This window comes from Streptomyces sp. NPDC102467 (assembly GCF_044765445.1).
In the GTDB taxonomy this organism is placed as follows: domain Bacteria; phylum Actinomycetota; class Actinomycetes; order Streptomycetales; family Streptomycetaceae; genus Streptomyces.
Genome location: NZ_JBIWKA010000016.1, coordinates 1 through 225709, shown reverse-complemented (window position 1 = coordinate 225709; position 225709 = coordinate 1). Strand labels below are relative to the sequence as shown.

The 225709-nt window shown below is 70.4% G+C and carries 210 protein-coding genes, 3 tRNA genes and 6 pseudogenes (1 of these 219 cut by a window edge); 90 read left to right on the top strand and 129 right to left on the bottom strand.

Features of this window, described 5'->3' with window-relative positions; genetic code table 11:
• Positions 1-69, top strand: partial view of a threonine aldolase family protein gene (locus ACIREE_RS31485; protein ID WP_404159654.1) — the 3' end only. It extends 1080 nt beyond the left edge of the window; only the last 69 of its 1149 coding nucleotides appear in the window; its start codon lies off the left edge, out of view; it ends in the stop codon at positions 67-69.
• Positions 70-78: 9 nt separating this feature from the next.
• Here the strand turns inward: ACIREE_RS31485 and ACIREE_RS31480 are convergent, their stop codons facing one another.
• Complete coding sequence (locus ACIREE_RS31480) at positions 79-300, bottom strand: hypothetical protein (RefSeq protein WP_404159651.1); 222 nt, start codon at positions 298-300, stop codon at positions 79-81.
• 206 nt (positions 301-506) lie between these two features.
• Here ACIREE_RS31480 and ACIREE_RS31475 point away from each other — a divergent pair, with 206 nt between their 5' ends.
• On the top strand, positions 507-1613 hold the full coding sequence (locus tag ACIREE_RS31475; protein WP_404159648.1) for a DUF5937 family protein: 1107 nt from the start codon (positions 507-509) through the stop codon (positions 1611-1613).
• 28 nt (positions 1614-1641) lie between these two features.
• Here ACIREE_RS31475 and ACIREE_RS31470 read toward each other — a convergent pair whose 3' ends face one another.
• Together ACIREE_RS31470 and ACIREE_RS31465 are read right to left on the bottom strand one after the other, a co-directional pair.
• Positions 1642-2313, bottom strand: coding sequence for a response regulator (locus ACIREE_RS31470; RefSeq protein WP_404159645.1), 672 nt, complete (start codon positions 2311-2313; stop codon positions 1642-1644).
• Between the two features lie 55 nt (positions 2314-2368).
• Positions 2369-3574 carry a sensor histidine kinase gene (locus tag ACIREE_RS31465; protein ID WP_404159642.1) on the bottom strand — a complete coding sequence of 402 codons (1206 nt, stop codon included), beginning with the start codon at positions 3572-3574 and terminating at the stop codon, positions 2369-2371.
• Positions 3575-3692: 118 nt separating this feature from the next.
• On the opposite strand from ACIREE_RS31465, the gene ACIREE_RS31460 reads away from it, so the two are divergent.
• Entirely contained in the window at positions 3693-4745 is a 1053-nt protein-coding gene (locus tag ACIREE_RS31460) for an SAM-dependent methyltransferase (protein ID WP_404159639.1), read from the top strand.
• On the opposite strand, the gene ACIREE_RS31455 is transcribed toward ACIREE_RS31460, so the two are convergent.
• Positions 4710-5861 carry an NADH-quinone oxidoreductase subunit D gene (locus ACIREE_RS31455; protein WP_404159637.1) on the bottom strand — a complete coding sequence of 384 codons (1152 nt, stop codon included), beginning with the start codon at positions 5859-5861 and terminating at the stop codon, positions 4710-4712. The two genes, ACIREE_RS31460 and ACIREE_RS31455, sit on opposite strands and share 36 nt — an antisense overlap.
• Positions 5862-5892: 31 nt before the next feature.
• Between ACIREE_RS31455 and ACIREE_RS31450 the strand changes: the two genes are divergently transcribed.
• A complete protein-coding gene (locus ACIREE_RS31450) occupies positions 5893-6447 on the top strand; it encodes a PH domain-containing protein (RefSeq protein WP_404159634.1) in 555 nt (184 codons plus the stop codon).
• Positions 6444-7805, top strand: a complete 1362-nt coding sequence (locus tag ACIREE_RS31445) for a PH domain-containing protein (protein ID WP_404159630.1) — start codon at positions 6444-6446, stop codon at positions 7803-7805. Before ACIREE_RS31450 ends, ACIREE_RS31445 begins: the two co-directional genes overlap by 4 nt.
• Before the next feature lie 25 nt (positions 7806-7830).
• Here ACIREE_RS31445 and ACIREE_RS31440 read toward each other — a convergent pair whose 3' ends face one another.
• The 4 genes from ACIREE_RS31440 to ACIREE_RS31425 form a co-directional block, all read right to left on the bottom strand.
• Positions 7831-8751, bottom strand: a complete 921-nt coding sequence (locus ACIREE_RS31440) for a hypothetical protein (protein WP_404159627.1) — start codon at positions 8749-8751, stop codon at positions 7831-7833.
• A gap of 150 nt (positions 8752-8901) precedes the next feature.
• A complete protein-coding gene (locus ACIREE_RS31435; protein WP_404159624.1) occupies positions 8902-9870 on the bottom strand; it encodes an ABC transporter substrate-binding protein in 969 nt (322 codons plus the stop codon).
• A gap of 63 nt (positions 9871-9933) precedes the next feature.
• Positions 9934-10602 (bottom strand): ABC transporter permease, encoded by a 669-nt coding sequence (locus ACIREE_RS31430; protein ID WP_404159621.1) that lies wholly within the window; start codon positions 10600-10602, stop codon positions 9934-9936.
• A complete protein-coding gene (locus tag ACIREE_RS31425; RefSeq protein WP_404159618.1) occupies positions 10599-11336 on the bottom strand; it encodes an ABC transporter permease in 738 nt (245 codons plus the stop codon). The genes ACIREE_RS31430 and ACIREE_RS31425 overlap by 4 nt, the downstream gene beginning before the upstream one ends.
• A gap of 196 nt (positions 11337-11532) precedes the next feature.
• Here ACIREE_RS31425 and ACIREE_RS31420 point away from each other — a divergent pair, with 196 nt between their 5' ends.
• Positions 11533-12708: an ABC transporter ATP-binding protein gene (locus tag ACIREE_RS31420; RefSeq protein WP_404159616.1), complete on the top strand. Its 1176-nt coding sequence runs from the start codon at positions 11533-11535 to the stop codon at positions 12706-12708.
• A gap of 11 nt (positions 12709-12719) precedes the next feature.
• Here ACIREE_RS31420 and ACIREE_RS31415 read toward each other — a convergent pair whose 3' ends face one another.
• Complete coding sequence (locus ACIREE_RS31415; RefSeq protein WP_404159613.1) at positions 12720-13838, bottom strand: alpha/beta hydrolase; 1119 nt, start codon at positions 13836-13838, stop codon at positions 12720-12722.
• Positions 13839-14092: 254 nt separating this feature from the next.
• Here ACIREE_RS31415 and ACIREE_RS31410 point away from each other — a divergent pair, with 254 nt between their 5' ends.
• From ACIREE_RS31410 to ACIREE_RS31385, 6 genes are all read left to right on the top strand, one after another.
• Positions 14093-15883 carry a phosphatidylglycerol lysyltransferase domain-containing protein gene (locus tag ACIREE_RS31410; protein ID WP_404159610.1) on the top strand — a complete coding sequence of 597 codons (1791 nt, stop codon included), beginning with the start codon at positions 14093-14095 and terminating at the stop codon, positions 15881-15883.
• Between the two features lie 59 nt (positions 15884-15942).
• Entirely contained in the window at positions 15943-16806 is an 864-nt protein-coding gene (folP, locus tag ACIREE_RS31405; RefSeq protein WP_404159607.1) for a dihydropteroate synthase, read from the top strand.
• On the top strand, positions 16803-17384 hold the full coding sequence (locus ACIREE_RS31400; RefSeq protein WP_404159604.1) for a nuclear transport factor 2 family protein: 582 nt from the start codon (positions 16803-16805) through the stop codon (positions 17382-17384). The genes folP and ACIREE_RS31400 overlap by 4 nt, the downstream gene beginning before the upstream one ends.
• A 211-nt stretch (positions 17385-17595) precedes the next feature.
• Complete coding sequence (folB, locus tag ACIREE_RS31395) at positions 17596-17955, top strand: dihydroneopterin aldolase (protein ID WP_324770727.1); 360 nt, start codon at positions 17596-17598, stop codon at positions 17953-17955.
• Positions 17952-18551, top strand: a complete 600-nt coding sequence (gene folK / locus ACIREE_RS31390; RefSeq protein ID WP_404159601.1) for a 2-amino-4-hydroxy-6-hydroxymethyldihydropteridine diphosphokinase — start codon at positions 17952-17954, stop codon at positions 18549-18551. Before folB ends, folK begins: the two co-directional genes overlap by 4 nt.
• A 52-nt stretch (positions 18552-18603) precedes the next feature.
• Positions 18604-19086: a DUF3180 domain-containing protein gene (locus ACIREE_RS31385; protein ID WP_404159598.1), complete on the top strand. Its 483-nt coding sequence runs from the start codon at positions 18604-18606 to the stop codon at positions 19084-19086.
• Between the two features lie 76 nt (positions 19087-19162).
• On the opposite strand, the gene folE is transcribed toward ACIREE_RS31385, so the two are convergent.
• The 6 genes from folE to dacB all read right to left on the bottom strand — a co-directional run bounded on the left by folE (position 19163) and on the right by dacB (position 26644).
• Entirely contained in the window at positions 19163-19768 is a 606-nt protein-coding gene (gene folE, locus ACIREE_RS31380; protein WP_404159595.1) for a GTP cyclohydrolase I FolE, read from the bottom strand.
• Positions 19769-19868: 100 nt separating this feature from the next.
• Entirely contained in the window at positions 19869-21884 is a 2016-nt protein-coding gene (gene ftsH / locus ACIREE_RS31375) for an ATP-dependent zinc metalloprotease FtsH (RefSeq protein WP_404159593.1), read from the bottom strand.
• Between the two features lie 195 nt (positions 21885-22079).
• Entirely contained in the window at positions 22080-22640 is a 561-nt protein-coding gene (hpt, locus tag ACIREE_RS31370) for a hypoxanthine phosphoribosyltransferase (RefSeq protein WP_404159783.1), read from the bottom strand.
• Positions 22641-22694: 54 nt separating this feature from the next.
• A complete protein-coding gene (gene tilS, locus ACIREE_RS31365) occupies positions 22695-23711 on the bottom strand; it encodes a tRNA lysidine(34) synthetase TilS (protein ID WP_404159591.1) in 1017 nt (338 codons plus the stop codon).
• 200 nt (positions 23712-23911) lie between these two features.
• A complete protein-coding gene (locus ACIREE_RS31360) occupies positions 23912-25057 on the bottom strand; it encodes a zinc-dependent metalloprotease (RefSeq protein ID WP_404159588.1) in 1146 nt (381 codons plus the stop codon).
• A gap of 96 nt (positions 25058-25153) precedes the next feature.
• Positions 25154-26644 carry a D-alanyl-D-alanine carboxypeptidase/D-alanyl-D-alanine-endopeptidase gene (gene dacB / locus ACIREE_RS31355; RefSeq protein ID WP_404159585.1) on the bottom strand — a complete coding sequence of 497 codons (1491 nt, stop codon included), beginning with the start codon at positions 26642-26644 and terminating at the stop codon, positions 25154-25156.
• A gap of 86 nt (positions 26645-26730) precedes the next feature.
• Here dacB and ACIREE_RS31350 point away from each other — a divergent pair, with 86 nt between their 5' ends.
• Together ACIREE_RS31350 and ACIREE_RS31345 are read left to right on the top strand one after the other, a co-directional pair.
• Positions 26731-27222, top strand: a complete 492-nt coding sequence (locus ACIREE_RS31350; protein WP_363192606.1) for an inorganic diphosphatase — start codon at positions 26731-26733, stop codon at positions 27220-27222.
• Positions 27223-27366: 144 nt separating this feature from the next.
• Positions 27367-29031, top strand: a complete 1665-nt coding sequence (locus ACIREE_RS31345) for a threonine/serine exporter ThrE family protein (protein WP_404159583.1) — start codon at positions 27367-27369, stop codon at positions 29029-29031.
• A 68-nt stretch (positions 29032-29099) separates the two neighbouring features.
• On the opposite strand, the pseudogene ACIREE_RS31340 reads toward ACIREE_RS31345, so the two are convergent.
• Both ACIREE_RS31340 and ACIREE_RS31335 read right to left on the bottom strand, forming a co-directional pair.
• A pseudogene (locus tag ACIREE_RS31340) lies at positions 29100-29765 on the bottom strand (DedA family protein); the annotation flags it as partial.
• A 183-nt stretch (positions 29766-29948) separates the two neighbouring features.
• Positions 29949-30710: a MerR family transcriptional regulator gene (locus ACIREE_RS31335; RefSeq protein WP_404159580.1), complete on the bottom strand. Its 762-nt coding sequence runs from the start codon at positions 30708-30710 to the stop codon at positions 29949-29951.
• 214 nt (positions 30711-30924) lie between these two features.
• On the opposite strand from ACIREE_RS31335, the gene ACIREE_RS31330 reads away from it, so the two are divergent.
• Together ACIREE_RS31330 and ACIREE_RS31325 are read left to right on the top strand one after the other, a co-directional pair.
• Positions 30925-32226: an ion channel protein gene (locus tag ACIREE_RS31330; RefSeq protein WP_404159577.1), complete on the top strand. Its 1302-nt coding sequence runs from the start codon at positions 30925-30927 to the stop codon at positions 32224-32226.
• Positions 32227-32267: 41 nt separating this feature from the next.
• A complete protein-coding gene (locus ACIREE_RS31325) occupies positions 32268-33686 on the top strand; it encodes a glutamate decarboxylase (RefSeq protein WP_404159574.1) in 1419 nt (472 codons plus the stop codon).
• Here the strand turns inward: ACIREE_RS31325 and ACIREE_RS31320 are convergent.
• Both ACIREE_RS31320 and ACIREE_RS31315 read right to left on the bottom strand, forming a co-directional pair.
• On the bottom strand, positions 33683-34303 hold the full coding sequence (locus ACIREE_RS31320; protein WP_404159572.1) for a PadR family transcriptional regulator: 621 nt from the start codon (positions 34301-34303) through the stop codon (positions 33683-33685). The two genes, ACIREE_RS31325 and ACIREE_RS31320, sit on opposite strands and share 4 nt — an antisense overlap.
• 59 nt (positions 34304-34362) lie before the next feature.
• The gene (locus ACIREE_RS31315) at positions 34363-34899 is read right to left on the bottom strand and encodes a DinB family protein (RefSeq protein ID WP_404159569.1); all 537 of its coding nucleotides are present in this window, start codon (positions 34897-34899) and stop codon (positions 34363-34365) included.
• A 369-nt stretch (positions 34900-35268) separates the two neighbouring features.
• On the opposite strand from ACIREE_RS31315, the gene ACIREE_RS31310 reads away from it, so the two are divergent.
• Entirely contained in the window at positions 35269-35511 is a 243-nt protein-coding gene (locus ACIREE_RS31310; RefSeq protein WP_404159566.1) for a DUF397 domain-containing protein, read from the top strand.
• A 97-nt stretch (positions 35512-35608) separates the two neighbouring features.
• Here the strand turns inward: ACIREE_RS31310 and ACIREE_RS31305 are convergent, their stop codons facing one another.
• Positions 35609-36100 (bottom strand): ATP-binding protein, encoded by a 492-nt coding sequence (locus tag ACIREE_RS31305; protein WP_404159564.1) that lies wholly within the window; start codon positions 36098-36100, stop codon positions 35609-35611.
• A 254-nt stretch (positions 36101-36354) separates the two neighbouring features.
• Between ACIREE_RS31305 and ACIREE_RS31300 the strand changes: the two genes are divergently transcribed.
• Positions 36355-37221 (top strand): helix-turn-helix domain-containing protein, encoded by an 867-nt coding sequence (locus ACIREE_RS31300; RefSeq protein ID WP_404159561.1) that lies wholly within the window; start codon positions 36355-36357, stop codon positions 37219-37221.
• 100 nt (positions 37222-37321) lie between these two features.
• Positions 37322-38827 (top strand): aldehyde dehydrogenase family protein, encoded by a 1506-nt coding sequence (locus ACIREE_RS31295; protein WP_404159558.1) that lies wholly within the window; start codon positions 37322-37324, stop codon positions 38825-38827.
• 32 nt (positions 38828-38859) lie between these two features.
• Here ACIREE_RS31295 and ACIREE_RS31290 read toward each other — a convergent pair whose 3' ends face one another.
• Both ACIREE_RS31290 and rpmG read right to left on the bottom strand, forming a co-directional pair.
• A complete protein-coding gene (locus tag ACIREE_RS31290; protein WP_404159555.1) occupies positions 38860-39114 on the bottom strand; it encodes a type B 50S ribosomal protein L31 in 255 nt (84 codons plus the stop codon).
• Positions 39115-39116: 2 nt separating this feature from the next.
• Positions 39117-39281, bottom strand: a complete 165-nt coding sequence (gene rpmG, locus ACIREE_RS31285; RefSeq protein WP_404159553.1) for a 50S ribosomal protein L33 — start codon at positions 39279-39281, stop codon at positions 39117-39119.
• A gap of 160 nt (positions 39282-39441) precedes the next feature.
• On the opposite strand from rpmG, the gene ACIREE_RS31280 reads away from it, so the two are divergent.
• Complete coding sequence (locus tag ACIREE_RS31280; protein WP_404159550.1) at positions 39442-39942, top strand: hypothetical protein; 501 nt, start codon at positions 39442-39444, stop codon at positions 39940-39942.
• A gap of 16 nt (positions 39943-39958) precedes the next feature.
• On the opposite strand, the gene ACIREE_RS31275 is transcribed toward ACIREE_RS31280, so the two are convergent.
• The 3 genes from ACIREE_RS31275 to ACIREE_RS31265 all read right to left on the bottom strand — a co-directional run bounded on the left by ACIREE_RS31275 (position 39959) and on the right by ACIREE_RS31265 (position 44248).
• Positions 39959-42328: an FUSC family protein gene (locus tag ACIREE_RS31275; protein WP_404159547.1), complete on the bottom strand. Its 2370-nt coding sequence runs from the start codon at positions 42326-42328 to the stop codon at positions 39959-39961.
• Between the two features lie 34 nt (positions 42329-42362).
• Positions 42363-42776 (bottom strand): ArsR/SmtB family transcription factor, encoded by a 414-nt coding sequence (locus tag ACIREE_RS31270; protein ID WP_404159544.1) that lies wholly within the window; start codon positions 42774-42776, stop codon positions 42363-42365.
• Positions 42777-43147: 371 nt separating this feature from the next.
• Positions 43148-44248: a DUF2786 domain-containing protein gene (locus tag ACIREE_RS31265; RefSeq protein WP_404159542.1), complete on the bottom strand. Its 1101-nt coding sequence runs from the start codon at positions 44246-44248 to the stop codon at positions 43148-43150.
• A 209-nt stretch (positions 44249-44457) separates the two neighbouring features.
• Between ACIREE_RS31265 and ACIREE_RS31260 the strand changes: the two genes are divergently transcribed.
• Complete coding sequence (locus ACIREE_RS31260; protein ID WP_404159540.1) at positions 44458-45228, top strand: oxidoreductase; 771 nt, start codon at positions 44458-44460, stop codon at positions 45226-45228.
• Positions 45229-45312: 84 nt separating this feature from the next.
• On the opposite strand, the gene ACIREE_RS31255 is transcribed toward ACIREE_RS31260, so the two are convergent.
• Positions 45313-46185, bottom strand: coding sequence for a LysR family transcriptional regulator (locus ACIREE_RS31255; RefSeq protein WP_404159537.1), 873 nt, complete (start codon positions 46183-46185; stop codon positions 45313-45315).
• A gap of 133 nt (positions 46186-46318) precedes the next feature.
• Positions 46319-47257, bottom strand: a complete 939-nt coding sequence (gene bla / locus ACIREE_RS31250) for a class A beta-lactamase (protein ID WP_404159534.1) — start codon at positions 47255-47257, stop codon at positions 46319-46321.
• Between the two features lie 270 nt (positions 47258-47527).
• Here bla and ACIREE_RS31245 point away from each other — a divergent pair, with 270 nt between their 5' ends.
• The 3 genes from ACIREE_RS31245 to ACIREE_RS31235 all read left to right on the top strand — a co-directional run bounded on the left by ACIREE_RS31245 (position 47528) and on the right by ACIREE_RS31235 (position 50689).
• Positions 47528-49234, top strand: a complete 1707-nt coding sequence (locus tag ACIREE_RS31245; RefSeq protein ID WP_404159780.1) for a bifunctional 3'-5' exonuclease/DNA polymerase — start codon at positions 47528-47530, stop codon at positions 49232-49234.
• Between the two features lie 142 nt (positions 49235-49376).
• On the top strand, positions 49377-49922 hold the full coding sequence (locus ACIREE_RS31240; protein ID WP_404159532.1) for a hypothetical protein: 546 nt from the start codon (positions 49377-49379) through the stop codon (positions 49920-49922).
• A 38-nt stretch (positions 49923-49960) separates the two neighbouring features.
• Entirely contained in the window at positions 49961-50689 is a 729-nt protein-coding gene (locus tag ACIREE_RS31235; RefSeq protein ID WP_404159529.1) for an SDR family oxidoreductase, read from the top strand.
• Between the two features lie 91 nt (positions 50690-50780).
• Here the strand turns inward: ACIREE_RS31235 and ACIREE_RS31230 are convergent, their stop codons facing one another.
• The 4 genes from ACIREE_RS31230 to ACIREE_RS31215 form a co-directional block, all read right to left on the bottom strand.
• Positions 50781-52073 (bottom strand): YrhB domain-containing protein, encoded by a 1293-nt coding sequence (locus ACIREE_RS31230; protein ID WP_404159526.1) that lies wholly within the window; start codon positions 52071-52073, stop codon positions 50781-50783.
• 140 nt (positions 52074-52213) lie between these two features.
• Positions 52214-52287, bottom strand: a tRNA-Thr gene (locus ACIREE_RS31225).
• A 105-nt stretch (positions 52288-52392) separates the two neighbouring features.
• Complete coding sequence (locus ACIREE_RS31220; RefSeq protein WP_404159524.1) at positions 52393-53979, bottom strand: alpha/beta hydrolase; 1587 nt, start codon at positions 53977-53979, stop codon at positions 52393-52395.
• A gap of 100 nt (positions 53980-54079) precedes the next feature.
• Entirely contained in the window at positions 54080-55285 is a 1206-nt protein-coding gene (locus tag ACIREE_RS31215; protein WP_404159521.1) for a DNA polymerase III subunit delta', read from the bottom strand.
• Between the two features lie 121 nt (positions 55286-55406).
• Between ACIREE_RS31215 and ACIREE_RS31210 the strand changes: the two genes are divergently transcribed.
• Positions 55407-55907, top strand: coding sequence for a GNAT family N-acetyltransferase (locus ACIREE_RS31210; protein ID WP_404159517.1), 501 nt, complete (start codon positions 55407-55409; stop codon positions 55905-55907).
• A gap of 25 nt (positions 55908-55932) precedes the next feature.
• Here the strand turns inward: ACIREE_RS31210 and tmk are convergent, their stop codons facing one another.
• Both tmk and topA read right to left on the bottom strand, forming a co-directional pair.
• Positions 55933-59124: a dTMP kinase gene (tmk, locus tag ACIREE_RS31205; protein ID WP_404159514.1), complete on the bottom strand. Its 3192-nt coding sequence runs from the start codon at positions 59122-59124 to the stop codon at positions 55933-55935.
• A gap of 194 nt (positions 59125-59318) precedes the next feature.
• Positions 59319-62144 carry a type I DNA topoisomerase gene (gene topA, locus ACIREE_RS31200; protein WP_404159511.1) on the bottom strand — a complete coding sequence of 942 codons (2826 nt, stop codon included), beginning with the start codon at positions 62142-62144 and terminating at the stop codon, positions 59319-59321.
• A gap of 394 nt (positions 62145-62538) precedes the next feature.
• Between topA and ACIREE_RS31195 the strand changes: the two genes are divergently transcribed.
• From ACIREE_RS31195 to ACIREE_RS31185, 3 genes are all read left to right on the top strand, one after another.
• Positions 62539-63027: an NINE protein gene (locus ACIREE_RS31195; RefSeq protein ID WP_404159508.1), complete on the top strand. Its 489-nt coding sequence runs from the start codon at positions 62539-62541 to the stop codon at positions 63025-63027.
• 2 nt (positions 63028-63029) lie between these two features.
• Positions 63030-63428, top strand: a complete 399-nt coding sequence (locus ACIREE_RS31190; protein WP_404159504.1) for a DUF2752 domain-containing protein — start codon at positions 63030-63032, stop codon at positions 63426-63428.
• Between the two features lie 199 nt (positions 63429-63627).
• Positions 63628-63912, top strand: coding sequence for a TM2 domain-containing protein (locus ACIREE_RS31185; RefSeq protein WP_404159501.1), 285 nt, complete (start codon positions 63628-63630; stop codon positions 63910-63912).
• 139 nt (positions 63913-64051) lie between these two features.
• Here the strand turns inward: ACIREE_RS31185 and ACIREE_RS31180 are convergent, their stop codons facing one another.
• From ACIREE_RS31180 to bldG, 6 genes are all read right to left on the bottom strand, one after another.
• Positions 64052-64249, bottom strand: coding sequence for a hypothetical protein (locus ACIREE_RS31180; protein ID WP_404159498.1), 198 nt, complete (start codon positions 64247-64249; stop codon positions 64052-64054).
• Between the two features lie 109 nt (positions 64250-64358).
• A complete protein-coding gene (locus tag ACIREE_RS31175; RefSeq protein ID WP_404159495.1) occupies positions 64359-65912 on the bottom strand; it encodes a methyltransferase in 1554 nt (517 codons plus the stop codon).
• A 160-nt stretch (positions 65913-66072) separates the two neighbouring features.
• Positions 66073-66654, bottom strand: a complete 582-nt coding sequence (locus tag ACIREE_RS31170) for a small secreted protein (RefSeq protein WP_404159493.1) — start codon at positions 66652-66654, stop codon at positions 66073-66075.
• 258 nt (positions 66655-66912) lie between these two features.
• Positions 66913-69312 (bottom strand): sodium-translocating pyrophosphatase, encoded by a 2400-nt coding sequence (locus ACIREE_RS31165; protein WP_404159490.1) that lies wholly within the window; start codon positions 69310-69312, stop codon positions 66913-66915.
• A 357-nt stretch (positions 69313-69669) separates the two neighbouring features.
• Positions 69670-70104, bottom strand: a complete 435-nt coding sequence (locus tag ACIREE_RS31160) for an ATP-binding protein (protein ID WP_404159487.1) — start codon at positions 70102-70104, stop codon at positions 69670-69672.
• A gap of 144 nt (positions 70105-70248) precedes the next feature.
• Positions 70249-70590 carry an anti-sigma factor antagonist BldG gene (gene bldG / locus ACIREE_RS31155; protein WP_003975386.1) on the bottom strand — a complete coding sequence of 114 codons (342 nt, stop codon included), beginning with the start codon at positions 70588-70590 and terminating at the stop codon, positions 70249-70251.
• Between the two features lie 164 nt (positions 70591-70754).
• Here bldG and ACIREE_RS31150 point away from each other — a divergent pair, with 164 nt between their 5' ends.
• Positions 70755-73238: a DEAD/DEAH box helicase gene (locus ACIREE_RS31150; protein WP_404159485.1), complete on the top strand. Its 2484-nt coding sequence runs from the start codon at positions 70755-70757 to the stop codon at positions 73236-73238.
• 290 nt (positions 73239-73528) lie between these two features.
• On the opposite strand, the pseudogene ACIREE_RS31145 reads toward ACIREE_RS31150, so the two are convergent.
• The 8 genes and pseudogenes from ACIREE_RS31145 to ssd form a co-directional block, all read right to left on the bottom strand.
• A pseudogene (locus ACIREE_RS31145) lies at positions 73529-73879 on the bottom strand (Rv3654c family TadE-like protein); the annotation flags it as partial.
• Between the two features lie 35 nt (positions 73880-73914).
• Positions 73915-74334: a TadE family type IV pilus minor pilin gene (locus ACIREE_RS31140; RefSeq protein ID WP_404159482.1), complete on the bottom strand. Its 420-nt coding sequence runs from the start codon at positions 74332-74334 to the stop codon at positions 73915-73917.
• A complete protein-coding gene (locus ACIREE_RS31135) occupies positions 74321-74458 on the bottom strand; it encodes a DUF4244 domain-containing protein (protein WP_404159480.1) in 138 nt (45 codons plus the stop codon). Before ACIREE_RS31135 ends, ACIREE_RS31140 begins: the two co-directional genes overlap by 14 nt.
• A 170-nt stretch (positions 74459-74628) precedes the next feature.
• The gene (locus ACIREE_RS31130; protein ID WP_404159477.1) at positions 74629-75417 is read right to left on the bottom strand and encodes a type II secretion system F family protein; all 789 of its coding nucleotides are present in this window, start codon (positions 75415-75417) and stop codon (positions 74629-74631) included.
• Between the two features lie 292 nt (positions 75418-75709).
• Entirely contained in the window at positions 75710-76573 is an 864-nt protein-coding gene (locus ACIREE_RS31125) for a type II secretion system F family protein (RefSeq protein WP_404159474.1), read from the bottom strand.
• The gene (locus tag ACIREE_RS31120; RefSeq protein ID WP_404159777.1) at positions 76570-77709 is read right to left on the bottom strand and encodes a TadA family conjugal transfer-associated ATPase; all 1140 of its coding nucleotides are present in this window, start codon (positions 77707-77709) and stop codon (positions 76570-76572) included. The genes ACIREE_RS31125 and ACIREE_RS31120 overlap by 4 nt, the downstream gene beginning before the upstream one ends.
• A 20-nt stretch (positions 77710-77729) precedes the next feature.
• Positions 77730-77882, bottom strand: coding sequence for a hypothetical protein (locus tag ACIREE_RS31115; protein ID WP_404159471.1), 153 nt, complete (start codon positions 77880-77882; stop codon positions 77730-77732).
• Positions 77879-79072, bottom strand: a complete 1194-nt coding sequence (ssd, locus tag ACIREE_RS31110; protein WP_404159469.1) for a septum site-determining protein Ssd — start codon at positions 79070-79072, stop codon at positions 77879-77881. The genes ACIREE_RS31115 and ssd overlap by 4 nt, the downstream gene beginning before the upstream one ends.
• Positions 79073-79540: 468 nt before the next feature.
• Here ssd and ACIREE_RS31105 point away from each other — a divergent pair, with 468 nt between their 5' ends.
• The gene (locus ACIREE_RS31105; protein WP_404159466.1) at positions 79541-80392 is read left to right on the top strand and encodes an HAD family hydrolase; all 852 of its coding nucleotides are present in this window, start codon (positions 79541-79543) and stop codon (positions 80390-80392) included.
• Between the two features lie 376 nt (positions 80393-80768).
• On the opposite strand, the gene ACIREE_RS31100 is transcribed toward ACIREE_RS31105, so the two are convergent.
• Positions 80769-81593, bottom strand: coding sequence for an oxidoreductase (locus tag ACIREE_RS31100; protein ID WP_404159463.1), 825 nt, complete (start codon positions 81591-81593; stop codon positions 80769-80771).
• Between the two features lie 101 nt (positions 81594-81694).
• Here ACIREE_RS31100 and ACIREE_RS31095 point away from each other — a divergent pair, with 101 nt between their 5' ends.
• A complete protein-coding gene (locus ACIREE_RS31095; RefSeq protein ID WP_404159460.1) occupies positions 81695-82681 on the top strand; it encodes an ATP-binding protein in 987 nt (328 codons plus the stop codon).
• Between the two features lie 6 nt (positions 82682-82687).
• On the opposite strand, the gene ACIREE_RS31090 is transcribed toward ACIREE_RS31095, so the two are convergent.
• Complete coding sequence (locus ACIREE_RS31090; protein WP_404159457.1) at positions 82688-83977, bottom strand: hypothetical protein; 1290 nt, start codon at positions 83975-83977, stop codon at positions 82688-82690.
• Between the two features lie 335 nt (positions 83978-84312).
• Here ACIREE_RS31090 and ACIREE_RS31085 point away from each other — a divergent pair, with 335 nt between their 5' ends.
• The 6 genes and pseudogenes from ACIREE_RS31085 to ACIREE_RS31060 all read left to right on the top strand — a co-directional run bounded on the left by ACIREE_RS31085 (position 84313) and on the right by ACIREE_RS31060 (position 92298).
• Positions 84313-86691 (top strand): bifunctional SulP family inorganic anion transporter/carbonic anhydrase, encoded by a 2379-nt coding sequence (locus tag ACIREE_RS31085; RefSeq protein ID WP_404159454.1) that lies wholly within the window; start codon positions 84313-84315, stop codon positions 86689-86691.
• A gap of 182 nt (positions 86692-86873) precedes the next feature.
• The gene (gene acs / locus ACIREE_RS31080) at positions 86874-88832 is read left to right on the top strand and encodes an acetate--CoA ligase (RefSeq protein ID WP_404159451.1); all 1959 of its coding nucleotides are present in this window, start codon (positions 86874-86876) and stop codon (positions 88830-88832) included.
• Between the two features lie 203 nt (positions 88833-89035).
• Positions 89036-90464 (top strand): annotated as a pseudogene (gene nhaA / locus ACIREE_RS31075) (Na+/H+ antiporter NhaA).
• A 64-nt stretch (positions 90465-90528) separates the two neighbouring features.
• A complete protein-coding gene (locus ACIREE_RS31070) occupies positions 90529-91047 on the top strand; it encodes a phage holin family protein (protein ID WP_404159448.1) in 519 nt (172 codons plus the stop codon).
• Positions 91044-91994 carry an alpha/beta fold hydrolase gene (locus ACIREE_RS31065; protein ID WP_404159445.1) on the top strand — a complete coding sequence of 317 codons (951 nt, stop codon included), beginning with the start codon at positions 91044-91046 and terminating at the stop codon, positions 91992-91994. Before ACIREE_RS31070 ends, ACIREE_RS31065 begins: the two co-directional genes overlap by 4 nt.
• A 118-nt stretch (positions 91995-92112) precedes the next feature.
• Complete coding sequence (locus ACIREE_RS31060; protein ID WP_404159443.1) at positions 92113-92298, top strand: hypothetical protein; 186 nt, start codon at positions 92113-92115, stop codon at positions 92296-92298.
• 46 nt (positions 92299-92344) lie between these two features.
• Here ACIREE_RS31060 and ACIREE_RS31055 read toward each other — a convergent pair whose 3' ends face one another.
• The 3 genes from ACIREE_RS31055 to nth all read right to left on the bottom strand — a co-directional run bounded on the left by ACIREE_RS31055 (position 92345) and on the right by nth (position 95505).
• Positions 92345-93544, bottom strand: a complete 1200-nt coding sequence (locus tag ACIREE_RS31055) for a MarP family serine protease (protein WP_404159440.1) — start codon at positions 93542-93544, stop codon at positions 92345-92347.
• 94 nt (positions 93545-93638) lie between these two features.
• Entirely contained in the window at positions 93639-94391 is a 753-nt protein-coding gene (locus ACIREE_RS31050) for an NUDIX hydrolase (RefSeq protein WP_404159437.1), read from the bottom strand.
• Between the two features lie 73 nt (positions 94392-94464).
• On the bottom strand, positions 94465-95505 hold the full coding sequence (gene nth, locus ACIREE_RS31045; protein WP_404159774.1) for an endonuclease III: 1041 nt from the start codon (positions 95503-95505) through the stop codon (positions 94465-94467).
• 357 nt (positions 95506-95862) lie between these two features.
• Between nth and ACIREE_RS31040 the strand changes: the two genes are divergently transcribed.
• Entirely contained in the window at positions 95863-96537 is a 675-nt protein-coding gene (locus tag ACIREE_RS31040) for a Crp/Fnr family transcriptional regulator (protein WP_016642758.1), read from the top strand.
• A gap of 211 nt (positions 96538-96748) precedes the next feature.
• Complete coding sequence (locus tag ACIREE_RS31035) at positions 96749-97696, top strand: sigma-70 family RNA polymerase sigma factor (protein ID WP_404159435.1); 948 nt, start codon at positions 96749-96751, stop codon at positions 97694-97696.
• Between the two features lie 18 nt (positions 97697-97714).
• Here the strand turns inward: ACIREE_RS31035 and ACIREE_RS31030 are convergent, their stop codons facing one another.
• From ACIREE_RS31030 to ACIREE_RS31015, 4 genes are all read right to left on the bottom strand, one after another.
• Positions 97715-98545 carry an MBL fold metallo-hydrolase gene (locus ACIREE_RS31030; protein WP_404159432.1) on the bottom strand — a complete coding sequence of 277 codons (831 nt, stop codon included), beginning with the start codon at positions 98543-98545 and terminating at the stop codon, positions 97715-97717.
• Positions 98545-99552, bottom strand: coding sequence for an NUDIX hydrolase (locus ACIREE_RS31025; protein ID WP_404159430.1), 1008 nt, complete (start codon positions 99550-99552; stop codon positions 98545-98547). The genes ACIREE_RS31030 and ACIREE_RS31025 overlap by 1 nt, the downstream gene beginning before the upstream one ends.
• Positions 99553-99693: 141 nt before the next feature.
• Positions 99694-100161 (bottom strand): RidA family protein, encoded by a 468-nt coding sequence (locus ACIREE_RS31020; RefSeq protein WP_404159428.1) that lies wholly within the window; start codon positions 100159-100161, stop codon positions 99694-99696.
• On the bottom strand, positions 100158-100322 hold the full coding sequence (locus ACIREE_RS31015) for a DUF4177 domain-containing protein (RefSeq protein WP_107498797.1): 165 nt from the start codon (positions 100320-100322) through the stop codon (positions 100158-100160). The genes ACIREE_RS31020 and ACIREE_RS31015 overlap by 4 nt, the downstream gene beginning before the upstream one ends.
• A gap of 242 nt (positions 100323-100564) precedes the next feature.
• On the opposite strand from ACIREE_RS31015, the gene ACIREE_RS31010 reads away from it, so the two are divergent.
• Both ACIREE_RS31010 and ACIREE_RS31005 read left to right on the top strand, forming a co-directional pair.
• Entirely contained in the window at positions 100565-101524 is a 960-nt protein-coding gene (locus ACIREE_RS31010; RefSeq protein WP_404159425.1) for an ArsA-related P-loop ATPase, read from the top strand.
• Positions 101525-101536: 12 nt separating this feature from the next.
• Positions 101537-102907, top strand: coding sequence for an ArsA-related P-loop ATPase (locus tag ACIREE_RS31005; RefSeq protein WP_404159422.1), 1371 nt, complete (start codon positions 101537-101539; stop codon positions 102905-102907).
• A 39-nt stretch (positions 102908-102946) separates the two neighbouring features.
• Here ACIREE_RS31005 and ACIREE_RS31000 read toward each other — a convergent pair whose 3' ends face one another.
• Positions 102947-103291, bottom strand: a complete 345-nt coding sequence (locus ACIREE_RS31000) for a WhiB family transcriptional regulator (protein WP_404159419.1) — start codon at positions 103289-103291, stop codon at positions 102947-102949.
• Between the two features lie 451 nt (positions 103292-103742).
• On the opposite strand from ACIREE_RS31000, the gene ACIREE_RS30995 reads away from it, so the two are divergent.
• On the top strand, positions 103743-106022 hold the full coding sequence (locus tag ACIREE_RS30995; protein WP_404159416.1) for a transglycosylase domain-containing protein: 2280 nt from the start codon (positions 103743-103745) through the stop codon (positions 106020-106022).
• Between the two features lie 150 nt (positions 106023-106172).
• On the opposite strand, the gene ACIREE_RS30990 is transcribed toward ACIREE_RS30995, so the two are convergent.
• Positions 106173-106637 (bottom strand): GatB/YqeY domain-containing protein, encoded by a 465-nt coding sequence (locus ACIREE_RS30990; RefSeq protein ID WP_404159413.1) that lies wholly within the window; start codon positions 106635-106637, stop codon positions 106173-106175.
• 77 nt (positions 106638-106714) lie between these two features.
• Here ACIREE_RS30990 and ACIREE_RS30985 point away from each other — a divergent pair, with 77 nt between their 5' ends.
• The 3 genes from ACIREE_RS30985 to ACIREE_RS30975 all read left to right on the top strand — a co-directional run bounded on the left by ACIREE_RS30985 (position 106715) and on the right by ACIREE_RS30975 (position 108607).
• On the top strand, positions 106715-107698 hold the full coding sequence (locus ACIREE_RS30985; protein WP_404159410.1) for a metallophosphoesterase: 984 nt from the start codon (positions 106715-106717) through the stop codon (positions 107696-107698).
• Positions 107699-107723: 25 nt separating this feature from the next.
• On the top strand, positions 107724-108485 hold the full coding sequence (locus tag ACIREE_RS30980; protein WP_404159407.1) for a Pr6Pr family membrane protein: 762 nt from the start codon (positions 107724-107726) through the stop codon (positions 108483-108485).
• Positions 108486-108533: 48 nt separating this feature from the next.
• A tRNA-Pro gene (locus ACIREE_RS30975) sits at positions 108534-108607 on the top strand.
• Positions 108608-108686: 79 nt separating this feature from the next.
• Here the strand turns inward: ACIREE_RS30975 and ACIREE_RS30970 are convergent.
• Positions 108687-109197 (bottom strand): annotated as a pseudogene (locus ACIREE_RS30970) (tyrosine-type recombinase/integrase); the annotation flags it as partial.
• Positions 109198-109555: 358 nt separating this feature from the next.
• Here ACIREE_RS30970 and ACIREE_RS30965 point away from each other — a divergent pair.
• Entirely contained in the window at positions 109556-109789 is a 234-nt protein-coding gene (locus ACIREE_RS30965; RefSeq protein WP_404159405.1) for a hypothetical protein, read from the top strand.
• A 308-nt stretch (positions 109790-110097) separates the two neighbouring features.
• Here the strand turns inward: ACIREE_RS30965 and ACIREE_RS30960 are convergent, their stop codons facing one another.
• Positions 110098-110547 carry a hypothetical protein gene (locus ACIREE_RS30960; protein WP_404159402.1) on the bottom strand — a complete coding sequence of 150 codons (450 nt, stop codon included), beginning with the start codon at positions 110545-110547 and terminating at the stop codon, positions 110098-110100.
• Between ACIREE_RS30960 and ACIREE_RS30955 the strand changes: the two genes are divergently transcribed.
• The gene (locus tag ACIREE_RS30955) at positions 110488-110784 is read left to right on the top strand and encodes a restriction endonuclease fold toxin-2 domain-containing protein (RefSeq protein WP_404159399.1); all 297 of its coding nucleotides are present in this window, start codon (positions 110488-110490) and stop codon (positions 110782-110784) included. The genes ACIREE_RS30960 and ACIREE_RS30955 overlap by 60 nt on opposite strands.
• Here ACIREE_RS30955 and ACIREE_RS30950 read toward each other — a convergent pair.
• On the bottom strand, positions 110724-111860 hold the full coding sequence (locus ACIREE_RS30950; protein ID WP_404159396.1) for a barstar family protein: 1137 nt from the start codon (positions 111858-111860) through the stop codon (positions 110724-110726). The two genes, ACIREE_RS30955 and ACIREE_RS30950, sit on opposite strands and share 61 nt — an antisense overlap.
• Positions 111861-112011: 151 nt before the next feature.
• Here ACIREE_RS30950 and ACIREE_RS30945 point away from each other — a divergent pair, with 151 nt between their 5' ends.
• Both ACIREE_RS30945 and ACIREE_RS30940 read left to right on the top strand, forming a co-directional pair.
• On the top strand, positions 112012-112488 hold the full coding sequence (locus ACIREE_RS30945) for a DUF4265 domain-containing protein (protein ID WP_404159394.1): 477 nt from the start codon (positions 112012-112014) through the stop codon (positions 112486-112488).
• A 266-nt stretch (positions 112489-112754) separates the two neighbouring features.
• Positions 112755-113207: a hypothetical protein gene (locus tag ACIREE_RS30940; RefSeq protein ID WP_404159392.1), complete on the top strand. Its 453-nt coding sequence runs from the start codon at positions 112755-112757 to the stop codon at positions 113205-113207.
• A 66-nt stretch (positions 113208-113273) separates the two neighbouring features.
• Here ACIREE_RS30940 and ACIREE_RS30935 read toward each other — a convergent pair whose 3' ends face one another.
• Positions 113274-113594 carry a hypothetical protein gene (locus tag ACIREE_RS30935; RefSeq protein WP_404159389.1) on the bottom strand — a complete coding sequence of 107 codons (321 nt, stop codon included), beginning with the start codon at positions 113592-113594 and terminating at the stop codon, positions 113274-113276.
• Positions 113595-113696: 102 nt separating this feature from the next.
• Here ACIREE_RS30935 and ACIREE_RS30930 point away from each other — a divergent pair, with 102 nt between their 5' ends.
• On the top strand, positions 113697-114461 hold the full coding sequence (locus ACIREE_RS30930) for a glycosyltransferase family 2 protein (RefSeq protein ID WP_404159386.1): 765 nt from the start codon (positions 113697-113699) through the stop codon (positions 114459-114461).
• A gap of 157 nt (positions 114462-114618) precedes the next feature.
• On the opposite strand, the gene ACIREE_RS30925 is transcribed toward ACIREE_RS30930, so the two are convergent.
• Positions 114619-115527, bottom strand: coding sequence for an FkbM family methyltransferase (locus ACIREE_RS30925; RefSeq protein ID WP_404159772.1), 909 nt, complete (start codon positions 115525-115527; stop codon positions 114619-114621).
• Between the two features lie 162 nt (positions 115528-115689).
• Positions 115690-116949, bottom strand: a complete 1260-nt coding sequence (locus tag ACIREE_RS30920) for an amidohydrolase family protein (RefSeq protein ID WP_404159383.1) — start codon at positions 116947-116949, stop codon at positions 115690-115692.
• Positions 116950-117120: 171 nt separating this feature from the next.
• Here ACIREE_RS30920 and ACIREE_RS30915 point away from each other — a divergent pair, with 171 nt between their 5' ends.
• The 7 genes from ACIREE_RS30915 to ACIREE_RS30885 all read left to right on the top strand — a co-directional run bounded on the left by ACIREE_RS30915 (position 117121) and on the right by ACIREE_RS30885 (position 126759).
• Positions 117121-117573 carry a DoxX family protein gene (locus ACIREE_RS30915; protein WP_404159381.1) on the top strand — a complete coding sequence of 151 codons (453 nt, stop codon included), beginning with the start codon at positions 117121-117123 and terminating at the stop codon, positions 117571-117573.
• Positions 117574-117659: 86 nt separating this feature from the next.
• Entirely contained in the window at positions 117660-118283 is a 624-nt protein-coding gene (locus tag ACIREE_RS30910) for a hypothetical protein (RefSeq protein WP_404159378.1), read from the top strand.
• A gap of 335 nt (positions 118284-118618) precedes the next feature.
• Positions 118619-122590, top strand: a complete 3972-nt coding sequence (locus ACIREE_RS30905; protein ID WP_404159375.1) for a hypothetical protein — start codon at positions 118619-118621, stop codon at positions 122588-122590.
• 424 nt (positions 122591-123014) lie between these two features.
• The gene (locus tag ACIREE_RS30900; RefSeq protein ID WP_404159372.1) at positions 123015-123602 is read left to right on the top strand and encodes a TMEM165/GDT1 family protein; all 588 of its coding nucleotides are present in this window, start codon (positions 123015-123017) and stop codon (positions 123600-123602) included.
• Between the two features lie 72 nt (positions 123603-123674).
• Positions 123675-124283 carry a TetR/AcrR family transcriptional regulator gene (locus ACIREE_RS30895; RefSeq protein WP_404159369.1) on the top strand — a complete coding sequence of 203 codons (609 nt, stop codon included), beginning with the start codon at positions 123675-123677 and terminating at the stop codon, positions 124281-124283.
• A complete protein-coding gene (locus tag ACIREE_RS30890; protein WP_404159366.1) occupies positions 124280-125953 on the top strand; it encodes an FAD-binding dehydrogenase in 1674 nt (557 codons plus the stop codon). The genes ACIREE_RS30895 and ACIREE_RS30890 overlap by 4 nt, the downstream gene beginning before the upstream one ends.
• Positions 125950-126759, top strand: coding sequence for an SDR family oxidoreductase (locus ACIREE_RS30885; RefSeq protein WP_404159363.1), 810 nt, complete (start codon positions 125950-125952; stop codon positions 126757-126759). The genes ACIREE_RS30890 and ACIREE_RS30885 overlap by 4 nt, the downstream gene beginning before the upstream one ends.
• Here ACIREE_RS30885 and ACIREE_RS30880 read toward each other — a convergent pair.
• Together ACIREE_RS30880 and ACIREE_RS30875 are read right to left on the bottom strand one after the other, a co-directional pair.
• Positions 126756-127082 carry a hypothetical protein gene (locus ACIREE_RS30880; protein WP_404159360.1) on the bottom strand — a complete coding sequence of 109 codons (327 nt, stop codon included), beginning with the start codon at positions 127080-127082 and terminating at the stop codon, positions 126756-126758. The genes ACIREE_RS30885 and ACIREE_RS30880 overlap by 4 nt on opposite strands.
• Complete coding sequence (locus tag ACIREE_RS30875; RefSeq protein WP_404159358.1) at positions 127075-127614, bottom strand: RNA polymerase sigma factor; 540 nt, start codon at positions 127612-127614, stop codon at positions 127075-127077. Before ACIREE_RS30875 ends, ACIREE_RS30880 begins: the two co-directional genes overlap by 8 nt.
• Positions 127615-127719: 105 nt before the next feature.
• On the opposite strand from ACIREE_RS30875, the gene ctaD reads away from it, so the two are divergent.
• Both ctaD and ACIREE_RS30865 read left to right on the top strand, forming a co-directional pair.
• A complete protein-coding gene (ctaD, locus tag ACIREE_RS30870; RefSeq protein ID WP_404159356.1) occupies positions 127720-129345 on the top strand; it encodes a cytochrome c oxidase subunit I in 1626 nt (541 codons plus the stop codon).
• The gene (locus ACIREE_RS30865; protein WP_404159353.1) at positions 129342-129650 is read left to right on the top strand and encodes a hypothetical protein; all 309 of its coding nucleotides are present in this window, start codon (positions 129342-129344) and stop codon (positions 129648-129650) included. Before ctaD ends, ACIREE_RS30865 begins: the two co-directional genes overlap by 4 nt.
• 116 nt (positions 129651-129766) lie before the next feature.
• Here the strand turns inward: ACIREE_RS30865 and ACIREE_RS30860 are convergent, their stop codons facing one another.
• Complete coding sequence (locus ACIREE_RS30860) at positions 129767-131083, bottom strand: M64 family metallopeptidase (protein ID WP_404159351.1); 1317 nt, start codon at positions 131081-131083, stop codon at positions 129767-129769.
• A 153-nt stretch (positions 131084-131236) separates the two neighbouring features.
• Between ACIREE_RS30860 and ACIREE_RS30855 the strand changes: the two genes are divergently transcribed.
• The 3 genes from ACIREE_RS30855 to ACIREE_RS30845 all read left to right on the top strand — a co-directional run bounded on the left by ACIREE_RS30855 (position 131237) and on the right by ACIREE_RS30845 (position 135583).
• Positions 131237-132619 (top strand): helix-turn-helix domain-containing protein, encoded by a 1383-nt coding sequence (locus ACIREE_RS30855; RefSeq protein WP_404159348.1) that lies wholly within the window; start codon positions 131237-131239, stop codon positions 132617-132619.
• A gap of 285 nt (positions 132620-132904) precedes the next feature.
• Positions 132905-134746: a prolyl oligopeptidase family serine peptidase gene (locus ACIREE_RS30850; RefSeq protein WP_404159769.1), complete on the top strand. Its 1842-nt coding sequence runs from the start codon at positions 132905-132907 to the stop codon at positions 134744-134746.
• A gap of 66 nt (positions 134747-134812) precedes the next feature.
• Positions 134813-135583: an SURF1 family protein gene (locus ACIREE_RS30845; RefSeq protein ID WP_404159345.1), complete on the top strand. Its 771-nt coding sequence runs from the start codon at positions 134813-134815 to the stop codon at positions 135581-135583.
• 14 nt (positions 135584-135597) lie between these two features.
• Here the strand turns inward: ACIREE_RS30845 and ACIREE_RS30840 are convergent, their stop codons facing one another.
• The 7 genes from ACIREE_RS30840 to ACIREE_RS30810 form a co-directional block, all read right to left on the bottom strand.
• The gene (locus tag ACIREE_RS30840) at positions 135598-136725 is read right to left on the bottom strand and encodes a hypothetical protein (protein WP_404159342.1); all 1128 of its coding nucleotides are present in this window, start codon (positions 136723-136725) and stop codon (positions 135598-135600) included.
• Positions 136722-137402, bottom strand: a complete 681-nt coding sequence (locus tag ACIREE_RS30835; protein WP_404159339.1) for a SigE family RNA polymerase sigma factor — start codon at positions 137400-137402, stop codon at positions 136722-136724. Before ACIREE_RS30835 ends, ACIREE_RS30840 begins: the two co-directional genes overlap by 4 nt.
• 437 nt (positions 137403-137839) lie before the next feature.
• Positions 137840-138910 carry an aspartate-semialdehyde dehydrogenase gene (locus ACIREE_RS30830; protein WP_404159336.1) on the bottom strand — a complete coding sequence of 357 codons (1071 nt, stop codon included), beginning with the start codon at positions 138908-138910 and terminating at the stop codon, positions 137840-137842.
• Positions 138910-140196, bottom strand: coding sequence for an aspartate kinase (locus tag ACIREE_RS30825; protein ID WP_404159334.1), 1287 nt, complete (start codon positions 140194-140196; stop codon positions 138910-138912). The genes ACIREE_RS30830 and ACIREE_RS30825 overlap by 1 nt, the downstream gene beginning before the upstream one ends.
• Before the next feature lie 260 nt (positions 140197-140456).
• Positions 140457-141122 (bottom strand): DUF5063 domain-containing protein, encoded by a 666-nt coding sequence (locus ACIREE_RS30820; protein ID WP_404159331.1) that lies wholly within the window; start codon positions 141120-141122, stop codon positions 140457-140459.
• Entirely contained in the window at positions 141115-141714 is a 600-nt protein-coding gene (gene recR / locus ACIREE_RS30815) for a recombination mediator RecR (RefSeq protein ID WP_404159328.1), read from the bottom strand. The genes ACIREE_RS30820 and recR overlap by 8 nt, the downstream gene beginning before the upstream one ends.
• 63 nt (positions 141715-141777) lie before the next feature.
• A complete protein-coding gene (locus ACIREE_RS30810; RefSeq protein WP_404159326.1) occupies positions 141778-142122 on the bottom strand; it encodes a YbaB/EbfC family nucleoid-associated protein in 345 nt (114 codons plus the stop codon).
• 306 nt (positions 142123-142428) lie between these two features.
• Here ACIREE_RS30810 and ACIREE_RS30805 point away from each other — a divergent pair, with 306 nt between their 5' ends.
• From ACIREE_RS30805 to ACIREE_RS30795, 3 genes are all read left to right on the top strand, one after another.
• Positions 142429-143166, top strand: coding sequence for an SLATT domain-containing protein (locus tag ACIREE_RS30805; protein ID WP_404159323.1), 738 nt, complete (start codon positions 142429-142431; stop codon positions 143164-143166).
• A gap of 114 nt (positions 143167-143280) precedes the next feature.
• A complete protein-coding gene (locus ACIREE_RS30800) occupies positions 143281-143973 on the top strand; it encodes a GntR family transcriptional regulator (protein WP_404159321.1) in 693 nt (230 codons plus the stop codon).
• 99 nt (positions 143974-144072) lie between these two features.
• On the top strand, positions 144073-144723 hold the full coding sequence (locus tag ACIREE_RS30795; RefSeq protein ID WP_404159318.1) for a hypothetical protein: 651 nt from the start codon (positions 144073-144075) through the stop codon (positions 144721-144723).
• A gap of 95 nt (positions 144724-144818) precedes the next feature.
• On the opposite strand, the gene ACIREE_RS30790 is transcribed toward ACIREE_RS30795, so the two are convergent.
• Positions 144819-146174, bottom strand: a complete 1356-nt coding sequence (locus tag ACIREE_RS30790) for an aspartate aminotransferase family protein (protein ID WP_404159315.1) — start codon at positions 146172-146174, stop codon at positions 144819-144821.
• Positions 146175-146276: 102 nt separating this feature from the next.
• Positions 146277-147077 (bottom strand): polyphosphate polymerase domain-containing protein, encoded by an 801-nt coding sequence (locus ACIREE_RS30785; RefSeq protein WP_404159313.1) that lies wholly within the window; start codon positions 147075-147077, stop codon positions 146277-146279.
• 270 nt (positions 147078-147347) lie between these two features.
• Between ACIREE_RS30785 and ACIREE_RS30780 the strand changes: the two genes are divergently transcribed.
• A complete protein-coding gene (locus ACIREE_RS30780) occupies positions 147348-149147 on the top strand; it encodes a protein kinase (protein WP_404159310.1) in 1800 nt (599 codons plus the stop codon).
• Between the two features lie 71 nt (positions 149148-149218).
• On the opposite strand, the gene ACIREE_RS30775 is transcribed toward ACIREE_RS30780, so the two are convergent.
• Positions 149219-150502 (bottom strand): adenylosuccinate synthase, encoded by a 1284-nt coding sequence (locus tag ACIREE_RS30775; RefSeq protein ID WP_404159307.1) that lies wholly within the window; start codon positions 150500-150502, stop codon positions 149219-149221.
• Positions 150503-150674: 172 nt separating this feature from the next.
• Here ACIREE_RS30775 and ACIREE_RS30770 point away from each other — a divergent pair, with 172 nt between their 5' ends.
• Entirely contained in the window at positions 150675-151523 is an 849-nt protein-coding gene (locus ACIREE_RS30770) for a diacylglycerol kinase (RefSeq protein ID WP_404159304.1), read from the top strand.
• A gap of 52 nt (positions 151524-151575) precedes the next feature.
• Here the strand turns inward: ACIREE_RS30770 and ACIREE_RS30765 are convergent, their stop codons facing one another.
• Positions 151576-152097, bottom strand: coding sequence for a GbsR/MarR family transcriptional regulator (locus ACIREE_RS30765; protein WP_404159302.1), 522 nt, complete (start codon positions 152095-152097; stop codon positions 151576-151578).
• Positions 152098-152215: 118 nt separating this feature from the next.
• On the opposite strand from ACIREE_RS30765, the gene ACIREE_RS30760 reads away from it, so the two are divergent.
• A complete protein-coding gene (locus tag ACIREE_RS30760; RefSeq protein ID WP_404159301.1) occupies positions 152216-153139 on the top strand; it encodes an ATP-binding cassette domain-containing protein in 924 nt (307 codons plus the stop codon).
• Positions 153136-154761, top strand: a complete 1626-nt coding sequence (locus ACIREE_RS30755) for an ABC transporter permease (RefSeq protein WP_404159298.1) — start codon at positions 153136-153138, stop codon at positions 154759-154761. The genes ACIREE_RS30760 and ACIREE_RS30755 overlap by 4 nt, the downstream gene beginning before the upstream one ends.
• 6 nt (positions 154762-154767) lie before the next feature.
• On the opposite strand, the gene ACIREE_RS30750 is transcribed toward ACIREE_RS30755, so the two are convergent.
• Positions 154768-155373: a Uma2 family endonuclease gene (locus ACIREE_RS30750; RefSeq protein WP_404159295.1), complete on the bottom strand. Its 606-nt coding sequence runs from the start codon at positions 155371-155373 to the stop codon at positions 154768-154770.
• A gap of 63 nt (positions 155374-155436) precedes the next feature.
• On the opposite strand from ACIREE_RS30750, the gene ACIREE_RS30745 reads away from it, so the two are divergent.
• Positions 155437-155682 carry a hypothetical protein gene (locus tag ACIREE_RS30745; RefSeq protein WP_404159292.1) on the top strand — a complete coding sequence of 82 codons (246 nt, stop codon included), beginning with the start codon at positions 155437-155439 and terminating at the stop codon, positions 155680-155682.
• Here the strand turns inward: ACIREE_RS30745 and ACIREE_RS30740 are convergent.
• The 4 genes from ACIREE_RS30740 to ACIREE_RS30725 form a co-directional block, all read right to left on the bottom strand.
• Positions 155648-156874, bottom strand: coding sequence for a cytochrome P450 (locus ACIREE_RS30740; RefSeq protein ID WP_404159290.1), 1227 nt, complete (start codon positions 156872-156874; stop codon positions 155648-155650). The genes ACIREE_RS30745 and ACIREE_RS30740 overlap by 35 nt on opposite strands.
• A 19-nt stretch (positions 156875-156893) precedes the next feature.
• Complete coding sequence (locus ACIREE_RS30735) at positions 156894-157583, bottom strand: response regulator (protein WP_404159287.1); 690 nt, start codon at positions 157581-157583, stop codon at positions 156894-156896.
• On the bottom strand, positions 157580-158950 hold the full coding sequence (locus tag ACIREE_RS30730) for a sensor histidine kinase (RefSeq protein WP_404159284.1): 1371 nt from the start codon (positions 158948-158950) through the stop codon (positions 157580-157582). Before ACIREE_RS30730 ends, ACIREE_RS30735 begins: the two co-directional genes overlap by 4 nt.
• Before the next feature lie 96 nt (positions 158951-159046).
• Complete coding sequence (locus ACIREE_RS30725; RefSeq protein ID WP_404159281.1) at positions 159047-159922, bottom strand: alpha/beta hydrolase; 876 nt, start codon at positions 159920-159922, stop codon at positions 159047-159049.
• A 172-nt stretch (positions 159923-160094) separates the two neighbouring features.
• On the opposite strand from ACIREE_RS30725, the gene ACIREE_RS30720 reads away from it, so the two are divergent.
• Positions 160095-160715, top strand: a complete 621-nt coding sequence (locus ACIREE_RS30720; RefSeq protein WP_404159278.1) for a TetR/AcrR family transcriptional regulator — start codon at positions 160095-160097, stop codon at positions 160713-160715.
• Here the strand turns inward: ACIREE_RS30720 and kynU are convergent.
• From kynU to ACIREE_RS30615, 21 genes are all read right to left on the bottom strand, one after another.
• Positions 160708-161898, bottom strand: coding sequence for a kynureninase (gene kynU, locus ACIREE_RS30715; protein WP_404159275.1), 1191 nt, complete (start codon positions 161896-161898; stop codon positions 160708-160710). The two genes, ACIREE_RS30720 and kynU, sit on opposite strands and share 8 nt — an antisense overlap.
• The gene (locus tag ACIREE_RS30710) at positions 161891-162733 is read right to left on the bottom strand and encodes a tryptophan 2,3-dioxygenase family protein (RefSeq protein ID WP_404159272.1); all 843 of its coding nucleotides are present in this window, start codon (positions 162731-162733) and stop codon (positions 161891-161893) included. Before ACIREE_RS30710 ends, kynU begins: the two co-directional genes overlap by 8 nt.
• Before the next feature lie 147 nt (positions 162734-162880).
• Positions 162881-163294, bottom strand: a complete 414-nt coding sequence (locus ACIREE_RS30705; RefSeq protein ID WP_404159269.1) for a DUF3151 domain-containing protein — start codon at positions 163292-163294, stop codon at positions 162881-162883.
• A 46-nt stretch (positions 163295-163340) separates the two neighbouring features.
• Positions 163341-164531, bottom strand: a complete 1191-nt coding sequence (locus tag ACIREE_RS30700) for a MalY/PatB family protein (protein WP_404159266.1) — start codon at positions 164529-164531, stop codon at positions 163341-163343.
• Positions 164532-164586: 55 nt separating this feature from the next.
• Positions 164587-165618, bottom strand: coding sequence for a class II fructose-bisphosphate aldolase (gene fbaA / locus ACIREE_RS30695; RefSeq protein WP_404159263.1), 1032 nt, complete (start codon positions 165616-165618; stop codon positions 164587-164589).
• A gap of 167 nt (positions 165619-165785) precedes the next feature.
• Entirely contained in the window at positions 165786-166340 is a 555-nt protein-coding gene (gene pyrE, locus ACIREE_RS30690) for an orotate phosphoribosyltransferase (RefSeq protein WP_404159261.1), read from the bottom strand.
• A gap of 10 nt (positions 166341-166350) precedes the next feature.
• The gene (locus ACIREE_RS30685; RefSeq protein WP_404159258.1) at positions 166351-167148 is read right to left on the bottom strand and encodes an aldose 1-epimerase; all 798 of its coding nucleotides are present in this window, start codon (positions 167146-167148) and stop codon (positions 166351-166353) included.
• Between the two features lie 254 nt (positions 167149-167402).
• Entirely contained in the window at positions 167403-168257 is an 855-nt protein-coding gene (locus tag ACIREE_RS30680; protein ID WP_404159255.1) for an SRPBCC family protein, read from the bottom strand.
• 280 nt (positions 168258-168537) lie between these two features.
• Entirely contained in the window at positions 168538-170076 is a 1539-nt protein-coding gene (locus ACIREE_RS30675; RefSeq protein ID WP_404159252.1) for a polyamine aminopropyltransferase, read from the bottom strand.
• Positions 170077-170174: 98 nt separating this feature from the next.
• Positions 170175-170696, bottom strand: coding sequence for a DUF2617 family protein (locus ACIREE_RS30670; protein ID WP_404159249.1), 522 nt, complete (start codon positions 170694-170696; stop codon positions 170175-170177).
• 850 nt (positions 170697-171546) lie between these two features.
• The gene (locus ACIREE_RS30665; RefSeq protein ID WP_404159246.1) at positions 171547-172809 is read right to left on the bottom strand and encodes a tyrosine-type recombinase/integrase; all 1263 of its coding nucleotides are present in this window, start codon (positions 172807-172809) and stop codon (positions 171547-171549) included.
• Positions 172810-172900: 91 nt separating this feature from the next.
• Complete coding sequence (locus tag ACIREE_RS30660) at positions 172901-173143, bottom strand: helix-turn-helix domain-containing protein (RefSeq protein WP_404159243.1); 243 nt, start codon at positions 173141-173143, stop codon at positions 172901-172903.
• 459 nt (positions 173144-173602) lie between these two features.
• On the bottom strand, positions 173603-175078 hold the full coding sequence (locus ACIREE_RS30655; protein ID WP_404159241.1) for an ATP-binding protein: 1476 nt from the start codon (positions 175076-175078) through the stop codon (positions 173603-173605).
• Between the two features lie 2 nt (positions 175079-175080).
• Positions 175081-175941: a bifunctional DNA primase/polymerase gene (locus ACIREE_RS30650; protein WP_404159238.1), complete on the bottom strand. Its 861-nt coding sequence runs from the start codon at positions 175939-175941 to the stop codon at positions 175081-175083.
• Positions 175942-176032: 91 nt separating this feature from the next.
• Positions 176033-177874 carry an FtsK/SpoIIIE domain-containing protein gene (locus ACIREE_RS30645; RefSeq protein WP_404159235.1) on the bottom strand — a complete coding sequence of 614 codons (1842 nt, stop codon included), beginning with the start codon at positions 177872-177874 and terminating at the stop codon, positions 176033-176035.
• A gap of 319 nt (positions 177875-178193) precedes the next feature.
• Positions 178194-178556 carry a DUF6251 family protein gene (locus tag ACIREE_RS30640; protein ID WP_404159233.1) on the bottom strand — a complete coding sequence of 121 codons (363 nt, stop codon included), beginning with the start codon at positions 178554-178556 and terminating at the stop codon, positions 178194-178196.
• Positions 178523-178897, bottom strand: a complete 375-nt coding sequence (locus tag ACIREE_RS30635; protein ID WP_404159230.1) for an RRQRL motif-containing zinc-binding protein — start codon at positions 178895-178897, stop codon at positions 178523-178525. Before ACIREE_RS30635 ends, ACIREE_RS30640 begins: the two co-directional genes overlap by 34 nt.
• Entirely contained in the window at positions 178897-179907 is a 1011-nt protein-coding gene (locus tag ACIREE_RS30630; RefSeq protein ID WP_404159227.1) for a DUF2637 domain-containing protein, read from the bottom strand. The genes ACIREE_RS30635 and ACIREE_RS30630 overlap by 1 nt, the downstream gene beginning before the upstream one ends.
• Complete coding sequence (locus tag ACIREE_RS30625; RefSeq protein WP_404159225.1) at positions 179904-180422, bottom strand: hypothetical protein; 519 nt, start codon at positions 180420-180422, stop codon at positions 179904-179906. Before ACIREE_RS30625 ends, ACIREE_RS30630 begins: the two co-directional genes overlap by 4 nt.
• The gene (locus ACIREE_RS30620; RefSeq protein WP_404159222.1) at positions 180419-180703 is read right to left on the bottom strand and encodes a hypothetical protein; all 285 of its coding nucleotides are present in this window, start codon (positions 180701-180703) and stop codon (positions 180419-180421) included. Before ACIREE_RS30620 ends, ACIREE_RS30625 begins: the two co-directional genes overlap by 4 nt.
• Entirely contained in the window at positions 180700-180963 is a 264-nt protein-coding gene (locus tag ACIREE_RS30615) for a DUF6284 family protein (RefSeq protein ID WP_404159219.1), read from the bottom strand. The genes ACIREE_RS30620 and ACIREE_RS30615 overlap by 4 nt, the downstream gene beginning before the upstream one ends.
• A gap of 472 nt (positions 180964-181435) precedes the next feature.
• Between ACIREE_RS30615 and ACIREE_RS30610 the strand changes: the two genes are divergently transcribed.
• Together ACIREE_RS30610 and ACIREE_RS30605 are read left to right on the top strand one after the other, a co-directional pair.
• Complete coding sequence (locus ACIREE_RS30610) at positions 181436-181771, top strand: winged helix-turn-helix domain-containing protein (RefSeq protein WP_404159217.1); 336 nt, start codon at positions 181436-181438, stop codon at positions 181769-181771.
• A gap of 158 nt (positions 181772-181929) precedes the next feature.
• Positions 181930-183177 (top strand): XRE family transcriptional regulator, encoded by a 1248-nt coding sequence (locus ACIREE_RS30605; RefSeq protein ID WP_404159215.1) that lies wholly within the window; start codon positions 181930-181932, stop codon positions 183175-183177.
• A gap of 325 nt (positions 183178-183502) precedes the next feature.
• Here ACIREE_RS30605 and ACIREE_RS30600 read toward each other — a convergent pair whose 3' ends face one another.
• Entirely contained in the window at positions 183503-183946 is a 444-nt protein-coding gene (locus ACIREE_RS30600) for a hypothetical protein (RefSeq protein ID WP_404159213.1), read from the bottom strand.
• Positions 183947-184504: 558 nt separating this feature from the next.
• On the opposite strand from ACIREE_RS30600, the gene ACIREE_RS30595 reads away from it, so the two are divergent.
• Together ACIREE_RS30595 and ACIREE_RS30590 are read left to right on the top strand one after the other, a co-directional pair.
• Positions 184505-185689 carry a pyridoxal phosphate-dependent aminotransferase gene (locus tag ACIREE_RS30595; RefSeq protein ID WP_404159209.1) on the top strand — a complete coding sequence of 395 codons (1185 nt, stop codon included), beginning with the start codon at positions 184505-184507 and terminating at the stop codon, positions 185687-185689.
• 117 nt (positions 185690-185806) lie between these two features.
• A complete protein-coding gene (locus tag ACIREE_RS30590; RefSeq protein WP_404159206.1) occupies positions 185807-187018 on the top strand; it encodes a hypothetical protein in 1212 nt (403 codons plus the stop codon).
• Positions 187019-187058: 40 nt separating this feature from the next.
• Here the strand turns inward: ACIREE_RS30590 and ACIREE_RS30585 are convergent, their stop codons facing one another.
• Both ACIREE_RS30585 and clpB read right to left on the bottom strand, forming a co-directional pair.
• Positions 187059-187598 carry a YbjN domain-containing protein gene (locus tag ACIREE_RS30585; RefSeq protein ID WP_404159203.1) on the bottom strand — a complete coding sequence of 180 codons (540 nt, stop codon included), beginning with the start codon at positions 187596-187598 and terminating at the stop codon, positions 187059-187061.
• A 190-nt stretch (positions 187599-187788) separates the two neighbouring features.
• Positions 187789-190404 (bottom strand): ATP-dependent chaperone ClpB, encoded by a 2616-nt coding sequence (gene clpB / locus ACIREE_RS30580; RefSeq protein WP_404159200.1) that lies wholly within the window; start codon positions 190402-190404, stop codon positions 187789-187791.
• A 142-nt stretch (positions 190405-190546) separates the two neighbouring features.
• On the opposite strand from clpB, the gene ACIREE_RS30575 reads away from it, so the two are divergent.
• On the top strand, positions 190547-190972 hold the full coding sequence (locus ACIREE_RS30575; RefSeq protein WP_404159197.1) for a pyridoxamine 5'-phosphate oxidase family protein: 426 nt from the start codon (positions 190547-190549) through the stop codon (positions 190970-190972).
• Between the two features lie 134 nt (positions 190973-191106).
• Here ACIREE_RS30575 and ACIREE_RS30570 read toward each other — a convergent pair whose 3' ends face one another.
• Positions 191107-191454, bottom strand: a complete 348-nt coding sequence (locus ACIREE_RS30570; protein ID WP_404159194.1) for a hypothetical protein — start codon at positions 191452-191454, stop codon at positions 191107-191109.
• Positions 191455-191802: 348 nt separating this feature from the next.
• Here ACIREE_RS30570 and ACIREE_RS30565 point away from each other — a divergent pair, with 348 nt between their 5' ends.
• Together ACIREE_RS30565 and ACIREE_RS30560 are read left to right on the top strand one after the other, a co-directional pair.
• The gene (locus ACIREE_RS30565; RefSeq protein WP_404159191.1) at positions 191803-192786 is read left to right on the top strand and encodes a helix-turn-helix transcriptional regulator; all 984 of its coding nucleotides are present in this window, start codon (positions 191803-191805) and stop codon (positions 192784-192786) included.
• Positions 192786-193793: a LuxR C-terminal-related transcriptional regulator gene (locus ACIREE_RS30560; RefSeq protein WP_404159188.1), complete on the top strand. Its 1008-nt coding sequence runs from the start codon at positions 192786-192788 to the stop codon at positions 193791-193793. The genes ACIREE_RS30565 and ACIREE_RS30560 overlap by 1 nt, the downstream gene beginning before the upstream one ends.
• Positions 193794-193844: 51 nt before the next feature.
• Here ACIREE_RS30560 and ACIREE_RS30555 read toward each other — a convergent pair whose 3' ends face one another.
• From ACIREE_RS30555 to ACIREE_RS30545, 3 genes are all read right to left on the bottom strand, one after another.
• Positions 193845-194966, bottom strand: coding sequence for a sugar ABC transporter substrate-binding protein (locus ACIREE_RS30555; protein WP_404159186.1), 1122 nt, complete (start codon positions 194964-194966; stop codon positions 193845-193847).
• Between the two features lie 181 nt (positions 194967-195147).
• A complete protein-coding gene (locus ACIREE_RS30550; protein WP_404159183.1) occupies positions 195148-195546 on the bottom strand; it encodes a nuclear transport factor 2 family protein in 399 nt (132 codons plus the stop codon).
• Positions 195547-195702: 156 nt separating this feature from the next.
• The gene (locus ACIREE_RS30545; RefSeq protein ID WP_404159180.1) at positions 195703-196428 is read right to left on the bottom strand and encodes an alpha/beta fold hydrolase; all 726 of its coding nucleotides are present in this window, start codon (positions 196426-196428) and stop codon (positions 195703-195705) included.
• Between the two features lie 114 nt (positions 196429-196542).
• On the opposite strand from ACIREE_RS30545, the gene ACIREE_RS30540 reads away from it, so the two are divergent.
• Positions 196543-196896 carry a winged helix-turn-helix transcriptional regulator gene (locus ACIREE_RS30540; protein ID WP_404159177.1) on the top strand — a complete coding sequence of 118 codons (354 nt, stop codon included), beginning with the start codon at positions 196543-196545 and terminating at the stop codon, positions 196894-196896.
• Positions 196897-196914: 18 nt separating this feature from the next.
• Here the strand turns inward: ACIREE_RS30540 and ACIREE_RS30535 are convergent, their stop codons facing one another.
• The 3 genes from ACIREE_RS30535 to ACIREE_RS30525 form a co-directional block, all read right to left on the bottom strand.
• A complete protein-coding gene (locus ACIREE_RS30535; protein ID WP_404159174.1) occupies positions 196915-197541 on the bottom strand; it encodes a Uma2 family endonuclease in 627 nt (208 codons plus the stop codon).
• 96 nt (positions 197542-197637) lie between these two features.
• Entirely contained in the window at positions 197638-198474 is an 837-nt protein-coding gene (locus ACIREE_RS30530; RefSeq protein WP_404159171.1) for a helix-turn-helix domain-containing protein, read from the bottom strand.
• A 153-nt stretch (positions 198475-198627) separates the two neighbouring features.
• Complete coding sequence (locus ACIREE_RS30525) at positions 198628-199200, bottom strand: ATP-binding protein (RefSeq protein ID WP_404159168.1); 573 nt, start codon at positions 199198-199200, stop codon at positions 198628-198630.
• A gap of 150 nt (positions 199201-199350) precedes the next feature.
• Here ACIREE_RS30525 and ACIREE_RS30520 point away from each other — a divergent pair, with 150 nt between their 5' ends.
• The 3 genes from ACIREE_RS30520 to ACIREE_RS30510 are packed head-to-tail and all read left to right on the top strand — an operon-like array spanning position 199351 to position 200611.
• Positions 199351-200226 carry a helix-turn-helix domain-containing protein gene (locus ACIREE_RS30520; RefSeq protein WP_404159165.1) on the top strand — a complete coding sequence of 292 codons (876 nt, stop codon included), beginning with the start codon at positions 199351-199353 and terminating at the stop codon, positions 200224-200226.
• Complete coding sequence (locus ACIREE_RS30515; protein WP_404159164.1) at positions 200223-200423, top strand: DUF397 domain-containing protein; 201 nt, start codon at positions 200223-200225, stop codon at positions 200421-200423. Before ACIREE_RS30520 ends, ACIREE_RS30515 begins: the two co-directional genes overlap by 4 nt.
• Entirely contained in the window at positions 200420-200611 is a 192-nt protein-coding gene (locus tag ACIREE_RS30510) for a DUF397 domain-containing protein (RefSeq protein WP_404159161.1), read from the top strand. Before ACIREE_RS30515 ends, ACIREE_RS30510 begins: the two co-directional genes overlap by 4 nt.
• 8 nt (positions 200612-200619) lie before the next feature.
• Here the strand turns inward: ACIREE_RS30510 and ACIREE_RS30505 are convergent, their stop codons facing one another.
• From ACIREE_RS30505 to dnaK, 5 genes are all read right to left on the bottom strand, one after another.
• On the bottom strand, positions 200620-201144 hold the full coding sequence (locus ACIREE_RS30505; protein ID WP_404159158.1) for a GNAT family N-acetyltransferase: 525 nt from the start codon (positions 201142-201144) through the stop codon (positions 200620-200622).
• A gap of 98 nt (positions 201145-201242) precedes the next feature.
• Positions 201243-201692, bottom strand: coding sequence for a heat shock protein transcriptional repressor HspR (locus ACIREE_RS30500; protein ID WP_404159154.1), 450 nt, complete (start codon positions 201690-201692; stop codon positions 201243-201245).
• Between the two features lie 5 nt (positions 201693-201697).
• Positions 201698-202900: a molecular chaperone DnaJ gene (gene dnaJ / locus ACIREE_RS30495; protein ID WP_404159151.1), complete on the bottom strand. Its 1203-nt coding sequence runs from the start codon at positions 202898-202900 to the stop codon at positions 201698-201700.
• A 57-nt stretch (positions 202901-202957) separates the two neighbouring features.
• A complete protein-coding gene (gene grpE, locus ACIREE_RS30490; protein WP_404159148.1) occupies positions 202958-203641 on the bottom strand; it encodes a nucleotide exchange factor GrpE in 684 nt (227 codons plus the stop codon).
• A complete protein-coding gene (gene dnaK, locus ACIREE_RS30485) occupies positions 203641-205509 on the bottom strand; it encodes a molecular chaperone DnaK (protein WP_404159145.1) in 1869 nt (622 codons plus the stop codon). The genes grpE and dnaK overlap by 1 nt, the downstream gene beginning before the upstream one ends.
• Positions 205510-205699: 190 nt before the next feature.
• Between dnaK and ACIREE_RS30480 the strand changes: the two genes are divergently transcribed.
• Positions 205700-206551 (top strand): glycosyltransferase family 2 protein, encoded by an 852-nt coding sequence (locus tag ACIREE_RS30480; protein ID WP_404159143.1) that lies wholly within the window; start codon positions 205700-205702, stop codon positions 206549-206551.
• A gap of 22 nt (positions 206552-206573) precedes the next feature.
• Here ACIREE_RS30480 and ACIREE_RS30475 read toward each other — a convergent pair whose 3' ends face one another.
• The 5 genes from ACIREE_RS30475 to ACIREE_RS30455 all read right to left on the bottom strand — a co-directional run bounded on the left by ACIREE_RS30475 (position 206574) and on the right by ACIREE_RS30455 (position 211350).
• Positions 206574-207590 carry an LCP family protein gene (locus ACIREE_RS30475; protein ID WP_404159140.1) on the bottom strand — a complete coding sequence of 339 codons (1017 nt, stop codon included), beginning with the start codon at positions 207588-207590 and terminating at the stop codon, positions 206574-206576.
• A gap of 142 nt (positions 207591-207732) precedes the next feature.
• The gene (locus tag ACIREE_RS30470) at positions 207733-208908 is read right to left on the bottom strand and encodes a glycosyltransferase family 4 protein (RefSeq protein WP_404159137.1); all 1176 of its coding nucleotides are present in this window, start codon (positions 208906-208908) and stop codon (positions 207733-207735) included.
• The gene (locus ACIREE_RS30465) at positions 208905-209321 is read right to left on the bottom strand and encodes a hypothetical protein (protein WP_404159134.1); all 417 of its coding nucleotides are present in this window, start codon (positions 209319-209321) and stop codon (positions 208905-208907) included. Before ACIREE_RS30465 ends, ACIREE_RS30470 begins: the two co-directional genes overlap by 4 nt.
• A 65-nt stretch (positions 209322-209386) precedes the next feature.
• On the bottom strand, positions 209387-210508 hold the full coding sequence (locus ACIREE_RS30460) for an MraY family glycosyltransferase (RefSeq protein ID WP_404159131.1): 1122 nt from the start codon (positions 210506-210508) through the stop codon (positions 209387-209389).
• A gap of 2 nt (positions 210509-210510) precedes the next feature.
• Positions 210511-211350, bottom strand: a complete 840-nt coding sequence (locus ACIREE_RS30455; protein ID WP_404159129.1) for an NAD-dependent epimerase/dehydratase family protein — start codon at positions 211348-211350, stop codon at positions 210511-210513.
• Between the two features lie 318 nt (positions 211351-211668).
• On the opposite strand from ACIREE_RS30455, the gene ACIREE_RS30450 reads away from it, so the two are divergent.
• The 4 genes from ACIREE_RS30450 to ACIREE_RS30435 all read left to right on the top strand — a co-directional run bounded on the left by ACIREE_RS30450 (position 211669) and on the right by ACIREE_RS30435 (position 218185).
• A complete protein-coding gene (locus tag ACIREE_RS30450) occupies positions 211669-213951 on the top strand; it encodes a (Fe-S)-binding protein (RefSeq protein ID WP_404159126.1) in 2283 nt (760 codons plus the stop codon).
• 229 nt (positions 213952-214180) lie between these two features.
• Positions 214181-215482: an FG-GAP repeat domain-containing protein gene (locus tag ACIREE_RS30445; protein WP_404159124.1), complete on the top strand. Its 1302-nt coding sequence runs from the start codon at positions 214181-214183 to the stop codon at positions 215480-215482.
• Positions 215483-215712: 230 nt separating this feature from the next.
• Positions 215713-217188, top strand: coding sequence for an FG-GAP and VCBS repeat-containing protein (locus ACIREE_RS30440; RefSeq protein ID WP_404159121.1), 1476 nt, complete (start codon positions 215713-215715; stop codon positions 217186-217188).
• Between the two features lie 139 nt (positions 217189-217327).
• Positions 217328-218185 carry a Yip1 family protein gene (locus ACIREE_RS30435; protein WP_404159118.1) on the top strand — a complete coding sequence of 286 codons (858 nt, stop codon included), beginning with the start codon at positions 217328-217330 and terminating at the stop codon, positions 218183-218185.
• A 72-nt stretch (positions 218186-218257) separates the two neighbouring features.
• On the opposite strand, the gene ACIREE_RS30430 is transcribed toward ACIREE_RS30435, so the two are convergent.
• A complete protein-coding gene (locus tag ACIREE_RS30430; RefSeq protein ID WP_363192393.1) occupies positions 218258-218755 on the bottom strand; it encodes a phosphoribosyltransferase in 498 nt (165 codons plus the stop codon).
• Positions 218756-218777: 22 nt separating this feature from the next.
• Positions 218778-219353, bottom strand: a complete 576-nt coding sequence (dcd, locus tag ACIREE_RS30425; protein WP_363192394.1) for a dCTP deaminase — start codon at positions 219351-219353, stop codon at positions 218778-218780.
• Positions 219354-219889: 536 nt separating this feature from the next.
• Here dcd and ACIREE_RS30420 point away from each other — a divergent pair.
• Positions 219890-219963 (top strand) — tRNA-Gly (locus tag ACIREE_RS30420).
• A gap of 751 nt (positions 219964-220714) precedes the next feature.
• Here the strand turns inward: ACIREE_RS30420 and ACIREE_RS30415 are convergent.
• The 3 genes and pseudogenes from ACIREE_RS30415 to ACIREE_RS30405 all read right to left on the bottom strand — a co-directional run.
• Positions 220715-221024 (bottom strand): annotated as a pseudogene (locus ACIREE_RS30415) (replication initiator); the annotation flags it as partial.
• Between the two features lie 728 nt (positions 221025-221752).
• The gene (locus ACIREE_RS30410) at positions 221753-222085 is read right to left on the bottom strand and encodes a hypothetical protein (protein ID WP_404159114.1); all 333 of its coding nucleotides are present in this window, start codon (positions 222083-222085) and stop codon (positions 221753-221755) included.
• A gap of 206 nt (positions 222086-222291) precedes the next feature.
• A complete protein-coding gene (locus ACIREE_RS30405; RefSeq protein ID WP_404159111.1) occupies positions 222292-222567 on the bottom strand; it encodes a barstar family protein in 276 nt (91 codons plus the stop codon).
• A 1751-nt stretch (positions 222568-224318) separates the two neighbouring features.
• On the opposite strand from ACIREE_RS30405, the gene ACIREE_RS30400 reads away from it, so the two are divergent.
• Positions 224319-225092, top strand: a complete 774-nt coding sequence (locus ACIREE_RS30400) for a polysaccharide deacetylase family protein (protein ID WP_404159108.1) — start codon at positions 224319-224321, stop codon at positions 225090-225092.
• Positions 225093-225312: 220 nt separating this feature from the next.
• Positions 225313-225709, top strand: a pseudogene (locus tag ACIREE_RS30395) (flagellar motor protein MotB); the annotation flags it as partial.

The window sequence follows — 225709 nt, the reverse complement described above, 5'->3', positions numbered from 1 at the left end:
CCTGGCCTGGAGTGGAGCGCCGACGACGTCCGCGCGGCCGTCGCGGACTTCGTGGGGCGCCTGCCCTGAGGGCTGCGCTCAGCACCCCGCGGTGTGACCACGCAGGACGGAGAAGCGGCGGGCCAGGGCCGCGCGGATCCGGCCGCGGGCCGGGCGGCCGGCCAGGACCGCCTCGAAGCGGCGGTGGTCGCGCAGCTCGCGGAGGGCGGCCCAGTCGTGCAGGCTCGGGGCGGGTCCCACGGTCTCGCCGCGCTGGGCGGCTCGGTAGGCGTCGAGTGCGTACTGCTGGCTGACGGTCATGGCGAACACCTCGCTCAATATCGTGATTGTCGCGCTATGCCACAGAAGCAACAGCAATATGAGGGTTGAGCGGGTAAAGGCTGCTCTGCTGCGCTTCGGGGCCGATGACCATGAGGTTGCTCCCGCCGCCCGGACCCGGTCACGTCGATTGACGGGAGCCGTCAATCGACGACCCGGCTGTCAGTGGCGGCGTGCACCATGGGGTCATGAGCGTGAGCATCGACATCGCGGGCCTGGCGCCCGAGCGCATCGCAGTCGTGCCCTCGCCCCTGGCCGAGCTCGGCATGGCGCTGCACGCGCTGGCCGAGCCCGCACACCACCCGGGGCTGCAGGGGTGGGCGACGAGTGTGTCCGCGCGTCTCGACCCGTGCCTCGCGGACCGGTTGTGCGAGGCGGACTTCCTGTGGCGGACGGCGTTCCCGGACGTCTTCACGCCGTCGGCCGGGATCGCCGGGCGGCGCACCCGCCCCGGGGCGACGCTCACCGAGGAGCTCGACCTGCTCGACAAGCTGTCCGACGAGCAGTTCGTGGACGCGGCCCTGGAGTTCACCTGCCAGTCCACCTATGCGAGCCGGACCGTGAGCCGCCTCGACGACCCGCGCACCCATGAGCGCGCGCTCGATCTCGCGGCCGCGCGCGGGGTGCACCAAGTGCGGTTCACGCAGCGCCTGCTGGATGATCCGCCCGCCATCAGGTCCTGGTTCCGCGAGCTGCTGCGGGAGTGCGAGGAGGCGTTCTTCTCGGACGTCTGGGCGCGGGTGCAGCACCAGTTGGCGGCCGACGCGCGGCACAAGACGGACCTGCTGCGCCGCAAGGGCCTCGGGGACGCCCTCAAGGCGGCCTCCACCGCCCTCTCGCTCGACGAGGCGGGCCGCACCATCACCGTGGACAAGATCATCGACGGGGCCACGGCGACGGCGGACGGCGACCTCGTCCTGATACCGACCAGCATGGGCTGGCCACATATGTGGGTGCTGCACCGGGCGGGCTGGCAGCCGGTGATCACGTATCCGGTCTCCTCGCCGGGGCTCACCGCGCCGCCGTCCGTCGAACAGCTGACGCTGCGCATGTCCGCGCTGGCCCACCCGGTGCGGATGCGCCTCTGCCGCCACCTCGCGCGCGGCTCGTACACGACGGGCGAGCTGGCCGACGCGCACGGGATGTCGCCGCCGGAGATATCCCGGCACCTGTCGGTGCTGAAGAAGGCGGGTCTGATCACGACGCGGCGCCAAGGACGGTACGTACAGCACCAGTTGGATCTGAGCGTGGTCTCGCGCCTCGGCGGCGACTTCATCGAGGGCGTGCTGCGCTGAGAGCTGTCTTTGTACGTGCGCTCGGGGGTCAGCCGTGTCCGCCGGCGCGGACGAGCCCGGTCTCGTAGGCGAGGACGACGACCTGCACGCGGTCGCGCAGGCCCAGCTTGGTGAGGATGCGTCCGACGTGCGTCTTCACCGTGGCCTCGGAGAGCACCAGGTGGGCGGCGATCTCGCCGTTCGACAGGCCTTGCGCGACCAGGATCATGACCTCGCGCTCGCGCTCGGTGAGCCGCTCCAGATGCTTGTGCTGCGGCTCCTTGGAGCTGCTGGGCAGCATCGGTGCGAACCGGTCGAGCAGGCGCCGTGTCGTCGACGGCGCGACGACCGCGTCGCCGCTGTGCACGGAGCGGATCGCGGTGAGCAGTTCGCCGGGCGGCACGTCCTTGAGCATGAAACCGGACGCGCCGGCCTTCAGCCCGGAGAACGCGTACTCGTCGAGGTCGAACGTCGTCAGGATCAGCACCTTCGGCGGGTTCGGGTCCGCGCAGATCCGTCGCGTCGCCTCGACCCCGTCCAGCTTCGGCATGCGTACATCCATGAGGACGACGTCCACCGAGGTCGCGCGCAGCACCTCGATCGCCTCGACGCCGTCGCCCGCTTCGGCGACGACCTCCATGTCCGGCTGGGCGGCGAGCACCATCCGGAAGCCGGTGCGCAGCAGCATCTGGTCGTCGACGAGCATGACCTTGATCGACATCGGGCGGGGCCTCACATCTCGTGGCGACTTGTGCGAATTGCGTTGCTGGTACGTGTCAATGGGCGGGCTTGAGAGGCAGCAGGGCGCTGATACGGAAGCCACCGCCGGGGCGCGGGCCCGCGTCCAGCGTTCCGCCGACCATACCGATGCGCTCGCGCATGCCGATCAGGCCGTGGCCGCGGCCGTCCGCACCGCCGTCCTCGTAGAGCTCGTGCGGGGCGCCCTTGCCGTCGTCCTCGACGAGCAGGCCGAGGCCGTCGTCGAAGTAGACGAGGCGGACGCTCGCGCCCGCGTTCGGGCCGCCGTGCTTGCGGGTGTTGGTGAGGGCTTCCTGCACGATGCGGTACGCGGTCAGCTCGACACCGCTGGGCAGCGGGCGCGGGGTGCCCTCCACCTTGAAGTCGACCGGCAGGCCCGAGGTGCGCACCTGCTCGACGAGGTCCTCGATCTGTTCGACATCGGGCTGCGGCACGTACTCGCCGCCCTCCTCGTGCTCGCCGGTGCGCAGCACGCCGAGCAGCCGGCGCATCTCGGCGAGCGCCTGCCGGCCGGTGCCGGAGATGGTCTCCAGGGCCTTCCTGGCCTGGTCGGGTGCCTGGTCGAGGACGTAGGCGGCGCCGTCCGCCTGCACCACCATCACCGACACGTTGTGGGCGACGACGTCGTGCAGCTCGCGGGCGATCCGGGCCCGTTCGGCCGCCACCGCGACCTTCGACTGGGCCTCGCGCTCCTTCTCCAGGCGGTTCGCGCGCTCCTCCAGCTGTGCCAGGTAGGCGCGGCGGGTGCGCAGCGAGTCGCCCAGGACCCAGGCGAGGGCGAAGGGCACCATCTGGAAGATGGTGACGGCGAAGTGCGCGAAGCCGCCGCCCTCGGCGGACGGCCAGCGCAGCTCCGACAGCGGCGCCGCGCACAGACCTGCGGCAAGGGCGAGCCGGGACGCCCAGCGGGCGCCGGTCGCGGCGCACGTGTAGACGATCACCAACAGGGCGAAGTCCGACGGGTTGACCCGCGCGTCGAGGACCACCTGCCCCAGGCCCGCGACCATCGCGAGCACGAGCATCTTCTCGGGCATCCGGCGGCGCAGCGCGATGACCACGCTCAGCACGGCGGCGAACGCGACCGCCGCCCCCACGTTCCCGTGCGAGGTCGCCGCCCCGTCCATGGCGACCGCGCTCGCGACAGTGATCCCGAACAGGATCACGGCCCAGAAGCCGTCGACCCACGTCGGGTGCCTGCGGAGGAAGTCATAGAGGCGCTGCACGTAACCCAGCGTAGGTAAGGCCACAGCGTGCGGGGGTCAACCGGAGGACCGATCCGCGCCGGGCGCGCGTACTCCGCAAGGTGGAGGCGCGTGTGCCACCTGCGCATAGCCTTCGGACGTGAAGAACGTACGAGAGGGCTCGCAGAACGTACGGGAGGGCGCGAAAAGCGGGTGGCGCGCGGCCACAGAAGAGGCGCTTTACGGCCCTAACGGCTTCTATCGCAGGCCCGAAGGACCGGCCGGGCACTTCCGTACGTCGGTGCACGCGTCCGCGCTGTTCGCGGGAGCCGTGGCCGAGTTGCTGTGCCGGGTCGACGCGGCGCTCGGGGAGCCGCCCGAGCTGGCGTTCGTCGACATGGCGGCGGGGCGCGGCGAGCTGATTTCCCGCGTCCTGCAAGTGCTGCCGGAAAAAGTGGCCGCACGCGTGCGTGCCTACGCGGTGGAGAAGGCCGGCCGCCCCGCCGATCTCGATCAACGGATCGAGTGGCTCTCCGAACCGCCCGCCCGGATCCGCGGCCTCCTCTTCGCGAACGAGTGGCTCGACAACGTGCCCGTGGAGGTCGTCGAGGCGGACGCGAACGGCACGGCACGGCTGGTGCTCGTACGGGAGGACGGCCAGGAGAGCCTCGACGCGGCGCCCCTCGACGCGAAGCTGCGGCGGTGGCTCGACGCCTGGTGGCCGCTGCCGGCCGAGCCGGGGCTGCGAGCCGAGGTCGGTGTGGACCGCGACGCGGCATGGGCAGCGGCCGTACGCACCCTGGAACGCGGTCTCGCCGTCGCCGTGGACTACTCCCACGCGCGCGAGGCACGCCCGCCGTTCGGGACCCTGACGGGTTTCCGGGAGGGCCGCGAGATCGCCCCGGTGCCGGACGGCTCCTGCGACATCACGGCGCATGTGGCCCTGGACGCGTGCGCCGCGACTTCGGAGGCCCGCATCGTTTCGCAGCGCGCCGCCCTGCGGGCCCTGGGCGTCACCGCGGGGCGCCCACCGCTGGCGCTGGCGTCCCAGGACCCGGCAGCCTACGTCCGGGCGCTCACGCGGGCGGGAGAGGCCGCGGAGCTGACGGCGCGGGGAGGGCTCGGGGACTTCGGCTGGCTGATGGAACCCGTGGGCAGCCCGGCGGGTCTGGCGGACCTACTTGTCGATGTCGCCGACCACGAAGAACAGTGAGCCGAGAATTGCCACCATGTCGGCCACCAGCGTTCCCGGGAGCAGCTCGGCCAGTGCCTGGATGTTGTTGTACGAGGCGGAGCGCAGCTTGAGCCGGTACGGCGTCTTCTCGCCCTTGCTGACGAGGTAGTAGCCGTTGATGCCGAGCGGGTTCTCCGTCCACGCGTACGTGTGGCCCTCGGGCGCCTTGAGGACCTTCGGCAGGCGCTGGTTGACCGGTCCCGGCGGCAGCTCGGCGAGCCGGTCGAGGCAGGCGTCGGCGAGGTCGAGGGCGATGTGGGACTGCTCCAGAAGGCACTCGAAGCGCGCCAGGCAGTCGCCTTCCTGCCGTGTGACGACCTTCAGGGTGTCCTGCAGCTCCCCGTAGGCGAGGTACGGCTCGTCGCGCCGCAGGTCGAAGTCGACACCGGAGGCGCGGGCGATCGGACCGCTGACCCCGTAGGCGTGCGCGGCCTCGGCGGACAGGACACCGACGCCTCGGGTGCGGCCCCGGAAGATCTCATTACCGAGGACGAGCCGGTCGTAGACGTCCATGCGGGAGCGCACGTCCGCGACGGCATCGCGCGCCCGTCCCGTCCAGCCGAGCGGCAGGTCCTCCTTGAGGCCACCGACCCGGTTGAACATGTAGTGCATGCGCCCGCCGGAGACCTCCTCCATGACGTTCTGCAGTTCCTCGCGCTCACGGAAGGCGTGGAACACCGGAGTGATTCCGCCCAGTTCGAGCGGGTACGAACCCAGGAACATCAAATGGTTCAGCACCCGGTTCAGCTCGGCGAGCAGGGTCCGCAGCCAGACGGCGCGCTCGGGGACCTCCATGCCGAGCATCCGCTCGACGGCGAGCACGACCCCCAGCTCGTTCGAGAAGGCGGACAGCCAGTCGTGGCGGTTGGCGAGCATCACGATCTGCCGGTAGTCGCGCGCTTCAAAGAGCTTCTCCGCACCGCGATGCATGTAGCCGATGACCGGCTCCGCGTGCTGGATCCGCTCGCCGTCGAGCACGAGACGCAGACGCAGCACACCGTGGGTGGAAGGGTGCTGCGGACCGATGTTGAGCACCATGTCGGTGCTCTCCGCGGCACCACCGATGCCGACCGTGGCCTGAGTCGTGGGCGTCATGCGAACAGTCTCTCCTACGTAGGGTGGTCGTATGGAAACGGGGACTACGGGCACCACGGGGCCCACGGACGGCGCCGAAGCACGGACCGACGGCGTCGCGGCGCGGTCCGGGTCCGGGCCGGCCGGGCCGGTCTGGACGGGCCTGCCGCCCGGCCTGCTGAAACTGCGCCGTCTGCTGCTCACGCTGTGGCTGGTTCCGCTGGCGGCGGCGACCGGTGTGCTGCTCGCGCTCTTCGCGGGGCCGGCCTGGGCGGCCTTCGCCCTGCTGCCGCTGGCCGTGCTCGCCTGGGGCTGGCCGATGCTGGGCCGCAACTGGCGCTCGTGGCGGTACGCGGAACGGGCCGACGACCTGCTCATCAGCCGCGGTGTCCTGTGGCGTGAAGAAACGATCGTGCCGTACGGGCGGATGCAGCTGGTCGAGGTGACCTCGGGCCCGCTGGAGCGGAAGTTCGGGCTGGCCAGCCTGCAACTGCACACCGCGGCGGCCGCCACCGACGCGACGCTGCCCGGCCTGGTCCCGGCCGAGGCCGAGCGGCTGCGGGACCGGCTCACCGAGCTCGGCGAAGCCCGATCGGCGGGCCTGTGACGGCCTCCCACGCCCCCGGGGGCGTCCCGGCCGAGGCGCCCTCCGACACCGTACGAGAGCGGCGCCTGCACCCCGTCACGCCGCTGCGCCGGGCGTGGGCGCCGATAGCGGTCCTGCTCGGCTGGGCCGTCCACGACATGGACCAGGCGCAGCGCCAGCTGGCCCACCTCACCGCCACCACACTGGCCATCGGTCTCGCCGTCCTGGTCCCGGCGGCCGCCCTGTACGGCTTTCTCACCTGGTGGTTCACGCACTTCGCGGTAACGGACACCGAACTGCGCATCCGTACAGGCCTGTTGTTCCGCCGCACCGCCCACATCCGGCTCGACCGCCTACAGGCCGTAGATGTCACCCAGCCGCTGCTGGCCCGCTTCGTAGGCGTGGCCAAGCTGAAACTCGACGTAGTAGGCGCCGACAAGAAGGACGAGCTCTCCTACCTGGGAGAGAAGGAAGCACGCGATCTACGTGCCGAACTCCTGGCCCGCGCGGCCGGGTTCGCGCCCGAGTCGGCGCACGAGGTGGGCGAGGCCCCGGCGCGGCAGATCCTGCACACGCCGCCGCGCACGCTCGCGGTGGCGCTGCTGTTGACGGGCACGCCCTGGGCGATGCTGCTGGCCGCGGTCGCCGTACCGACCTTCTTGTGGTTCGCCACCCACAACCTGTGGACAGTGATCGCGGTCGGGGTGCCGCTGATCGGCGGGGCGTTCACCAACAGCGCGGGCCGGTTCATCAAGGAGTACGACTGGACGGTCGGCGAGTCCCAGGACGGGCTCCGCATCGACCACGGGCTGCTCGACCGGGTGCACGAGACGGTGCCGCCGGGCCGCGTGCAGACGGTGCGCGTCGTGGAGCCGCTGCTGTGGCGGCGGCGCGGCTGGGTCCGTGTCGAACTGCACGTCGCCGGTTCCGCGAACTCGGTCCTGGTCCCCGTCGCCCCGCGCGAGCAGGCCGAGGACGTCATCGCGCGGATCCTGCCGGGCGTCGCGGTGCCCAAGCCGGGCGACTTCACGCCGTCGCCCCGGCGCGGCCGCTGGTGCGTGCCGTTCTGGTGGCGGGCGTACGGAGTCGCCGTCACGGAGACGGCGTTCGCCGCGCGCCAGGGCCTCCTGCAACGGCAGCTCTCCCTGGTCCCGCACGCCAAGGTCCAGAGCGTGCGCCTCGCCCAGGGCCCCTGGGAGCGGTTCTGGCGGGTCGCCGACCTGCATCTCGACACGGGGGCCAACAAGACGGTGACGGCTCGCCTGAGGGACGCACACGAGGCGTCGGAGCTACTGCGGGCGCAGGCGGACCGATCACGGACCGGGCGGCTGGACGCGCGCCCGGACCGCTGGATGAGCAAGGCTCCACAGGTCCCGTGAGCCCCGCGGTTCCACGCGGCGGGCGTCAGGCCCCCAGCGCGGACCTCAATCCGCCCACGTCGATCTGCTCGGTCTCGTCATGAGCGGTCAGGTCGATGACCTCCTGCTCGGCGAGCGCCTCTTCCCCGATGACGTCGGCCAGGTCCTCGTCCTGCTGCACGGCGGAGCCGCTCGTTCCGAAGAAGTCGAAGCCGCCCTCGGGGACCTTCCGCGCGGGTGCCGCGGGCACCACCGCCGCGGCGACCGGCACGGTGAAGTGGCCGGACGCCGCGCGGGACTTCCCCCGCGAATCGGCCTCCTCCGCGGCACCGGGCCGCTCGGAGCGCGCGAGTCTGTCGAGCGCCGCGTTCGCCCGCAGGTACAGGGCCGGGGTGGCCCCGCCCCCGGAGCCGGACGGGTTCGGCGCGGGGCTCGTGCTCGGGCTTGTACTCGCGCTCGGACTTGTGCTCGGGCTTGTGCTCGGCGCCGCCGGCAATGCCCTGGCCGGGGCGGCGGCCTCTATCGCGAGCCGGCGCCGGCCCTCCAGCGCGCTGGCCCGCTCCGTCTCCGCGTTCGCGTACCGCCGCAGCAGCGCCGCGTGTTCGTTGCGCAGGGCCGCCAGCTCGGAGCGCTTTCCGCGCAGCTTGCCCTCCAGCTTGGAGCGCAGCTCCCGCGACTCCTCGAGGTCGCCCTCCAGCTCCGCCACGGACTCTTCGTGCCGCCAGCGCTCGCTCGCGGCGCCCCGCGTCAGGTCGGCGACCTGCTTGCCCGCGAGCCGGTCCCAGCGGCGCATCACGACGGCGCCGATCACGGCGGCGGCCGCGGCGGCGGCGGTGACGCCCCGTAGCACGAGCGGATCGTCCGACAGCCAGACGCCGCCCGCGCAGACGAGGGGTACACCGGCGATCACCGAGGGGGGCAACAGCCGGTGCAGGGGTGGGGAATGGCGGTGACGTCCACGTGGCATGGCCAGAAACTTACCGCGCGTAGGCGAATCGCGAAGCCCCGCCCGGCAAAATCCGGGCACAGGCGTCACAGAAACCACCGAACTCACGCCAGAAGACGTCCACTTGCTCTCCCGCCCCTCAAGAAGACTCCCGAAGACGACTCTCCAAGATCACTTACCGATGAGGCCCTTGGACTCCAGATAGGCCTTCGCGACATCCGTTTCCTTCTGCCGCTCGGCGTCGACCTTGCGGTTCAACTCGACGAGATCGTCCGTCGTGAGCGTCTTCGTCAGCTTCCCGAGAGCGTCGGATATGCCCTTGTCGCCGGCGTCCTTCGCGTTCACAACCGGAATGATGTTGTCCGCGTTCTGCAGCTTCTTGTCATCCTCAAGGAGAACGAGGCCGAAGTTCTTCAGCGTCGCGTCGGTCGTGGTCGTCAGGACCAGCTGATCCGTGCCGTTCTTCACGGCCTGCTTGGACTGCGTGGTGCCGACGCCCTTGGGGTCGATACCCGTGACGTCGATTCCGTACGTCTTCTTCAGGCCCGGCGCGCAGAACGGCCGTTCCTCGCATTCGTCGCCCGCCGCGATCTTGACCTTCTGCTTCGACGTGCCCAGATCGGAAAGCGTCTTGAGGCTGTGCTTCTTCGCGAAGCTCTCGCTCACCGCGAACGCGTTCTGGTCGACGGCCTCACCGGGGTCCAGAACCTTCAGGCCTTCCGGCTCGGCGAGCCCCCGCAGCGCGGTGACCGTGGCGTCGACATCGCTGGAGGCGACGGTCTTCGCATCGGCGCCGTTCTTCTTCAGGTTGAGGAATTCGGCGAGCGTCGCCGCGTATTCGGGCACCACGTCGATGGCGCCCTTGGCGAGCTGCGGTTCATAGATCTCACGGTTCTCGACCGTCTTGACCGACGCGTCGTACCCGGCGTCGTCCAATATCTGCCGGTACAGCTCACCGAGCACCTTGGCCTCGGTGAAACTCGCGGCACCGACGACGACCTTGCCCTTCTTGCCGCCACCGCCCGAACCACCCGAATCGTCCTTGCCCTCAAGGCTGTCGCCACCGCACGCGGCAAGCCCCACGGTCAGCGCTCCCACCGCCACGACCGCCAGGGCCGTTCGACGCGTCCTGCTGTTCATCGCTCTCCTAGTTGCACTGGTCGGTCGCACTGCCGAAACCCAAGAACACGAGCCGCACCCGCGTCACGCCCGCCCTCGCATGGGGTCGAGAACCCGGCCCGCCGCCACGAACACGCCTTCCACCAGGAGCGCGAGCGCGGCCACGAGCACGGCCCCGGCGACGACCTGAGGCGTGTCCTGCAGGTTGAACCCGGCCGTGATGATCCGCCCGAGCCCGCCCTCGCCCGCCATCGCGGCCAGCGTCGCCGTCGCGATCACCTGCACCGCCGCCGACCGGAGGCCGGTCATCACCAGCGGGTACGCCAGCGGCAGTTCGACCCGGGCGAACACCTGCCGGCCGCTCATCCCCATGCCGCGCGCCGCCTCCACCACCGAGCGGTCGACCTCGCGCATACCCACGTACGAGTTCGTCATCAGCGGCGGCACCGCGAACAGCACCAGCGCGATCAGCGTCGGCACATCACCGTGCCGGCCCAGCGGAGTGAGGGTCAGCAGCACGAGGACGGCCAGCGTCGGCACCGCGCGCCCCACGTTCGACACGTTGATCGCGAGAGCGCCGCCCTTGCCGATGTGCCCGAGCCACAGGGCGAGCGGCAGCGCGATCAGACAGGCCACGCCGAGCGCGACACCGCTGAAGTACAGGTGCTCGGACAGGCGGTGCCACACCCCCTTCTCGCCCTGCCAGTTGGCCCCCGTGCTCAGCCAGTCGTAAGCCCCCGATATCGCGTTCATGCCACCTTCTCCGGCTCCACAGCGGCCGCGCTCCTACGTATGCGCGGCCCGCGCGAGGGACGCCCGGCCGCCACCCGCGTCCACGGGGTCAACCACCGCTGCATGCCGAGCAGCAGCAGGTCCGCGAGGATCGCGAGCACCACGCACAGCACCGAGGCGGTGAGCACCTGGGCCTTGAAGTCGCTGTCGAGGCCGTCGAGGATCAGCGTGCCGAGGCCGCCGTAGTCGACGATCGCACCGACCGTCGTCAGCGCCACCGTGGAGACCGTGGCAATGCGCACACCGGCCAGCAGCGCCGGGAGCGCCAGCGGCAGTTCGACCTCCCACAGCAGCCGCAGCGGCCCGTATCCCATACCGCGCGCGGCTTCTCTGGCCTCCTCGGGCACGGACTGCAGTCCGGCCAATATGTTGCGCACGAGAATCGTCAGCGAATACAGGACGAGCCCCGTGACCACCAGCGCGATCGAGAGCCCGAAAAGGGGCAGCAGCAGCGAGAACATCGCCAGCGAGGGAATCGAGTAGAGAACGGTCGTCAGACCGAGCACCGGCCCCGCGAAAGCCCGCTTGTGCCGGGCGAGCAGCGCGAGCGGGAACGCGATCAGGACCCCGATCACCACCGAAGCCACCGTGATTCCGACATGCTGGACGGTCGCGTCGACCAGTTCCTGGCTGCGGGTGCGCAGATACTCCCCGCACACCCAGTCATTGGCCACCAGGCAGTTCTGCTCGCTCACCCCGCCCACCTCCCCCGCATCCCCGAACGTATGTCAGTCGTCCGTACCCACGCACGCACGATTCCCGACTGTCGACGACCCTAGCGGCCGTCACTGACAATGGCCGAGACCCGCCCCCTCCCCGCAACATTCCCTTCACATGACTGCCGCGCCCGGGCATCCCCAACGCGGCCGCCGTTCGGCAGAATGGGGTCTCATGATCCGGTTCGAGCACGTCAGCAAGCGGTACGAGGACGGCACCACTGCCGTCGACGACCTGTCCTTCGAGGTGAACGAAGGGGAACTCGTCACGCTCGTGGGCCCGTCGGGCTGCGGCAAGACCACGACGATGAAAATGGTGAACCGGCTCATCGAGCCCACCGCGGGCCGGATATTCCTCGACGGCGACGACATATCCGCCATCGACCCCGTCCAGCTGCGGCGGCGGATCGGATACGTCATTCAGCAGGTGGGCCTCTTCCCGCACAAGACGGTGCTGGACAACACGGCGACCGTGCCGCACCTGCTCGGCGTCAAGCGCGCCGCGGCCCGCGAGCGGGCGGCCGAGCTGCTCGACCTGGTGGGCCTCGACCCGAAGACGTTCGGCGACCGCTACCCCGACCAGCTCTCCGGCGGCCAGCGGCAACGGGTCGGGGTGGCCCGTGCGTTGGCGGCCGATCCGCCCGTACTGCTGATGGACGAGCCGTTCGGCGCCGTCGACCCGGTGGTGCGCGACCACCTCCAGACGGAGTTCCTGCGCCTTCAGCAGACACTCGGCAAGACGGTTCTGTTCGTCACGCACGACATCGAGGAAGCCGTCCGCCTCGGGGACCGCATCGCCGTGTACGGGCAGGGCCGCATCGAGCAGTTCGACACCCCCTCGGCCGTTCTGGGCGCCCCCGCCACCGGATACGTGGCCGATTTCGTCGGCGCCGACCGCGGCCTGAAGCGACTTTCCGTGACGCCCATCGAGGAGGGCGACCTGGAGCAGCCGCCGGTCGTGCACCTGGACGACCCGCTGCCCAGGGACCTCGACGCCCGCTGGGCCGTCGTCCTGGACCACGACAACAACCTGCACGGCTGGATCTCCGCCGAGCACGCGCGCGCGGCCGCGGATCAGGGCGGCGCGAAAGGCGACACCGTACGCGCCCACGCCCGCCGTATGGAGGCCTGGCTGCCGGTCGGCGCCTCCCTCAAGCAGGCGTTCGCGACGATGCTCCAGCACGACGCGGGCTGGATCGCGGTCATCGACGAGCACTCGGAGGGCCGCTTCCTCGGAGTCCTCACCCCGGCCAGGCTGCACGAGGCACTGCGCCGCTCCACGGCCGCGGACGCCCGGGCCATCCCGCGCGCCGAGGTCGACCTGGAGACGGTGGAGCCGCTCGGCAAGTAGAAGGTGCGCGCCTACTTGTCGCCGAGCCGCTGCCCCAGCCACTCCAGGGTCGCCGGGATCTCCCGGCGCCAGGTGTTGAAGTTGTGCCCACCGCTGTCGAGGACGATCGAGGACACGCGCGTGGGCGACTTCACCTTCCTGATGAACCGCTGCGTGTTCTTGTAGTTGCTCTCGCCCTGCTTGCTGCTGGTCACCAGGAGGGACGTCGGGGCCGACGGCATGTGGTCCAGGAACCACATCAGGTCCGCCCGGTGCCGCAGTGCCGTCTTCCCGTGGAAGAGGTCGCCCGTAGTGGGGTCCTCGGGCGCCTTGTAGTACGCGGACAGGCCGGCTCCCGCTCCGTACACACCGGGGTGGTGCAGGGCCGACTTCAGGGCGCAGTAACCGCCCGTGGAGTCGCCGACGATGCCCCAACCGCCGGGTTTCTTGCCGACCCTGTAGTGGCCCGCCACCGCATCGGGCAGGTCCTTGGCGAAGAACGTCTCCGTCCTCGGGCCGCCGGGCACGTCCACGCACTCGGTGTCCCGTGGCGGTGCCACAGTCGGCCGCAGCATCACCAGGATCATCGGCGGCATCCTGCCCGCCTTCGCCAGCTCGTGGGCGGTCTGCGGATAGTGCAGGCCCTTGATGAGAGCCTGGGCGGTCCCGGGATAGCCGGTCAGGACGACGGACGCCGGGAACGTGCGGTGGGCGTACCGCGGCCGGAAGTACTCCGGCGGCAGGTAGACGTACGCGGGGGTGGCGATATGCGTCGTACGCCCGACGAGGTCGACCTTCTGTATCTGTCCGCCGACGGTCGGCCGCGCGCCGCCGGACACGGCCACATCCTGGGTGGAGACGACCCGTAGCGGCCCATGGCCGCTCGCCGCCTTGTGGTCGGTGACCACCCCTTGGCCCTGCTCCTGTCCGAAGAGATCGGCCCAGCTCGCGTAGAAGCCGAACTCCTGGTTGGCGGCGAGCGCGACCGCCGCGAAGATCGTCAGCTGGGTACCGAGCAGCAGTCCTATGCGCCCGGTGACGGCCCGCCAGGAACGATTCGCCAGACGCGGCCAGAGCAGCACAGTGGCGAGGAACAGGGCCACGGCGAGCAGCACCGCGAGTGCCAGTAGTGCGTGGCTCGCAAGGCCCATGGGGTGTCTCCTGCCCGGGAGTTGACGACCGTCCGCGCGGACGGCACGGGCGGCTGCCCCACCTTGCCGCACCCTTTGCGGTGATTTTCCGGCGGGGAGTGAACCCGATTCCGCCTCGTGTCGTCCTAGAGGGCGCAAGTCGCGGGATGCCGGATTTGGCACCGCGTTCACGTTTCTCGCAGAACCACGGGAATGCGATGTTCGTCAGGATAGATGCGGAAAGCGCGCGAGGGGTTCCGAGCCGGGTGAGGCGCATGATGCGCGGCCCCCGCCCGGAGGCGGTGCCGACCCTGATCGCCAGAGCCTGCATCCTGGTCGGGTTCCTGGATGTCGCCGCCGGCGTCTTCCCCCACTTCCGGCACAGCCGGATGCACACCCTCGCCGAGGTGCTGCCGGGCACGCTCGGGCCGTTCGCCGCGGCCCTCGCGCTCAGCAGCGGTGTCCTGCTGCTCCTGCTCGCGCACGGCCTGCGGCGGCGCAAACGGCGGGCCTGGCGGGCGGCCGTGGTGCTGCTGCCGTTCGGCGCCTGCGCGCAGTTCGCGTACCGGCACTCGTTCGTGGGCGTCGTCATCCCGCTGCTGCTCCTGTGGCTGCTCACCAAGCACCGCGGCCAGTTCGACGCCCTGCCCGACCCGCGCAGCCGCTGGCGCGCGCTCGCCAACTTCGTGCTCATGGGCGCCGGTTCGATCCTGCTGGGCCTCGCCATCGTCAGCGTCCACCCACGCCGGCTCGTCGGCAGCCCGAGCCTGGCCGAGCGCCTCGAGCACGTTCTGTACGGCCTGTTCGGGGTCGACGGGCCTCTCGACTACGCGGGCCGCACCTCGAACACGGTCGCCTTCTCGCTCGGCGCCCTCGGCATGGTCACGGCCCTCACCACCTGCTATCTCGCGTTCCGGCCCGAGCAGCCTGCCGCGCGGCTCACCGAGGACGACGAAACGAAACTGCGCGCCCTTCTGGAGAAGCACGGCGCCCGCGACTCCCTGGGGCACTTCGCGCTGCGCCGCGACAAGGGCGTGGTGTTCTCGCCCAGCGGCAAGGCGGCCGTCTGCTACCGCGTCGTCTCCGGCGTGATGCTCGCCGGCGGCGACCCCCTGGGTGACGTGGAGGCCTGGCCCGGCGCGATCGAGCACTTCATGGACGAGGCGCACGCCCACTCCTGGACACCGGCCGTCATGGGCTGCTCCGAGACGGGTGGCGAGGTCTGGACCCGCGAGACCGGCCTGACCGCGCTCGAACTGGGCGACGAGGCGGTGGTGGACGTCGTGGATTTCTCCCTGACCGGGCGGGCAATGCGCAACGTGCGCCAGATGGTCAAAAGGATCGAGCGCAATGGCTACGAGACACGCGTGCGGCGCATCCGTGACGTCGGCCCCGCCGAGCTGGCCCGTATCCGCCGCGCCGCCGAGGACTGGCGCGGCACCGACACCGAGCGCGGCTTCTCCATGGCCCTCGGCCGGATCGGCGACGCGACGGACGGCGCGTGTCTGATCGCGACAGCCCACAAGAGCGACGAGACCGGACCGGGCCCCTACGGAGACCTCAAGGCCGTCCTCCACTTCGTCCCCTGGGGCGCCGACGGCGTCTCCCTCGACCTGATGCGCCGCGACCGTGGCGCCGACCCCGGCATGAACGAACTGCTCATCGTCGCCGCCCTCCAGACCGCTCCGAAGCTCGGCATCACCCGCGTCTCGCTCAACTTCGCGATGTTCCGCGCGGCACTCGCGCGCGGCGAGAAGATCGGCGCGGGCCCGGTCCTGCGGGTCTGGCGCGGGCTGCTCGTGTTCCTCTCGCGCTGGTTCCAGATCGAGTCGCTCTACAAGTTCAACGCCAAGTTCCGCCCCCGGTGGGAACCCCGCTTCGTGATCTACCGCTCCCCCAAGGATCTCCCGAGGATCGGCTGGGCGGCCATGCAGGCGGAGGGGTTCGTGACCGTGCGCCTGCCTCGACCCCTGCGCCGCCTGGGCCGCCGGGCCCCGGAACCGCGGCCGTGCGCACACAGGAATCAGGAACACGGGAGTCGGGAACAAGGGGCACGCGCCGCATAGAAGGCAGGCGCCGCCCGGACCGGCACGGGCACCCCCGAACCGGCTCTAGGCTGGAAGCCATGAGCACGTCGCAGGTCCACCGCGGCCACGTAGCCCACCTCCCTGTCTGGGACCGCTGCGCGGTCATGGGAGTCGTCAATGTGACGCCCGACTCCTTCTCCGACGGGGGCCGCTGGTTCGACACCAACGCCGCGGTCAAGCACGGCCTGGACCTGGTCTCCCAGGGTGCCGACCTCGTGGACGTCGGCGGCGAGTCCACCCGCCCCGGCGCCGCCCGGGTCGATGAGGACGAGGAGCTCAAGCGCGTCATCCCCGTCGTTCGCGGGCTCGCCGCCGAAGGCGTCACGGTCTCCGTCGACACCATGCGGGCCAGCGTCGCCGAGCGATCCCTCGCGGCGGGCGCGGCCCTGGTCAACGACGTCAGTGGCGGTCTGGCCGACCCCGCGATGGTCCCGGTCGTCGCCGCCGCGGGCGCCCCCTTTGTGGTGATGCACTGGCGCGGCTTCCTTCAGGGCGCCACCGTCCGAGGCTCCTATCAGGACGTCGTCTCCGAAGTGGTGAACGAGCTGCACGCGCGCGTGGAGGCGATCATCGAGGGCGGCATCGCCCCCGACCACCTCGTCATCGACCCGGGCCTCGGCTTCTCCAAGGAGCCCGGACACGACCTCGCCCTGCTCGCCCACCTCGACCGGCTCCGCGCGCTGGGCCATCCGATCCTCGTCGCGGCCTCCCGCAAGCGGTTCCTGGGCCACGTACTGGCCGACGAGGAGGGCGCCCCGCCGCCCGCGCGCGAGCGCGACGCCGCCACAGCCGCCGTCTCCGCGATCGCCGCGCACACCGGCGCCTGGGCGGTGCGCGTCCACGAGGTGCGGGCCACCGCCGACGCGGTCCGGGTGGCCCGCGCCGTCGAAGGAGCCCTGTGACCAGCACCGACACCCAGGCCGTCGAGGAGACCAACCGGGCCTTCTACGAGTGCATGGAGCGCGGCGACTTCGAGGAGCTGACGTCCCTGTGGCTGGCGCCCGAGGACGCCACGTACGCCGAGGACGCGGACCCCGACGACGCCGAGGACACGTCCGTCAGCTGCGTGCACCCCGGCTGGCCGGTGCTCTCCGGGCGGGGTGAAGTGCTGCGCTCGTACGCGCTGATCATGGCGAACACCGAGTACATCCAGTTCTTCCTGACCGACGTGCGGATCAGCGTCGTCGCCGACACCGCCCTGGTGACCTGCACGGAGAACATCCTCAGCGGCGGTCCCGCCCCGGCCGAGGGCGACGAGCTCGGCCCGCTCGTCGGACAGCGCGTCGTCGCCACGAATGTGTTCCGGCGCACCCGCGACGGCTGGAAGCTGTGGTCGCACCACGCCTCACCGGTCCTCGCGGAAGAGGACGAGAGCGCCGACGGCACAGCCGCCACAGCCACCGACGACATCTACAACACCGACGACACTGGCATCACCGACAACACAGACAACACAGAGGGCGGCGGGTCACTCTCCTGAGTGGGTAAGCGCCTCTGGAGGGAACCGGAGATTCCGGCGCGGGGTTGGGTCCGTCACTGCCTGGGTATGGGCGGCTACCAGCCGGGGCCCTTCTGTACAGAGCCCCGCGGGCGAGCGATGTCAGTGCTCGCAGGTAGATTCGATCGAGGCCATCACGTCGACCGCACATCGACGGGACCGGCCTCTACCGACGACTGCAGGAGTGATTCGCGTGGATCGTGTCGCGCTGCGCGGCCTCAAGGCCCGCGGGCACCATGGCGTCTTCCCCAAGGAGCGCGAGGAAGGCCAGACCTTCATCGTGGACCTGGTGCTCGGACTGGACACCCGAGCGGCGGCGGCCGACGACGACCTGGCGAAGACCGTGCACTACGGCATCGTGGCGGAGGAGGTCGTGGCCGTCGTCGAAGGCGAGCCGGTCGACCTCATCGAGACGCTCTCCGAGCGCATCGCCCAGACGTGCCTGAAGCACGAAGGGGTCCTGGAGGTCGAGGTCTGCGTCCACAAGCCGGACGCCCCGATCACCGTGCCCTTCGACGACGTGACCGTCACCATCACCCGGAGCCGAGTATGAATCAGACTCAGTTCGACCCGACCGTCCAGCCGGTGCCGACCTCTGTGGTGGAACAGGTCGATGCCGCCGACACCACGCTCTCGAACCCGCAGCGCGCCGTACTCTCCCTCGGCGCGAACCTGGGGAACCGCCTGGAGACCCTGCAGGGCGCCATCGACGCCCTGGAGGACACCCCCGGTGTCCGCGTCAAAGCCGTCTCGCCCGTGTACGAGACGGAGCCCTGGGGCGTCGAGCCCGGCAGCCAGCCGTCGTACTTCAACGCGGTGGTGGTCCTGAAGACGACGCTTCCGCCCGCCTCGCTCCTGGAGCGTGCCCACGCGGTCGAGGAAGCCTTCCACCGGGTCCGGGACGAGCGCTGGGGCCCGCGCACCATCGACGTCGACATCATCGCCTACGCCGATGTCGTCTCGGACGATCCGACGCTCACGCTGCCCCACCCGCGGGCCCACGAGCGGGCGTTCGTGCTGGCGCCGTGGCACGACGTGGAGCCGGAGGCCCAGCTGGCCGGCCGCGGCGCCGTCGCCCAGCTGCTCGACGCCGTGACCCGCGACGGTGTGGCGCCGCGCGCCGACCTGGAACTACGGCTGCCCGAGTAATCGTTAAGGTCTAGCGGGCAGACCGAAGACACACGAGGGGCGAGCAACGGGGATGAAGCAACTGCGCATCAGGACTCTGGCCGGCCTCTTCGTGGTCGCCGGGGTGCTGTCCTGGGCCGGCGCTCGGCTGTGGGACTCGGTCGGCACACTGCCGCGGGTCCCGCCGGCCGCGCCCATCGTGCTGGCGGTGATCGCCGCCGTGCTGCTCGCGACGGCGCTGTCCATCCGCTCCCGGCTGCGCGCCCAGCGCGAGCGCCGGCCCGAGGCGAAGGGCGTCGACCCGATGATGGCCGCCCGCTCGCTCGTCTTCGGGCAGGCCAGTGCGCTGGTGGCCGCGCTGGTGGCAGGGATGTACGGCGGCACCGGCGCGTTCCTGCTGGAGTCCCTGGACATCCCGGCCCGGCGTGATCAGGCGATCTACGCCGGGTTCTCGGTCGTCGCGGGCATCGCGGTGATAGCGGCGGCGCTCTTCCTGGAGCGCGTCTGCAAGCTCCCGGACGACGACGACACGGAAAGCACGGCGTCAGCCGCATAATCCGAGCCTCTCCGGCGATTGAGGAGCGGGGTCCGGGGCAGAGCCCCGTGACCTCAGCATCCGGCGCCGAGGGGCATCAGCGCCCGATGATCAAGCTCATGGCCTCGGCGCGCGTAGCCGGATCCCGCAACTGACCGCGCACGGCCGACGTGATCGTCTTCGCTCCGTGCTTGCGCACGCCCCGCATCGTCATGCACATGTGCTCGCACTCCACGACCACGATGACGCCGCGCGGCTCCAGGATCTGCATCAGGGAGTCCGCGATCTGCGTCGTCAGGCGCTCCTGCACCTGCGGGCGGCGGGCGAAGACGTCGACGAGGCGGGCCAGCTTCGACAGGCCCGTGATCTTGCCGTCGGACGACGGAATGTAGCCGACGTGCGCGACGCCCACGAACGGCACGAGGTGATGCTCACAGCTGGACTGGACTTCGATGTCCTTCACCAGGACCATCTCGTCGTGGCCGAGGTCGAACGTCGTCGTCAGGACATCCTCGGGCTTCTGCCACAGACCCGCGAATATCTCCTTGTACGCGCGGGCGACCCGCGCCGGGGTCTCCCGCAGTCCCTCCCGGTCCGGGTCCTCTCCGACCGCGATGAGCAGCTCTCGCACGGCGTTCTCGGCCCGCTTCTCGTCGAACTCGCCGATCGAGCCCTCGCCGTCCAGCGTCACCGGGTCGGTCATGTGGTGCCTCTTCCTCGTATGTACCGGCGCGGCAGCGCAAAAGGCCGCGTCCCCCACACCGTAAAGCGTGGGGGACGCGACCTGCATTCCGGGCCCTGAGTCAGCTCTCGGGGCGCTCTTCCTTCACCGTGTCCACCGGGGCGGTGGTTTCGATGGCGGGCGCCGATCCGTTCGCCCCGTTCGTCAGTGACAGCTCCTTGGGGGAGAGCACCGGCGGGCGGGTCGACGGGGTGCGGCGGGAGGAGCCGGTCCACGCGGGGCGGGCCGGACGCTTCACGATCGGAGTGAAGATCTCAGCGATCTGCTCCTTGTTCAGCGTCTCCTTCTCGAGCAGCGCGAGGACCAGGTTGTCGAGAACGTCGCGGTTCTCGACGAGGATTTCCCAGGCCTCGTTGTGCGCCGTCTCGATGAGCTTCTTGACCTCTTCGTCGACGAGCGCGGCGACCTCTTCCGAGTAGTCGCGCTGGTGCCCCATCTCGCGGCCCAGGAAGGGCTCCGAGTTGTCGCCGCCGAACTTGATCGCGCCGAGCCGCTCGGTCATGCCGTACTGCGTGACCATCGCGCGGGCCGTACTGGTGGCCTTCTCGATGTCGTTCGCGGCACCCGTCGTCGGGTCGTGGAAGACGAGCTCCTCGGCCGCGCGTCCGCCCAGCATGTAGGCGAGCTGGTCGAGCATCTCGTTGCGCGTGGTCGAGTACTTGTCCTCGTCCGGGAGCACCATCGTGTAGCCCAGAGCACGGCCTCGGGAGAGGATCGTGATCTTGTGGACCGGGTCGGAGTTCGGTGAAGCCGCCGCGACCAGGGCGTGTCCGCCCTCGTGGTACGCGGTGATCTTCTTCTCCTTGTCCGACATGATCCGGGTCCGCTTCTGCGGGCCCGCGACCACACGGTCGATCGCCTCGTCGAGCGACAGGTTGTCGACCAGCTTCTTGTCCGAGCGGGCCGTCAGCAGCGCGGCCTCGTTCAGGACGTTCGCCAGGTCGGCACCGGTGAAGCCCGGGGTACGGCGGGCGACGGCCGACAGGTCGACGTCGGGCGCGACCGGCTTGCCCTTCTGGTGAACCTTGAGGATCTCCAGACGGCCCTGCATGTCCGGGCGGTCGACCGCGATCTGCCGGTCGAAACGGCCGGGACGCAGCAGCGCCGGGTCGAGGATGTCGGGCCGGTTCGTGGCGGCGATCAGGATCACGCCGCCCTTCACGTCGAAGCCGTCCATCTCGACGAGCAGCTGGTTCAGCGTCTGCTCGCGCTCGTCGTGTCCGCCGCCGAGGCCGGCGCCGCGATGGCGGCCGACCGCGTCGATCTCGTCGACGAAGACGATCGCCGGAGCGTTCGCCTTGGCCTGCTCGAAGAGGTCGCGGACACGGGAGGCGCCGACACCGACGAACATCTCGACGAAGTCGGAACCGGAGATCGAGTAGAACGGCACCCCGGCCTCACCGGCGACGGCCCGCGCGAGCAGCGTCTTACCGGTACCGGGCGGGCCGTAGAGCAGCACACCCTTGGGGATCTTGGCGCCGACGGCCTGGAACTTGGCCGGCTCCTGCAGGAACTCCTTGATCTCGTGGAGTTCCTCGACGGCCTCGTCCGACCCCGCCACGTCGGCGAACGTCGTCTTCGGAGTGTCCTTGGTGATGAGCTTGGCCTTGGACTTCCCGAACTGCATGACTCGGGAGCCGCCGCCCTGCATCTGATTCATCAGGAACAGGAAGACGACCACGATGAGAACGAAGGGCAGCAGCGTCAGCAGGATGCCCACGAAGGGGTTCTGCTTCGACGGGGCAACGGTGTACCCGTCGGGGATCTGCTTGTCCTCGAACTTGGCCTGCAGATCCTTGGCCACCTCGACGCCCTGGTCGCCGATGTAGCTGGCCTGGATCTTGCTCGAGCCGTCGACCTTCTGGCCGTCCTTCAGCTCGGCCTTGATGGTGTTGTCGTCACCGGTGGTCAGCTTGGCCGACTGCACCTTGTTGTCGTTGATGGCCTGAATGACCTGGCCGGTGTCCACCGTCTTGTAGCCGCCGGACGAACCGACGACCTGCATCAACACGACCACGGCAAGGACGGCCAGCACGATCCACATGACCGGCCCACGGAAGTATCGCTTCACGTCCATCCATACGGAGCGATGACGCCCCGTCCCTCCTGCCATAGTGAGTTTGATAAGGCTTTTTGAAACTGTTTGAAGAACTGTTCTTCGGACGGTACCCCAGCATTGTCACCCGACGCCGCAGGGGAGGACCGACAAACGTGCCTTCGCATGCTCCAACGGCGGGGGCCCCTTGAGGGTTCCCGGCCGCCCGGCGCGTGCTCAGCCGCCGTACACGTGCGGCGCGAGCGTGCCGACGAACGGCAGGTTCCGGTACTTCTCCGCGTAGTCCAGGCCGTACCCGACCACGAACTCGTTCGGGATATCGAAGCCGACCCACTTCACGTCGATGTCGACCTTGGCCGCTTCCGGCTTGCGCAGCAGCGTGCACACCTCGAGGGAGGCGGGCTCGCGCGAACCGAGGTTCGTGAGCAGCCAGGAGAGCGTCAGGCCGGAGTCGATGATGTCCTCGACGATCAGGACGTGCTTGCCCTTGATGTCGGTGTCGAGGTCCTTGAGGATCCGCACGACGCCGGACGACTGGGTGCCCGCGCCGTACGAGGACACCGCCATCCAGTCCATCGTGACGGGGGTGGACAGGGCACGTGCCAGGTCCGCCATGACCATGACGGCGCCCTTGAGGACTCCGACGATCAGTACGTCCTTGCCCGCGTACTCCGCGTCGACCTTCGCGGCCAGCTCAGCCAGCTTCGCGTCGATCTCTTCCTTGGTGATGAGCACCGACTGAAGGTCGGTGCCCATGTCTTTCGCGTCCACCCGCATCACTTTCGGTCGTCCCACCGGCCACCCGGAGCCCACTGAGATCGTGGTCCCTCGTCAGCCTTGCCGGATCACCAGTCTGCCACCCTGCCGCTGGGCGACGACTTTGCCCGGGAGGTTGATCTCCCCCTGGCCGCGCCAACCGGTGATCAGGCGGTCCACCTCTTCGATGTGACGGGCGAAGAGCGCGCCGGCCGGTGCGCCTGCCTCGATCGCGGCCTTGCGCAGGATCCGGCGGCGCACGGCGGGCGGCAGCGCGTAGAGCTTGGCGCACTCCAGGAGTCCGGTCGCGTCCCGTACGGAGACGGCCGCCTGCTGGGCCCAGGTGTCCAGGGCGTCGGCGTCGTCCCGGGAGAGCTGGGCCGTGCGGGCGAGGGCCTCGACGACGCCCTTGCCGAGCGCCTTCTCCAAGGCGGGCAGCCCTTCGTGGCGGAGCCGCGATCTCGTATAGGCGGGATCGGTGTTGTGCGGGTCGTCCCACACGGGCAGATGCTGCACGAGGCAGGCTTTGCGGGCGGTCTGCCGGTCGAGCCGGAGGAAGGGGCGGCGGTAGCGGTCAGTGGCCCCCGGTCCCCCGGAGACAGGCGCCATGCCGGACAGCGAGCGGATACCGGAGCCGCGGGCGAGGCCCAGCAGGACGGTTTCGGCCTGGTCGTCGCGGGTGTGGCCGAGCAGGACGCCGGCGGCGCCGTGGCGCTCCGCGGCGGCGTCGAGGGCCCCGTACCGGGCGTCGCGGGCGGCGGCTTCGGGGCCGCCTTCGCGGCCGACCCGGACGGCGATGGATTCGACGGGGCTCAGGCCAAGGGCGGTCAGCCGCAGGACGACATCCTCGGCCCGGGTGTCGGAGCCGGGCTGCAGACCGTGGTCGACGGTGATGCCACCGGCGCGGATGCCGAGTTTGGGCGCTTCGAAGGCGAGGGCCGAGGCGAGCGCCATGGAATCGGCGCCGCCCGAGCAGGCGACCAGCACGAGCGGCTGTCCGCCGGAGGGGGGCTTGGATGGTGCGCTGAGGATGTCGTGGAGGACGCGGCGGACCGCCAGGCGTATCGCCGCGACCGCAGGATGGGGACCCATGTCCGGTTCCCTTCATTCCGTTGTCTAGGGGGGTGGGCGCCAGAAATTGAAATGGCTCAGTCGCTCAACGGTGATCCGGCGACTTCGGTCACGCAGAGTGTGTCGATGGTGACAGAGCCGAGCCATTCCCTGAGCATTGCACGCCTACCCACGGCCTACGGTCCCTCGGATGGGTGATCCTGAGTGATTGTGGGCGCGGTCTACGGGGCGTCGTGAGCGCCGTCCGTCTTGTTGTGCACCCGCGCGACCCAGTCCGCGGGTTTGGCGATCTCCGCCTTGGTCGGCAGCGTGTTGGGCGAGGTCCAGATCCGGTTGAAGCCGTCCATGCCGACCTCGTCGACGACCGCGCGCACGAATCGCTCGCCGTCGCGGTACTGGCGCAGCTTGGCGTCGAGGCCGAGGAGCTTGCGCAGCGCCATGTCGAGCCGGGAGGCGCCCTTCTGCCTGCGCTGCTGGAACTTCTCGCGGATCTCCCCCACCGTCGGCACGACCGCGGGGCCGACGCCGTCCATCACGAAGTCCGCGTGCCCTTCGAGCAGGGACATGACGGCGGTGAGGCGGGCCAGGATCTCGCGCTGGGCCGGGGACTGGACGAGCTCCACGAGGGAGCGTCCGCCGTCGTCCTCCTCGCCTTCGGGGCGCCCGCCCGCCAGCGACTGGGCGGCTTCCCTGATCCGCTCCAGGAACGTCGTCGGGTCGACCTCGGTCTCGGCGAGGAACGACTGGATCTCGCCCTCCAGGTGGTCGCGCAGCCAGGGCACGGCCGTGAACTGGGTGCGGTGCGTCTCCTCGTGGAGGCAGACCCAGAGCCTGAAGTCGTGCGGGTCCACGTCGAGTTCGCGCTCTACGTGCACGATGTTCGGCGCGACGAGGAGGAGGCGGCCGCCGCCGTTCGGCGCGGCCGGGAGGTCGCGGGTGGCGGGGGCGAAGGTCTCGTACTGGCCGAGGACGCGGGAGGACATGAACGACAGGAGCATGCCGAGCTCGACGCCCGTCACCTTGCCGCCGACCGCGCCGAGCACGGCGCCGCCCGGGCCCGTCCGGCGTTCCTGCATCTTGTCGAGCAGGGGCTTGAGGATCTCGCGGAAGCCCTCGACGTTGGCCTTCACCCAGCCGGGCCGGTCCACGACGAGGACGGGGGTGTCGTGTGCGTCGTCCGTGGCCATGCGCGTGTACGCGCGTACGTGCTCCTCGGAGGCCTTGGCGTGCCGGCGCAGCTCCGCGACGATGGCACGCGCCTCGTCACGGCTGACCTCTGGGCCGGGTCGTACGAGTCGGGTCGCGGTCGCCACCGCGAGATTCCAGTCGACCATCCCTGAAGAAGCAGCACCGCCGATGCTCGTCATGCGTCAACGGTACGTGACCCCTTCCGTGCGTGGAGAGACTTGGACCCGTACCGGGTCCCCACTTAGGCCTCGTTGTCCCCTAGGGGACGCGCCGGCTCAGCGGCAGCCGCAGTTGGCGACGGACGAGGCGAGGCGGTCGAGGCCTGCCTGGGCCGATTGGGGGCCGGGGGCGCCCTGCGTCATGAACGCGAAGACGAGGAGCCGTCCGTCGGCGTCGACGACCGTGCCGGCGAGGGTGTTCACGCCGGTGAGGGTGCCGGTCTTGGCGCGGACGAGGCCGGTGCCCGAGGCGTCGGCCGGGTCCTCGTAGCGGCTGCTGAGGGTGCCGGTGAAGCCGGCGACGGGCAGGCCGGTGAGGACGGACCGCAGTTCGGGGTGTCCGGGCTCGGCGGCCTTGGCGAGCAGCCCGGTGAGCAGCTGGGCGGAGACCTTGTCGGTGCGGTCGAGGCCGCTGCCGTCGGAGAAGTGGGCCCCGGTGAGCGGGAGTCCGAGGGTGTCCAGCTGCTTTTTGACGGCCCTGCCCGCGCCGTCGAAGTCGTGGCTCTCGTCGGCGGCGACGGCGGCCTGCCGGGCGAGGGCCTCGGCGATGTCGTTGTCGCTGTGCGTCAGCATGCGCTCGACCAGGGCGGAGAGCGGCGGCGACTCGACCTTCGCGACGTCCTCGGCCCGGCCGGACGCCTTGCTCGGGCCGGGGGCGCCGCCCTTGGTCCTGATGCCGCGGTCGTGCAGGAGGTCCGCGAACTTCTGTGCCGCCGACGCCGCCGGGTCCCCCGCGCGCGTGGCCGTGCCGCTGTTGGAGTCGTCGGTGCGGCCCTCGTCGGCCATCAGCGCGGTGACCTGGGCGAGGTTCTCGTTCGGGCCGATGGGGTGCGTGGCGGGCCCGGAGTACAGCGAGGTGTCGTACGTGAGGGTGACTTCGGTGGTGCCGCTCTTCTTGAGAGAAACGGCCGTCTTCTCCGCGAGAGTGCGCAGGCTGGCGGCGCCGTAAGGATTCTTCTCATGGGCCGTCAGGGTCGGGTCGCCGCCGCCCACCAGGACGAGTTCCCCGGAGTCCTTCTCCAGGACCGTACGGGTCGCGATGCGGTGCTCGGGGCCCGCCGCCGACAGGGCCGCGACGGCCGTGGCCAGCTTGGTGGTGGACGCCGGGGTGAGGGCGTCCCCCGCGGACTTCCCGTAGAGCGTCTTTCCGGTGACGGCGTCGACGACCGCGGCCGTGCGGTGCGTCCCCAGCGAGGGGTCCTTCAGGAGGGGGTCGAGTACGTCGGCCAGCGCGCGCCGCGTCGGTCCCGGCACCGACGCACCGGGTGCGGCCAGCACCGCGGCAGCGCTGGGCGCGGCGGCCGGTGCGCCCGGAGCGTCGCCGTGATCTGCGCCACCCCCGGCGTCCTGGTGGGCCGCCCGGTGCGCCTCGGCCTTACGCTGACCCGAAGCGTCCCAGGGACCGGTCGTGGCCACCACGACGGCCGCGAGGGCAAGGCCCACCGCCGTCGCGCCCGCCGTGACGTGCTTGGTCCTGCTTTTCGCAACCCACGTGGCAGCGGTCTTCGCCGCGCTCGTCAAGAGCTGCGAAGTCTTCGGCTCCGGCACCGCGGACCAGCCCCTTTCGCGATCACACACCTGCGTGAGGGACACTTAACCACCAGTCGTATGTGTTGATCATGGAGGAGCCACCGGTGGAGTTCGACGTCACGATCGAGATTCCGAAGGGATCGCGGAACAAGTACGAGGTCGACCACGAGTCCGGTCGGATCCGTCTGGACCGTCGTCTGTTCACCTCGACCGCCTACCCGACGGACTACGGCTTCGTCGAGAACACCCTCGGCGAGGACGGCGACCCGCTGGACGCCCTGGTCATCCTGGACGAGCCGACCTTCCCCGGCTGCCTCATCAAGTGCCGCGCCATCGGCATGTTCCGTATGACGGACGAGGCCGGCGGCGACGACAAGCTGCTGTGCGTCCCGGCGACGGACCCGCGGATGGAGCACCTGCGCGACATCCACCACGTCTCCGAGTTCGACCGCCTGGAGATCCAGCACTTCTTCGAGGTCTACAAGGACCTGGAGCCCGGCAAGTCCGTCGAGGGCGCCGACTGGGTGGGGCGTGTCGAGGCCGAGGCCGAGATCGAGCGTTCCTACAAGCGCGCTCAGGACCACGGCGGTCACTGACCGAATCGTTCACTGACGGGCCGCCCGATCCCTGCCGGGGTCGTGCGGCCCGTTTGCGTATTCGTGCGCATACTGAGGCGTGGGGGAGGCAGACGACATACGTAGGCGTGCAGAAGGGCGAGGAACCACAGAGGTGCCACACACGTGACGGAGCGGGAGTCCGAGGCCCCGGAGGACCGCAAACCGCAGTCCGACGAGGCCCGCAGCCAGTTCACGCAGCCCATCGGGGTGGTGTCGTCGGCTCCGGTGGTGGAGGAGGAGTCCTCGGTCACCTCGGAGTTCGCGCTTCCCGACGGGATGAGCGTGCAGGCGACCGACGTGGCCGACGCGGAAGGGTCCGCGTTCACGCCGCCGAGGACCTACCAGACCCGGCAGTCGCCGGTCGCTTTCACCCCGGCGCACGGCATCCCCATGGTCAAGCTGACCAAGGAGGCGCCCTGGCAGGACCGGATGCGCACGATGCTGCGGATGCCGGTCGCCGAGCGGCCCTCGCCCGAACCGGCGCAGAAGCAGGACGAGACCGGGCCCGCCGTGCCGCGCGTGCTCGACCTGACGCTGCGTATCGGGGAGCTGCTGCTCGCCGGTGGTGAGGGCGCCGAGGACGTGGAGGCGGCGATGTTCGCCGTGTGCCGGTCCTACGGGCTCGACCGGTGCGAGCCGACGGTGACGTTCACGCTGCTCTCGGTCACCTTCCAGCCGTCGCTGGTCGACGACCCGGTGACGGCGTCGCGCACCGTGCGCCGCCGCGGCACCGACTACAACCGGCTAGCAGCGGTGTTCCGGCTCGTCGACGACATCAGCGACGACGACGACGAGGTCGACGTCACGCTGGAGGAGGCGTACCGGCGGCTCGCGGAGATCCGACGCAACCGGCACCCCTACCCCGGCTGGGCGCTCACCGGGGCGAACGGTCTCCTGGCCGGCTCCGCCTCGATCCTCGTCGGCGGTGATCTCCTGGTGTTCGTCGCGGCGGCCCTCGGCGCGATGCTCGGCGACCGGCTCGCGTGGCTGTGCGCGGGGCGCGGATTCCCGGAGTTCTACCAGTTCACGGTGGCCGCGATGCCGCCCGCCGCGATCGGTCTGCTGCTCACGCTCGCCGATGTGGACGTGAAGGCGTCCGCGGTGATCACCGGTGGACTGTTCGCCCTGCTGCCGGGGCGGGCGCTCGTGGCGGGCGTGCAGGACGGGCTGACCGGCTTCTACATCACGGCCTCGGCGCGGCTCCTGGAAGTCATGTACTTCTTCGTGGGCATCGTCATCGGCGTGCTGATCATGCTGTACGTCGGTGTGCAGCTGCACGCGCAGCTCAACCCCGAGGCGGCGCTGACGCCCCACCCGCGGCCGTACTGGCAGATCGCCGCGTCGATGGCGCTGTCGCTGGCGTTCGCCGTGCTGTTGCAGCAGGAACGCTCGACGGTGCTCGCCGTGACGCTCAACGGGGGTGTGGCGTGGATCGTCTACGGGGCGATGCACGACGCGGGCGACATCTCGCCGGTCGCCTCCACCGCGGCGGCGGCCGGGCTCGTCGGTCTCTTCGGGCAGCTGTTCTCGCGGTACCGGTTCGCGTCGGCCCTGCCGTACGTCACGGCCGCGATCGGGCCGCTGCTACCCGGTTCGGCGACGTATTTCGGGCTGCTCGGGATCGCCCAGAGCAATGTGAACGACGGGCTCGTCTCACTCTCCAAAGCGGCCGCGCTGGCCATGGCCATCGCGATCGGGGTGAACCTGGGTGGCGAGATCTCCCGGCTCTTCATCCGCTCGCCCGGCGCCGCGAACCGCCGGGCGGCGAAGCGGACGCGGGGCTTCTAACGCGGGGCTTCTAGGGCCCCGACGCCCGGAGTTCAGCGCTTCGCGTGCCGGCCGCGCTGGGCCGCGGTCTGCCCGGCGTCCGTGGCACCCGGCTCCGCCCGTGCCGCCGCCTTCTTCGCCTTGCCGCGCGCCCGCAGGAACTCGATCGCGATCGGTACGACCGAGACCAGGACGATCAGGATCAGGATCGCCTCGATGTTCTTGTGGACGAACTCGATGTTGCCCAGCCAGGAGCCGAGCAGCGTCACGCCCGCGCCCCACAGGACGCCGCCGATCACGTTGAACGTGATGAACGAGCGGTACTTCATGCCGGAGACGCCCGCGATGATCGGCGTGAACGTGCGGACGATCGGCACGAAGCGGGCCAGGACCAGCGACTTGGGGCCGTACTTCTCGAAGAACTCGTGCGCCTTCTGCACGTTCTCCTGCTTGAAGAGCTTGGAGTCCGGGCGCCGGAACAGCGACGGGCCGACCTTCTTGCCGAAGAGGTAGCCCGCCTGGTCGCCGAGGACCGCTGCGACGCAGATCAGTGCGACCGCCGCCCACAGGGGGAAGTCCAGGGTGCCGGCGGTGATCAGCAGGCCGCAGGTGAACAGCAGCGAGTCGCCCGGCAGGAAGAAGCCGATCAGCAGGCCCGACTCGGCGAACACGATCAGCAGCAGACCCCAGATACCGAACGTGTTCAGCAGGTGGTCGGGGTCGAGCCAGCTGGGTCCGAGAGCAAGCGTCGTCACGGGCGTCACGGGTCCGGGCTCCTGAGGGGCTTGAGAAACAGAACAGAACACAGAACAGAACAAGGTCCGCCAAGGCAATGGCGCTGCAAAGTTATCAACGCCGATCGTCCTTGCCAGGTTCCACTGGCCCTCTCAGGATGCACTGTGCGTCAACTGTGGCAAACCTGTCGGTATGCGCAGGCGTCACACGGCGTGCCGGGCCGCGTTCGCGTGGATCGCGTCACGCAGGTGCTCGGCGACGCCCTCGCCCATGGAGTCGTAGAACGCCTTGAAGCGCTCGTCGGCCACATACATGTCGCCGAGACAGACGTGCATCGCGTACGGGCACTCGTAGAACCAGCGCGCGATGTGCGCGCGGTGCTCCTCGGCCAGGTCCATGGCGGGTCCGCCCGTCGCGTCCTCGCCGGCCGTGACGAGGGCCGCGTAGCGCGCGCTCCAGTCGTCGACCTCGGCTTGCAGCCGCTTCCAGTCGGCTTTCGTATAGGTCGCGGCCCGCCGCTGCGACTCGGCGTACGTCTCCGTGGCGCCCCAGCGCCGCTCGGCCTCCTCCGCGTACTGCTCGGGGTCCTTGTCGCCGAAGACCTCGAACCGTTCTTCCGGAGTGAGCTGGATTCCCATCTTCTGTGCCTCCATGGCGTGTTCGACGGCCTCGGCCATCTTCTGCAGTCTCTCGATGCGGGCGAGGAGCACCTCGTGCTGTCGCCGCAGGTGGACGCGCGGGTCCGTCGTCGGGTCGTCGAGCAGGGTCTGGACCTCGTCGAGCGGGAAGCCGAGTTCCCGGTAGAAGAGGATCTGCTGGAGCCGGTCCAGGTCGGCCTCGCCGTAGCGGCGGTGGCCCGCGTGGCTGCGCTCGCTCGGGGTGAGCAGGCCGATCTCGTCGTAGTGGTGCAGGGTGCGCACCGTGACGCCGGCGAATCCGGCCACCTGACCCACCGAGTAGCTCATGCGCCGCTCCTCCTGATGCCTGATGCGGGTGCGTGATGCGGGTGCGTGATGCGGGTGCGTGATGCGGGTGCGTGATGCGTTCGTCGCCTGCCGTACGTGGTTCAGCCTGGGGCCTCACGCCGCGTGAGGTGCAAGCGGGTCGTCCGCGATTTCTTCCGGGCCCACATGATCCATTCCGGGTGTAATGCGCAGAATGTCCAATTAAAGTGACGCCGTGAGCAATGAAGTCGCCGTCGCGCCGCCGCCACCGCCCGCACAGCCCGCGGTCTCCGCTCGCACCCTGCTGCCCCTCGTCGCCCCCGCTCTCGCGGTGGGCGTCGGATGCAGCCTGCTGTTCCTCGCGGTGAGCGGGGTCGCCGAGAAGCTGCAGGACGTGCTCTGGACGGACCTGCCCGACGCGCTCGGCATCGGCGGCTACGGGTCGTTGTGGATGATCGTCATGCTCACCGCCACCGGTGTCCTGGTCGGGCTCGTGGTGTGGAAGGCGCCCGGCCACGCAGGACCCGATCCGGCGACGCTCGGCCTGGGCGGTGAGGAGCCGCTGCCGCCGTACGTGCTGCCGGGCCTCGTCGTCGCGGCGGCCCTGATGCTCGCGGGCGGGCCCAGCCTGGGCCCGGAGAACCCGATCATCGCCACCAACGTCGCGGTGGCGTTCTGGCTCGGCCGCAAGGTGCTGCCGAAGGCGCCGGGCGCGCTGTGGGTGTCGCTCGCCTCGGCCGCGACGCTGGGCGCCCTGTTCGGCACGCCGGTCGCCGCGGCGCTGGTCGTCTCCGAGGCACTGGCCGGCAAGCCGATGCCGATCAAGGGCTCGCTCTGGGACAACCTCTTCGGGCCGCTGCTCGCCGCCGCGACGGGCGCGCTGACCACGACGCTGGTCGCCTCCCCCTCCTTCGACCTGGGTCTGCCGCCCCTCGACCGGCCCGGCTGGGGCGACCTGCTGGCCGCGATCGTCGTGTCCTGCGCGGCCGCCGTGCTCGGCATGGTCGCCGTCTGCGCGTTCCCGTACGTCCATGGCGCCTTCGCGCGGCTGCGGCACCCGATGCTGACGCTGCCGCTCGGCGGGCTCGCGCTCGGCCTGCTGGGCGCGCTCGGCGGGCATCTGACCCTCTTCAAGGGGCTGCACGAGGTGGGCGAGCTGGCCGCCGACCCGGAGGGCTGGTCGGCGGGGCAGTTCGCCGCGATGACCGTCGTGAAGCTGGCCGCGCTGCTGATCGCCGCGTCGTGCGGGTTCCGCGGCGGGCGGATCTTCCCCGCCGTGTTCATCGGTGCCGCGTTCGGGCTGTGCGCGCACGCGCTGGTGCCGGCCGTGAACGTGTCGGTGGCCATCTCGGCGGGCGTTCTCGGCATCCTGCTCGCGATCACCCGGCAGGGCTGGGTGAGCCTCTTCACGGCCGCCGTGCTCGTCGCCTCGCCCGCGATCCTCGCCGTCATGTGCGTCGCATCTTTGCCCGCTTGGCTCCTGGTGACGGGACGGGCACAGATGCAACTCTCGGAGGACGGAACGCCGTTGCACTGAGCCACTCGCCATGTCCCGCCGCCCACCGAGGAGTTACCGACATGTCGCCGCTGCATCAGAGCCCGTCCGACAAGCGCGACGAGCGCCGCCTCTCCGTCAACCCCTTCTACGGCGAGGCCGATCCGACGGCCGGAATGGCCGACGCGCCGCCCAAGCACCACCTTCCGGACAAGCCGCTCGCGCCCATGACCGCGTACCAACTCGTCCACGACGAACTGATGCTGGACGGGAACTCCCGGCTCAACCTCGCCACCTTCGTCACGACCTGGATGGAACCGCAGGCCGGTGTCCTGATGGCGGAGTGCCGGGACAAGAACATGATCGACAAGGACGAGTACCCGCGCACCGCCGAGCTGGAGAAGCGCTGCGTGGCGATGCTCGCCGACCTGTGGAACGCGCCGGACCCGACGGCCGCCGTGGGCTGTTCGACGACCGGGTCCAGCGAGGCGTGCATGCTCGCCGGGATGGCGCTCAAGCGCCGCTGGGCGCAGAAGAACGCGGACCGCTACCCCTCCCGCGAGGCCCGGCCCAATCTCGTCATGGGTGTGAACGTGCAGGTCTGCTGGGAGAAGTTCTGCAATTTCTGGGAGGTGGAGGCGCGGCTCGTGCCCATGGAGGGCGAGCGCTTCCACATCGACCCGACGGCCGCGGCCGAGCTGTGCGACGAGAACACGATCGGTGTCGTCGGGGTCCTCGGCTCCACCTTCGACGGGTCGTACGAGCCGATCGCCGCGCTGTGCACGGCACTTGACGCCCTGCGCGAGCGGACAGGTCTCGACATCCCGGTGCACGTGGACGGGGCCTCGGGCGCGATGGTGGCGCCCTTCCTCGACCCCGAACTGGTCTGGGACTTCAGGCTCCCGCGCGTGGCGTCCATCAACACGTCGGGCCACAAGTACGGCCTCGTCTACCCGGGCGTCGGCTGGGCCCTGTGGCGCACGGCCGACGCGCTCCCCGAGGAACTCGTCTTCCGGGTCAACTACTTGGGCGGTGACATGCCGACGTTCGCGCTCAACTTCTCGCGCCCCGGCGCCCAGGTGGTCGCCCAGTACTACACGTTCCTGCGGCTGGGCCGTGAGGGCTACCGCGCGGTCCAGCAGGCGACCCGTGACGTGGCCCGCGGCCTCGCCGAACGCATCGAGGCGCTCGGCGACTTCCGGCTCATCACGCGGGGCGACGAGTTGCCGGTCTTCGCGTTCACGACCGTGCCTGAGGTGACGGCGTACGACGTGTTCGACGTGTCACGGCGGCTGCGGGAGCGGGGCTGGCTGGTCCCGGCGTACACGTTCCCCGCGCACCGGGAGGATCTGGCGGTGCTGCGGGTGGTGTGCCGCAACGGGTTCTCCGAGGATCTCGCGGAGCTGCTGATCGAGGACCTGATCAGCCTGCTGCCGGAACTGCGCCGCCAGCCGCATCCCATCACCCGGAACAAGGAGGAGGCGACCGGGTTCCACCACTAGGGCCTGGGCGCGTACGGGTTCTCCTGGCCGTCCGCGAGTACGCCCACGAACGGCTCGCCCTCGCCCGCGAAGGTGTAGGCGCCGCCCTCGATGCGGCCGATCAGACCCCGGGTCCACTCGGCGCCCGTGTCCGCGGAGAACACCCAGTAGTTCATGATCTCGCCGATGTGGCCGAGCTGCCCGGGGCCGTCCTCGGGCGTGTAGTAGTCGGTGACGGAGCCGCGCCACTTCTCGATGCGGCGCACCCGCTCCCCGAGCAGCGCGACGGCCTCCTCGCGGGGCAGATCCACCATGAAGCCGAGCGCGGCCGTGAGGACGTCGGGCCGCTGGTCGTACGCGGTCAGGGACTTGCGGAGCAGGGCCAGGTACTCCTCGGTGCCCTGCTCCGTGAGCTCGTACTCGGTGCGCGGCGGGCCGCCGGCCGTGGACGGGGCGACCTCGTGCGCGACCAGCAGTCCCTGCTTCGCCATCTGCTTGAGAGCGTGGTAGATCGAGCCCGGCTTGGCGTTCGACCACTCGTGGGCGCCCCAGTACTCCAGGTCGCCCCGCACTTGGTAGCCGTGCGCGCGGCCGTGCTGGCGGACGGCCCCGAGAACCAGGAGGCGGATCGCTGACATGCGGCCAGCGTAGGACGTCGGCCCCGGGCGCTCGGCTTCGGGCGCTCAGCTCCGCGCGGTCAGCTCTGGGCGAGTGCCACCAGCTCGAACGCCGTCTTGCCGTCCAGCGACTCCCTGATGATGTCGGCGTGGCCCGCGTGCCGGGCCGTCTCGCGGATCAGGTGCAGCCCGAGCCAGCGCACCGAGACCGCGGGGCAGCCGTGGAACCAGGGCTGGTCCGGCAGCGGGAACGTGTCGTCCAGGCTGGGCGCCGCGCGGAAGAACTCCTCGGTGCGGCGGGCGACGTCGTCGTAGTAGTCGAGGACCGCCTTGACGGACTCGTCGCCGACCAGGCGGAAACTGTCGCCCCAGGTCTCGGCATCGCGCTCGGTGTCGGGGGCGATCTGCTGCGCCCGCGCGATCCAGCCCTGCTCGACCTCGGCCACATGCTTCAGAAGCCCCGCGAGGGAGAGTTCGCTGGCGCTCGGCTCGGAGGAGGCCTGTTCGTCGGTGAGGCCGAGCAGGGCCCGGCGGATGCCGCCGCGCTGTTCGGCGATGAAGGCGAGCAGCGCTCCGCGTTCGTCACCGCGGGCTTCGGGGTTCACGTGCATGACCATGACGGCCGCCTCTCGTCTATGACACGTCTTCCTGACGCGTCTACCTGACGCGTCTACCTGACGCGTCTTCGCCGGCTTGTGCCGACATAGATGAAGGTATGTGGGATGTAGGTCAGATCCTGGCCGCCTTCCGGAATTGCTTGTCAACCGGAGAGGATCATGGCGGACGGGCCCCGTTCGCATGCCATGCCGATGTCGGGGCAGGCGCGCGCTGGCCGAGACTGTGGGCGACCGGGCATGCACGTGCATCTGCCCATGCATCGGGCATATGAACGCAGCTATGCTCCTGCACAGTTGGGACGTTTGGTCCTTGCACTCATACCTGTCGCAGGGTCAGTTCACAGTTACGGCATCACCGGGGAGCGAACCGTGCACCACGTGTACAACGGCATGGCGGCCACGGAGCTGCACGGAGTGGTCTGGCAGAAGAGCCGGCACAGCAACTCCCAGGGCTCCTGTGTGGAGTTCGCCAAGCTGCCCGGCGGCAAGGTGGCCGTGCGCAACTCGAACTTCCCGGACGGGCCCGCTCTCGTCTACACACCGGCCGAGATCGAGGCCCTGCTGCTCGGTGTGAAGGACGGCGAGTTCGACCACCTGGCATCCGGCGCCTGACAGCGATCCGCCCGGAGAAGTCACGGAAGGCCACTGACGCGCGTAGATCTCAGACCCGACTACGCCTACTCGTCCGTACCTCGGGACGGGGCCGTGTTCAGAGACTGAACAGGGCCCAGACCACTTTTCCGCTCAGCGTTCCGGCCAGCGGATGCCAGCCCCAGCTGTCACTGAACGAGTCGACGAGGAACAGGCCGCGCCCGGACTCCGCCGAGAAGTCGTCCTCGGCCTCCCCGGCCACCGGACTGTCGTTGCTGGGGTCGCGCACCGCGCACACCACGCGCGACGCCCACCGCATCAAGTGCAGTCGCACGGGCGGGTCCTGACCGTACGGCGTGTCCGCCGGAAGTGCGTGCCGCAAGGCGTTAGTGACCAGCTCCGAGACCACCAGACAGACGTCGTCGAACCGCTCCGGGACATCCCAGTCGGCGATCGTTCTGCGGGTGAACTCCCGTGCGCAGCGCACCGCTTCATATCGGGCGGCCAGTGCGCAGGAGGCGGCGCTGGAGACGGCGGAGGGGGCGAGTGGAGGCAGGCCCTGCCTTAACGCATCGTAAGGCTCGAGCATGGCCGATCCGTTCGTCCCCATGCGAGACACTCCCCAGATTCGCAGTACACAGCGAGCGGTGGTGTCGACCATCGTTCCGAATGCGTACACCGGATGCAAGGGCAGATGCACGTGCACGCGCCGGAGTTGAGCAGTCCGTACCACTTCTTGCTCATTTCTTCCTACGACTTCTTGCGCCGGTCTTTCGTGATCTTTCCGTTTCTGTAACCGAACGAGTACGGGCTGGAGCGTTTAATGGCAGACTTCGGCCCTTGAAGCGATGGGGAGGCAGTGACGTGACCGCTGGGGATCCGGGTGGATCGGTGGTGCGGCGCATCCTGTTGGGCTCTCAACTGAGGCGCCTGAGGGAATCGCGCGGCATCACACGAGAGGCCGCCGGCTACTCGATCCGTGCTTCCGAATCCAAGATCAGCCGCTTGGAGTTGGGACGGGTGAGCTTCAAGGCGAGAGATGTCGAGGACCTGCTGACCCTGTACGGGGTGACCGACGACGCCGAACGCGGCGCGCTGCTCTCCCTCGTCAAAGAGGCCAACGTCGCGGGCTGGTGGCACAGTTACTCCGATGTGCTCCCCGGCTGGTTCCAGACGTACATCGGCCTCGAAGGCGCCGCGTCGCTGATCCGCGGGTACGAAGCGCAGTTCGTGCACGGCCTGTTGCAGACCGAGGCGTACGCCCACGCGGTGATCGAGCGCGGCATGCGGGGAGCGCCCAGGGAGGACATCGACCGGCGGGTGGCCCTGCGTCTCGCCCGGCAGAAGGTGCTGGTCGCGGAGCGGGCGCCGGACGTCCGCATCGTCCTGGACGAGGCCGCGTTGCGCCGGGTGCACGGCGGGCCCCAGGTGATGCGCGGGCAGCTGGAACATCTGGTCGAGGTGGCCCAGTTCCCGCATGTGACGCTGCAGGTCATGCCGTTCAGCCACGGCTGGCACGCCGGCGAGTCCGGCACCTTCACCCTCCTCACCTTCCCCGAGTCCGACCTCTCGGACCTGGTCTTCCTCGAACAGCTCACCAGCGCCCTGTACTTGGACAAGCGCGAGGACGTAGCGCAGTACGAGAAGGCGATGGCCAGGCTGCAGCAGGAGTGCCCCTCGCCGAAGCAGAGCCTGGAGCTGCTGCGTCGAATCGCGACCGAATTCGCTTAAATACAACACCAGTTGGTTGAAAGTCGACTGCAACTGGCGGATCCCAGCCGTACGATGACGTCACATCAGGTGTCCGGCGCTGCAGCAAGGGATCTCCCCCATGACGTCACAGCCCCCCACGTCGTCCCCGTCCTCGTTCCAGTCCTCGCAGGACTTCTTCACGGAACTGGACCGGCAGTACATCGACGGCACGTGGCGCCCCGGGCGAGGATCATGGGACATCATCGACTTCAACCCGTACAACGGTGACAAGCTCGCCTCCATCACCGTCGCCTCGGTCGAGGAGATCGACGAGGCGTACCGGGCGGCCGAGCGGGCGCAGAAGGACTGGGCGAAGACCAACGCGTACACGCGCCGCCTCGTCTTCGAGCGGGCCCTGCGCCTCGTCGAGGAGCGCGAGGCCGAGATAGCCGAGGCGATCATCGACGAGCTCGGCGGCACCCGGGTCAAGGCCGGGTTCGAGCTGCACCTCGCCAAGGAGTTCCTGCGCGAGTCGATCCAGCTGGCGCTGCGCCCGCAGGGCCGGGTCATCCCCTCCCCCGTGGACGGCAAGGAGAACCGCCTCTACCGGGTGCCGGTGGGTGTGGTGGGCGTGATCTCGCCGTTCAACTTCCCGTTCCTGCTGTCGCTCAAGTCGGTCGCACCCGCCCTGGCCCTCGGCAACGGCGTCGTGCTGAAGCCGCACCAGAACACGCCGATCGTCGGCGGCTCACTGGTCGCGAAGATCTTCGAGGACGCGGGGCTGCCGCCGGGGCTGCTGAACGTCGTCATCACGGACATCGCCGAGATCGGCGACGCGCTGCTGACCCACCCCGTGCCGAAGGTCATCTCCTTCACCGGCTCCGACACGGTCGGCCAGCACGTCGCGACGGTGTGCGTCTCGCAGTTCAAGCACGCGATCCTCGAACTCGGCGGCAACAGCGCGCTGACCGTGCTCGACGACGCCGACATCGACTACGCGGTGGACGCGGCGGTCTTCAGCCGGTACGTCCACCAGGGCCAGGTCTGTATGGCCGCGAACCGCATCCTCGTGGACCGCAAGATCGAGGAGGAGTTCACGCGGAAGTTCGTCGCGAAGGTCTCGACGCTCAGGACGGGTGACCCGCGCGACCCGGGGACCGTCATCGGCCCGGTCATCAACTCCACGCAGGTGGACGCGATCACGGGAGTCGTCGAGCAGGCGCTCGCGGAGGGCGCGACGGCGCTGGTCCGCGGGGGCGTGGACGGGAATCTGGTGGAGCCGGTGGTGCTGACCGGGCTGCCCGCCGATTCCCCGGTGCTGCGGCAGGAGATCTTCGGGCCCGTCGCGCTCCTCATCCCCTTCGACGGGGACGAGGAGGCGGTGCGGATCGCGAACGACACCCCGTACGGGCTGAGCGGAGCCGTGCACACCGGCGACATCGAGCGGGGTGTGGCGTTCGCCCACCGGATCGACACGGGCATGATCCACGTCAACGACGGCACCGTGCACGACGAGCCGCTCGTCGCCTTCGGCGGGGAGAAGCGGTCGGGGCTCGGCCGACTCAACGGCGAGGCGACGGTCGAGTCCTTCACGACCCAGAAGTGGATCTCGGTGCAGCACGGGCGGAGCCAGTTCCCCTTCTAGGGCCTGATGACTCTTCCTCCTGGCGGCTCGGCCTATCGGCCGGGCCGTTGCGCGTAGCGGCGCTCGAAGCGCTCCACGCGGCCCGCGGTGTCCAGGACCCGCTGGTTGCCGGTGTAGAAGGGGTGGCTGACGTTGGAGATCTCGACGTCGACCACGGGATACGTGTTCCCGTCCGCCCACTCGATCGTCCGCTCGCTCGTCATGGTGGAGCGGGTGAGGAAGGCGTGGTTCGCGGCGCGGTCGCGGAACACGACCGGGGCGTAGGCGGGGTGGATGGCGTTGTTCATGGTCAGCGTTCCTCTCGGAAGTCGGTGTGCCGGCCGGCGACGGGGTCGTACTTGCGCAGGGTCACGCGGTCGGGGTCATTGCGGCGGTTCTTGCGGGTCACGTACGTGTAGCCGGTCCCCGCGGTGGACCTGAGCCTGATCACTGGGCGGAGTTCGTTGCGTGCCATGTGACCGAGTATATGAAAATGGCAGTCATTTTCAATAGTAGAGGGCGACTGTGGGCTGAGAGATGCGTCACCCCCGCCGGAAGGGGTGACGACTGGTAACTTCTGCGGCGACCCAGGCCGACAGCAGCTTGGGACAACAGCAGTGATGTAGGGGGAAGTTGTGCGCATCAGGACCGTACGGGGCATCGCGGGCGCCGCGGCCGTGGCGGCGGCGCTGGTCGTGACCGGCTGCAGCAGTGACGACAGCGGCAAGGACAAGGGCGCGGACCAGGCGTCGGACAGCTCGTCGTCCTCGGCGGCGACGGACGGCGGGGCGTCGTCCGGTTCGGCCGGGTCCGCGAAGGACACCGAGGGCATCTGGAGCGCCACCACCGACGGGCAGGCCGTCGTCCTCGTGGTCGGCGGCAAGCAGGCCTCACTGAGCACCGGTGACGGGCATCTGTGCACCGGCACCGTGACGGAGTCGGGCAAGCCGACGCTGGACCTGAAGTGTGCCGACGGGAACAACGACCGGACCGCCGGGTCGGTCGAGTCCAACGACGGCAAGACCATGAAGGTGTCCTGGGGCGCCGGGGCGGCCGACACCTTCACCAAGTCGGCGGACGGCAAGCTGCCCACGGGCCTGCCGACGGGTCTGCCCAGCGGGATGCCGACCAACTGACCTTGCCGGAGGGGGCTCAGGGGTCGCGCGGCCCGTCCGCCTTTTCCGTGGGCTTCACCGTCATCGGCGGCTCGTCGGTGTCCAGCGCGTCGGAAAGCTCCTCCAGAGTTTCTACGAGCATGCCCGCGCCGCGCCGTACGACGCGGTCGGGGACGCCCTCGCCGTCCCAGGCGTCGAGGGCCGCGCGGACCGGTTTCCAGCCGGGGACGCGGCGTTCGCGGATGGCCCGGGCACCGTCGCGGGTCGCGGCGCGCAGGGCGTCGGCGAGGACGGCCGCGGCGGGAACGGGCGTGGCGTCACGCTCCGGGAGGTGGGCCTCCACCAGCATCGCGACGCGGCCCAGGCGGTGCAGGGCGTGCGCGGCGTCGTCGGCGGCGGCGTTGGACAGACCGCGATGGCGTACGGGCTCGGTCCTGGCCCGGGCCGCGGCCTCCTCCCAGGCGATGTGCGCGTCCCGGGCCTTGAGCAGCGCCTCGCGGACGTCCGGGCAGGCCTTGCCCGCCGGGTGGGCGTAGTGGTCGACGACGACGGCCGCGTACTCGCCGAGCGCGACCAGCCAGTCGGCGAGGCGGGTGCGCAGGCGCGGGGTCTCCCAGGCCGGGTAGAGCGCGTACGACAGCATCGCGAGGAGGCCACCGGCGAGGGTGAGCACGACGCGCTCGGGGACCGTCTGGCTCCAGGTCTGGCCGCCCATGCCGAGCAGGAAGACGACGTACGCGGCGACGCAGACCTGGGCCGGGAGCTGGCCCGTGCGCATGAGCAGGTACATCAGGCCCGCGCACAGCACGGCGAGGGCGGCGGACAGCTGCGTGCCGGGGTGGGCGAGCTGGACGACGGCGGTGGCCAGGGCGACGCCGACGAGGGTGCCGGAGAAACGGGCGACCGCGCGCGAGTACGTCTGCGAGAAGTCCGGGCGCATGACCATGACGGCCGACATGGGGGCCCAGTAGCCGTGGCCCAGGGGGAGGAGATCGCCGAGGAGGAAGCCGGCCACGGCGACGGTGGCGACGCGGGTCGCGTGCCGCAGGATCGGAGAGCCGGGCCGGGCCTCTTTGCGGATCGCCCGCACGACGACCGGGAGCAACCGCAGGAGGCTGGGCCGGTTCAGGGGCTTCAGCGGTGCCTGGGCGGGGTTCGCCGGGCCGAGCCCGCCGGGGGGCACCGACTGCTCCGGAGCTGATTGAGGCGTCTCGGGACCGGGCCTCCCCGGAGGCGGCTGCGGCTGGGCCGGGTTCGCTGGGCCGGAGTCCCCCGGAGGCGGTTGCTGCTCCGGGGCTGCCTGTGAGCCATCCGTGCGGGTGCCCATGGGAGACGGGGCGCGGCGCCTGATGCCTCGCCGGATGCCGTGCGCCCAGTCGGCGGTGGCCCGCAGCGGGGCGATCGGTCCCCCGGACCCCGGTTCCACACCGCCCGCCGTCTCCACCACGTCCCGCAGCAGGGAGCCGAGCCGGGACGCCGCCCGGCTCGGCGGGCCGGAGAGGATCGCGCCGGTGTCCGGGGTGCGGAAGGCCGCGATGGAGCCCGCCGGGATGTCGACCGGGGCGCCGTGCCGGATCGCGCGGGCCGCCGCGTCCAGGATCGAGCCCGTGGCGGCCAGCAGTTCGCGGACCCGGTCGCGCTCGGGGCCCTCGGCGGAGGCGCCGACCGCCGGGTCAGCGAGGGAGGCGAGGACCGGCCGGATGCGCTCGGCGACACCGCGTGTGCCGTGCAGCTGGGCGGGGCGGGTGCGGGCCTGGCGGGGGGTGAGCGCGGCGGCGCTGCGGGCCAGCATCAGCGGCGCCGGATCGAACCCGGCGACCGGGTCGTGGCGCAGCCGGCGCGCGTAGTCGGCCTCTGCGGCGAGCGCGTCGGCGAGTGCGTCGCGGTGCGCTCCCCAGCGGCGTACGGGAAAGAGGATCACCAGGGCCGCCTGGACCAGGCCGCCGAAGGCCATCATCGCCGCGTGGCCCGCCGCCTCGGCGATCGTGGTCGGCAGGGTGATGGTGACCAGCATCATCGCGACGTTCGACGACGCGATGATGCCGATGGTCGGGCCGGCCGCCCAGGACAGGCCCGCCAGGAACGTCCAGAGCGCGAGCAACGGCACGAACAGGAACAGGTGGGAGCCGGTGAGGTAACCGAGGAAGGTGGAGACGCCGAGGCTCGCCCCGGAGGCGAGGGCCAGTTCCGGCCGGGGCCGCCAACTGCGCTGGAACGTGGCGATCGCCGCCTGGAACCCGCCGAACGCCGAACCTGCCGCCACCGCCGGGCCGAACAGGGACAGGCTGACGGCGATCACGATCGCGAGTCCCGTCGCGCCGCGCAGGGCGATCAGGGGTTCCAGACGTTTCCGCTCGACGGTCAGGCCCGAGCGGGTGGTGTCCTTCAGCGCCCGGAACCAGCTCACTCCGCCAGAATACGGTCAATACTCGGCAATACGGTCAGCCTGCTACGCCATCCCGGAGGACCAGGTCCAGCAGCCCGGGAAAACGTTCGTCGAATTCGGCACGCCGCAGCCGGTTGAACCGCTTGGGCCCCGCGTCCCGCTGCTCCAGCAGACCCGATTCGCGCAACACCGAGAAATGCCTGCTCAGCGTCGCCTTGGTGACCGGCACATCGAAGGTGCCGCAGGCTCGCGCCCAGTCGTCGGCCCCCGCCAGCTCCCGCACGAGGGTGCGGCGAACCGGATCGGAGAGCGCGAGCAGCGCCGCCTCCAGCGGCACGTCCGCCGGATCGACATGCACGGGCGCGGGACGGTGACTCGCCACCGCCCGAGCCGCCTGGGTCGCCTGACCCGCCTGTCCCGTCTGACCCGTCTGACCCGTCCGCCCGTCCGGTGTCGCCTGTGTCGCCATGCCGCCGCTCCCTGCCGAGCTGTAGTCGGGCCCCTGCCGGGCCGCCATCGACCCGCTGTCGGACCGCTGACGGGCCACTGGCGAGCGAGCCCTTGCCGAGTGTTCGATGCCGCGCGTACACTCTCGCCGCATTGAGTGTTCGCTCTTTAGCGAACAGTCTATCCCCTCGCCAGCCCCTCCCCGGGTTCGTCGCCGTGGAGAAGCGGGCGGCGGATCCGATGCTGCCGCCCGCTCGCACGCCGTCGCGGCCGGTCGCGCTGTTCCCCGCGCCCCTGACGTGCACCCGAGGGGCGCGGGGACTGCGCGAGCAATGCACAACGGCTCCCACCCGTCCGCCGACGAACCCGACAGCGCACGGCGACCACGCGGCGCTACGACTCCCCGGCCACCCGGGCCCGCTCCGCCGCGGCGGTGCCCTGCGTCCAGCCCGCCTCGTCGGTGACTCCTCTCATCCGGGTCGTCACCGTCTCGGGGAACATTTCCTCCGCGCGGCCGGTGACGGCGACGTCCCGCGCCGCGAGGACCGGCAGCAACTCGCCCTGCTCACCCGCCACTTCACCGGCGACCGCCGCCAACCGGTCGCCGATCCGGTGCGCGTACGCGGCCAGGAACGACTGCCGGAACGTCTTCGTGCGCTTACGGCCGGAGGCCCGCTGCTCGGCCTCGGCCCGCGTCATCGCCGCGGAGGCCTGCACCAGCAGTGACGTATGGAGAACCTCCACCGCCTCCAGGTCCGGCTCGAAGCCGACGACCGTCGAGAAGCCGAACCCGCTGTTCCACACCGCGCGGCAGCGGTTCGCGCCGGCCACCGCGTCGAGAAGCACCGCCTTCGCCGTCTCGTACGGGGCGTCGACGCCGATCCGGCACGCGGCGGGCGCGTCCTTCGCCTGCGTACGGGACGCGAGCAGCGCCTCGTCGACGGAGTGCCGGGCCATCAGCTCCTGCGCCTTCGCCGACAGCGCCTCGGCCTCGGGCGGGTACCCGGTCGCCTCGGCCTTCGCGAGCAGCGCGCGGATCCGGGCCAGGGCGCGCGGCTCGCCCGCGACGGGCACGCTGACGGCTTCCCCCGGCACCGGACCGACCGGTTCGATCGCGGGCAGCCGCAGCAGCAGCCGGTACAGCTCCAGGGCTGTCGTGGCGCCGGAGAAGCGGTCCCGGCGGGGCGCGTCGGCAGGCAGGTCGGCGAGCTGCCCCTGCCAGCGCGGCGGCAGCTTCGCGTACCGCCCGGTCTCCGCGCGGATCAGCGACGCGGCGAGCCCCATGTGCTCCGCGGACAGCTCACGTCCGACCATCCGCACCACGTCGGCGGGCTGCCAGCCGCGCTCCCAGGCACGGCGCACGAACTCCCGCCCCCGCAGAGCGAGTTCGGCGTCCGATGACGGGTCGGCGGCGAGCAGTGACGCCCCGGTGTCCAGGTCGGGGTCGGCGGTGAACAGCGCGGCGGCGAAGGCGCGCTCGACAGTGGAGCTCATGCCTTGATGGTCTCAGCATCGCCGACGCATGCCCGCCGAAGGCCCCCTCGCGGGATATAGGAATTCCCTATGGCTCCCGCTGGGATTTCATCTTTGCTCTTCGTCGCTTTCCGCTCGTAACGTGAAACACCTCGACGCGGCACCCACTCCCTCCCTTTTTTGTCGAGCTGCTGAATACAAGAATGAGCACCATCGAGAGGAACGGCGAAATGACCACAACGGAGAACGGATCAGTAACGCGAGAACTCGCAGGAAAGCGGGCCTTGGTCACGGGCGGTTCGCGCGGAATCGGCGCGGCCATCGTGCGCCAACTCCTGGACGCGGGCGCCCAGGTGCTCGCCACCGCCAGGTCGAAGACGGACACGGTGCCGGACGGCGCCGCCTTCGTGGAGGCCGATGTACGGACACGGGCCGGGGCCGAGGCGATCGCCGAGGCCGCGCGGGAGGCGCTCGGCGGGGTCGACATCCTGATCAACAACGCGGGGGGAGCGCGACCGTTCCCGAGCGCCTCGGCCATCCCCGACGAGGAGTGGCAGGACCAGCTCGACCTGAACTTCCTGGCGTCAGTACGGCTGGACTCGCTGCTGACTCCGGACATGCGTGAACGGCGTTCGGGCGTGGTCGTGCACGTCTCCTCGGCTGCCGTCCCCACCTCGGCGCCACCGTTCCTGCACTACACGGCGGCGAAGGCGGCGCTGCAGAACTACAGCCGCGGGCTGGCCCTGGAGCTGGCCCCGTTCGGAGTCCGGGTCAACGCGGTGTCTCCCGGCAGGACCACCACACCGGGCGGCGAGGCGACGCGGGAGCAGTGGGCGAGCCTGAACGAGGGGCCGGGCCAGGACAACACCGCCCCTCCGCTGGGACGCGACGGCCGCCCTGACGACATCGCCGACGCGGTGTTGTTCCTCGTATCGGACCGGGCGAGCTGGCTGACCGGAAGGAACCTCACCGTGGACGGCGGCGAATTCCCCGTGGGCTGACACCCCGCCGAAGCGAAAGGGAAAGCGAAAGGGAAAGCGAAAGAGACAGTGAAAGGAGGGGCCCTCTTACGTAAAAGGGGGCCCCTAATACCAGGTCTCCTGCCGCAGAAATTCAAGCAGGGCCGTTTCCGCCGGGCCCGCGCCGGGCCGGATCGCGGCAACGGTGGGCATGGAAACGGCGGGGAGGACCGGACGCGTGAGGTGCTCGAATCCGGGCGGCACCGCGGAGGTCGGAACGAGGGTCACCCCCAGCCCGTGGGCGGCCCAGCGCACGGCCGTCGCTGTCTGGGAGACGCGGGCGACCGTGGTCGGGGCCAGCTCATTGGCCCGCAGCACGTCCCGCAGCACGCCGTCCAGCGCGCTGCTCCGGTCGAACCTGATCCACGGCTCCCGCGCCACTTCGCGCAGTTCGACCCGGTCCGCGGCGAGCTGCGCGTGCTCGGTACTCAGCACCACGACGAACTCCTCGTCGCCGAGGTGGTGGCCCTCGTACAGACCCTCCTCGCACGGCCCCGCCATCAGGCCGAGGTCCACCACGCCCCGGCGCGCCATCCGCTCCAGCTCGGCGGGGTTCGCCTCCTCGAACACGGTGATCTGCAGCCGCGGGAAGCGGCGGCGCAACGCGCTCAGCGCACCCGGCAGTTGCCGGGTGCCGAGGCCCATCTGCGCCGCGACCACCAGCTCGCCCTCCAGTTCGTCGGCGCCGGCCCGCGCCGTCGCCCGCGCCCGCCGGGCCGCCCCCACCGCGACCTCCGCGTCCCGGAGGAACGCGCGGCCGACCACAGTGGGCACGAGCCCGGCCGGTGTGCGGGCGAACAGCGTCACGCCGAGTTCCCGCTCCAAGCCGCGGATCTGCTGGGACACCGACGGCTGGGCGACACGCAGGAGCTCCGCCGCCGCCGTCACCGAGCCCGCCTCGGCAACGGCCAGGGCGTACTCGAACTGCCGAAGGCTCATCGGCTCCCGTTCCCTCCGCGCAGTAGCGCGCGCCTCGGTCCACCCCGTTGCGATCGAGTTGATCCTGGTGGTTGATCCTGGTCATCGTGGACAACTCGGTTCCGCCGACGGAGATTCCCGGAGGGGCGAGGGGTCAGACGGAGGCGATCAACTCGGCAGCACGCGCGACCAATTGATCGTCCGGCGTGGCGTCCTTCGTGGACCGGGTGGTGAGCACGGACAGCACGACGGGGGCGCCGGACGGAGTCCAGGCGATGCCGACGTCGTTCGCCGTGCCGTACGAACCCGTACCGGTCTTGTCGGCGAGAACCCAACCGTCGGGCAGCCCGGCACGGAACCGCTTGTCGCTGGTGGTGTTCGCCAGCATCCATCCCGCGAGCCGCGCCCGGTCTCCATGGTCGAGCACCCGGCCGAGGACGAGCCGGGCGTACGTGCCCCCGATGGCGCGCGGCGTGGTGGTGTCCGTCCGCCGCCCGGGCTCGGCCGAGTTCAGCTCGGGCTCCCAGCGGTCGAGCCGGGTCACCCGGTCCCCGGCCGAGCGGGCGAAGCGGGTGACGGCGGTGGGGCCGCCGAGGTGGTGCAGGAGGAGATTGGCGGCGGTGTTGTCGCTGTAGGAGATCGCGGCGCCGCACAGCTCGGCGACGGTCATCCCATGGGCCACGTTCTCGGCGCGGCCGGTGACGGGGGCGCCGCCCGCCCGGTCGATGTCGGCCTGCGTGTAGCGGATGCGGCGGGCCAGGAACGTACCGTCGTGATCGAGGTCGCGCAGCACCGCGGCAACGGCAAGGGTCTTGAAGGTGGAACAGAGCGGGAAGCGCTCGTCGGCGCGGTGGGTGACCACGGCCCCGGTGCGGAGGTTCTGCGCGAACACCCCCAGGCGGGCGCCGTGTTCACGTTCCAGCAAGGCCAGGCGGCGACCGATCCCGCCCGCGGCGAGCCCGTCGGCGGCGTGAGCGGTACCGATAAGGGGTCCGGCCAGGGCGGTCGCGCCCAGAGCGGTGCCGGTGGTCAGCAGAGTGCGGCGGCTGATGTGCAAAACGGTTCCGTCCTCTTCGGTTCTATCTCTGTACATCCGTACGGGCACCTGTACCTGTACCTGCACTGGTCTCTGTGCCTGCACTGGTCCCCGTACCTGTACTGGTCTTGGTACCTGTACTGAACTGGTCCCCGTACCTGCACTGGTCTTGGTACCTGTACTGAACTGATCTCTGTACCTGTACTGAAGTGATCTCTGTGCGGCCGAGTGAAACAGCGGCCCCGCGGCTCCGGGCGTCCGCACCGCGACATTGGCTGGAATGTTGGCCACAAGGAAATGTCAGTGGCGGGTGTGACACTCGGCCATGTGAACGAGCGCTGGGCTCTCGCCCCCACCGAGCACGGCGGCGCCGACGTCGTGCCGCTGGGCCGGGACGGGCTGCCCGCCGGGCCGGTCGTCAGGGAGCCCGACCTGGTCGAAGCCGTGCGGGAGCGGGCCGACGTGGCCCGGTGGGTGTGGCGGGACACGCACGCGGTGTACCCGCGGCTGCTCGCCGCCGGGGTGCGGGTCGAGCGCTGCTACGACATCGAGGCCGCCGAGAACCTGCTGCTGGCCCACGAGGGCCGGCACGGCGAGCCCCGTTCCGCCGCCGCGGCCCTGGCCAGGCTGCGGAATGCGCCCGTGCCGCCGGACCCGCCGCCCCGCGTGGCCGAGCCCGGCTCCCAGTCGTCGCTGTTCGAGCCGCGTCCACCCGTGGACGTAACCCTGAGCGATCTCGTCGAGGTCTACGCGGACCAGCAGCGCAGACACGCGGCGACGGGCCTGCCTGACCGGATGCGGCTGCTCACCGCGTCGGAGTCGGCGGGCATGCTGGTGGCCGCCGAGATGCACGCGGCCGGGCTGCCGTGGCGCGCCGATGTGCACCGGGATCTGCTGCACGAGCTGCTCGGCGAGCGGTACGCGGGTGGCGGCGAGCCGCGCCGCCTGGCGGAGCTGGCGGACGAGGTGTCGGCGGCGTTCGGCCGGCGAGTACGTCCCGAGCTGCCCGCCGACGTGGTGAAGGCGTTCGCGGGCGCCGGAATCAAGATCACGTCGACCCGGCGCTGGGAGATCAGCTCCATCGACCACCCGGCCGTGGAGCCGCTGCTCGAGTACAAGAAGCTGTACCGGATCTACACCGCGCACGGGTGGTCGTGGTTGCAGGACTGGGTGCGGGACGGCCGGTTCAGACCCGAGTACCTGCCGGGCGGCTCGGTCTCGGGCCGCTGGACGACGAACGGCGGCGGGGCGCTGCAGATCCCGAAGGTCATCCGGCGCGCGGTCGTCGCCGACCCGGGCTGGCGCCTCGTCGTCGCCGACGCCGCGCAGATGGAGCCGCGGGTGCTCGCCGCGATCGCCCGCGACCCGGCGTTCATGGAAGTCGCGGGGCAGAGCGGGGACTTGTACCAGTCGGTCTCGGACCGCGCGTTCTCCGGCGACCGCGGCCAGGCCAAGCTCGCGGTGCTCGGCGCCATATACGGGCAGACGTCGGGCGACGGCCTGAAGAACCTCGCGCTGCTGCGCCGCCGCTTCCCGAAGGCGGTCGCCTACGTCGACGAGGCAGCCCGGGCCGGCGAGGAGGGCCGCCTCGTGCGCACCTGGCTGGGCCGCACCTGCCCGCCGGCCGTGGGCGCCGCCGACGCGGAGGAGGCGGGCCTGCCCCAGACCGGGCCCGACCAGGCGCCCCCGGACGGCGAGACGCCGCGATCCAACGGATACGGCTACGGCTACGCCTCCTCGAACTCCCGCGCCCGCGGGCGCTTCACGCGCAACTTCGTGGTGCAGGGCAGCGCCGCCGACTGGGCCCTCCTGATGCTGGCCGCGCTGCGGCGAACGCTGGCCGGGACGGCGGCGGAGCTGGTCTTCTTCCAGCACGACGAGGTGATCGTGCACTGCCCCGAACACGAGACGTCCCGGGTGACCGAGGCGATCCGGGAGGCCTCGGACCTGGCCGGACTGCTGACGTTCGGAGAGACGCCGGTGCGGTTCCCGTTCACGGTGGCGGTGGTGGAGTGCTATGCGGACGCCAAGTGACGGCCTGCTTCTGACTACCGCCCCCGTGATCGACGCGGATGATATGACGAGCATGCCGTCGGCGAGACGGGCTCCGATAGGCTGACGATCGCGAACGCCGACCCCCAAAAAGGGCAGGGCATGACATAAAGGGAGCAGTCTGATGTCGACCCGCAGGATACCCGCCGGTGGCTGGATCGTCGTTCTGCTGGTCGCCGCCCTCGCCGCGATCTCCGCCGTCGCGGTACAGGCCTCTCAGAGCACTCCCGCGAAGAGCACCGCGAATGCCGATTCCAAGCCGAGTGCGAGTCCGCACCCTTCCGCCACCAAGCCCAAGGTGTACAAAATTCCCGACGGCTCCGGGGCCGGGCGACGGATCGTCTATTCGCTCTCCCAGAAAAGGGTCTGGCTGATCCCCGAAGGCGAATCCACCGCCCGTACGTTCACCGTATGGCCGGGCAATGTGCCCCCGGCGCGGGGAGAGCACCCGGTGACCTTCCGCCGCGCGACGGGCACGGGAAGCGATGGCGTACAAATCGAGCACGCGGTCTATTTCGGTGCCCAGTCGGCCTTCTCCAACGCTGTCGACGGCTCCTCTCCCGCGCCGGACAGCACGGTGCGGACCGGCGCGATTCGCGAGAGCGTCGCGGACGGAACAGCCCTGTGGAAGTTCGCCACGAAGGGGACCGCCGTTCACGTGGTCGGCTGAGGGCGGACTGTTTCGCACCAGGAACAAGGACCAACATCATGAGACTCGACCACCACCGCGTCGTCATCACTGCTGCCGGGCGCGACTTCGGGCGAACTCTGGCCATCCGGCTCGCGGACCTCGGCGCCGAGGTCTTCCTGTCCGCACGCAGCCTCGATGCCGCCGAGCGTGTCCGGGACGAGATCCGAGACCGAGGCCATCAGCTGGTCCACGCATACGCCTGCGACCTGACGGATCCCGCCTCGATCCGCGACTTCGCTTCCGGCGTCGCCCAGCACACCGACCGCGTCGACATCCTGATCAACAACGGCTCGCGCTACCTCGAAGGGCCGGATCTCCAGTCAGCGTCCGACGCCGACATCGTCGACACCATCGCATCCGGCGCCACGGGCACGATTCTGACCGTGAAGAGCTTCCTCCCGCTCCTGCTCAACTCGGACAAGCCGGACGTGGTGACGATGGTCTCCGCCTGCGGAACGGCCGGACATCACCGCTCGGACGCACACGACGCCTTCTATGCGGCCAAGAGCGCACAGGCCGGGTTCACCGAGATCCTCTCCAAGCGCCTACGGCCCCAAGGTGTCCGGGTGATATCGCTCTACCCGCCCGACTTCGACAACACCGACCCGCTCTCCGAGGAGTGGGAAACCGCCCCGCGCGGGGCCGACGATCCCCTCGCCGGCCAGTCGCTCGTGGAGTGCATCCTCTTCGCCGTCGCCCAGCCCCGCGACTGCTTCATCAAGGCGTTCCACTTCGAACAGGTCTGACCGCTCGCCTACGTGCAGGCACTCGTAACCGAAGTCGTAACCGAAGCCCCGGTGTGCCGCCTGGGAGCCGACGTCAGCCTTGCCCGCGGTGTCATCGGTACCGGATCACGTGCAGAGCCCGTACGCCCGTCTCGTCCAGGGAGACCGGCTCGTCGGAGGAGCCGTCCACGAGGACGACGCCCGTCTCCGTGGTCAGCGCCGTCACCAGCCATCCGACCGCTTCCCGTCCTCGCCCGTCCGTCCGCCGTACCCGGATCAGGCTCCGTGCTCCCGCCGGAAACGCGGAGATTTCGTCGATCGCCGACTGCCAGACCTGGTGGTCGGAGGTCGAGAGAACCGGCCCGAGCTCGGCCAGCGTCGGCTGGAACCAGTACGCGCGCCCCGGTGCGGGCGGCACCGGAAACGTTCCGGAGCCCGGGTTACGTCCTTGGTCCCAGTGTGCGAGCCAGGCCCACGGTGCGGAGTTCGGCAGGTGGAACGGTGCGCCGGCGTCCTTGGGCACGACGACGGTCGCGTCGAGCAGAATGTCCGGCCAGCGGCCCTCGATCAGGTGGCGTCGGGTGTCACAGGAGAACACCCAGCCGCGGGCCGTCTCGTCGCCGGGCCCGGGATCGACCAGCGCCACCTCGCCGCCGTACGCGCTGTCCAGCCACTGCTGCGCCTTGAGGCGGGCCGCCTCGAAGCCGTGAGCGGGCCCTTCCCATGGCGCACGCACGGTCTGCGGCAGGGCGCGTACGAGAAGCAGCTCACGCACGTTGGCGGTGTCGAGCCGTGCCAGAGAGGAAGCGAGGGGGTCGAGGAAGACGACGCTCCCCTTGTTGTTGTGCCCGTAGAGCAGGTTGCCCGTGACCTCGTGCCCCCCGGCCTCACGGCGTACCCACACCACGCCGCGCGTGTCGGGCCCCGTCTCGGCCATCGCCCTGACCGCGTCGTCCCAACTGCCCACCGCAACCGGCTCGAAGTCGGGGAAGTAGCGCTGCTGCAGCCGGGCCCACCACCCTGGTGCCTCGTCCGACGGCTGCCAGGGCAGAGGCGTCGACGGGGCACGGTCGATCATCGTATGCACGGTGACGAGGCAGCCGCGGGCGTTGATCCTGCGCGGCTGGTTCCGGACCCGGGCGAGCGCCTCTTCATGCGAGGCCGCAGGCGCGAGGTCAGCGAACGGTGCGCTCGGTGACGGGTGGAACGGAACGCTGCCGTCCTTCGGAACAACGACGGAGGCCGCGAGCATGGGCGTCTGCGGATAGCCGGATTGCGGCACGGTACGGCAGGGGAACAGCCAGGCCGTGGGGCCCTCATGCACGGGGTGTGGTGCGGCGAGCTCCACCAGTCCGCGATATAGCTGATGGAGCCAGGCGGCCGCGGTCCGGTCGGGAGTGGGCATCTACGTATGAGCCTTACTTGAGGGCCAGTTACCAGAACCGAGACCGGGGGCAGCAAGGCGCCCCGCGTTCGACGTCTGCGCCGCGTCCGCCAAAAGCAAAAGCCCCAGATCACGGCGAGTGAGTTCTGGGGCTTCCACAGAGCCGCCTTCGGGATTCGAACCCGAGACCTACGCATTACGAGTGCGTTGCTCTGGCCAGCTGAGCTAAGGCGGCGCCGCCGCGCGCACCTGAGTGCGTCAGCAACGTCGCCAATCCTACACGCTCCTCCGGGGTGGTCCGCCCATCCTTTTATGGGCCGGGATCACCCGGGGCCACCCGTCACGAGCAGCGCTTTCCGTCCTTCGGCGGGGTGCCGGTGAGCAGGTAGGTGTCGATCGCCCCGTCGATGCAGTCGCTGCCGCGGCCGTACGCCGTGTGGCCGTCGCCCTCGTAGGTGAGGAGGCGGCCGGAGGAGAGCTGGGCGGCGAGGGCCTTGGCCCACGGGTAGGGGGTGGCCGGGTCGCGGGTGGTGCCGACCACGACGATGGGGGCGGCGCCGTCCGCGGTGATGCGGTGCGCTTCGCCGGTGGGCGGCACCGGCCAGGAGGCGCAGTTCAGGGAGGACCAGGCGAGGCCCGCGCCGAAGACCGGGGATGCCTTCTCGAAGGAGGGCAGTGCGTCCTCGACCTCCTTCGCGGAGGTGAAGGACGGCGGCTGGTCGAGGCAGTTCACGGCGGCGTTGGCGAACATCAGGTTGGTGTAGGTGCCGTCGGGGTCGCGCTCGTAGTAGCTGTCGGAGAGGGCGAGCAGGCCCGCGCCGTCCTTTTTCGTCATGGCCGCGGTGAGCGCCTCACGCAGCTGCGGCCAGGCTCCCTCGTCGTACATCGCGGCGATCACGCCGGTCGTGGCGAGGGCTTCGCCGAGCTTGCGGCCGTCGGGATCGCCCGTGCCGAGCGGGGTGCGATCGAGCGTGGTGAAGAACGACTTGAGACGCTTGCCCGCCTGGTCCGGGGTGCCGGTGCCGAGGGGGCAGCCGGAGCGGGCCACACAGTCCTTGGCGAAGGAGGTGAACGCCGTTTCGAAGCCGGCGGTCTGCTCCCGGTTCAGGTCGCGCGCGGAGAGGGACGGGTCCATCGCGCCGTCGAGGACCAGGCGTCCCACCCGCTCCGGGTACAGGCCCGCGTAGGTCGCACCGAGGAACGTGCCGTAGGAGGCGCCGACGTAGTTCAGCTTCTCGTCGCCGACGGCCGCGCGCACGAGGTCCATGTCGCGGGCCGCCTCGACGGTGGAGACGTGCGGCAGGATGCGCTTGGAGGTCCTGTCGGTCGTCTCACAGCCGGCCGCGAACTTCTTGAAGGCGGCGGAGAGTTGATCCTTCTCGTGGCTGTCGTCGGGGGTGACGTCGGTCTGCGTGTACGTGTCCATCTGTTTGCCGTCGAGGCAGGTGACGGGCGCGCTGCGGGCGACGCCGCGCGGGTCTACGGCGACCATGTCGTAGCGGGCGCGGACCTCTTTCGGGTAGCCGATGCCCGCGTACGACTGGAGGTAGCCGACCGCGGAGCCGCCGGGGCCGCCCGGGTTGACCAGGAGCGAGCCGAGGCGCTTGCCCGGACCCGTGGCCTTCTTGCGGGAGACGGCGAGATCGATGTCGCCGGCGGACGGCTTGGCGTAGTCGAGCGGCGCCTTGAGGGTGGCGCACTCGAACCCCGGGGCGCCGCACTTGCGCCACTTCGGACTCTGGTCGTAGTAGGCGCTCAGCCGGGACTGGTCGGAGCTGGGCAGCGCGGCGAGCGAGGCATCCGCGGTCTCCGAACTCCCCGGCGAACAGGCCGAGATGGCCGACATACCGGTCAGCAGCAGTCCGGTGGCGGCGGCGAGAAGGGGGGTACGGCGGCGGGGGGTGATGGGGTGGCGCCTGAAGTACATCGAGCGAGCGTAACCCTCCGCGCGGGCCGGGTCACTTTGAGTAGCAAACTACGCACCATAAGGGTTGTGCGGCCCGTAGGGGTCGGCCCTCTCCTTGTCCTTATCCGGCTCGCAGCGCCATGGTCATCGCCTCGACCGCGAGCAGCGGCGCCACATTGCGGTCGAGGGCGGTCCTGCACGCCCCGATCGCCTCGATCCGCCGGAGCGTCGACTCGGGCGACGTGCCCCGCGCCAGCCGCTCCAGCGTGTCCTGGACATCCGTGTTGGCGAGCGCCACCCGCGAACCGAGCTGCAGCGCCAGCACATCCCGGTACACACCCGTCAGCTCGGTGAGCGCCAGATCGAGGGAGTCGCGCTGCGAACGCGTCCTGCGGCGCTTCTGCTTGTCCTCCAGGTCCTTCATGACCCCGGCCGTGCCGCGCGGCATCCGGCTGCCGCCCTGCCCACCGAGGGCCGCTTTCAGCTCCTCGGTCTCCTTGGTGTCGACCTCCTCGGCGAGCTGCTTGGAGTCCTCCGCCGCCGCGTCGACCAGCTCCTGCGCCGCCTTGAGACAGCCGCCGACGTCCTCGACGCGCAGCGGCATCTTCAGCACCGCCGCCCTGCGCTCCCGCGCGCGCGGGTCGGTGGCCAGGCGCCGGGCCCGGTCGATGTGGCCCTGGGTGGCGCGCGCGGCCGTGGCGGCGACGGCGGGCTCGATGCCGTCGCGTCGTACGAGCATGTCGGCGACGGCGTCCACGGCGGGTGTGCTCAGCGTCAGCAGCCGGCAGCGGGAGCGGATCGTGGGCAGCGCGTCCTCCACCGAGGGCGCGCACAGCAGCCACACCGTGCGCGGGGCGGGCTCCTCCACGGCCTTCAGCACGGCGTTCGCCGACTTCTCGTTGAGCCGCTCGGCGTCCTCCACGAGGATCACCTGCCAGCGGCCGGTCGCCGGTGACGTGTACGACTTGCGGACGGTGTCGCGCATGTCCTCGGCCAGGATCTGCGTGCCGACCGCGGCCACGGTCGTGACATCCGCGTGCGTGCCGAGCAGGGCGGTGTGGCAGCCGTCGCAGAATCCGCAGCCGGGGGCGCCGCCGAGCGCTCTGTCCGGTGACACGCACTGCAGCGCCGCCGCGAAGGCCCGCGCCGCGGTGACCCGGCCCGCGCCCGGCGGCCCGGTGAACATCCAGGCGTGCGTCATCTTCGAGGCCTCGGGCGGCGGTGTGCCGGCCCGGACGGCGGTCACCAGGGCGTCCGCGTCCCGCGCGGCCGCGTCCAGCTCCGCGACCACGCGCTCCTGACCGACCAGGTCGTCCCATACGGCCATGGGGATACCGCCTTTCCTTGAGCCCTCAAGCCCACAAGCCCTCGAACCCTCGGGCCCGCAAGCTCCAGCCATTGTGCCGGGCGCCACTGACAACACCGACCGCAGCGAGTTGGCTACGCGGATGACCCCTCCCCCGATCCCCCCGATTCCTCCGGTCCCGCCGATCCGGAATCTGCGCATCGAGACCCTGACCGGCGACGCGGGCGCCGACGGCTCGCTGGTCGCCGACTGGCAGCACGTGCACAACACGGTCGTACCGGTCGACTCGGCGTACCTCTCCCCCGGCGATGTCACCGAGCGGGCCGGGCGCAACGTACTGGAGGTCGCCTACGCCGGAGACGTCCTCGTCGGCTGCTCGACCGTGCGGGCCCCGCGGGACGGGGTGGCCACGGTGATCTCACGGGTGCTGCCCGAGCAACGGGGGCAGGGGTTCGGCGCGGCGCTGTACGAGCGCGGGCTCGACACCGCACGCGCCCTGGGCGCCGAGCGGTTCGAGACGGTCGTGCTGGCCTCGAACACGGCGGGGCTGCGCTTCGCGGAGCGGGCCGGGTTCACCGAGGAGGTCGATCGCTACCGGCTCGACGGGGACGCGGTGGACTGGGTGGAGCTCCGGCTGACCTGAGCTCCACACCCTCCGCCGACAGGACCTATCGGCGTCGCCGCCGGCCCCGGCCCTCGTCCTCGTCGATGTCGTCGTCCTGCCCGCCCAGCAGCTCGTCCGCCAGCGACGGCAGGTCGTCGAGCGGCGTCTCCTCCGCCCAGTCCGAGCGGGGGCGGCGGCGCGGCCGGCCCTCTTCGTCGACCTGCGGCAGCTCCGCCGTGACGTCGGCGCCGCCCTCCGGCTGCCCGGTCCGCTCGTCGCGGAAGTAACCCGGCGGCACTCTGTCCTGCGTCGCGTCGGACACCTGCGGGAGCACGGCCGTCTCGTCGGCCGCGCCGGCCGGCGGCAGCGGCAGCTGCGCCGTCTCCTCGACGTCCCGGACCGGCGGCAGCACCGCGGTCTCCTCGGCGTCCCTGACGGGCGGCAGCACCGCCGTCTCCTCGGCCTCGGACGGCGTCTGCGGCCGCACCATCGGCGTCTGGAGCGTCGTCTCGCTGTCCCGCTCCGGAGCCGTGTTCGCCTCACGGGCATCGGTACCAGTAGCGGTATCGGTATCGGTCGTACGGGAGTCGGCCTTGCGCATATCGGCCTTACGGGGATGCGTGGACCGCGTCGGCACGGACGGGGACGTGGCCGCGGACGCGCTCGCCTGAGCCGCCTGCGCGGCCTGCGCCGCGAGCCGCCGCGCCTCTTCCGCGCGCAGCAGTGCCTCCTCGGCCTTGCGCTGCTTCTCCAGGCGCCGCTCCTCGGCCTCGGCCCTGAGCCGCGCCTCCTCCTCGGCCTGCTTGCGGCGGCGCTCCTCCTCGACGGCGCGGGCCTGCTCCTCGGCGAGGAGACGGGCCTGCTCGGCCTCGGCCTTCTTGCGGGCCTCCTCGGCGCGCTGCCGGGCCTCCTCCGCCTGGCGCTCGGCCTCGATGCGCTGCGCCTCCTCCATCTCGCGGCGCGTGCGCTCCTCCTCCTCGGCGCGCAACTTGGCGAGCTGCTCCTGCCGCTCGCGCTCGACCCGCTCCTCCTCGGCCTTGCGCGCGGCCTCTTCCTCGGCCTTGCGCCGCGCCTCTTCCTCGGCGGCCTTGCGGGCCTCTTCCTGCGCCTTGATCTCCGCTTCGGAGAGCGGCAGGAGGAGGTCGAGACGGTGGCGGACGACAGTCGTCACGGCTTCCGGCTCCTGGCCCGCGTCGACCACGAGGTAGCGGCCCGGGTCGCTGGCGGCCAGCGTCAGGAAACCGGAGCGCACGCGCGTGTGGAACTCCGTCGGCTCCGACTCGAGGCGGTCCGGCGCTTCGGTGAACCGCTCGCGCGCGGCCTCCGGGTCCACGTCGAGCAGCACCGTCAGATGCGGCACGAGCCCGCTGGTGGCCCACCGGTTGATGCGGGCGACCTCGGTCGGCGACAGGTCGCGGCCCGCGCCCTGGTAGGCGACGGACGAGTCGATGTAGCGGTCGGAGATGACGATCGCGCCGCGCTCCAGTGCGGGCCGCACGACGGTGTCGACGTGCTCGGCGCGGTCGGCGGCGTAGAGCAGCGCCTCGGCGCGGTGCGACAGACCGGCGGACGAGACGTCGAGCAGGATCGAGCGCAGCCGCTTGCCGACGGGCGTGGCCCCCGGCTCGCGCGTGACCACGACCTCGTGGCCCTTGCCGCGGATCCACTCCGCGAGGGCCTCCGCCTGGGTCGACTTCCCGGCGCCGTCGCCGCCTTCGAGGGCGATGAAGAATCCGGTCGCGGCCGGGGCCTGCGCCGGGTCGTTCCCCTTGAGCAGCGCTTCCTTCAGGTCGTGCCGCAGCGGTACGCCGCTGCGGTCGTCGGCCTTGGCGAGGACCAGCGCGGCGACGGGCAGCAGCAGTGCGCCGACCAGCATCAGCGTGAACGCGGCGCCGCCGTGCGCGAACACGAACTTGCCGTTCTCCAGGCGGTGCGGCCCGATGAGCGCGGCGAGCAGCGGTGCGATCAGGGCGCCGAGGGCGACGCTGACGCGGACGACGGCCTGCAGGTGTTCGGTGATGCGGGCCCGCCGGTACTCCTCGGCTTCCTGGTCGAGGAGGGCGTGCCCGGTGTTGGCCGCGACGCCCGCGGCGACTCCCGCCACCGTGACGAGCAGGATCACGCTGGTCACGTCCGGGTCGAGCCCGGCGCCAAGGAGCGCGATGCCGGTGAGTGCGATGACGAGGGCGAGCAGCCGGCGCCGGGACAGTGCCGGCAGCACGGTCGGCGCGGTGCGGATGCCGATGACGGTGCCGCCGGTCAGTCCGAGCACGAGCAGCCCGAACGTCACGGGGCCGCCGCCCAGGTCCTTGGCGTGCAGCACGGAGACGGCGACAGCGGCCGAGATCGCACCGGCGACGGCGGCGCAGGCGAGGACGAGCAGCGGGATCGCGCCCGTACGTCCCTTGTCGATGCCGCTGCCGGTCTTCGGGCGGCGCAGTCCTTCGAGCGGCGACCGCGCGCGCGGGGTCTGCGCGCCGGGCAGTTCGAGGAAGAAGACGACGGACAGCGAGGCGGCGAACAGCCCCGCGCCCACGTACGACGAGAGCGCCACCTGGTGCTGGGCGAACCAGTCGACGCCCGCGCCGATCAGGTTCTGCACGAGGGTGACGACCACGAGTACGGCCGCGGCCAGCGGGATCGCCACGAATCCGGTACGCAGCGAGAGGCGGCGCAGCGCGTCCATGTGGTCCGGCAACGGCCGCACGGCCGCGCCCTCCAGCGGCGGCGCGGGCAGCAGGGACGGTGCCGCGCTCTCCTTGGCGACGGTCCAGAACCGCTCGGCGACCCCGATGACGAACGCCGTCACGAGGATCAGCGCCATCGCGTTGTCCGGAGTCCAGTCGATCCACAGCGGCGCGACGATCAGCAGCGCGGCCCGCAGCCCGTCGGCGGCGACCATGGTCCAGCGCCGGTCGAGCGGTCCGCCGGGGGTCGTCAGCGAGGTCAGCGGTCCGAGCAGGACGGCGCCGAACAGCAGCGTGGACAGAATGCGCGCCCCGAACACGGTGGCGACGGCGAGGGCCACGCCCCGGTACCCGCCGCCGAACGACCCTTCGGAAATGGCCGTCTGCAGCGCGAGCACCACGAGCACAAGCAGCCCGAGTACATCACCGACCCCGCCTACGAGTTGCGCGGACCACAGGCGCTTCAGTTCGGGTACACGCAGGAGTGCGCGCACGGCACGCTCTCGGGAGTCCGCTACCAAGGCGTCGTCCGGGGCCGTGTGGGGGGTCGGCTGCTCGGCACGGGTCATTCGTCCAGCCTATCGGGACGGGCCGACACTCCGAGCGCCCACCCGAACAAACGGACGCCCCCGGTCACCGATCCCGGGGGCGTCCACCTACATAAGCCGCGTACTGCTTCCTACTTACCGCTCTTTACTACCAACTACGCACTACTAACAGCGCACTGCTCACGACCTACTACCTACTACCTACTACCTACTACCTACTGCTCTGCGGGAGCCGCCTTCTTGGCAGGCGCCTTCTTGGCAGCGGTCTTCTTCGCAGTGGTCGTCTTGGCCGCGGTCTTCTTCGCTGCCGTCTTCTTCGCTGCCGTCTTCTTGGCGGGGGCCTTCTTGGCCGCTGCCTTCTTGGCGGTCTTCTTGGCCGGCCCCTTGGCCCGCTTCTCCGCGAGGAGTTCGTACCCGCGCTCGGGGGTGATCTCCTCCACCGAGTCGTCGGAGCGCAACGTGGCGTTCGTCTCGCCATCGGTGACGTACGCGCCGAAGCGGCCGTCCTTCACGACGACCGGCTTCCCGCTGACCGGGTCCTCGCCGAGCTCCTTCAGCGGCGGCTTGGCGGCCGCGCGCCCGCGCTGCTTGGGCTGGGAGTAGATCTCCAGGGCCTCTTCGAGCGTGATGGTGAAGAGCTGGTCCTCGGTCTGCAGCGACCGCGAGTCCGTGCCCTTCTTCAGGTACGGCCCGTACCGCCCGTTCTGCGCGGTGATCTCGACGCCCTCGGCGTCGGCCCCCACCACACGCGGCAGCGACATCAGCTTGAGGGCGTCGGCCAGGGTCACCGTGTCGAGCGACATGGACTTGAAGAGGGAGGCGGTGCGCGGCTTGACCGCGTTCTTGCCGGTCTTCGGGGTGTCCTCGGGGAGCACCTCGGTGACGTACGGACCGTAGCGTCCGTCCTTGGCGATGATCTGGTGACCGCTCTCCGGGTCCGCGCCCAGCTCGAAGTCGCCGCTCGGCTTGGCGAGCAGCTCCTCGGCGTACTCGACCGAGAGCTCGTCGGGGGCGAGGTCCTCGGGGACGTCCGCGCGCTGGTGGTTCTCGGAGTCGCGCTCGCCGCGCTCGATGTAGGGGCCGTAGCGCCCGACGCGCAGCATGATGTCGCTGCCGACCGGGAAGGAGGAGATCTCGCGGGCGTCGATCGCGCCCAGGTCCGTCACGAGCTCCTTGAGGCCGCCGAGGTGGTCCCCGTCGCCGTTGCCCGCGTCGGCCGCGCTGGCGTCGCCCGAGCCTTCACCGAAGTAGAAGCGGCGCAGCCACGGCACGGCCTGTGCCTCGCCCCGCGCGATGCGGTCGAGGTCGTCCTCCATCTTGGCGGTGAAGTCGTAGTCGACGAGCCGCCCGAAGTGCTTCTCCAGGAGGTTGACGACGGCGAACGACAAGAAGGAGGGCACAAGAGCCGTCCCCTTCTTGAAGACGTAACCGCGGTCGAGGATGGTGCCGAGAATCGACGCATACGTAGAGGGGCGGCCGATCTCGCGCTCTTCCAGCTCCTTGACGAGCGAGGCCTCGGTGTACCGGGCCGGCGGCTTGGTCGCGTGGCCGTCGACGGAGAGTTCCTCGGCGGAGAGCGGGTCGCCCTCGGTGACCTGCGGAAGCCGGCGCTCGCGGTCGTCCAGCTCCGCGTTCGGGTCGTCGGCGCCCTCGACGTAGGCCTTGAGGAAGCCGTGGAAGGTGATGGTCTTGCCGGACGCGCTGAACTCGGCGTCGCGGCCGTCGCTCGAGCGGCCCGCGATCTTCACGGTGACCGAGTTGCCGACCGCGTCCTTCATCTGAGAGGCGACGGTGCGCTTCCAGATCAGCTCGTAGAGCTTGAACTGGTCGCCGGTCAGGCCGGTCTCGGCAGGCGTGCGGAAGCGGTCGCCGGAGGGGCGGATCGCCTCGTGCGCCTCCTGCGCGTTCTTCACCTTGCCGGCGTACGTGCGCGGCTTGTCCGGCAGGTAGTCGCCGCCGTACAACTGCGTGACCTGGGCACGGGCGGCCGAGACCGCCGTGTCCGACAGGGTCGTGGAGTCCGTACGCATATAGGTGATGAAGCCGTTCTCGTACAGCTTCTGCGCCACCTGCATGGTCGACTTCGCGCCGAAGCCCAGCTTGCGCGAGGCCTCCTGCTGCAGCGTCGTCGTACGGAAGGGTGCGTACGGCGAGCGACGGTAGGGCTTGGACTCGACCGAGCGGACGGCGAACGACGTGTCCTGAAGGGCGGCGGCGAGCGCTCGCGCGTTCGCCTCGTCCAGGTGCAGGGTGTTCGCCGAGTTCCCGCCCTTGATCTGACCGAGCGAGTCGAAGTCCCGGCCCTGGGCGATGCGCTTGCCGTCGACCGCGCTGAGGCGCGCGACCAGCGACGAGGGGTCGGAGGAGTCACCTGCCCGGCCGGTCGCGAACGTGCCCGTCAGGTCCCAGTACTCGGCGGAGCGGAAGGCGATGCGCTCGCGCTCCCGCTCGACGACGAGGCGGGTGGCCACGGACTGGACACGGCCCGCCGAGAGGCGCGGCATGACCTTCTTCCACAGGACCGGCGAGACCTCGTAGCCGTAGAGGCGGTCGAGGATGCGGCGGGTCTCCTGGGCGTCGACCATCCGCTTGTTGAGCTCGCGGGGGTTGGCGACGGCGCTGCGGATCGCGTCCTTGGTGATCTCGTGGAAGACCATCCGGTGGACGGGGACCTTGGGCTTCAGGACCTCCAGGAGGTGCCACGCGATGGCTTCGCCCTCGCGGTCCTCATCGGTGGCCAGGAAGAGTTCGTCGGAGTCCTTCAGCAGGTCCTTGAGCTTCTTGACCTGCGCCTTCTTGTCGGCGTTGACGACGTAGATCGGCTCGAAGTCGTTCTCGACGTCCACGCCGAGGCGGCGCACCTCGCCCGTGTACTTGTCGGGCACCTCGGCGGCGCCGCTGGGGAGGTCGCGGATGTGCCCGACGCTCGCTTCGACGACGTACCCAGGGCCGAGATAGCCCTTGATCGTCTTCGCCTTGGCGGGCGACTCGACGATGACGAGTCGGCGGCCGCCCTGTGCGGTCTCGCTGGTCGGGGACAACTTCGCTCTTCTCTCCGGTCGGCGGTTGAGACTGTCCAGTCGGTGTCTCGTCGGTAGATATTCGTTAGTTATTGGGCACTGCTGCGGAGTGTGACGGTACCTCCCGCCGGTGTGTCAAACGGGAAAAGCACGCAGCAGCCACTCGGAACGGTAACCCGACTCCTCGTGATCCTGCCCCCGGACCGGGGAGCGGACGCCTCGGCTCCGGGTGACCGAAGCCTCACCGTGTGTTGCGCGGGGGGCCACATTCCTGTCACGAGCGTCCCCATTGCGCACCTATCGCGCTCCCTCGCTCCACTCCCTTATCTGCTCCTGACAAGATGGCCGAACGGCTGGGGGAGCCCGAGGGAAGCCCCGGCTCGTCCCCACCGGCATCCCGACCCAGGAGCATCCCGTGTCCGACAGCAACCCTTACGGCCAGCAGCCCCCGCAGGAACAGCCGGGCGGAAACCCGTACGGCTACCCGCAGCAAGGCGCGCAGCCCGGATACGGCGCCGCTCCGGGCCAGCCCGGTCAGCCGCCGCAGGGCGGCCAGCCCAACTACGGCTACCCCTACCCCGGCTCCGCGCCGGCCGGCGGCGCGTACCCGCCCCAGCCGCAGCCCGGCATGCCCGTCGCCTACGACCCGATGGCGCCGTACGGCTACGACCCCTACGGGCGTCCGTACTCGGACAAGCAGAAGCTCACAGCCGGCCTGCTCGGTATCTTCCTGGGCACGTTCGGCGTCGGCCGCTTCTACACGGGCCACACGGGACTGGCCGTGGGCCAGCTCCTCGTCGGCGTGCTGACCTGTGGGATCGGCGGCATGTGGGGCTTCATCGACGGCATCGTCATGCTCGCCGGGAGCAACACGACCGACGCGCAGGGCCGCATCCTGCGCTGACGATGACGACCGCACCGCGGACCGCCCGCCGCGCCCCGGCCACAGCACCCCTCGTGGTGTTCGTCGCCGGGGCTGCCGCGGCCGCGTACCTCTACGGCACCGATCCGCACGAGCCCGGACACTGGCTGCCCGGCTGCCCGTTCCGCGCGCTCACCGGGCTGCTCTGCCCCGGCTGCGGCGGCACCCGCATGGTGTACGACGTGCTGCACGGCCGGCTCGTCACCGCCTGGCACGACAATGCCCTGCTGCTGGCCGCTTCCCCGTTCGTCCTCTACGCGTTGGGGCGTTGGCTGTACGCGGGGCTGCGCGGGCGCCGGTGGCGACCTGTCCCGAGCACCCGCACCCAACTCGCCCTGCTCGCCGCCGCCGTGGTCTGGACCGTGCTGCGCAATGTGATCTGACGGCACATCACCGTCGGACGCACAAGGTCACGAACTTGCCACGATAGGCGCCCCGGCCCCATGACACCCCCGGGTCCCCCTCTACGCTTCGGAGTTCCGAGGCCACGCCGTGTCCCCACCGGTGCGTCGCTCTCGGATCATTCCGCTCACAGGCCTGGCATCGCCGCGCCGACTTTTACCGTCCCTAGGAGCAACTCCCATGTCCCAGCCCTTCCCCGGCGCCACGCCCGAGGCCCCGTTCGGCGTCGACCCGCAGGGCCGCCCGTACTCCGACAAGCAGAAGCTCGTCGCCGGTCTGCTCGGTATCTTCCTCGGCTCGTTCGGCATCGGACGCTTCTACGTGGGCGACACCAAGATCGGTGTCTGGCAGCTCGTCGTCTCCATCGTGACCTGCGGCGCGGGTGGCCTGTGGGGCTTCATCGACGGCATCCTGTTCCTCACCAGCAACGACCGCACGGACGCCCAGGGCCGCGTCCTGCGCTGACGCCCCTTCGCCGTACGTTCTCGTACGCACTCGTACGTTCCTGTACGTGCCGACGCCCGCCCCTGGACCGCTCCGGGGGCGGGCGTCGCCGTACTCACCGCGCTTTCTGAGGCCGCGTCACAGGACCGCGCCGGCCGCGTCACACCTGGCCGAAACACCACGCCGCGAGCGCCAGGCAGCCCACGCCGACCGCCCCGGCAAGCACCGCCGACGCCACCGGGCGCGCGCCGTCCGCCACCGGCTCCCGGTGCGCGGCACGCGCCCCCGTCCACACCACAAGTCCCACGCCGAACAACGCGAACACCGTGCCCGCGAAGACCGCAGGTGCACTCTCCATCGCCTTGCCTCCCCGACTCCGGGGCGGCTCGCGCCGCCCCCAGGCGGTGACGCTGGCACGGACGGGGGAACCCCGGGTGAACTCCCGGGCAGCGCAAGGCGAAGGGCAGCTATCCGACGACTCCGTCGCCCGGCCCGGCGAGCCCGACGAGCCCGACGGGGTCCAGGAAGCCCTGCTCGACCAGCGTACGGATCTGCGCCGGTGTACGGTCGCGCAGCAACACCTGCTCCTCGCCCACGAGTTGGGCGATGGCGTCCAGGATCCGCCCGGCGCTCAGCGTCCCGTCGCAGACGCCCGCGAACCCGGCGCCGACCGTGTCCACCTTCGTCGCCCGGCGCATCCCGCGCCCCTGCCGCAGCACGACGTGCTCGGGGTCCTCGGCGCCCGGCAGCCCGACCTGTTCCTGCACCACTTCCCCGGCGAGCCTGAACGAGGATTCGAGCAGCGCCGCGTCGTCGTGCGTGCGCAGCCAGTCGACCCGCTCGAAGTGCGCCCGCACCGCACCGCCGAGCGGCTGCTCGACGGGGTGCGGCCACTCCTCGACGACGATCGAGGGCTCCGCGGCGGAACTCTTCCTGAGCGTGATCCACCCGAACCCGACGGCCCGCACCTTGCGCGCCTCGAACTCGTCGAGCCACGCGTCGTACCGGGCGGCGTACGCGGCCGGGTCCGTGCGGTGGTCACCCCCGTCGCGCAGCCACAGCTCGGCGTACTGCGTGATGTCCTGCACCTCGCGCTGCACGATCCAGGCGTCGCAGCCGCGCGGCACCCACGAGCGCAGCCGCTCGGTCCACTCCTCCCCCTCCACGTGCTGCCAGTTGGCGAGGAACTGCGCGTATCCCCCGTCGTTCAGATGCTCCCCCGCCCCCTGAACGAGCGAGCGGCACAGATCGTCCCCGCCCATCCCGCCGTCGCGGTACGTGAGCCGCGCTCCGGGAGAGATGACGAAGGGCGGATTCGACACGATCAGGTCGTACGTCGCGTCGCCCACCGGCTCGTACAGCGACCCCTCGCGCAGGTCCGCGGCGCCCGCGCCGGACAGCGCGAGGGTGAGCGCGGTGATGTGCAGGGCGCGGGAGTTGAGGTCGGTCGCGGTGACCTGCGTGGCGTGCCGCGCCGCGTGCAGCGCCTGGATCCCGGAGCCGGTGCCGAGGTCGAGGGCCGACGCGACGGGCGCACGGACGGTGATTCCGGCGAGCGTGGTGGACGCCCCGCCGACCCCGAGCACGACGCCCTCGTCGTGGCTGCCGATGCCACCTGCGCCGCCGACCGCGCACCCCAGGTCGGACACGATGAACCAGTCCTCGCCGTCGGGTCCGCCGTACGGGCGAACGTCGACGGTCGCGGTCATCTCGTCGCCGCTCTCCCGCAGCCAGCCGCTCTCCCGGCACGCGTCGAGAGGCAGCACCCCGGCGACGCGCTCCCGCGGCACGGGCTGTTGCAGCAGGAACAGCCGGACGAGCGTCTCCAGGGGGGAGTCCCCCCGGGTGGCGCGCAGCGCGGGCACGGTCTCGCTGCGGGCGAGCGCCGCGTAGGCGGGCGCCCCGAGCAGCTCGAGCAGCCCGTCGGCGGTGAACTCGGCGTCGATCAGGGCGTCGCGCAGCAGGGCGGCGACGTCGTTGCGGTCAGCGGCGGGCAGGGTGGCGGAAGCGGAAGAACTCACGCCTCCATTGTGACGCCGTCCGGCTGCGTGCGGGCGACGTACGCCCCGCAGCGCCCGGCTGCCTGTCGGCGACGTACGCCCCGCAGGGCGCGAGTAGCGCGCGTACGCCCCCGGCGCGGCGGCGGAGCCGCGTCACCGGGGGCGCCGAACGAGAGGCGGGTCAGGAGCCCGACGGCGTGGCGGAGGCGCTCTTGCAGCTCTCCTGCTTGGCCATCGCCTTGCCCACGTCCCCCTCCTCGAGGTTCTTCAGGGCATCGCTGCCGGACTGGCTCAGCTTGTCGAGCGAGCCCGCGATCCCCTTGAGGCCCTCGGCGAACTTCGCCTGGTCGTCGGTGTCCAACTTGTCGACCTGCTTCTTCAGGTCGGCGTAGGAGGTGGAGATCTTGTCCAGCTCCTTGACCGCGTCCTGCTGCTTCTTCTCGCCGCCGTCGACGTTCGGGGCGCCCGCCTTGTCGACGGCGTCACCGATCGCCTTGTACGCGTCGGACATGTCCTGGAACGCCTTCGAGTCCGTCTTCTGGACGGCGGACGGCGCGCTGTTGTCCGACGTCTCCTTCTGGATCGCGGCGTTGGCCGACTCGATCTTCTTGGCCTGCGGCTGGACCTTGTCGCAGACCTGCTTGGCCCAGGAGTTCAGCTTGTCGTTGCTGTCGTCGCTGCAGCCCGACAGGGCCAGTACCAGTACCGCGCCGCCGGACAGCGCGGCTGCAAGCTTCTTGTTCACCGGATCGGTCCCTTCCATGGCTCTCGGCCCCGGAACTTACACGCCGAGCACACGACAATCGCACCTCGGACGTCCCATAAGACCGCTTTCTTGACCTTTAGCAGCCATTTGCATCAAGAGAGATAAGGCTCACGGAAGAAGAGCACACGAATCCCGGAGATGTTCACCGGGCACAGGTGTCACAGAGATGGGCACGACAGTGGGCACGAAGGTGGGCGGACAGCCCGTCAAGCTCCGCTGCCCGCCCACCTGTTGAGGCTGCCGCTCCGTATGTCGCTAGGTACGGGACGGCGCCACGGCCGGATCGGCCGGCTTCGGCACCCGCCCCGACTTGCTGTCGCCGTTCCCGTCGTCGTCGCCGACGGCGATGCCGCGCCGCTTGGACACGTACACCGCGCCGATGATGACGCCGAGCGAGACGACGGCGACCACGACCCGTACGGGCACGCTCGCGTCCTCCCCGTAGCTGAACTTGACGACCGCGGGCGCGATGAGCAGCGCGACGAGGTTCATCACCTTCAGCAGCGGGTTGATGGCGGGCCCCGCGGTGTCCTTGAACGGGTCGCCGATCGTGTCACCGATCACGGTGGCCGCATGGGCCTCACTGCCCTTGCCGCCGTGGTGCCCGTCCTCGACGAGCTTCTTCGCGTTGTCCCAGGCGCCACCGGAGTTGGCGAGGAAGACCGCCATCAGCGTTCCGGTGCCGATGGCCCCGGCGAGATAGGCGCCCAACGCGCCCACACCGAGCGTGAAGCCGATCGCGATCGGCGCCATGACGGCGAGCAGACCGGGCGTGGCCAGCTCCCTGAGCGCGTCCTTCGTGCAGATGTCGACGACGCGCCCGTACTCCGGCTCCTCCGTGTAGTCCATGATCCCGGGGTGCTCACGGAACTGCCGCCGCACCTCGTAGACCACCGAACCCGCGGACCGGGACACGGCGTTGATGGCGAGCCCGGAGAAGAGGAACACCACCGCGGCGCCGCCGATGAGCCCCACCAGGTTGTTGGGCTGTGAGATGTCCATCACCAGGTTCATCGGCCCGCCCTCGCCGACCTTCTCCCCCACGTCGCTCGCGGCGGTGAGAATCGCGTCACGGTACGAGCCGAACAGGGCCGCGGCCGCGAGCACGGCCGTGGCGATGGCGATGCCCTTGGTGATGGCCTTCGTCGTGTTGCCGACCGCGTCCAGGTCGGTCAGTACCTTCGCGCCCGATCCCTGTACGTCGCCGGACATCTCGGCGATGCCCTGCGCGTTGTCGGAGACCGGCCCGAAGGTGTCCATGGCCACGATGACGCCGACGGTGGTGAGCAGCCCGGTGCCGGCCAGGGCGACCGCGAACAGCGCGAGCATGATCGACGTACCGCCGAGCAGGAACGCCCCGTAGACGCCGAGCCCGATCAGCACCGCGGTGTACACCGCCGATTCGAGGCCGAGCGAGATGCCCGCGAGCACGACGGTCGCGGGCCCGGTCAGCGACGTCTTGCCGATGTCCTTGACCGGGCGCCGGGTCGTCTCGGTGAAGTAGCCGGTGAGCTGCTGGATCAGCGCGGCGAGCACGATGCCGATCGCGACGGCGACGACCGCGAGAATCCGCGGATCGCCGTCCTTGGCCTGGATCATCTTGTCGGTTACGCCGTCCAGGTCACCGTAGGAGGACGGGAGGTACACGAAGACGGCCACGGCGACGAGGGCGAGCGAGATCAGCGCGGAGATGAAGAACCCGCGGTTGATGGCGCTCATCCCGCTGCGGTCGGCGCGCCGGGGCGCGACGGCGAAGATGCCGATCATCGCTGTGATGACCCCGATCGCGGGCACGATCAGCGGGAACGCGAGCCCGGCGTCACCGAAGGCCGCCTTGCCGAGGATCAGCGCGGCGACCAGCGTGACGGCGTAGGACTCGAAGAGGTCGGCGGCCATCCCGGCGCAGTCTCCGACGTTGTCGCCCACGTTGTCGGCGATGGTCGCGGCATTGCGCGGGTCATCCTCGGGAATGCCCTGCTCGACCTTGCCGACCAGGTCGGCGCCGACGTCGGCGGCCTTGGTGAAGATGCCGCCCCCGACGCGCATGAACATCGCGATCAGCGCGGCCCCGAGCCCGAAGCCCTCCAGGACCTTGGGCGCGTCGGCCGCGTAGACGAGCACGACACACGAGGCACCGAGCAGACCGAGGCCCACCGTGAACATGCCGACGACGCCGCCCGTACGGAAAGCGATCTTCATGGCTTTGTGCGAGACGGCGGTGAGATCCTTTTCCGGCTCGCCTTCCGCCGGTGTTGCTTCCCTGGCCGCGGCGGCGACGCGCACATTGCTGCGCACCGCGAGCCACATTCCGATATAGCCGGTGGTCGCCGAGAACACGGCGCCGATCAAGAAGAAGATCGAACGCCCGGCTCGCTGATTCCAGTCGTCCGCCGGAAGCAGCATGAGCAGGAAGAACACCACGACCGCGAATACGGCGAGGGTGCGCAGCTGTCGACCAAGATAGGCTTTCGCGCCTTCCTGGACCGCGGCCGCGATCTTCTTCATGGAATCCGTTCCCTCACCGGCCGCGAGCACCTGGCGCACCAGGACTCCGGCGACGGCGAGCGCCGCGAGCGCGACGACGGCGATGACGATCACGATCAGACGGTTGTCGTCCGTCAGGACTGCGGCTGCGAAGGTAGAGCGCTCCGCCATTCGTCCTCCTTGAAGCTTGGGCTGAGCTCAAGATGTGGACGGATTGTAGGTAGCGGAACCTGATCAAAACAGTACGCGGCAAACGGAAATGTTCTTCTTCTGCTACCCGGCAAATGATCGACGAACACCAGTCGGGCCGGATCGGGGGAGGATCGGATAACGCCTTTGAGGCATTAATTGGCGATCCCCAATGATCCCCGATGATCCCCGATGATCGCTGATCTAGAAATCCGCGACGGGAAATATCAGAGGATGCAGAAGAGGCCCTGTTCACCATGGGTGGCGAACAGGGCCTCTACAGAGATCGCGATAAAGATCGGCCAGATCGTAAAGATCAGCGGCGGAACCACTCCGGGGCTACGGCAGCGTCAACGGCGCGGTCGGCCATGTCATCCGAAGGAGACCTCCGGACTCGTCGGCGGTGACCTCGACATCGTCGACGAGGCCGCTGATGACGGCGAGTCCCATCTCGTCCTCGCCCTCGGCCTCCAGATCGTCCGCGGCGCCTCGGGCGCCGGGGACATCGGGATTGACCACCGTGCGCGGCGCCTCGTCACCGACCTCGATGGAGAACTGCTTCTCCTCCTCGATCAGTGCTACCCGCACCGGCGCCGAGATGCCACTGCTCTGATGCAGCCCCACGGCGCGCGTGCAGGCCTCTCCGACGGCGAGCCTGACCTCGTCGAGCACGGCCTCGTCCACGCCCGCCCTGCGCGCCACCGCGGCCGCCACGAGGCGGGCGGTCCTGACGTGCTCGGGCAGAGGGCTGAAGCGGAGTTCGACAGTGGCCATGCATCCCCCTCGGACGTGGGCGTGCTTTCGGGGGCCGGGCCGGCCAAAGCCCGATCCCCACCATCAACCGGATCCACCGGAACGGTCTGATCCGCCAGAACGGCCTGATCCAACGAAAGGTCCGATCAGGCCGATCGGGCTGACTCAGTCGGTCGCCGCTACGGCTTCCTCGACCGAGGTGTGGATCGGGAACACCTTGGTCAGGCCCGTGATCCGGAAGATCTTGAGAATGCGCTCCTGGTTGCAGACCAGGCGCAGCGAGCCCTCATGGGCCCGCACCCGCTTCAGGCCGCCGACCAGCACGCCGAGCCCGGTGGAGTCGAGGAAGTCCACGCCCTCCATGTCGACGACCAGGTGGAAACTGCCGTCGTTCACCAGCTCGACCAGCTGCTCGCGCAGCTTGGGCGCGGTATATACATCGATTTCGCCACCGACCTCGACGACCGTACGATCGCCGACGGTACGGGTCGACAGGGACAGGTCCACGGATCCTCCAGCACCTTGCTATCGAGCGGTCGCCCCTTGGGGATACCTCGGCTTGATCCCCCGGGACGGTTCGCCAGCCGCGATGGCATTCAATCACTTACCGGCAGGCATGCACGACGCCTTGGAAGCATTGTCCGTCATCCCGAGTGACACACTCGGTGTCGATGGCCAAGAATCACCGACCCGAACGACCCTCGCGGTCCGCTGCCTCCCGCCCCTCTCCGGGGGCGGTTCTGGAGCGGCTCGCCTCGGGTCCGAACAGGGCTGCGCGCATCACTCATACGGAGCACTTGCCCCCTCGCCCCGGCCGTCATGCAGTCTGGCCCGATCGGATCCGATCCGAGGTCATCGCGGCTGTACAGAACGCGGGAATCGAGCACCCCTGGGCCCATCAGGCCCGCGCGGCCGAGCATGCCCTGGACGGCGAATCGGTGATCGTCGCCACCGGTACGGCCTCCGGCAAGTCCCTCGCCTACCTGACCCCGGTCCTGTCGAAACTGCTCGACGGATCGGAGGCGCCCAACGGACGCGGCGCGACCGCCCTGTACCTCGCCCCGACGAAGGCGCTCGCGGCGGACCAGTGCCGATCGGTGAAGGAACTTTCACAACCTCTGGGTCCGGCGATCCGTCCCGCGGTCTACGACGGCGACACCCCGTTCGAGGAACGTGAATGGGTACGTCAGTTCGGCAACTACGTCCTCACCAACCCCGACATGCTGCACCGCGGGATATTGCCCTCCCACCCGCGCTGGTCCTCCTTCCTCAAGGCGCTCAAGTACGTCGTCATCGACGAGTGCCACACCTACCGCGGTGTCTTCGGCTCGCACGTCGCCCAGATCCTGCGCCGCCTGCGCCGCCTCTGCGCCCGCTACGGCTCCTCCCCGGTCTTCCTCCTCGCCTCCGCCACGGCCGCCGAACCGGCCGTCGCCGCCCGCCGGTTGACGGGCCTGCCGGTCGTCGAGGTCGCCGACGACGCCTCACCCCGCGGCGAACTGGTCTTCGCCCTCTGGGAACCCCCTCTCACCGAGATGCAGGGCGAGAAGGGCGCCCCGGTCCGGCGCACCGCCACCGCCGAGACCGCGGACCTGCTCACCGACCTGACCGTGCAGGGCGTCCGATCCGTCGCCTTCGTGCGCTCCCGCCGAGGCGCCGAACTGATCTCGGTGATCGCCAAGGAACGCCTGTCCGAGATCGACCGCTCGCTGGCCCGCCGCGTCGCCGCCTACCGGGGCGGCTACCTCTCGGAAGAACGCCGGGCCCTCGAAGCCGCCCTGCACTCCGGCGAACTCCTCGGCCTCGCCGCCACCACCGCCCTCGAACTCGGCATCGACGTCTCGGGATTGGACGCCGTCGTGATCGCCGGCTACCCGGGCACACGGGCCTCCCTGTGGCAGCAAGCGGGCCGCGCCGGCCGCACGGGCCAGGGCGCGCTCGCCGTCCTCGTCGCCCGTGACGATCCGCTGGACACCTACCTGGTCCACCACCCCGAGGCCCTCTTCGACCAGCCGGTCGAGTCGACGGTCCTCGACCCCGACAACCCCTACGTACTGGCACCGCACCTGTGCGCGGCCGCGGCCGAACTCCCGCTCACCGAGGAGGACTTGGAGCTCTTCGGCCCGGCAACAATCGACCTCCTCCCGCAACTGGAAGCGGCGAAACTGCTCCGCCGCCGAGTCAAGGCCTGGCACTGGACGCGCCGCGAATCCGCCGCCGACCTCGCCGACATCCGGGGCGAGGGTGGCAACCCCGTCCAGATCGTCGAGGCCGCCACGGGCCGCCTTCTCGGCACGGTCGACGCCGGCTCCGCGCACACGACCGTCCACGACGGCGCGGTCCACCTCCACCAGGGCCGCACGTACGTGGTGAAACACCTCGACCTCGACGACGACGTCGCCCTCGTCGAACCGGGCAACCCCACGTACTCCACCACCGCCCGCGACACCACCGCCATCTCCATCCTGGAGACGGACATCGAAGTCCCCTGGGGCGAGGGCCGGTTGTGCTACGGCTCGGTCGAGGTCACCAACCAGGTCGTCGGCTATCTCCGCCGCCGCCTCATCACGGGCGAAGTCCTCGGCGAGACGAAACTCGACCTCCCTCCTCGTACGCTGCGCACCCGCGCCGTGTGGTGGACGGTCACCGAGGACCAGCTCGACGCCGCCCGGATCAATCCCGAGATCCTCGGCGGCGCCCTGCACGCCGCCGAACACGCCTCCATCGGCATGCTCCCCCTCTTCGCCACCTGCGACCGCTGGGACATCGGCGGCGTCTCGATCCCCCTCCACCCGGACACGCTGCTCCCCACGGTCTTCGTCTACGACGGCCACCCCGGCGGGGCGGGCTTCGCCGAACGCGCCTTCCACACCGCCCAGGAATGGCTGACCGCCACCCGCGCGGCCATCGCCTCCTGCGAATGCGAGGCGGGCTGCCCCTCCTGCATCCAGTCCCCCAAGTGCGGCAACGGCAACGACCCGTTGCACAAGCGCGGGGCGGTACGCCTCCTCTCGACCCTGCTGAAGGGAGCGGCGGACGCCGCCGCGCCGGGCACATCCGCGCCACAGTCCCCTGCTCCGGGCACCTCCGCCCCCGAAACGTCCGACACGACGGCAGGGCCGGACGGGGCGTTCCCGGTATCGGACAGCGCCTGAACCCCTGACGAGGCCGCGCCCCGCCCCCCGCTGGTGCGGAACTTCACATCGGCAGCGGGACGGACGCGCCGGCCCCCGGACAACTCGGCGGGCCGCGATGCGGCCGACCCCGCGGGACCAGCCCGGGCCCGCACCTGCGCCGCGAACACACCGGACCCCGCGTGTAGTCATCACGGCGCCGCCGGCATCCGCGCGGGCCGCGCGGGCACGGCCAGCCCCGCGGAGCCCCCGGGCACGGCCGACCCCGCAGAGCCCCCGGGCACGGCCGACCCCGCAGAGCCCCCGGGCACGGCCGACCCCGCGGGACCAGCCCGGGCCCGCACCTGCGCCGCGAACGCACCGGACCCCGCGGCCGCTGTCACGTCGGACACCTCCCCGTACACGGCGCACCGTAGGAGCCTCGTCCCCTGCGCCCGGGCCACTCTCCTTGCCAGTGCGCACGCGTCCGCCCTGCCCTCCATCCAGTGATCGGCGGCTGCCAGCGCCGCCAAGTCGGCCGCGCCGCCCGCCCGGTGCCGTGCCTCGACCGCCCGCCCCATCGCCAGTACGCCACCGAAGATCACCCCGACCGCGGCCAGCGCCATGACCACCCACACCGTCGCGGACCCGCGGTCCGAACCCGCCCGGCGGGGCCACCGCATCCCACGCTTTCCACCCCGCCCCGTCATGTGTCTCCTCATGCCTCCCCCGCCGTCTCCTCCGCCGCCGCCACGGCCTGCGCGCCCAGTTCGACCCCGAGCGGACCCGGCCCCGCCGAACGGGCCCGCACCGTCACCCGGACCAGGTCGCCCTCCCGGCTCACCTCGATCCGCGCGCCGGGCGGGGCGGCACTCCGCGCGGCATCGAGTGCGGCGCCCCGCGGTTCCTGCCGGGCCACCGCCCTGGCCCCGGCCCGCGCCGCGTCCACACACCTGATCTGCGCCGATGCCGCGAGGACCGCCCAGATCAGCGCCATCGTGAACGCCACCAGCACCGGCAGCACCACGGCAGCCTCGGCTGTCACAAAGCCCCGGTCACGACCGGGCCGGCGCAGCGCCTCACAACGACCCACCCCACAACGACCCGCTTCAGAACGCCACTCCTCAGAACGACCCATGGAGCGCCTTCGCCACCAGCGACTGCAACGCCGACTGCACGACATCGCTCGTCACCACTTGGTACAGCAGCCCGGCGAAACCCACCGCCGCGATCAGCCCCACGGCGTACTCGGCGCTGACCATTCCTGCGTCCCGGCGTGCTGAACCCACCGCCCGGGCCCAGCGCCGCGCTCCTTTGCACAACCGCCCAAACGCCCGCTCTTCACTGGTTCCTGCCATCACAACCCCCATGAGAATCAACGTTGTTCACCACTCACTCGCCCCTACAGACGGGCCGCACCGCAGGCATCGCCTCAGCGGCCGCCCAGCACTCCGTCCGCGAGGCCGATCACCACGGGCAGCACCCCGATCACGAGGAACGCGGGCAGGAAGCACAGCCCTACCGGAGCCGTGATCACCACCGCGGCCCGGCGTGCCACCGCTGTCGTCCGGCGCGCCCGCTCGGCTCTGCACTCCGCGGCGAACCGCGCCACCGGCGCCGCCGCCGGTGCCCCGGATTCACCCGCCCGCTCCAGTAGCCGGACCAACTCACCGGCTCCCGGTATCGCCGCCAACTCCCGCCACGCCAACCCTGGTTCACCCCCGAGCCGCACCTGAGCGGCGCCCCGCGCCATGGCTCGGCCGACCGGGCCTCCTGCCGACTCCCCCACGGCCCGTGCCGCCCCCACCGGTTCCGCACCGGCGGCGAGGCAAGCGGCCAAAAGGTCGGCAACCAGGGGCAGTTGTCCCTCGGCCTCGGCCCGTACGACCGCGCCCGTGTCTGCCGACGTACGCGTCCGCGCCTCCCTCTCCCGCCACCACCGCCACACAGCGACCCCCGCGATCGCCCCGATCACCAGCCCGGCCACGCCACCGACCAGCACATACCCGGCGCTCACCGCACCAGCCGCCGGCGCCCATCGCCGGACCGCGACGGGCACTCCCCACGAGCGCCGCCCCGGCCGCGCCGCTGCCACCGCCAGCACGAGCCTCACCCGCCGCCGCGCCGCCCGCTCCCGGCGCCGCGCCCCGATTTCCGACACCAGCGACGCCACCAGAACGGCGACACACAGCACTAACCCCAGCCTGTGGACAACATCCATCGCCCCTCACTCCCCCGATCCGATCCGACCCTTGAAGACCCGTGACGGCACAACCAGCCCCGTCCCACGCACACACGCGCTCCCCCACACCCGGCAACCCGGCCCAACCCCCCGCATCTCGGCGCCGTACCCGCCCCCCAAGCCCGGACCTGTCCCCAGACCCCGACCGGGACCAGACCCCGACATCGCCCCCGATCCCGGCCCCGCCCAAGCCCCGGCCCTGCTCTCAGCTCCAGCTCCTAGCTCCGACCCGGACCAAGCCCCAGCCTCGACACCCAACGCCGCCCCCCCCTCACGCCTCCGCCCCCCGCACAATCCGCACGGCCCAGCACATCCCCGCCGCCTCCAACGCCCCGCCCACCACCAGGCACCCCACCCCGGCCCCGGTATGCAGCAGCACCCTCAACGGCCGTGCCCCCAGCGCCGAACCGAGCAGCAACCCGAGCACCGGCAGCCCGGCGAGCATCACCGCGGTCGACCAGGGGCCGGCCAACTGGGCTTGCAGGTCCGCCCGTTGATCCCGCTCCGCCCGTAACGCCCCCGCGAGCCGCTCGAGCCCCGCCGCGAGCCCGGCGCCCCGGTCCACAGCCACCCGCCAACACGCCGCGAGCCCGTGCAACCCTTCCGCGCCCGGCTGACGCGCCGCCTCCCGCAGCGCGCCGGACACGTCTCCGCCGAAGCGCGCGGCAGCCACCACGGCCGCGCTTCCCTCGCCGGACAGCGCCGCCGACTCCCGCACCGCGACAGCCAGCGCCTCTCCCGGCTGCCGCCCGGCGCGCACCTCCCCCGCCATCAGCCCGCACAACCGGATCACGGCGTCCCCGCGCCCCTCCCGCTCCCGCCGCGCCTCCCGTGCCCGCAGCACCCGCGCCGCCCCGGGCACGGCGCACGCGCCGAGCACGAGCGGCACCATCGAGGCCCCGACGAGCCCGATCAGCAAGCCGACGACCAGGCAGCCCCACTCCGGCCGCGTCCGACCCCACCTCCACCACCGCTCGGCGGCACACCGCCACCCCGTCGACGCCCCCGCGTCCGGGCCGACGCCCAGCACCGCCCGAATCCGTCGCACCTCGGCATCCCGCCGACCGACAGCCCACAGCACAGCCACCACTCCCAGCACCCCCACGACCGCCCCCGACAACGCCCCGCTCCTCATGGCAGCCGCACCCCCAGCAGCTTTCCGAGCCGCGCCCACCCCTCCCCCGGTACGAACCCCCGCTCGCCCCACTCCAACGCCGACACCGTCCGCACCCACCCCGCCGCGTCCCGCTCCAGCACGTGCACCTGCGCGACCCGACGCCGCCCGCTCCGGTCCCGTACGAGATGCAGCACCACGGACACCGCGGCCGCCAGCTGGCTGTGCAGCGCCGCACGGTCGAGCCCGGCCGCCGTCCCCAGGGCCTCCAGGCGCGCCGGAACATCACTGGCCGCATTGGCGTGCACGGTCCCGCAGCCACCTTGGTGCCCGGTGTTGAGCGCCGCGAGCAACGAGACGACCTCGGCGCCTCGGACCTCGCCCACCACAAGCCGGTCGGGCCGCATCCGCAGCGCCTGTCGCACCAGATCCTCAAGGCCGACGGCCCCGGCGCCCTCCTGGTTGGCGGGCCGCGCCTCCAGCCGCACCACGTGCGGATGGCTCGGCCGCAACTCGGCGGAGTCCTCGGCCAGTACGATCCGCTCCTGCGGCCCGACCAGGCCGAGCAGCGCGCTCAGCAGCGTCGTCTTGCCGCTCCCCGTTCCGCCGCTGATCAGGTACGACAGTCGCGCGTCGAGCAGCGCCCGCAGTACCCGGCCGCCGCCCGGTGGCACGGTCCCGGCCGCCACCAGTTCCTCCAGGGTGAAGGCGCGCGGCCGTACGACCCGCAGCGACAGGCAGGTGCAGCCCACCGCGATCGGCGGCAGCACCGCATGCAACCGCGTCCCGTCGGGCATCCTCGCGTCCACCCAGGGCCGGGCGTCGTCGAGGCGCCGCCCCACGACGGCCGCGAGGCGCTGCGCCAACCTCCTTACAGACGAGGCGTTTTCGAAGGCCACCCCGGTCAGCTCGAGGCCACCGCCCCGGTCGACCCACACCTGGTCCGGCGCCGACACCAGGACGTCCGTCACCGACGCATCGGCGAGCAACGGTTCGAGCGGCCCCGCACCTACCAGTTCCGACCTCAACGGGCCTGCCGCGCCGAGCACTTCGGCGTCTCCGAGAATTCGTCCCTGAGCCCGTAGCGCCTCGGCGACCCGAGCGGGCGTCGCCTCTGCCCCGTTCTCCGCGAGCCATTGGCGTACGCCGTCCAGCATCCGCGCCCCGACCACCGCGCTCACCGCAGGTCCCCCGTATCCATCTCGCACCACGACACCTGCATCGCCACCACCCCGATCAGCTCAATCACCTCAGTCACCTCAATCACCTCAATCACCTCGACCGTCCAGGGCGCCCCAGCTACCGCGGTTCCGTACTTGTGGACGCTCACGCCCCACCCCCGTCCTCCGGCCCCACCGGCACCCGCTCCCAGAACTCCGTGCAGAACCGCCCCAGCGGGCCCCCCGATTCGCGGCCTGCCGTCAGCCCAGGACCCTCCATCGCCCGCCGGGCCGCGGGGAGTTCACCGGCAAGCGGCAACCCGAGCAGCCGCGCCACCTCGTCCCCGTCCAGCGCCCCGGTCCCGGCCCCGGGCGCCGTCACCACCCGCAGATCCCGCAGCACCATGCCCACCGCACCGGCCACCCGCCGAGCCGCCGCGACGGCCCGCAGCTCCGGTGGCACGACGAGCAGACCCAGGTCGAGCTGGGCCAGCGCCTCCACCGATCCGGCGTCGATCCGGCGCGGCAGATCCACCACGACGACGCCACCTCGGCGCCGGCCCGCCGCCAGCACCGCTCGTACCGCCTCGGGCGGCACCGCGGCCGACTCCCCGCGGTCCCAGCTGAGCAGCCGCAGATCGTGCAGCCGGGGCAGCGATTCCTCCAGTGCGGTGCTTCCGACGCGCCCCCGCGACTGGGCGAACGCCGGCCAGCGCAGACCGTCCACCGCCTCACCGCCGAGCAGTACGTCAAGCCCGCCGCCGAGCGGGTCCGCGTCGACCAGGAGCGTGCGCCGCCCGGCCCGCGCGGAGGCCATCGCCAGCGCGCACGCCAGCGTCGAGGCGCCTGCCCCGCCGCGGCCGCCGATCACCCCGACCGTCAATGCCGGGCGCCCCACTCCCTCGGCGACGTCGGCGATCCGGTCCATCAGCCACTGCTCGCCGTCGGGGAGCATCAGCACATGGTCCGCGCCGATCTCCACGGCCCGCTTCCACACCCCGGAGTCGTCCTGGTCCCGCCCGACGAGAACGACGCCACGCCGTCGGGCCACCCCGCGCAGCCGACCCGCGGCGTCGTCCCCGACCAGCACCAGGGGCGCCGCCTCCCAGTCACCTCTGCCCGCGGGCTTCCCGTGCCCGACCTCGGGCCGCACGCCCGCCGCGGCGCACAGCCGCAGCAGGTCGTCCAGCAGCTCCACGTCCTCCGTCACGATCAACGGCGCGCTTCGTACGCCCCGCGCATCGCATGCCTTGGCCTCCGCCACGATCCGATCCCCCTTCTCCCCGCACACGCCCGCACCCGCGGGCGATCCGATCCCGCCGCGAAGTCCCGCGCCGGAGCGCCGAATACCGGCCGTCATCACGGCCTGGACATAACGAACCGGCCATGAACACCGATCCGAACTTCGCCTGCGGAATCACCGTGCAGCGATCCCGGAAATCGTGTGGATCTTGGTCAATAACTGTGGACGCGAGAAGGGTTGTGAATATCCCACTCACCCATACCGGTGACACTGCGAAGTCGAGGCGGAACCTCCGCAGAGCAGTCCCACGCTCACACAGAGTGATGGACTCGTCGCGGGCCAACGCCCGCCCGCAGAACGGGATTCACGGGGAAAAGGGCAAGAAAAAGGGCCCGAAAACGGGTCCGGACATGCGACGACCCCCGCCGGGGGGGAGAGCGGGGGTCGTCCCCACGGTCCGACTCGGGGGGGGAGGAGCCAGACCGGGTACGCACGGTCGCGAACGATCCGTGACTTCCATGGTGTACCCGAGAGGCTTCTCAAGCAAACCCACGCGCCACAGCTTACGCCGAATGGTGGGCGCCTATGCTCAAACTCGTGGAAATCCAGTCCTTGACCCACTCCATGCCGCGCACAGCCGCCTTCTTTGACCTGGACAAGACGGTCATCGCTAAGTCGAGCACGCTCACCTTCAGCAAGTCGTTCTACCAAGGCGGGCTGATCAACCGGCGAGCGGTGCTGCGCACCGCGTACGCCCAGTTCGTGTTCCTCGCCGGCGGCGCCGACCACGACCAGATGGAGCGAATGCGCGCGTACCTTTCGGCGCTGTGCCGCGGCTGGAACGTGCAACAGGTGAAGGAGATCGTCGCCGAGACGCTGCACGACCTGATCGACCCGATCATCTACGACGAGGCGGCAGCCCTCATCGAGGAGCACCACACCGCCGGGCGCGATGTCGTCATCGTCTCCACTTCGGGTGCCGAGGTCGTCGAGCCGATCGGCGAATTGCTCGGGGCGGACCGGGTAGTGGCCACGCGCATGGTCGTCGGATCCGACGGGTGCTTCACGGGCGAGGTGGAGTACTACGCGTACGGGCCGACCAAGGCGGACGCGGTCAAGGAGCTCGCCGCGTCCGAGGGATACGACCTCGCGCGGTGCTACGCGTACAGCGACTCCGCGACGGACGTGCCGATGCTGAGCGCCGTAGGGCATCCGCACGCGGTCAACCCGGACCGGGCTCTGCGTCGTGAGGCGCTCGCGCGCGAGTGGCCGATTCTGGACTTCCACAAGCCGGTCAGGCTCAAGCAGCGGCTGCCGAATCTCTCCGCTCCGTCGCGTCCGGCCCTGGTCGCGGCGGCGGCGCTGGGCGCCGCGGCCGCGACGGCGGGGCTCGTCTGGTACGCCAGTCGACGTCGCACGCCGGCCGCTCTCCGGTAGGAGGCCACCCCGGGCCCCGCAAGGCCTTGGAGATCCCCAGGAAACGTCGACCCATTTGGCCGCTTTTGAACGTAAAAGTAAAGAAGTGCAGCCAGGTCTTCCGCTTCTCCCAAGGGAGGAGTACAAAGGAGTCAACGGCCCGCGAGACCAGGGACATCCGAGAGGATCACCTTCAACCGCAACCGAGGCCCCACGGACCGAAGCATGGACACTGGGTACCCACGCGACGTCGACCCGTCGATTACGGGCCAGCCGCACCAGGTGACGGGCAACGTCCCGACCTGATGGGCATATATCGAGGACGCTTGGTAACCCGGCGCACCATGCCAGCGGCGGTACGAGAACTCGTACCGCCGCAACCCTGTTCAGGGACGGATCAGGCGGCGCCCCGCTGCAGTGCCTCGCACACGGCGGTCGACTCCCTCACCCCGAGTTCAACGGCCTTGCCGCAGTGCGCGATCCACGCCGCCACGCCCTCCGGCGTACCGGAGACATAGCCTTCGAGTGCGGCCACATACGCCGCGCGCCCGAGTTCCGCGTGCCCGACCTCGGCGGGGCAGATCGACTTCGGGTCCAAGCCACTGCCCACCAGGACGACACGTTCGGCGGCGCGCGCGACCAGCCCATTGTGCGAACCGAAGGGGCGCAGCGCCAGCAGCTCGCCGTGCACCACGGCGGCACTGACCAGGGCCGGCGCCGAACTCCCCGCGATGACCAGCTGCGAGAGCCCTTCGAGGCGACCCGCCACCTCGTCGGCGTCCGGCAGCGGAAGCTCGATGAGCGGCTCGTCGACCGGCTCGCCCGGCGTGCGCGGGCGCCCGACCGCGTCCTCCCGGTCGGCGGCCGCGACCAGGTGCAGACGCGCCAGCACCCGAAGCGGCGACTGCCGCCAGATGGACAGGAGTTGACCCGCCTCGGCGGTCAGCCGCAGCGCGGCGCCGACCGTGGGCGCCTCACCGTCGCCGTCCCCTCCGCTGAAGTCGGTGCGCCTGCGCACCTCTTCGAGCGCCCAGTCCGCGCCGGACAGTGCCGCGCTGCCGCGCGCGCCGCGCAGCGCGGCCTCGGAGGTGACCTCGTTGCTGCGGCGCCGCATCACCCGGTGTCCGTAGACCCGGTCGACGGCCTTGCGCACGGAGTCCACGGAGTCGCTCACGCCGGGGAGCGTGCCGAGCGTGGCGAGGGGATCGGCTGTCGTACTCATGAGTACGACCCTACGGGCCGCGTGCCTCCGCCCCACGAAGGAGTGGTCTTCTTCACGCGGACCCCGCACGGACAGCAGCTCCCCGGCTACGCTACGTGAACATGAAGATCGCTTTCGTTGGGAAGGGCGGCAGCGGTAAGACGACGCTGTCCTCGCTGTTCATCCGCCACCTCGCCACCACCGGATCCCAGGTCGTCGCCGTCGACGCCGACATCAACCAGCACCTCGGAGCCGCGCTCGGGCTCGACGAGGACGTCGCCGCCGAGCTGCCCGCCATGGGCGCGCGGCTGCCGCTCATCAAGGACTATCTGCGCGGCTCGAACCCGCGCATCGCCTCGGCCGACACCATGATCAAGACCACGCCGCCCGGAGAGGGCTCACGGCTGCTGCGCGTGGGCGAGAACAATCCGGTGTACGACGCCTGCGCGCGTCTCGTGGAACTCGACGGCGGCGCCGTGCGTTTGATGGTCACCGGACCCTTCACCGAAGCCGACCTCGGTGTCGCCTGCTACCACTCCAAGACCGGAGCGGTGGAGCTGTGCCTGAACCACCTCGTCGACGGCAGAGGTGAGTACGTGGTGGTCGACATGACCGCGGGCTCCGACTCCTTCGCCTCCGGCCTGTTCACCCGCTTCGACATGACCTTCCTCGTGGCCGAGCCGACGCGGAAGGGCATCTCGGTCTATCGCCAGTACAAGGAGTACGCCCAGGACTTCGGCGTCGCCCTGAAGGTCGTGGGCAACAAGGTGCGGGGCGATGACGACGCCGACCTCGACTTCCTGCGCTCCGAGGTGGGGGACGACCTGCTCGTCACCGTCGGGCAGTCGGACTGGGTGCGCGCCATGGAGAAGGGGCGCCCGCCTCGCTTCGAGCTCCTGGAAGAGCCCAACAGGAGCGCCCTGCGGGCCCTCCAGGCCGCGGCCGACGCGACGTACGAGGCCCGCGACTGGGAGCGTTACACGCACCAGATGGTGCACTTCCACCAGAAGAACGCACAGAGTTGGGGCAACGAGAAGACCGGGGCCGACCTGGCTTCACAGATCGACCCCGGTTTCGTCCTTCAGGAGAGCGTCACCGCAACTGCCTGACAGAGCTCACGACTTGGTGGCCGGTGCACCCGGAACCCCCTTGGGTGCCGGGGCCGGCCGGTCGGCGAGGAAGGACGCCCAGCCCTGCTTGGGCGCCTGCCCCACGTCGAGGCCGGTGAGCCTGTCCAGGGTCGCGGGGTCCTGCGCGTCGAGCCAGTCGGCGAGCTGCCGGAAGGAGACGCAGCGGACCTCGGGCTTGTTGCAGACCGTGTGGATCGTCTGCTCGACGGCACGCATATAGACGCCGCCGTTCCAGGACTCGAAGTGGTTACCGATGATCAGTGGGGCGCGGTTGCCCCGGTAGGCGCGGCCGAAGCCCGCCAACAGGCTGTCGCGCATCTGGTTGCCCCAGTGCGCGCGCATGTCGGGGTCGCCCTGCGTGGTGGAGCCGGACTGGTTGACCATGAAGTTGTAGTCCATGGTGAGCTGCTCGTACGAGTGCCCCCGGAAGGGGACGAGCTGCATGGACAGGTCCCACAGGCCGTTCTTCTTCTTGGGCCACACCTGGTCGTCCACGCCACTGGTGTCGTAGCGGAATCCCAGGTCGTGAGCCGCGCGCTTGAAGTTCTTCTTGCCTTCGAGACAGGGGGTGCGGGCGCCGACGAGTTCCTTGTCGTAGTCGAACGGCAGCGGGGCCGCCTTCTTCATGCCCGTGTTGGTCTTCCACGCCTTCACGAAGGACTTGGCCTGCTGGATCTCACTCTTCCACTCGGCCACCGACCACTGGCCGACGCCCCCGTCGCTGCCGCAGAAGTGGCCGTTGAAGTGCGTGCCGATCTCATTGCCCTCGAGCCAGGCGCCGCGCAGTTGCTCAACGGTGTCCTTGATCCCCTTGGCGTCATTGAAGCCGATGTCGGAGCGGCCCGGCGAGTGCTGCGGCGCGTGATAGAGGCCCTTCTTCTCCTCGGGAAGCATGTAGACGCCGCTGAGGAAGTAGGTCATGGTCGCGTTGTTCCTCTTGGCGACCTTGCGGAAGTGCGAGAAGAGCTTCTGACTGTCCTCGCCGGCGCCGTCCCACGAGAAGACCACGAACTGCGGGGGCTTCTGGCCGGGTCTGAGTCGCTCGGCTCTCGGCAGCCGCGGCTGCTGACCGGTGTACGCGGTCGAGCCGTCGCCGATCGGCCGGAGCACGCTGCCGGGGGCGGCGGGCGCGGCCTTCTTCGGGCCGGGGGCGCCGTGCTCGGGTGCGGCGCCGGAGTCACTGTTCGCGCAACCGGCGAGGACCGCGGCGCACGCCGCGGCAGCGGCGATGGCCGCGGTGATCCTCAGGGTGACGATCCTCTGGGTGGCGGCCATCTTCCGCCCACCTACTTCCTTGGAGTCGGCCTGCAAGACGGTGCATGCGAGAAATGCCCGCTATGAGCGGGCAGCGCCGTCAACGTCGCACGAGGTCCGAACGGAGTTTGTACGACAAGCCGACCAGGATTCTTATTCACTCCCAGGGGTGAAGCATTGCCCCATTTGCCCGGTAAATCCGTCCACAACCTTTACTCTGCATTACGATCCATTTACCGAGAGTTGCTTTCATCCCGCCGCTGCACGCCGTGAACCACGGCCGCGATCGACCCCGCCCACACCTCGGGGTCCCCCCTCATTCCGCGACCGCGCTGCATCCTGGAGGAGACGGGAACATGTCAGCCTGCGTACCCACCCGCGCCAGTGACCCCGACCGAGCGGACGTGCCGACAGCCGCCGCCCGCAAGGCCCACAGCCCCCCACCGCCACCCCGTCGCCGCTTCCGGATCGCCGGTGCCGACGTGTCGGCGTCCATCGCGGTCTTCCTGATCGCTCTGCCCCTGTCCCTCGGTATCGCCCTGGCGACCGGCGCACCTCTGGAGTCGGGGCTCGTCGCCGCCGCGGTCGGCGGGCTCGTCGTCGGCCTGTTCGGCGGGGCCCCGCTCCAGGTCAGCGGCCCGGCCGCGGGCCTGACCGTGGTCACCGCCGAGCTGATCCAGCGCTACGGCTGGCGGACCACCTGCGCCATCACCGTCCTCGCCGGGATCGCCCAACTCGGTCTCGGCTGCCTGCGGGTGGCCCGCACGGCACTCGCCGTCAGCCCCGCCGTCGTGCACGGCATGCTCGCCGGCATCGGCATCACCATCGCCGTCGCCCAGCTGCACATCGTCCTCGGCGGCACGCCGGAGAGCGCGGTTCTCGACAACGTGGTGGCGCTGCCCGCCCAGTTGGCCGATGCGCAACCGGCCGCCCTCGGTGTGAGCGCCCTCACGCTCACCGTCCTCTTCGCCTGGCCCCGCATCCCGGGCCGGGCCGGCCGCCTCACCCGTAAGGTGCCCGCGGCACTCGTCGCGGTGACCTCCGCGACCGTGGTCACCGCTCTGTCCGGCCTGACGCTGCCCGAGGTCGACCTGCCGTCCTGGAGCAGCCACGCGCTGGCCGGGCTGCCGGACGGGCCCGTGCTCGGCATCGCGGCCGCGGTGCTGACGACCACCCTGGTGTGCAGCGTGCAGTCGCTGCTCGGCGCCGTCGCCACCGACAAGCTGGCCTCGGCGCGGCCCGATCTGCCGCCGAAGACGCGCCGCTCGAACCTGGACCGGGAACTGCTCGGCCAAGGTGCCGCGAACATCGTGTCCGGCTCGCTCGGCGGACTGCCCGTCGCGGGCGTCGCGGTGCGCTCGGCGACGAATGTGAACGCGGGCGGTGTGAGCCGGAACTCCACGATGCTGCACGGCGTTTGGGTAGTAGCGGCCACCGCGCTCCTGGTCCCCGTTCTGGAGATGATCCCGCTCGCCTCGCTGGCCGCCCTGGTGATGGCGGTCGGCCTCCAGATGGTGTCCCTCCACCACATCCGCACGGTCACCCGCCACCGTGAGGTCCTGGTGTACATCGTGACCACGCTCGGAGTCGTCGCCCTCGGCGTGCTCCAAGGCGTGGGGCTCGGTGTCGCGGTCGCCGTCGCCGTCGCACTGCACCGCCTCGCGCGCACCCGCATCACGCACGAGGAGGACACGCACGGCGCCCATCATGTGCGCGTACGAGGCCAGTTGACGTTTCTAGCGGTCCCGCGGCTGAGCCGGGTACTGCATCAGGTACCTCAAGGAGGGAAGTGCGTCGTGGAGTTGGACGGCTCCTTCATGGACCATGCCGCGTACGAAGCGCTGCAGGACTGGGAGAAGTCGCACACCGCGCAGGGCGGGCAGGTAGAGCTGACCGGCCGCGGGGGACACCGGATCACCGAGCCCGCGAGCCACTCCTGCTGCCGCCCCTGGACGCCGTGGCGCAACCACCACTGCGACCGGCCCAGCGCCGCCGCGCGCGAGACCGAAAGGGAGAACGAGACCGCGGAGCCGCGCCGCGGCGGGCATCAACTGGCCAGTGGAATCAGCGCGTTCCAGCGCAACACCGCGCCCCTGGTGCGCGATGAGCTGGCGCGGCTGGCACGAGAGGGGCAGCAGCCCACGCAGCTGTTCCTGACCTGCGCCGACTCGCGACTCGTCACATCGATGATCACGTCCAGCGGCCCTGGCGACCTCTTCGTCGTACGGAACGTGGGCAATCTCGTGCCACTGCCCGGCGCCGAGAGCGGGGACGACTCGGTCGCGGCCGCCATCGAGTACGCCGTCGACGTGCTGAAGGTGCGGTCGATCACCGTGTGCGGGCACTCCGGATGTGGCGCCATGCAGGCGCTGCTGAGCAGCCCGCCGACCGGATCCGGCGCGCTCACGCCCCTCAAGCGGTGGCTGCGGCACGGCATGCCGAGCCTGGAGCGGATGGCCGACAAGGGCCTGCCGTGGGCGCGGCTCGCCGGGCGGGCACCTGCCGACACGGCCGAGCAGCTCTGTCTGACCAATGTGGTCCAGCAGTTGGAGCACCTGCGCGCGCACGAGTCGGTGGCCGAAGCCCTGCGGCAGGGCGCGCTCGAACTGCACGGGATGTACTTCCACGTCGGTGAGGCGCAGGCCTATCTACTGGAGGAGCCGGACCCCGTCTTCGGGGAGGTCGCGGCCACGTCTTTCGACGACAGCGACGTCACTGCCACCACACGGGCCTGAACCGTCACTTTCCCTCCCGCGTGGAAGAGATGACACCGTACGGCTCCTGGCTGAACCGGCCGGGAGCCGTCAACAGGTCTAAACCAATTGCCGGACCCCCCTTGTCACCAGGGGTCGGCGTCTGATGAGCTGTGGATTGGGACACAACGGTCGCCCCGGCAAAGCACCGTAAGGGAGATGTCGTGAGCAACGAAAGCCTGGCCAACCTCTTGAAAGAGGAGCGTCGCTTTGCGCCGCCGGCTGACTTGGCCGAGAACGCCAACGTCACGGCCGAGGCGTACGAGCAGGCCAAGGCTGACCGGCTCGGTTTCTGGGCCGAGCAGGCCCGCCGCCTGACCTGGGACAGCGAGCCGACCGAGACGCTGGACTGGTCGAACCCGCCGTTCGCCAAGTGGTTCAAGGACGGCAAGCTGAACGTCGCGTACAACTGCGTCGACCGGCACGTGGAGGCCGGCAACGGCGACCGGGTCGCGATCCACTTCGAGGGCGAGCCCGGCGACAGCCGGGCCATCACCTACGCCGAGCTCAAGGACGAGGTCAGCCGGGCCGCCAACGCGCTGACCGAACTGGGCGTGCAGACCGGTGACCGGGTCGCGGTCTACCTGCCGATGATCCCGGAAGCGGTCATCTCGATGCTGGCCTGCGCGCGCATCGGCGCCGCGCACTCGGTGGTCTTCGGCGGGTTCTCCGCCGACGCCATCGCCAAGCGCATCGAGGACGCCGACGCCAAGGTCGTCATCACCTCCGACGGCGGCTACCGCCGCGGCAAGCCCTCCGCGCTGAAGCCGGCCGTCGACGACGCGCTGACCCGCGTGGACGGCGTCGAGAAGGTCCTCGTGGTGCGGCGCACCGGGCAGGACGTCGCCTGGACCGAGGGCCGCGACGTGTGGTGGCACGAGATGGTCGGCGGGCAGTCGGCCGAGCACACGCCGCAGGCCTTCGACGCCGAGCAGCCGCTGTTCATCCTCTACACGTCGGGCACCACGGGGAAGCCCAAGGGCATCCTGCACACCTCCGGCGGCTACCTCACCCAGGCCAGCTACACGCACCACGCGGTCTTCGACCTGAAGCCCGAGACGGACGTGTACTGGTGCACGGCCGACATCGGCTGGGTCACCGGCCACTCCTACATCACCTACGGGCCGCTCTCCAACGGCGCGACGCAGGTCATCTACGAGGGCACCCCGGACACCCCGCACCAGGGCCGGTTCTGGGAGATCGTGCAGAAGTACGGCGTCACCATCCTCTACACGGCGCCGACCGCGATCCGCACGTTCATGAAGTGGGGCGACGACATCCCCGCCAAGTTCGACCTGTCCAGCCTGCGCGTCCTCGGCTCGGTCGGAGAACCGATCAACCCCGAGGCCTGGATCTGGTACCGCAAGAACATCGGCGCCGACACCTGCCCGATCGTCGACACCTGGTGGCAGACCGAGACCGGCGCCATCATGATCTCGCCGCTGCCGGGCGTCACCGACACCAAGCCGGGCTCCGCCCAGCGCGCTCTGCCCGGCATCAGCGCGACCGTCGTCGACGACGAGGCGAACGAGGTCCCCAACGGCGGCGGCGGCTACCTCGTCCTCACCGAGCCGTGGCCGTCGATGCTGCGCACCATCTGGGGCGACGACCAGCGCTTCATCGACACCTACTGGTCGCGTTTCGAAGGCCAGTACTTCGCCGGTGACGGCGCCAAGAAGGACGACGACGGCGACATCTGGCTGCTCGGCCGCGTCGACGACGTCATGCTCGTCTCCGGCCACAACATCTCGACCACCGAGGTCGAATCGGCGCTCGTCTCCCACCCGGCCGTCGCCGAGGCCGCCGTCGTCGGCGCCGCCGACGAGACCACCGGGCAGGCCATCGTCGCCTTCGTGATCCTGCGCGGCACCGCGAACGCGGACGACGAGAACCTCGTCGCCGGACTCCGCAACCACGTGGGCGCCGTGCTCGGCCCGATCGCCAAGCCCAAGCGGGTCCTGCCCGTCGCCGAACTGCCCAAGACCCGCTCCGGCAAGATCATGCGACGGCTCCTGCGCGACGTCGCGGAGAACCGGGCGGTCGGCGACGTCACCACCCTCGCCGACTCCTCCGTCATGGACCTGATCCAGACCAAGCTGCCGGCAGCGTCCAGCGAGGACTGATCCGATCCGCGTACGAGTCACCGACGGGCACCCGGCGAGCGCGCCGGGTGCCCGTTTCGTGCGTATCGTGATGATCACCAGCTACGTCTGCGTACACCCGGTAGGGTGAAAGCCGCGTCACGAACGCGGCAGGAAGTTCACAGGGTGTGCCGGGAAGTCTGGTCGGCGGAGTCATCAGCCGTACCCGACCGGAGGTCTCACGCGTGAGCGCGCCCCACAAGCCCCAGCCGCCCCGGACTTCGCAGAAGAGCGACCGTAAAGTACTCGGACACCTGTCCCTGCCCGAGCGGACCGTCGTGGCGGACGCCCTGCGGGCCGAGACCGTCGGCGGTGTGCTGCTGCTCGTCGCCGCCGTCGCGGCGGTCATCTGGGCGAACGTTCCGGCGATCAGCCACAGCTACGAGACGGTCAGCGACTTCCACCTCGGGCCTTCCGCGCTGGGCCTCGACCTCTCCATCGAACACTGGGCCGCCGACGGCCTGCTGGCCGTCTTCTTCTTCGTCGCCGGCGTCGAACTCAAGCGCGAACTCGTCGCAGGGGATCTACGCGATCCCAAGGCCGCCGCGCTCCCGGTCGTCGCCGCGATCTGCGGTATGGCCGCACCCGCCCTCGTATACACGCTGGTGAACGTGGTCGGGGGCGGATCCACCGACGGCTGGGCCGTGCCGACCGCGACCGACATCGCCTTCGCGCTGGCCGTCCTCGCCGTCATCGGTACGTCACTGCCCGGTGCCCTGCGCGCCTTCCTGCTCACCCTCGCCGTCGTCGACGACCTCCTCGCGATCCTGATCATCGCGGTCTTCTTCACCGACGACCTGAACTTCGCCGCGCTCGGCGGCGCGGTCGTCGGCCTCGCCGTCTTCTGGCTGCTGACGCGCAAGGGGGTGCGCGGCTGGTACATCTACGTGCCGCTCGCACTCGTTATCTGGGGCCTGATGTACAACAGCGGCATCCACGCCACCATCGCGGGCGTCGCCATGGGCCTGATGCTGCGCTGCACCCGCCGGGAGGGCGAGGAGCGCTCCCCCGGTGAGCACATCGAGCACCTGGTGCGGCCGCTGTCGGCCGGGGTCGCGGTGCCGCTGTTCGCCCTGTTCAGCGCGGGTGTGATCGTTTCCGGCGGGGCGCTGGGCGACGTATTCACCAAGCCCGAGACGCTGGGTGTCGTACTCGGCCTCGTCGTCGGCAAGGCCGTCGGCATCTTCGGCGGTACCTGGCTGACGGCCCGCTTCACAAGGGCGGCGCTCTCCGATGAACTGGCCTGGCCGGACGTCTTCGCCGTCGCCTCGCTCGCCGGCATCGGCTTCACCGTCTCGCTCCTGATCGGTGAACTCGCCTTCTCCGAGAACCCCGTACTCACGGACGAGGTGAAGGCCTCCGTGCTCGTCGGCTCGTTGATCGCGGCGGTCATCAGCGGCGTACTGCTGAGGATGCGGAACGCGAAATACCGCGCCCTGTGGGAGGCGGAGGAGCGCGACGAGGACCAGAACGGCATCCCCGACATCTACGAGGAGGACACGTCGGGTCAGAGCCCTGTGGACGACCGCGATTCATGAGAAGAAGGCCACGGAACATCGCAGGCTTGCCGAAGTGACGGGCGGGGAAGGCGCCGGGGGCGAGCGTCCGGCATGATCTGACATCAAGTCCGCACATCCGGAGCATCCACAAGCTTCTACAGGAAAACAGGGAGTACGCGATGAGCGCACCCGACGGCAGCACGCTCGGCGCGGCCGGCGCCGAACGCAGCATCGGCCAGCTGTTCGCCTCGGCGACGACCGAAATGTCCGCACTGGTGCACGATGAGATCGCCCTCGCGAAGGTGCAGCTCAAGCAGGACGTGAAGAAGGGCGCGGTGAGCGGCGGGGCGTTCACCGCGGCGCTGACGGTGGCGATCTTCTCACTGCCGATGCTGAGCTTCGCGCTCGCGTACGGCATCAACTCCTGGACCGGCGGCCACAACGGCAACGGCGGCTGGAACCTCGCCTGGTGCTTCCTGCTCTCCTTCGCCGCGAGTCTGCTCCTCGCCGGCCTGCTCGGCCTGATCGGCATGGTCTTCGCCAAGAAGGCCAAGAAGAGCAAGGGTCCGCAGAAGGTCGCCGCCTCGGTCAAGGAGTCGGCGGGCGTACTGCAGAACGCCAAGCCGCACCCCCGTCAGGTGACGCCGGCCGACCGTGTCCCCGAGGCCATCGAGGCTGTGGCACGCTCGTCTTCATGACGGACCCCGCCACTCCTTCGGCCCAACCGCCTTCTTCTGTCGTACGGCTCGACGTCCCTGGTGGCGAGGTGACCCACCGGGACGTCGCGGCCAACGGCGCGCGCTTTCACATCGCGGAGATGGGTGACGGGCCGCTCGTGCTGCTGCTGCACGGCTTCCCGCAGTTCTGGTGGACGTGGCGACACCAGCTCGGCGCACTCGCCGACGCGGGCTTCAGGGCCGTGGCCATGGACCTGCGGGGCGTCGGCGGCAGCGACCGCACGCCGCGCGGATACGACCCGGCGAACCTCGCGCTCGACATCACCGGCGTGGTGCGCTCGCTCGGCGAACCGGACGCGGCGCTCGTCGGGCACGACCTCGGCGGCTACCTCGCATGGACCGCGGCCGTGATGCGGCCGAAGCTGGTGCGCCGGCTCGCGGTCTCGTCGATGCCGCACCCGCGGCGCTGGCGCTCGGCCATGCTGTCGGACGTCAAGCAGACCGCCGCCGGGTCCTACATCTGGGGATTCCAGCGGCCGTGGCTGCCCGAGCGCCAACTGGCCGCCGATGACGGGGCGTTGGTCGGCCGCCTGGTCCGCGACTGGTCGGGGCCGCAGCAGCCCGACGACGAGACCGTCGAGACGTACCAGCGCGCCATGTCCATCCCGTCGACCCCGCACTGCTCGATCGAGCCGTACCGGTGGATGGTCCGGTCGATGGCCCGCCCCGACGGCATCCAGTTCAACCGGCGGATGAAGCGCCCGGTCCGCGTGCCCACGCTGCATCTGCACGGCTCGCTGGACCCGGTGATGCGTACGCGCAGCGCCGCGGGCTCCGGCCAGTACGTCGAAGCGCCGTACCGCTGGCGCCTGTTCGACGGCCTCGGCCACTTCCCTCACGAGGAGGATCCGGTGGCTTTCTCCAAGGAACTGGTGAGCTGGCTGCAGGATCCCGAGCCCGACCGGTGAGCACCCGGTGTGCGGACGGGAACGCCTGTCCTACGAACAGCCAAATGCCTGCCGCATAACCCGATTTGGGGGCTGTGGGGGCGATTACCGACCATGGGGCCCGGGCACACGTCGGTGTATGGGCTGGACGCACGACTACAGTGACGCAGCACGCAATCGCCGCCCAGCGATGACGCTGGGCTCTCCCCAGAGGGGCGCGCCGGAGGGATACCCGGTGCATGATCCCCGGCTGGGAATTCCGCGCATCCTGCGACGTCGGGCCCGGTGGGTGTCGGCCCGGCTGCGCCACAGCGGGCGCGGCTGACACACTTTCAGGGCCTGACCACAAGGCCCGTCCACTTATGGCTTGCCTAGAGGGCGCAGGCGTCCGTGTCCACCTGCTGGACCGCCGCACGGCCCTGGGTGATGTCGGTGCGGATCTCGTCGCCGGAGAGCGCGTAGCCCGTCTGCGCGTTGTCCAGGGACTTGGCGAAGACGACGCCGTAGACCTGGCCGTCGGGCGTCAGGAGCGGTCCGCCCGAGTTGCCCTGCCGGACCGTGGCGAACAGCGAGTAGACGTCGCGCTGGACCGTGCCGCGGTGGTAGATGTCGGGGCCCTTGGCGGCGATACGGCCGCGGACGCGCGCGGGACGCACGTCGTACGCGCCGTTCTCCGGGAAGCCCGCGACGATCGCGCCGCCGCCGCGCTGCGCGTCCGTCGGCGTGAACCGGAGCGGGGGCGCCTTCAGCGCCGGCACGTCCAGGACCGCGATGTCGCGCTTGTAGTCGTAGAGCACGACCTTCGCGTCGTACTTGATGCCCTCGCCGCCGATCTGCACGGTGGGCTCGTCGACGCCGCCGACCACATGCGCGTTCGTCATGACGCGTCGGTCGGAGAAGACGAAGCCGGTGCCCTCCAGGACCTTGCCGCAACTGGGCGCCTGGCCCACGACCTTGACGATGGAGCGCTTGGCGGTCAGCGCGGTCGGGCTCTTCGCCAGCGCCGGGTCGGGCGGCTGCACCTCGGTGATCGGCTCGTTCGCGAACGGGCTGAAGACTTGCGGGAATCCGTTCTGCGCGAGCGTGGAGGAGAAGTCGGCGAACCAGGTGTCGGCTTGGGTGGGCAGCGCCCGCGAGACCCCGAGCAGCACCTTCGAACTGCGCACTTCCGTGCCGAGCGTGGGCAGCGTCGTGCCGGCGAGGGCGGAACCTATCAGCCAGGCGACCAGAAGCATCGCCCCTACGTTGACCAGGGCGCCGCCCGTCGCGTCGAGCGCGCGGGCGGGGGACCAAGTGATGTACCGGCGCAGCTTGTTGCCCAAGTGGGTGGTGAAGGCCTGGCCCACCGAGGCGCAGACGATCACGACGACCACGGCGACGACCGTGGCGGTCGTCGTCACCTGGGCGTCGCTGGTGGCGGCCCCCCAGATGAGAGGCAGCGCGTAGACGGCGACGAGGCCACCGCCCAAGAAGCCGATCACCGACAGGATGCCGACGACGAAGCCCTGGCGGTAGCCCACGATCGCAAACCAGACGGCGGCCGCGAGCAGCAGGATGTCCAGCACGTTCACCGAATTCTGGCCTCGCCTCGCATCGCGGGTTTCCACTGCCGCGCCGAGGTCATGGGGGTGCTCCCCGGGACGGCAACGGCACGGGGCCACCCTGTCATGAGCGCCAGTCGAGCGGGACCGTCTTCGCTCGGTCCCAGGGGCGCTCCCACCCCGCGTAGTGCAGGATCCGGTCGATCACGCCGGCCGTGAATCCCCAGACCAGCGCGGATTCCACGAGGAACGCGGGCCCTTGGTGGCCGCTCGGGTGGACGGTCGTCGCCCGGTTCTCCGGGTCCGTGAGATCCGCCACCGGGACCGTGAAGACGCGGGCCGTCTCCGCCGGATCGACCGCGGCGACCGGGGTCGGCACCCGCCACCAACCGAGCACAGGCGTCACCACGAAACCGCTCACCGGGATGTAGAGCCGCGGCAGCACACCGAAGAGCTGGACGCCTCTCGGGTCCAGGCCCGTCTCCTCCCACGCCTCCCGCAGGGCGGCGCGCAGCGGGCCCTCGGTGCGCGGGTCGCCGTCCTCGGGGTCGAGGGCGCCGCCGGGGAAGGACGGCTGGCCCGCGTGCGATCTGAGCGAGCCCGCCCGCTCCATCAGGAGCAGCTCGGGGCCGCGCTCGCCCTCGCCGAACAGGACCAGGACCGCGGACTGCCGGCCCGCGCCGTCCTTCGGCGGCAGGAAGCGGCTGAGCTGCTCGCCGCGGACGGTGCTCGCCGCGGTGGCGACGGGGTCGAGCCAGCCGGGCAGGCCTTCCGTGCGCAGCGTGACGTCCGGGACCGCGGGGCTGCCGCCGGTCCCGCCGATGTCACCGGCCTCGCCGGTCCCGCCCATCGCGTCGATCTCGCTCACGTGCTTCATCTCGCAGCCCCCGTACCTGTCGTGACTCGCCCAACGCCTGACCGCCCCCGTTTCGTTCCATGATCCGGGTCTGTCACCCGGTCGTGGTCGTGGCGCCCAAGGGCGGGGCCGGAATGCCGCCCGCGTCCAGATACGACTGCGGGGGCTTGAGCCGCTGGCCCGGGAAGCCGCCCTTCTCGTACTTGAGCAGCTTCTTCGCCTTCTCCGGGTCCGTCTCGCCCTCGCCGTACGCCGGGCAGAGCGGGGCGATCGGGCAGGCGCCACAGGCCGGTTTGCGGGAGTGGCAGATGCGGCGGCCGTGGAAGATCACGTGGTGGCTCAGCATCGTCCACTCGCTCTTCGGGAAGAGCTCGCCGATCGCCTTCTCGACCTTGTCCGGGTCGGTCTCCTCGGTCCACTTCCAGCGGCGGACGAGCCGGCCGAAGTGGGTGTCGACGGTGATCCCGGGCCGCCCGAACGCGTTCCCCAACACGACGAAGGCGGTTTTGCGGCCCACGCCGGGCAGCTTGACGAGATCTTCGAGCTGTCCGGGCACCTCGCCCCCGAAGTCCTCGGTCAGCGCCTTGGCCAGACCCATGATCGACCTCGTCTTGGCCCGGAAGAACCCGGTCGGCCGGATCAGTTCCTCGACCTCCTCGGGGTTGGCCGCGGCCAGGTCCTCGGGGGTCGGGTACTTCGCGAACAGCGCCGGGGTCGTCTGATTGACCCTCAGGTCCGTCGTCTGGGCGGACATCACCGTGGCGAGGATCAGCTGGAACGGGTTCTCGAAGTCCAACTCCGGGTGCGCGTACGGGTACGTCTCCGCGAGCTCCCGGTTGATCTTGCGCGCGCGGCGGACCAGCGCCGCGTGCGTCTCGGGCTTCGCGGCGCCGGTCTTCTTCGCGGAGCCGCTCTCTTTTGCGGAGCCGGTCTTCTTCGCGGCGCCGGTTTTCTTCGCGGCGCCGGACTCCTTCGCAGCGCCGGTCTTCTTCGCGGCGGGCTGCGTCGCGGGGGTCTTCTTCGCCACGGCCTTCTTTACGGCGGGCTTCTTCGCGGCGCTCTTCTTCACGGCGGGCCGCGACGTCGCGGACTGCGTCGCCGCGGGCTTCGTCGCCGCAGGCTTCTTCGCGGGCATGGACTGGGCGGCCTTTCCCTGGGCGGACACGGTCTCGGGCGGGGTCTCGCCGGTGCGGCGGGCGTCACTCCGCCTCTGTTCGCCCACAGCGGAATCTTGGTCGGCCGCCACCGTCCGAGCCCCCTCTGCCTGCATTGTCACCGGCTTTTTGGACACTCGGCCAGCCTAAAGCCCGGCACCGACATCCGCCCCGGAGCCACCGGATCGGCCCCCGATTGGCCCCCTCCCCGTCGGGTTGTGACGCAGGTGCGGCAGACTTGTGTCTGAGTGACTGATCACACTGTTTGGACCGTCCGGCAAAATGGGCGTCGGGATACAACCGTCCCCCACAGTGCAGGCGACATAGGAGAGAAACTCGTGGACGACGTTCTGCGGCGCGCCCCGCTCTTCGCGGCGCTCGATGACGAGCAGGCCGCGGAGCTCCGCGCCTCCATGAGTGAGGTGACCCTCGCGCGCGGCGATGCCCTGTTCCACGAGGGCGATCCCGGTGACCGCCTCTACGTGGTCACCGAGGGCAAGGTGAAGCTCCACCGCACATCCCCCGACGGCCGCGAGAACATGCTGGCCGTGCTCGGCCCCGGTGAGCTCATCGGAGAGCTGTCGCTCTTCGACCCGGGCCCGCGGACCGCGACCGCCAGCGCGCTGACCGAGGTGAAGCTGCTCGGCCTCGGCCACGGCGACCTCCAGCCCTGGCTCAACGCGCGGCCGGAGGTGGCCGCCGCCCTGCTGCGCGCCGTCGCCCGGCGCCTGCGCAAGACCAACGACCAGATGTCCGACCTGGTCTTCTCCGACGTGCCGGGCCGCGTCGCCCGCGCGCTCCTCGACCTGTCGCGCCGTTTCGGCGTGCAGTCCGAGGAGGGTATCCACGTCGTGCACGACCTCACGCAGGAAGAGCTGGCCCAGCTGGTCGGCGCCTCCCGCGAGACCGTGAACAAGGCGCTGGCGGACTTCGCGGGCCGCGGCTGGCTCCGCCTGGAGGCCCGCGCCGTGATCCTGCTGGACGTGGAGCGCCTCGCCAAGCGTTCTCGCTGAGTGTCTTACGCAGCTACGTAGATGGGGTCCCGCCACACACTGTGGCGGGACCCCATCTACGTAGAGGCACCAGGATCTACGTAGAGGAACCAAGATCTAGGTAGAGGCACCAAGGGCGCGGACGGGCGCGGCTCCGCACGGAAATGCCGTGCTCCGAGCCGCGGTGCTGAGACAGGATCGCGATACACAACGCCCCGGAGGGAAACCCGGCATGACGCAGTCCCAGCCCCGGCCCCCGTCACAGTCGACGTCGCAGTCCCCGCCGCAGTCCCTGTCCGCGGCCGAGCTGGCCACCCGGTTCGAAGCGGAGCGCGGCCGTCTGCGGTCCGTGGCGTACCGCGTGCTCGGCTCGCTGAGCGAGGCGGAGGACGCGGTTCAGGAGAGCTGGCTGCGGTTGCAGCGCGCGGACATCGAGGACGTACGGAACCTGAGCGGCTGGCTGACGACCGTCGTGGGGCGGATCTGTCTGGACATGCTGCGCACGCGCGCGTCGCGCCGCGAAGGCCCCCTCGACACGAGCACCGCCGACACCCATGTCCCTGATGTGGTGATCCGGCCGGCGGACCCCGGCCGGGAGGCCGAACTCGCGGACTCCGTAGGCCTGGCGCTGCTCGTCGTGCTCGACACGCTCGCGCCGGCCGAGCGGCTCGCGTTCGTGCTGCACGACATGTTCGCGGTGCCGTTCGAGGAGCTCGCGCCGGTCGTCGAGCGCACCCCGGCGGCGACCCGGCAGCTGGCGAGTCGGGCCCGGCGCCGGGTCCAGGGCGCCAACGTGCCGCCCGCGACCGACCTGGCCCGGCAGCGCGAGGTGGTCGACGCCTGGCTCGCCGCCACCCGCGCCGGTGACTTCGAGGCGCTGCTCGCGCTCCTCGACCCCGACGTGCTGCTGCGGGTCGACGCGGGCCCCGGCACGGCGTCCAAGCTGGTGCGGGGCGCCCTGGAGGTGGCCGGTCAGGCGGCGATGTTCGGGCAGCTGGTGCCGCAGGCGTTCCCGGCGTACGTGGGCGACGGGATAGGAATCGTGCAGGTCCCCCGCGGCCAGGTCGTCGCGGTCCTCGCCCTCACCTTCCGGGAGGGCAGGGTCACCGGCGTCGACATCATCGCCGACCCGCCGCGCCTCGCCGCCATGGGCGTCACCTGGCCGCGGGACGAGTCCTAGGGCCTGCCTTCACGGGCCTCAGATCAGGCCGTGTTCGCGCAGGTAGTCGAGCTGGGCCAGGACGGAGAGCTCGGCTGCGGGCCACAGGGAGCGGTCCACATCGGCGTACACGTGTGACACGACGTCGGACGACGCGACGTAGCCGTTCTCGACCGCCGTCTCGACCTGGGCGAGGCGGTTGGCGCGGTGCGCGAGGTAGAACTCGACCGCTCCTTGTGCGTCCTCGAGGACGGGGCCGTGGCCCGGCAGCACCGTGTGCACCCCGTCGTCGACGGTCAGGGACCGCAGGCGGCGCAGCGAGTCGAGGTAGTCGCCGAGGCGGCCGTCCGGGTGGGCGACGACGGTGGTGCCGCGTCCGAGGATCGTGTCGCCGGTCAACACGGCCCGGTCGGCGGGGAGATGGAAGCAGAGCGAGTCCGCGGTGTGTCCCGGGGTCGGCACGACGCGCAGCTCCAGGCCGCCCGTCCGCACCACGTCCCCGGCCGCGAGCCCTTCGTCGCCGAGGCGCAGCGCCGGGTCGAGTGCCCGGACCTTCGAGCCGGTCAGCTCGGCGAACCGGGCCGCTCCTTCGGCATGATCGGGGTGCCCGTGCGTGAGCAGCGTCAGGGCGATCCGCTTGCCCGCCCGCTCGGCGGTGGCGATCACCTGCGTCAGGTGGGCGTCGTCCAGCGGGCCCGGGTCAATCACGACGGCGAGGTCGCTGTCGGGCTCGGCGACGATCCAGGTGTTGGTGCCATCGAGGGTCATCGCGGACGGGTTGGGCGCGAGCACGTTGACTGCGCGGGCGGTGGCGGGCCCGGACAGCACGCCGCCGCGCGGCTGCCCGGGGAGGGCGGCTGCTTCGGTCATCAGCGGGGTCCCCCGGTCTTCTCGGCCGTACCGTTCCCGGCCCCGGTCTTCTCAGCCGTACCGTTCCCTGCCGCGGTCTTCTCAGCCGTACCGTTCCCGGCCGCGGTCTTCTCGGCCCCGGTCTTCTCGGCCGTTCCGGCCGTCCCGGAACCGCCGGTGGTCGGAATGTGCTTGGTGAACTCGTCGTGCCCCGGCCAGGACAGCACCAACTCGCCCTCTTCCAGACGCGCCTGTGCCAGTACGGGAGTGAGGTCGCGCTCCGCCGAACCGGCCAGCGCGCCGTCCACCGAGTCGTACGCCGCAAGAGTCCGCAGCGTCGCGATGGTCGGCGGCATCATCGACAGTTCGCCCTGGTCGTACTCCGCCGCGGCCCGCTCCGGGCGGATCCACACGGTGCGGTCGGCCTCGGAGGAGTCGTCGCTGGTGCGCTGGCCCGTGGGGAGCGCGGCCACGAAGAACCAGGTGTCGTAGCGGCGCGGCTCGAACTCCGGGGTGATCCACCGCGCCCAGGCGCCGAGCAGATCGGAGCGGAGCACGAGGCCCCGGCGGTCCAGGAATTCGGCGAACGACAGGTCCCGGTCGATCAGCGCCTCCCGGTCGGCGACCCAGTCGGCGCCCGTCGTGTCGTCGACGACGGTGTCGGGGGTGGGCCCGGCGAGCAGGACTCCGGCCTCCTCGAACGTCTCGCGCACCGCGGCGCAGACGACCGCCTGCGCGTCCTTGTCGGGGACGCCGAGGCGCGCGGCCCACTCCTCGCGCGACGGCCCGGCCCAGCGGACCTGGCGGTCGTCGTCACGGGGGTCGACGCCGCCACCGGGATACGCGTACGCGCCGGCGGCGAAGGCCATGGACGTGCGCCGCCGCAACATGTGCACCTCGACGCCCTCGGCGTCCCTGAGGAGCATCACGGTCGCGGCGCGCCGGGGCGTCGCAGGCACCAGCGTGCCGGCGGCGAGGGCGCGGATGCGGTCCGGCCACTCGGGGGGATACCACTGCCCGTTTGCCATGGCCGGAGGCTATCCGGTGACGGCCGGATGTTCGAGAGCCCGCCCGTCACCGGCCACCACCGGAAACACAGCTTCAACAGCCGCAACAGCCCTCAGCCCGTACGGCCGTACGGCCGTACGGGCTGAGGCGCTTGGTGGCGCCTACGCCTCGGTGAGCTCCACCTGGAACTCGACCTCGACCGGCGCGTCCAGCGGCAGCACCGCGACACCGACGGCGCTGCGGGCGTGCACGCCCTTGTCGCCGAGCACCTCGCCGAGCAGCTCGCTCGCGCCGTTGATGACACCGGGCTGCCCGGTGAAATCGGTGGCGGAGGCGACGAACCCGACGACCTTGACCACGCGCGCGATCCGGTCCAGGTCACCGGCGACCGACTTGACCGCGGCCAGCGCGTTCAGCGCGCAGGTGCGGGCCAGCTCCTTGGCCTGCTCGGCGGTGACCTCGTCGCCGACCTTGCCGGTCAGCGGCAGCTTGCCGTCGACCATGGGCAGCTGCCCGGCCGTGTACACGTACACACCGGACTGCACGGCCGGCTGGTAGGCCGCGACCGGCGGGACGACGGGCGGCAGGGTCAGGCCCAGCTCCGCCAGCTTGTCCTCGACGGCGCTCACGCAGCCTTCTCCCGCTTCAGGTACGCCACCAGCTGCTCGGGGTTGTTCGGCCCCGGTACGACCTGCACCAGCTCCCAGCCGTCCTCGCCCCAGGTGTCGAGGATCTGCTTCGTCGCGTGCACGAGGAGCGGCACGGTCGCGTATTCCCACTTCTTAGCCATGACGCCGACTGTATCCGCCCTGTATCCGCCTGATCGACGAGCACCGTGGTCCGCCCGGTCGGTGAACACCATCGGCCGGTCGTCCGCCGGCTCCACGCCGGTCGTCCGCCGGCTCCACGCCGGTCGTCCGCCGGCTCCACGCCGGTCGTCCGCCGGTCCCGCACCGGTCGTCGGCCGGATCCATGAGCATCGATCCCCGGGCTCCTGCGTGATCGGGCCGCTCACTGGTTAGGCTCGAATACGTGAGCAGGCTCCAGGTCGTCAGCGGCAAGGGCGGTACCGGAAAGACCACGGTCGCCGCCGCACTCGCGCTCGCCCTCGCGACCGAGGGCAAGCGCACTCTCCTTGTGGAGGTGGAGGGCAGGCAAGGCATCGCACAGCTCTTCGAAACGGAAGTGCTCCCCTACGAGGAGCGCAAGATCGCCGTCGCCCCGGGCGGCGGGGAGGTGTACGCGCTCGCCATCGACCCCGAGCTGGCGCTGCTCGACTACCTCCAGATGTTCTACAAGCTGGGCGGCGCGGGCCGCGCCCTGAAGAAGTTGGGCGCGATCGACTTCGCGACCACCATCGCGCCGGGCCTCAGGGACGTACTCCTGACGGGCAAAGCGTGCGAAGCGGTACGCCGTAAGGACAAGCAGGGCGTCTACGCGTACGACCACGTCGTGATGGACGCGCCCCCGACGGGCCGCATCACGCGCTTCCTCAACGTGAACGACGAGGTCGCCGGGCTCGCCAAGATCGGCCCGATACACAACCAGGCACAGGCGGTCATGCGGGTCCTCAAGTCCCGCGAGACCGCGGTTCACCTGGTGACCCTGCTGGAGGAGATGCCGGTGCAGGAGACCCTCGACGGGGTCGGCCAACTGCACGCCGCGAACCTCCCGGTGGGACGGATCATGGTGAACATGGTGCGGCCCGCGCTCCTCGGGGAACCCGCGCTGGAGCTGAGCCGCGACGCCTCGGTGCGCCCCGCGGTCACCGAGGCTCTGGCGGCGGCCGGGCTCGGCGGCGCGAAGAAGCTCGTCGGGCCGCTGCTCGACCAGGCCGGGGAGTACGCGGAGCGGTACGCCCTGGAGGGCGCCCAGCGCGGGCTGCTCACCGAGGCCGGGCTGCCGCTGCACGAACTGCCGCTGCTGACTGAGGGATTGGACCTCGCGGGCTTGTACGCGCTCGCCGACGAACTGCGACAGCAAGGGATTTAGGGGGCCGCTTCGATGACGCTGGATCCTGAGGGCACGCTCGACATCGACCCGCTGCTCGACGACCCGGGCACCCGCATCGTGGTGTGCTGCGGCAGTGGCGGCGTCGGCAAGACGACGACCGCCGCGGCCCTCGGGCTGCGCGCCGCCGAGCGCGGCCGCAAGGTCGTCGTCCTGACCATCGACCCGGCCCGCCGCCTCGCCCAGTCCATGGGCATCGACTCGCTCGACAACACGCCGCGCAGGGTGAAGGACATCGACGCCACCGGCGAGGCGGCGGGCGGCGAACTGCACGCGATGATGCTCGACATGAAGCGCACCTTCGACGAGATCGTCGAGGCGCACGCGGACAAGGAGCGGGCCGGGGCGATCCTCTCCAACCCCTTCTACCAGTCGCTCTCGGCGGGCTTCGCGGGCACGCAGGAGTACATGGCGATGGAGAAGCTGGGGCAGCTGCGCTCCCGCGACGAGTGGGACCTGATCGTCGTGGACACCCCGCCGTCGCGCTCCGCGCTCGATTTCCTGGACGCGCCCAAGCGGCTCGGCTCGTTCCTCGACGGAAAGCTGATCCGGATCCTGATGGCGCCGGCGAAGGTCGGCGGGCGCGCGGGCATGAAGTTCCTGAACGTCGGGATGTCGATGATGACCGGCGCTCTCGGCAAGGTACTCGGTGGTCAACTCCTGCGCGACGTGCAGACGTTCGTGGCCGCGATGGACACCATGTTCGGCGGTTTCCGCACCCGCGCCGACGCCACGTACAAGCTGCTGCAGGCGCCCGGCACCGCGTTCCTCGTGGTGGCCGCGCCCGAGCGGGACGCGCTGCGGGAGGCCGCGTACTTCGTGGAGCGCCTGGCCGCGGAACGGATGCCGCTCGCCGGCCTCGTGCTGAACCGGGTGCACGGCAGTGCCGCCGCCCAGCTCTCCGCCGAGCGCGCCCTGGCCGCCGCGGAAAATCTTGACGAGCACCGCATTGTGGATCAGCCGGACGGGAAGGAAGAGGTTCGTACCCCTCCCACGACAGACTCCACGACAGCCCCCGTGCCAAATGCCGCGACAGACTCCGCGACAGATCCCACGACCAATGCCGTGCCAGACGCCGTGACAGACGCCGTGACAGATCCCGCGCCCGGCTCCCCCGCCGCAGCGGAGACACCGTCCGAACCACCCAGCGCACAGCAGCTGACCGCAGGGCTGCTCCGCCTGCACGCGGAGCGCATGCATGTGGTCGCACGCGAACAGCGCACGCGTGACCGCTTCACCGCGCTGCATCCCGAAGTCGCCGTGACCGAGGTCGCGGCGCTGCCCGGTGACGTACACGACCTGGCAGGTCTCAGGGACATCGGAGAACGGCTCGCGGCCGGTGGCACTCCGGCCGGAGCTTCATGAGCCGTACGTGAATCAGTGAGTGACGCGCGCCGTCCGGCTCTAGCCGACGGCCGCGTACCTCTCGTACGTCTCGTCGTCCTCGAGCTCCGCGGGCAACAGGCCCGCGCCACGCTCGTACTCCGTCCGTGCCGTCTCAAGAAGTCGGCGCCATGAGGTGACGGTGGGACGCCTGCGCAACAGTGCGCGGCGCTCCCGCTCCGTCATGCCGCCCCACACGCCGAACTCGACGTGATTGTCCAACGCGTCCGCCAGGCACTCGGTCCGCACGGGGCATCCCGTGCACACCGCCTTGGCCCGGTTCTGCGCTGCTCCTTGAACGAACAGTTCATCCGGATCCGTAGTGCGGCAGGCCGCCTGCGCACTCCAGTCGACTACCCAGCCCATACCGGCGCCGTCCTCTCCCGAATCGAGGCTCCCCCACGGCGGCAGCGGCATATTCACCGCCGCCAGTTGAGGACGTTACGGAAGGTGGGCACACCGCAACACCCCCTTCGGGCCCAATCTTGAATGGCCCGAACGGACTATGCGTGAGCGTCAGATCACCCGACGGAGTGACCGGGGGACATGCGTAATAACCCCGGCAAACCAGGACAGTTCCCTCGCGCCACAAGGGACATGCGATGACACAGGGTTCTTTTTCGACCACCCTGGAAGCCCGGTGCGGGGGGCCCGCCGGAGGGTTCGGGAATGACTACAAGGGGCGCGGAAAAAATGCCGGGAACGGTTCGGGGCCGTCCCACGTCTTGATACGAGACCGCACTGCTGTGACAGTTGGGTGCAGCTTAGGCCAAGGCATATACGCCTGTCCGGAGAATCAGAACGTAGGCTGCCCTGCATGGGAAAGAAGCGCTCGGCCGGTAGCGGCGGCGGATTGTCGCCGGCCCAACAGGCCGCAAAGTTCCTCGGTGTCAGCGTGCTCGCAGGGGCCGTCCTCGCCGGAATCGCGCTGCCCGCCGCGGGCGCGCTCGGCCTCGCGGCCAAGGGTTCCGTCGAGGGCTTCGACGAGATCCCCGCCACCTTGAAGACGCCGCCGCTGAGTCAGCGCACCACGATCCTGGACAACCAGGGCGGCAAGATCGCAACCGTCTACTCCCGCGACCGCACGGTGGTCCCGCTGGACGACATCTCCCCGTACATGCAGAAGGCGCTCGTCGCGATCGAGGACTCGCGCTTCTACGAGCACGGGGCCGTCGACGCGAAGGGCATCCTGCGCGCCATCAACGCCAACGCGCGGGACGGCGGCGTCTCCCAGGGCGCGTCGACCCTCACGCAGCAGTACGTGAAGAACGTCTTCATCGAGGAGGCGGGCGACGACCCGACGAAGGTCGCGCAGGCCACCCAGCAGACGATCGGCCGCAAGGTCCGCGAGCTCAAGTACGCGATCCAGGTCGAGGACGAGCTGGGCAAGAAGAAGATCCTCGCCAACTACCTGAACATCACGTACTTCGGGCAGCAGGCCTACGGTGTCGAGGCGGCAGCCCAGCGCTACTTCTCCAAGCACGCCAAGGACCTGAACGTGCAGGAGTCGGCGCTGCTCGCCGGCATCGTGCAGTCGCCGAGCCGCTACGACCCCGTCAACGACGAGGCCGAGGCGAAGAAGCGGCGCAACGTGGTGCTGACGCGCATGGCCGAGGTGCACGACATCACGAAGGCCGAGGCCGACGCGGCGAAGCAGACGCCGCTCGGCCTGAAGGTCAGCAGTCCGCAGAACGGCTGCATCACAGCGGTCAAGGGCGCGTCGTTCTTCTGCGACTACGTCCGCCGGGTCTTCCTCAGTGATCCGGTCTTCGGCAAGACGAAGGAGGACCGCGCCAAGGTCTGGAACCGCGGCGGGCTGACGGTCAAGACCACGCTCGACCCGCAGTCGCAGGACTCGGTCCAGGCCTCCATCCAGGACAACGTCTACAAGACGGACAAGGTCGCCACGGCGGTCTCGCTCGTCGAGCCGGGCACCGGCAAGATCCTCGGCATGGGCCAGTCGAAGCCGTACGGCTCCGACAACAGCAAGAACGAGACGGAGTACAACTACTCGGTCGACGCCAAGTACGGCGGCTCCAACTACGGCTTCCCTACGGGTTCTACGTTCAAGCCGTTCCTGGCGGCGGCGGCCCTGGAGAAGGGCACGCCGATCACGCAGGAGTACCCGGCGCCGTACGACATGCCGTACCCGAGCAAGGTGCAGTCGTGCAGCGGCAAACCGTGGGTCAACGACCGTGGCTACAAGGTGGAGAACGAGAACGAGTCCGAGTCGGGCCCCTATCGCCTCAAGGAGGCGATGGAGAAGTCCGTCAACACGTACTTCGTGCAGATGCTCGGCGACATCGGCATGTGCCCGGTCGTCAAGATGACCGACAAGCTCGGCGTGGTGCAGGGCAACGGCACGAAGGTCGACGAGGTGCCCTCGTCGATGACCCTCGGTTCGACGGGTCTTTCGCCGCTCACGATCGCCTCCGCCTACGCCGCGTTCGCCAACGAGGGCAAGTACTGCACGCCCGTCGCCATCGACTCGATCACCGGGCCCAACGGCAAGGCGCTCGCCGTGCCGAAGACGAAGTGCTCGCGCGCCATGTCGACGCAGACCGCGGACAAGATCAACACTCTGCTCAGCGGGGTGACCGACTCCGGTACGGGTAAGCAGGCCGGCCTCCAGGACCGGGCCAACGCCGGTAAGACCGGTACCACCGACGCCCGTAAGAACGCCTGGTTCGTCGGCTACACGCCGAACCTGTCCGGCGCCGTGTGGGTCGGCAGCCCGCGCCAGGACGTCCCCATGGAGAACATCACCATCGGCGGCAGGTACCACGACCAGGTCTTCGGCGCCGACACTCCCGGTCCGATCTGGAAGGCCGCCATGGTCGGCGCCCTGTCCGGCAAGCCCTCGCCGAGCTTCAACCTCGTGGACATCCCCGACGCGGACAAGGGCAAGGGCAGGGACAAGGGCCACGACGACGCCAAGCCCGGTGGCAACGGCGGCGGTAACAGCGGCGGCGGTAACGGCGGGGGCGACGGCGGCAACGGTGACCCGCTCCCCGGCATCTCCATCCCGCCGGGCCTGATCGGCGGGAACGGGAACGGTGGGAACGGGAACGGGAACGGGGGTGGCTGGGGCCGCTGAGCCTCCGCCACCACCTCCGCCTCCTCGTACTCGTACTCGTACTCGCGACGTGAAGTTACGTAGAAGGGGCGCCCCGGACGGGGCGCCCCTTCTGTATGCCTATGCCTATGCCTATACCTATGCCTGGCGGTGCTCCGCGGCTCGGTGCGGTCAGCCGGCCAGCAGGCGCTTCACCGTCGCGGCGACGCGGCCGCCCTCGGCGCGGCCCGCGATCTTCGGGTTCGCGATCTTCATGACCTGACCCATGGCGCGCGGCCCCTCGGCGCCGGCCGCCTTGGCCTCCTCGACGGCCTGGCCGACGATCTGCTCCAACTCCGCGTCGCTGAGCGGCTGCGGCAGGTACACGGCGAGGAGCTCGCCCTCCGCCAGCTCGCGGGCCGCGGACTCGGCGCGGCCGCCCTTCTCGAACGCCTCGGCGGCCTCGCGGCGCTTCTTCGCCTCCTTGGCGATCACCTTCTGCACCTCGTCGTCGGAGAGCTCCCGCTTCTCCTTGCCCGCGACCTCCTGGTTCGTGATCGCGGAGAGGGTCAGCCGGAGCGTCGAGGAGCGCAGCTCATCGCGCTCTTTGATCGCGGCGTTGAGGTCGTCGTGCAGCTTCGACTTGAGGGTGGTCATGCCACGATTGTCGCAGGTACGAGGGGAGCGGCGCCCGCCGATTTCCGGGGCTCGGCAGGTCTGACACGATGGGCCTCATGCGCGCGCAATACGGAACGCCCTTGAAGACTTCCCTGAAGACCTCCGCGAAGATCTCTCTGAAGGTGACGGCCGGCATCGCGGCGGTGGGCGCCGCCGGAGTGGCCTACTCGGCCGGCTTCGAGGCCCGCTCCTTCCGTCTGCGACGGGTGACGGTCCCGGTCCTGCCGCAGGGCATGCGACCGCTCCGCGTCCTCCAGGTCTCGGACATCCACATGGTCGGCGGGCAGCGCAAGAAGCAGCGCTGGCTGCGCTCGCTGGCGGGTCTGCGTCCCGACTTCGTCATCAACACGGGCGACAACCTCTCGGACCCCGAGGGCGTCCCGGAGGTCCTCGACGCGCTCGGCCCGCTGATGGAGTTCCCGGGCGCGTACGTCTTCGGCTCGAACGACTACTACGGGCCCAAGTTCCTCAACCCTGCCCGGTACTTGGTGAACAGGACCCGCGGCAAGCACGGCCTGAACGGCAACGCGCCCGCTGTCGGCGTGATCCACAACCCGTGGGAGGGCCTGCGCGACGGGTTCGACGAGGCGGGCTGGCTCAACCTCACGAACACGCGGGGTGTGCTGAAGGTGGCGGGTGCCGAGATCGGCCTGACGGGCCTGGACGACCCGCACATCAAGCGCGACCGTTACGCGGAGGTGGCGGGCGGCCCGCTGACCGGCCCCGACTTCTCCCTCGGCGTCGTCCACGCCCCGTACCTGCGCACGCTCGACGCCTTCACCGCGGACGGCTACCCGCTGGTCCTCGCCGGGCACACCCATGGCGGCCAGCTCTGCATCCCGTTCTACGGCGCCCTCGTCACCAACTGTGACCTGGACACCGACCGCGTGAAGGGCCTGTCGACGCACAAGGCCGAGGGCAACACCTCGTACCTCCACGTCTCGGCCGGCTGCGGCACCAACCGCTACACCCCGGTCCGCTTCGCGTGCCCCCCGGAGGCGTCACTTCTGACCCTGACCCCGGCGCCCCGAGCAAGGTAGGCCCTGCTCGCTCTACGGTGGGTGGATGTTCGTGCCGCCCCCTGCTGCCAGTGCCGCCAGTTCCGATTCGGTGCCGGCGGAGGCAGTCGTTCCGCAGCGCCGCCGTCCGGTGGCCGCCGCCTTCCGCGCCCTCATCGCGCTGGCGGCGGCGACCGGCATCGTCATCGACCTGTCGATCAGTGACAGCGCGCTGCGCGTCCTCAGCTATTTCACGATCCAGTCCAACATCCTGGTCGCGGTCGTCTTCGCCCTCGCGGCATGGCGCGCCTGGACCACCCGCCGCCCTCTGCCCCCACTGGTCACGGGCGGCGTCCTGCTCTTCATCTGCATCACGGGCCTCGTCTACCACGTCATCCTGGCCAACAACTCCAGCGGCTTCTCCATGACGGACGACCCGGACCAGGTAATGACGGGGGCCCGTCAGCTCTCCAACCAGCTCCTGCACACGGTCACCCCGATCGGCGCCGTACTGGACTGGCTCCTGCTGACCCGCCCCGGCACCCTGCGCCTGCGCCACGCGGGCATCTGGCTCGCCTATCCCCTGGCCTACTTCGGCTTCGCCCTGGCCCGCGGCGCGATCATGACCCCGGGCACGCCGGCCCGCTACCCGTACCCGTTCCTGGACGTCGACGCCCACGGCTACCCGGGCGTCCTCGGCAACGCCGTCCTCTTCGGCCTGGCCTTCTACGCCCTGGCCCTGCTCCTCGTCACGGCCGACCGCATCAGGCCGGAGATCCGGGGCCCCGAAAACCGGATTTCGTCTCAGGCCGCCGGTCCGCTAAAGTAATCGATGTCGCCACGACCTGCAGCACTGCGGGAAGCGGAGCAACGACATCGGGGTGTAGCGCAGCTTGGCAGCGCGCTTCGTTCGGGACGAAGAGGTCGTGGGTTCAAATCCCGCCACCCCGACAGCCAAAACAGCAGGTGAGGCGCCTACCGGATTCGGTAGGCGCCTCGCTTGTTTCTGGGCGCGTGTCTCTCTGCGTGACTACGGCTTCAGATCCCGCCGATCCCCCGCGACGATGCCGTCCATGACCACGACGCTGGTCTGGATCACGGGCCGGAGCTGCTTCCGGTAGACCTCCTCGGTCACGGCCGTCCCGGAGTGGCCGACGAGCCGGGAAATCTCTTCGAGCGGCACGCCACTGTCGGAGAGCAGAGACACGAAGCTGTGCCGGAGCTCCCGAGGAGTCCACTCGTCCGCGTTGACGCCCTCAGCGTCCTTGAGGGCCACCTGGAAGGCCCGACGGACGTTGGTCGCGTCCAGCGGCTTACCGACGGCCGAGGAGAAGACCAGCCCGTTCTCCTCCCAGCCGTCACCGGCAGCGAGACGCTCCCAACCCTGATCCTCGAACTGGGCCCACAGGACCTCGACGCAACGCGCTGGCAGAGCGAGCGTGCGACGGGACTTCCGCGCCTTGGTCCCCTCCACGTCGGACCGACCGCCACACGGCGATGTGCGGTGGCTGCGGCGGATTGGCATCCCGCCTGCCCTTGAGGTCGCGGCTACTGGTGCGAGTGCTGGACCGAGACCGCCGGCGAGCATCAGGCGGGTCCGCACCTACGAGGGTCCTTCGACGCGTATTCGGCACCACAGGCCGACAGGTGGGTAGCGATCGCGCTCCGCACCATCTCATCGGTCCTCGACACCGGCGCCGCGAACGAAGCCTGGGAACGGCTGGACGAGGGACGCGTCCAAACCCGCAGGATGCTCCTGCTCATGCAGTCCTTCACGGTCGCCGCCAGGCCGCTCCCCCGCAGGCCAGACGCCCAACTCCTCCTAGATCAATCGAGCTTCCCAAGCTTATGACCGCCCCGACCTTGACCTCAGCCTCCCCGCGCTGGTCGGCTAGGCACGTGGCCATCGACCCGAGCGAGTACGACAAGTCCATGCCGATCGTTGCGGAGCACCTCGCCAAGGTCGAGCGGGCGGTCGAGCGCACCCGGGCCACGCACGGCGGACGGGCGTATGCGGAGGTACATCAGGCCCTCGTTGTCGCTCTGCAAGCCGAGGACGTCCAACGCGTTGTGCCGCAGGTCGTCGAGGAGTTTGCGCGACAGATCTCCGATTCACCGACGGGCGAACGGTGAGTGTCTGACTGCGTGACAACCGCGCCGCACAACGGCGAACAACCGTGGACGTCAGCGGACCATCAACTCAGCTCACAGGCCCATTTGGGAGCCGCTGGGGAGCCGAACTCGGGATGCGGCTCCCCTGCGGGCCGCGCCACGCACCCCGGTGTCCCCTGGCGGTACTCGCGGAGCCGCCTCAGGAAGGCGCCAACGAGGTCGTCGATCTCGGACCGGCACCAAACTCCTTCGGCCAGACGCGTGCGGCGTCGCCGGTCAGTGCGGTCCGCAGGTCACTGGGGTAAGTAATTCCGGCACGCCGGTTCCGGTCACGTGCCTGCTACGACACGGATGTGCTGCTGCAGCTCGTCGATGATGGCCTCGCGGTCACCGACAGCGGGCACACGCCAGTCCGTCTCGATCCCTGATTCGACGGCGAGCTCCGAACTGAAGCGGATCAGATCGGGGTCGGCAAGCACCGAGTCGCGCAGCCACTCGATGAACACGGCCGCCTCGGCCGCGGTGTTGTCGATCAGCAGGACGTTGTCGCGGCCATCGGTGTTGGCGAGGCCGTCGAATTCCTCGCCCTCGTCCGTCACGGCGTAGAACTGCAGGCGGGCGGTGCCCGGTGAGACATCGCTCTGCTGCGCAGCACAGCGAGCCTCCGGAAAAGTGGCCTGGAGCGTTTCCGCGAAGGACGGAAGATCGAGGTTCCAGCCGTGCGGGTTCCTGGCGGGCGCATAGAGGAGGAACGACGTCTGGTAGTCGTCGAGATCCATGAGGTATCAGCTCCTTCGGTGTACAGAAAGGGCCTCATCCGGAATCCGGAGGACGAGAAGGAACTGGGCGAGTACAAGCTGGCCATGGACTCGCACCAGCAGATTCGCGGACTGGAGATCGTCACCAATGACCAGGACTCCGTGGCCTATCTCCGGAGACCGTTCAGGAGAGAACCTCAACGGAGAACCACCGTGACGCCGAAGCGTTCGAGGGTTTCGACGATCTCCTCGAAGTAGGTGAGGCCCTTCTCGGCGTCCCAGATGTCCTGCGCCAGCGCCTGGCGGGCGATGTCGGCGTCGTGCCAGACCAGGGTGAAGGGAGCCGTCACTCCGAAGCCTCCGTGCAGACAGTCCTTGAAGGCGTTCCATTCCCGGCCGTAGTAGCCACCGGGCCCTGCCAGCGCCTCCCCCATGGCGCAGTGCAGGCCGGGCGCGTCGGTGACGTTCGTGCCGTCGAGGAAATGGACACCGCCCGATCGGTCCGGGCCCTGCCCGCTGATGCCGACGGCAGTCAGGTCGAGCCACTCGGACCTGGCCTCGGTGGAGAGCGGCGCCCATTGATTGCGGGTGGCCGGGACGCCTCGCCACCAGGTCTCCCAGACAGGTCGGGCCAGCTGCGGCGGGCGGTCGTCGCCGCCGTCGGTGAGCTCGATGTCGACGAGGGCGCCGCCCAGCACCGAGGGCACGGCCGTCTCGATACGCAGGGACACGACGTGGCGGTACATCACACGACCGGTGCGGTCCACGGCCCACAGCCCCACCCAGTCCCGGTCCCACTTGCGGGGCCGGCGCAGTACGGCAAGCAAGGGTTCGGCGGGCTCGCAGCCGATCAGCGTCAGTGGTGTGGGCGCCGGGACGTCTCGCGTCACGAACAGCCCGTCCACAGCGCGGCATTGGCCCGCCGGACCTAGGGGGCGCCCCGGGAGGCTTGCGAACAGCTTGAACCGCGGTGCCGTCTGCTGAGTGGACGACCAGTCGTCACCTTCCTCGACACACGCTCCGACCACGACGTCCACCAGGGCCGGATCTTCACGGTTCGGCCGATGCGCGATCACGACGCAGTCCAGCAAGGACCACCACTGCAACGGCTGCTCTTCGTCCCGGACCTCGACGCATACGTCACCCAGCAGGGCGGTCGACTGGCCGTCCGGCGTCAGCGCGGTGCGCAACACCCCCTCAGGATCGCAGCCCCGCAGGGTCAGGACCTCGCGCGGTCGCGGCACCTTGTCCACGAACATGCCCTCGACACCCGCGCACCGCCCCCAGAACTCGTCGTGGCCGTCCTCGTCCTCGCGGACCAGCAGGTACTTCACCGGGAAGCTCCGCTCCCAAGCGGCATGATCTTCGACCCGCACTCGACCCCCGAACCCCGAACGATCCTTCTCGCCCACAGTACGGCGCCGGTTGAGAGCGGTTTCAGCCCCAGCGGGAAGTGCCGATTCCAGGCGGCGCATGATGCCCGTCATGGAGAGCACGGTCGAGAAGATCAAGGTCTGGTTCCGGTTCGTCCCTCGCGATGGGTGGTTCCCGCAGGACAGAGAAGGGCTGTGGGCAACGACGCTCGGCGCCGACACGGCCATCGTGCAGAACATCCCCTTCCTTCAGGACGGGGTCGCTGAAGGTGACGTGGTTCGCTATCAGACCGACGACGACGGCCTCCACTGGGCCGTTGGACGCGTCAGCACCGCCGGCAACTGCACGATTCGCGTCGTACCCATTCCCACCGGCCCCTTGGGACGCAGCCCACAGGCGGTGCACCAGCGCCTTTCGGCGTTCGGGCTCGGCGGCGAGGTGTTCAGCGAGGACTTCCCCCTGGTGGCCTTCACCGCGCCGGCCGGTGCGGACTTCGCCGGGATCAAGGCGCTCCTGGCTCAAGGGGAAGAGGAAGGGTGGTGGCACTACGAAGTTGGCTGCAGCACTGAGCAGTGGCGGAATGCCTGACCTTTGCGGGGGCTTCCTCCGCCGACGAAGGCATTCGTCCCCCGAGCCACCTCACTCTCGGCACATCTCCGGTCGACGGCCGCAGCGAGACAAGCGCCTGGGTGACCCTGAGCACCGCCTTCTCCAGACAGAAGAGGATCTCGTCCTCGTGCTGTCAGGGCTCACACAACGGGTGCGGTCCTTCAGCGCATTGAACGAACCGCAGTGTGGTCCAAGCCTGTGAAAAACAGACGACAGGAACCACCCCTGCCCATCAGAATCCGAGCATGTCCACCGACGTGAGCGGCATGATCGAGTGCAGGCCGTGGGCCAAGGTCTGGGGCGAGGACGACGAGGACACCATCTGGACCGCCGCCATCGACCTGTTTTTGCTCAACACCGGTAACGCCTACGACGCACTCGCCTGCCTCTTCGGGGTACGCAACTCCTTCGGGTTTCAGCCGTTGGCCCCGGACCGCGGCCTGCCGAAGGACACATCCGACGGAGTACGCGCTGCCTTCACTGCCTACGGCGGCCCCGACTGCGTTCACGGCACCACCTGGATCACCGGGGCCGAACTGGCCGCTGCCGACTGGGACGGGACCGACCGTTCCGGCGCACGCAGCCGTCGCGCGGTCGCGGGAGATTCCACCCTCTGGGGGCCCGTCTGGGAGGTGATGCGGACGCTGGGTGAACTGCACGGCCCGGAGAACGTTCGGCTCGTCGTCTGGTTCGACTGACCGGTGGGCTTCACGTTCCGCCGGTCGCACCGCGACGGCCCCGCTCCCGCGTGCCGCCGGTGGTGATCAGTGCTCCGACGCCTCCGGTTCCGCGGGCGGGGCGTCGTCGTCGTTCTCCTGCGTCTGGGGTGGCCGGTCCTCGATGATTTCGCCGGTGTGTGCGTCCAGGAGCATGGACCACACCATGCCGTCCGCGTCCTCGACCTCCGTCGCGAAGAGGTAGCGGTCCGGGGCGTCCTCGGCCCGGCCGTACTCGAGGCCCAGGCCGCCCCTGCCGCCCTCGTGGCGGGCTTCGGCGATGCGCAGGAGTTCTCCGAGGGGGCGGACCGTGCCCGATTCCACGATCCTGCGGGCCTCGTCGCTTTCGATCTGCCTCATACCGGTCATGCGTCCACGCTACGACCTCGCCCCGAACGATCAGGACCCCCGGTAGGAGCCGTACGCTGACCGGCGCTACTCACTCGGAAAGGTTCGGAAAGGTGGTGGGCCGTGAGTCGGCGCATCGTCATCGTCACGGCCGTTCACGCACCGTCCGCTCGCTTCCTGGCGGACGCGTACACGTCCATCGTCGCCCAGGAGTTGCCCGAGGGGTGGGAGTGGCGCTGGCTGATCCAGGAGGACGGCAGGACCGATCAGGTCGCGCCGTACGTTCCCGACGACGAGCGGGTCTCGTTCCGGCAGGGGCGCCCCGGCGGGCCGGGCGTCGCGCGCACCCTGGCGCTCGCGCACGCGGACGGGGAGTACGTGAAGATCCTGGACGCCGACGACCAGCTCCCGTCCGGCGCGCTCGCCCGGGACGTCGCCGCGCTCGAAGCCGACCCGGGCATCGGATGGGCGACGTCGCGCGCCCTCGACCTCCTGCCGGACGGCTCGACCGTGGGTTTCCCCGGTGATCCCGGGCACGGACCCATCGAGCAGCAGGAGGTACTCAACTACTGGGCCGCGCACGACTATCGGGCCCAGGTGCACCCGGCGACGCTCTGCGTCCGGCGGGATCTGCTGCTCGCGCTCGGCGGCTGGATGGCTCTTCCGGCGTCCGAGGACACGGGGCTTCTGCTGGCCCTCAACTCCGTTGCCCGGGGCTGGTTCTCCTCCGAGGTCGGGCTTCTCTACCGCAAGTGGGAGGGGCAGGTCACCGGCCAGGCGGATCATGTGGACGCCGCCGAGCGCGACGCCCGTATGGCCGTCGTGGAAGCGCGGGCCCGGGCGCTCGGCTCCTTCCAGTGGCGCTACCGGGCGGCCGGCTCCGACTGACCGGGCCCCCGCTCGGCCGGCTCCCGCTGACCGGACTCCCGCGCGGCCGGCTCCGACTGACCGGGATCCGGCTGATCCGGCTGATCCGGCTGATCAAGCTGACCCGGCTCGTGCCGTCCGCCCGAGGCCTCGTACACGGCCCCCGCACACGGTCACGTCACAACAACACCTCGGCATCGACCCGCGAGAAGATCAGCTCGGTCTCCCCCGTGATCGGCCCCCGCCAGCGGACCGGGGCCGCGGGGTGCCGGATCGCCCGCGGGTAGCCGGCGGCCGAGTAGTCGGTGGGGAGCCGGTACGTGTGGAAGCCGTGCGTGCGCATCGTCTCCAGCAACTCGTCCGCCGAGTCGCCGAGTTGCTCCATGCGTTCCGGCGTGACCTCCACGGCGATCTCGGCGTCCGGCCGGAGGTCGCCGAGCAACGGAGCCAGACCGCGCACGACACTCCCCTCCGCACCTTCCACGTCGATCTTGATCACCCGGGCTCCGGACACCTCTTCCGGCTTCAGAACGTCCGCGAGCGGCACCGCCTCGGTCTCGAACGTCGACTCCGCGGGACCGTCGTACGGGACTATCGAGTTGGCACCCATGTTGCGCGAGCTGGCGAGGACGAAGGTCAGCGTCCGACGCGCGTCCGACACGGCGGTGTTGACCGCGCGGATGTTGTCGCAGTGGTTGAGCTCGGCATGCCGCACCAGTCGGCGGTGGAAGGTGGGCGAGGCCTCGACGGCCACCACCCGGCCCGTGCTGCCGACGAGGCGCGAGCCGAGCACGGAGAACACACCGATGTTGGCGCCGACGTCCACCAGGACGTCGCCGGGGCGCAGCCGGGTCTCCAGCCACCGCGTCATGTGGGGTTCCCAGACGCCGAACAGGTAGAGGTAGCGCTGGATCAGGTCCTGGGTGTCCAGGGCGAACCGGGCGCCCTGGCGGGACTCCGCGACCCGTTGCCTCGGGGCGTCCCGCAGCCGGGGGTTGAGGTACCCGGCAGCGAGCCGGCCCTTGCCCACCCTGCCGGGCGCGTAGCGGACGTAGCGCCTGCCGAGAGTGGTCATGAGATTGCTCATGGGGGTGCCCGAGGGGGTGCCCTTGGGGGTGCCCGTGGGGGTGCTCATTACGTCGGATACATCGGATACATCGGGTACGGGGGTGGTCATCCAGTCGCCTTCCGTGGGCCCCATCGCCTTCTTCGGGGCCCGGTCACGGTAGCTTCTGGCGCACCCGACCGCTCAGGCCCGCGCCCGGTCCCGGTCCCGGTCGAAGGGCAGGTCCAGCATGCGGATCGCGTTGCCCCGGAGCAGCTTGTACGCCACCTCCTCCGGGAGGTGCCCGACGTGGTCCTGCGCGACCTGCTTCGTGTGCGGCCAGGTCGAGTCGACGTGCGGATAGTCGGTCTCGAAGGTCGCGTTGTCCACGCCGACCGTCTCGATCGCCTCGACTCCGTGCTTGTCGCGGAAGAAGCAGCAGAAGATCTGCCGGTAGTAGTACGTGGACGGCGGCTCGGGGATGAGGTCCTTCACCCCGCCCCAGGCCCGGTGCTCCTCCCACACGTCGTCGGCGCGTTCGAGGGCGTACGGGATCCAGCCCATCTGCCCCTCGCTGTACGCGAGTTTGAGCTTCGGGAACTTCACGAGCACGCCGCTGAACAGGAAGTCCATCATCGAGGCCATGGCGTTGTTGAAGCTCAGCGAGGCCTGGACCGCGGGCGGGGCGTCCGGTGACGCGGCGGGCATCTGTGAGCTGGACCCGATGTGCATGTTCACGACGGTGCCCGTCTCCTGGCAGGCCGCGAAGAACGGGTCCCAGTACCCGGAGTGGATCGACGGCAGGCCGAGGTAGGTCGGGATCTCGGAGAAGGTCACGGCACGCACGCCGCGTGCCGCGTTCCGCTTGATCTCGGCGACGGCCAGGTCGATGTCCCAGAGAGGTATCAGGCACAGCGGAATCAGCCGGCCCCCGCTGTCACCGCACCATTCCTCGACCATCCAGTCGTTGTACGCGCGCACGCAGGCGAGCCCGACTTCCTTGTCCTTGGCCTCCGCGAAGGTCTGGCCGCAAAAGCGCGGGAAGGTCGGGAAGCACAGCGAGGCCTCGACGTGGTTGATGTCCATGTCCGCCAGGCGGGCCTTCGGGTCCCAGCAGCCGCGCCGCATCTGCTCGCGCGTGATGCCGTCGAGCGTCATCTCGTCCCGCGAGAACCCGACGGCCGCGATGATGCGCTTGTACGGGAAGATCTCCCCCTCGTACCTCCACCAGTCGGTGATCTGGCCCTCCAGATCCGTCGTGAACTTGTACTTCCCGCCGACATACGCCAGTTCGCCGATCCCCGCGGTGAAGGGCTGCGGACCCAGCTCGCGGTACTTGGCCGGGAGCCACGTCTCGAAGAGGTGCGCGGGCTCGATCACGTGGTCGTCCACGCTGATGACCCGGGGGAGTTCCCGTTCCTCGGTGCCGTTCCCGCCGTGCTCACCGTTCTCACTGCTGATCACGTCTTGCCCCCTACTGCTTGCCCGTTTCGCGACCAGGATCTGACGACCCATCAGATTTAGCGTATGGCCCAGCCTCACCGACGACAAGGGTCCGCCCGCGCCGCGCCTCTTGCGGGATCGGCCGTGTTCCGCTGAACTGACGCATCGTCAGGAATTCGCGGGAGGACCGGAATGCAGACGTGGTGGCTCAGCGGTGCCGAGTGGTTCGCCGTGCTCCGGATCGGCCTCGGCCTGTGGTGGCTGGAGAGCTGGCGCCACAAGGACAAGAAGACCTGGTTCCGCGGCGGCGGCATCGAATGGGCCGCCGGCATCGCCGACAAGCACCGGTGGTCCTTCGTCCGGTCGGGCTTCGCCGTGGTGGTCGAGCCACGGCCCCGGGTGATGGCCCACGTCGTCGCGTACGCGGAGCTGGCGCTCGGCCTCGGCCTCGTCGCCGGCTTCCTGACGCCGGTCGCCCTGGTCTGCGGTCTCGCCCTGAGCCTGATCTATCTGGTGCTGATGATCCATGACGTCAGCGAGCAGGGACAGAACCTGATGATGAGCCTGATCGCGCTCGTCGCGCTGCTCGGGATGGGGTGGCAGACCTGGTCACTGGACGACGCCCTCGGCCTCTTTCAGCGGTGAGACCAGGCCTCTTTCAGCAGTGAGGCCAGTGAGACAAGGAGATTGCGGTGAACGTGGACAGTCACGGAGATGAGAAGCCGCAGACGGTGGCGGAAGCGGAAGCGGCTCTGCGCAAGGGGCACGCGGCCAGGGCCGAAAGCGCCGCGGCCCGCGCGGCCGCCCTCAGCCGCTATGTCGAGGAAGCTGAGGAAGCCGAGGAAGCCGAGGAAGCCGAGGATCAGAGAAGCGCTTCCGGCGAACGCTCCGACGGCCACGCCGACGCCGTCTGGAAAGCCGCTCACGCCGCCCGTACGGCGGCTCAGGCGCTCGCCGTGCTGGCGGAGGGCGCCCCCGACCCGGCCGCGGATTCGCGCTGCGCCCGGAACGCGGCGGCAGCCGCGGCGCAGGCTTCCCAGATGGGACAACGTGTCGATGCCGGCAGGGCACGCGGAGAAAACACAGAAAACGCAGCAACCGCAGAAACCGCAGCAGGCACAGAGCGCTCCGCTCGCGCCGTGCAGGCCGCCCTCAAAGCCTCGCAGGCCGCCGCCGCGGCAGCGGGCGCAGAGCACATGGGCCGCGACGAAGGTCTCAACGCGGACGCCGACACGGCGGAGAAGGCCGCGGTCGCGGCGGCCGAGGACGCGGGGTGGATCGTGCCCGGCGAGAAGGTGCCGAGCGTGGCGACCGGGGTACGGAGCACGGAAATCATGTCCATGCTGCACCTGTAGCCGCTGCGTCACGTCGTATCGGAGCCGGTCCCTCCCCTCGTGCGGACCGGCACCGAACGACGCGGACTGCGCCGCCGCGCGCCGCATCGGCGGAGCGGCACGCGGCAAGCAATATCCCAGGCCGGGAATGATCCCTCCGAGCGGTGGGCAGATGATGCTCGGGTGGCCCGGCGTGCTGGGTTCTCTACTGGGCGTGATCCTGCCATTCACGGTGCCGACTGAGGAGTACGCCTCCCCGTCCGGACAACATAAGTGCAGGTCAGACCTATAAGGTGAGTTTTCCGGTCCGGATGCGCCGGAGAGGCGGATTCGCGGATGCTCGGCGGATGTAAGGGGTGGAGGAGGTGTCGGGTTCCTTCTCGGGGGCGCGCACGGCCTTCGCGGAACGGCTCTCTCTGCTCTACAGGGAAGCCGGTAACCCGCCCCTCAAGCGCGTGTCCGAAGCGGTCGTCCGGCTTCAGCGGATCGACGAGCGGGGCCGTCCCGTACGGGTGTCCGCGCAGCGGATCAGCGACTGGCGCCGGGCCAGGAACGTGCCGGCCCAGTTCACCGCCCTGGCCGCCGTTCTGCATGTCCTGATACCCGAGGCACGACGTGAGCGGCCCGTGCCGGTCTCCGCCGGCCTCTACGACATGAGCCACTGGCAGCGCCTGTGGGAGAGCGCGGTGGCCGGTCCTGGCGACGATCCCGGCGCGACCCCCGGCACGGGCGAGGGGCAGCTCCTGGCGGAGGCGCCGGCCGCCCCGGGGGTCTGCCCGTACCGGGGGCTGGCTTCGTACCGGCAGCAGGACGCCCACTGGTTCTTCGGGCGGGAGCGGAGCACGGAGAACCTCATCGAGCTGCTCCTCGCCGCGGAGCGGACGGGCGGCCTGGTCATGCTCGTAGGCGCGTCGGGGGCGGGGAAATCGTCCCTGCTGAACGCCGGTCTGGCGCCCGCGGTGCAGAACGGCGAGCTGGGCGACGGGCGCGGTCACGTGCTGCAGCTCGTACCGGGCAGCGATCCGTACCGGCATGCCGACGCGATCCGGGACGCTGTCGCGAGCCCGGGAGCTGTCGCGGCCCACTCCGCGACCAGCTCCCCGCCCCCTCCCCCGCCCCCTTCCACGACCGCCTCCGCGCCCCGGCCGGTCATCATCGTGGATCAGTTCGAGGAGATATTCACCCTCTGCCCGGACAAGGCCGCCCGGCGCGCCTTCATCGAGCTGCTCCACACCGCCGCCACCCCCACGAGCGGCGACGAACGGCCTCCCGCGCTCGTGGTCCTCGGCATCCGCGCCGATTTCTACGAGGAGTGCCTCGGGTATCCCGAGCTGGCCCACGCGTTGCAGCACCGGCACATGGTGCTCGGGCCCCTGACCAACACCGACCTGCGCAAAGCGGTGACCGGCCCGGCCAAGGCGGTGGGGCTCGAACTCGAGCCCGGGCTCGCGGAGCTCATCGTCCGGGAAGTGAGTACCGACGGGCCGCGCGGGGCGCAGGACGCGGGTGCGCTGCCGCTCCTCTCCCACGCGATGCTGGCCACCTGGCAGCGGCGCAAGTCGGGCAGGCTGACCCTGGCCGGGTACCGCGCGGCAGGCGGGATCCAGGGCGCGGTGGCGGCGACCGCCGAGCGGGCCTGGTCCGCTCTCGACCCGGCGGCCCGTACGGCCGCGAGACTGCTGCTCCTCAGGCTGGTGCGGCTGGGCGAGGACACGCAGGCCACGCGGCGGCGGGGCACGCGGCGCCAGTTGGCGGACGAGTCGACGGATCCCGCCAAGACGGAGGAGTCACTCGAAGCCCTGGTCCGCGCCCGGCTGGTGACGCTCGACGCGGAGACCGTCGAGATCACGCACGAGGCGCTGCTGCACGCCTGGCCGCGGCTGCGCGGCTGGATCGACGACGGGAAGAACGACCATCTGCTGCGCCAGCGCCTCGAAGAGGACGGCAGGGCGTGGGAGGAGTCGGGCCGCGATACGGCGCTGCTCTACCGGGGGTCCCGGCTCGAGCAGGCCCGCGCGTGGGCGGCGTCGGCCGGCGACACGTATCCGACGCGGGGCGCGGCCGACTTCCTGAAGGCTTCGGCCGGGCTGCGCCGGCGCACCGTCCTGCTCAGTCGTGGCGCGGTGTCGGCCCTGGTCGTCCTGGCGATGCTGGCGGTCACCGCGGCGGTGATCGCGTGGCAGCAGCGCAACGACGCCGTGTTCCAGCAGGTGGTCGCGGAGGCCGAGCGGGTCCAGGACTCGGATCCCTCGCTGGCCGCACGCCTCGACCTGGTGGCGCACCGGCTGCGGCCGGACGACGAGACCACGACGAACCGGCTGATCTCGATCGTGAACGCGCCCCTGGCCTCACCGCTGCTCGGCCACACCGGCGCCGTCTACCTCACCTCGTTCAGCCCGGACGGGAAGGTGCTCGCCACCGCCGGCTACGACCGGACCGTCCGGCTGTGGGACGTGGCCGATCCGACGCACCCGGAGCCCTTGGGCAAACCCCTTACCGGACACACCAGTTGGGTGAGCACCGCCCTCTTCAGCCCCGACGGGAAGACCCTCGCCAGCGCTTCGGACGACGGCACCGTCCGGCTGTGGGACGTGCGGGACCCGGGCCACCCGCGCCGTTTGGGCGCGCCGCTGGCCGGCCATGCGGCCACCATCTATCTGCTCGCCTTCAGCCCGGACGGGCACACGCTCGCCTCGGCCGATGAGGACCACACCGTACGGCTGTGGGACGTGGCCGAGCCTCGGCGCCCGAAGCCGATCGGCACGCTGACCGGCCACACCGCCGCCGTGCGTTCCGTGGCGTTCAGCCCGGACGGGCGGACCCTTGCCGCCGGTGGGGACGACGGCACGATCAGGCTGTGGGACACGGCCGAGCCACGGGCGCCGAAAGCGATCGACACGGTGCTGACCGGCCATCAGGGCACGGTGCACTCGGTCGCCTTCAGCCCCGACGGCCGCACCCTCGCCAGTGGCGGCACCGACCACACCGTCCGGCTGTGGAACATCGCGGACCCCCGCCACGCGCGGCCCCGCGGCGCTCCGCTCACCGCCCACACCGGCCCCGTCTGGTCCGTGGCCTTCAACCCCGCGGGGACGATGCTCGCGGTCGGCAGCGCGGACAGTACGGCGAGCCTGTGGAACGTCAGCGATCCGGCCCGCCCCTCGCAGGTCGGTGAGCCGCTCGCCGGTGGCAGCGGGGAGATGTACGCCGTCGGATTCAGCCCCGACGGGCGGACCCTGGCCACGGGGAGCGGCGACAACAAGGTCCGCCTGTGGTCGATACCGACGTCGGACATGATCGGCCGCATCGGGGCGTTCAGCCCCGACGGGAAGGTGCTCGCCACGGCTGCCGGGGACAACAAGGTGCGGCTGTGGAATGTGGAGCGGCCCAGCAGGCCGGTGCCGCTGGGCGAGCCGTTCGACCCCGGTGAGGGGGAGCCGCGTTCGATGGCGTTCTCCCCCGACGGCCGTACGCTCGCGGTCCTGACGGGAAGCCGCGCGGTACAGCTGTGGAACGTCACGGGCCCCGCCCGGCCGGTCCCCTACGGCCCGCCGATGGCGTTGAAGACACGATTCGCGGGGCCTCGCGCGCTCGCCTTCGGTCCTGACGGGCGGACCCTGGCCACGGCCTGGACCGACCGCACCGTGCGGCTGTGGAACGTCGCCGACCCGGCCCGGCCCCGCCCGCTCGGCCGGCCGCTCACCGGTCATACGGGGTACGTGAACGCCCTCGTCTTCGGCACCGACGGCCGGACCCTGGCCAGTGGCAGCGCCGACGGGACGGTCCGGCTCTGGGACGTGTCGGACCCGCGCCGCGCCGGGCGGCTCGGCGGGCCGCTGGCCGGGCATCTGGGGCCCGTCAACACCCTTGACTACAGCCCGGACGGGCACACTCTGGCCAGCGGCAGCGACGACGGCACCGTCCGGCTCTGGAACGTCACCGAGCCGCGCCGGGCGGCCGGGCTCGGTGTCGCCCTGACCGGGCACACCGACGCGGTGGTGTCCCTGACCTTCAGCCGGAACGGCCGGACCCTGGCCAGTGGTGGCAATGACAACTCGGTCCGCCTCTGGGACGTCTCCCGTCCCGCCGACACCTCCCCGATCGGCCAGTCGATGAGCCCGAACGCCAAGACGGGCAGTTTTCTGTCGTTCAGTCCGCACACCAACCTGCTCGGAATTTCGAGCGGGGCCGACACCGTCAGGCTGTGGAATCTGGACACCGCGGCGGCGATCCGCCGTATCTGTTCGACCACGCGGGACGTCCTGACACGGGAGAAGTGGCACGAGTACCTGCCCCGGCTCACCTACGAGCCGCCGTGCGACGAGTAATAGTTTCCGGCCTCAGGGCTGAGCTTCACGGCGTGTGACGCCGCGTGGCACCGATCACAACAAGCCATACTGGCCGGTCGGCCCTGCCGCTACCGCCCGGCGGCCTTGTACGGTTGCTTGCAGCCCGATCGCTGATGCATCCCCCGTCGTCAGCGGTCGGGCCTTTTCGTGCGCCTGTCCGGCCGCCATGTAGCCTTGAGGTGCAAGCGAAGGGGAGTAGCCCCGCGAACCGGTCGTCGACACACTGGAACCCCCGGGTTCCCGGTGGCCGGGCTCGAGCCGTGACGGTTCGGGTGGGCGAGACCTTCGACCAGGCAGAACGACTGACGCGTAGGGCATACGTGTCATGGCTGCCGGGTCGAGTGGTCCTCTCCGCGCGGCGGGTGGGTTGCGAGAACCCGGCCCGTACAGAAAGCGCCCGCTGATGCATCTCGATCTCGACCCCCTGGCGATCCTCACCGCCTTCGGGCTGATCTTCCTCGCCGAGCTTCCGGACAAGACCATGTTCGCCTCGCTGGCGATGGGCACCCGGATGAAGCCCCTTTACGTCTGGTTCGGGGCCTCCGCCGCCTTCATCGTGCACGTGGCCATCGCCGTGGGCGCCGGATCGCTGCTCGGCCTGCTGCCGGACTGGATCGTGAAGCTGGTCTCGGCCCTGCTGTTCGCGTTCGGCGCCTTCATGCTGCTGCGCGGCGGCGGGGACGACGAGGACGACGAGGCGGGCGCGAAGACCGTGACCGGCTTCTGGCCCGTCTTCGGCACCGCGTTCATGGCCGTCTTCATCGGCGAATGGGGCGATCTGACACAGATCACCACCGCCAACCTCGCGGCCACGAACGGCACTTGGTCCACCGCCATCGGCTCCGCCGCCGCCCTGATGTCCGTCTCCGCGCTCGCGCTGATCGCCGGACGGTTCATCGCGAAGCGGGTGCCGCTGAAGACCGTGCAGCGGATCGGCGGCGTGTGCATGCTCCTGCTCGCCGTGTGGACGCTGATCGAGATCTTCGTCTGACCCCTGTACCGCTGCTCTTGTGGATACAGGAACGTATCGAATACGTTCCTGTATCCAACGGAGGAGGCGACGATGCCGGGCACCGTCACGAAGCGGCGTGCGCGCACGCGGCAGCGGCTGCTCGACGCCGCGCTCGACGTGTTCGCCGAGGTGGGGTTCGGGCGCTCCACCGTCGAGCAGGTCTGTGAGCGCGCCGGATTCACCCGCGGCGCTTTCTACTCGAATTTCTCCTCCCTGGACGAGCTGTTTCTCGCCTTGTGGGAGGAGCGGTCGGCGCGGATGCTCGGCGATGTGCGCAGCGCCCTGGCCGACCTCGACCCGGCCGACCCCGAATCCGCCGTGCGGGCCGCGATCGCGGCGACCCCGGTGGACGACGCCTGGTACCGGATCACCGCCGAGTTCACCGTGCACGCCCTGCGCAATCCGGGGCTGCGCCGCGTGATGGCCGCCCGGGAGCAGGCGATCCGGGACACGATCCTGCCGGTCTTCGTGACCGCGCTGCGGCGGCTCGGACGGCGGGTGACCGACGAGCGCGCCCTCGGTGACGCGCTCGTCGCCGTGCACGACGGGACGACCGTGCAGGTTCTGCTGCAGCCGGACGACGCGTCCGTACGGGCCCGTCGCGAGGCCCTGTTCATGAACGTACTCGACGCCTACAGCACACCCATGGAGAGCGCATGAGCGACACCAGCGGCTTCCAGGCCGATGTCATCGTCGTGGGGGCCGGGCTCGCCGGGCTCGTCGCCACCTATGAACTGACGCGTGCGGGCAAGCGCGTCGTGCTCGTCGACCAGGAGAACGAGGCCAACCTCGGCGGCCAGGCTTTCTGGTCGCTCGGCGGGCTCTTCCTCGTCGACAGCCCCGAGCAGCGCCGGATGGGCATCAAGGACTCCTACGAACTCGCGCTCGCCGACTGGCTGGGCTCCGCGGGCTTCGACCGGGAGCGCGAGGACCGGTGGCCGCGCAAGTGGGCCGAGGCGTACGTGAGTTTCGCGGCCGGGGAGAAGCGCGACTATCTGGCCGGGCTCGGCCTGAAGCTCACGCCGAACGTCGGATGGGCCGAGCGCGGCGCCGGGACCGCCACCGGGCACGGGAACTCCGTGCCCCGCTTCCACCTCACCTGGGGCACGGGCCCCGAGGTCGTGCGGGTGTTCCGGGAGCCGGTCCTCGAGGCGGCTTCCCGCGGGCTCGTCGCCTTCAAGTACCGCCACCGCGTGGATGAGTTGATCGTCGAGGGCGGGGCCGCGGTCGGCGTCCGCGGGGCACTGCTGGAGCCCTCCTTCGAAGCGCGGGGCGTGGCCTCGTCGCGGGAGAGCGCCGGGGAGTTCGAGCTGCGCGCGCAGGCCGTCGTCGTCACCTCGGGCGGTATCGGCGGCAACCATGACCTGGTCAGGAAGAACTGGCCGACCGAGCGGGTGGGGCAGCCGCCCGAGTCGATGGTGACGGGCGTTCCCGCGTACGTCGACGGGCGCATGCTGGAGATCACCGAGGGCGCGGGCGCGTCCCTCGTCAACCGCGACCGCATGTGGCACTACACGGAGGGTCTGAAGAACTGGGACCCGATCTGGCCGGGACACGGCATCCGGATCATCCCGGGCCCGTCGTCGCTGTGGCTGGACGCGACCGGCAAGCGGCTGCCCGCGCCGCTCTTCCCAGGACACGACACGCTCGCCACGCTGAAGCACATCACCGCCTCCGGTTACGACCACACGTGGTTCGTGCTGACGCGGGCCATCGTGGAGAAGGAGTTCGCGCTCTCGGGGTCCGAGCAGAACCCCGACATCACCGGCAAGGACCTCAAACTGGTACTGCAGCGCGTGAAGAAGGGCGCACCCGGCCCGATCAAGGCGTTCCTGGAACAGGGCGAGGACTTCGTCGTACGGCGCAACCTCAAGGACCTGGTCGCCGGGATGAACGAGCTGACGCCCAAGACGCCCGTGGAGTACGAGCAGGTCGAGCGGGAGATCGTCGCCCGGGACCGGGAGGCCGAGCACGGCTACTCCAAGGATCTCCAGCTGATGGCCGTGCGCAACGCCCGCGCCTACTGGCCCGACCGCATCACCCGCGTCGCCAAGCCGCACCGCCTCCTCGACCCGGCGCAGGGACCGCTGATCGCCGTACGGCTGCACGTGCTGACCCGCAAGACGCTGGGCGGTCTGGAGACCACGCTCGACTCGCAGGTCGTACGGCCCGACGGGTCCGTCTTCGACGGGCTGTACGCGGCCGGTGAGGTCGCCGGGTTCGGCGGCGGCGGCGTGCACGGCTACAACGCGCTGGAGGGCACCTTCCTCGGCGGCTGCATCTTCTCCGGCCGGGCGGCAGGCCGCGCGCTCGCCAGGAGCCTGGCGTGAGCGGCGTCGGAACACGCGGCACCGCCCTGGTGACCGGGGCCTCGTCGGGGATCGGCGCGGCGGTCGCCGCCGCGCTGGTGCGGCGCGGCTACCGGGTGTACGGCACGAGCCGGAACCCGGAGAAGGTCAACCTGCCCGTTCCCGGGGTGACTTACCTGGCGCTCGACCTTGCCGACGAGTCGAGCGTCGAGGCGTGTGCGGCCGCGGCGGGCGATGTCGACGTGCTCGTGAACAACGCGGGCGAATCGCAGAGCGGGCCCTTCGAGGAACTGCCGATGGATGCCGTCAAGCGGCTGTTCCAGCTCAACGTCTTCGGCGCCGTGCGGCTCAGCCAGCTGCTGCTGCCCGGGATGCGGCAGCGGCGGCGCGGCCGGGTCGTCATGGTCGGCTCGATGCTGGCCAGCTTCCCGCTCGCCTACCGCTCCTCGTACGTCGCCTCGAAGGCCGCGATCAAGGGCTTCGCGAGCGCGGCGCGGCGCGAGTACACCCCGTACGGCGTCGGCATCACGACCGTCGAGCCGGGCGCCATCGCCACCGGGATCAGCGAGCGCCGCACCCAGTACGTGGGCCTGCACTCCCCCTTCAGGAGCGCGTACGACACCATGATCTCCGCCCTCAACTCCAATGAGGCGCACGGGATTTCGGCCGAGCGGGTGGCGGCGAGGATCGTCACGGCGATCGAGGCGCCACGCCCCCGGCCGTTCTACGCCGTCGGCAGCAACGCGCCGGTGGCGTTCGCGCTGCGGCGGCTGCTGCCGCGTGGCGCGAGTGAGCGGATGGTGGCCCGCAGGCACGGCCTGCGTTAGGGCAGGTCGCCGACCGGTCCCGCCGTGCTGCCGGACGGCCGGGCCGGTTCGGCGGTCGCCGGGGGCGCGGCGGCGTAGGTCAGGCCGAGCACGAGGAGCGCGGCGAGCGCGCACACGGTGGCCTCGGCGCGCAGCACCAGGACGCGGCGGGCGCGGCGGGCGCGGCGGGCGCGGGAGCCGTGCAGGAGCTGGTTGAGGGAGCGTTCCGCACGGTGGTGCAGGGGGCCGTCGGCGTACCGGGGATCGTGCGCGGGGACCGGGTCGGCGGCGCGCAGCAGGCCCAGTTCGTCGGGGGCGACGGAGTCTTCCACGGGATCAGTCACGGTCACGGCCTCCTGCGGGCACGGTCATGTTCATCCGGTCGATCTCGGCGCGCAGCCTGCGCCGGGCGCGGTGCAGGCGCATCGCCGCCGCGTTCTTGCCGCACTCCAGGGCGACGGCCAGTTCGTCGAGCGTGAGCTCCTCCCAGGTGGTGAGGCGCAGCGCCTCCTGGTCGGCGGGGCTGAGGCGGGCCAGCGCCTCGTGCACCCAGGCGCCGGGCCGCTCGGCGTCGGGGCCTGCCACGATCTGCCGGCGGTGGGCGCGCTCGTGGTGGCCGATGCGGTCGAGCAGCCGGCGTCTTCGGCCGAGGCCCCGGACGGTGTTGGCGAGGCAGTTGCGGGCGACGGCGTACAGCCAGGGCAGCGGCGTCTCCGGCGGGAGTTCCGCGCGGCGCCGCCAGGCTATGGAGAAGACGTCGGCGACCACCTCCTCGACCTCGTGGGCGCCCGGGTCGAGACGCCGCGCGACGAAGCGGCTGACCGCCCAGTAGTGCGCGCGGTAGGCCGCCGCGAAGGCGTCGTCCGTCGTACTCATGCTGCGTTGATGTCCGGCACGGCCCCGATCTTCACAGGTGACCTGTGTGATCTTTGCGGTGGGTTCGGCGGTGAAGCGCGGGGCACGTCCGGACACGTACGGGGCATGAAGTCCTCGAACTCGAAGTGGGTCACGTGGCTGACCACCACCGACCACAAGACGATCGGCACGCTCTACCTGGTCACGGCGTTCGCGTTCTTCTGCCTTGGCGGCGTGCTGGCGCTGTTCATGCGGGCGGAGCTGGCCCGGCCGGGACTGCAGATCATGTCGAACGAGCAGTTCAACCAGGCGTTCACGATGCACGGCACGATCATGCTGCTGATGTTCGCGACGCCGCTGTTCGCCGGGTTCGCGAACTGGATCATGCCGCTGCAGATCGGGGCGCCGGACGTCGCCTTCCCGCGGCTGAACATGTTCGCGTACTGGTTGTACCTGCTGGGGTCGCTGATCGCGGTCGGGGGCTTCCTCACGCCTCAAGGGGCGGCGGACTTCGGGTGGTTCGCGTACGCGCCGCTGTCCGACGCGGTGCACTCCCGCGGCATCGGCGCCGACATGTGGATCATGGGGCTTGCCCTCTCCGGGTTCGGCACGATCCTCGGCTCGGTCAACTTCATCACGACGATCGTGTGCCTGCGGGCGCCCGGCATGACCATGTTCCGGATGCCGATCTTCACGTGGAACGTGCTGCTGACCGGCGTACTCGTACTGCTCGCGTTCCCGGTGCTCGCGGCCGCGCTGTTCGCCCTGGAGGCCGACCGGAAGTTCGGGGCGCACATCTTCGACGCGGCGAACGGCGGGGCACTGCTGTGGCAGCACCTGTTCTGGTTCTTCGGGCATCCGGAGGTCTACATCATCGCGCTGCCGTTCTTCGGGATCATCTCGGAGGTGATCCCCGTGTTCAGCCGGAAGCCGATGTTCGGGTACTCGGGCCTGATCGGCGCGACGATCGCGATCGCGGGGCTCTCGGTGACGGTGTGGGCGCACCACATGTACGTCACAGGCGGTGTCCTGCTCCCCTTCTTCTCCTTCATGACGTTCCTGATCGCGGTGCCGACGGGGGTCAAGTTCTTCAACTGGATCGGCACGATGTGGCAGGGCTCGCTGTCGTTCGAGACGCCGATGCTCTACGCGGTCGGGTTCCTGGTCACGTTCGCGTTCGGCGGGCTCACGGGCGTGGTGCTCGCGGCGCCGCCGCTGGACTTCCATGTCGGTGAGACGTACTTCGTGGTGGCCCACTTCCATTACGTCATCTTCGGCACGGTCGTCTTCGCGATGTTCTCCGGCTTTCATTTCTGGTGGCCGAAGTTCACGGGGAAGATGCTGGACGAGCGGCTCGGGAAGATCACTTTCTGGACGCTGTTCGTCGGCTTCCACGGGACGTTTCTGGTGCAGCACTGGCTGGGGGCCGGGGGCATGCTGCGGCGCGTCCCCGACTATCTGGCCGTGGAGGGGCTGACCGGGCTCAACACCGTCTCGACGATCTTCTCGTTCGTGCTGGGGATGTCGTTCCTGCCGTTCCTCTACAACGTGTGGCGGACGGCCCAGTACGGGGAGCCGGTCGGTGTCGACGATCCCTGGGGGTACGGCCGCTCACTGGAATGGGCCACGTCGTGCCCACCACCGCGGCACAACTTCGTGGCGCTGCCGCGGATCCGGTCGGAGTCGCCGACGTTCGACCTGCGGCACGGGGCGGACCCGGAGACGGGTGTGCTGGTGGAGGCGGAACGGTGATCCAGGAGATCGAGGGTTACCTGATGGTGGAGGCCGCGCGGGAGGAGGGGCGGGTCGCGGCCGAGCGGTTCGTCGGGCGGTTGCCGTGGCTGACGGAGTCGCAGGCGGATGAGGTTCGGCGGGCCTATGCCGACGAGTACGTTGCGCTGCGGCGGGACGGGTGGGGGTGGTGTGCGGAGCGGGCGAGGTCGTTGCGCGGGGAGTACGAGGGGCGGTACCTGGGGTTGCGGCGTCGCCTGTGCGGGGTGGTGTGTGCCGGGGTGGCAGTGCTGGGTGTCGGAGTCGCCCTGATCATGGCGCTCTGACCTGTCGCCGAGGTCACGGGGCTCTGCCCCGGGCCCCGCTCCTCAATCGCCGGAGGGGCTTGAGGAGCGGGGCCCGGGTCTCAATCGCCGGAGGGGCTTGAACAGCGGCGGCGGCGCTAGCGCGTGACCGTCCAGCTGACGCTGTCGGTGGCCGCCCGGCGCGCGGCCGGGTCGCGCAGTGCCGCCGTGCGGTCGACGGCCTTCGCGGTCACCGTGTGCGTACCCTTATGGACGCCCAACGCGCTGGCTTTCAGGGCCTGTTGTCCTGCCGCCCGGCGGACCTCGACCCCGTCCACGTACCAGCGCACCTTGACGTCGGAGAGACCCGTCGGGAGCGGGGCCAGGTCGACGCGGAGCGTGCTGGAGGTGTGCAGGGTGCGGGCCGTGGAGGTACCGGCGGTGAGCAGAGCGGCGTCGCGGTAGAAGCCGGCGATCATCGCCTCGCGGCCGGGAAGATTGAACTGGTCGGTGTCCAGGGAGCGCATGATCGAGTTCTCGGTGGGCCGGTAGATGCCGTACTCGTAGTAGCCGCCGCCCTCGTACGCGCCGACGGTGCCGCCCGAGGGATCGTTCTGGCCGAGCCAGCTGTACCACTTGGTCCGCGTGTTCAGCATGTCGTCGGCGGTCCGCATGGTGGTGTTGGCCTCGGTCGGTTCGGGCCCGGGGTAGGTGCCGTAGCCCGCGTACTGGTACTCGTCCGCCAACAGGCCTATGGAGTGGCCGAGTTCATGGGCGCCTATGAGGTACGAGCGGTCGTTGTCGGAGGACATGGTGGCGATGCCCGTGTGCCCGGCCGTGGAGGTCAGCCCGCTGTAGCCGGCGCCGCCGTACTTCGTGGAGTTCGAGACGACGAAGACGATGTCGGAGTCGGGGGCCTGCTGCGCGTACGTGTCGACCTTCTTCTCGTCGACGCAGAGCAGCCGCTCGGTGTCGGAGCAGAAGAAGTAGCTGCTGACCGCGGTGTCCTTGACGACGTCCTGGGTCGGGTCGCCGGAGACGCCCGAGTCGTTCGACACGGCGTCCACGAGCCAGAAGTTGAACAGGCCCTTGTAGCTCTTGTACGGCTCGATCGCGAAGATCGCGTCCAGCTTGGCCTGCGCGTCCTCCTCGAAGTCGGCCTGCTGACCGGCCGTGTAACCATCGCCGATGATCACGAGGTCGAGGCGGCCGTCGGAGGGTCCTGTCCGCTGCAACGGCGTGACCTTGGTGGCGTCCGGCGCCGTGGCGGGAGCCTGCTTCAGTCGGCTGATCCGCTCCGGTACGGAGGTGGGGACCCGGGCGTGCCGGCCCTCGCCGTGGGAGTCGGGGAAGTACTCGACCGTGCGCGTGCCCCCATCGGTGTCCGCGCGGGCCGTCGTGCCCGCGGCGCCGAGCGCGGCGATGGCGAGGGAGCCCGCGGCGACGGCGGTGACCAAAGGTGTGCGGACGCGCACGGGGACCTCGCAGCAAGTCGACGGTAAGTTGTCGATTAAGCAGAATTAACTCGGCTTAACTGAGCGCACAACCTAGGGGGTTGGCGGGAGTCGGGGCAAGAGGTGAGACTCACGTGCACCCCGTACGAATGTGAGAGGCGGCGGCCCCGCGTCATGCCGGACGAACCACCAGACGGAGCAGCGGACGAAGCTGCGACCGAAGCGACGGAGCACGTCGGACGCCGTGTCCTGCGGCTGCGCACCGAACGCGGCCTCACCCAGCGGCAGGTGGCCGAGCCCGCCTACACCCCCGCCTACATCTCCACCCTCGAAGCGGGCCGCGTCCGGCCCTCCGAGGCGGCGCTGCGGCACATCGCGGAGCGCCTCGACGTCACGTACGAGGAACTCGCCACCGGCCGCCCCGCCCACCTGGCGACGGATCTACGGCTCCGCCTCACCGAGGCACAGCGGGCCCTGGCGACCGGCGCGGCGAGCGAAGCGGCCGAGCTGTACCGGGAGTTGGGCACGGAGGCGGCGCGGCACGGGCTCGGCGCGGAGCACGCGGCCGCCGAACTGGGCCTCGGCGAGTGTGCGCTGGAGATCGGCGAACTGGCGCTGTCCATCCGCCACTTCGACACCGCGGACGCGCTGCTCACCGAGGCCCACGCGCCGCTCCCCCAGCGGGCCCCGGTGATCAGAGCCCGCGCCGTCGCCCACTACCTCTCCGGCTCCCTGCGCTACGCCTGCTACCTGCTGGAGTCCGCCCTCGACGACCTCAACACCGGCGGCCTGCACGACCCGGACGCGCTCGTCCTGCTCTACACCGCCTCCATCGCCCCGTACATGGACATGGGCGCCCACGCGCGCGCGGCCCAGGCCGCAGAACTGGCGCTCGCGCTCGCCCCGCGCGTGGGCGACCCGGCACTCATCGCCCAGATGCACCGCTCGGTCGCCCGCACCCTGCTCGCCGAGGGCAAGGTGACGGAGGCCGACGCCTCCCTCGCGAAAGCGGCCGAGCTCTACCAACAGCTCCAGATCCGTACGGAGTTGGCGCACTGCCATTGGATGCGCGGCTACGTCCACGCGCAGGCGGGCCGCCTCTCCGACGCGGAGACGGAACTGCGGACGGCGCGGGACATGCTCTCCGCCAAGCGGGCCGCCCTCTACACGCAGCAGGTCGAGGTCGAACTGGCCGATGTGCTGCGCCGCCTCGGCCGCCCGGAAGAGGCCGTGCGGCTGTTGCGCTCCCTGCTCGGCGAGATCGGTCCGGAGCGGGGCGCCGTGCACGCGGCGGGCGCGCACCGGCTGCTCGGCCTGATCGCGCAGGAGTCGGGGGCCGCCGAGGAGGCCGAGGAGCACTACGTCAACGCCCTCAGCCTGCTCGAACGCGCGGGCGCGGCGGGCGACCTGGCGGACCTCTGCCGGCTTCTCGGCGACCTGTACCGGCGCACGGGCCGGATCGAGGCGGCCCTGGACACCTACCGGACGGGTCTCGGCCACCGGGCCGCCCCCGGTACGACGACCCTGGGCCCCGCCCCTGCGCGGCCGCCCGTGTGACCCGGCCTGTGTCCCGGCCCTCCGTCGATGGGCGGAGATATATGCGCGGGGTATTCCGGGGCGGCGCCTACGGGCGTACATTCCCCTCACCGTCGCACACACCGGGGCGTTCGGATGAACCGCGTCGGCGCAGTTCATCCCCCCTCCCCGCTCCGGCCGGGCGACGGACGGCAGGCACAGCTCAGCGGGAGCACCTGCGAGGCGGACCCGGCCACTCCCCCCGGAGGCACGGCCCCCCGGCCGGGTCACGCCGAGGTAGAGCACTATGGGGGCATGACTGAGAGCATGCCGTCCGTGCCGTCGTCCACAGTGTCGTCCACACCGTCGTCCGCGTCGTCGTCCGTGCCGGAGTGGGAGCAGCGGTTCCGCGCGCCGAGGGTGTCGCTGCCCGACTGGGCGGAGGACGCCCCCGACCGCTCCCTGTTCGTGTCGAACGCGACGGGGACGTACGAGCTGTACGCGTGGGACAGGGCCACGGGCGAGCAGCGCCAGGCGACGGACCGGGCGAACGGGACGACGGACGGTGTGCTCTCCCCCGACGGCGCGTCGATCTGGTGGTTCAGCGACAAGGACGGGGACGAGTTCGGCGTCTGGCTGCGCCAGCCGTTCGCCGGCGGCCCCGACACCGAGGCCGTTCCCGGCCTCGAACCCTCCTACCCGGCGGGCCTCGCCCTCGGCCGCGACGGACGCACCGCGGTGATCGGCCGCTCCACGGACGAGGACGGCACGACCATCCACGTCGTAGCTCCCGGTGCCGACGCTCCCGCCGAGATCTACCGGCACCGTGAGTCGGCCGGTGTCGGCGACCTCAGCCACGACGCGACGCTGATCGCGATCGAGCACACCGAGCACGGCGACGCGATGCACTCGGCGCTGCGCGTGGTCCGCCTCGACGGTTCGACCGTCGCCGAGCTGGACGACACCAAGGGCGGCGAGGAGGAGCTGGGCCTGGAGGTCCTCGGCTTCGCCCCCGTCCAGGGCGACACCCGGCTCCTCGTCGGGCACCAGCGGCGCGGCCGCTGGGAGCCGATGGTGTGGGACGTGGTCTCGGGCGAGCAGACCGACCTCGCCGTCGACCTGCCGGGCGACGTGTCGGCGGAGTGGTACCCGGACGGCTCGGCGCTGCTGATCGTCCATGAATTCGAGGCCCGCGCCGACCTGTGGCGCTACGAGCTCGCGACGAAGGCGCTCACCCGGGTGGAGACCCCGGCCGGCTCGGTGTCGGGCGCATCGGCCCGCCCCGACGGCAGCGTCGAGTACCTGTGGTCGTCGGCCGAGGAGCCGCCGGTCGTCCGCTCCACCGCGGGCGGCGTCGTCCTCGACCCGCCCGGGACGAAGGCCCCGAAGTCCGTCCCCGTCGAGGACGCGTGGGTCGAGGGCCCCGGCGGCCGCATCCACGCCCTCGTCCAGAAGCCGGCCGGCGCCACCGGGCCCCTGCCCACGGTCTTCGAGATCCACGGCGGCCCCACCTGGCACGACTCGGACGCGTTCGCCGCGGGCCCGGCGGCCTGGGTCGACCACGGGTACGCGGTGGTCCGGGTCAACTACCGCGGCTCGACGGGGTACGGCCGGGAGTGGACCGACGCCCTCAAGCACCGCGTCGGCCTGATCGAGCTGGAGGACATCGCGGCCGTCCGCGCCTGGGCCGTCGAGTCCGGCCTCGCCGACCCCGAGCGCCTGGTCCTGGCCGGCGGCTCCTGGGGCGGCTACCTCACCCTCCTCGGCCTCGGCACGCAGCCCGGCGCGTGGGCGGTGGGCCTGGCGGCGGTCCCGGTCGCGGACTACGTGGCGGCGTACGAGGACGAGATGGAGGCCCTCAAGGCCCTGGACCGCACGCTCTTCGGTGGCTCCCCCGAGGAGGTCCCCGACCGCTTCACGGTGTCCTCGCCGCTAACGTACGTCGACGACGTCAAGGCGCCCGTCTTCCTCTCGGCGGGGCTCAACGACCCGCGCTGCCCGATCCGCCAGATCGACAACTACGTGGACCGGCTCGCGGCACGTGACGCACCGCACGAGGTGTACCGGTACGACGCGGGGCACGGCTCGCTCGTCGTGGAGGAGCGCATCAAGCAGGTCGGGCTCGAACTGGACTTCGCGAGCCGCCACTTGCCGCCCCGCTCGAACTGAAAGCTGGGGAGCGGCCGGGCGGGGGTCGCGGGACCGGCCTTTATATCGGACCCGTACCGTGGGGGTGTGTACCGGTTCCTGCTGACTCCCCGCTGGATGGGGATCAACATCTTCGTCCTGCTGGCGATCCCCGTCTGCGTCTTCATGGGCTCGTGGCAGCTCAGCCGTTTCGAGGACCGGGTGCAGGACCACCGGTCCGCGACCCAGCAGTCGGCGGCCAACGAGAAGGCGGCCGCCGCGCCGCTCGCCTCGCTGCTGCCCGTGAGCACGGAGACCTCGGGCAAGCGGGCCGAGGTCACCGGCCGCTACGACAAGCAGCTCCTGGTGCCGGACCGCGACCTCGACGAGCGCACCGGCTTCTACGTCGTGACGCTCCTGAAGGTCGACGGCACCGGCAAGGGTCTCCCCGTGGTCCGCGGCTGGCTGCCCGGTACGGCGTCCGCCGCGAAGGCGCCCGCGCCGCCGAAGGGTGACGTCACGGTGACCGGGGCGCTGCAGGCCTCGGAGTCCGCGGGGTCGAACGGTGTGACCACCGCCGGCGGCCTGCCCTCGGGACAGGTCGGCATGATCAGCGCGGCGTCCGTGGTGAACCTGGTGCCGTACGACGTGTACGACGCGTGGGTCACGCTGGACACGGCGGACGCGAAGATGACTCCGGTCCCGGCCACCACCGCTCAGGGCAGCGGCCTCGACCTGAAGGCGTTCCAGAACCTCGGTTACACCGGTGAGTGGTTCGTCTTCGCGGGCTTCGTGCTCTTCATGTGGTTCCGCCTGGTCCGCCGAGAGGCAGAGGCCCTTCGCGACGCGGAACTGGGCCTGACCGAAGAAACGGCCTGACCGGGGGCCCGGCCCTAGGACGCCGGCAGTACGCCCGTCCGGTAGACGGTGCCCGCGCACGCGTCCGGAATGGTCGCGACGGCGCTCGGCGCTCCGGGCTCGGCCGTGTGCGACACGACCACGCTGCCGTCCGCCGTGTCCTCGCTGCCGAACTGCGTCGAGAGGCCGGAGTCGGTCGTGGCCGCCGCGGAGGACGAACCGGTGCCGTCCTGGGAGGGCGTCGGCGAGGGTGACCCCCCGCCGCCCGTGCCTCCGGTACCGCTGCCCGTCGACGGGCAGTTCCCCGACGGCACCCAGGCGAAGCGCACCTCGTACGCCATCCCGGGCTTCAGGATCAGCTGGCTCGGCTCGGTCGACGGGTCGGGCAGGCCGGTCGCCCGGTCGCCCGCGGTGTGGTCGACGACGCTCACCTTGGTGGGGTCGGCCGCGCCCTCGGCGACGGTGACCACACTGCCGGGGTTGTCGACCGTGCAGTTGCCGGCCGAGCTGTTCGAGACGCGGAACGAGCCGTAGACCGTGCCGGTGGCGTCGGGCTGGCCGACGCTCGGCACCGGCTTCTCCAGATCACTCGCATCGCAGACCGGGGAGCTCGCGGCCGCCGTGGACGCGGGGTCGGGGCCGCCGGAGGCGCCACCGCCGGCGCCCTTCTCCTTGCCGTCCTTGTCCTTGTCCTTCTTGCCGTCCTTGCCCTTGTCCTCGGCGTGGGAGGGCGAGCCGCCGCCGGCCTTGCCACCGTTTCCCGCGGACTTCCCGGCCTCGGTCCCGCCGTGCGTGGCCTCGCTGTGTCCCGCGATCGAGGGCCGGTCGCCGGAGGATCCCGAGTTCGCCACGTGCAGCACCGCGGGCACCGCCATCGCGACGAACACCCCGGCGGCGACGGCGCCGACGACGGCCTGCCGCTTACGGGCCCGGCGGGCGGGCACCGCCCGGCGCAGCCGGTCGAGGGCCTCGTCCTCGTCGTCGCCGGAGGGAGCGATCTCGGCGACGGCCTGCCGCATCAGCCGCCGCAGTTCCAGCTCGTCGTCGGCCGCCGCACCGGCCGGACGACGGGGTCCGTCGTTCACAGTTGCGTTCCCAGCGTGCTCGTCGTCCTGCTCGGGCTTCGTGAACCGCTTCTCCGGCTCATGGCTCGTGGGGCTCATGCCGGTGCCTCCATGGCGACGCGCAGGGCCGCGATGCCGCGTGAACCGTATGCCTTCACCGACCCCAGGGATATCCCGAGCGCCGCGGCGACCTGCGCCTCGGTCATGTCCGCGAAGTACCGCATGACGAGGACCTCGCGCTGGCGCCGCTGCAGTCCGCGCAGCGCGGCCTTCAGGGCGTCCCGCTCCAGCAGGTCGTACGCGCCCTCCTCCGCGCTCGCCATGTCGGGCATCGGCTTGGTGAGGAGCTTCAGACCGAGGATGCGGCGCCGCAGCGTCGACCGCGAGAGGTTGACGACGGTCTGGCGCAGGTACGCCAGTGTCTTCTCGGGGTCACGCACGCGTTTGCGCGCGGAGTGGACACGGATGAACGCCTCCTGGACGACGTCCTCGCAGGAGGCGGTGTCGTCGAGGAGAAGCGCCGCGAGCCCCAGCAGGGAGCGGTAGTGGGCGCGGTACGTCTCGGTGAGGTGATCGACTGTCGTGCCGGCCGCCGTCACGCCCTCAACGCCCTGTGCCTGCGTCGGAATTGCTGCGGGCATGGGGGCGATCACCGGCATGCCGCCGGTCGCGCCCCTGCGGGGACGCCTGGTCCCGAGGGGTGCGAGTGATGCGAGGGGGGGACGCAGCGCCGCGCCCCTCGCTTGTACCGCTGTGAAGTCGAGTACCTCTGCCACGCCTGTTGGACACGCTTCCCCCCGTCAGGGTTGTACGCGTCGGGGGCCTCATTTACGACAGACCTCGTCATCCCCACCGATGACGACCCGTCAAATGCCGACATGCGTACCCACTCTTCCCCTATGCCCCAATTACTCCTGTGCTCGGCCACCCCCTGAAGGTGACCGACACTCCCCTGAAAACGACCGCCCCCCTTTTTAAAGGCGACGGCAAGGACGCTCCCCGCCCTGCGTGCGGTTGCAGGACGGGGAGGGAATCCACGAACGATCAAAGAGGCCCTGGTTCTGGTGGCGTGGACCAGTGGTGTGGACCACTGTCCTCCACAGAACTCACACAGATCCTACGAGTGAATTTGAATATGGGAAGAGTTTGATCGTCAGGTGAACGTCGGGAGAGGCGCAGATCACGCACGATTCAGGCCCGGCTCAGGCGTGGTTCACGCGCCGATGAACTCGGCGGCGACCAGCTCCGCGATCTGCGCGGTGTTCAAAGCCGCGCCTTTGCGCAGATTGTCCCCGCAGACAAAGAGTTCGAGCCCCGTCGGGTCGTCGAGCGAGCGGCGCACCCGGCCCACCCAGGTCGGGTCCGTGCCCACCGCGTCGGCGGGCGTGGGGAACTCGCCGGCGGCCGGGTTGTCGAAGAGGACGACACCCGGCGCGGTCGCGAGGATCTCGCGGGCCTTGTCCACGGTGACCTCGCTCTGGAAGCGGGCGTGAACGGTGAGGGAGTGCGTCGTGACGACCGGCACCCGCACACAGGTCACGGCCACCTTCAGCGTCGGAAGTCCGAGGATCTTGCGGGACTCGTCCCGCACCTTCATCTCCTCCGACGACCAGCCGTCCTCGCGCAGGGAACCCGCCCACGGCACGACGTTCAGCGCGACCGGCTCGGGAAAGGGCCCGGTCTGATCGCCGACGGCCCGGCGCACATCGCCCGGCGCGATCCCCAGCTCCGTACCGGCGACGAGGGACAGTTGGGCGCGCAGCGTCTCGACGCCGGCGCGGCCGGCCCCGCTCACCGCCTGGTAGCTGGAGGCCACCAGCTCGTGCAGTCCGAACTCGGCGTGCAGCGCGCCGATCGCCACGATCATCGACAGGGTCGTGCAGTTGGGGTTGGCGATGATGCCGCGCGGCCGCACGCGCGCGGCGTGCGGATTGACCTCGGGGACGACCAGCGGCACGTCCGGGTCCATCCGGAAAGCGGCCGAGTTGTCGACGACCACGACGCCCTTGGCCGCGGCGACCGGCGCCCACCGGGCGGCGATGTCGTCGGGCACGTCGAACATGGCGACGTCGACCCCGTCGAAGACGGACTCCTCCAGGGCGACCACCTCGACCTCCTCGCCGCGCAGGGTGAGCTTGCGCCCTGCGGAGCGCGCCGAGGCGACGAGCCGGATCTCACCCCAGATGTCCGCGTGCTGCGACAGGATCTGCAGCAGCACGGCACCGACGCTCCCGGTCGCTCCCACGACCGCGAGCGTCGGACGCCTTGCGGGGTTTGCGGCCATCAGCGGCCGGTGCCTCCGTAGACCACGGCCTCGTCGGAGTCCGAGTCGAGGCCGAAGGCGGAGTGCACGGCGCGCACTGCCTCGTTCACGTCGTCGGCACGCGTGACGACGGAGATGCGGATCTCCGAGGTGGAGATCAGCTCGATGTTGACGCCCGCGTCGGTGAGCGCCTCGAAGAACCCGGCCGTGACACCCGGGTTCGTCTTCATACCGGCGCCCACGAGCGAGATCTTGGCGATCTGGTCGTCGTAGCGCAGCGAGTCGAAGCCGACGCTGGACTTGATCCGCTCCAGGGCGTCGATGGCCTTGCGGCCCTCGGTCTTGGGGAGCGTGAAGGAGATGTCCGTCAGTCCGGTCGACGCGGCCGACACGTTCTGGACGATCATGTCGAGGTTGATCGCGGCGTCCGCGACGGCGCGGAAGATCTTCGCGGCCTCGCCCGGCTTGTCAGGGACACCGACGACGGTGACCTTCGCCTCGGAGGTGTCGTGCGCGACACCGGAGATGATCGCCTGCTCCACGGGCTTGTCCCCTTGCTGCTTCTTGTCGATCGGATCGTTGCTGACCCAGGTGCCCTGCAGTCCGCTGAAGCTGGACCGCACGTGGATCGGGATGTTGTAGCGGCGGGCGTACTCCACACAGCGGTGGAGCAGCACCTTCGACCCGGAGCTGGCGAGCTCCAGCATGTCCTCGAAGGAGATCCGGTCGATCTTGCGCGCCTTCTTCACCACGCGCGGGTCGGCGGTGAACACGCCGTCGACGTCGGTGTAGATCTCACAGACCTCCGCGTCGAGCGCGGCGGCCAGGGCGACGGCGGTCGTGTCCGACCCGCCACGCCCGAGGGTCGTGATGTTCTTGCCCTCCTGGCTGACGCCCTGGAACCCCGCGACGATGGCGATGTTGCCCTCGTCGATGGAGGTCCTGATGCGCCCCGGCGTGACATCGATGATCCGGGCTTTGTTGTGGACCGAGTCGGTGATCACGCCTGCCTGGCTGCCCGTGAACGACTGGGCCTCGTGCCCCAGGTTTTTGATCGCCATGGCCAGCAGCGCCATGGAGATCCGCTCTCCCGCGGTCAGCAGCATGTCGAATTCGCGCCCGGCAGGGATCGGAGATACCTGCTCGGCGAGATCGATCAACTCATCCGTCGTGTCGCCCATCGCGGACACCACGACAACCACCTGGTTGCCGTTCTTCTTGGCGTCCACAATGCGCTTGGCGACCCGCTTGATGCCCTCGGCATCGGCTACGGAGGAGCCTCCGTACTTCTGCACGACAAGGCCCACGTGCGCTCCTCGCTCAGTCCGTCTGTCACCACATGTACGTATGCGTACTGCGGTCGGCTCAGTCTATCGAGCGGCCGAAATCCGCCCCGGCTGTATCGCATCATGAGATGTCCCGCTCACAACGTGATCACCGGGGTTCTGGTCTGCGGGGTTCCGGCCGCCCGATCAAGCGCATGCCCAGACCCGGCCGGGCGCAAGCGGAATAGTGGGGCGGGTCACACGCGCCCCCTCCCTCCGGTGTCCCGCACCGGAGGCCGCCGCTACTTGACCGTACGCAGGCCGAGGGGCCCGGCGATCTCCGCGACCATGACCTGCCCGGCCTCCTCGGCGAGGGTGTCCTCGGCGGCCGCGAGGTCCTCGTCCGTGTCCAGGCCGTCGAGGTCGTCCAGCGGCTGGTTCAGCCGCACGTGCGCCACCAGGGACTGGAGGGCGCGCAGGGTCGCCGACGCGGTGGAGCCCCAGTTCGAGAAGTACGAGAACTGCCACCACCACATCGCCTCGGTGACGCGGCCCGCGCGGTAGTGGGCCATGCCGTGGCGCAGATCGGCGACGACGTCGGTCAGGTCGTCGGAGATCCGGGCCGCGACCCGGGGCTTGCGCGGCTCGTAGGGGTCGAAGACCTCGGAGTACACGTCGACGGGTTCGAGCATCAGCGCCAGCCGCTCGCGCAGCTCGTCCACGTCCTGCTCCGGGCCGAGGTCCGGCTCGTAGCGCTCGTCCGGGAGGATGTCCTCGTGGGCGCCGAGCCGGCCGCCCGCGAGCATCAGCTGGGAGACCTCGAGCAGCAGGAACGGGATGGCCGAGTCCGGCTCGTCCCCTTTGGCGATCTCGGTGACCGCGACGATGAACGACGCGATCTGATCGGAGATCTGGACCGCGAAATCGTCCGGATCCGGAGCGGTGGCGTGCAGCGTGACGTCAGACATCTAGAAGTCGTCTCCCCTCGAAGGCCCGGCCGAGAGTGACCTCGTCCGCGTACTCCAGGTCGCCCCCGACGGGGAGGCCGCTGGCCAGGCGGGTGACCTTCAGGCCCATGGGTTTGATCATGCGGGCGAGGTACGTCGCCGTGGCCTCGCCCTCCAGGTTCGGGTCGGTGGCGAGGATGAGCTCCGTGACCGTCCCGTCGGCGAGGCGCGCCAGCAGTTCCCGTACCCGCAGATCGTCAGGACCCACACCCTCGATCGGGCTGATCGCGCCGCCGAGCACGTGGTACTTGCCCCGGAACTCACGGGTGCGCTCGACCGCGACGACGTCCTTGGGCTCCTCGACGACACAGATGACGGTGAGGTCGCGGCGCGGGTCACGGCAGATGTTGCACAGCTCTTCCTGCGCCACGTTGCCGCACGTCGCGCAGAAGCGGACCTTCGCCTTGACCTCCATCAGTGCCTGGGCGAGGCGCCGTACGTCCGTGGGCTCCGCCTGCAGGATGTGGAAGGCGATCCGCTGCGCGCTCTTGGGACCGACGCCGGGCAGCCTGCCCAACTCGTCGATGAGGTCCTGGACCACGCCTTCGTACACGGGTCGAATGCCTTCCGTAAATGCTGCTCTGGTGCCTGGTACGTACGGTAGTTGGCGCCGGGCCTAGAAGGGGAGGCCCGGGATGCCGCCACCGCCGCCGAGACCCTGGGTGAGCGGGCCGAGCTTCTGCTGCTGCAGGGTCTGCGCGTTCTCGTTGGCCGCCTGGACCGCCGCGACCACCAGGTCGGCGAGGGTCTCGGTGTCCTCCGGGTCGACCGCCTTCGGGTCGATGACGAGGCCGCGCAGCTCACCCGAGCCGTTCACCGTCGCCTTCACAAGTCCGCCGCCCGCCTGGCCCTCGACCTCGGTCTGCGCCAGCTCCTCCTGAGCCACCGCGAGGTCCTGCTGCATCTTCTGGGCCTGCTGGAGCAGCTGCTGCATGTTGGGCTGGCCACCACCGGGGATCACGATCAGCTCCTGTTCCGAATACGTCGCGGTTCGTCTGAGAGTGCATTTGGCGGGGGTCGTAACCCCTGAAACGAGCCTACGTGGTCCGGGGGGCGCCCGCCCCGGCACCTCGCACTGCACTCTTTCGAGTGAGTCCGGGTGAGACGGACTGATCTCCTATACCTGATCAAGGCCTACTTCTGAGCGGAAAACCCGCGAAAACGGGACCTTGGCCACCCATTGGGCGGTAGGAAGATGCTGCACATTCAGCCCCAGCCGTAACCAGAAGCAGTCAGTGCCAGCCAGTGCCAGTTAAGGGAGTGCCGGGTGAGTCAGCCGGAGATGCAGCCCGAAGGACCTCCCCAGGAGGGGCGGGGCGAGGGGCGGGGCAGCTCGGACGGCGACCTGATGGGACGCGCGTTCCCGCTCGGCGACTGGGGCGAGCCCGCCGAGCGCCTCGACGAGCTGTACCGGTGGGTCGAGCAGGGCGCCCTGCGGACCGTGACCTGGTACCTCGCCGACCGGGTGTGGAAGCGGCGGGGCGCGCGGGCGCTGCGCGGCGGCGCGGTGCTCTCCGCGGTCGCCGGGGGCGTGCTGCCGCTGCTCGAGCTGACCGGGGTGGCGAGCGGGGCCGCGCTCTGGGGGTATGTCGCGCTGCTGCTCGCGGTGGCCTGCGTCGGGTGCGACCGCTATGCCGGGCTGACATCGGGCTGGATGCGGGACGTCGCCACGGCGCAGGCCGTGCAGCGGCGGTTGCAGGTGCTGCAGTTCGACTGGGCGTCCGAGGGTGTCCGCGAGGTGCTCGGCCCGGCCGAGGGCACGGCGAGCGAGGCCGCCGAGCGGTGCCTGTCCGTGCTGCGGCGCTTCTCGGAGGACGTGACGGAGCTGGTGCGGGCCGAGACGGCGGACTGGATGCTGGAGTTCCGCTCCGGCCCTGCCCCCCTGGTCATACAGTCCTCGGTCCCGGGCCCGCCCCGCCCCCCGGACCCGCCCCAGGGCCGCTTCCCCCTTCCCCCGGGCGCCCGCCCGAACATGCCGCGGCAGCGACCGCCGGAGCCCAGGTAGCGGTGTGCGGGGCCGCCCCGGTGAGGGCCCGGCAGGGGCCGGTGAGGTGCCAGAGGCATAGGGTGGGGCGGCGTTGCGCACCATCCATCGCCAGCCAACCGGGGGACCCGACCCGTGCCCGCTTTCGACGTCCCCGCCGTCACCCGCAGCACCCTGCGCCAGCAGATCGCGGACGCGTTGCGCGACGAGATCCTGGCGGGGCGCCTGAGCCCCGGCCAGGAGTTCACGGTCAAGGAGATCGCCGACGGGTACGGGGTGTCGGCCACCCCGGTGCGCGAGGCCCTGGTGGACCTCTCCGCGCAGGGCCTGCTCGACTCCGTGCAGCACCGCGGTTTCCGCGTCCACGAGTACTCCCTGGCGGACTACCGCGCCATGATCGAGGCCCGCAGCCTCGTCGCCGACGGCATCTTCCGCGGCCTGTCCGAGAACGCCGAGGACGCTTCGCGCTCCCCGAAGGCCCTCGCCGGTGTGCGCCGCCGCGGCGAGGAGGCGGCCCGCGCCGCCGGGGCCGGTGACCTGAACGTCCTGATCGGCTACGACCTGCGGTTCTGGCGCGAGCTCTCCGCGCTCTTCGGCAACGCCTACCTCTCCGACTTCTTCCACCGGCTGCGCGTCCAGTCCTGGATGTGCGCGGTCCCGCACCTGCGCCGGGCCGGCGACCTCAAGGGCAGCCTGTGGTCCGGGCACTGCGACCTCGTGGACGCCCTGGCCCGCCGGGACGCCCCGGCCGCGTACGCGATCATCGCGTCGTACAACATGGACTCTCTCGCCCTGATCGAGCGGCTTGCGGGTGAGCAGAGCGCCTGAGTCCGGGTAGCTGCAAGACAGGGCTGTGCGACGCCGCCGCGCATTACCCTGACGTACGCCGAGAACCCGCCGTGCAACCCGGAGTCCTTAGGAGCCCCCTTGGCCTGTGACCTGTGGCTCGTCCCGCTCGTCGACGTGCTGTGCCACAGCCCCGACAATCCCTTCGCCGAGGAACTCGCGCTCTACGACAAGGCGTTGCACGAGGCAGGCCTGCCCTCGGTACCGGTGTACGCGTACATGCCGGGGCTCTCCGGCGACGTGGCACCGGTCGCGGGGTTCGACTACGACGCGCTGCACTTCCTGCGCCGGGCGTACCTGCTGCAGATGTGCGGGCTCGCCGTCACGCCGGTGGACGAACTGGGCGGTGACTACGAGCAGTTGCTGGAGATGTTCGAGTCGACGGCGCAGGATTCGCATCTGGTGTGGCACTACGACCACGCGGGCGCGTACGTCCCCGTGGACTTCCCCACCCCGCTGTCGAACGACGAACTCCTGGAGGGCGGCGGCCCGTTGGGCTCGTCCCACGCGTTGCTGCGCGAACTGGAGTACGTGGCGCCGGCGATCGGGATCGACCCGGCGAACCCGCCCCGGCCGCCCGCCCCGCCCGTGGCCCCCACCGCCCTGGAGGAACCGGCCGCGCCCGTTCCGCCGGACGACAGCCCCTTCGCCCGGGAACGCCATGTCTGGCTGGGCCTGCACCAGGCCGCTACGCGCAGCCTGGCCCAGGGCTCGATGATCATCTTCAGCTGAAGCCGTGGCTGCGGCTTCATCCAGCTGAACCGGAGCGAGTGAGGGGGCCGACCCCCTCACCCACCCCGACCCGCCCCTTCTCGGACGACCAGGGCCTACGCCACGTGCTCGTCCGCGGCGGCGAGCGCGACGTCCAGTGCCGCCAGGCCCTCCTTGGCCTCCGCCTCCGTGATGTTCAGCGGCGGCACCACATGCGTGCGGTTCATGTTCACGAAGGGCCACAGGCCCTGCCCCTTGGCGGCGGCGGCGAACGCGGCCATCGGCGCGTTCGCCTCCCCGGCCGCGTTGTACGGCACCAGTGGCTCCCGCGTCCGACGGTCCCGTACGAGGTCGAGCGCCCAGAACATGCCGACTCCGCGCACCTCGCCCACCGACGGATGCCGCCCGGCCAGCTCCCGCAGCGCCGGCTCGATGACCTCGGAGCCCAGCTTCGCGGCGTGCGCGACGATGCCCTCCTCCTCCATCACGGTGAGCGTGGCGACGGCCGCGGCGCAGGCCAGCGGGTGGCCCGAGTAGGTGAGGCCGCCGGGGTAGGGGCGCTTCGCGAACGTCTCGGCGATCGCGCCCGAGATCGCCACGCCGCCCAGCGGCACGTAACCCGAGTTGACGCCCTTCGCGAACGTCAGCAGGTCCGGCGTGACGTCGTACAGGTCCGCCGCGAACCACTCGCCCGTACGCCCGAAGCCCGCCATGACCTCGTCGAGGACGAAGACGATGCCGTACTTGTCGCACAGCTCACGGACCCCGGCGAGGTAGCCCGGCGGCGGCAGCATGATGCCCGCCGTGCCGGGGACGGTCTCCAGGATGATCGCGGCGATCGTCGAGGGACCCTCGAACTGGATCGTCGCCTCCAGGTGCTCCAGGGCGCGCGCGCACTCCTGCTCCTCCGTCTCCGCGTAGAAGCGGGAGCGGTAGAGGAAGGGCGCCCAGAAGCGGACGACGCCGGCCGTGCCGGTGTCGTTGGCCCAGCGGCGCGGGTCGCCGGTGGCGTTGATGGCCTGCTGGGTGCCGCCGTGGTACGAGCGGTACGCGGAGAGGATCTTCGGGCGGCCCGTGTGCAGGCGGGCCATCCGCAGGGCGTGCTCGACGGCGTCCGCGCCGCCGTTGGTGAAGAAGATCTTGTCGAGGTCGCCGGGGGTGCGCTCGGCGATGAGGCGTGCGGCCTCGGAGCGCGCCTCGATGGCGAAGGCGGGCGCGAACGTCGTCATCGTCGCGGCCTGCTCCTGGATCGCGGCGACGACCTTCGGATGCTGGTACCCGATGTTCGTGTAGACGAGCCCGGAGGAGAAGTCGAGGTAGCGGTTGCCGTCGTAGTCCCAGAAGTACGAGCCTTCGGCACCGGCGACGGCGAGCGGATCGATGAGCTCCTGTGCGGACCAGGAGTGGAACACGTGTGCGCGGTCCGCGGCCTTGACGGCGGCGCCGACCTGGGGATTCGGCTGAGGGGTCATGGGCCCGAGGGTAGATGCGCGCCGCGCCGGCACACCATCGGCGTCCTGTCTGTGGGACGCCGCCGAACACGACAGTCTGTCGCCCGCCGGACCCCGCGCCCGCTACTGGGCCGCGCGCGGGAACGCCACCCGCACCGCCCGTGACCACCGGTTGATCCCCAGCTCCGGCCGGAGCGCCGCGAAACCGCCGCAGTACTTCGTGAACTCGCACGCCCGCACCCCGAACCGGTGCAACAGCCGGTCCGCCTCCGTCAGCGGACCCCGCGTCTTCGTCTCCACCAGCACCAGACCGCCATCGGCCCGCACGCAGCGCCCGTCCGCGGCGGCCTCCCGCACCACCAGGCCCGCGTCGCACGTGATGCGCTGCCCGTCGGCGACGAACGTGGCCCGCTGGTAGTCGGTCACCAGGGACGGCCGCAGGTCCCGCGGCGCCTCGACGCCGTACGCGCCGCCCAGCACCCCGGCGAGAAAGCTCTGACCGGCCGGGTCGAGCGCCTGCTCATCGCCGGTGAGGCGGCGGCGGTGCTTGACCGTCTCGCCCCGCCCGTTCCTCAGCTTGATCTCGAACTGCCGCTCCCCTGTGTCCTGGTAGAGCCGCTCGCGGATCTTGTAGCGGAGCCGGCGACCCTGCCGGTGGTCGTGGTATGTGCGCAGGTCGGCGGTGTCGTAGTAGGCCGAGCGGTACGCGAACCAGCGCCGCCCGCCCACCGACAGCGCGCGGAACGGGCCGCCCGCCCGCCGTGGGTCCGTGAGCAGCGCCGCGAAGTCCGCGAAGACCTCCACCGGGACGAGGTACCCCTGATCGCGGCGGGTCAACAGCTGGGCCCTGCTGTTGAGTTCGTCGAGCGAGAGCGGCCGGGCGGCGAGTGCGGCGCGCCCGATGGCGCGTACGGCGGGGATCACACGGTCTCCTGGTGATAGGGGGCGGCGGTCTTCGTCGTACAGCGTTCTTTCGTACAGCGGATTCGTCGTACTACGAGGGGACGTTCGGGTGACGCTCATCGTTCCCGGACTTCTTCCGTTTAGCGGAAGTGAACTTCCATACGCATCCTCTCCCCGCATCACTCTCCGTACTCGTTCGTTACCGAACCGTAGATAACACTCCGGGCCCTCCTGTCGTATAGCCGCACTATTCTCGATTTGTGGGTCACGTACGGGGGAGGGTGGCGCGACATGGAGAGACTCGAGGCGTTGGGGCCGGGGGATCCGCAGCACATCGGCGCGTACCGGTTGCTGGGCCGGCTCGGCGCGGGCGGCATGGGGCAGGTGTACCTGGCGCGTTCGGAGCGTGGGCGCACCGTCGCGGTGAAGCTGGTCCGCCAGGAGCTCGCGGAACAAGAGGAGTTCAGGTCCAGGTTCCGGCAGGAGGTGCGGGCGGCGCGGCGGGTCGGCGGCGCGTGGACGGCGCCCGTGCTCGACGCGGACACCGACGCGGAGATCCCGTGGGTGGCGACGGGATACGTCGCGGGCCCGGCCCTGCAGCAGGTCGTCTCGCACGACTACGGCGCGCTGCCGGAGCGTTCCGTACGCATCCTCGCGGCCGGCCTCGCGCACGCGGTCAAGGACATCCATGCCGCGGGGCTGATCCACCGCGACCTCAAGCCGTCGAACGTGCTGGTCACCATCGACGGCCCGCGCGTCATCGACTTCGGCATCGCGCGCGCCCTGGAGACCGTCACCGACGGCGGCCTCACCCGCACCGGCGTACTGATCGGCTCGCCCGGATTCATGGCGCCCGAGCAGGTGCGCGGCGACCGGATCACCCCGGCGTGCGACGTGTTCTGCCTGGGCTCTGTCCTGGCGTACGCGGCGACGGGCGCGCTGCCCTTCGGCGCGTCCAACAGCGGGGTGCACGCCCAGATGTTCCGCATCGCCCAGGAGGAGCCCGACCTCGCCGACCTCCCGGAGGGCTTGCAGGATCTCGTCCGGGACTGCCTGCGCAAAGAGCCGGGGGAGCGTCCTTCGCCGACGGAGATCCTGGAGCGCACCGACGCCGAGGACACCCTCGGCGACGGCGGCCGCACCCGCGAGCCGTGGCTGCCGGGTGCGCTCGTCGCCCAACTGGGCCGCCACGCCGTGCAGTTGCTGGACTCCGAGGACCCGGAACAGGAGGCACGGGAGCAGGAGCCGCCGAGCCCCGTGCCGCCGCCCGGGAAGCCGGGCGCCGCTCAACTGGGCCATCTGCCCACGATGGTGGTCGGCCAGGAGCCCGCGGCCCCGGCCCCGGCACCCACGCCCCCTCCCGCACCGGCGCACAATCCACCGGCGTACGGCTACCCGCCCGCCTACGGCTATCCGCACGGCGGTTACGGCGGGACCCCGCCCTACGGCCCCGGCGTCCCGCCCCTCGTCGCCCCGCAGCAGGAGCCCCGGCGCGGGAACCGCTCCACGGCGGCGCTGATCGCGGTCGCCCTGATAGTGGCTCTCGGCGCGGGCGGTTCGGTCTACGCCCTGATGAAGGACGACGGCAAGCCCGACGCGACGGCCCAGGACGGCAAGCAGTCACCGTCCCCCACGGCCCCGGTCCAGCCGGGCCCGGATTCGCCGACGCCCACGCCCACGACGCCCCCGCCGTCCACCGAATCGGAGCAGACCCAGCCGTCGAGCGCGGGCGAGATCCCCACGAAGTACCTGGGCACGTGGTCGGGCGCGATCGACAACGAACGCGGGCACCATCCGCGCCGCATCGTCCTCCAGCAGGGCAACCCGGGGGACACGGTCCTGTCCATGACGGCCGACGGCACGCAGCCCAACGGGGAGCCCTACCACTGCGTGTTCCAGGGCGGGTTGACGTCGGCGACGGACTCCACCCTGCGGATCGGCGACACGGACCCGGTGGTCGCCGAGCCGGCCGCCGCCTGCACACCCGGCAAACCGAGCACGATCACGATCCTGTCCACGGGCCAGCTGCGCCGCGTCATGATCGACTCGGCCGGCAAGGAACAGGTCCTGACGTACGACAAGTCCGGCTGAGGCCCCGGCAACAGCCGCGCCCCGGCCCGCCGAAGCGGACCGGGGCGCGAACGGCGCGGCGAACAAGTCGCCTAGAGGAACGAGTTGACCTCGATCGTCTCGGTGCGGCCGGGGCCCACGCCGATCGCCGAGATGGGGGCGCCGGACATCTCCTCCAGCGCCTTCACGTACGCCTGCGCGTTCTTGGGGAGGTCCGCGAAGGTCTTGGCCTTAGTGATGTCCTCCGACCAGCCCGGCAGCATCTCGTAGACCGGCTTCGCGTGGTGGAAGTCGGTCTGCGAGTACGGGAGTTCCTCGACGCGCTTGCCGTCGATCTCGTAGGCGACGCAGACCGGGATCTGCTCCCAGCCGGTGAGGACGTCGAGCTTGGTGAGGAAGAAGTCGGTGAGACCGTTCACCCGGGTCGCGTAGCGTGCGATGACCGCGTCGAACCAGCCGCAGCGACGGTCACGGCCGGTGGTCACACCGCGCTCGCCGCCGATGCGGCGCAGCGCCTCGCCGTCCTCGTCGAACAGCTCGGTCGGGAACGGGCCGGCGCCGACGCGCGTCGTGTACGCCTTGAGGATGCCGATGACCCGGCTGATCTTCGTCGGGCCGACGCCGGCGCCCGTGCAGGCGCCGCCCGCGGTCGGGTTCGACGACGTGACGAAGGGATACGTGCCGTGGTCGATGTCGAGGAGCGTGCCCTGGCCGCCCTCGAAGAGCACGACCTTGTCCTCGTCGAGCGCCTTGTTGAGGATCAGGGTGGTGTCGGCGACGTATCCCTTGATCTGCTCCGCGTAGCCGAGCAGCTCCTCGACGACCTGCTGCGTCTCGATGGCGCGGCGGTTGAAGACCTTGGTGAGGAGCTGATTCTTGCCCTCGAGGGCCGCTTCGACCTTCTGGGTGAGGATCGACTCGTCGTAGAGGTCCTGGACGCGGATGCCGACGCGGTTGATCTTGTCCGCGTACGTCGGGCCGATACCGCGGCCGGTCGTACCGATCTTGCGCTTGCCGAGGAAGCGTTCCGTCACCTTGTCGACGGTCACGTTGTACGGCGTGATGATGTGCGCGTTACCGCTGAGCAGGAGCTTGGACGTGTCGACGCCGCGCTCGTTCAGACCGCTCAGCTCGGAGAGCAGGACCGACGGGTCGACGACGACGCCGTTGCCGATGACCGGCGTGCACTCCGGCGAGAGGATCCCGGAAGGGAGGAGATGCAGCGCGTACTTCTGGTCGCCTACGACAACCGTGTGGCCGGCGTTGTTGCCGCCCTGATAGCGCACTACATAGTCCACGGATCCACCGAGCAGATCGGTGGCCTTTCCCTTGCCTTCGTCACCCCACTGAGCACCGAGCAGCACAAGTGCGGGCACAGGCGTACACCCCTTCCGGTCGGGGCATGTCCAAGGTCAGGGGCCGCAGCCACTGATGAATGCGGAAGCCTTGGGGTGCCCCGGAATAGACCAAGCCCCTGGCGCAATAGCGCAAGGGGCTCTTGCACAAAGATGCTACCCGAGGAAGCGAGGCACGGCCGAGGTGGCGGCTTTGGACCATCGATCTGACCGGGCGGACGAGGGGCTGTCGCGGCAGGTTCTGGTGCTCGTGGACCCCCTCGCGCGGCGCGTGGACGGGGAGTCCGTGCGCATCGCCAAGGACGTGCTGTGCGCGGGCGCGACCGTCAAGGTGTGCCTGCCCGAAGGGCCGGAGGAATTCGCGAAAGCGCTGGCCAGACGGGGTGCGAGGCGCCCCGTGGTGATCGGCGACGACCGGGCGCTGCTCCGCGCGGTGACCCTGCTGCACCGGGAGAGAGAGCTGGCCGGAGCGGTGCTCTCGATGATCCCCGTGGGCGGCGCGGTGTCGCTCGCCCGATCGCTCGGAGTTCCCACAGGAACCGTGGCGGCGGCGCGGGCCGCGCTGGACGGATCGGAGCACCGGCTCGATCTGCTCGTGGACGAGAGCGACGGGGTGGTGCTCGGCGAACTGCGGATACCGCCGGTCGCGGCGCCACATGCCGGACTGCTCGGCGCGGGGCCGCCCTGGCTGCGGACGTGCCGCTCCCTGGTGCGCACGCTCGCGGCGCGGCCCGCGCGCGGCACGACCCTGGAGTCCGGGGCGCCCGCGCGGCTGCGGGTCGAGGTGGACGGTGAGACGCTGATCGACCTCGACCAGCCGGTGGAGGGCGTCTCGGTGGCACCCGCCACGGGCACGGGCCTCGCGCGCGTCGAGGTCCGGCAGGCGGCGCCGGGCACGGCGCCGCTGCGCGCACAGGCCCGTTCGGTCACCGTCTCCGGCGAGGATTTCCGGTACCGGGCGGACGCGGTGACCATCGGCGGCCCGGTACGCAGCCGGACCTGGACGGTGCGGACGGGAGCGTGGGGCCTGGTGCTTCCGTGAACCCCGCTCCGGGCTCGGTCTCGGGCTCGGTCTCCGGGCTCTGTCCTCGGCCTCAGTCCAGGCCGAGCGTCTTGCGGTGCGCCCGCCAGCGCTCCATGAGGCCGCCCAGCTCGGTCTGGACAAACTCGAAGAACGCCAGCGTCTCGCCGAGGCGTCTGCCCGCCTCGGAGTCGGGGCCCAGGCTCTCGATGCCGTCCGTCAGCGCGTCGACCCAGCGCTTCAGGACGCTGTCGCGGCTCGCGAGCGCCTCGTACCACTGGTTCCCGTGCACCCGGAACAGGTCGCGGCGCGTCCCGGGCTCCCGCTCCCGGGTGACCATGTGCACCTGCGTCAGATAGCGCACGGCCCCGGACACCGCGGCGGGGCTGACCTGCAGCCGCTCCCCCAGTTCGGCCGCGGTGAGCGCGCCCGCCTCGGAGGAGAGCAGCGCCGCGAAGATCCGCGCGGGCATCCGGGGCAGGCCGGCCTCGACGAGCTGGCCCGCGAACCGCTCGACGAAGCGGGCGGCCACGACCGTCCCGTCGGCCCCCTCTGCCTCGTCGGCCCTCTGCGTGCGTCCGGCTTCCTTGCTCATGTCCTGATCATCTCCCCTGCGACACCCACAGCCGTCTCCCACAGCCGTCACCCCCAACCGCGAGTTTATACGCTTCATTAACTTCACAAGTTTGTGAACTCAGCGTACGTTCGAAAACATGACGAAGGCGATCACGGTCTCCGGACTGCACAAGTCGTTCGGCAGGACGCACGCGCTGGACGGCCTCGACCTGGACGTCGAGGCCGGTGAGGTGCACGGCTTCCTCGGCCCGAACGGATCGGGGAAGTCCACCACCATCCGGGTACTGCTCGGCCTGCTGCGCGCCGACTCCGGCGGCGCCCAGCTGCTCGGCCGCGACCCCTGGGCCGACGCCGTCGACCTGCACCGCAAGGTCGCCTACGTCCCCGGCGACGTCACCCTGTGGCGCAATCTCAGCGGCGGCGAGGTCATCGACCTGTACGGGCGGCTGCGCGGGGGCCTGGACGCGGCGCGCAGGGCGGAGCTCCTGGAGCGCTTCGAGCTCGACCCGACCAAGAAGGGCCGCACGTACTCCAAGGGCAACCGGCAGAAGGTCGCGCTGGTCGCCGCCTTCGCCGCGTCCGGCATCGATCTGCTCATCCTGGACGAGCCCACCTCCGGGCTCGACCCGCTGATGGAGGGCGTCTTCCAGTCGTACGTCGAGGAGGCGGCCCGCGAGCGCGGGCAGACGGTGCTGCTGTCGTCGCACATCCTCAGCGAGGTCGAGGAGCTGTGCGACCGCGTCAGCATCATCCGCAAGGGCCGCACCGTGGAGAGCGGATCGCTCGCGCAGCTGCGGCATCTGACGCGGACCAGCGTCGTCGCCGAACTGGCGGGCACACCGCGCGGGTTGGCGGAGCTGCCGGGCGTGCACGACCTCGACGTACGGGGCGACCGGGTCAGGCTCCAGGTCGACACCGGCGAGCTGGACGCCGTGCTGCGGGCACTGACCGCGTCGGGCGTGCGGTCGCTGACCAGCACGCCGCCGACCCTGGAGGAGCTGTTCATGCGGCACTACCAGGACGACGCGGCGCACGCGCGGAAGGAAGCGGTGTCGCGATGACCGCCCTCGTACCCGGGGTGTCCGACGCCCGGTTCGCCGCGCGGACCGGCGGCGGGCATCAACTGGCGGGCACAGGAACCCTGTTGAGGCTCGCCCTGCGCCGCGACCGCGTGCTGATCCCGGTCTGGGTCGCGATCATCGCCTTGATGGTGCTGTCCATGCCGAAGTCGCTCGGCAGCGTGTACGGCACGGCCGCCGAGCGCGCCGACGTCGTGCGCACCATGAACACCAACGGCTCGATGCGCGCCCTGTACGGGCCCGTCTTCGCCGACTCGCTGGGGGCGCTCACCGCGTGGCGCATCGGCACGTTCGCCGCGGTGTTCGCCGCCGTGATGAGCCTGCTCATCGTCGTGCGGCACACCCGCGACGAGGAGGAGAGCGGGCGTCAGGAACTGGTCTCGTCGGCGATGGTGGGGCGCCGCGCGCCGTTGACCGCCGCGCTGCTCACGGCCCTGGTGGCCGACGGCGTACTGGCGTCGCTGCTCACCCTCGGCCTCGCGGCGCAGGGCGGCGCGGGGGCGCTCGCGTTCGGGCTCGCGGTCGGCGGGGCCGGGGCGGTGTTCGCCTCGACGGCGGCGATCGTCGCGCAGTTCACGGAGAGCGCGCGGCTCGCGCGGGGCGTGACGGCGGCGCTGCTCGGCGCCGCGTTCGTGCTGCGGGCGGCCGGCGACTCGGGGGCCGGCGCCGGTTCGTCGCCGCTGACCTGGCTCTCGCCCATCGGCTGGGTCGAGCACGTACGGTCGTTCGCCGGTGAGCGCTGGTGGGTGCTGCTCCTGTTCGTCGCGGCGGTCTCCGTGCAGGGCGCGGCGGCGTACGAGCTTGCGGGGCGGCGCGACCTCGGCATGAGCTTCCTGCCGAGCCGGCCGGGGCCCGCGCACGGGCGGCTCGGGACGGCCGGTGCGCTGGCGCTGCGGCTGCAGCGGGGCAGCCTGGCCGGCTGGTCGATGGGGTTCCTCGCGGCCGGTGCCGTCTTCGGCGCCATGGCCGAAGGGGCGACCGACCTCGTCGGCGACAACCGGAACACGATCGACATCATCGAGCGGATGGGCGGCCGCTCCGGCATCACCGACGCCTTCCTCGCCACGATGGCCGGGATGCTCGGGATGATCGCCGCGCTGTACGTCGTCCAGTCCGTCCTGCGCCTCTACGGCGAGGAGACCTCGCAGCGGGCGGAGCCGATCCTCGCCAACGCGGTCGGGCGGCTCGGCTGGGCCGCGGGCCACCTGGTGATCGCCTTCGCCGGAGCGGCGCTCATCATGCTGCTCGGCGGCCTCGGCCTGGCGATCGGCTACGGCCAGGACGCCGGGCCGCTCATCGGGGCGTGCCTGGTGCAACTCCCGGCGATCTGGACACTCGGCGGCATCGCGGTCCTCCTGTACGGCATCGCCCCGCGGGCCGCGCCGGCCGCGTGGGGCGCGGCGGGAGCGGCGCTGCTGCTCGGCTGGATCGGCCCGGCGCTGAAGGTGCCGCAGGCGGTGCTGGACCTGTCCCCGTACGGGCATCTGCCGAAGCTGCCGGGCGGGGAGATGGCATGGACACCGGTGCTGGCCCTGACCCTGCTCGCGGCAGGGCTGGTGGCGGCGGGCCTTGCGGGGCTGCGCCGCCGGGATCTGTCGACCTGACACGCGTCAGCGGACGTACCGCTTGAGCTGCTCCGTGTCCAGCTCGATCCCGACCGGACCGGGCAGCCGGACGCGCTCGCCGAAGAGAGCCGTGTGGGTGTCGCGGTAGTGGGAGTGCTCCGGGTCCGGGTTGCTGTGCACGACGATCGCGCCGGCGTCCCGGTCCACCAGCAGGTACACGGGGATGTCCGCCTCGGCGTAGGCGGCGGGCTTCTCCACCCGGTCCCGGGCGTGCGTGTCGGAGTCGTACGAGGTGATCTCGACCGTCATCAGGACACCTTCGGCGTCGGCCCAGTGCCCCCGGCCGACGAAATGGTCCACCGGAGCCAGCATGCCGTCGGGCTCGGCCCGGCCCCTGCGGTATGCCTCGACCTTGAGTCCCAGGGTGGGAGTGAGGCCGAACTCCGGCCGTGCCTGCATGCACCGCCGGATCAACCACATGACGAGCTCACTGTGATTCCCGTCCCTCGCCCCCTTGATCCCGATCCGTTCGTTGATGAACTCCAACCTGGCGGCCTCGGTCTCCTCGGCGGAGAACGCGGCGATCTTCTCGAACTCCTCCACGGACATCGGCGACGTCTCGGACATCGTGCGCTCTGGCATAACCGCCATGGTGCCCTGCTGTGTGCGCTGCCGTCATGAAACCGTCGACAGCGATCACACGTCCGTCCCTGCATGGGACAACGCACGCAAGCCGCCGCGGGATGCCTCGCCGCGCTCGTCGGGCTCGGGGCCGGGATCGCGGTCTGGTGGGGGCGGGCGCAGGGGCGGGTGAACCGGTTCGAGCAGGGCCCGGACTGGCGGGTGTTCGTCGTCGACCTGCCCCTGTGCCTGATCGGCGGCGTCGGCGCCGGGGCGCTGGCCGGGGCCCTGCTGCACCGGCTGCTCAGAGCTCGACGGGCAGGCCCTCCAGGCCCCTGATCACGAAGTTCGGTTTGCGGGACGGTTCCGCCGCCGGCCTCAGGGTGGGCGCCTGCGTGAGCAACGCCCGCATCGACGCGGCGAGTTCGATACGGGCCAGGGGTGCGCCGATGCAGTAGTGGATGCCCGCGCTGAAGGAGATGTGGGGGTTGTCGGCGCGGGTCAGGTCGAGGCGGGCCGGGTCGGGGAAGACCGCCGGGTCGTGGTTGGCCGCGCCGAAGAGGAGGGCCACTTCCGAGCCCCGGGGGATCGTGACGCCCGCGACCTCGATGTCGTCGAGCACCCAGCGTTCGAAGAGCTGGAGCGGGGTGTCGTAGCGCATCAGCTCCTCGACGGCGCCGGGGATCAGGGTGTGGTCCGCGCGGAGCGCCGCCAGCTGGGCGGGATGGCGGAACAGGGCCCACCAGCCGTTCGCGGTGGAGTTGACGGTGGCCTCGTGCCCGGCGTTCAGGAGCAGTACGCAGGTCGAGATCATCTCTTGTTCGGTGAGCCGGTCGTCGTTCTCGTCGTGCGCCGCGATCAGGCCGGAGATCAGGTCGGTGGCGGTGGGGTGCGCCCGCCGCCGCGCTATCAACTCACGTAGGTACTCGGTGAATTCGACCGAAGCGCGGACCGCCGCGCGCGCCGTCTCCTCCGGCGGGTTCAGCTCGTACATGCCGCAGATCGCCGCCGACCAGGGGCGCAGGAGGGGGCGGTCGGACTCCGGGATGCCGAGCATCTCCGCGATGACCGCGACCGGGAGCGGTTCGGCGACCGCGGTGAGCAGGTCGCCGCCGCCGTCCGCGACCAGGCCGGCCACCAGTTCACCGGCCAACTTCTCCACGTACGGCCTGAGTTGTTCGACCGTGCGCGGGGTGAACGCCTTCGAGACGAGGCGGCGGATGCGGGTGTGGTCCGGCGGTTCGAGGTCGAGCATGCCGTGGTCGTTGAGGGTGTGGAACGGCTCGTGCTCGGGCGGCGGCGCGGTGCGGCCGAACTCCTCGTGCGCGAAACGGTGTTGATAGGTGCGGCCGAGCCGGCGCTCGCGCAGGAGCGCCGAGACGTCGGCGTGGTGCGGGATCAGGTACTGGCGCGTGGGCTCGAACCAGTGGACCCGGCCGGCCTCGCGCAGCGCCGCGTACGCGGGGTACGGGTCGGCGACGAAGGCCGGGGACCACGGATCGAAGGCGGAGACGGCCGCGTTGGCTTCCATGCGGGGACGTTAGTCCTGGTCACCCCGGTGTGACCAGACGTGCCTCGTACGCGAAGACAGCCGCCTGCGTACGGTCGCGCAGCCCCAGCTTCACCAGGACCCGGCTGACATGCGTCTTGATCGTCGACTCGGCGACCACGAGCCGCTCGGCGATCTCCGCGTTCGACAGGCCCTGCGCGATGAGGACGAGCACCTCCGTCTCGCGGTCGGTCAGCTCGCCGTACGCGCCTGCCCCCGGCGAAGCCGATGAGTGATACAGCTGGACGGCGGAGAGCTTCGGAATCTCCGACAGCTTGGAGAACTCGGTGATCAGGCGGCGGGTGACCGACGGCGCGAGCAGCGCCTCGCCGCTCGCCACCACCCGTACGCCGTCGGCGAGTTGGCGGGCCGAGGCGTCTTTGAGGAGGAAGCCGGACGCGCCCGCGCGCAGCGCCTGGTACACGTACTCGTCGAGGTCGAAGGTGGTCAGGACGAGGACCTTCGCGCCCTCGTCGGCGGCCACGATCTCGCGGGTCGCCTCGATGCCGTTCAGCTCCGGCATGCGGATGTCCATGAGGACCACGTCGGGACGGAGCTCGCGGACCTTGGCGACCGCCTCGATCCCGTTGACCGCCTCGCCGACGACCTCGATGTCCGGCATCGCGCCGAGAAGGACCGAGAACCCCTCGCGCACCATCATCTGGTCGTCGGCGATCAGCACCTTGATCATGCGCCCGCTCCGCTGGTGTCGTCGCTGGTCACGTCGGTCTGCTCGCGCTGCTCCGGGATCTGCGCGGCGACCGGCACGAAGACCATGACCTCGTAGCCGCCGTCGGCCGTGCGGCCCGCCGTCATCTCGCCGCTGAGCATCGAGACGCGCTCGCGCATGCCGGTGATGCCGTGCCCGGCCCCGGGCGAGGGCTTCGCCAGGGCGTTCGGCCTGCCGTTGACCACGCGCAGGCCGATGCCGCCGAGGACGTACGAGACCTCGACCGCCGCGTCCGCGCCCGGCGCGTGCCGCAGGGTGTTGCTGAGCGCCTCCTGCACGATCCGGTAGGCCGACAGCTCGACGCCCTGCGGCAGCTCGCGGACCGCGCCCGTCACGGCCTTGGTGACGGTCAGGCCCGCGTCCCGCACGTTCTCCAGGAGCTTGTCGAGGTCGGCGAGCGTGGGCTGCGGGGCCTCGGGTGCCTCGTAATCCTCCGCCCGTACGACGCCCAGGACCCGGCGCAGCTCGGTGAGCGCCGCCACCGCGTTCTCCCGGATCGTGACGAACGCCTGCTCCAGCTCGGGCGGCGGGTTCTCGACGCGGTACGGCGCCGCCTCCGCCTGGATCGCGACCACGGACATGTGGTGCGCGACCACGTCGTGCAGTTCGCGGGCGATATTGGTGCGCTCTTCGAGCAGCGTGCGCTTGTCCCGCTCGACGGCGGTGACCGTACGCTCCTGGACGACCTGGCGCTGGGTGGTGCGGTTGACCTGGACCAGGGTGACGATGGCGACCGCGACGCCGGAGAACATCAGCATCGGGACGGAGACGCCGGAGTCCAGGCCTCCCATGAGCTCCCCGGCGAGCACCGAGTACACCGCGCTGAGGGCCCACATCCAGGCCGCCGTGCGCGGCCGGGTGCGCGCCGCGACCACCATCATCACGACCGTGTGGCCCAGGATGCTGGCGCCCGACCAGGGGTAGAGGTCGCCGCTGGTCAGCACGACGAGCACGGGGGCCGCCGCGAACGAGAGCCAGAAGGCGAGGACCGGCCGCAGCAGGGTGAGCGCCACCGGCACCGCCGCTGTCAGCCCGACCAGCACTTGCAGGACCCCGTCGCTGTAGGGGCCGGCGGACAGCATGCCCACGAGGAGCGTGAAGAGGGCCAGGCCCAGCACCACGGCGTGCGGGAAGAGGCCCAGGCGCTCGCGCAGACGGTCCGGGAACAGCCGGGCCCAGGGTCCGTCCGCGGCCGCCCGGGGCAGCGGACGATAGGCCCGCACGTCCCGGAACAGGTCCTCGCGCAGCCCTCCCAGCGCCGACTGCGCGAGGCTGAACTCGGGGCTGCGGTCTCTCGGAGCCCCACCGGTGGTGGTCGTCTCGGTCATGCCTCGACGGTACGGGCAGGGCCGGGCCCGGGTCGTCCCCAGTCAGACGGGTCCTGCCCGTCCGCCGTGAGTACTACGCGGCGCCCGCGCGGCCTCTCACCAGGCCAGTTGCGCGATCTCCTCCGCGACCACCGCGCAGGCGTCCGCCGCCGGGTCGATCAGCGGGAAATGTCCGACCCCCTCCAGGAATGTGACGCCGACCACCTCGCCCGCCCTGGCCGCCGCGTCCGCGTACGACTCGGCGACCGCGAAGGGCACCGTCGTGTCCGCGCGGCCCTGGACGAGGGTCGTCGCGATGCCGGTGGGCAGCAGCTCCGCCGGATCGGCGTACGGGCGCCGCGCCTCGAACAAGTCACCCTCACCGCCGAGCAGTTGGGCGCTCGCGCCGCCGCACACCCCCAGTTTCTGCGCGAGTGCGAGGTCCGCGACGGGGGCGAGCGCCACGACGCCGCGCAGCGCGGGCGCGGCCGGGGTGTGCCACGGCGAGTCCGCGGGCAGTACGTTGCGGGCCGCGGCCCACAACGCGAGGTGGCCGCCCGCCGAGTGCCCGGTGATGACGGTGCGCCGCGCGTCCGCGGTCGGCAGCCGCTCCGCGACGAGGGCGGGCAGCGCGTCGAGCGCGGCCGCCACGTCGTCGAAGGTCTCCGGCCAGCGTCCGGCCACCGGCCCGTCGGCGCCCTGATGGGGAAGCGAACTGCCGCGCCGGTACTCGACGTTGGCGACGGCGAAACCGCGCCGGGCGAGGAAGTCGGCGAAGGGGCTCAGGTGCTCTCTGTCGTACGGCGCCCGCCACGCGCCGCCGTGCAGGGCCACGACCAGCGGGGCCGCGGTCGCACCGTTGCGGGGCGCGTAGAAGTCGATGACCTGATCCGGGTGATCGCCGTACGCGGCGGTGACGTCCGGCGGGACGGCGGGGTGCGAGAAGGCCGATGCCTCCTCCGCCTCGGCGCGCGCGGCGGCTTCGTCCGGCATGCTCCAACCTCTCGACGTCGCAATGGAATTGCGCGAACCACTGGGGAACCGGAGTGAACCAGTGGGAACCAGTGGGGAATCAGCGGTAAGCGGACGCTACCAGGCCGGTGACGTGCGCTGACACGCACAGTGACCGAATAAACGGTCCTGCTGTGCCGTTACCCTGGCTCTCATGAGCAGCGAACCCGAACCCGGCACGCTCCGTCCCGGCGGCCGCACCGCCCGTGTCCGTGCCGCGGTGCTCGACGCCGCCGGCGACGTCCTGGCCGAGCAGGGCTTCGACCGGCTCGACCTGGCCGACATCGCACGCCGCGCGGACGTCGGCAAGACCACGGTGTACCGGCGCTGGGGCTCGCCCACCGGCCTGGTCGCCGACCTGCTCGCGCAGATGGCGCAGGATTCGCTGCCGCGCACGGCGACCGGCTCGCTCCACGGCGACCTGACCGCGAACGCGCTGCTCGTACGCAAGACGCTGGCGGACGCCCGGCAGGGCCCGCTCTTCCGGGCGGTGATCGCGGCGGCGACCTGTGACGCGCGGACGGCCGACGCGCTGCGGCAGTTCTACGAGGTGCGCGTCACGGAGTGGGCACCGGCCGTCGAAGAGGCCGTCGCCCGGGGCGAGTTGCCCGCGGGGACCGACGCCGCCGAAGTCGTCCGGGCGGTGTCCGCCCCGCTGTACTACCGCCTGCTGACGGCCGGGACCGCGCCCACCGAGGCGGACGCGGCCCGAGCCGTGGCCGCCGCGATGGCAGCGGCCGAGGCAGGCGTCTACGTAACGGACACCGCTACGTGAGCGTCTCGGCCAGCACCCGCGCCGCGCGCTCCACCTCCGCGAACCCCAGATACAGCGGCGTGAACCCGAACCGCAGCACATCCGGCGCCCGGAAGTCACCGACGACGCCCGCCGCGATGAGCCGGTCCATGACCTCACCCGCGTCGTCGCAGGCGAGCGCCACCTGACTGCCCCGCTCGGCGTGCGCGGCCGGGGTCACCGGCTGCACCCGCCCCTCCGGTACGTAACGCTCGACGCACTCCAGGAAGAAGTCCGTCAGGGCGAGGGACTTGGCGCGGACCGCGGCGACGGAGACGTCCGGCCGCGACCACACCGCGAGCGCCGCCTCCAGGGCCAGCATCGACAGGATGTCCGGCGTCCCGACACGCCCCCGCGGCGCGCCGTCCGCGGCCTCGTACTCCGGCCGCATCCCGAACGGCTCGGCGTGCGAGTTCCAGCCCGGCAGCGGCGAGTCGAAGGCCGCCTGGTGCTCGCCGCGCACGTACAGGTAGGCGGGTGAACCCGGGCCGCCGTTCAGGAACTTGTACGTGCAGCCGACCGCGAGGTCGACCCCGTGCTCGTCGAGCCCGACCGGCAGCGCGCCCGCGCTGTGGCACAGGTCCCAGACGCTCACGGCGCCCGCCGCGCGGACCGCCGCCGTCAGCGCCGGCAGGTCGTGCAGCCGTCCCGTGCGGTAGTCGACGTGGTTGAGCAGGACCGCCGCCGTACGGGGGCCGAGGGCGTCCGGCACCTCGCCCGGCGCCACCGCCCGCACCGAGCACCCCGTCATACGGGCCGCGGACGCGGCGATGTAGCCGTCCGTCGGGAAGGTGGCCGCGTCGACGAGTATCTCGTCCCGCCCCTGCCCCGCGAGGCGCACAGCACCCACAAGTGCCTTGAAGACATTGACACTTGTGGAGTCGCCGACCACGATCCGGCCAGGTGCCGCACCCACCAGCGGGGCGATCAGATCACCGATCCGCTCGGGCGCCGTCCACCAGCCGGACTCGGTCCAGGAGCGGATACGCAGCTGTCCCCACTCGCGCCGCACGACGTCGTCGAGCCGCCCGGGGACGTTCGCGGGCAGCGCGCCCAGCGAGTTCCCGTCGAGATAGACCGTGTCGTCCAAGACGAAGTCGTCCCGCACACCGGCCAGTCGGTCCGCGCCGTCCAGCTCACGCGCGCGCTCGTACAGGTCAGACATGGGACCTCGCCGTCCACAGCTCGGGGAACACGTTCTTCTGCGCGCGCTTCTCCAGCCACGCCACACCGGCGGAGCCACCGGTGCCGGTCTTGGCGCCCATGGCACGGCGGGTGGCCACCAGATGATCGTTGCGCCAGCGCCACACCAGCTCGGCGACGTCCGTCAGCGCCTCCCCGAGACGCGCGAGTTCGGCGCTCTCGTCACCGGCGTACAGGGCCGTCCAGACGGCCTCCACCCGGGGCGAGGGCTCGTAGCGCTGCGACACGTCACGGTCGAGGACGGCCAGCGGCACGTCGTGGCCGCGCCGCGCGAGCAGCCGCAGCACCTCGTCGTAGAGGCTGGGCTCGTGCAGCGCCTTCTCCAGCTCGGCGTGGACGCGGGGCGCGCCGCGGTGCGGCACCAGCATCGACGCGGACTTGTCGCCGAGCAGGAACTCCATGCGCCGGTACATCGCCGACTGGAACCCGGAACCCTCGCCGAGAGCGGACCGGTAGGAGTTGAACTGGGCCGGGGTGAGCTGCGCCAGCGGCCGCCACGAGGCGTTCAGCGCGTCCAGCTCGCGTACGGACCGCTTCAGCGCGGCCACCGCGGTGGGGACGTCGTCGGCGGCGAGAGCGCGGGCCGCGGTCTCCCACTCGTGCACGATGACGGTGAACCACAACTCCATGACCTGGGTCGTCACCAGGAAGACCATCTCGCCGGGGTCGTCCGAGCGAAGGTGCTGGAGGTGGGTGAGGACATCGGCCTGGACGTAGTCCTCGTAGGGCGTGGTGCCCGCGAAGTCGAGATGCGGTGCTGCGGTGGTGTCCGCTCCATGATCCGCGTCGTGGGACATCGCTGTCTCCTGATATGTACTCCGGGTAGCGGTCCGCCCTGCCGTTACCGGCACGGGGCCCCGGTCCCCGCCTCGCATCCTTCACAATCGTGCCCCCAAACGGCAAGGCCCGCCCGATCACGGGCGGGCCTTGCACGCGGTACGGGACTAGCCGAGGGTCTGCGCCGCCGCCGGGGAGGAGTCCTTGAGGAACTGCGAGCAGCGCTCGTACTCCTCCTGCTCGCCGATGGAGCCGGCCGCGCGGGCCAGGGCGTGCAGGGCACGCAGGAAGCCGCGGTTCGGCTCGTGCTCCCACGGCACCGGCCCGTGGCCCTTCCAGCCGCTGCGCCGCAGCGAGTCCAGGCCGCGGTGGTAGCCCGTGCGGGCGTACGCGTAGGACTCGACGACGCTGCCCCGCTCGAACGCCTCGTCGGCGAGCTGCGCCCAGGCGAGCGAGGAGGTCGGGTACTTACCGGCGACGTCCGCCGGGGGCGTGCCGGCCGCGAGCAGCTCGCGCGGCTCCGGGTCGTCGGGCAGGTGGGTCGGGGGCGGTCCCCCGAGCAGGTTCTCGTGAAGGCTCATGGGTTCCAGTTTGCGTCATGCGGGTGGCCGGGCTCCACGTGGGCGATCAGTCACGCCCCGTGAGGGTGCGCAGGGCCCGCACGATCGCGTCGATCCCGGCCTCCGCCTTGGCGCGCGGGCAGCCGACGTTCAGCCGCAGAAAGCCGGGCGCCCCGTAGGTTCCGCCCGGCATGACGGCGACCTTCTCCTGCTCCACGAGGATGCGCTGCAGCTCTTCGTCGGCGGTGACGCCGAGCGGGCGCAGGTCGATCCACGCGAGGTAACCGGCTTGCGGGGTACGCCACTTGAGCTCGGGGAAGGCGGCGTCGAGCCGCTCCTCCAGCAGGCGCAGATTGCCGTACGTGTACGCGCGCAGGGCGTCCAGCCACGCGCCGCCCTCGCGGTACGCGGCGATGTGCGCGGTGAGCGCCAGCACGGCCGGGGATTCGAGGCCCTCGTCGTGGCCCATCCGCCGGACGAACTCGGCATGGTCGTCCGGGTCACCGATGAACCCGTAACTCCCGCTCAGTGCGGGAAAGTTGAAGGACTTGCTGCCGGAGGTGACCAGCGCCCAGCGCACCCCGTCGGCGTACGCCGTCCACGGCAGGTGCCGGTATCCGTCGTGCGTCAGGTCGGCGTGGATCTCGTCACTGATCACCGCCACGTCGTAGCTCCGCGCGAGGTCCGCGAGGCGGCGCAGCTCGGCGTCCGTCCAGACGTGCCCGGTCGGATTGTGCGGCGAACAGAGGACGAGCACGCGGCTGTCCGGGCGGGCCAACTCCCGTTCCAGACCTGCCCAGTCGTCGACCGCGACGGCGCGCAGCTCGCGCCCGAGACCACTGATCGCCTTGCGGAAACCGTCGTACGTCGGCGTGTGCGTGACGACGCCGTCACCGGGCTGTGTCCACATGCGCAGCAACTGCGTGATCTGGTTGAGTACCGAGGGGGCGTACACGAGCCGGTCCGTGTCCACGTCGGCGCCGTACCGGGTGCGGAACCAGTCGCGTACCGCACCCAGGAAATCCTCGTTGCGCCAGTCGGTGTAGCCGAACACCCCGTGCGCGATCCGCGCGTTGAGGGCGGCGAGCACCTCGGGCGCGCACGCGAAGTCCATGTCGGAGATGGTGAACGGCAGCAGATCCGCGACCGGGAAACGGTCCGTGATGCCGTCCCACTGCACGCACCAGGTGCCGTGCCGGTCGACGGGCGTGTCGAAGTCGTAGCGCACGGTGATCTGCTCCCTGGTCGGTACGGGCATGCGACGGGCCCGGCACTCGCGGGGAGCGCCGGGCCCGCACACGGGCTGGAACGGACTACTTGATGCGGGTGCCCGTCGAACGCAGGCTCTCGCAGGCCTCGACGATGCGGGCGGTCATGCCCGACTCGGCCTTCTTGCCCCACACGCGGGGGTCGTACGTCTTCTTGTTGCCGACCTCGCCGTCGACCTTCAGGACGCCGTCGTAGTTCACGAACATGTGGCCCGCGATCGGCCGCGTGAACGCGTACTGGGTGTCGGTGTCGAGGTTCATCTTCACCACACCGTTCTCCAGCGCGGTGCGGATCTCCTCCAGGGAGGAGCCCGAGCCGCCGTGGAAGACGAAGTCGAACGGCTTGGAGCCGGCCGGCTTGCCGTACTTCGCGGCGATGCCCTCGTTCAGTTCGGCGAGCAGGTCGGGGCGGAGCACGACGTTGCCCGGCTTGTACACGCCGTGCACATTGCCGAACGAGGCGGCCAGCAGGTAGCGGCCCTTCTCGCCCAGGCCGAGCGCCTCGACGGTGCGCACCGCGTCGTCGACCGTGGTGTAGAGGTTGTCGTTGATCTCGTGCGAGACGCCGTCCTCTTCGCCACCCGTCGGGGTGATCTCAATCTCCAGGATGATGTTCGCGGCCTTGGCCTTGGCGAGCAGCTCCTGGGCGATCTTCAGGTTGTCGTCGAGGGTCTCGGCCGAGCCGTCCCACATGTGCGACTGGAACAGCGGGAGACCGCCGGCCTCGACACGCTTGGCGGAGATGTCGAGCAGCGGGCGCACGTAACCGTCCAGCTTGCCCTTGGGGCAGTGGTCGGTGTGCAGCGCGATCTTGTTCGGGTACCGCTCGGCGGCGATGTGCGCGAACTCGGCGAGGGCCTGGGCGCCGACGACCATGTCCTTGACGCCCTGGCCCGACAGGTACTCGGCGCCACCGGTCGAGATCTGGATGATGCCGTCGCTCTCCGCCTCGGCGAAGCCCTGCAGGGCCGCGTTGAGGGTCTGCGTCGACGAGACGTTGATGGCCGGGTAGGCGAACTTCCCCGCCTTGGCCCGGTCGAGCATCTCGTTGTACTGATCCGGGGTTGCGATGGCCATCTGCCGACTCCTCGTGAAGCACGCGATTGCGGGTTTGGGTTGTTCTGGTGTCTCGACCGGTGGTCCGACCCTCACCAAGCACCATGGGGTGACGTCATCGTCGCCCCCATCTTTCCAGACTTGTGCGAATGGCGTGCGAGGGCCGGTGACCGGGCTCGGGCCGGGCTCTAGTCGAGGCCGAGCTCGTCCTTGCCGAAGGCGAAGAGATACGGCACTCCGGCGCCCTCGGTGATCTTCTCGGCGGCGCCCGTGGCCCGGTCCACGATGGTCGCGACGCCGACGACCTCGGCGCCCGCCGCGCGGACCGCCTCGACGGCGGTCAGCGGGGAGCCGCCGGTGGTGGAGGTGTCCTCGACGACGAGTACGCGGCGGCCCTTGATCTCGGGGCCCTCCACCTGGCGCTGCATGCCGTGCGCCTTGGCGGCCTTGCGGACGACGAACGCGTCGAGCCGCTTGCCGCGGGCGGCGGACGCGTGCAGCATCGCGCCGGCGACGGGGTCGGCGCCCATGGTCAGGCCGCCCACGGCGTCGAACTCCAGGTCCTTCGTCAGATCGAGCAGCACCTGCCCGACCAGCGGGGCGGCCTCGCCGTCGAGGGTGACGCGGCGCAGGTCGATGTAGTAATCGGCCTCCAGGCCGGAGGAGAGCGTCACCTTGCCGTGCACCACGGCCTTGTCCTTGATCTGCTGGAGCAGCGCGTCGCGCACGTCGTTCGTCGTCATGGCTACGAGCTTAAAGGCGCCGCCATGACCAGGTGGTGCTGGCCTCCAAGGGCTCCACCGGGGTGACCAGGCGCGGCAGGGTGTTGAGCCCGTCCGGCGGCCCGGTCTGCGGTTCCACGCACACGGCCGCCTCCTGCTCGTCGTAGACGACGGCCCACTGCTCGCGGCTCTTGACGTTCACTTCCAGGGCGCCGGGCCAGGTCAGCGTCACGTCGACACCGTCGGGCATGCCGAAGCAGTCGTCCCAGGGGCCGGGCTGTACGTCGATGCGCCGCCCGGTGGGCAGGTGGTCGTCGCCGCGCTCCTCCTGCCAGGCGGCCGTGAAGTCGATCTGTACGTCGCTCCCGGCGGTGTTCCCGAGGCGCCGGTTGAACCAGGGGTGCCAGCCGGCCTGCGCCGGGAACGAGTCGCCGTACGTCTCGATGCCGAGGCTCAGCGTCAGCGAGTCCTCGGTGAGGGCGACGATCTGGGTGACGCGCCCGGTGTAGGGCCAGGGCTCGGCGAGGTCGTACGTGAACACGGCCTCGGCCGCACCGGCGCGCGCGGTGGTCCACTCGGCGTCGCGGGCGAAGCCGTGGATGGCGTGCGGCGGCGAGTTCAGCGGCATCTGGTGGACGTGCCCGCCGTTACGGAACCGGCCGTCCCTGGTCCGCCCGCACCACGGCACCATCGGGAAGCAGCCGTACCGCTCCCCCTGGCGCAGCAGTTCCGTACCGGCGATCTTCAAGCTGCTCACCCGGCAGCCGTTGCCCGGCGCCACCGTCACTTCCGCGTCACCCGCGGTCAGCGTCGTTTCCTTTGTCGTCACGAGGCCAGAGCCTAGGGCCCTTCTGGCGGATTTCCGTGGGAGAAGGAGCGGCGTAGTGGGGTCTCCCCTGCTCGAACGGAGTTGAGAGCTTGGGGAAGCGTGGGCTGGGGGTCCCCCCGGCCGGAGGCTGGGGGAGTGCGGCGTGAAGGGTCATGTGGCGGAGCCACCTGTCCCTTCACGCCGTGCGGTGAGGGGGCGTGCCGGGCGTCGTGACGCCGCGGAAATCCGCCAGAAGGGCCCTGGATGTCGGTCGGCTACTGCCGCCTGCGCAGGGCCCGGCCGACGACGATCGCGGAGGCGACGGCCAGGGCGGCGGCGGGTGCGGCCCAGCGCAGGGTGGCGCCGGCCGTGACGCCCTCCGGCGCGGGCATCGGGGCGTACCGGCCGCGCGGCGGCGCGTGGTCGACCTCTTCGGCGCTGCGGCCGATCATCGTGCGGCGGGCGTGCGCGGCGGCGGGCTCGGATGGAAGTTCCCCGGTGCCGCCCTCGGCGCGGTCCGCCGCCTCGGCGTCCTCGTGGATGTCGATGTCGATCTCGATGTGTTCGGACGGGTCGAGGGAGGGCGGCGGCACCTCGGCCCCGTACACGGACCCGCGCCCCGGCTCGTCATCGGTCTCGTCGGCGGAGTCGAGATCGGAGTCGAGCCCGGACTCCGGCTCGGAGTCGTCGTCGGGCTCCTCCGAGCCGGGCTCCTGGCCCGCCGCTCCGAGATTGCCCGCGAAACGGTTCAGCAGCCGGTGGGCCGCCGACTCCACGGCCTCCTGCGAGAACTCGGCCACCCGGCCGTCACCCGATCCTGTGCCGGTGAACGTGAGCGCGGAGCCGCCGTCGGCCGCGGCGACACGGGCGGTCAGCGCGAACTTCACGCCTCCCGTACCGCGGGCCTCGGTCCCCTCGCCGGTGACCGCGAACGATCCGTCGGCCGCCTCCACGACGCGGACCGTGCCGCGGTACGTGATGGTGTGCCCGTCGATACGCACCTTGAGGCGCCCTCCGTCGCCCGCCGCGTCGCGCTGGAACCCGGGCAGGGCCCGGGCCACGCGAAGGGGGTCGCAGAGCACCGCCCGAAGAGACTCGGCCAGAACCGGAACGAACACCTCATGCTCCATGCCACCCGAGCCTAGCGACTCCGTCGGTTGTGCGGGTACTGGTTCGCCTCGCCGCGGGCGCGGGGTTGTTGTGGCGCGGGCCCGGTTTCGTCGTGGGCCGCGCCCCGGTGGGGGCTGGTCGCGCAGTTCCCCGCGCCCCTGAGATGCGCACTGCGTGCGCCCTCTGAGATGGCGCACGCAGTGCGCCCCATGGGGCTGCGGCGGAGCCGCATGCTCCAGGGGCGCGGGGAACTGCGCGACCAGCCCCACCGGGGCGCACCCGGCGACGAGACCACGGCCCCTACGGCGAGGGGTAGCCATAGCGCGGGCGCACCAATGTCGACGGGGAGTAACCCAGGACCGGCCGCAGCACCCGCACGCCCGAGACCCGGGGCCGCTCCCGCCCGGCAAGAACGAACCCCGCCTCACCGCGCCCCCGATAAGCCACCCCCCGCAACCCCGCGGAGCGAACCGTCGAGCTCACCGTCCAGAACCGCCCCGACACGACCCCGCCGTGCACCACCACCCGCCCCTGCCGATTCAGCACCCGCCCCACGAGCCCGTAGAACTCCTGCGAGTACAGCTTCGTGGTGTCCGCGCGGCCGGGGTCCGGCAGATCGCAGATCACCACGTCGTAGGGGCCGGCCCGGGGCGCCCGCCGGAGCCAGCCGAACACGTCCCCGGTCGTCACCCGCACCCGCGGATCGCTCAGCGACCGCCCGTTCAGCGAGCTCAGCCCGGGATCGGTGCGGGCGAGGCGGACGACGCCGGGGTCGGTGTCGACGACATCCACCCGGCGCACTCCCGCGTAGCGCAGCGCCGCGTGCGCGGCGAGCCCGTCGCCGCCGCCGAGCACGAGGACCCGGGCGTGCGGTCCGTCGCGCATCGCGGGGCCGACGAGCGCCGCGTGGTAGCGCCCTTCGTCGCGGCCGCTGACCCGCAGCTGCCCGTCCAGGTACAGGGCGAGGGGGTGGCCCCGCCCGCCCCCGGTCAGCACGACCTCCTGCACATCGGTCCGCTCGGCGACCCGCACGTGCGCCCCGAACACGGCCTGCCGCGCGGCCCGCTCGAAGTCGTCGACGAGGATCCAGGCGGCGGCGAGCAGGCTCAGTACCGTGAGATTGGCGATGAGCAGCAGCCGGCGGGCCCGCACGCTCAGATCCCGCCGGAGCAGGCCGAGTACGAGTGCGCCCCCCGCCACCGCGTTCACCGCGCCGGTCAGCAGGGCGCCCGTCAGCTGCCCGAACATCGGCAGCAGCAGGAAGGGGAAGGCGAGGCCGCCCACCAGCGCGCCCACGTAGTCCGCCGCGAACAGGTCGGCGACGGCGCCGCTCGCGTCCTGGCGTCTGATCCGCTGGATGAGCACCATCAGCAGGGGCACTTCCGCGCCGATCAGGACGCCGATCCCGAGCGAGAAGGCCACCAGCAGACAGCGCGGGCCGTCGGACCACGCCCCGTGCCAGCCGCCGGTCCAGGCGAACATCGCGTAGAGCGCCATCGCACTGCAGCCGCCGACGAGCGCGAGTCCGGTCTCGACCAGGCCGAACCCGGCGGCGGCGCGCGGCCGCAGACGCTTGGCGGCGAGCGAGCCGAGGCCCATCGCGAAGACCATGACGGAGAGCACGACGGAGGCCTGGGTGACCGAGTCGCCCATCAGATACGAGGCGAGCGCGACCAGTTCGAGCTCGTAGACGAGTCCGCAGGCCGCGCAGACGAAGACGCAGACGAGCACCAGGAACCGGCCGGTTCCCGGCTTCACCGGGAGGGGGGCCCGGCCGCGCTCGCCCACGGGCCGGGGACCGGAGCCCGAGGGCGGGGCGGACACGTGCGGTTCGATCACGACTGGAACGCTACGTCACCCTCCGACTCCATCTCGTCACCCACACGTGTGGTCCCGGCGCACCGCGCGCATACTTTGACCGCCCCCGCCGCCGTGGCTCACAGGGCGGCGGCCGGCATCCGTACGCCCACCCGGCTGCGGGTGGCGACGAGTTGGCCGTCCTGCGGATAGGCGTGCCAGGTGCGCCACTGCACCTGGCCCTCGTGGCGCTGGGCGAGCATCGCCGTGAAGGCGTGCGGGCTGCCGGGGAAGACGCCCGCAAGTCCGTTCGGATGGTCGGCGACCAGGGCCAGCAGCTCCTGGGCTCGTCCGGCGAACTGACCTGGCGTCAAGTTCTCGACGCGGGCCGCGAATTCGTACTCCCAGTCGCCCACGCGCTTGGCGACGCCGAGCGGAAGGGGGGTGCTGCTGCCTGGGATACAGGCGACGGTTTCCGAGCAGCTGCCGTGGTCCTCCTCAAGAAGTACCTGGTGGGAGGCGCCAAGGAGCCTCAACTGGAGCTTGGCGCCAGCAAGTTCGAGGTTGAGGGTGGCGAGCGCGGGGAGCGGCTCGCGGCCCAGGGTCCAGGCCAGATCGGTCGCACTCGTGTCGGTGTAGGCGGTGTTCAGGGTCGTGAGCATGGGTCGGCTCCGCTAGCACGCAAAAGGGAGGTGGGGCCGGCTACGTCAATGGGACCGGCTCGTGCCCACGCGACGCGTTGAGTACGTAGTACGAGGGCTGCGTTGACGGATAGAAGGGAATCATGGGCGGCGGCGCCCTCACAGCGTTTTTACCCAACTTCGGAGGGTTTCCATCCCCCCGAGGGCTCCACAGTTCAACTGTTCAACTGCCACGGTCAGCTTTCGCGCTCGACGCACCACCCGTCGGGCGTCAAGGGGAACACGCGTACGGCCCGCGCGGACCGGAACTGCCCCGTGTCAGTCCCCTCCGTGCGGGCCGCATGTTCCGGACTCCGCGTCAGCTCCCGCCGCCGCACCCGCCCCCGCCGCCCCCGCACGACGAGCCGCCCCCGCAGGAGCTGCCACCGCCGCACGAGGAACCGCCGCCGCACGACGAGTGGTGACCGCCGTGATGACCCGACGAGCCGGAAGAACACGAGGAGCCGCCGACGACGCCACCACCCCCGGCGGTGCCTCCGGCCCACCAACTGCTGCTCCTGCCCCGCGAACCACGTGAACCCTTCTTGAGCGACGTACGCGGGCGGCCACGCCCGCCCGCCTTCACCGTTCGGACGACGATGGCGACGGCCAGTGCTACGAAGACCACCATGATGATCACTGCTCCCATCACCGGCCCTCCTCTCTCTTCCCCCGAATCCCCCGAGTCCCCCGAGGGGCGCCCCGAGCGGGCGTGACAGGGGGATGCCCGGACCCGTACGCGGCCAAAGCAGAGTTGAGGAACTTCAGAGGGTTCTCGTAGGGCATCGGCCCCTGACCTGCTCGGAGAGGCAGATCAGGGGCCGTCCGCGCCTCACTGGGCCGTCTGTGGGCCGTGAACTCCCGGGAGTGAGGCTCCAAAGAGCTGATCGATGGCACGACGGGCGCGCTCTCGGCTGTCGGGCATCAGATGGGCGTACACGCGCAGCGTCAGCCCTGGATCGGCGTGCCCCATGTACTCGCTCACAGCCTTGATGTTCTCGCCCGCGTCCAAGAGTGCGGAGGCGTAGAAGTGCCTCAGGGCATGCATTCCGTGCTCGCGCGCGCCCACATACCGTTCCCCTTCATCGGCTTCCGGGATGAACCCCGCCTCAGCGAGTGCGGGCTTCCACTCCTTGGCATTGAAGTTGCTCCGCCAGATCATGCCCCCCTGTTCAGCCGTGAAGATCAGTCGGGCGGATACCTTCGGCCCCTCCGGCGTACCCCACGGCAACGTGACCTCCACGGGCTTGCAGACGTCCATATGCGCCCGGAGGGCTCGCGCCACGGAGTCAGGCAACGGCACATCCCGCTTCTTGCCGCCCTTGGGGAGAGCGAACACTGGGCGGCCTTCAACGTGCTTGATCTGTCGGACCACATGGAGCGTGCTCCCGTCAGCATCGATGGCGTCCTCGGCGAGCCCGAACACCTCGCCCTGCCGCATGCCGCACCCTGCGCCGACATCGGCCACAGCCTGATACCGCTCTAGTAGAGCCGCTCGAACAGCGAACACCTGAGCGGGCATCCACGGGACTACCGGGTGCGCGTCAGCCTTGGGAAGCCGCACAGTCCGCGCACTGCACGGGTTACGGGACAGCAGCGAGTCATCGACAACCGCGGACAGGACCGACCGAACGTCCGCGAAGATGTTCCGGGTGTAAGCGGGGCCCACGCCGGGCTTCGTTTCGAGCGTGGCGAGGAGTTCCCTGATGTGCTCAGGCCGGAAGGTCCCGACCGGCCGGGAGCCAAGCTCCGGGTAGACGTGCAGTCGAAGACGCCGGCCGAGTTCCTTGCGGGCCATCGGGCTGGACGTCTTGCTGTCCAACCACTTCTCGGCGTACTGCCTGAACGTGATCCGCACCGACTTGGGGTCGGTGTACTGACCGCGCGTCATGTCCGTCTCAATGGCACTGAGCCACTTATCGGCATGGCGCTTCTGTCCGTCGGGGAAGCTCTTGGACTTCTCGGTGCCGTCGGGGCCGACGTAGCGGGCCCGGTAGCGGAGGCCGCTGCCGTGGCGGTCGCTCTTGACGCGGACAGTCTTGCCGCTGGCGTTGGTCTCGGTCTTGAACCAGCGGTCTTGGACATGGCCAGCCATAGGGCGGCGTTCCCTTCTCGAAAGGAGAAGGGGAGGGCCACGGTGTGGCCCTCCCCGAGATGCTGAGTCGTGCTCGCTCAGGCACGGGTCATCAGGCGGCGTCCTCGTCCGCCATGCGTTCCCTGGCCCAGTCGTGAACGGCGGCGGGGTCGTAGCGCACGTGCTTGCCGATGCGGAAGCCGGGCGGCCCTGTGCGCTTCTTGCGCCACTGGTAGACGGTTTCCTTGGGCACCTTGAAGATTTCGGCGATGTCGTCGGTGGTGAGATATCGATCGGGCAGGCCGCCACGGAGGGTGGCGCGAGGGTCAGATGGAGCGGAACGGCTTCGGCTCATGGGGGTCCTCGGCAGTGAGTCGTGTTGGCGTTCGCGGCTGCTCTGTGTCCGTGTGTGTCCGAGGCGCGGATTTCTGCGTCATCGCGTCATCAGCGACATTCAGGCTTCTGACCTGTGGCTTTGCTTGACGCGGTGGTGTGGGGCTGCGTCATGCGTGCGGCACGGACTGCGTCACCGCGTGACGCAGATGACGCAGGATGACGCAGCGTTTGGCGTCTGCGTCATGGCTTTCGCCGCAGGTCAGGGGCCGTTTTCCGTCCGGCGTGACGTACATGACGCAGCGTCTTCCCTCTTAGGACAAAAGAAGGGGCGTCTCTTGTAGTGCGGTGGCGCCTTCAAGCGTGAAGAAGGAGCCGCTGCGCGGCACGTCCTTCGGGCGGCGCGGTGCGCCGAACAGCAAGAGGAGCACGCCCGGCCGGTGGTGCTCCTCTTGCTTGTCCAGGCACGTGCGGTCGCGGGTCAGAACATGCGCTTCGGCTCGTAGGGGGCCGGTGCGGGCGGGCGGGTCATTTCGAGGTAGCGGCCCGCACTGGTGCGTCCCGAGTCGATGAGCAGGCCCCGAGCGGCCAGGGTGGGCTGGAGGCGCTTGAGACGGTCGGAGAGGACCTTGCCCGTGGTCGGCCACCCCTTCGGCAGGGGACGCATCCCCTCGTCGCTGTAGAGGACGCTGAGGAGGTGCAGCCACTCCGTGGAGGTCATCCGCTGGTCCGCGCCTGGGGTGATCGTTTCGGCGTGCTTGAGGACGGTCTGCGCGAGCAGGTCACCCTCGATCACGTCGTCGTTGAGGTCGTCCAGGCTGGCCCGGTAGGCGGGCAGGGCCCCGAGTCCGGTCGCGGCGTCGAACTGCGCGCACAGGTGCGCGAAGTCCGCCATCCGCAGATCAGTCGGCGTCTCCGCCTTCACGGCGCGGACCTTGACGGTGAGGTCCAGGAGCGAGCCGAGGACGACGGGCAGGGCTTCCGCGTAGTCCGCCCACAGCTCCGCTTCGGTGCGCCGGACCTTGGGCCGCTCCAACCTCAGGGGCAGGAGCCGTTCGGCAAGGTCGGGCCGGATGACGCCGACGTCGATTCCGGTCAGGAGCAGGGGGCGCCGGTAGCCGACGCGGAACACGTCCCCGTCGGTGAACAGCGCGCGCTTGACGCTTTCGGCGCCGGTGACGATGCAGCACATGGCGTCGGACAGGTCCGGGGTCATGTGGGAGAGGTTGTCCAGGGCGGTGACCCATCCGGCCGCCACCGCCGCGATCAGGTTCTCTTCGTCCTTCGGGGCGCGGCGCAGGTCCCCGGTCATGCCTTCCACGATCCGGATCAGCATCCGTCCGCCGGTGGACTTTCCCGCGCCCTGCGGTCCGGTCAGGAACGGGGCGGGGACGGGCACGGACGGTGCGAGGCAGCCGATGAGCCACGTGATGGCCAGGCATTCGGTCTCGGCGTTGGCGAAGTTGCACAGCCGCATCAGGAGGTCGATTCCCTTGCCGTCGGTGTCCTTGACCGGCAGGGGCAGTTCCCCGGTGAGCTGCGTGCGGCGCCAGCACACCTCACGCGGGTCAGGAACGGTGATCTCCCATCCGGTGGGGTGGATGCGCACCGACTGCCCGTCATCACGCCCCAGGTCCAGCCACGTCGCCCCATCAAAGCCCGGGGCCACCCGGATGTGCACTGGCTGTACGGCCTCGCTCAGCGCGAGCGCTTCGATCAGGTCCAGGGCTTCTTTGATGGCGCTGCCGTTGAAGACGCCGCGCCCGTCGCGGAACAGGCCCACCATGAGTTCCTGGCGATGGCTGCCGGTGGTGCCCTGGGAGCGGATCGGGCGGGCCACGGGGTGGTCGTTCTTCTGCGCGTACACGGTGCCGTCGGGGGTGCGGAAGTACCGGAAGTGCGCTTGGGCGTAGTCGGTAATGACCTCGCGGGCTGGGGTCTTGTCGTCGTCAGCCACGGTCACACTCCCAACGTGGTGCGGGCATTGGTCCAGGCTTCGGTGCAGTGCCGCAGCGTCTCGCCCTTGGCCTGCGCGGCGGCGAACAGCCGCGCGACGTGGCCATCGGTGAGGCAGTCGCACCGGCCGTGCGTGGAGAGCACGGCCAGGAACGTGCGATACACCGCGTGGTGCACGCCGCTGGACACCTCGGTGATGCGCTGCTCCGCCATCGCGATGCCGCGTTCCAGGAACGCGGGCGTGCGGTGGCGGCATGCGCCCGTCCCGGTCGGTGCGGACCCCGCGAGGGACTGAGGCGCGGGCCGGGGCGGGGTGGGCTTGCTCGCGGCGAGCGCGCGCACTGCATCCGGCAGGTGGGCCATCGGGCCGGTGCCGAACCCGAGCCACCGGGCATAGGCCATCGTGGACTTGATATCCACGCCGGGCCGGACCGCGTTCGCGGACTGCATCGTCCCGAGGTAGAGCCAGTGTTCGCCCCGGGTGGTGGGCACAGTCTGCGTGACGGGCAGGGTCTCGCGGGCCCACGCGATCGCGTCGGCGTTGTCCAGATCCACCACCGTGAGCCCTGCCCCGCCCGGGTGGTAGGCGACCGCGCCCGCGCCCAGCCAGGCGCGGCGCCAGGGAGCGGAGTTGATGATGTGCGGGTCGGTGGTCGCGGCGGCCCATGCGTGGCACGGCCCGGGGCAGTCGCAAGGGCCGGGGGTCTTCATGTTCGGCCGGCCGCCGCACGCGTTGCCGGTGCAGCGGCGGCAGTTGCCGAACGGCACCTTCCCGGCTCGTAACGGCAGTACGGGCAGTCCGGAGGCGGCCAGGGCGAGAGCCGTGTGCAGGTGCTCTCCCCCAATGGGGGTCGGTTGCGTCATGCTGGAGACCTCCAACAGGTCTGTTGAGGACTGGAGACAAGGGCGGCCCGGCTTTGGCGAGACGGGGCCGCCCTTGGCGCTGATGGATGAGTCAGGCGGCTTGCTGGCCGGGCAGGAGACGCCCGTCAGCGGTCCGCTGCAGAGCCCCCGCAGCGGTGAGTGCCTTGATCTCTCGGGAGACGGTGCCCTTGTTCAGGCCTGTCGCGTCGGCCACTTCCTTGGCGGTGCGGGCGCCGGACTGCACGGCGCCCAAGACCTTGTCCCGGTTGGACGCGATCCCGGACGGTGCGGTGTTCTTGACCAGGTGCAGCGGCGCCGGGGCCGTCTGCCCACCTGTGGACTGGGTGGGGGTCCAGATGGACTTGGGCAGGGCGCGTACGCCCGCGTCGTCCAGGGTCCAGGTGCGCAGCATGCGCGGCCCGTAGCCCTTGAGGTAGCCGTGCCCCCGGTACTCGCGGCCGTCGGGGATCTGGTGCGGGGCGTAGTGCGCGCAGTCGTCCAGGGCGACCTGCGCCTGCGTCGTACCGGCCACCCGCAGCGAGAAGCGGGTGAGCAGGTTCGGTGCGATCAGCTTGTGCACGCCCGGGGCGGCCCCGTCGGTCAGCGGGTACTGCGTCGCCCACCACAGGACCACCCCGCGCGAACGGCCCAGGGAGGACAGTTCGATCAGGCGCTGCAGCCGGTCCTTGTCCTTGCCGATCAGGGCGAGCACGACCTGTCCCTCATCCACCACGACGGTGAGCTGTCGGCCGTCCCACACGCTGATGCCGCGCTTCTTCATGTCGTGCTTGCGGCGGGTCATCTCCGTATGTGCCGCGTCTACGGTGTCGGTGATCTCGTCACGCTCATTGGCGACGTGGCACACCGGCTCCCAGACGTTGGACTCTTCGCCCTTGCCGTCGATCAGCAGCAGGTCACCGCGCAGGTGGGCGGTGGCCATGAGCGGGCGGAACGACCACGACTTGCCGGTGCCGGACGCGCCCGAGACGAGCAGCCGCTCATCGAACGGGACCAGCGCCTCATCGCCGGTCTCGGTGTCCAGACCCAGGCTCATCATCAGCGGATCGGCAGGGATGCGGTCGGGGGTCCACAGCGAGGAGACGCCCGCGGCTGCCGAACGTGTCGCCAGTGACAGCACCGCCCACCCGCCACGTGAGGCGGAGGTGATCCGGACGCGCAGCGCGGTGCGGGCACCGAGCAGGGCGCGGATGGAGTCGGCCTTGTCCGCGAGCGTCTTGACCGTCCACGTCCCATCCAGGCGCACTTCACACCGGATACCGCCCGGCTCCATGGCGGGCGGCGTGGTCACGGTGCCGGACAGGCCGCGGTCGGGGGCGTGCTCGACCCAGTACGCGGGGTCGAGACGCGCCATGAGCTGACGCTCTTCCAGCGACAGCGACTCATCGACCTCCACGCGCAGCTTGCGCCGACCGAGCGCGAGACCGGCCACGTTCGCCCCGATCAGCAGCGCCGACGTGGTGGCCGGCCAGACGGTGAGGTGCTGCGTGGACATGAGCGCCGACGCGATGGCCCCGGGCACGGCGTGCACCGAGTGCGCCTGGATCGCCCGGGCCTTGAGCGTGGTCGGGTAGTTCACCCGGGCCTCTTTGAGCTTGTCGCGGGTGTCGCGCTCGTGCCGCGTGGCTGCCTTGGTCGCGACGCGGGCGGCGCGGCGGCTCGCGGCGAACGGGTTGTTGGTCGCGGCGCGCGCGGTGAGTTTCTGCGACTTGGCCGTGGACAGCGTGGAACGCGCGGCGTTGTGCTCTTTCTGCGTCGCCATGAGCGTCTTCAAATGCTCCGGGGTGCGCAGCTTGGTGCGGCGGTCGGCTTCCATGTCCCAGCGCGCGGCGAACGGCACGAAGACGGGGGAGAGCGAATCGAGGGCCGCAGTGGTGGTGTTGGTGGTGGTCGACCATGCTTGCTTCCAGTCCACGAGAGTCCTCCAAGACCGTGGATAAGGGCCGGTGCGCCGTTGCGTGGCGTCACCGGCCCGCCCTAGTTGCACAGTGCGGCGCCGTTGGTTGCGTCAACGGCGCCGGTTGATACCGCCGCAACCGCATCTGACCTGCGGAGTTGCGGAGTTGAGCGGTGGGGAGGGGTGGGGGCCCTACGCGCCTGCGCGCGTAGGGCCGTCGAAAATCGGGCCGTGCAACCCCCTGGCGGGCCGCTGAGCGGCCGTCCAGCGGCCCAGGGGTCAACACCCATACGCGAGGGGGTTCGAGCGCTCTATGGGTCGCGTGGGGCCGTGGGGGTCAACGGCGCTTGCGGCTGCTCTTCTTCGAGGTGCCGGAGCCCACGGCGCGGACGACGGCGGTGACGCCCCAGCCGAGGATGAGCACCATGAAGGCGAGCATCGCGAGGTTCGCGGCGATCGCGGTCAGCACGCCCACCAGGAGCGGGCCGAAGTAGACGCCGGCCGCGACCGCCCCGGCCCCGACTCCGGAGCCGAGCGCGAGGCGCTGCACCGTGCGATCCGGGGCTGCCTGGTGGATGTGCACGACCTGCGGGCCGGTCGGCTGGGCGGCGGGCAGGTGGGCGGGGTCGGCGTAGACGTGCTGTCCGTCGGGGAGCTGGACCACGGTCATCGGGCGTGGTGCGGGGAGGTTGTTGTCCATGACGCACCCTCCGGGGCGTTGTCGGGGAAAGCGCAGGTGGGGCACATGCCGAGCGAGCTGGGGATGACGTATCCGGCATCGCGCCGGCACTCGGGGCAGATGCGGCGGGCGGCGTTGGCCTTGGCCAGGGCCGCCCACCGGCCCGGGGTCATCGGCCGGACCGGAAGGGCGCGGTCGATGCGGTAGAGGTAGGCGACCAGCGGGCCCCTACGGCGCCGGGGCCGCTCGATCTGCGCGGCCACGTCCTGTCCCCCGGGCCGCAGCCCGAGTGCCCGGAGCTGACGACGCGTCGCCAAGCCGTCCGGGGCGAGGCGCCACCGGTAGACCGGCAGGGTGGCCATCACTGGCCCGCGATCGCGAGGTCAGCACGGCGGCCCGCGTCAGGCTCGCGGTGCTCGGCGTAGCGGGTCGAGACCCAGCCGACCGACCAGCCGGACAGCTCCGCAGCCTGCCGCACCGGCAACCCGGCCTCGAACGCGGCGGCCACGATCCGGCGTCCCAGTTCCTCAGAGAGACGTTCTTCGGCCGGTCCGCGATCGAGTAGCGCGGCCCGCTCGCGGGCCGTCCGTTCCTCGCGTTCACGGCGTTCACGCTCGACCGTCGCAGCACGCTCGCGGGCTTCCGTTTCGGTGCGCTCGCGGGCCTCACGTTCAAGCCGGGCGCGCTCTTGTTCACGGTGTTCACGCTCGCGTTCACGGCGTTCACGAGACTCCCTCTCGGCAGCCTCCAACCGCTCTCGCTCCTCGCGCTCCTCGCGGCGCCGACGCTCCTCCCGATCCGTCTGTTCACGGACCAGGAGCGCTTCGTGGTCGCGCTGTTCACGCGCCAACTGCGCGGCGTGCTCGCGCTCCTCCCGGGCCTCAGCACGGGTCCGCTCGGCACGCTCACGGGCCGCCTGTTCCCGCTCGGCGCGCTCGGCCTTCTGCTTGGCCTCCAGCGCGGCGACGGCTCCTGCGATGGCGCGCCGGTAGGCCAGGCCGGTCTCCGCTGTGACGATCAGCAGGAGCGGCGCCACCGAGTGGACAGCCATGCCCACCAGGTCGTTCTTCAACGCGGAGTCGGCCGTATTGAGCGCCAGGGTCATCAGGCCAGTCATCCAGCGCAGCACCACCGGCCACCGGCCACCGTGCCCACCCAGACGCGCCAGCACGTCATCGAGCTTGACCACGATGACCACGGCAGCGTCCACCACGAGGGGGAGGATCGGGGCCGTCCACGCCCACCGGTCGGCGGTGTGATCGGCCATCAGCGGGGTGACGGTGAGGACGGAGTAGAGCATCGCGCCGGACACGATCAGCCACGTTCCGACGTTCAACGCCTTCTCGGCTGAACGGACATGAACAGCGTTCACGCCGCACCCCCGAGCCCCACCGCAGTCGGCGTCAGCGAACCCCGGAAGCCACCCGAAGAGGTGTCGTACGTGAACGCCGCCAGCACCCATTCCGCATCGAACCAAAACTGCGATCCGGGACCCCAGACGCGGTCTGCCGCAATGCCGTGCGTGGCAGTGTCGGCCACCGCGTCCTCGCGGCTGCGGTAGACCATGCGCGGGGTGCCGTAGTGCATGAGCAGGAACACCGCCCGCCCCGGCTCCCGAGCCGCTGCCAGGTCCTCACGCAGGCGCCGCAACTCGATCTGATCGAGCAGCAGACCTTGTTCGGCCGCGCCCGCTTGCTGCACGGCGTGGACCAGGAGCGCGCCCACCTCTTCGGCGGTGGCCTCGGCCCGCTCGGCACGGTCGGCCAGCGCGGACAGCTCGTGTGCCTGCCGGGCCGCGTGCTCGGTGGCCTGCCGGGCGCGCTCGACCGCCACGCGCCGGTCAGCCTCCAAAAGCGCCAGGCGCTTCGTGGTGACGATGCGGATCATCGGCCCGCCTCCCCATCACGCAGGTCGCCGGACTCCCACGCGAACGACTCCAACTCCTCGTCGGCGTCCGCGTCGGGGCGGGCGTCGGGGTGGGGCGGCTGGTCGGTGTCCGTCTGCTCAAACAGCAGGGAGGCGAACTGGAACAGCCCACTGACGAGGAAGACCAGCCACCACCGAGAGTCATGCCGGACCATCAGGACCGCCGCGAGCGCCAGCGTCAGCCAGCTAGCGGCCACCAGGCCGGTGACGCCCCACTGCTTCGGGGTGCGGATGCTGCTCATGCGACACCGCCCGTCTGGTCGGCCGCGCCGTTGCGCAGGTCGCGGTGAGCGGCCAGCACCTTGCGGCGGGCGCGGCGGATACGCCGCTCGTCCAGCTCGCACGGGGTGCGGTCGATGACGATGATCTGCGCGTCGAGCAGGTCCATCTCGGCGCGGATGACGGGCATCTCGGCGTCGATGGCGGCCAGCTCCGCGCCCGTGGGCTCCATGAAGTCGGCGAACGCGGTAACAGCGTCCTGAACAGTGACGATGTGGTTCATGGGTCGTGTCTCCCTAGCAGTAGGTGCGGCCCGAACAGCGCCCCCGGAGTGACAGCTCCGGGGGCGCGCGCCGTTGAGGGGGAACCCCTCTGTGGTGCAGGTACGCGGTCAGGAGCGACCGCAGTGCCCCGGCCGGGAGTCGAACCCGGCCTGCGACCATCGGGGCGAAAGCGCAGTGCCATCACCGCCGCGAGGGCGGATCTGGGCAGGTCACCCGGCCCGACGTGTGGTCGGGGTGGTGCCCCGCACCCATCGACCGCATCTGTTCATGCGGCTGGGTCGGCACTCTGTTGAGTTCTCCGTAGCGCTGGCTCCGGTCCGTGCATCCATCCGGGCGCTATTCGTGCAGGTCAAGCAGTTGCCCCTTTGGATCGGGGCGACCTCTTGCTAACTAGCTTGCACTAGTCTGCTGTGGTGCACAAGCCCCGCAGGGTGATGCGCACTAGTTCGCTGTGGTGGGTACCCTCAAGGAATGACTGTCACTGGAGGGCCAAAGTCAAAGGCAGTGCAGGTCGCGGACGCGCTCCGCGACGACATCAAGAAGATGAAGCCGGGAGAGAAACTCGCGTCTCAGCGTGAGCTGATGGACCGTTTCGGATACGCAAGCCAGACCATCCAGAACGGGTTGGCCGCCCTCCGAGCCGAGGGGCTGATCGTGTCGGCGGGGAACTTGGGCAACTTCGTCAGCGACGGGTCTGCCCCCGGTGGCGACGTACGTGATGACATCAAGGAAATCCGCTCCCAACTCCAGGCGATGACTGCACGGCTCGAAGCGCTGGAAAACCGCTCCGCTCCAGGTGGCGCTTGATCTGCAATCAGCATGGGAGTAGTGGGGCGTGTGAGGTAAGTGACAGCCCTGGGGACGAAGGGAGGAGCTGGGGACATGTCCAGTGACACCCCCCTGTCCCCTTCCCTGTCCCCCCGGCTCGCGCGCGAGACTCGGAGCAGGCATTCGGAGGAGGGCGCATGACTGACAACAGGCCCGCATGGGCGCGACGCATTGCTGCCGAACGACAGGCGCGCGACTGGTCACAGCGTGACGCGGTCAGGGCCCTGCGCTCGCACGCCCCCACGGAGCTACCGGCAGAGGACAGCATGATTCGCCAGTGGAAGCGCTGGGAGTCAGGCCAGGCGCCGAACGACTTCTATCAACCGATCATCGCTGCCGTGTTCGGCACGGTGACGCGCGCGCTCTTCCCTGCTCCGTCTCGACGGGACGGAGACAGGGAAATTCTGGCAGTGAGCGGTATGGAGACGTTGGAGATCGTCAGTCGTCTGAACCGTTCCGACGTGGACAGCGCGACACTCGATGCTCTTCGGATCACTACGGATCGCCTCTGCTCGGAGTACCCCTTCATGCCGAGTGCTCAGCTCCTCATCGAGGGCCGGCAGTGGCTGCGCCGGGTTGTTGAGCTGCACAGCAAGAGCCTCACGCTTGCTCAGCATCGCGAAGTGCTCGCGCTGTCGGGTTGGCTCGCCTTGCTGGTCGGCTGTGTCGAGTACGACACAGGGGACCGCCACGCAGCCGAGTCAACGCGTCGCGCCGCTCTATCGCTCGCCACTGAGGCAGACCACCCCGAGGTGGCGGCGTGGGCACACGAGATGCGGGCATGGTTCGCCCTCACAACCGGCGACTATCGCGGGGTCATCGCGGCCGCACAGGCCGGAGCCGAGACCGCGCCACAACACAGCGTCGCCGTGCAGCTCGCAGGCCAGGAGGCCAAGGCGTGGGCGCGGCTCGGGGACCGTCGCCAGGTGGAGGTGGCCCTAGATAAGGGTCGCCGACTGTTGGAGGGGATGCCGCACCCCGAAAACCTGGACAACCACTTCGTCGTCGACCCTGCCAAGTTCGACTTCTACGCGATGGACTGCTACCGCCTGGTCGGCGAAGACCGACTCGCGCGGACACTCGCGGACGAGGTGCTACGCGCCGGAACAGACTTCGACGGTACGGAGCGGTCACCCATGCGGAATTCTGAAGCACGGGTGACCCTGGGTGTCGCCGCAGCACGCGAAGGTGACCTCGAACAGGCCCTCATCTATGGCGAGCGGGCCCTACAGGGAGAGCGGCAGTCCGTTCCGTCTCTCATCATGACCAGCCGAGAACTCGCAGCCGTCATGAGGCAGCGTTACAGCACCGAACCGACAGCTCAGGACTACCTGAACCACTTGCAAGAGCTGGGCAGAGAGAAACCCGGATTCCTTCCCTCTTAAGACGCCCTTTCAGTTGGTGAGACTTCCGCAAGATCACGCCAACTGAAAGGGCATTTAATTGCACACAACCGGCTCGGCGGACTGACCTTCCCCCGTTTCCCCGAGGCTGCACCCCGCAGGCCCGCCGTGACAGTCGAACCCCTCTGGTAGCGCCGCGGCGAGGGGCTGAGCTCCCGTCCCTTATCAAGAGTCGACGCTGCCACTGGTCGAGGTGCGGCAGAATCGCCATGAACCTGGCTCCAGTACGGCCCGTTGGTCGTCCAACCCGCTCATGTCAGACCAACGAACACAGCGCGGCAGGCTACGAGTTAGGATTTGCCCGCCCTTAGCTGCGGCCTTTAATGCGTAATTCTTTTGCATCAGAAGATTCCTCCACATATTCGCTGTCTAGGCCGTAATCTTCCAGATCATATATGGTGCCCGCCGGCTTGCAGATGGCTGGCTCGGGGGGGCATGTTCCATCCACTTCAAACTTGCGCGCAAGTACGGCATACCATCGGGTTTTCTTCGATAGATCGACGACCGGAATTACCGACTCCCAGGTGTTCGCGCTCTCGATTGTCGCCTCCTGGGCAATCCACCGATTGGGGCTAGGTTGTGGGCCCTTGGAGCCCTTTTTTTCTACAGTGCTTGAAGTCTCTCCCGCCGTCTCCCTCAACGTGTAGACCACCCAGCCTTGCTGCAAGCCCTCGAACTCGCCCCGTAGCGTGATGATCAGGCCTGACGGTAAATTGGGGTCGGGTTTCTGTGTGATCGAGTTGATGCTCACGGAGGCGCCTGATTGGCCGTGCGCGGTGTGCTCTCGCTCCTCCCCTCCGCTAGTACCAACGCCTCCGTTGGCCACAATAGCCGCAATGAGGGCTATTACCCCTGTGACGATGGCGGCTAAAAGCGTTTGCCATCCGTGAGATGCCGCCAATAGCCGCACGGTTCGACTTGAAGACGGAGGTGATTGCGGGGCTGGTGGAGCGCTTGGTTCAGAATCTGGAGGTGGTGAAGTTGCCATCGAACCCCCCGTTCGAGATGGGTTATTGAGTATCCTCCGTTCGGAGTGTTTTTGCAGCAGTTCAACAACGAATCACTCACGGCAGCGTGGACTGTGTTATTTGCCGCGTCGGTAAAGAATCACGGACCGAACGTCCAGGGTCCTCGCCGCAGCTAAGCGCGCGAGAGCTGGGCCGCCTGTGGGCCGTCCAAGGAGGACCGGCAACGACCGACAACGGCTAACAACGACGACTGCGCCGCAGGTCAGAGGCCACCGCGTGGGCATCACTTCAGGCCCCCATTCCCGTACGTGAGTTGAGGAACTCCAGAGGTTCGGCGCAGGATGGCCGCCATGACCTCCAGCGCGCGCCCCCTGCTCAACCGCCGACTCGCCGAGTTCGGGACGACGATCTTCGCGGAGATGTCCGCGCTCGCCCTGCGGACCGGCGCCGTCAACCTCGGTCAGGGCTTCCCCGACACCGACGGCCCCGAACAGGTGCGCGAGGCAGCCGTGCGGGCGCTGCGCGACGGGCGCGGCAACCAGTACCCGCCAGGCCCCGGCGTCCCCGAACTGCGCACCGCGATCGCCGCGCACCAGGAGCGCCACTACGGCATCACGCTCGATCCCGACCGCGAGGTCCTGGTCACGGCCGGCGCGACGGAGGCCATCGCCGCCTCGCTGCTCGCGCTGGTCGAGCCCGGGGACGAGGTCGTCGCGTTCGAGCCGTACTACGACTCGTACGCGGCCTGCATCGCGATGGCGGGCGGCACCCGCGTCCCCGTGACGCTGCGCCCGCACGACGGCGCGTTCCGCCTCGACCTCGACGAACTGCGCGCCGCGATCACCCCCCGCACCCGCCTCCTCCTGATCAACACCCCGCACAACCCCACCGGCACGGTCCTCAGCCGCGCCGAGCTCACCGCCATCGCCGAACTCGCGGTCGAGCGCGACCTCCTCGTCGTCACCGACGAGGTCTACGAGCACCTCACCTACGACGACGCCGAGCACGTGCCGCTCGCCACGTTGCCCGGGATGCGCGAGCGGACGGTGACGATCGGCTCGGCCGGCAAGACGTTCTCGTTCACCGGCTGGAAGGTCGGCTGGGTGACGGCCGCGCCCGACCTCGTGGGCGCCGTCCGCACGGCCAAGCAGTTCCTCACCTACGTCTCCGCCGGACCCTTCCAGTACGCGGTCGCCGAGGCCCTCGCCCTGCCCGACTCCTACTTCGACGGCTTCCGCGCCGACATGACGGCCAAGCGCGACCTGCTCACGACGGGCCTGACGGACGCGGGCTTCACGGTCTTCCGCCCCCGGGGCACGTACTTCGTGACGACCGACATCCGCCCGCTGGGCTTCGACGACGGCTTCGCGTTCTGCCGGGCGCTGCCCGAGCGGTGCGGAGTGGTCGCGATCCCCAACGCCGTCTTCTACGACGACCGGGAGGCCGGCGCCCCCTTCGTACGGTTCGCGTTCTGCAAGCGGGACGACGTCCTGTCCGACGCCGTCGGACGGCTCAAGCAGCTGTAAGAGCCTGTCCTCGAAGCCGGGTCCTTGAAAGCGAAGCCCAGTCCCTGAACCCGGCGGCGCCGCCCGTCTGGCCGCGCCCAACGCGCGGGCGCGGCACGGGCATCGCAGGGTTCGGATGTGACCGAGCCATCCGCCGCCGTCCTTGACGCCCCCTCAGCCACCTCAGCGACCTCCGCCACCTCCGCCGGACCCCGGGCCCTGCCGCGCCTGCCCGCGTCCGGAGCGGTCCGCGCCCTCGGTCTCTTCGCCGCCGCCCGGCTCACCGGGATGCTCGCCGTCGCCGTCACCGGCTGGCTGAGCGGGCGGCTGCCCCTCGCCCTGCTCGGCCGGTCCTGGGACTCGCGCTGGTACCTGCACATCGCCGCGGACGGCTACGGCGCCCGCACCCTGCACTTCAGGCCCGGCATCGTCTACAGCGACCTCGCCTTCTTCCCCCTGTACCCGGCGCTGATCCGCGCCCTGCACACGGTCCTCCCGGTCAGCGCCGGGGCCTGCGCCCTGCTCCTCGCGTGGACCGCGACCCTCGCCGCCGCCCTCGGCATCTACCGGATCGGCGAGCATCTGCACGGCCGCGCCGTCGCCACCTTCCTGGTCGTCCTGTGGGGCCTGCTCCCGCACTCGGTCGTGCTCTCCATGGCGTACACGGAACCCGTCCTCACCGCGCTGGCCGCGTGGTCGCTCCACGCGGTGCTGAAGGGGAACTGGATGTGGGCGGGCGCCCTCGCCGCGCTCGCCGGGCTCTCCCGGCCGAACGGCTTCGCGGTCGCCGCGGCCGTCGTGGTCACCGCCGTCTTCGAGATCGTGCGGCGGCGCGGCCGGGTTCCCCACAGGCTGTGGACGGGCGCGCTGCTCGCCCCGGCCGGCTGGGTCGCGTACGTGCTCTGGGTCGGGATCAGGAAGGGCGATCCGCTCGGCGGCTACTTCACGGTGCAGCGCGGCTGGGGCTCGACGTTCGACCTCGGGGTCGGCGCGGCCCGCTTCACGAAGAAGATGCTGCTGCACGGGGACCGCTTCGTCTTCGCGATGGCGCTGGTGATCGTCATGACAGCGGTCCTGCTGTACGCGCTGCTGCTCCTGGACCGCGCCCCGCTGGCGCTCCTCGTGTACAGCGGCGTCCTGCTGCTCGTCGCCCTCGGCGGCTCCGGCTTCTTCGAGTCCAAGCCGCGCTTCCTGCTGCCCGCGTTCCCGCTGCTGCTGCCGCTGGCGTGCGCCCTGGCCAGAACGGCGAGAGCCCGGCCTGCGCACGCCTACCTGGTGGTGGGCGTACTGGCCGGGCTCTCGGTGACGTACGGGACGTATCTGATCTCTTACGCCCACATGCCCCTCTGAGCGGCTGTCTTTGCGGCGGAGCCGCAGAGAACCGGACTACTCACTCGGAGTCGTCGCCCTCGGGCTTCTCCTCGGCGGAGTCGACCTCGGACTCCAGGCCGAGCGCCTCGACGAGCCAGCGGTCGAACTCGATCGCGGCGCGCACCCAGCTGACCGTCGACGACACGAAGTGCTCCAGGGAGACACCGGTGCCGATCAGCATCTGGGCCTCGCCGATGAGGCGGACCGTGCCGTCGTCGTGGGTGTGGCTGTAGACCTTGGGCCACAGGGTGCGCCGGTTCCAGTCGTCGATGGACTCCAGGAGCTGCGGCTTCACCTCGATGCCGTGCGGCCGGTCGTAGAACGTCCGCACCGAGAAGACCTGCTGGTCGCCTTCGCCACGGAACATGAAGTACGTACGGAACTCTTCCCACGGCGCGGCGAGGTCACCCTCGTCGTCGAGGACGTACTTGAGCTCCATCTGCTCCAGGAGCTGCTTCACCAGGTCCTGGTCGGGGATGACGGGGCCTGCCGGTCCTGCCCCCTCCTGCGGTTCGGGCTGTCCCCCGAAATTGGGGATCGAGGACGGATCGATGCTCACGTGCGTGGTCCCTTCGTATGGCTGAGGCCCATCCTCTCCCAGGAGGGTCTGTCGTCAAACCCCCGCGGTCGCCCGGAGGGCGGGCAGGCGGGGGTTTGACGACAGACCCTCACCCCCCCGCGGGGCAGCCCGGAACCCCACTTACCGGGTTTCCGCCGTTCGCCGACTGCGGACAGCCGGCGAACGCGCGCTACAGCGTCTTGGCGGGGGTGACCGGACCCACGATCAGGCCGTCACCGAACGCGTCCACCCGCACCGTGTCGCCGTCCTTGACCTCGCCCGAGAGGATCTCCTTGGCGAGGCGGTCGCCGATGGCCGACTGGACGAGGCGGCGCAGGGGGCGGGCGCCGTAGGCCGGGTCGTTGCCCTCGTCCGCGAGCCAGGTGAGCGCGGCTTCGCTGACGTCGAGGGTGAGGCGCCGCTCGGCCAGGCGCTTGGCCAGGCGGTCGAGCTGGAGGCCCGCGATGCGGCGCAGTTCCGCCTTGTCCAGGGCGGAGAAGACGACCAGGTCGTCGAGGCGGTTGAGGAACTCGGGCTTGAACGACGCCCGTACGAGGTCGAGGACCTGCTGCTTCTTCTCCTCGGGCGTCGTGAGCGGGTCCACGAGGTACTGGGATCCCAGGTTCGAGGTCAGGACCAGGATGGTGTTGCGGAAGTCGACCGTGCGGCCCTGGCCGTCGGTGAGACGGCCGTCGTCGAGGACCTGGAGCAGGATGTCGAAGACCTCGGGGTGCGCCTTCTCGACCTCGTCGAGGAGGACCACCGAGTACGGACGGCGGCGCACGGCCTCGGTGAGCTGGCCGCCCTCTTCGTAGCCGACGTAGCCGGGCGGGGCTCCGACGAGCCGCGCGACGCTGTGCTTCTCGCCGTACTCGCTCATGTCGATGCGGATCATGGCCCGCTCGTCGTCGAAGAGGAAGTCGGCGAGCGCCTTGGCGAGCTCCGTCTTGCCGACGCCGGTCGGGCCGAGGAAGAGGAAGGAACCGGTGGGGCGGTCGGGGTCGGCGATCCCGGCGCGGGTGCGGCGCACGGCGTCGGAGACGGCGCGGACCGCCTCGGTCTGGCCGATGAGGCGCTTGCCCAGTTCGTCCTCCATGCGCAGCAGCTTCTGCGTCTCGCCTTCGAGGAGGCGTCCGGCGGGGATGCCGGTCCAGGAGGCGACGACGTCGGCGATGTCGTCGGGGCCGACCTCGTCCTTGACCATGGGGCTCTGCGAGGAGTCGGCCTTGGCGACTTCTTCCTCTGCTTCGGTGGCGGCCTCCAAGTCCCGTTCCAGGGAAGGGATCTCGCCGTAGAGCAGCTTGCTGGCGGTGTCGAAGTCGCCGTCGCGCTGCGCCCGTTCGGCCTGGCCGCGCAGCTCGTCGAGTTTCTCCTTGAGTTCACCGACCCGGTTGAGGGACTGCTTCTCCTTCTCCCAGCGGGCGGTGAGCCCGCGCAACTCCTCTTCCTTGTCGGCGAGATCGCGCCGCAGCTTCTCCAGACGCTGCCTGCTGGCCGGATCGGTCTCCTTGCCGATCGCCATCTCCTCCATCTTCAACCGGTCGACGGCGCGCTGGAGTTCATCGATCTCGACGGGCGAGGAGTCGATTTCCATCCGCAGCCGCGAAGCGGCCTCGTCGACGAGGTCGATGGCCTTGTCCGGGAGGAAGCGGGACGTGATGTAGCGGTCGGAGAGCGTGGCGGCCGCGACGAGCGCGCTGTCGGCGATCTGGACCTTGTGGTGAGCCTCGTACCGCCCCTTGAGGCCGCGCAGGATCGCGATGGAGTCCTCCACGGTCGGTTCGGCGACCAACACCTGCTGGAAGCGCCGCTCCAGGGCCGGGTCCTTCTCGATCCGCTCGCGGTACTCGTCGAGGGTCGTGGCGCCGACCATGCGCAGCTCGCCGCGGGCGAGCATGGGCTTCAGCATGTTCCCCGCGTCCATGGCGGAATCGCCGCCGGCCCCGGCGCCCACGACGGTGTGCAGCTCGTCGATGAACGTGATGACCTGCCCGTCGCTCTCCTTGATCTCGGAGAGGACGGTCTTGAGCCGCTCCTCGAACTCGCCGCGGTACTTCGCCCCGGCGACCATGGCGCCGAGGTCGAGGGAGACGAGCCGCTTGCCCTTGAGGCTCTCGGGCACGTCCCCCTTGACGATGCGCTGGGCGAGTCCTTCGACGACGGCGGTCTTGCCGACGCCGGGCTCGCCGATGAGCACGGGGTTGTTCTTGGTGCGCCGGGACAGGACCTGCACGACGCGGCGGATCTCCTGGTCGCGCCCGATGACGGGGTCGAGCCGTCCCTCGCGCGCGGCATCGGTGAAATCGGTACCGAACTTCTCCAGGGCCTTGTACGAACCCTCGGGGTCGGGTGTGGTCACCCGGCGCCCTCCCCTGCTCTTCATGAATGCTTCGGCCAGCTTCTTCGTACTGGCCCCATTCTCGGCCAGAACCTCGCCCACGGCCCCGCCCTTGGCGGCGATACCGATCAGCAGATGCTCGGTGGAGAGGAACTCGTCGCCCAGCTCCTTGGCCCGCTCCGCGGCGTCGGCGACGACGGCGAGCAGCTCGCGGTTGGGCTGGGGCGGCGCGACGGTCGACCCGGTGACGCTGGGCAGGCTGCCGAGCACGCGCTCGGCACCGGCCCTGACCTGCGCCTGGTCGGCGTCGACGGCGGCCAGCAGGTCGGTGATGTTCTCGTTGTCCTGCCCCTCGAGGAGGGCAAGCAGTAGGTGCGCCGGGGTGAGATCCGGGTGCCCCCCGGACACGGCCCGGCTGGTGGCCGCGTTGATCGCGTCGCGGCTCCGGTTCGTCAGCTCGGCGTCCACGTAACTGTCTCCTTCTCCTCCACGTCACGGACAACTCTGACCTATTCAGCGTACACAAAGTTGAGCCTATTCCGCTCAAGGTGCTGGGCGTCTGAGCGGGCGCGGGAGCGGGGTCCGGAAGCGGGGGGATAGATTCCAGGCCATGGCCAAGCAGATCGACCTGGACTCCCCCGGCACCACCTTTCTCGACTTCTGGCGGGAAAGGCACCTGTGCACGCTGACCACCCTGCGCCCGGACGGCACGCCGCACGTCGTCCCGGTCGGCGTCACCTACGACGCCGGGCAGCGGGTGGCCCGGGTCATCACGGGCAAGGCCACCCGGAAGGCCGCCCACATCCTCGCGGCGCCGGCGTCCGCCCCGGCGCGGGTCGCGGTCTGCCAGGTCGACGGCCGGCGCTGGACGACCCTGGAGGGCACGGCGACCGTCCGCACGGACCCGGCCCTGATCGCGGACGCCGAACGCCGCTACGCCGAGCGCTACTCCCGCGCTCCGCGCCCCAACCCCGACCGGGTGGTCATCGAGATCGCCGTGAGCCGGGGCACGGGCAACGCGGTCTTCGACGAGTAGCCCGGTTCGGCGTCCCTACACCACACAGAACTCGTCCCCGCACAAAACTGCAGCGGCGCCACCGTGTTCAGGTTCACGGTGACGCCGCTGCGGGGGGAAGCACCTGCGCGATCTACTACGACGGGGGAATCGCGTCAGGCACTGCGGGGGGTGGCAGAGGTGGTACTGGTGGTGTGCGGAAGCTCGGGCTCCGCGGCACCGACCAGCTGGTGATCACGCTGGTCGAGATTGACGAAGATCATCCCGTACCGGACGACGGTCCGCACCGGCTGCGGGGCGCCGCGGGGGCGCCGCAGACACCGGTAGGCCCTGAGGTCGTCCTCGTCGTCCCGCACCACGATGATCGGCTCCCCGAACAGGGTGACCATGAGCGAGTCACCCGGGTTCGGGATGGCCGTCACGAGGTCGATCGTGTGCCAGCCGGACCGGTAGGCGATCGCCATCTCGCGGCGGAGAGTTCTGTCGTCTGGAGGCATAGTCATGACCTCCCTAGTTCCAGGAGCTGTCTGCCGGGGAACTTGCCGCGTAGGGGGAACTTGCCGCGTACGGGGCACTTGCCGCGCCGTTGGACGGCGGCGAGTTCCAACTGCTGTCCGCCCGGACATCGCTTGCCTCGCCGGCCAGGCCGCCCACGACCCCCAGGGCCACGATCGCGGAGAAAGCAGCGGCAAGCGTCGAGCGAAGCATTCTCTTGCGCATCGTTGGCTTCGTCCTCACTTGATGGTCTCCTCGTCCCCCGACAAAATCGACGATGGCTCATTCAGGCACCTGATGGCCACAGGATCGATGCATCATGTTCCTGCACGTTCAGGACCCTGGGGGGTGGAGATTTGCTCACAAACGGCACACAACAGACACATCCCCATGCCGTGACGGATTTGTGCGTCGAAGGCGGACGTCTGTACGCAAGCGCTCTGCGTGCCGGACGCATCTCGCGCGCCGACGCCGAGACCGTTCCTTGCCTGATGGAATTCGCCCTTCTCCACCCGGACCCTGACGATCCGGAATGGCTCCGCCCGGTGCCGCCGTCGGTCGCCCTCGCCCAGCGGCTGCATCCCATCGAGCGGGAGATCACCGACCGCAGGCGGATGTCGATCGAACTGTCCGATGCTTTTGAGCCGTTCATGGCCGTCAGCGCGCAGTCGATGGCGAGCACGCACGCCATCACGGTCCTCGAAGGCTACGAGCGGATCAACGCGGCACTCAACCTCGCCACCGCCCAGTGCAGCTCGGAAATGCTCACCGTGCAGCCGGGCGGCCGCCGCCTGGAGAACGCCCTGGCCCAGGGTCTGGAGCGGGACCGCCCGCTGATCGACCGGGGCGTCAGGCTGCGCACGTTGTACCAGCACACCGCCAGGCACAGCCCCGAGACGCTCGCGTACGTCGAGCGGATCGCCAAGGGCAGGGTCGAGATACGCACGATCGACGAACTGGTGGAGCGGCTCATCATCTGCGACGGGACCGTCGCCTTCATTCCCATCCGCGACGATCGGCAGGTCGCGCTCGAACTCCGCCACCCCGGTGTGGTGCGCTACCTGATCAAAATATTCGAGTTCATGTGGGCACGCTCGGTCCCGCTGCAGGCCGGAGCCCCGTACGAGGCGGCCCCCGACGGTCTGACCGAAATCCAGCACAGCATCGCGAAACTACTCATCGAGGGACACGTGGACGAGGCCATCGCTCGCCGTCTCGGCATGAACGTACGCACATGCCGTGCTCACATAGCCAAGATCGCCGCCGCCCTGGGCAGCGGGAGCCGCGCCCAGCTCGGCTACCTCATCGCACAGTCGGGGATCCTGGACCAGGACCGCTGATGGCCGGGCTGACGGAACCGGCCGAGGACGAGCAGACCGCGGCCCACGCGCACGGAACCGACGAGCTGTGCGAGGCGGGAGCCCGGCTGTACTCACGGGCCCTGCGCGAAGGGCGCATCCTGCGCCGCGATGTCCAGCAGGTCCCCTGCCTGATCGACCTGGGGCTGCTGCTCGCCGTCCAGGAGGATGTCCGATATCTGCTCCCGGTGCCGCCCGCTGTCGCCCTCCCCCGCCTGCTCAGCACGATCGAGGAGGACATCGCCCGCAGACGTCAGGACGAGGAGCGTCTCGCCCAGACCTTCGCACCGCTGATCGACATCGACGCGCAGCGCGCGGCCGTGCCCAACTCCCCGATGATCGGGGTGCTGATGGGCTTCCAGCGGATCAACGACGCCATCGGGGACGCCGTGGCCGCCTCCTCGAAGGAGCTGCTGACCATTCAGCCCGGCGGGTTCCGGCCGCCCGATCTGCTGGCCGCGTCGCTTCCGCGTGAGCAGGGGCTGCTGGCGCGCGGCTGCCGCATGCGCACCCTCTACCAGCACCCGACACGGCACTCTCCCGCCGTGCTCGCGCACTTCGAGCAGCTCGTGGGTGACGTGGAGGTCCGCACCCTCGACGAGGTCACGGAGCGCCTCGTCATGCTGGACCGGACGGTGGCCTTCATCCCCGCCAACCATGACCGCACCGTCGCCCTGGAGATCCGGCATCCCGCCCTGATCTCCTACCTCGGCACCACGTTCGAGCGGCTGTGGCGCCTGGCCACCCCCATGTTCCCGACCGACGATCAGGCCACGCCGCAGCAGAACGAGGTGTCCGACCGCCAGCGCACCATCGCCGGCATGCTGATCGAGGGCCACACCGACGCCGTCATCGCCGAGCGTCTGGGCATGAACATCCGCACCGTACGTGTCCACATCGCCAAGCTCGCCGCGACCCTCGGCAGCGACAGCCGGGCTCAACTCGGCTATCTCATCGGGCAGTCGGGGATCCTGACGCAGGAGGGCTGACCGGGCGGGGTGGGGGACCCGCACCGGTGCCGAGGCGCGTGGGCGGGCCGCCTACTTCAGGCCGGCCGCAGCGCACGCCTGGGCGTACTTCGTCGTGCAGATCTCCTTCAGCTTGAAGTACCCGTCCTTCACCACGGTCTGCTTGATGTTGTCGCGCTTCAGCGCGACGACGCTCACGCTCGCCGTACGGACCTGCTTCGTCGTCGGGCTGTCGGTCCTGCCCATCGCGAGGGCCTCGAACTCGATGATCCGGCCCTGCGAGACCCGTACCGCCATCTCGGCGGCGGTCGCGGCCTCCTCCGGGTAGGGCTTGTAGACGGTCATGTACTGATCGCCTGTCAGAATCCGCTGTACGGCGCTCAGTTCGGCGTCCTGCCCGGTGATCGGGGGCATCTTCGTGACCCCGGCCTCCTTGAGCGCCGCGACCACCCCGCCGGCCATGCCGTCGTTCGCCGAGTACACCCCGGCGATGTTGGAGGCGCCGAGCGCCGTGATGGCCTGTTCCATGTTGGCCTTGGCGTTCTGCGGCTTCCAGGCCACCGTGTCGTACGACTTCGCGATCGTCACCGAGTCCGCCAGCTCCGCGCGGGCGCTCTCCTTGAAGTCGGCCGCGTTCGGATCGGTCGGCGAGCCGTTGATCATGACGATCTTGCTGTTCTTGGTCGCCTTGTCACCGAGGGCCTGGACGAGTTCCTTGCCCTGGGTCTGACCGACGAGCCCGTTGTCGAAGCCGACGTACGCGTCCACGGGCCCCCGGGCGAGACGGTCGTACGCGATGACGTGGATGCCCGCGTCCTTCGCCTTCTGCACCGAGGCGGCGATCACCTTCGAGTCGACGGCGTCCACGATCAGCGTGTCCACCTTCTTGTCGATCATCTGCTGCATCTGACGGTTCTGCAGCTTGGCGTCCTGCCCCGCATTGGCGTAGACCAGTCGCCCTTCACCGTCGGTGAGTTTCGCGACCTGTCTCTTGATGATGGGGTAATCGAACTTCTCGTAGCGCGCCGCCTCCTTCTCCGGGAGCAGCAGGCCGATCTTGACGTCGTTGCCCTTGCGCACGGGCGCGCTGCTGTCGCTGTCCCCGCCGGGCAGCACACCACCGCAGGCCGTGAGCGAGACCACAAGGACGGATGCGACACCGGCCAGTCCGGCGCATCGCATACGCGTGTTCATTTCGGTACCTCCCTGACGTGGCCGCGACGGTGCGGCCGAGGTGGCTCGAAGCCAACTCGGCCGCCCAAGTCACGTCAAGAGGTGAAGCAACACCGCAACGAAAACGCATCCGTTACTTCCCGACATGAAGCCAGATACGGCGAATACCGGACATCTGTACCCGGCGGTAACAGCCTTGGCGTCAGGCTCCGGCGGGCACCCGGTCGAGGAAGCCGCGCACGGTCCGGATCCGCCCGTCGTCGGCGAGCTCGATCACGTCGAACCCGGCGACGGGTGCCGAACCGTCGGCCCGCGACACCAGCTCCCAGCCGAACCGGGCGACCCGGTGATGTCCGTCGACCGCCCCGAGCGGCCGGAAGAAGAACCCGGGGAACTGCTCGTGCGCGGCGCCGATGACGGCGGCGATCCCGTCGTGCCCGGCGACGTCGGCCAGCGGGTCGGTGTACGTGCCGTCCTCGGTCCAGGCGGCGGCGACGGCCTTGGTGCGCTCGTCCGCGTCCACGGCGTTCCAGGCCTCGAAGTAGCGGGCGACAGCAGTCTCATAGGTACCAGTACCGGCGTTCTGTCCGTTGGCAGTCATGTCTCTCGGCCTCCTGAAGCCCGTGTCGGTCCACACTTGGACCCGGAGCCCGAGCGGAGTGCGCCGCCCGGGTTCCGGTGACTTCAGAGTGCCGGGGGGTGCGCGGCGGGTCGATTACGTCGGAGGTAAGGGCGGCGCCCCGGCGGCGTCGCCGGGCTAGGAGAGCTTGAGCAGCAGTTCGCCGAGTTCGCCCGGCATGGTGATCATGCAGTCGTGGCCGGTCGGCAGCTCCCACACCTGGGCGGCGGTGCCGTTGGGCTGGACCGGGGGGACGGGGCGCCGAATGACGCCCGCCGGTGCGGCGCCGACGTTGTGGATGTGCGTGCGCGGGATCGCGTTCACCGCCGGGTTGTCCAGGCGCACCGGCTGTTGCAGACAGCGCACCGGCTGGTCGGAGAGCATCCCGCGCAGCCAGGCGACGTCCGCCGGGTCCGTGACACCGAACAGGCCGAAGGGCGCGGGCTGTTCGGGCATCGGCGGCACACGCCAGCCGCTCTCGGACTTCTCGGCCAGCTCGATCAGGTGCCGCGTCACGGGCATGACGTCGGCCGCGGACTCACCGTCCTCCGGGACCATCGCGTCGAGGTAGACCAGGTGCGCGACGCGTTCCGGGACCCGGTTGGCGGCGGCGGAGATCACCAGGCCCGCGTAGCTGTGGCCGACGAGTACGACGTCGTCGAGGTCTTCCTCGACCATCAGCCCGACCACGTCGTCGACGTGCGTGTCGAGCCCGACCTCGGGACCGAGCAGGTGCGCCTTGTCGCCGTAGCCGGTCAGGGACGGCGCGAACACCCGGTGCCCGGCGGCCTCCAACAGGGGCGCCACGCGCTCCCAGCACTGGCCGCTGTGCCAGGCGCCGTGTATCAGCAGGAATGTGGACATGGTTGGTTACCTTTCGTGCCTCGGTACTCTTTGAGTACTAAGAACACGCTGGTGCATACCGTGCGCCGAAGGCAATAAGGCACTTTTCAGTGCCCCGGTTCTCTGGAGGTAACCATGGAGCTGTCCAGCGACGCGTGCCGGACCCGGGTGGTGCTCGACATCGTCGGGGACAAGTGGTCGCTTCTGGTCGTGCGCAATCTCCGGGACGGACCGCGCCGTTTCACCGAGCTCAAAAGGTCCATCGACGGGATCAGCCAGCGCATGCTCACGGTGAAGCTGCGCAGCCTTGAGCGGGACGGAATCCTCACCCGCACCGTCCACGAGGTGATGCCGCCGCACGTCAACTACGAACTGACCGACATGGGCCGCACCCTGCGCGAAGCCACCGCGCCCCTGCTCAATTGGAGCGTCACGCACCTCACCCGGATCGACGCGGCCCGCGCGGCCTATGACGCCCGGCAGGGCTGACAGGGCACGGGGGTACGGTCAGGCGCGGCGTGGGCCGGTGATCGTCCTGCTGAGGAGGAATCCCTTGGCGGGGCCCTCGGGGATGGCCACTTCGGTGCCGTACGGGACCTGGTGCACGCTTGCCCAGTCCTCCTTGTCGGGGCGGGGCTCGGTGAGGACGGTGACGGTGCCCTCGCTGTCGTGGTCATCGATGATCACGTAGACCGGGATGCCCGCGCGGGCGTACTCGCGGCGCTTCTTCACGCGGTCGCGGTCCTGGTTGCGCTTGCCGGGGGAGACGACCTCGACGACGAGGCGGACGGCCGCGGCGGTGATGCCGAGGCCGTCGGCCGTGACGTGTCGATCGACGTCCCTGGGAACGATGAACAGGTCCGGGACCCAGGCGCTGCCCTGGTGAACCACGTTGATGTCGTTGCGCACGACAAAGTCGGTCTCCTTCAAGAAGAAGACCAGTTCGTCACGGAGCAGGTTGACGATCTGACCGTGGGCAAAGCACCCGGTGGGCGACACCTCAATGGTTCCTTCGATGATCTCGGCGTGGTAGCCCTCGGGGAGCTCCATGGCCTTCCAGGCCTGCCACACCACCGTTTCCAGCGTGGACGACCCGGCGTCGGGCGAGGTCTGGGCGGTCCTGGTGTCTGGCATCGTCCTGAGCCTCTCAGCAGCAAGAGTGGTCATCGTGGCGCACCTCCTTTCCAGTGTGGGGTCGGTGTACATACGGCACAAGCAAGGTGATCGGAATCAGCGTGGCGTGGGGCGGCAGCCGGGGCAGCAGCCCGGTTCCGGGCCCCGGTAGGCGTGGTCGCAGGTGTCGCAGTTCTGGAGGCGGTGCCGAGCGGGTGGCGGCAGCGCGGCCGGGTGCCTGAACGCGGCTGTCCGAGGCGGTAGTTGGGCCATCAGCCGGTGTGCGAGGAGCGCTGCCGGGCTGTGGATCGGGCGGTCCTGCGGCAGGTCCCGGGTGAGGGCGTGGCGTACGGCGGCGGGGGACAGTTCCCGTTCCAGCCAGGCGGCGACGCCGGGAGTGAGGCGTTCGGCGTCGCGGGTGGAGAGGGCGAGGCGGGCGTCCGTGTGGTGCAGGCCGGCGAGGAGGTCGGTGGCCGCCTGGAGGAGGGCGGGCGGCACGGAGTGCTCCGGGTGGGGGACGGCGAGGGGCCGCGGCTTCTTCGGCGGCGGCTTCGGATTCGGGCGCTGCGGGTGGTCGGCGCGGGCCGGGGCGCCGGGCTGATTGCAGGAGACCGTGCGCGTACGGACCCGCCCGTCGGGGGTGCGTCTGCGCTCGCGCCGCAGGTAGCCGTGGGTTTCCAGCTCGCGCAGGGCGGCGGCGATCCGGGTGGTGCCCTCCGGGAAACGGGCCGCGAGGGTCCTGACGTCGGCGCGGGCCCCTGCCGGGAGCGACTGGATGTGGACGGCGAGGCCGATCGCGAGGCCGGAGAGTTCGCTGTGCTGCGCGAGATGGTTGCCGATGACCGTGAAACGGGTGTGGTGGCGGGAGTTCTCGTGGGTGATGCCGCCGCGAGGGACTTCCGCCGGGATCCGGCCCGGGGCATGAGACGGCGCGCTAGGGTGCTGAGTATCCATCGGGAAGGTGCTTCTTCCTCGGCGGTCAGGCCCTCGCACTGGGATTGCAGTCCCGGCGGGGGCCGTCGCATGTCTGGTGTTGTGGTCGGTGCTGCTGCTGGGGTTGAACGTAGAGGCAGCAAGGGGGCGCCGCGCAAGCTGAGTTGGTGATGTTCACCCGACCGTGTCGCGGGGGGCAGGGTGGGGCTTGGTCAGGGTTCTTTCCCTCTCGACCGTTCCTTTGGTGTTGTCGTCCCCGCCACCGGCGTACGGGTTTCCGTGCGCCGGTCGTCGTACGAGGTCGAGCTCGGCCCAGACCGTCTTGCGGGGGCTCGGACCTGCGATGACACCCCATCGGTCGGACATTTGCGATACGAGGGTGAGGCCGCGGCCCGATTCCGCGCCTGGGGCAGGTAGCTGAAGCTCGGGGACGGCGTCTCCGCGCGCGTCGGTTACTTCGACGCGCAGGGCGCCTCCGATGACGTAGAGGCTGAGCCCGAAGTCGCGGCCGGTCGCACCGGCGTGCGTCACGGCGTTCGCCGCGAGTTCGGCGACGACGAGCGCTGCCGCGTCGAGGTCGAGGGGCAGGTCCCAGGTGCGGAGTTGTTCGGTGGCGAGGAGGCGGGCGAGGCGGGCGCCTCGGGGTGTTGGTGACAGCCGGATAGTGAAGTGGTGGTCGCTACACGGGAGTTCGGCGACTTCGGCGGCATCGGTGATTTCTGGGTTCACATCACTCAGCGTGGCCATGTCCTCGTACGCTCACCAGCGACAGGCCCGGCACGTACGGCGACTGTCCAGGGTTTGTCCAAGGCTGTACAGGCTGTCCACGGCGTCGAGGGGGTACGGACGTTGACGGTACGTGGCGGGAAGCGCGGCACGGCGGGAGGCGGCGGGCGGATGAACACGGCGACGGTGAGTGAGCGGGACCCCGGTGACGCGGACGAGCCCGGCTGGGAGGTCGACCCGGACGACGAACAGGGCGCGGCGGTCGTGGCCACGGCGGGGCGCCAGCTGCGTAGTTGGCGGGAGGCGGCGGGGTTGCGCGTGCCGGAATTCGCGGAGGCGATGGGGTACGGCGAGGGAATCGTCTACAAGGTGGAGGCGGGCAAGCGAATTCCTCGGCCGGAGTATCTGGATCGGGCCGATGAGGTGTTGGGGGCGCGCGGGATTCTGTCCGGGTTGAAGGAGGATCTGCGGGAGGTTCGGTATCCGAAGAAGGTTCGGGATCTGGCAGGACTGGAGGCGCGGGCTGTCGAGTTGACGGCGTACGGGGACCACAACCTGCACGGGCTGTTGCAGACGCAGGAGTACGCGCAGGCACTCTTCACCATGCGGCGTCCCTCTCTGGCGTCCGAGCAGATCGAGCGGGCTCTGGCTGCGCGGACGGCTCGTAAGTCGATCTTCGATCGAGTCCCCGCACCTTCCCTCAGCTTCATCCAGGAAGAGGTGACGCTACGGCGCCCGATCGGAGGCAAAATGGTGTTGCGGCGTCAGCTCGAACACCTCCTGGAACTGGGCCAGTTGCGGCACGTAGAGATCCAGGTGATGCCGACAGCCCGCGAGGACCACGCCGGAATGAGTGGGGAGATGCAGGTACTGAAGTTCGGTGACGGATCGGCAATCGGGCGCTCCGAGGGGGACTTCGGAGGACGCCCCATCTCCGACCCGAAACAGCTCCGCGTCATCGAACTACGGTGTGGCATCATCCGAGCTCAGGCTCTCGCGCCAGGAGAGTCACTGGCCTTCATCGAGCAAGTGCTGGGAGAACCATGAACCGCAAGACCTCTGCCGGAGGCCCCTCCGAACTGGCCTGGCTCAAGAGCAGCTACAGCAGCAACAGCAGCGAGCCTGACTGCGTGGAGATCGCTCACACCCCCGGCACCACCCACATCCGCGACTCCAAGAACACCCAGGGCCCCCGCCTCACCATGAGGGACTCGGCCTGGACGCGCTTCCTGGAACAACTGTGAACCCGGCCGAACCGGCCTGGCGCAAGAGCAGCCACAGCAGCAACAGCAACGAGCCCGACTGCGTCGAGATCGCCCACGCCCCCGGCGCCACCCACATCCGGGACTCCAAGAACGCCCAGGGCCCTCGCCTCACCGTGAGGGACTCGGCGTGGGCGGAGTTCGTCGGCTACGCCGGCCGCCAGGGCTGACGACGGGGTCAGCCCTCGAACTCGGTCAGGTCGATCGCGAACAGCAGCAGCCTGCCGTCCGGCGCGGACCCCGTGGGAGCCATGCCGAGCTTGTCCAGCACCTTCGCGGAGGACGTGTCGTCGGGGGCGGTGACCGCCACGATCCGGTCGATGCCGCGGTCCTGGAGGGCGAACTCCAGCGTGGCGTGGGCCGCCTCCGAGGCGTACCCCTGGCCCCAGAACTGACGCCCGAGCCGCCACTGGATCCCGATGTGGCCCGCGATCTGGGCCGGGGCGTCGGGGACGTACAGACCGACCGCGCCCGCCAGCTCGCCGGAGCCGAGGAGTTCGACGGCGAAGAGGCCGAAGCCCTCGTCGTCCCATTCCTCCTCCCAGCGCTCGATGTCCTCGGCGCTCTCGTCGAGGGAGCGCGGGGCGCCGTCGCCGATGTTGCGCATCACGGACGGGTCGGCCTGGATCTCGGCGAGCGCCGCGAGGTCGTCGTCGGGCAGCCAGCGGCGCAGGAGGAGCCGGGGGGTGTGGATCTCGGTCATGGGTCCATCCTGCGTCATGGCTGCGGGCCGACGCGTGAAGGGGCCCCGGAGAGCGAATCTCCGGGGCCCCTTCACGTACGGATACGCCGCGCGGGCTACTACTCCGGCGACCGCTTCGGCCGCCACACCACCAGCGCGCTGGTGTGCTGCACCTCCTGGTACGGGACCAGGTCGCGGCGGTACGAGGCGTGTACCGCCGCCTCACGTTGCTGCATCGTGGCGGCGGCTCCTTCCACGGCGGCGGAGAGTTCCGCCACGCGGGACTGGAGCGCTGCTACCTGGTTCTCCAGCTCGATGATGCGCTTGATGCCCGCGAGGTTGATGCCCTCGTCCTGCGACAACTGCTGGACGGTGCGCAGCAGTTCGATGTCGCGGGCCGAGTAGCGTCTGCCGCGTCCGGCCGTGCGGTCGGGCGAGACCAGGCCGAGGCGGTCGTACTGGCGAAGGGTCTGCGGATGCAGGCCGGATAGCTGGGCCGCCACCGAAATGACGTACACCGGGGATTCCTCGGTGAGTTCGTACGGGTTGGTGCGACGCCGGCCGTCCATCTCGCTCAAGCTCCCTTCGCGGCCTGAAACAGTTCTGCCCGCACATCGGTGTCCTCAGTCGCCTTGCGGAACGACTCGAGGGCCGAACGGGCCTCGTCGGTCAGGTCCTGCTCCTGAGGGACGGCCACTTCGACCGTCACCAGGAGGTCGCCACGCGTGCCGTCCTTGCGGACGGCGCCCTTGCCGCGGGCCCGCATCGTCCGCCCGTTCGGCGTGCCCGGGGGCAGCTTCAGGGTGACGGACGGGCCGCCGAGCGTGGGCAGCTTGACCTCGCCGCCGAGCGTCGCCTCGGTGAACGTGACGGGCACGGTCACCGTGAGGTTGTCGCCCTTGCGGCCGAAGACGGGGTGCGTGTCGACATGGACCACTACGTACAAGTCGCCTGCGGGGCCGCCCCGTTCACCGGGGGCGCCCTTGCCGCGCAGGCGGATGCGCTGCCCGTCCGAGACTCCGGCCGGGATGCGGACCTGCATGGTGCGGGACGACTTGGCACGGCCCGAGCCCTTGCAGACCTCGCAAGGAGTTTCGGCGATCAGGCCGCGGCCCTTGCAGTCCACGCACGGGTCGGTGAGGGAGAAGCCGCCACCGCCGCCGCGCGAGACCTGCCCGGTGCCGACGCAGGTCGGGCACACGCGCGGTGTGCCGTTCTTGTCGCCGGTGCCGGAGCACGCCTTGCAGGGGGACTGGGACGACATGCGCAGGGGGACCGTCGCGCCGTCCACGGCCTCGGTGAAGCTGAGCGACACCTCGGACTCGATGTCCTGGCCGCGGCGCGGCTGGACCCGGGTGCCCGCACCCGCGCCGCCCCGGTTGAACAGGCCGCCGAAGACATCGCCGATGCCGCCGCCGAACCCACCGGAACCGCCCTGGCCCTGGCTCTGGCCCTGTGGGCCGCCTCCGAAGAGGTCACCCAGGTCGAAGTTGAACGTGCCGCCGCCGCCCCCGCCGGGTCCCGGACGGAACCCGCCGTTGCCGAAGAGGGCGCGCGCCTCGTCGTACTCCTTGCGCTTCTTGGGGTCCCCGAGGACGTCGTTCGCCTCCGAGATCTCCTTGAAGCGCTCCTCCGCCTTCTCGTTGCCCTTGTTGGCGTCCGGGTGGTTCTCCCGGGCGAGCTTGCGGTACGCCTTCTTGATCTCGGCGTCGGTGGCGTCCTTGGGGACGCCGAGGACCTTGTAGTAGTCCTTCTCGATGAAGTCCTTGGTGCTCATCGGCCTCGACGTCCCTCCTCACTCACATCAGTTGCTACTACTACCGCGCGGATGACGTCAGCCCTCGTCCGGGCCACCGCTCTCCTTCTCTGCGTCCGCCTCAGGAGCGTCGGCAGTGTCGGACGCCTGCGCGCCCGGCTGCGGCTCGGCCACCGCCACGCGCGCGGGACGGATGGTCCGCTCGCCGATCCGGTAGCCCGGCTGCAGGATCGCGACGCAGGTCGTCTCGGTGACGTCCGGCGCGTACGAGTGCATCAGGGCCTCGTGGATCATCGGGTCGAAGGGCTCGCCCTCCTTGCCGAACTGCTGGAGGCCCAGCTTCGCCGAGACCGTCTCCAGCGACTCACCGACGGACTTGAAGCCGCCGACGAGCTCGCCGTGCTCACGGGCGCGGCCCACGTCGTCGAGGATGGGCAGCAGCTCGGTCAGCAGGCTCGCGACAGCGACCTCCTTGACCTGAACGCGGTCCCGCTCCACACGGCGCCGGTAGTTCTGGTACTCGGCCTGCAGGCGCTGGAGGTCCGCGGTGCGCTCGTTGAGCGCGGTACGCACCTGGTCCAGCTGGGCCGTCAGACCCACGTCCTGCGCGGATACCTTGCTTGCGTCCCCGGCCGGGGCCGCCGGGCCCTCCTGCGTGGAGGGCTCGGCGGACTGCGGCGCGGCGTCATCGGGGGTGGCGCCGGAGGGGACGTCGGGCTGCTCGGCGTTCTCGCCGCCGAGACCCGGGGTCTCCTCAGTCATCAGGCGGCGCCGCCCTTCGCGTCGGGCTTCTCGTCGTCGACGATCTCGGCGTCGACGACGTCGTCGTCCTTGGACATGTTCGGCGCGTCGGCACCCTCGGCACCCGGAGCGGCGCCCTCGGCACCGCCCGCGGCCTGGGCGTCGGCGTACATGGCCTGGCCCAGCTTCTGCGAGACGGCGGCGACCTTCTCGGTGGCGGTGCGGATCTCGGCCGAGTCCTCGCCCTTGAGCTTCTCCTTCAGCTCGCCGACGGCTTCCTCGACCTCGGTCTTGACGTCACCGGGGACCTTGTCGGCGTTGTCCGCGAGGAACTTCTCCGTCTGGTAGACGAGCTGCTCGCCCTGGTTGCGCGACTCGGCGGCCTCGCGGCGGGCGTGGTCCTCCTCCGCGTACTTCTCGGCCTCTTCGCGCATCCGGTTGACCTCGTCCTTCGGCAGCGAGGAGCCACCGGTGACGGTCATCTTCTGCTCCTTGCCCGTGCCGAGGTCCTTCGCGGTCACGTGCATGATGCCGTTGGCGTCGATGTCGAAGGCGACCTCGATCTGCGGGACACCGCGCGGGGCCGGCGGAAGGCCCGTGAGCTCGAACATTCCGAGCTTCTTGTTGTACGCCGCGATCTCGCGCTCGCCCTGGTAGACCTGGATCTGCACGGACGGCTGGTTGTCCTCGGCCGTCGTGAAGATCTCGGACCGCTTGGTCGGGATCGTGGTGTTGCGCTCGATGAGCTTGGTCATGATCCCTCCCTTGGTCTCGATGCCGAGGGAGAGCGGGGTGACGTCGAGGAGCAGGACGTCCTTGACCTCGCCCTTGAGGACACCGGCCTGCAGGGCGGCGCCGATGGCGACGACCTCGTCCGGGTTCACGCCCTTGTTCGCCTCGTTGCCGCCCGTCAGCTCCTTGACGAGCTCGGCGACGGCGGGCATACGGGTCGAGCCACCGACGAGAACGACGTGGTCGATCTCGGAGAGCTGGATGCCCGCGTCCTTGATGACGTTGTGGAACGGCGTCTTGCAGCGCTCCAGAAGGTCGGACGTGAGCTGCTGGAACTGGGCGCGCGTGAGCTTCTCGTCCAGGTGCAGCGGGCCCTCGGCGGACGCCGTGATGTAGGGCAGGTTGATCGTGGTCTCGGTCGAGGACGAGAGCTCGATCTTCGCCTTCTCGGCGGCCTCGCGCAGGCGCTGGAGCGCCATCTTGTCCTTGGCGAGGTCCACGCCGTGGCCGTTGTTGAACTGCTTGACCAGGTAGTCGACGACGCGCTGGTCCCAGTCGTCACCACCGAGGTGGTTGTCGCCGTTCGTCGCCTTCACCTCGACGACGCCGTCGCCGATCTCCAGGAGGGACACGTCGAAGGTGCCGCCACCGAGGTCGAAGACGAGGATCGTCTGGTCGTCCTTGTCGAGGCCGTACGCCAGGGCGGCGGCCGTCGGCTCGTTGACGATACGCAGGACGTTCAGGCCCGCGATCTCGCCGGCCTCCTTCGTCGCCTGGCGCTCCGAGTCGTTGAAGTACGCCGGGACGGTGATGACCGCGTCGGTCACCTTCTCGCCCAGGTAGGACTCCGCGTCGCGCTTCAGCTTCTGCAGGATGAAGGCGCTCATCTGCTGCGGGTTGAAGTCCTTGCCATCCAGGTTGACCTTCCAGTCAGTGCCCATGTGGCGCTTGACGGAGCGGATGGTCCGGTCCACGTTCGTGACCGCCTGGCGCTTGGCGACCTCGCCGACGAGCACCTCGCCGTTCTTGGCGAAGGCGACGACGGACGGCGTGGTCCTGGCGCCCTCGGCGTTGGTGATGACGGTGGGCTCGCCGCCTTCGAGAACGCTGACGACGGAGTTAGTCGTGCCCAGGTCGATGCCGACCGCACGTGCCATTTCGAATCCTCCAGCTAATACTTGAGTGGAACTGGCTCAATGCTGCAACACCACCCCCCTCCCCGTCAACAGACATGAGTCCACCTCACTCAACTTTTATCCTGCGCTTATGGGCAGTCCTCTCGGAAACCAGCCCTGACCAGCTCGTTCTACGTAACTGTCAGCGGCCCGTACGACGGAAGGAGCCCCCGTGGAGCCGCCCCGGGTAGCCGTTCTGATGACCGGCCACAACCGCCGAGTCACCACACTCGCCACTCTCGACACCTTGGCCACACAGCGCGGCCTGCCGCCCGGCACCGAGATACAGGTCCATCTGGTCGACGCGGGCTCGACGGACGGCACGGCCCGCGCGGTGCGCCGCGCCCACCCCGGCGTCCAGGTGACGATCGTGGGACCCGACGTCTACTGGGGCCATGGCATGCGCCTCGCCAGCCGCAACAGCCGCGCGGCGGGCAGCCCCGAGCCCACGCACCAGCTGTGGCTCCACGACGGCGTCCGGCTCGCCCCGGACGCGCTGGCCCACCTCATGGGCGTATCACGGGAGTTGGAGGACCGCGCGATCGTCGTCGGCGCGGTCCGGCACCGCGGCGTCACCACGCACTCGGGGCGCCGACGGCACGGCCGCGCCCTCGCCCTCGTCGAACCGGCCGACCGGCCCGAGCCCTGCGACACGTACGACGGCACCGTGGTCCTGCTGCCCTGGGACGTGCGCGAGCGGGTCGGCGACATCGACAAGGTCTTCCGGCACGGCATGGGCGACCACGACCACGGCTTCCGGGCCCGCCGCGCGGGCGTCGCCGCGTTCGTCGCCCCGCGCCACGTCGGCGACTGCCCGGCCGACAGGGTGCGGCGCGGCTCCCGCGAGCCCGGCATCGGGGTCCGCGAGGCACTGCGCCGCAGGGTCTCGCAGCCGGAGCTGCCGGTGTGGCAGTGGTGGGTGTACTGCTGGCGGCATACGGGGATGCGGGCCCCTGTGCTCATGGTGTCGCCGTACGTGGTCACCGTGGCGCGGGCCCTCGCGGCCGGCCGCGCCACGGCGTAGGCCCCGTTTCCAGGGCCCGCGCTCACAGCTCGTCGTTGGCCGGGTCGTACGCGTTGTACAGGCGCTTCGGCAGCGGCCCGTCCCGGCGCAGCGCCTCGAAGAGCTCGTCCGTCTGGTCCTCCACGGGCATGTAGCGCCCCCAGTAGTCGGGGTGCTCCACGCTCGGGAGGGTGATGACGGCCGTACGGCCGGCGGGCACCTTCGCCGCTCCCTCCGCGAGCCCGTACAGCTCGCTCAGCGAGTCGAGGCCCTTGTCCGCGGTGAGCGAGGAGGTCACCGCGTGCAGGACCGGATACAGGCGCGTCGTGTGGTCGAGCAGCCCCGCCTCCCTGACCTGGGCGAGCACATCGCGCACGAACTCCTTCTGCCGCTCGATGCGTTGCAGGTCGCTGCCGTCCCCGACACCGGTGCGGCCACGGACGAAGACGAGGGCCTGCGCGCCGTCGAGATGCTGCTCGCCCTTGTGGAGCACGACTTTGCCGTGGGGCACCCGCATCCGCTCGTGCACCGTCACATCGACGCCGCCGAGCGCGTTCACGACCTTCTGGAACCCGGTGAAGTCCAGGACCAGATGGTGGTCGACGCGCACCCCGCTCAGCTCCTCGAAGGTGCGGATCGCGCAGGCCGCGCCACCACGCTCGAAAGCCCAGTTGAACTGCGCGTACTCCGGCTCGCTGCGCTCCCCGCCCGGCAGCCGGCAGGCCGGGATGTCCACCATCAGGTCGCGCGGCACACTCACCAGGGCGGCCCGCTTCCGGTCCGCCGACAGGTGCAGCAGCATCGTCGTGTCGGAGCGCTGGCTGTCCTTGGTGGCCTCGATGTCCGAGCCCATGACCAGGATGTTCTGCGCGCCGGGCCGCAGCGCCACGGGCCGCTTGCCGTGGTCGGCGTCGAGGGCCCGGTCGGCGGCCGAGTCGGTACGGATGTTGCCGCTCAGCAGCGCGTACGCGAGGCCGCCCGCGCACACGGCGGCCACCAGGAGCGCCCCGGCGGCCAGGGTGCTCCAGCGCATCCAGCGGCGCGCGAGCAGCTTCCTCAATGGCCTTTCCAATGGCTCCTCTACTGGCCTTTTCAATGGCTCCTCTACTGGCCTTTTCGATGGCTTTTCTACTGGCCTTTTCGATGGCTTTTCTACTGGCCTTTTCAATGGCTTCCTAAAGAAGTGACGCGGTCGGCGGACATCACGGAGTGCCATGCGCGGCCCCTTCCGCGGACCGGACGACGGTGTCGTACAGCTCCTCGGCCCGCTCGACCCACACCGCCTCCCCGTACCGCTTCGCGTAGATCCCGCGGCAGTGCTCGCGCAGGGTGGGGAAGATCCGCTCGGCGGCGGCCAGTGCGGCGGGCAGCGGCGCGTCCCAGGCGGTCACGGTGCCGGTGCCGTCGGCGCGCACGGTACGCGGCGCGGCAGAGCCCTCGAAGGCGAGCACGGGGAGCCCCGCCGCCAGGGCCTCCAGGTAGCCGGAGGGCACCGCGCCCTCCGGTCGGCGGCCGGGCAGGACGAGGCCTCGGTAGCCGGGCAGCGTGCGGCGCAGCGCGGCGCGCTCGACGGTGCCGAGGAACCGCACGGACGCGGGCGCCGCCGCCCGGCACGCGCGCTCCAGCGGGCCCGCGCCCACGACGTCCAGGCGCTGCCCCACGGGCCAGCGGCGCAGCAGGTCGAGGATGCCCTCCTCCGGGGCGAGCCGGCCGTCGAACACCCAGACGTGCCCGTCGCTGTGCCGCGTTCCCGTCGGGTTCTCCGTCACCGGGACGTAGTTGGGCACCACGGCGAGCCGCTCGGGCGGCAGCCCGGCCCGCGCGTACGTGTCCCGGCTCAGCTCCGAGAGGACGACCACGCGATCGGCGCGCCGCAGCAGCGGGTCCTCCCTGACGCCGCCGCGGGAGGCCCAGGCGAGCGGCAGCGTCGCGAGCCGCGAACCGCGGAAGCAGCCGTGCCGCACCCCCGCCCACCGGTCGCCGTCGACGCAGCGGGTGCACGGCGCGCCGTCCCGGTACAGGTCGGCCGCCGCGCACAGCGGGCGGTAGTTGTGCAGGGTCGCCACCAGCGGGCGGGTCCACTCGGCGGCCCAGGAGCGGCCGAAGTCGGGGAACAGGTTGTGCACGTGCACGACGTCCGGCGCGAAGGCGCGCAGCGCGGGCAGCGGGCTGGGGCCGTGCCCGGTGGCGACGGTGACGGCACAACGGGCCGCGTACCAGGGCGGGTTCTGCACTCCGTCGGTGCGGGTGGCGACGAGGCGGACCTCGTGGCCCGCGCGGCCGAGGGCGTCGGCCTGGTCGAGGACGGCCTCGTTCTCGCCGCCGAGCACGGACGGGCCGTGGGAACCGGCGAAACTGTGGACGAGCGCGATCCTCACGCGAGCACCGCCCCGTGCGCGACACCGGTCCGTACGAGAGCCAGGTCGCGACCGAACTCCCCCGCGCCGGCAATCACTTGAGGCAGTTCCGGCGCGGAGTCGACCTGTAGGAGCACCCGCTCACCCGGCGCGACGACGTCCTCCCACACCCCGTCCAGGCGCCGCACCCACGCGCGGTCCCGGTCGCCGAGCGCGTACGGCAGCACGTGCCAGTCCCGGTCGCGGGCGGCGGCCCTGCGCACGGGGGCGCGGGGCCCGCCGAACGGCTCGAAGGAGACGATCCGCCCCCGGTAGCCGCGGCGCCGCAGCGCCCGCCCGAGCGCGCCGTCCTGCCCACCGGCGTCCAGCACCAGGTCGATCTCGCGGTGCGCGAGTTGGCGTACCAGCTCCCGCATCCGGCCGAGGCTCGTCATGCGTCTGCTCCCTTGCGTGTACGTGGCGTGGACGGAGCCGGGGCCGACCCCGGGCGCCGTCTCCATCAGGCGTCGGCCCGCACCAGGTCGACCCGTTCGACCCGCGCCCCCCGCACCCGTCTGCGCCCCCCGTAGACCGGCACCCGCAGCAGCAGCACCACGGCCACCAGCGCGGCCCCGCCCAGCCACCACACGACCGACGCCCCTACGGCCCCGCGGTGCAGCAGCACCCCGGTGGCCGCGCCGAGCCCGGTGGCGGCGCCGAGCACCACCGCCGCCCCGGGCACGGTGAGCCCGAGGCGGCGCAAGCGGTGCGCGATGTGGTCGGGGCCGCCGCGCAGCACCCCGCGCCCGGCCCTGCGCCGCGACACGACCACCAGCACCGTGTCGGCGGTCGCCACGACGGTCACCGCGAACAGCGCGGCGGGTGACGCGGGGGCCTGGTGCCCGACGTTCACGAGCAGGGCCGCGCAGGCCACCAGGAACCCGGTGGACAGCGAGCCGCAGCTGCCCAGGACGACCCGGGCGGGATACCAGTTGTGCACCAGGAATCCGGTGAGCGAGGCGGCGTGCAGGCCGAGGACGACGGCGAGCGGGCCGAGCCCCTCCGCGCCCGCGCTCACGCCCAGGCCGAGCGCGGTGACGACGGCCACCACGCCCATCGCCCCGTCGGAGTTGTCCAGGAGCTTGAAGGCGTTCGTCACGAACACGATCCACAGCACCGCCAACGCCCCGGCCACGAAGCCGAGTTGCGTACCGTGCACCACTACGCTGGCCGCCCCCGCCTCCACGATGACCTGTGCCCGCGCCCCCATCGGCCGCAGGTCGTGGAGGAACCCGAGCAGGGCGACAGCGCCCGCCGCGAGCAGCAGCGTGCCGGTGGTCGGGCCCAGCGGGACCAGCCCGGCGAGGGTCCCCGCCCCCGAGACGACGCCCGTGGCACCGGCGACGGCGACCCCGCCGAGGTGCGGCGCGGGCCGGTTGCGCGCCGGGCGCCCACCAGACCCTCCAGACCCGGCAGGCCCACCAGACCCGGCAGACCCTCCAGACCCGGCAGGCCCGGCAGGCCCGGCAGGCCCGGCAGGCCCGATGCCGAACGAGGTACGCAGTGCCAGGGCCCGCAGCGCCGCGGTCAGGGCGGCGGCGAGCAGCAGGGCGGTCGCCGCGGCGGCGATCCCGTACAGCACGCTCAGGCCCGGGTCGCGGCGACGGGCGACCGCGGCGCCGGAGCCGCCTCGCAGAGGGCCGCTTCACTCAGGGCCGCGTCGACGATGTCCGTGATGCCGAGCGTGGGTTCCCAGCCGGTGAGCTCGCGCAGCGGGCGGGCGTCCGGGATGCCGTGGCCGACGGCGCCCTCACCCTCGTACGGGCGCTCCTCGTACGGGCGCTCCTCGTACGGGCGCTCCTCGTACGGGCGCTCCTCGTACGGCAGGAATTGCACCGGTGAACCGGCGCCGGAGCGCTCGACGACGAGGGCCGCCAGGTCGGCGACGGTGATCTCCTCGGCGCCGCCGATGTCGTAGACCGCGCCGCCCGCGCCCGGGTGGACGAGCAGCCGCAGCAGCGCGTCGACGACGTCCGCGACGTGCGTGAGGCTCCGGCGCTCGGTGCCGTCCCCGTGGACGGTGAGCGGCCGCCCGGCGACGGCCTGCGCGGCGAGGCGCGGCAGGAGGCTGCCGGAGGCGGTCGACTGGCGCGGCCCGACGGTGTCGAAGAGGCGGACGGCGGTGGTCCTGCCTGCTGTCTCGACGGCGGTCCCGACGGCGGGGCGGGTGCCGGAGCCCCCGGCCAGGTGGATCACCGCGTCGCAGCGGCCGGTCAGTTCGCCGAGGAGGCGCGCGTCGCGGGCGCAGCCGCGTACGAACCGCAGTCTCGGGTCGGGCCAGGCGGCGGCGAGGTGGTCGCGGCGGCCGGTGGAGAGGTCGTCGAGGACGACGACCGTGTGTCCCCGGGCGAGCAGCGCGTCGGTCAGGTGCGAGCCGATGAAGCCCGCGCCTCCGGTGACCAGGTACGTCAGGGGTGCGGTCATCGTGTGGGCCCCTCGGTGAATTGCGGTATCGGGGTGACACCGGCGGGTATCGGGGTGACACCGGTGGGGCACGCCCGTCCGGAGCCCTACATAAGCTATTCCGTTATGTCCAAATATGGCGTGAATAACACGATCTGCTTTGGCGAGAGCCTCCAGAAGGGGCCGGGCCAGGGCACCCTCAGCGACACAGATCACGACCCTGGCGACTACATTGCGATCGCGTAAGTGGGTAGTCTCAGACGGACTGCATAAGTTACCGCTTAGTAATCACTAGTACGTCAACGAAGAGACCACCTCGCAGGCCCGAGGAGCCCCCAAATGCAACTCGCCGCGATCATCGTGTCGCTGGTTCTGATCGTGGTCGGCGTGGCCCTGTTCGCCCGCGCCCTCCTGCAGATCTACAACTTCATGCGGCTCGGCCAGAACGTGCCCGCGGGCACCCGCACCGACGAGCCCGGCCGGCGCACCGTCACCGTGGCCAAGGAATTCCTCGGCCACACCCGGATGAACCGCTGGGGCATCGTCGGTGTCGCGCACTGGTTCGTGGCGGTGGGCTTCTTCTCGCTGCTGCTGACGATCGTCAACGCCATCGGCCAGCTGTTCCAGGCCGACTGGCTGCTGCCGATCATCGGCGAATGGGCGCCGTACAACATCTTCGTCGAGTTCATCGGCACGATGACGATCCTGGGCATCGCCGTCCTGATCGTGATCCGCCAGCTGAGCCTGCCGAACAAGCCGGGCCGCAAGTCCCGCTTCGCCGGCTCCAACTTCGGCCAGGCGTACTTCGTCGAGGCCGTCATCCTCATCGTCGGCGTCTGCATCTTCATGCTGCACGCCCTCGAAGGCGCCCAGCACCACGTCGACGGCTACGAAGCCTCGTTCTTCATCTCGTACCCGGTGATCAACTGGCTCGAGGGCATGGACGTCTCCACGCTCCAGACCCTCACCTACTTCTTCGCGGGCCTGAAGATCGCGACCTCGTTCATCTGGATGATCGTGGTCGCCCTGAAGACCGACATGGGCGTCGCCTGGCACCGCTTCCTCGCGTTCCCGAACATCTGGTTCAAGCGCGAGGCCGACGGCGACGTCGCGCTGGGCGCGCTGGCGCCGATGACCTCGCAGGGCGAGCCGATCGACTTCGAGGACCCGGGCGAGGACGACGTCTACGGCGTCTCGCAGATCGAGCACTTCTCCTGGAAGGGCCTGCTCGACTTCTCCACGTGCACCGAGTGCGGCCGCTGCCAGTCGCAGTGCCCCGCCTGGAACACCGGCAAGCCGCTCTCCCCCAAGCTCCTCATCATGTCGCTGCGCGACCACGCGCACGCCAAGGCCCCGTACCTGCTCGCCGGTGGCGGCAAGGATATGGAGGGCAACGAGAAGGCCACGGAGGAGCAGCTCAAGGACGTCCCGGCGGAGGCCATCGCCGAGGCCGAGCGCCCCCTGATCGGCACCCTCGAAGAGAACGGTGTCATCGACCCGGACGTCCTGTGGTCCTGCACCACCTGCGGCGCCTGCGTCGAGCAGTGCCCGGTCGACATCGAGCACATCGACCACATCGTCGACATGCGCCGCTACCAGGTGATGATCGAGAGCGCGTTCCCGTCCGAGGCGGGCACCATGCTCAAGAACCTGGAGAAGAAGGGCAACCCCTGGGGCCTGGCGAAGAAGCAGCGCCTGGCGTGGCTGGGCGAGCTCGACTTCGAGGTGCCGGTCGTCGGCAAGGACATCGAGGACCTCACCGAGGTCGAGTACCTCTACTGGGTCGGCTGCGCCGGTTCCCTTGAGGACCGGGCCAAGAAGACCACCAAGGCCTTCGCCGAGCTGCTGCACATCGCGGGCGTCAAGTTCGCGATCATGGGCGGCGACGAGAAGTGCACCGGTGACTCGGCCCGCCGCCTGGGCAACGAGCCGCTGTTCCAGCAGCTCGGCCAGGAGAACGTCATGTCGCTGAACATGGCCTTCGGCGAGGAGTACGACGACGACGGCAAGGTGACGCCCGAGTCGGCCAAGCCGAAGACGGCGAAGAAGATCGTCGCGACCTGCCCGCACTGCCTCAACACGATCGGCAACGAGTACCCGCAGCTCGGCGGCGACTACGAGGTCATCCACCACACGCAGCTGCTGCAGCACCTCGTCGACGACGGCAAGCTCGTCCCGGTCACCCCGGTCGAGGGCCTCATCACGTACCACGACCCGTGTTACCTGGGCCGCCACAACAAGATCTACTCGCCGCCGCGCGAGATCATCGGCAAGGTGCCGGGTCTGCGCAACGAGGAGATGCACCGCCACAAGGAGCGCGGCTTCTGCTGTGGCGCCGGCGGTGCGCGCATGTGGATGGAAGAGCGGATCGGCAAGCGCATCAACAACGAGCGCGTCGACGAAGCCCTGTCCCTCAACCCGGACATCGTCTCCACGGCCTGCCCGTTCTGCCTCGTCATGCTGACCGACTCGGTCAACGGCAAGAAGAACGACGGCAAGGCCAAGGAGTCCATCCAGGTCGTCGACGTGGCCCAGCTGCTGCTCGACTCCGTCAAGACGCCAGCCGACCCGGCGGGCGAGGCAGAGCCGACGGACGCGCCCGAGCCGGAGCCCGTCAAGTAGTCCGGCCAGTACGCCACTTGGGGCGCCCCGTGCTCACCGGCACGGGGCGCCCTTTCGTGTACGCCACCCCGGCAGCACACCGAAAGTGACCAACCCGGCACTCCCCGCCCCTTAACGATCCTCCGCCCCATCGGCATCATGAACCCGTCGGCATCATGAAGCGGACGGACTCACGCGACACCACGACACACCACACACGGCCGGTACACGGCGGGGCGGGGCATTGCTGATGACGGGCACACGCAGACACGGCTGCCGCGGCAGAACGCTGGGCCCCGGTGCCCTGCTGCTCACCGCGACGCTCGCCTCCGCGCTCACCGCCTGCGGCGGCACGGGCGGCACCGATGCCACCGCCTCCCACCACCCGGTGGCCATGGCGGGCAAGGACGAGAGCCCGGTCAAGCCCGTCCCCCGCGGCGCCGGCAGCAAGGTGCCGTCCGACTTCAACGGCGACGGCGCCCCCGACCTCGTACTCGACGAGCTGGCGCACGACGGGCTCGGCGACGACGCCGGGATCGGGATCGTGTACGGGCGCAAGGGGCACGGACTCGACGCGGGGACACGGCAGTTGCTCTCCCCTGCGAAGTACGCGGCGCCGACGGAAGGACAGGTCCCGGCGGCGTTCGGCTCCGAGGCGACGTGCGACCTCGACCGCGACGGGTTCGCGGACCTCGTCGTGTCGACGGACCCGCCCTACGACGGACAGGGGCAGCCGCCCGTCCCCCTCCAGATCCTCTTCGGCTCACCCACCGGCATCTCCGGCAAGGGCGTGAAGCTGCGCATCCCCGCGCAGGCACGTTTCGGCAATGATTGGCCGGACCAGCCGGTGTGCGGCGACTTCGACGGCGACGGCGGATACGACCTCGTGGTGCACGCGAGCGCCGGCCGACTCACCTTCCTGCCCGGCCCGTTCACCCGCGCCGGCGCCGCGCGCGGCAAGCCCCGCATCGCGCAGGCCGCCGGCAACGTCCCGGCGGGCCCCGCCGCCGACCTCGACGGCGACGGGACCGACGACGTCCTGGTCCGCGCCCACAACGGCACCGCCCGCTCGGCCCTCGTCCTCGGCGGCCCGCAAGGCCCGGCCGAACCCGGCGCGGCCTACCCGGCGGGCTCCGACCTGGCGTTCGGCCGCTTCGGAGCCGCGAAGACGCGGGGCGCGGCCGTGCTGACCGCGGCAGGGCTGCGGATGCCCGCGCCCACGGGGGGCACCCTGAAGGTCTCCGGCACCGCGCTCGACACGGGTGACCTCGACGGCGACGGGCGCACCGACCTGATCGTCTCGGGCGGCGCGACCGTCCGCCTGGTGCGCGACGGCGCCCGCCTCGTGCCCGGGACGCCCGGCACGGGCAAGGTCGTGGCGGTCGCGGACTTCGACGGAGACGGCCGCGACGACGTGGTGCTCCAGCGCACGCCGAAGGCGGCGGACGGTGGTGACGGCAAGGACGCGGTCGTGGTGCTACGGGGTGCGCGCGGCGCGGGCCTGGTGACGAAACAGCCCGAACTCTCCTTTTCCACAGCCGAGTTCAGCTGACGACCACACCACCCCTGGGGTCCCAACACCCTCTCCGGCGACCCAACTCCGCCTCTCGTGACGCAACTTACCCTCCTCTCCCGTACAACCCTTGTATCCCCCAACGAGTCTCCTGTTCGCCAACTGACGGGCCACACCCGGGACAACGCCCGGCAAACGCCCGCGGAACGGCACCTCATCGACGCGGGATGTCCGCCAGACATCCCCTCCCTGCCGCAGGAGCCCATCGCATGCCCAAGCTCAGACGCACCTCCGCCCCGTCCCCGACCCGCATGCGCCTCATCACGGCGACGGCGGCGGCCGCCGCACTGACCGGAGGCCTCTTCGTGGCCTCGGCGGGCCCGGTCTCCGCGGCCACGCCGGGGGTCGCCCAGTCCGACGCCGACTTCAACGGGGACGGCGCGGCGGACGTCGTGGTGTCCGCGCCGGTGGCCTACGTGAACGGGCGCGCCGGAGCCGGCCAGGTCGCCGTCCTGTACGGCGGCGGCAAGCACGTCACCATCAGCCAGAACTCCGCCGGTGTGCCCGGCACCGCCGAGGCGGTGGACAACTTCGGTTTCGCCACCGCCTACGGCGACTTCGACGGCGACGGCTTCGACGACCTGGCCGTCGGATCACCCGGCGAGGACGGCACCGACGACCCCGACGGCGGCACCGTCGCCATCCTCTGGGGCTCCGCGGGCGGCCTGACCAGCGGCACGACAGTCTCCGACCCGCGGGCCTCCAGCCACGACTGGTTCGGTTACACCCTGGAAGCCGCCGACTTCGACGGCAACGGCAAGGACGACCTGGCCGTCGCCACGCCCAACTCGGCCACCGTCGACGTGATCCGCGGCGGCTCGCGGACCAGCACCATGGGCGGCACGTACACCGTGACGACGCCGGTGCAGAGCGGCCAAGAAGGCGTCGGCATCAGAAACCTGCACTCCGGTGACATCAACGGAGACGGCAAGGACGACCTCCTCGCCAACGGCTTCGAGAAGAACTCGGACGGCTGGGACGCCAACTTCTACCTGCCCGGCACCGCGTCGGGCGTCAAGGCGGCCGGCGCGGTCCAGCTGCCCGCCGGCATCATCACCGACGTCGGCGACGTCGACAGCGACGGCAAGGGCGACATCGTCTTCGGCCTGGAGTGGGACGACGAGATCCCCGGAAGCCAGCTGGGCGGCGCCGTCCTGATCGCCCACGGCACCGCGAGCGGCCCGGACGTCTCCGAGATCCAGACCATCGACCAGGACACCGCGGGCGTCCCCGGCGCCGGTGAGACGGGCGACGACTTCGGCGGCGAGCTCGACCTCGGCGACATCAACGGCGACGGCCACCTCGACCTCGTCGTGGGCGCGCGGGGCGAGAACCTCGACGGCATCAGCAACGCCGGTTCCATCACCGTCCTGTACGGCGCGGCGGACGGCTCCGGCATCACCGGCGCGGGCGCCAAGTTCTACAGCCAGGACACCCCCGGCGTGCCCAACTCCAATGAGAAGGACGACAACTTCGGCTCGGACGTGCACATCGACGACCTCGACGACGACGGTCGCGGCGAGGTCGTCGTGGGCGCCAACGGCGAGAACGGGCACAACGGCGCGGTCTACGCCCTGCACTCCAACACGGACGACACCCTGTCGGCCGCCGCCGGCATCTACACGTCCACGCTCGGCATCTCGGCCTCCGGAGCACCGCAGCTCGGCGTGAACTTCGCCGACTGACATCGCCGGCCGACTTCACCGACCGACCGACTTCACCGGCTGAGGGGCATCCCTTAGGGGATGTCACAGCTCAGCCGCAATGCCGGGCCCGAACCCTCGGGCCCGGCCCCCGCCCCGCGAAACCAGGTACGTTCGACGCGTGGCTGGATTCAGGAACGGACGCGGCCGGGACAACCGCGAGGCACCGCAGGGGCGACCCCAGGGTCAGCCCCAAGGGCAACCGCAGTACTACGGGGGCCAGCAACAGTGGCCCCAGCACGGCGCCGGGCACGGGAGCGGGCACGGGCACGGTGAGCCGGAGTACTTCGGTGACCCCGGCACGCCCCAGCACCCGCAGGGCGGCTACGACCCGTACGCGGCGAACAACCCGGGCCACACCCAGGCGTTCTCGGTGCAGGACGACGCGTACACCCAGGGCGCGACGTACCAGGCGGGCGCGGCCCCGGGCCCCGTCGGCCCCCGCCTGCACTGGAAGCAGCTCCTCAGCGGGGTCGTCCTGCGCCCCGCCCCGACCTACCTCCAGATGCGCGACTACGCGATGTGGGCCCCGGCCCTCGTCGTCACGTTCCTCTACGGCCTGCTGGCGATCTTCGGCTTCGACGGCGCCCGCGAGGACGTGATCCATGCCACGCTCTCGGCGGCGATCCCCTACGTCCTGACCACGGGCATCGCGATCACCCTCAGCTTCTTCGTGCTCGGCGTGGTCACCCACACCCTGGCCCGCCAGCTCGGCGGCGACGGCGCCTGGCAGCCCACGGTCGGCCTGTCCATGCTGATCGCGTCGCTCACGGACGCCCCGCGCCTGATCGTCGGCATGTTCCTCGGCGGCGACGAGGGCTTCGTACAGCTCCTCGGCTGGGTGACCTGGCTGGCCGCGGGCGCCCTGCTCACCACGATGGTCTCGAAGTCGCACGACCTGCCGTGGCCGAAGGCGCTGGCAGCCTCGGCGATCCAGCTGGCCGCGCTGCTGTCGATCATCAAGCTGGGCACGTTCTAGTCACGTACGTACGAGGAAGGGGCCCGGCACTGTTCGACAGTGCCGGGCCCCTTCTCCGTTTCTCCGGGTATGTCAGGCGTCGAGCACCTGTCCGGCCCGCTTCACGACAGGCTCTTCCACACTCCACGGGAAGTTGATCCAGTCATCGGTCCGCTTCCACACGTATTCGCACTTCACGAGCGAGTGGGACTTCTCATAGACCACGGCGGACCGCACCTCGGCCACCGTGTCGAGGCAGAAGTCATGGACGAGCTTCAACGTCTTCCCCGTATCGGCGACGTCGTCGGTGATGAGCACCTTCTTGTCGCTGAAGTCGATGGCGTTGGGAACGGGAGCGAGCATGACGGGCATCTCCAGCGTCGTCCCCACCCCCGTGTAGAACTCGACGTTCACCAGGTGGATGTTCTTGCAGTCGAGGGCGTACGCAAGCCCGCCGGCCACGAACACCCCGCCCCGCGCGATGCTCAGCACGACATCGGGCTCGTACCCGTCGTCGGCGATGGTCTGGGCGAGTTCGCGCACGGCGACGCCGAACTTCTCGTACGTAAGGTTTTCGCGCACGTCACTCATGTCGCTGCTGCTCACCTGCTGCTCACACCTGGGTCCGATGGAAATTGAGGAAGGAACGGGAGGCGGTGGGACCGCGCTGCCCTTGGTAACGCGACCCGTAGCGCTCGCTCCCGTACGGGAACTCGGCGGGCGACGACAGCCGGAACATGCACAGCTGCCCGATCTTCATGCCGGGCCAGAGCTTGATGGGAAGCGTCGCGAGATTCGACAGCTCGAGCGTCACGTGCCCGTTGAACCCCGGGTCGATGAACCCGGCGGTGGAGTGGGTCACGAGCCCGAGCCGCCCCAGCGAGCTCTTGCCTTCCAGCCGCGACGCCAGGTCATCGGGCAGCCCGATGACCTCGTACGTCGACGCGAGCACGAACTCGCCCGGGTGCAGGATGAACGGCTCGTCGCCCTCCGGCTCCACGAGCCGCGTGAGGTCGGCCTGCTCCACGCTCGGGTCGATGTGCGGGTACTTGTGGTTCTCGAACACCCGGAAGTAGCGGTCGAGGCGTACGTCGATGCTCGACGGCTGCACCATGGATTCGTCATAGGGATCGATCCGGACCCGCCCGGCGTCGATCTCGGCCCGGATGTCCTTGTCTGAGAGAAGCACGTAGCGAGGATACGCAGAGCGCGCGGGCCCACCACAATCGGCGACCCCGCGCGCTCCTCGTCCTGCTTACTGTCCTGCTTACTGCTACTGCTCCGCTACCGCTTCCCAGGTCCTCCCACAGGAACGGCATGTCGCAGTCGAGCACAGCGCGGGCACCGAATGAGCCGGCTGGGACCGAGGCGGTCCGCCTGCTGCATCGGGAACGAAGCGGTGCTGAACACGTGCCCTTCGGCACAGCGGACGACGGTGCGTTCCATTGAGTCCATCAAAGTCCCGGGATCCCTTCCCCACGAGCCATTGGGCCAGTTTCCTGGCCGACGACGAAGCCACATTACGGGATGAAAGGGACGGCATTCCAGGCGGCACTCCGACCCTGGACAACCCTCTGGCGGTCCCCACACCGTACGCCCCAACTCCCTTGACCCGCAGTCACATCCACACCCCGCAACGCAGCCGGGCCCCGTGGCGCAAGCACCTGGGACCCGGCATGAGGTAGAGTGACCGCCAGTACAAAGCCGCTTCGGCGGCCGTACTACGCGGGTGTAGTTTAGTGGTAGAACATCAGCTTCCCAAGCTGAGAGTGCGAGTTCGATTCTCGTCACCCGCTCCATAGCCAAGGCCCAGGTCATCATCATCGACCGGGGCCTTTTCGCTGCCCGCTCGGGCTGCGTTCAGCCGACCCGTGCCACGTCCGTGCCAGCTGCCTGATCATCCGGCTTCCGTGCCACGGCGCGGCGGGCTAGGGCCCTTCTGACGGATCTCCGTGGGTGAAGGAGCGGCGTAGTGGGGTCTCCCCTGCTCGAACGGAGTTGAGAGCTTGGGGAAGCGTGCCCTCGGCGTGCGGTGTGAAGGGTCATGTGGCGGAGCCACCTGTCCCTTTGCGCCGTGCGGTGAGGGTGCGTGCCGGGCGTCGTGACGCCGCGGAGATCCGTCAGAAGGGCCCTAGGCGCCGAGGTAGACCATCAGGCGCAGGAGGCGGTACGCCTTGCGGTCGCCGTCTTGGCGCCGCCGGTACGGAGCCGCTCGGTGCGTCAGGTGCGGATGCGGGGCGCGATGATCTCGTCGACGTGGTCGTCACCGAAGGTCGGGAGGATGTGGCGGTCCAGGAGGTACCGGTACAGGTCGCGCGTGAGCGCACGCCGAGTTCACGTCCCTCGACCCACTTGCCAGCGCAGGAGCGGAAGTTGACGGCCCCAGCCTCTGGGTCCCGCCAGTCCCCTTTACGGATCTCGGTCTGTTTCCCGGCCGGCCAATCGTCGGCGTCCGTTGTCGTCCCGAAGGTGACCGGCGCCGGGCGCATCACGCCGTCCGGCCCCGGGTACCGCGCCTGGTATCGGCTGGACGGCAGCCGCCTGATCGCGCCGAACCGGCGTCGTCTCTGTTCCGGGGGCGGGTTCGAGGGTTTCGGCGAGCCAGGTCTCGGCGCCGGTGAGACCGGTTCCGGCGTAGACCCAGTGGGCGAGGACGAGGGTCGTGTCCGGGGCGGACTGGTCGTCGGTGACGGCTTGGGCGCGGGCCGTGCGGAGCGCGCCGAGGGTGGGGGAGCAGCGGCGGAAACTTGGTGCAGAAGTAGCCGCGGAAGCCAAGCATGTGGGCCCAGGCGCGGAGCCGAAGATCTGCGAGTTCCTTCCGTGCACCAAGAGTCCAGGCGGTGCGGATCATTCGGCGGGCACTGGCCCACCGAGTCGTAGTTCACGACAGCCAGAACGGCCACACGGCCACCGCCGAGGCCTACGCGGACGGTCCCTGGGCCGTCCGAGGTCGCTCAGCACCGGCCGAAAACGACCAATGACGACCAGTCAGGCGGCCGCGACCAGGCCCCGGAGCTGCAAAAACGCAGGTCGCCGAGATCCCCGGCAAGACCCAGGGCAAGAAGAAGTAGGCGCCGACGAGCAAGCCCCCTACTCGGCGAATGAGATCATCCGCGGATGGCAGACGCGCGGCTACCCCGAGGATGGACTCTTCAGCAGATTCGCGATGCGTCGGGGGACCGAGAGGCTGTCGCCCTGGATCCCGATCGGCCAGTGAAGTGGGTCAGCGTCGGCGAGGCCCACGAGATACCACGCCCAGAGATCGTTCTCGGATTCCACAGCCTGTGTCTCGTGAAGCCCGTCGATGACGACGATTGGTACATGGGCAGCCTGTACGACGACGGCAGCATCGACTGTTGGGAAGCCTACGGCGACCTGTACGAGGCGCTACGCGGTCTCTAAGAGCCTTGCGCCACAGTCTCGCGTGCCAGGCGCCCTGAGTGTCTGACTGCGTGACAACCGCGACGCACAACCGCGAACAACCGTGTACGTCAGCGGACCATCAGCGCAGGTAACAGGCGCAATAGCCCAAGGGCAGCGAGCATCCCGAGTTGCTTCGGGACGAAGCGGTCGTAGGCAAAAGCGGTGTCAGGGCTGGAAGCGAACGAATCCGTCGGACTGGTCCAGGTGGAACGGCGAGCCGGGACGCGTCGGGTGCCAGCCCTGGACGAGGGCCGATGCGATGGCGGAGCTGACATCGCTGGGCAGCACCGCTGCGCTCGGCGCTTCGAACCAGTTGCTGGCGTGCGGCTGGTTCGTAGTGACGACAAGGGTCGTGCCGGGGTTGTCCGCGTGCTGCACCGCGTACGTGCATGGCTTGTCGCAAAGAGCCTGGTCGTAGGTCGGCCGGCGGCGCAGGCGCCAGCGGTAAGTCGTGCCGTCGACGACGATGCGTCGCGAACCCTTGCGGCCGATGGCCATGGCGAGCCCCCATCCCCCGGACTGGCCGCGATGCTAGCTGGTCAGACGGTGGGGGAGCCGAGGTTTTCGGGCCGTCTCTGGGCCGTCCGAGGCTGCTCAGCGGTGACAAACGGCGACCGCCAGTGACAGGGGTCCTACGCCACGACCCCAGGTCACGCCCGTTCGTCTGCCACACTGGTACAGCCATGCCTAAGCCCGGAGATTGCTCATCGCTCGGCATACTCAGCGACGAACTCCGGGCGGTACATGGCTTGGTAGTCGTCGAGCGCCCGACGAAGCATGGCGGCCCCGCGGGGAACGCCAGCCGCGAGCTGGTCCCAGCCGAGGAAGCGCACATGGTTCGGGATGCTGACCAGTCCGGTGATTGCGTCCCAGAAGGCGTCCCAGTTCCTGCCGTAGAACTCCGGGAAGTCCAACTCCCGCATCAGCAGCAGGTGGAGAGAGCGCTCGTCGCTCACCTCGCTGACATCGATGGTGATCACGGCAACACGCTTGCACGAAGGTGCACCGTTCTGACATCCACGAGTGACATCAACGACAGCGGACAGCGGCGGCAACCAGCAGCCGTGAGCGTCACCGACCCACGAGGCAGTCTCCAGCTAGGCGGCATGGAGATCGAACTCCTAAAGCGATGGTCCCGGACGACCTGGACTACCTGTGGGCGGACCGCAGCCAATCGAGCATTTTCGAGGCTCTGACCATCGGTGGTTTCTGAAGACCTACAGACTCTGGGCCGTACGCCACCGCCGGAATGCAGCCCGGCAACCGCCACCAAGAGACCCGAGCTTCCCAAGCTCAGGGCCGCGGCCACCGGATACGCAGTGGCCACGTGACGCGTGGTTCTGTACCTTGCCCCCATGACCGACAACCGAAGGGGCAATGCCGCGTAGGCGCCCGTCAGCCCTGCGGGGTGACCTCCCTGTCCGCCCCTGGAGGCGGCGACGGTACCCGTTCATTGATCGCCTTTCAGGATCTTGCACAGCTGACCTGCGTCGGTTGGAGCGGTCCCGCTTCTGGCCCGAAGCCACGGAAGAAGCTTTCTGGCATTGGCAGGCCTTTGCCCACGGCCCCCTCGGACAACTTGCAGACCCGCTCATAGGTATGGATTGCGGCATCCCTGAGTGCAGGTGTTACGGCGTCGGCTTCCGCGAGCACCTCGAAGCCGTGCTTCACGCACTGCCCAAGAAGAGCGCGCGGGAGTTGCGTGCCCTCGTGTGGGCCCTCGATGAGAAGATCCTGACCAGGGCCAAGGTCATCCCGGCCGATAGCCTGACCGTGCCATGGTGGCGAGGGCAGCTCCAGTACCGCGGGACGGCCGTGTCAGTTTCCGTCTCATTCAGCCCCGTTCACGGTCGTTCAGGCGAGGCTCGAAGCTGTTCCCGCATCAGTAGTCAGGCGCCCATGAAGCCAGGTGAACGCTCCTGGACACGCCCCGAGGCCCCACCAACACAGTTGGAAAGCGTGTAGGAGAAGGCACGCACGAACCAATCCGCTTGACACGGTGCAACCGTCGTGAGGAGATCCCTCCACACTGATCCGCTGGGGGAAATTCTCGTGTCGTACGCAAACGTGACGCTTGCTGGCACCGCCAACTCGCCAAGTGAACATCTACAACTCGCTGCCTTTACCGCGATGGCCGCAGTCGTCTTCATATGGTTGGGGCGGAGGCAACGCCGTACCGGCCGCAGCCTGATCGCCCCGTCCGAAACGGTGAGGGTGGGGGATCGGCTGGTTACACCGCCCCCAGCGAGCCGAGTCCGCCGCGCTGCCGGGACCGGATGGATCGTGGTCGGGAGCATCTTTCTCCTGCCAGCGGTCTTCAACTTCGTAGCCGCGATCAACTCTCTTATCGGCTAGGGCCGTGCCACACCCGTGCCAGGTCGGGCGGGGACCCATGGGAACGGGGCAACCGGTCATCGGCAGCGACGGCCACCAGACTGCTTACTTGCAACTCAGGTACTCAACTCCCGCTAGAACAACCGAGTTTCCAAGCTGCGAGTCCGAGTTCGGTCTCGTCAGCCGCTCCGTGTGTAACCCCCAGGTCATCGACCCGGGGGTTCTTCGTTGTCCGGGCCTGTTCGGCGCCCGGCGCCGATCGCCGAGTGTCCGTGATCTCCGTCGAAATCGTCCGTGATCGGTAACAGACGCATCCACAGCGCACCGTTCCTCGTCCTGTCAGATGGTCGCGACGCGGCCGGGGACGGGCGGGGAACGGCGTGAGAGTGGGGCGGACATGACGCGGCACGGTGGCGGTCGGAGCTGGTACGGCAAGGTGATCGGGGCGGCGCTCGGGGTGACGATGCTCGCCGCCGGGGTCGGGGCGTGGACCGCGCAGGCCGGCGCCGTGGACACCTCGTCGCCCCAGGCGACCGCGCCCGCCACGCCGGGCGGTGACATCAAGCGGGTCGCGGCGACCATCGTGCACGCCTCGGACAAGGGGGCGCAGGGTGTCAACATCACCATCGACGACGGCCCCGACCCCACCTGGACCCCTCAAGTACTCGATCTGCTGCGGGAGTACGGGGTGAAGGCGACGTTCTGCATGGTGGGGACGGCGGCACAGGCCCACCCGGACCTCGTGAAGAAGGTGGTCGCGGACGGGCACCGGCTGTGCGACCACACCGTGTCGCACGACACCGCCATGGACAAGAAGTCCCAGGCCTACCAATCGCAGCAGATACTCGACGCCGAACGCATGATCACCAAGGCGTCCGGGGGCGTGCGGCCGATGTACTACCGCGCCCCCGGTGGCGCCTTCACCCCCTTCAGCCGCAAGCTCGCCGCCTCCCGGGGCATGCGCCCGCTGGGCTGGAACGTGGACAGCAAGGACTTCGAACGGCCGGGCACGGACGCCATCGTCGCCACCGTCGAGCGGGAACTGCCCAACGGGCCGACGATCCTCTTCCACGACGCGGGAGGCGACCGCTCCCAGACCCTCGCCGCCCTGCGCCGAGTCCTTCCCCGGCTCAAGGAACAGGGCCACTCCTTCGGCTTCCCGGTGCGCTGATCCCCGTCCCCGATACCCGACCCCGATCCCCGTCCCCGATACCCGTTCCACAGGCAAGGCCCAGGTCATGTACCTGGGCCTTTTTTGCTGTCCCGCTACTGCTTCAACTGCCGTGTGTTAGCGAGGCGTTAGCGGTCGGCGATCATACGTTAGCGGCGCCGGGCAGAGTCGTTGTCGTACCGGGGAAACAACGACACCGACCGCTTCTGGGGGACCTGAAATGCGCTCCGACACCACCACTCGTTCCGCCCGCCGCCGCAGCCTGCGGATCGCCGCCGCGACCCTGACGGCCGTCGCGGGGCTGACGCTGACGGCCTGCTCCGGCTCGGACACCGACGCGGGGAGCGCTGCGAAGTCCGGGTCCCGCGCGGACATCGGTATGGCCGCCGACCAGGTCAAGGACACCGGGTCCGGGTCCGATGCGCAGGCAGACGGCGCCGGGAGCGGCAAGGAGGGCACCAGCGGCTCGGCGGGCAAGCAGGCGGCCGGTAAGCAGGCGCCCAGCCCGCAGACCGCCGGCAGGACCACGACCGACACCAAGACCAAGGCGAGCATCGGTCGGTGCCACACCGCCAACCTCAACGCGTCGTTCAACACGGGCGGCGACGCGGTTCCGG

What these genes read in the sequence shown, in the direction of transcription:
- ACIREE_RS31480 (WP_404159651.1), bottom strand. Translation starts at nt 300, where the DNA reads ATGACCGTCAGCCAGCAGTACGCACTCGACGCCTACCGAGCCGCCCAG.
- ACIREE_RS31475 (WP_404159648.1), top strand. Translation starts at nt 507, where the DNA reads ATGAGCGTGAGCATCGACATCGCGGGCCTGGCGCCCGAGCGCATCGCA.
- ACIREE_RS31470 (WP_404159645.1), bottom strand. Translation starts at nt 2,313, where the DNA reads ATGTCGATCAAGGTCATGCTCGTCGACGACCAGATGCTGCTGCGCACC.
- ACIREE_RS31455 (WP_404159637.1), bottom strand. Translation starts at nt 5,861, where the DNA reads ATGACGCCCACGACTCAGGCCACGGTCGGCATCGGTGGTGCCGCGGAG.
- ACIREE_RS31450 (WP_404159634.1), top strand. Translation starts at nt 5,893, where the DNA reads ATGGAAACGGGGACTACGGGCACCACGGGGCCCACGGACGGCGCCGAA.
- ACIREE_RS31440 (WP_404159627.1), bottom strand. Translation starts at nt 8,751, where the DNA reads ATGCCACGTGGACGTCACCGCCATTCCCCACCCCTGCACCGGCTGTTG.
- ACIREE_RS31435 (WP_404159624.1), bottom strand. Translation starts at nt 9,870, where the DNA reads ATGAACAGCAGGACGCGTCGAACGGCCCTGGCGGTCGTGGCGGTGGGA.
- ACIREE_RS31430 (WP_404159621.1), bottom strand. Translation starts at nt 10,602, where the DNA reads ATGAACGCGATATCGGGGGCTTACGACTGGCTGAGCACGGGGGCCAAC.
- ACIREE_RS31420 (WP_404159616.1), top strand. Translation starts at nt 11,533, where the DNA reads ATGATCCGGTTCGAGCACGTCAGCAAGCGGTACGAGGACGGCACCACT.
- ACIREE_RS31415 (WP_404159613.1), bottom strand. Translation starts at nt 13,838, where the DNA reads ATGGGCCTTGCGAGCCACGCACTACTGGCACTCGCGGTGCTGCTCGCC.
- ACIREE_RS31410 (WP_404159610.1), top strand. Translation starts at nt 14,093, where the DNA reads ATGATGCGCGGCCCCCGCCCGGAGGCGGTGCCGACCCTGATCGCCAGA.
- folP (WP_404159607.1), top strand. Translation starts at nt 15,943, where the DNA reads ATGAGCACGTCGCAGGTCCACCGCGGCCACGTAGCCCACCTCCCTGTC.
- folK (WP_404159601.1), top strand. Translation starts at nt 17,952, where the DNA reads ATGAATCAGACTCAGTTCGACCCGACCGTCCAGCCGGTGCCGACCTCT.
- ACIREE_RS31385 (WP_404159598.1), top strand. Translation starts at nt 18,604, where the DNA reads ATGAAGCAACTGCGCATCAGGACTCTGGCCGGCCTCTTCGTGGTCGCC.
- folE (WP_404159595.1), bottom strand. Translation starts at nt 19,768, where the DNA reads ATGACCGACCCGGTGACGCTGGACGGCGAGGGCTCGATCGGCGAGTTC.
- ftsH (WP_404159593.1), bottom strand. Translation starts at nt 21,884, where the DNA reads ATGGACGTGAAGCGATACTTCCGTGGGCCGGTCATGTGGATCGTGCTG.
- hpt (WP_404159783.1), bottom strand. Translation starts at nt 22,640, where the DNA reads ATGCGGGTGGACGCGAAAGACATGGGCACCGACCTTCAGTCGGTGCTC.
- tilS (WP_404159591.1), bottom strand. Translation starts at nt 23,711, where the DNA reads ATGGGTCCCCATCCTGCGGTCGCGGCGATACGCCTGGCGGTCCGCCGC.
- ACIREE_RS31360 (WP_404159588.1), bottom strand. Translation starts at nt 25,057, where the DNA reads ATGACGAGCATCGGCGGTGCTGCTTCTTCAGGGATGGTCGACTGGAAT.
- ACIREE_RS31335 (WP_404159580.1), bottom strand. Translation starts at nt 30,710, where the DNA reads ATGAGCTACTCGGTGGGTCAGGTGGCCGGATTCGCCGGCGTCACGGTG.
- ACIREE_RS31325 (WP_404159574.1), top strand. Translation starts at nt 32,268, where the DNA reads ATGTCGCCGCTGCATCAGAGCCCGTCCGACAAGCGCGACGAGCGCCGC.
- ACIREE_RS31320 (WP_404159572.1), bottom strand. Translation starts at nt 34,303, where the DNA reads ATGTCAGCGATCCGCCTCCTGGTTCTCGGGGCCGTCCGCCAGCACGGC.
- ACIREE_RS31315 (WP_404159569.1), bottom strand. Translation starts at nt 34,899, where the DNA reads ATGGTCATGCACGTGAACCCCGAAGCCCGCGGTGACGAACGCGGAGCG.
- ACIREE_RS31305 (WP_404159564.1), bottom strand. Translation starts at nt 36,100, where the DNA reads ATGGGGACGAACGGATCGGCCATGCTCGAGCCTTACGATGCGTTAAGG.
- ACIREE_RS31295 (WP_404159558.1), top strand. Translation starts at nt 37,322, where the DNA reads ATGACGTCACAGCCCCCCACGTCGTCCCCGTCCTCGTTCCAGTCCTCG.
- ACIREE_RS31290 (WP_404159555.1), bottom strand. Translation starts at nt 39,114, where the DNA reads ATGAACAACGCCATCCACCCCGCCTACGCCCCGGTCGTGTTCCGCGAC.
- rpmG (WP_404159553.1), bottom strand. Translation starts at nt 39,281, where the DNA reads ATGGCACGCAACGAACTCCGCCCAGTGATCAGGCTCAGGTCCACCGCG.
- ACIREE_RS31270 (WP_404159544.1), bottom strand. Translation starts at nt 42,776, where the DNA reads ATGGCGACACAGGCGACACCGGACGGGCGGACGGGTCAGACGGGTCAG.
- ACIREE_RS31265 (WP_404159542.1), bottom strand. Translation starts at nt 44,248, where the DNA reads ATGAGCTCCACTGTCGAGCGCGCCTTCGCCGCCGCGCTGTTCACCGCC.
- ACIREE_RS31260 (WP_404159540.1), top strand. Translation starts at nt 44,458, where the DNA reads ATGACCACAACGGAGAACGGATCAGTAACGCGAGAACTCGCAGGAAAG.
- ACIREE_RS31255 (WP_404159537.1), bottom strand. Translation starts at nt 46,185, where the DNA reads ATGAGCCTTCGGCAGTTCGAGTACGCCCTGGCCGTTGCCGAGGCGGGC.
- bla (WP_404159534.1), bottom strand. Translation starts at nt 47,257, where the DNA reads ATGTACAGAGATAGAACCGAAGAGGACGGAACCGTTTTGCACATCAGC.
- ACIREE_RS31240 (WP_404159532.1), top strand. Translation starts at nt 49,377, where the DNA reads ATGTCGACCCGCAGGATACCCGCCGGTGGCTGGATCGTCGTTCTGCTG.
- ACIREE_RS31235 (WP_404159529.1), top strand. Translation starts at nt 49,961, where the DNA reads ATGAGACTCGACCACCACCGCGTCGTCATCACTGCTGCCGGGCGCGAC.
- ACIREE_RS31230 (WP_404159526.1), bottom strand. Translation starts at nt 52,073, where the DNA reads ATGCCCACTCCCGACCGGACCGCGGCCGCCTGGCTCCATCAGCTATAT.
- ACIREE_RS31220 (WP_404159524.1), bottom strand. Translation starts at nt 53,979, where the DNA reads ATGTACTTCAGGCGCCACCCCATCACCCCCCGCCGCCGTACCCCCCTT.
- ACIREE_RS31215 (WP_404159521.1), bottom strand. Translation starts at nt 55,285, where the DNA reads ATGGCCGTATGGGACGACCTGGTCGGTCAGGAGCGCGTGGTCGCGGAG.
- ACIREE_RS31210 (WP_404159517.1), top strand. Translation starts at nt 55,407, where the DNA reads ATGACCCCTCCCCCGATCCCCCCGATTCCTCCGGTCCCGCCGATCCGG.
- tmk (WP_404159514.1), bottom strand. Translation starts at nt 59,124, where the DNA reads ATGACCCGTGCCGAGCAGCCGACCCCCCACACGGCCCCGGACGACGCC.
- ACIREE_RS31190 (WP_404159504.1), top strand. Translation starts at nt 63,030, where the DNA reads ATGACGACCGCACCGCGGACCGCCCGCCGCGCCCCGGCCACAGCACCC.
- ACIREE_RS31185 (WP_404159501.1), top strand. Translation starts at nt 63,628, where the DNA reads ATGTCCCAGCCCTTCCCCGGCGCCACGCCCGAGGCCCCGTTCGGCGTC.
- ACIREE_RS31180 (WP_404159498.1), bottom strand. Translation starts at nt 64,249, where the DNA reads ATGGAGAGTGCACCTGCGGTCTTCGCGGGCACGGTGTTCGCGTTGTTC.
- ACIREE_RS31170 (WP_404159493.1), bottom strand. Translation starts at nt 66,654, where the DNA reads ATGGAAGGGACCGATCCGGTGAACAAGAAGCTTGCAGCCGCGCTGTCC.
- ACIREE_RS31165 (WP_404159490.1), bottom strand. Translation starts at nt 69,312, where the DNA reads ATGGCGGAGCGCTCTACCTTCGCAGCCGCAGTCCTGACGGACGACAAC.
- ACIREE_RS31160 (WP_404159487.1), bottom strand. Translation starts at nt 70,104, where the DNA reads ATGGCCACTGTCGAACTCCGCTTCAGCCCTCTGCCCGAGCACGTCAGG.
- ACIREE_RS31150 (WP_404159485.1), top strand. Translation starts at nt 70,755, where the DNA reads ATGGCCAAGAATCACCGACCCGAACGACCCTCGCGGTCCGCTGCCTCC.
- ACIREE_RS31140 (WP_404159482.1), bottom strand. Translation starts at nt 74,334, where the DNA reads ATGGGTCGTTCTGAGGAGTGGCGTTCTGAAGCGGGTCGTTGTGGGGTG.
- ACIREE_RS31135 (WP_404159480.1), bottom strand. Translation starts at nt 74,458, where the DNA reads ATGGTCAGCGCCGAGTACGCCGTGGGGCTGATCGCGGCGGTGGGTTTC.
- ACIREE_RS31130 (WP_404159477.1), bottom strand. Translation starts at nt 75,417, where the DNA reads ATGGATGTTGTCCACAGGCTGGGGTTAGTGCTGTGTGTCGCCGTTCTG.
- ACIREE_RS31125 (WP_404159474.1), bottom strand. Translation starts at nt 76,573, where the DNA reads ATGAGGAGCGGGGCGTTGTCGGGGGCGGTCGTGGGGGTGCTGGGAGTG.
- ACIREE_RS31120 (WP_404159777.1), bottom strand. Translation starts at nt 77,709, where the DNA reads ATGCTGGACGGCGTACGCCAATGGCTCGCGGAGAACGGGGCAGAGGCG.
- ssd (WP_404159469.1), bottom strand. Translation starts at nt 79,072, where the DNA reads ATGACGGCCGGTATTCGGCGCTCCGGCGCGGGACTTCGCGGCGGGATC.
- ACIREE_RS31105 (WP_404159466.1), top strand. Translation starts at nt 79,541, where the DNA reads ATGCTCAAACTCGTGGAAATCCAGTCCTTGACCCACTCCATGCCGCGC.
- ACIREE_RS31100 (WP_404159463.1), bottom strand. Translation starts at nt 81,593, where the DNA reads ATGAGTACGACAGCCGATCCCCTCGCCACGCTCGGCACGCTCCCCGGC.
- ACIREE_RS31095 (WP_404159460.1), top strand. Translation starts at nt 81,695, where the DNA reads ATGAAGATCGCTTTCGTTGGGAAGGGCGGCAGCGGTAAGACGACGCTG.
- ACIREE_RS31090 (WP_404159457.1), bottom strand. Translation starts at nt 83,977, where the DNA reads ATGGCCGCCACCCAGAGGATCGTCACCCTGAGGATCACCGCGGCCATC.
- ACIREE_RS31085 (WP_404159454.1), top strand. Translation starts at nt 84,313, where the DNA reads ATGTCAGCCTGCGTACCCACCCGCGCCAGTGACCCCGACCGAGCGGAC.
- ACIREE_RS31070 (WP_404159448.1), top strand. Translation starts at nt 90,529, where the DNA reads ATGAGCGCACCCGACGGCAGCACGCTCGGCGCGGCCGGCGCCGAACGC.
- ACIREE_RS31065 (WP_404159445.1), top strand. Translation starts at nt 91,044, where the DNA reads ATGACGGACCCCGCCACTCCTTCGGCCCAACCGCCTTCTTCTGTCGTA.
- ACIREE_RS31060 (WP_404159443.1), top strand. Translation starts at nt 92,113, where the DNA reads ATGGGCTGGACGCACGACTACAGTGACGCAGCACGCAATCGCCGCCCA.
- ACIREE_RS31050 (WP_404159437.1), bottom strand. Translation starts at nt 94,391, where the DNA reads ATGAAGCACGTGAGCGAGATCGACGCGATGGGCGGGACCGGCGAGGCC.
- nth (WP_404159774.1), bottom strand. Translation starts at nt 95,505, where the DNA reads ATGCCCGCGAAGAAGCCTGCGGCGACGAAGCCCGCGGCGACGCAGTCC.
- ACIREE_RS31035 (WP_404159435.1), top strand. Translation starts at nt 96,749, where the DNA reads ATGACGCAGTCCCAGCCCCGGCCCCCGTCACAGTCGACGTCGCAGTCC.
- ACIREE_RS31030 (WP_404159432.1), bottom strand. Translation starts at nt 98,545, where the DNA reads ATGACCGAAGCAGCCGCCCTCCCCGGGCAGCCGCGCGGCGGCGTGCTG.
- ACIREE_RS31025 (WP_404159430.1), bottom strand. Translation starts at nt 99,552, where the DNA reads ATGGCAAACGGGCAGTGGTATCCCCCCGAGTGGCCGGACCGCATCCGC.
- ACIREE_RS31015 (WP_107498797.1), bottom strand. Translation starts at nt 100,322, where the DNA reads ATGGCTAAGAAGTGGGAATACGCGACCGTGCCGCTCCTCGTGCACGCG.
- ACIREE_RS31005 (WP_404159422.1), top strand. Translation starts at nt 101,537, where the DNA reads ATGACGCTGGATCCTGAGGGCACGCTCGACATCGACCCGCTGCTCGAC.
- ACIREE_RS31000 (WP_404159419.1), bottom strand. Translation starts at nt 103,291, where the DNA reads ATGGGCTGGGTAGTCGACTGGAGTGCGCAGGCGGCCTGCCGCACTACG.
- ACIREE_RS30995 (WP_404159416.1), top strand. Translation starts at nt 103,743, where the DNA reads ATGGGAAAGAAGCGCTCGGCCGGTAGCGGCGGCGGATTGTCGCCGGCC.
- ACIREE_RS30990 (WP_404159413.1), bottom strand. Translation starts at nt 106,637, where the DNA reads ATGACCACCCTCAAGTCGAAGCTGCACGACGACCTCAACGCCGCGATC.
- ACIREE_RS30985 (WP_404159410.1), top strand. Translation starts at nt 106,715, where the DNA reads ATGCGCGCGCAATACGGAACGCCCTTGAAGACTTCCCTGAAGACCTCC.
- ACIREE_RS30980 (WP_404159407.1), top strand. Translation starts at nt 107,724, where the DNA reads ATGTTCGTGCCGCCCCCTGCTGCCAGTGCCGCCAGTTCCGATTCGGTG.
- ACIREE_RS30960 (WP_404159402.1), bottom strand. Translation starts at nt 110,547, where the DNA reads ATGGATCTCGACGACTACCAGACGTCGTTCCTCCTCTATGCGCCCGCC.
- ACIREE_RS30945 (WP_404159394.1), top strand. Translation starts at nt 112,012, where the DNA reads ATGGAGAGCACGGTCGAGAAGATCAAGGTCTGGTTCCGGTTCGTCCCT.
- ACIREE_RS30940 (WP_404159392.1), top strand. Translation starts at nt 112,755, where the DNA reads ATGTCCACCGACGTGAGCGGCATGATCGAGTGCAGGCCGTGGGCCAAG.
- ACIREE_RS30935 (WP_404159389.1), bottom strand. Translation starts at nt 113,594, where the DNA reads ATGACCGGTATGAGGCAGATCGAAAGCGACGAGGCCCGCAGGATCGTG.
- ACIREE_RS30925 (WP_404159772.1), bottom strand. Translation starts at nt 115,527, where the DNA reads ATGAGCAATCTCATGACCACTCTCGGCAGGCGCTACGTCCGCTACGCG.
- ACIREE_RS30915 (WP_404159381.1), top strand. Translation starts at nt 117,121, where the DNA reads ATGCAGACGTGGTGGCTCAGCGGTGCCGAGTGGTTCGCCGTGCTCCGG.
- ACIREE_RS30900 (WP_404159372.1), top strand. Translation starts at nt 123,015, where the DNA reads ATGCATCTCGATCTCGACCCCCTGGCGATCCTCACCGCCTTCGGGCTG.
- ACIREE_RS30895 (WP_404159369.1), top strand. Translation starts at nt 123,675, where the DNA reads ATGCCGGGCACCGTCACGAAGCGGCGTGCGCGCACGCGGCAGCGGCTG.
- ACIREE_RS30890 (WP_404159366.1), top strand. Translation starts at nt 124,280, where the DNA reads ATGAGCGACACCAGCGGCTTCCAGGCCGATGTCATCGTCGTGGGGGCC.
- ACIREE_RS30875 (WP_404159358.1), bottom strand. Translation starts at nt 127,614, where the DNA reads ATGAGTACGACGGACGACGCCTTCGCGGCGGCCTACCGCGCGCACTAC.
- ctaD (WP_404159356.1), top strand. Translation starts at nt 127,720, where the DNA reads ATGAAGTCCTCGAACTCGAAGTGGGTCACGTGGCTGACCACCACCGAC.
- ACIREE_RS30855 (WP_404159348.1), top strand. Translation starts at nt 131,237, where the DNA reads ATGCCGGACGAACCACCAGACGGAGCAGCGGACGAAGCTGCGACCGAA.
- ACIREE_RS30850 (WP_404159769.1), top strand. Translation starts at nt 132,905, where the DNA reads ATGCCGTCCGTGCCGTCGTCCACAGTGTCGTCCACACCGTCGTCCGCG.
- ACIREE_RS30840 (WP_404159342.1), bottom strand. Translation starts at nt 136,725, where the DNA reads ATGAGCCCCACGAGCCATGAGCCGGAGAAGCGGTTCACGAAGCCCGAG.
- ACIREE_RS30830 (WP_404159336.1), bottom strand. Translation starts at nt 138,910, where the DNA reads ATGGCCGCAAACCCCGCAAGGCGTCCGACGCTCGCGGTCGTGGGAGCG.
- ACIREE_RS30820 (WP_404159331.1), bottom strand. Translation starts at nt 141,122, where the DNA reads ATGTCTGACGTCACGCTGCACGCCACCGCTCCGGATCCGGACGATTTC.
- ACIREE_RS30790 (WP_404159315.1), bottom strand. Translation starts at nt 146,174, where the DNA reads ATGACCCCTCAGCCGAATCCCCAGGTCGGCGCCGCCGTCAAGGCCGCG.
- ACIREE_RS30780 (WP_404159310.1), top strand. Translation starts at nt 147,348, where the DNA reads ATGGAGAGACTCGAGGCGTTGGGGCCGGGGGATCCGCAGCACATCGGC.
- ACIREE_RS30765 (WP_404159302.1), bottom strand. Translation starts at nt 152,097, where the DNA reads ATGAGCAAGGAAGCCGGACGCACGCAGAGGGCCGACGAGGCAGAGGGG.
- ACIREE_RS30760 (WP_404159301.1), top strand. Translation starts at nt 152,216, where the DNA reads ATGACGAAGGCGATCACGGTCTCCGGACTGCACAAGTCGTTCGGCAGG.
- ACIREE_RS30755 (WP_404159298.1), top strand. Translation starts at nt 153,136, where the DNA reads ATGACCGCCCTCGTACCCGGGGTGTCCGACGCCCGGTTCGCCGCGCGG.
- ACIREE_RS30750 (WP_404159295.1), bottom strand. Translation starts at nt 155,373, where the DNA reads ATGGCGGTTATGCCAGAGCGCACGATGTCCGAGACGTCGCCGATGTCC.
- ACIREE_RS30745 (WP_404159292.1), top strand. Translation starts at nt 155,437, where the DNA reads ATGGGACAACGCACGCAAGCCGCCGCGGGATGCCTCGCCGCGCTCGTC.
- ACIREE_RS30740 (WP_404159290.1), bottom strand. Translation starts at nt 156,874, where the DNA reads ATGGAAGCCAACGCGGCCGTCTCCGCCTTCGATCCGTGGTCCCCGGCC.
- ACIREE_RS30735 (WP_404159287.1), bottom strand. Translation starts at nt 157,583, where the DNA reads ATGATCAAGGTGCTGATCGCCGACGACCAGATGATGGTGCGCGAGGGG.
- ACIREE_RS30730 (WP_404159284.1), bottom strand. Translation starts at nt 158,950, where the DNA reads ATGACCGAGACGACCACCACCGGTGGGGCTCCGAGAGACCGCAGCCCC.
- ACIREE_RS30725 (WP_404159281.1), bottom strand. Translation starts at nt 159,922, where the DNA reads ATGCCGGACGAAGCCGCCGCGCGCGCCGAGGCGGAGGAGGCATCGGCC.
- ACIREE_RS30720 (WP_404159278.1), top strand. Translation starts at nt 160,095, where the DNA reads ATGAGCAGCGAACCCGAACCCGGCACGCTCCGTCCCGGCGGCCGCACC.
- kynU (WP_404159275.1), bottom strand. Translation starts at nt 161,898, where the DNA reads ATGTCTGACCTGTACGAGCGCGCGCGTGAGCTGGACGGCGCGGACCGA.
- ACIREE_RS30710 (WP_404159272.1), bottom strand. Translation starts at nt 162,733, where the DNA reads ATGTCCCACGACGCGGATCATGGAGCGGACACCACCGCAGCACCGCAT.
- ACIREE_RS30705 (WP_404159269.1), bottom strand. Translation starts at nt 163,294, where the DNA reads ATGAGCCTTCACGAGAACCTGCTCGGGGGACCGCCCCCGACCCACCTG.
- ACIREE_RS30700 (WP_404159266.1), bottom strand. Translation starts at nt 164,531, where the DNA reads ATGCCCGTACCGACCAGGGAGCAGATCACCGTGCGCTACGACTTCGAC.
- fbaA (WP_404159263.1), bottom strand. Translation starts at nt 165,618, where the DNA reads ATGGCCATCGCAACCCCGGATCAGTACAACGAGATGCTCGACCGGGCC.
- pyrE (WP_404159261.1), bottom strand. Translation starts at nt 166,340, where the DNA reads ATGACGACGAACGACGTGCGCGACGCGCTGCTCCAGCAGATCAAGGAC.
- ACIREE_RS30680 (WP_404159255.1), bottom strand. Translation starts at nt 168,257, where the DNA reads ATGGAGCATGAGGTGTTCGTTCCGGTTCTGGCCGAGTCTCTTCGGGCG.
- ACIREE_RS30670 (WP_404159249.1), bottom strand. Translation starts at nt 170,696, where the DNA reads ATGCTCACGACCCTGAACACCGCCTACACCGACACGAGTGCGACCGAT.
- ACIREE_RS30665 (WP_404159246.1), bottom strand. Translation starts at nt 172,809, where the DNA reads ATGGCTGGCCATGTCCAAGACCGCTGGTTCAAGACCGAGACCAACGCC.
- ACIREE_RS30660 (WP_404159243.1), bottom strand. Translation starts at nt 173,143, where the DNA reads ATGAGCCGAAGCCGTTCCGCTCCATCTGACCCTCGCGCCACCCTCCGT.
- ACIREE_RS30650 (WP_404159238.1), bottom strand. Translation starts at nt 175,941, where the DNA reads ATGACGCAACCGACCCCCATTGGGGGAGAGCACCTGCACACGGCTCTC.
- ACIREE_RS30640 (WP_404159233.1), bottom strand. Translation starts at nt 178,556, where the DNA reads ATGGACAACAACCTCCCCGCACCACGCCCGATGACCGTGGTCCAGCTC.
- ACIREE_RS30635 (WP_404159230.1), bottom strand. Translation starts at nt 178,897, where the DNA reads ATGGCCACCCTGCCGGTCTACCGGTGGCGCCTCGCCCCGGACGGCTTG.
- ACIREE_RS30625 (WP_404159225.1), bottom strand. Translation starts at nt 180,422, where the DNA reads ATGATCCGCATCGTCACCACGAAGCGCCTGGCGCTTTTGGAGGCTGAC.
- ACIREE_RS30620 (WP_404159222.1), bottom strand. Translation starts at nt 180,703, where the DNA reads ATGAGCAGCATCCGCACCCCGAAGCAGTGGGGCGTCACCGGCCTGGTG.
- ACIREE_RS30615 (WP_404159219.1), bottom strand. Translation starts at nt 180,963, where the DNA reads ATGAACCACATCGTCACTGTTCAGGACGCTGTTACCGCGTTCGCCGAC.
- ACIREE_RS30610 (WP_404159217.1), top strand. Translation starts at nt 181,436, where the DNA reads ATGACTGTCACTGGAGGGCCAAAGTCAAAGGCAGTGCAGGTCGCGGAC.
- ACIREE_RS30605 (WP_404159215.1), top strand. Translation starts at nt 181,930, where the DNA reads ATGACTGACAACAGGCCCGCATGGGCGCGACGCATTGCTGCCGAACGA.
- ACIREE_RS30595 (WP_404159209.1), top strand. Translation starts at nt 184,505, where the DNA reads ATGGCCGCCATGACCTCCAGCGCGCGCCCCCTGCTCAACCGCCGACTC.
- ACIREE_RS30575 (WP_404159197.1), top strand. Translation starts at nt 190,547, where the DNA reads ATGGCCAAGCAGATCGACCTGGACTCCCCCGGCACCACCTTTCTCGAC.
- ACIREE_RS30570 (WP_404159194.1), bottom strand. Translation starts at nt 191,454, where the DNA reads ATGACTATGCCTCCAGACGACAGAACTCTCCGCCGCGAGATGGCGATC.
- ACIREE_RS30560 (WP_404159188.1), top strand. Translation starts at nt 192,786, where the DNA reads ATGGCCGGGCTGACGGAACCGGCCGAGGACGAGCAGACCGCGGCCCAC.
- ACIREE_RS30555 (WP_404159186.1), bottom strand. Translation starts at nt 194,966, where the DNA reads ATGAACACGCGTATGCGATGCGCCGGACTGGCCGGTGTCGCATCCGTC.
- ACIREE_RS30550 (WP_404159183.1), bottom strand. Translation starts at nt 195,546, where the DNA reads ATGACTGCCAACGGACAGAACGCCGGTACTGGTACCTATGAGACTGCT.
- ACIREE_RS30545 (WP_404159180.1), bottom strand. Translation starts at nt 196,428, where the DNA reads ATGTCCACATTCCTGCTGATACACGGCGCCTGGCACAGCGGCCAGTGC.
- ACIREE_RS30540 (WP_404159177.1), top strand. Translation starts at nt 196,543, where the DNA reads ATGGAGCTGTCCAGCGACGCGTGCCGGACCCGGGTGGTGCTCGACATC.
- ACIREE_RS30535 (WP_404159174.1), bottom strand. Translation starts at nt 197,541, where the DNA reads ATGCCAGACACCAGGACCGCCCAGACCTCGCCCGACGCCGGGTCGTCC.
- ACIREE_RS30530 (WP_404159171.1), bottom strand. Translation starts at nt 198,474, where the DNA reads ATGGATACTCAGCACCCTAGCGCGCCGTCTCATGCCCCGGGCCGGATC.
- ACIREE_RS30525 (WP_404159168.1), bottom strand. Translation starts at nt 199,200, where the DNA reads ATGGCCACGCTGAGTGATGTGAACCCAGAAATCACCGATGCCGCCGAA.
- ACIREE_RS30520 (WP_404159165.1), top strand. Translation starts at nt 199,351, where the DNA reads ATGAACACGGCGACGGTGAGTGAGCGGGACCCCGGTGACGCGGACGAG.
- ACIREE_RS30515 (WP_404159164.1), top strand. Translation starts at nt 200,223, where the DNA reads ATGAACCGCAAGACCTCTGCCGGAGGCCCCTCCGAACTGGCCTGGCTC.
- ACIREE_RS30505 (WP_404159158.1), bottom strand. Translation starts at nt 201,144, where the DNA reads ATGACCGAGATCCACACCCCCCGGCTCCTCCTGCGCCGCTGGCTGCCC.
- ACIREE_RS30500 (WP_404159154.1), bottom strand. Translation starts at nt 201,692, where the DNA reads ATGGACGGCCGGCGTCGCACCAACCCGTACGAACTCACCGAGGAATCC.
- dnaJ (WP_404159151.1), bottom strand. Translation starts at nt 202,900, where the DNA reads ATGAGCACCAAGGACTTCATCGAGAAGGACTACTACAAGGTCCTCGGC.
- grpE (WP_404159148.1), bottom strand. Translation starts at nt 203,641, where the DNA reads ATGACTGAGGAGACCCCGGGTCTCGGCGGCGAGAACGCCGAGCAGCCC.
- dnaK (WP_404159145.1), bottom strand. Translation starts at nt 205,509, where the DNA reads ATGGCACGTGCGGTCGGCATCGACCTGGGCACGACTAACTCCGTCGTC.
- ACIREE_RS30465 (WP_404159134.1), bottom strand. Translation starts at nt 209,321, where the DNA reads ATGACGAGCCTCGGCCGGATGCGGGAGCTGGTACGCCAACTCGCGCAC.
- ACIREE_RS30455 (WP_404159129.1), bottom strand. Translation starts at nt 211,350, where the DNA reads ATGACCGCACCCCTGACGTACCTGGTCACCGGAGGCGCGGGCTTCATC.
- ACIREE_RS30450 (WP_404159126.1), top strand. Translation starts at nt 211,669, where the DNA reads ATGCAACTCGCCGCGATCATCGTGTCGCTGGTTCTGATCGTGGTCGGC.
- ACIREE_RS30445 (WP_404159124.1), top strand. Translation starts at nt 214,181, where the DNA reads ATGACGGGCACACGCAGACACGGCTGCCGCGGCAGAACGCTGGGCCCC.
- ACIREE_RS30440 (WP_404159121.1), top strand. Translation starts at nt 215,713, where the DNA reads ATGCCCAAGCTCAGACGCACCTCCGCCCCGTCCCCGACCCGCATGCGC.
- ACIREE_RS30430 (WP_363192393.1), bottom strand. Translation starts at nt 218,755, where the DNA reads ATGAGTGACGTGCGCGAAAACCTTACGTACGAGAAGTTCGGCGTCGCC.
- ACIREE_RS30410 (WP_404159114.1), bottom strand. Translation starts at nt 222,085, where the DNA reads ATGGCCATCGGCCGCAAGGGTTCGCGACGCATCGTCGTCGACGGCACG.
- ACIREE_RS30400 (WP_404159108.1), top strand. Translation starts at nt 224,319, where the DNA reads ATGACGCGGCACGGTGGCGGTCGGAGCTGGTACGGCAAGGTGATCGGG.